The organism is Pseudomonas sp. NPDC089734 (assembly GCF_044748865.1).
Classification (GTDB): Bacteria; Pseudomonadota; Gammaproteobacteria; order Pseudomonadales; family Pseudomonadaceae; genus Aquipseudomonas.
Map to the genome: position 1 here is coordinate 1 of NZ_JBIVGV010000004.1, position 230,686 is coordinate 230,686.

Sequence of the window (230,686 nt, forward strand, 5' to 3'; positions counted from 1 at the left end):
GACGCATCATGGTTGGCGGGCTCCAGAAAGAAATCGGGAGCACAGCATCCGTGATCAAGCAGCGGCTTTGAATGTGGGGTTTATGGAGCGCTTACCTTTGAACATGAAGGGTGTTGAGTTGTTGTGATTAAACTGCATAGCCAGCTCCAGCTATGCCTGAAAGCTTTAGTTTGACGAAGTTATAAGTTTGGTTAGATGCTGTTTTCTGTGTTGGATAAGGTTTGTAGGGTTGTGTTTTACTTTTCTGAAGCTATAAAGTTATATGGGACGTTTTTTGTGAGCCAAACACCATTCTCTGCCTGAAAAAAATTGAAGCCTTGTCGATGCATGTGCTGAGCCTCGATTTTCAGCACCACAGGTTCTCCATAGCGTTGTCCGACGGAAATGGCAGTCATTACTTCCTGTGATAAATGCACATGGTGACGTGATCCTGCAATCAGCCCTTTCTGTCGAATTGACTCTAAGAAACGTGTTGCGGTTCCATGGTAGAGAAACTCAGGTGGTGTTTTCTCAGTATGTTGAATATTTACACTGGCTGTTGAGTGCCCCTGTGCTGCACGAATGCGTTTCCCATCTTCTGAGAGGTTAAAGCGTTTCTTGTCACTGGTACTGACGATTTTTTCAATAAGTGAAAAATCTAATGTTTTCCCATTTCTGACTGCGCCCGCAATGAGTTCATCGACATTTGCCCAGCCTTCTCTGTCTAGTTGCAAACCGATAGCTTGTGGTTCGTGCCTGAGAACGTAACTGAGAAATTTGCTCGTTTCATTCAGCTTTTGGGTGCTCATATATGAGGTTTCTATTTATCTTCGTTGAGGTGGTGCTACCTTACGATGCCGATACTCCCCTCACAACCCCAACTTATAAACCACCTGCCCCCGATCCAGCGGGTCCGGATGGCACTCAAACCCCAGCGAACGAGCCAGTCGAAGCATTCCGGTATTCTTCACCGAGTCCATCGCAAACATCCGATAAAACCCGTTCAGCCGCGCCGCATTGATCAGGTGTTGCATCAGCAATTTCCCCAGCCCTCGATCCTGCCATTGATCGGCCACGACGACGGCGCATTCGCAGCAGTTGTCGCCTTCGGTCGCGGCGTAGCGGCTGACACCTATTTCAATCAACTGGTTGTCGCTCATGATCAGGGCGACGTAGACCATGCGTTGGCGGTAGTCGATGTCCATGAGTTGGTCGAGCAGTCCGGGCCGGGCTCGCTGATTGCTCCCATGATCAGCTCGGCCATGGCGCTGTGGATCACCATGACCAACAACCTGACCAGTAAGGGCCAGATAAGCAGCGGCGGCGATGCCACGCTGACCGTCGGTAACGACATCAACCTGTCCTCGGCGGCCGATGAACACAACATCGAAAGCCGCGACAAGAAGGGCAAGAAGAAAATCCACGAGATCGACAACGAAAGCCGTCAGTGAGTTTTCGGCGGGTGAAGACCTGAGCATCGTAGCCGGTCGCAACGCCACGTTGATGGCCAGCAAACTCAAGTCCGGCGACGAAGCTTATGTCCATGCCGGTCAGAACCTCAGCCTGATCGCCGCCCAGAACAGCACCTACATGCAATAGTCAGGCCAGTGCAGCGATTCAAGCGCAAAGTGCTACGGAGTTTGCACTGAACTTTATCCCGGCAAATCGGGCCAAGGCCGTGGCAGAGTTGAGCTTGGGACGCAAGCTCGGGTTCGATGGCCCATGTTGCTTTGCCGCTGGAACAATGGTCTCGACTCCCGACGGCGACCGTGCAATCGATACACTCAAGGTTGGCGACATTGTCTGGAGTAAGCCCGAGAAAGGCGGCAAGCCGTTTGCGGCGGCCATCCTCGCGACGCATGTTCGTACCGACCAGCCGATTTACCGCCTCAAGCTCAAGAGCGTACGTGAGGACGGTCAGGCCGAAAATGAAACGCTACTGGTAACACCAGGCCACCCGTTCTACGTCCCCGCTCAACGTGACTTCGTGCCGGTCATCGACCTGAAACCCGGCGATCGCTTGCAATCTCTTGAGGATGGAGCCAGCGAGAACACCTCATCCGAAGTGGAATCGCTGGAGCTTTACTTGCCAGAGGGTAAGACGTATAACCTGACGGTCGATATCGGGCATACATTCTACGTCGGTAAGCTCAAAACTTGGGTGCATAACACCGGGCCTTGTAGGCTGCCTGAGGGGTATTTTGGGGAGAATGTTAATGCTGGAGGTGCAAAAGACGTAGCAGGTACGCCATATCGGTAGCGAGTGACTCCCCGATTTCTTTACTCGATTGGCAAGCCAAAATGAGTAGTCTGAATAAGCACTCAGTCTCTAAAGACATGGAGCTATTCGATATTGAATTCGTTGTTATTGGTGGTGGGTGGTTCGACCAGTTTTAAGAATAAAATTTGGTTGGCGAGACAGCTGGACTTTGAAGCTGTACGCTACTGGAATCGGGTTATCAGCAGTCTGCGTATTTTGCCAAGAAAAGAAGTGACACAGAAGTTTTTAAGGGGGATTTTCTTAACCGATTCTTGATAGTTTAGGGTTGAACTGATGAAAATTTATCAAGGTGATATTTCTAAAGAGTCGTTAAATCTGTTTGTTTCAGATATTGGCTCTGGGGAGTTTTTTTCATATGTAGGGAGCTTGGTTTCATTAGAACAAGCAATTTCTGTTTTTGGTTTGCTTTCTCCTGATTTTATTGAAGTCAATAGTCACATTTTCTGGCTGCCTAACGCTCGGCAATACGATCCGCAAAAATTTCATTTGAGTGGACTGGTCGAGACCGAATCTAGTGTGCTGGAACAAAGTACATCGCGTAGAGATGTTGAACGATACAGAAATATTTTTTCAATAAGTCAGTTTTTTTCAAAGTGGGAAGATGCGCCGGGTAGACCCATGTTTAAAGTAGGGTTGTCGGAAGAGGATTATCGTCTTTGTCACTTGTTTGCTGAACAGATCACTAGATATTGGAGTCGCGCGTTATTGGATATCTTCCCAGAGAAAGTATTCCAGTTTGAAATTGCTGACGATCTTCTCGATGAATATGGGGTTTGTGTGACATTCTGGCAGTCGTAGCTTAAAACACACTGTAGAAAAAGGTCCAAAAGCAACTGTCCCAAAAGTAACGGCGGAAGGTAAGATTGATGGTCAGGTGTTTGCTGATGTTAACCAGACAGCGAGAGCTAGATTCTCAAGAAAAAGGTGATCAGCCGACACTGCTGATCATGTGAATTCTAAAATAGAGTCATCTGGTAAGCCTTTGCAAAATGCAAACATGGCAACTGCACATGCGAAAATTGGAGCCATACAGAAAGCATTATAATGCTAGGAAAACCAAGGAGCAGCTATGTCTCTCAAGGTTTATGGGCAAGTTGTTTGCGGTTATTGCCGAAGAGATATCGCAGCCGCGGTGGAGAAAGCTGGCTTAAAGTCTCTTGAGATCAATGAGGTTGCTACGGGAAAAACTCTGCGCTGTAGGCCCGGCATGCGCTCTATTAAAGAGTTAGACTGATGAAAAACTATTCTTTGTCATGGGTGATTGGCATCGGTGGTCAGGCTCATGGTGGGAATAAAAAACTCCCGGCCTGGCAGGATGTTGACTTCTATCTCGATAAAATTAAGAAGGGGGATGGCTCTCTAACCTTAAGTGTTGTTGGCTCAGATGTAGGTCCGCAGTTCCTGCAAGTCTTTTCAGATGAAGGGAAGTATGTTTTATCCCTGGGTGAAGATGATGGGGCGGATTATATTGTACGTTCCTATTTTAATCCCGAGCTAAAAAATAGTGAGTATGAGGTTTTAGGTGATATTTGGAGTGGTGAGCTGGTCTGTTTGGATTTCTCCATTGTAAAAAAGGCGTTTGAGACGTTTTTCCTGACAGGTGATGTTAGCTTAGATTTATTGAGTTGAAATAAAGCACCTCAGTTTTTGTAGCTGTATCTAGATATGGCCGAGGCTAGAATCCTGGCTCGTTGGCTCGCAACTTGATTTTGTCTATATCATCCCAAGGGGTAATACATGCCAACAAGAATATTAAGGCTTTTGCGGGTTCCAGGTTGGTTACAATGCTCTCTTTGATCTGCACTATGGGGACGAAAAATATTGATAGCATCTCCTGAATATAACCTGATTTTTTATTATCAAAACGCTCTATTTTTTATCTCTGAATAAGGCCTCCCATGCACTTCCTTAAACCCCTGCTCCCCCTGACCCTGGCCACCCTCCTGGCAGCCTGTAACACCACCTCCTACGACAAGGCCACGATCTACTACGACCGCACTCAATTCCCATCTCAGGTCATCAAGGATTTCCCGGATCTGAGCGCGCCCGTCACCCAGCATGGGCGTTGCTCGGTCATCATCTCCACGCCAGGCTCGACCACTGGCCCGTATTACTTCTGTACCTACGCCCTGACCGCAGCCGGGCTTTATGTGCAGGGTTGGGATGCCAAGCAATTGAAGTACACGGAAATTGCGCGTGTAGAGCTGTCTGCGCTCAAGACGATATCGCTCTATTCGTTTTTCAAGAACAAGCAGGTTCAGTTGACCGAGGATCGGCGTCAGCTGGCTTTGACGGCCATGATTGATGAGGGCGGTTATATCGATGGCGATGCCACGGTACGTCTGTTCGAGACGCTCAAGGGCAAGGGCATCAGAGTGGTCGAGAGTGACGGTGTTGTAAAACCGCCTGCGCCAGCAGGGCCTATGTACGTTCCGATCATTATTCCGCAGGTCAAACGGTAACGATCCTTGTCATGAAAGGGGCGCACCCCGGCGTCCCTTTCTATCGGGCCTGTCTTGCCTTACTTCCCGCTTTTCTTCGACGATATCCCGCCCGACGGGTCAAAACACTGGCTGTCATAATGCGGGCTCTTGCATTGCGACACGACCGTCGGTGGCTGCGCTCGGTCATGTTGCGTTAAAAACCGGCTCAGAATGTTCATTTACACCCCGTAAACTCCGCTTCCTCGACTGTTTTCGCTTTGCATGACCTTCGAGAGGCTAATGCACTTTACATGGATATCTCTGCAGAGAGGGAACTATGAGCTACTTTGAGATTATGCTTGAGACTCGATCGATATATGGTCGAGCAATTTGTGATAAGGCTTTAAATATGTATCAGGCCTTTGCTTATGTTTATGATGAGATGAGTTGCTTTCTACAGTCTGCTGATGATCGGATACGCGCCGAAGCATTTACGGCCTTGTTTGTTGTGGCAGTCATGGATGGCTTGGCGTTTGTCTCGGATGATTCTTTTACTCAGGATGTTTTTGAAGAGTTGAGTACGGTTTATTCAAGAGTTTCTTGTCTGGGGCTGGATGTTGAGGGTAGCGATGACGAGAAACTAATGTTGCAGCATGTAGAGAAGGTTTCTATTTATACGGGTATTGTTGTGGGTTGAGGTTTGTACGGGGGCAGGAGAGATGCTGTATGTTTTTGATGGTTTGATTTTTTAGATGTCCGGCCAGCTTGTGCGCTTGACAACCTGCCTCAAGCTGGGCGAGACGGATCAGCTAATACGTTGTTTAATCCTGAGTGAAGAGAGATCATCTTATATGCGCTGGAAGTAACCGGTGTTCAGTAGAAAAGAGCCTATGAGCGTATTGGTGTAAAAGTGGTCGGCAGTCTGGAAAAACTGATGGAGTGTGGGAAAAGTAAGGGAGGTATAGGTTGAGTGACTCAGCGCTGCTTGTTTCATCAAAGGGGATCACGGGCGAGGAGTTTCAGGACTTTGCTCTCCGGCTGGGTGGCGTTCCCCGGGGATCTGGGCGGTATGTGGTTATAGAGGGGGATTCCAATATATGGCTTGCTCTGCTGAGGTTTGACCGTGTTGCAGAGTTTTACGATGAGGACACCGTATCAGGATGGGCAGAGGGTCTGGGTGAACCACCTGAAATCATCGTTGAAATTCAGCTTGATCATACGGATAAGTCTCGAGAGCTGTATTTGAAGATTGCCGTTGAGTTTGGGCGTGCCTGGCCGGTTGTACTGGTTGATTTGGAGGGGCGTGATGTTTCGTACGCTTTGGCGTGTGAGCGATATGCCGTTCTAAGGGGCAATGCATGCCAATAGGAAGATGAGCGTTTTTGCGGGTTCCAGGTTGGTCGCAGTAGGGAGAGGGGGAGTGTCAGATTTTTTGTGTCCGGGCTGGTTTGGGCCTGTGATCAGACAGGCCGTTTTTTACCAGCTCGGTCTGGTAAATCGATCCCCATAAAGAATCGCAAACTGGTTCATGGCGACCTTCCAATCGTGTGCAGCATAACCCCAGTTTGCTGTGATGTTGCGTAATCCCAGCCAGATCAGCTTCGTAGCCGCATCGTCATTGGGAAAGTGTCCACGGGTCTTGATGATCTTTCGTAGCTGGGCGTTGATGCTTTCAATGGCGTTGGTTGTGTAGACCACCTTTCGGATGCCGGCCGGGAAGACAAAAAACGGGATAACTCGATCCCAGGCTCGGCGCCAAGCAGCAACCACGGTCGGGTACTGCTTGCCCCAAGGCCCCGTCTCGAAGGCGTTCAGCGCCTGTTCGGCCGCATCTGCATTGAGTGCCTGGTAAATGGGCTTGAGCGCCTTGGCCAAGGCTCGACGCTTATCCCAAGCAGCATAATCGAGACTGTTGCGGATCAGATGGACGATGCAGGTTTGCAGTGTCGTGGCAGGAAAAACCGCTCCCAAGGCCTCCGGTATTCCTTTGAGACCGTCTGTGACGGCGATCAGTACATCTTCGACACCACGCGTTTTCAGATCGTTAAACACCTTCATCCAGAACTTGGCGCCCTCTGTGCTTTCGATCCAGATCCCCAGGATGTCACGCGTGCCATCCGGTAATACGCCCAGTGCCAGATAGATCGCCTTGTTGCACACCAAGCCCTCGTCGCGAATTTTAACCCGTAGTGCATCGAAGAAAATGACCGGGTACATAGGCTCCAGAGGGCGTTGCTGCCATGTGCCAATCTCCTCCAAAACCGCATCGGTTACTGAACTGATGAAATCATGCGACACATCGGTTCCATACTGCTCGGACAGGAACGCGCGGATCTCACGTACAGTCATACCGCGGGCGTACATGGCAATGATCTTGTCATCAAAACCGGTGAAACGGCGTTCATGCTTCGGGATCAGGATGGGGGCAAAGCTGCCATCGCGGTCTCTGGGAATGTCCAGGCGAAGCGGCCCATCGTCGGTGAGCACCGTTTTACCGCTCTTGCCGTTACGCTGGTTGGTCGAGTCCTCAGGGCGCTCTGCGCCTTGAGGATAGCCAAGGTGGTGACCTAGCTCAGCACCTAGTGCTCGTTCGATGAGTGCCTTTTTGAACGCCATCGAAGCGTCTTGAATGGCTTCGGCGCTCATTGGGCCTTTTACGAACTGATCAATCAGTTCTTGGGGTATCGAGGGTAACTCCCTCGGTGCTGCACTGGCGGACTTCTTTTTGGTCGGCATAAATGCACCTCTGGTGACATGTTATGCCCGAACACAAAATTTCTGACAGTCTCGGGAGAGGTACAGCACTCCCCCTCACAACCCCAACTTATAAACCACCTGCCCCCGATCCAGCGGGTCCGGATGACACTCAAACCCCAGTGAACGAGCCAGTCGAAGCATTCCGGTATTCTTCGCCGAGTCCATCGCAAACATCCGATAAAACCCGTTCAGCCGCGCCGCATTGATCAGGTGTTGCATCAGCAATTTCCCCAGCCCTCGATCCTGCCATTGATCGGCCACGACGACGGCGCATTCGCAGCAGTTGTCGCCTTCGGTCGCGGCGTAGCGGCTGACGCCTATTTCAATCAATTGGTTGTTGCTCATGATCAGGGCGACGTAGACCATGCGTTGGCGGTAGTCGATGTCCATTAGCTCGTCGAGCAGTTCCGGGCCGGGTTCGTTGATGGCGCCCATGAAGCGGAAATGGCGTGCGAGGGGGGAGAGTCGGGTGAGAAAGTCGAATGGTCGTTGCCGGTCTTCTTCCTGCAAGGGTCTGATCAGCAGGTGCGTGCCGTCGGTCAGTTCTTCGATCCAGTGGTTGAACCGGATGTCGGGTGCGTAGAGGTCGTCGCTGGTGACAGTATTCATGTCCATCCCCTGAACGTCTGGGCGTCTATTGAGCCTGGCTGCTGAATACTTTTTACGCTTCACCGGTGTCAGGGCAATGATCCAGATCAATGCTCACGTTTGTGCTGGCTACGTGTAGACTTCGTGCCGTTTGACCCGCCGGGCCTTTGTCTGACGGGTATTTCCACTTTATTGAATCAAGGCGTGCATATGGATCTGCGGCAACTCGAAGCTTTTGCGGCTGTCATGTCGGCGGGCAGTGTGACGGCGGCGGGGAAGATGCTGGGGCGCTCCCAGCCTTCGGTGACCCGGGCCATTCAGGAGCTGGAGCAGGAGTTGGGTTTTGCCTTGTTCGAGCGCAGTGGCCCGAAGGTCACGCCGTCGCAGAAGGCGTTCATGATGTACGCCGAGGTCGAGAGTGCGCTGCTGGGGATTCGTAATATCCGGCAGCGTGCGCAGCACATTGCGCTGGATGAGAATCGCCAGATCAAGCTGGTGGGGATACCGGCGCTGGCGGCTGGCCTGCTGCCATTGGCGTTGTCCCGCCTGCCGGACGACCTGCGCCCGCAGCATATCCAGTTGCACAGCATGTCGCCTGAAAACGTGGTGCAGGCAGTGCTTTCCAAGACCATGGACCTGGGGGCGGTCAGTCTGCCGCTGGAGCATCGCGGGCTGGATATTCACTGGATCGGTGAGTCTCCATGTGTCGCTGTGCTGGCGGCGGATTCGCCACTGGCCCGGTTCGATGTGTTGCCGATGGAGGTGCTGGCCAGCCAGACGCTGATCACCATGTCCAACCCTTATCGTTTCCGGCGTCGTATCGACAAGGCCTTTCAGGACATGGGCGGTGTTGTCCCGCACATGCTCGACACCAATACGTCGCTGATTGCGATGCAGATGGCACGGGTCGGGCTGGGCGTGGCGCTGGTCGATCCTTTCACCGCGCTGGGCGTGCCTGTAGAGGGCGTGGTCGTGAGGCCGGTGGAATGCAACATTCCATTCTTTTTCGGGCTGGTTTCGGCGTTCGCCAGTCCGTTGTCGGATGTGGCCCGGGCGCTGGTGGCAGAGCTTGCCGTCTCGGCTCAGGCACTGTTGCCTTCAGTGGTCATGCACGCGCCCAGTGAGCATGATGCCCTGTTACAGAGCATCTACGCCGGTTGAGACGGGCCGGGACGGTCGCGATTTTGCGTGGCCGTTCAGCGCTTATCAATTCTGGTTATATCAATATTCAATAATTGGCGTTGTGGTAATAAATATCCGCTTTTAGTATTCGTTTTCTGAATTCATAGGCCTTTTGAATTCACTGAATGCAAGTTTGGAGCGCTTCTTGTATGGATTCGCTCTCTCTCTGATCGTCAGCACGAGTACTGAACATGTCCGATACAAACGCACCGATTGGCCTTGCCGCATTGCAGGCCCGGCTCAAGCAGGATCTGGAATGGCTGGATCTGCCTGCTTCGGCATGGGTCAAGCCACGTTTGTATCAAGGTGCGCCGGTACTCGATGTGGCGATCATCGGCGGCGGCATGGCCGGTCTGGCGCTGGCGGCCGAGTTGCGTCACATGGGCGTCGTTGCAACGATTTTCGATCAATCGCCCACCGGTTTCGAGGGGCCGTGGGCGACCACCGCCCGCATGGAAACCCTGCGTTCGCCCAAGCAGCTAACCGGCCCGGCTCTGGGTTTGCCAGCCTTGACCTTCCGTGCCTGGTTCGAGGCGCAGTTTGGTCTGGAGGCCTGGAATGCGCTGGACAAGATCCCGCGTCTGCAATGGGCAGATTACCTGCGCTGGTATCGCCAGGTGTTGGATCTGGACGTGCGTAACGAACATCGCGTCAGCCGGGTGCAACCGCGAGCTGATGGTCTGGTGGAGCTGGATATCGTCAGCCCGGGTCACAACCTGAATCTGGTGGCTCGGCATGTCGTTCTGGCGACAGGGCGCGATGGCCTGGGCGGTCCTTGGGTGCCGGATTTCGTTCATCAATTGCCTCGTCATCGCTGGGCGCATTCGGCTGATGGCTTGCAGGACGATTGGTTTGTCGGCAAGCGTGTGGGTGTGATCGGTGGCGGTGCTTCTGCCATGGATGCGGCGGCCACGGCGCTGGAGGCTGGTGCGGACAAGGTGGACCTGTTGGTCCGGCGTGCCGAGCTGCCTCGGGTGAACAAAGGCAAAGGTGCGGGGAATCCGGGGATGACCCACGGTTACTGGCGTCTGCCCGATAGCTGGAAGTGGCGTATTCGTCGTTACCTCAATGCTCAGCAAGTACCGCCACCACGCGGCAGCACGCAGCGCGTGTCGCGCTTCGAGAACTCACGCTTTCTGTTGAACAGCCCGATTGTGTCGATTCAGGAAAACGAGGCGGGCGCCCTGGTGGTTCAGACCCCGAATGCCAGGCTGGAATACGATTTTCTGGTGTTTGCCACGGGCTTCCGTACCGATTTCAACCTGCGTCCCGAATTCTCTTCGTTCGCGGAGCATATCCAGGTATGGAGCGATCGCTTCAAGGCACCCGAAGACGAATTCGATGCCGAGCTGCGCGAGCTGCCGGACCTGGGCACCTGTTTCGAGTTTCAGCAAAAGACACCGGGCGCCTGTCCGGGAATCGAAAAGATTCATTGCTTCAACTACCCGGCGGCCCTGAGCTACGGCGCAGTCTCCGGCGATATCCCGGCGATCAGCGAAGGTGCCAAGCGTCTGGCTCACGGGCTGGTAGGGCAGTTGTTCAACGAAGACATCGATGTGCATTTTGCCGCGATGCAGAACTATGCCGAGCCTGAACTGTTGGGTGACGAGTGGGTGGAAGGTGCGCCCACGGCCCAAGAGTCGCTCGGATGATCGGCTGGGCGGTGCGGCGGCTGGTGCAGTCGCTGCTGGTTGTGCTGCTCATGACGCTGGTGGTGTTCGTCGGCCTGAATGCCATCGGTAACCCGATGGACATTCTGGTGGGCGAGGACCTGAATCAGGCCGAGCGCCTGGCGGCTATCGCGCACCTGGGGCTGGACAAGCCGTTGTGGCAGCAATACCTGCTGTTCCTCAAGGGGGCTGTGAGCGGCAACCTCGGTCAGAGCTTCGTCTACCACGAAGATGCCATGCGCCTGATCCTGCAGCGTCTGCCTGCCACCTTCGAGCTGGCCTTCAGCGCCTTGTTTCTGGCGGTAGTGCTGGGCGTCCCGTTGGGCATGTTCGCCGGGACCTACCCCGATCACCCGGTTTCGCGGGTGATGATGGCCACCAGCATCGTGGGTTTTTCGCTGCCGGCGTTCTGGGTGGCGCTGATGATGATCATGCTGTTCTCGATCCAGCTGGGCTTGCTGCCGGCCAGTGGTCGTGGTGAAACCCGAGCGTTTCTGGGCGTGCAGTGGTCGTTCCTGACCCTGGATGGTTTGCAGCATCTGCTGCTGCCGGCCCTGAACCTGGCGCTGTTCAAGATTTCACTGGTGTTGCGTCTGACCCGTGCCGGTGTGCGTGAAGTGCTGCCCCAGGAGTTCGTCAAGTTTGCACGGGCCAAGGGCCTGTCGCCGGTACGGGTGATGTGCATGCACGTTATGCGCAACACCATGATTCCGCTGGTGACGGTGCTGGCCATGGAGTTGGGGTCGACCATTGCCTATGCCGTGGTGACCGAAAGTATCTTTGCCTGGCCGGGGGCCGGAAAGCTGATCCTGGACAGTATCAACATGCTGGATCGCCCTGTGGTCGTGGCTTATCTGATGGTGGTGGTCGTGATCTTCGTCGTACTCAATCTGATCGTCGATGCCTTGTATTACCTGCTGGATCCGCGTGTGCGCATCGAGGCCGGTCGATGAGCCAGGTACAGGCCGCACGCCTGCACGTGCAATCGCCCTGGCGACTGGGGGCTGTCGAGTTTTCCCGTTCATACACGGCCATGTTCGGTCTGCTGGTGTTGCTGGCGATCGTGCTGGTAGCGGCACTGGCGCCCTGGATCGTGTTCCAGAACCCCTATGACCTGATGCAGCTCAATGTGCTGGATGCCCGTCTGCCGCCGGGCAGTGAAAACATGGACATTGGCTACACCTACTGGCTGGGCACCGACGGGCAAGGCCGGGATCTGTTGTCGGCGATCATCTACGGGTTGCGGATCAGCCTGTGGGTCGGGATCGGTTCGGCGCTGATAGCCGCTGCGGTCGGCACCTTGCTGGGGCTGTTGTCGGCCTACCTCGGCGGCTGGGTCGATGCCTTGCTGATGAGGCTGGTGGACCTGCTGCTGTCGTTCCCGGTGATTCTCATGGCCTTGATGATTCTGGCCTGGCTGGGCAAGGGCGTCGGCAATGTGATGCTGACGCTGGTGTTGCTCGAATGGGCGTATTACGCCCGCACCGCTCGCGGTCAGGCCTTGACCGAGAGCCGTCGCGAATACGTCGATGCCGCGCGGGGGCAGGGGATCAGTCCGTGGCGGATCGTGGTCCGGCACATCCTGCCCAACTGCCTGCCGCCGCTGATCGTGATTGCCGCCTTGCAGATTGCCCGTGGTATCACGCTGGAAGCGACCCTTTCATTCCTGGGGCTGGGCGTGCCGATCACCGAGCCGTCACTGGGGCTGCTGATTGCCAATGGCTTCCAGTACATGCTCAGCAACGAATACTGGATCAGCTTCTTTCCGGGGTTGGCGCTGTTGATCACCATTGTGGCCATCAATCTGGTGGGCGACCGCCTGCGCGATGTCCTGAACCCGAGGTTGCAACGATGAGTGTGCCTGAAGTGTCTCTGGCACAACCGACGCTGGATGTGCGCAACCTGTGTACCTCGTTCCATACCCGGGCCGGTGTCCTGCCTGCCGTGCGGGACGTTTCCCTGCGCCTGCAGCCGGGCCGGATTCTGGGGCTGGTCGGTGAGTCGGGTTCCGGCAAGTCGGTGACCGGTTTTTCGATTCTGGGGCTGGTGGATGCGCCGGGGCGTATCAGTGGCGGAGAGGTGCTGTTTCAAGGGCGCGACCTGACGAAGCTGCCCGCTTCGCAGTTGCGCAGCCTGCAGGGCAATCGCATCGCGATGATCTTCCAGGACCCGATGATGACCCTCAATCCGGTGCTGCGTATCGACACGCAGATGATCGAGGCGGTGCAGGCCCATCGCCCGATGAGTCGTCGGGAGGCGCGTCAGCATGCCAGCGATACGCTGGCGTTGATGGGGATTCCCAGCCCGGATGAGCGCCTGAATGCTTATCCGCACCAGCTTTCCGGCGGTATGCGTCAGCGGGTGGCGATCGCCATTGCCTTGCTGCACGCACCGGATCTGATTATCGCCGACGAGCCGACCACCGCTCTGGACGTGACGATCCAGGCGCAGATTCTCAGCGAAGTTCAAAAGCTTGTGCGTCAGCAAGGAACCTCCTTGATCTGGATTACCCATGACCTCTCGGTGGTCGCCGGTCTGGCCGATGACATTGCCGTGATGTACGCCGGCCGTATCGTCGAGCAGGGTTCGGTATCGGCGGTGCTCGACCGGCCACAACATCCTTATACCCAGGGCCTGATCGACAGCCTTCCCAGCCGCAACCGGCGCGGCCAGCGTCTGAGGCAGATTCCCGGCATGGCCCCGGATCTGCTGTCGATGCCGAAAGGTTGTGCCTTTGCCGCTCGCTGTTCCAGGGCCACGACGCAGTGCGAGCAGGAACCCCACAGTCGCGAGATCGAAGCGGGTCGGCTGGTCCGCTGTTTTCATCCGGGAGCTGCCGATGAGTATTAACCAAACGCCCATCGTCGAGTTGAGCCAGGTCAGTAAAACCTTCGGTAAGCGCGGCAGTGACAGCTCTCTGAACAAATGGCTGCAACGCATGCAGTGGTCCAGGCCTCAGCCGGTGACCCATGCCGTGGATCGGGTCGATCTGCGCATCCAGCGTGGTGAAGTCGTGGGGCTGGTCGGTGAGTCCGGGTGTGGCAAGTCCACCCTGGGCCGCATGGTGGCCGGGTTGTTGCCGGTGTCTTCGGGCACGGCGTCCATCGACGGCAAGGCCGTCCAGAGCCTGACACCCGAAGAGCGCCTGGCGGCGCGTCTGAAGATCCAGATGATCTTTCAGGACCCGTCTTCCAGCCTCAACCCGCGCCTGCGGGTCGACCGGATTGTCGGGGAGGGCGCCTTGCTGCATGGCCTGACCGACAAGGCCGGGTTTGACGATTATGTCAGTGCGCAATTGCAGCGTGCCGGGCTCAGTCCGCAACTGCGTCAGCGTTATCCGCACCAGTTCAGCGGTGGCCAGCGTCAGCGCATCGGCATTGCCCGTGCACTGGCGGTACAGCCGCAGCTACTGGTCTGCGATGAGTCGGTGGCGGCGCTGGACGTGTCCATTCAAGCGCAGATCCTCAACCTGTTCATGGACCTGCGTGACGAACTGGGCCTGACATACCTGTTCATCAGTCACGACCTCGGGGTGGTCGAACACCTCTGCGATCGTGTGGTGGTGATGTACCTGGGCCGTGTGGTCGAGAGCGCCGGTGTCGATGACCTGTTCGCCAGGGCCAGTCACCCCTATACCCAGGCCTTGCTGGCGCAGATTCCGCGTTTCGATGTCCGCAGTGCCCGTTATGACGCGATCAAAGGGGAAATCCCCAGTCCGCTGAACCCGCCCGCCGGGTGTCATTTCCATCCTCGTTGTCCGTATGCCACGGCACGCTGCCGCGAGGAAGTTCCAACGCTCAAAGAGGTTGCACCCAACCATCTGAGCGCCTGCCATTTGAATGAATAGTACCGAACGAACGCCGCAAACCTCGGCGCTCATTGCCATTACGCACAAGGAATAGCCCATGAATCCACTTGTCCGTTCACTGTTGGCCTCGGCCCTGATCGTGGCTGCCGGCAGCGCAGCGGCGCAGAGCCTGCGTATCGGTTATGCCGATCCGGTCTCCTCGCTCGACCCGCAATTGAATAACTATGCCGGTGACCGCTCGGTGGCGCTGCATGCCTTCGAGTCGCTGGTCAATCGCCATGACGACAAGACCCTGCCGGGTCTGGCGCAAAGCTGGAAAGTGCTGGACGACAGGACCTGGGAGTTCAACCTGCGCAAGGACGTCAAATGGCAGGACGGCCAGCCCCTGACCGCCGATGACTTCGTGTTTTCCTTCGAGCGTGCCCGCAAGGTGCCGGGTAGTGTGGCGTCTTATGCCGGTGCCACGCGCACGGTGGAGTCGGTCACGGCCAAGGACGATCACACCCTGATCATCAAGACCCTGACCCCCAACGCCAACCTGTTGCCGGATGTGGACTCCATCTACATTGTCAGCCGCCATGTGGGGGCCACCGCTCAAAGTGCCGACTACAACAGTGGCAAGGCCATGGTCGGGACCGGGCCTTATCGCTTTGTGTCCTTCGTGCCGGGCGACCGCACGATTTTCGAGCGCAATACCGCTTATTGGGGTGAAAAGCCCTTGTGGGACACAGTGGACTATCGCTTCATCGCCAACGCTGCGAGCCGCACGGCTGCCTTGCTGGCCGGTGACGTGGACATGATCGACAAGGTCTCGCCGACCGATGTGGAACGCCTCAAGAAAAGCCCGAATGTCAGCGTTTTCGCTTATCCGGGCCTGCGTGCCTTGCTGATCCAGCCAAGCTTCCGGGAAGGGCCGAACGAGTTCATCCGTGACAACACGGGCAAGCCGCTGGCCGAGAACCCGCTGCGTGATGTTCGCGTGCGCAAGGCGCTGTCGCTGGCGATCAACCGCCAGGCCATTGTCGAGCGCATCATGCAGGGCACCGTGACCGAGGCCAATCAGTGGATGCCGGCCAATACCTTTGGCTACAACCCGGAGCTGAAGAACATTCCGTACGACCCGAAGCAGGCCAAGGAACTGCTGGCTCAGGCGGGCTTCCCCGAAGGCTTCCAGTTGACCGTGCATGTGCCGGGCGACCGTTATCCGCAAGCCCCGGAAACCCTGCAGGCCGTGGTGCAGTTCTGGTCGCGGATTGGCATCAAGGTGCAGCTGGAAGTGCTGCCATGGGCTGTCTATGCGGGCAAGGCCAACAAGAACGAACTGGCCATCAGTGTGATTGCCTGGGGTAACGGCACCGGCGAAGCGGCCTATGCCCTGACCAACATCCTGACCACAGTGGACAGCGTCAAGGGTCGTGGGGCTTCCAACTGGGGCCATTACAGCAACCCGCTGGTGGACCAGGCGCTGGTCAATGCCACCGCCGAGTTCGACGAGGCCAAGCGCCGGGCCATCCTGCAGGAGTCGGCCAGGGTCGTGGCTGATGATGTCGGCATCATCCCGCTGTTCCACTATCAGAACATCTGGGCCGCGCGCAAAGGCCTGAAGGTTGAGCCGCTGGTCAGCGACCGTACGGCGGCGACCATGGTCACCGAACAACCTTAAGTGCTTGCGTGGGAGCGGATTTATCCGCGATGACGTCACTGAAGGCGCTGAATGTTCTTCGGATGTACGGTCCTCTCGCGAATAAATTCGCTCCCACCTGTTAATTCATGATTTTGGTGAGATTGAATATGAGTTCAACTGTAGAGCCGGGCCTCGATGTCCTGGATACCTTGCTGGGCATTGCGCCCGGCAGCAACCTGCATCAAGTGCGTCATGCACGGGCCAAGGTCGTGTCGGCAACCCAGGGCAGCCACGAATTGTTTTTCGACCCGCAACTGCCAGACAACCTGTCGCTCGTCGAGCGTCTGCTGGTGGCGTACTACGCTTGCCGCCTGACGCCACAAGTCTTGCTGGCGGATCATTACCTTGAACAATTGCAGGCTCAGGACGTAGACCCGGCCGTCATTGCACTGATCGACGCGGGTTCCATCGAAACGCTGGACGATCCGCGTCTGCTGGCGATTCTGGACTTCACTCGTACTTTGATCGTGTCGCCGGTGGAAGGTGACCGTACGGCGCTGCAACGTTTGCAGGCCGCCGGCCTTTCGTCTGCCGAAATTGTCGTCCTGGGGCAATTGATTGCCTTTCTGTCGTATCAGGTCCGGCTGGCTGCCGGTCTGGGTGCCCTGTCGGCCTTGGGAGAAGTGAAGTCATGAGCGACCCCATTCGCATCAACGGTTTTACCAATGAAGTGCTGGGCTGGAAGGCCTGGTTGCCTGTCGTGCAACTGGACAGCGCCACCCCGGAGCAACTGGAAGTGCTGGAGGAGAGTCATCCGCAGGCCAAGACTTCGGATTACTACCTGACGCTGGTGCATCAGCCGCAGATCCTGCGTCAGCGTTCCGTGGCGTTCAACGCCATCATGTATGCGCCGGGCGGTTTGTCCCGCGCCGAGCGTGAGCTGGCAAGTGCGGTGGTGTCACGCATCAACCAGTGCGTGTATTGCGCCTCGGTCCATGCCCAGCGTTTCGAGCAACTGGCCAAGCGCAACGATGTGATCGCTCAGGTCTTTGCCGACCCCCATACCGCCGGGACCACTGATCGGGAAAGAGCGATTGTGCAATTTGCCATTGACCTGACCCTCGACCCTTCAGCGATGGGGGCCGACAACATCAAGCCATTGCGTGCCCAAGGGCTGGACGACGCGCAGATTCTGGATCTGATTCACGCCATTTCCATTTTTGCCTGGGCCAATCGCCTGATGCTCAACCTGGGAGAACCGGTCTACGCGAGTGAATGAGAGAGTGTTTCAGTCTTGATAAAAAGATTGTCCGAGTGTTGTACAAAAATACCTCTGTAGTATAGCTTTTACAGCAGAGCCAGTCGGTGTGGCGCTGACATTGCCGTTTATCGGTATAGACCACGCCGCTGGCTCTTCTCGTTTTTCAATACAGCTCCTTGTGAATCCTTCCATCGCTGAGCAACTGCCTGACGAACTCGCTGGCAGCCTCGGTATCGAGATGACCTGCCGAACTGGCCAGGCTGATCAGTGTTTCATCGATCGAACGTTCCAGATGTGCCTTGTTACCGCACAGATACAGGTGTGCGCCCTGATTCAGCAATTCCCAGAGTGTATGGCGATGCTCGATCATGGCGTCCTGTACGTAATAACGGGCTTCACTGTCCCGTGAAAAAGCGGTCAGCACATGATTCAGCACGCCCTGGGCCTGCCACTGCTCGATTCTGTCGCGATAGAGAAAATCCGAATCCCGGTGACGGTCACCGAATACCAGACACGTTTCGGGTTGATCGGTCTGGTTCTCCAATTGTTCCAGCAAGCCGATCAACGGTGCGATGCCCGTGCCGGTTCCGATCAGGATCAGCGGATGATTGACCCGGTCCGGCAGATGAAAACGCGGGTTGCTGCGGGCAAAGACACTGACGCTGTGTGGCTGACTTGTCAGGAAGCCGGTAGCGGTTCCCTTTCTTTCGCGACCATTCAGAGTGTAGGCAATCTCCCTTATGCATAAGTCCACATGGTCGGAATGGCTGTGGGATGCTATGGAGTAGGCGCGGGGCAAGCTGTTGGGCAACCACTCGGCAAGCTCGAGTACGCTGAACTGGCCAATCTCGCAAAAGTCGTTGAGCACATCGAGGATGTCCTTGCCGTACAGATACTCGTCCAGCGGCTTGCGATTACTGATCTTCAGCAGGTTTTTCAACGCCTCGTTGCCGCTGGCCCTGGCCATTTCCCTGAGTATCGGTTTACCGATCTGGCGCAATTCCTTGCTTGCCAGGCATTCGCGTGCCCGCTCGTCATCGAACCAGCAGGCCAGTGCATTCAGTTGTTCCGGTGCGTTGGGGGCCAGCACGTACAGATTGTCGCCGGCGCGGTAGTGGATGCCGCTGCCCCGGATATCCAGCCGGATGTGATGGGCGTAAGGCGGTGCCTGATTCAGGCGCCGCTGTTCAAGTATTCGGGCCTCATAGGCCGTTTTCTCACCATAGGCGGTGACTTGCAGGTGCAGGGATGTCCCGGCCTGGCTATTGCCTTGCAGCACGGCATCGAGCACACCTGACCATAGCGTGAAGAACCCCTCGAAATCGGCATCGGCATCGACCCGGTTGATGACCGGTGTCGCTTCCCTGCCTGACAGCAGGGCATCCAGGTTTCGGGTGAATCCACAGAAGTTCGGGTAAGCCGTATCGCCCAGCCCGAAGAGGGCGTAGCGCAGACCGGCCAGTGTGTCGGCCTGTGCGGCTTGTTCAAGGAACCGCTCGGCGTTGGCCGGCGGCTCCCCGTCGCCGAACGAGCTCGACACGACCAGCAGCAGGTCGTCCGGGGTGATCCGCTTAAGATCCAGGCTGTTGAGTTCCAGGGCTTGCGGTGCATATCGCTGCAGAAAGGGCAGGCCCTCCAGGCGTTGTGCCAACCCGCGTGCATTGCCCGATTCGGACCCGTAACCGATAAAGACTCGTTCGACGTTCATGGCAGCTTACCGGTCGTAGTATTCGTCGAATTGTTCCTTGGAAAACTCCAGCGCCTCGAAGTCGCCCATCAGATCGTTGATGACTCGGCGGATGCTGATGTACTCGACAATGTTGCCTTGCTCGTCGAACACCGGCTGAACGGTGGTATCGACCACATACAGGCCGCCGGTCTTGGCGACGTTGGGGATGACGCCGGTCCAGATCTCGCCTTTCTTGATGGTGTCCCACATGGCCTTGTAGGTGCTTTTCGGCACGGCCGGATGACGCACGATGCTGTGTGGCTGACCGACCAGCTCTTCGCGCTCGTAGCCGGTCAGTTTGCAGAACAGATCGTTGACGTAGGTGATATTGCCTTGCAGGTCTGTGGTGGAAATGACCATGACCTTGTCGAGTGCATTCAGGACGGTGGTGGTGATCGGGCTTTGCATTGTGAACCTCCAGAGGAAAGACAGTGATCTTTCCTGAGGATTTTCAACTATCGTGCCAGATTCACAGCCCAATGAAACCGGGGGTTATAGCGGGGAAGTGTCTTTATGACTGCTGTGCATCCGAAGTCATTATGACCCTTGTTGTCATAATGACTAGCCGCCCGTCATGTTCATGAAGCGCACGACCTGCACATCGTCATTGAGTTTGAAGTCATGACTCCATGGCTTGATCTGCATGGCGTCGATGATGGCTTTTTCCAGCTTGTGGGGCTGACCGGGATGGGCGCGCAGGACAGACTTCAGATCAACCGAGTGTTCGTTGCCCAGGCACAGCAACAAGCGGCCTTCGACTGTCAGGCGCACGCGGTTGCAGGTGCCGCAGAAGTTATGGCTGTGAGGGGAAATGAAGCCGATACGGATATCCGGCGCTTCTGCCAGCCGCCAGTAGCGCGACGGGCCGTGGGTGGAGTCGGTGGAGGGCATCAGCGTGTAGCGTTCGGCAATGCGCTCGCGAACCTGCTCGCTGGAGCAGAACGACTCGGCGCGGCTGTGTTCGCTGATGATCCCCAGCGGCATTTCCTCGATGAAGGAAATATCCAGCTTGCGGTCGATGGCAAAGGCCACCAGATCATTGATCTCGTGATCGTTGCGGCCCTGCATGACCACGCAGTTAAGCTTGGTGTGGGTGAAACCGGCGGCATTGGCGGCATCGATACCGGCAATGACCTTGTTCAGATCGCCCGTACGGGTCATCTCGCGGAAGCGCTGCGGGTCCAGGCTGTCGAGGCTGATGTTCAGGCGCGTCACGCCTGCGTCGAACAGTGGCGAGGCCAGCTTGTCCAGTTGCGAGCCATTGGTGGTCATGCACAGTTCGCGCAGGCCGGGCAGGGCGGCGATACGCTTGCACAGGCCGACCACACCGGCACGCACCAGCGGTTCGCCTCCGGTCAGGCGAATCTTGCGGGTGCCCAGAGCCACGAAGCGCTCGGCCACCTGGTGAATTTCCTCCAGCGACAGGATCTGTTGCCGGGGCAGGAATGTCATCTCTTCGGCCATGCAGTACACGCAGCGAAAATCGCACCGGTCGGTTACCGACATGCGCAGATAGTCGACTTTGCGTGCAAAACGGTCCATGAGGACGGGATCTGACATTTCACCTTCTCAAATATGCTGTAGGTGCAAGCTTGCTGAGTCCAATTGCCGCAGTCCAATCGCTTGTGATGATGACATCATCGACAGGCTCTATGGTGCTGCCGGATTCCGCTCATAACGTTCCAGCAGCGGCTGGATGCTGATGCCATGCAGCAGAATACTCAACGCCACCACCGACAAGGTCAGCCCGATGGTGGTCTGTGCCACATCTTGCGGCAAACCATGGTTCAGGGCAAAGCACAGGTAATACAGACTGCCGATTCCGCGGATGCCGAACCAGCCCACCAGTGCCTTCTGCCTCGGTTCGAGCAGGCGTCGGCTCACCAGCAGCCAGACACTCGCCGGGCGAATGATGCAGAACAGGGCCAGCCCCAGGCCGATGGCGTGCCAGTCCCAGTACAAGGCCAGCGCCGCGCCCAGCAGGGTGATCAGCAACACTTCCATCGAGCGCTCGACCAGACTGCCGAACGCCAGCATATCGCCCATCATGATCCCGGCAGCCAGTTGCGATTCGCTCAGCTCTTCGGTTTCGGCCACTGTGGCCTGTTCCTGCGTGGCGGTCATATGCCCGATCACCGGTTGAGCGACATGCTCTGAAGGCACATGGGATCGAGTGATACGTGCTTCAGCCTGCCTCAGACCGAACCCGGCCGCGAATACCGAAAGAAAGCCAAAGGTTCCGGCCCCCTCTGCAACCACGTATGACAGGGCAATCAAGGCCAGGGCCAGGAAGTCATTGGGTGATGTCGTGCTGTCAGCGTTTCTGATCCGCAGGAAAATCATCAGATGCCCGACGCCACGGCCCATGCCATAGCCGATCAGCAGGCCGGCCGGTACCGCCCAGACAAGGCTTTTGACGGCCCAGAGCTGAATCCATCCCGCCTCCAGTTGACCGGTGCCCAGATACAACAAGGCAAAGATCACGAACGGAAACGCTGTGCCATCGTTCATGCCAGCCTCGCCGGACAATCCAAAGCGCAAGCGGTCCTGGTCCTGAGCGTTGGTCACCTGCACCAGCCCGGCCAGCACCGGGTCGGTAGGCGAAAGCACGGCCCCCAGCAGAATCGAGACACCCCAAGGCAGATTGAACAGGTAGTGGGCGACCAGGCAGGTTCCTGCAATGGTTGCCAGCATCACCGGCCCGGCCAGCCAGTACGCCGAATGCCAGGCTTTGCTGCGCAACGGCAGTCGTAACTTGATTCCGGTATTGAACAGCGAGAACAGCACCGCGACTTCTGTCAGGCGTTCCAGCCAGTGTCTGGCCTGCTGTACATCCAGCCTCAACATCTCCAGTCCCATTGGTCCGATGGCGAAGCCGAAGACCAGACAGACCGCCGACGTGGTGATCGGCAACCAGCGCAGGTAAGAGGATGTCAGTGCCAGCAGCATCAGCAACGCACCGAGCACCGTCATGCAGGTGATGAAACTCATGCTGCCATGGCCATCGCGGTATCGCCTGAGCGGGGGGGCATATGTGTGTGACTGCGAGCGGACGCGTTAGTTGAAAGAATTGCAAAGGGGCGTGAAACAAGCCCTGGCGCTGTAAACTGTCGTCGCTATCAATCCCTCAATAGAAAAGAGACCCCAATGGCCAACCAGGACATCACCTTCATCCCCGATCCCGACGCTGACTCCATCTCCTCCGACGTGGCCGGTTTCGGCGGTCTGCTGGTTTCCACCCAGATTCCGACCCGTGCCGATGGCAGCCTGGAGCTGGGCGGTATCGTCGAGCAGAGCGAATGCACCTTGCAGGCACTCAAGGTGGCACTGGAGCGGGCTGGCAGCTCCATGGACCGGGTGTTGCACCTGACCATCTACCTCAGCGACATGGCTGACCGTGCAGCCTTCAATGAGGTTTACCAGCGCTTCTTCGCCAGACCCTGGCCGGTGCGGGCGGCTGTCGGTGTGGCGGCTCTGGCGGTCGAAGGCATGCGCGTGGAAGTGACGGCGATGGCCGCCAAGGCCTGACCCGCAGGAGCGAATTCATTGGCGAAGGCGGTCCTTCAGGCGATGATTCGTGTCGGATTGACTGGTTTTTCGCGAATGAATTCGCTCCTACGGGGTTACGCTTTCGGGGGCGCCTGACCACAAATGGTCCAGATTCTTGAAGCCCCAGTTCTTCGCGCACTCCCGGCTGATGATTCGGTCCTGACCGACCAGGGTGGAGAGGTCCAGCAGGGTATGGGCGATGGGCATCTTGCACAGGGCTGAATAGAACACCTTGACCTTGGGGGTCAGCAATGAGGCCTTGTTCTGCTCCATCACGATGCCCAGATTGCCGCTCTCCAGGCGCACCAGCGACCCCACTGGATAGATGCCGACGCATTTGACGAAAGCCTGAAAAACCTTTTCGTCAAAATGCCCGGTCCATCCAGCCATTCTGCTGATCGATTCTGCCGGGCTCCAGGCCGGCTTGTACGGACGGTTGGAGGTGATGGCGTCGTACACGTCACAGATGGCGCCCATCCGCGCAAAGAGGCTGATCTGTGAGCCAGCCAGCTTGTCCGGGTAGCCGCTGCCATCGAAGCGCTCATGGTGGTGCAGGCAGACGTCAAGCACACGGGGGCTGAAATGTTTGCTTTCACTGAGTAAACGGTAACCGAGTTCGGGATGTCTGCGCACGATGGCAAATTCTTCGTCGCTGAGCTTGCCGCGCTTGCCGAGGATGCCTGACGAGATGGCCAGTTTGCCGACATCATGCAGCAGGCCTGCCATGCCCGCTTCCTTGATCAGGCTGTCGGGCAGGGCGAGCTGTCGGGCCAGGCCGATCATCAGCCCGCACACGGCCACCGAATGCATGTAAGTGTATTCGTCGCAGGTCTTCAGGCGGGCCAGGCTGAGCAGGGCATCGGGATGACGGGCCAGGGAGTCTGAAATGTCTTCGACCAGATTGCCGATTTCTTCCTGCTCGGCGATCCGGCCCATCCGCACATCGCTGAATACTCTGACAACCGCTGCCTTGGACCGGCTGCAAAGCTCTCTGGCATAGCTGATTTCCTCTTCCATGGCGCAGGGCTCGCAGGCTCTTGCGGGTGGCGCAAGGGCGGGTTCGGGGGGGATATCCAGACCCCGGCTGGTGTCGATCCACAGTTCGGTAATACCGGCATTGCGGATTCGTTGCAGGTCGCTTTCATGGGTGAGCAGAAAGCTGTTGGTCCAGTAAGAGTGATCGGGGCGCAAGTCGCTCAGTTCATGGACATACATGCCGAGGCGAAGCCCGGTAACGGGAATCTGTTTGAGCACGATAAGTACCTGCTTTGGCTTGATCGTGGGTCAGCAGGACACTCATCCCTGGAGTGTCCCGGCTTGAGGGTCAGACAGAAAACTTTGCCACCAGCCGGTTCAGGTCGGCTGCCAGCCTGGAAAGCTCATGACTGGCCGTCGAGGTCTGATCGGCAGCGGAGGAACTCTGTACTGACAGGTCCCTGATACTGACCAGGTTTTCATCCACTGAGCGGGCCACATGCGCCTGTTCCTCCGAGGCGGTGGCGATCAGCAGGTTTCGTTCGTTGATCTGGGAGATAGCGGCCGTTATTTCGCGGATCGCGGTACCGGACTCCTGGGCGATCAGCAGAGTGGCATCGGCCTCTTCGCTGCTTTGCTTCATCGATTGCACGGCCAGGGTCGAATCCTTCTGGATGCCCTGGATCATCTGTTCGATTTCCTGGGTCGAGGACTGGGTGCGATGGGCCAATGCCCTGACTTCGTCGGCCACGACCGCAAAACCACGACCCTGTTCTCCGGCACGGGCAGCCTCAATGGCGGCATTGAGTGCCAGCAGGTTGGTCTGCTCGGCAATGGCCCGGATGACTTCCAGCACCTTGGTGATGTTCTGGGCCTGATTGGCCAGCCCTTCGACTTCCGAACTGGTGCGGTCGACCGTGGTGCTGAGTTTTTCGAGGGCGTTGATGGTCTTGCTGACGCACTCCTGGCCGTTTCTGGCCGAGCGCTCCGAGGCCTGTGTGGATTCCGAGGCCGATACGGCATTGCGGGCCACTTCCTCGATGGCGGCGGTCATCTGGTTGACAGCCGTGGCCGCCTGCTCGGTTTCCATGGACTGGCGTTGTATGCCGACGGTTGATTCCTGGGTGATTGAACTCATTTCCTCTGCCGCCGAAGCCAGCAGGCTGGAGGAGTCGGAAATATGCTGGATAGTGTTTTTCAGACTGGCCAGCATGGCCGCGGTGGCGGTCTGCAGTTCGGTCAGTTCGTCGGCACCGGTGATTTCGACTGTCGTACGCAGATCGCCTTCGGCGATGCGTTTGGTCGCATCGAGCAGTGACTTGACGGGGAGGGCGATACTGCGGGTAAAAACAGCCGCAACCAGCAGTGTCACAATGACCGCCGCAACAATGAAGACCAGCGACAGAGTCAGACCGTTCTCATAATCAGAGTTTGCCGCCTGGCCCGATTGTTCCGCGCCTTTGACGTTGACTTCGATCATGGCTTCTATGGACGCTTGCAACGCCTTGGCCTGAGGGCTGCTGGTGTCCCGAATGAAAACGAAGAGTTCGCTGTTTGAGCGGGTCTTGCTGAGTTCCATCAACTCGTCGATCTTGGCAATGTAGGCCTGCACGTTGGCCTTGACCTGACGATAGGCCTGTTCTTCGGCCGGGCTGGACACCATGGGGGCATAGTTGTCGGTTGTTTGAATCAAGGTGTTTTTCAGACCGTTCAACTTGTCGATCGAGGCACTGCTCTGTCTGTCTTCGTCCATCACGAAACGGCGGGCATCCAGGCGATAGAGCAACCCGGCGGTTTCGATCTTGCCGGCCAGCCTTACGCTGGGTAAGAGGTCAGTCTGCAACTTGCGCACGGAGTCATGAAGGCTGTCCATCTTGTAAAGGACTGTTCCTCCCAGCCCTATAAGAAGAAGGCAAATAATGCCGAAGCTGAGAAAGGCGCGCAGATTCAGTCGCATGTTTCTTATTGTCATTCTGGATCCCCCTTTGTCACCACGCTGCGGCAGGGGCCAACACTTAAACTTGTGGCGACGTGATATCACTGTAGGTGCTCAAGTGTGAAAAAAACATAGCGATTGGCGAAAACTTTTATTTCATGGCGGGAATATCAATTGAATCTATTAATTCAAGATTTTGTGAAAGTAGACGTGGGTGTGCAGATAGATAGTTGTGATGCTAACTATCTATCTGTAAAGAACGTTATAAGTAAGATAATAAAGCGGTGTGCCATTAATTTGCCGTCAATTAATGATCAGGCAGTGGATTGATCCATGACGGGAAATATCATGCTGAAGCAAGTATCAATACCCGGAGTGCTGCGCACGGTGACATGACCTTCATGCAGGCTCATGATCGAGCGCACGATGGCCAGTCCCAGCCCGGTCCCGCCCTGATGGCGCGAACGGCTGGCATGAACCCTGTAGAACCGGTCGAACAGGCGGGGCAGGTGCTCGGCCTCGATGCCTTCCCCTGTATTGCTGACATTGAGCGAAATCCGGTCCTGTTGCGGTTCCAGGCTGATATTGATTGTGCTGTTTTCAGGGCTGTGTCTGATGGCGTTGGACAGCAGATTCGAGATGGCACGCTGGATCATCAGGCGATCGCCCTTTATCCGGGCGCGTCCCGAAACCTGCAAGACGATGGACTTTTCTTCGGCCGACAGGGCAAACAGCTCGACCACCTTGGCCACTTCCTCATCAAGATCGATCCTGGCAAAGGCCACGGGCGCCAGGGGCTGGCTCACGCTGGCCAGAAACAGCATCTGGGACACCATCCGCGACAGGCGCTCGAGTTCCTCGGTACAGGATTCAAGCACCTGCTTATATTCGCCGGGAGGCCTTTCCCGTGAGAGTGTCACCTGTGCCTTGCCCATCAGGTTGTTCATGGGCGAGCGAAGTTCATGGGCCAGATCATCGGAAAACTGCGTCAATTGCTGAACATCGCTGTCCAGCCGATGCAGCATGAAGTTGATGGCATGCCCGAGATTGCTCAGCTCGTCAGGCAGGTCGCTGGTCTTTACCCGATGGGTCAGGTCGCGGGCCGATATCATCTCGGCCACTTTGCGGAAGGCCCGCAACGGCTTGAGCCCGCGATGCACCACCCACCATGCGACGGCACCTGCCAGCAGCAGAATCAGTGGCAAGGCGATCAGGGTCGAGGTCATGTAGGCCTTCAGGAAGGCTGTATCGCTTTGTCGGTCAAGGGACAGTAAAACCTTTACGACCTGCTTGTTACGCAATTTGACCAGCCGGGAGGCCGTCAGCACCTGGCGATTGAGCAGGCTTTCCGCTGGGGCGGAATCACCGGCCTTTTGAGCACTCTCGGCTGCCAGAATTTCCATTGCCGCGTCGTTACCAATGCTGAACAACACATGTGTCGAGTCATTGGGATCAACGATTGTCATGCTGAAGTCTTCATGCCCCATTATCTGATCAAGCAGGTTATGTGGGTTGAGCATGAAGGCCGCGCTACTGGGTGTTTCTGTCAGGCTGTGTTCAACTTGTTTGAGCTTTTCTTCAAGACTGGTGGTGGCGCGCAGGTCCAGTTGCCGCGAGATGGCAATCGAGGCGAGCACGGCCATGGCGATGACCAGAACGGCACTCATCAGGCTGACCGTCAGCCCCAACTGCATGGACAGCCGGGTAGGCTTCATTCCCGGGACTCCAGCACATAGCCCACGCCACGCAGTGTATGAATCAGTTTGTTGTCGAAGGGATCGTCGATCTTGGCGCGCAAGCGACGGATGGAGACTTCCACGACATTGGTGTCGCAATCGAAATTCATGTCCCATACCAGCGAGATGATCTGGGTACGGGACAGCACCTCGCCCGTATGCCTCATCAACAGATGCAGCAGAGCGAACTCCTTGGTGGTCAGGTCAATGCGCTGCCTGCCCCGGAATGCCCGGTGCCGGCCCTGATCGAGTTCCAGATCCGCGACCTGCAGCACCTGCGGTACATTGGCCTGTTCGCTGCGTCGCATCAACGTACGGATTCTGGCCAGCAATTCAGGAAACTCGAAGGGCTTGACCAGATAATCGTCGGCTCCCGATTCCAGCCCTTTTATCTTTTCATCGAGGCGGCTGCGGGCAGTGACGATCATGACCCGGGTATTACTGGTCTTGCGCAGTTGTGTCAGAACATCCCAGCCATCCATGCCCGGCAAGTTGATGTCCAGAATGACAATGTCATAGATCTGTTGTTGCGCCAGGCAAAGGCCGTCGATACCCGTTGTGGCCACATCAACGATATAACCGCTTTCGGTTAAACCCTGATGCATGTATTCGGCCGTTTTGGGCTCGTCCTCGACCACAAGGATTCGCATGCTTGAATATCCTGCTGAATAAAACGGTTAATGAATGAAGCCCGATATCTTGAAAGGACGGGAGGGTGCGTGCGGGTTTCCATCGCAAGGCCGTGAAGCGGGGTGGATCTTGAAACCTGTAGTGGCTACAGGGTCAATCCCTTTTCTTGAGGCCGACGATGAAATGGCCTTTCTTGTCGTCATGCGATCGTGTTTCGGCGGGCTACTTTAAACGCCCGGAGAGGAGGTGTTTTGCAGATAACAAAATTGTAATTTTCCAGCAACCCCGCTGATAACTGCCATTCCCTAAAGTCCCTGCGTGAATTTCGGCCGCTCATGGCAGCCGGTCTGACCTGGACTTATGCAAGTGGGGAAGTACAACGTGCGCGGGTATCGAATATTACGCAGTCCGCCGGCCAATACCTCAGGCCGGGCGAAAATGGGGCTCGCCAGTGTATTGCTATGGGTCGTCTGCAGTCAGAACGCGATGGCGGCCCAGGTCGAGGGTATCAGCCTGTCTGAAGCGCTGGACACGGCTTTCGAACTGAACCCGGACCTGGCGGCTGCACGGCGGGAAATCGATATTGCCCAGGGCGAAAGGCAGCAGGCCGGATTGATCCCCAACCCTGAACTGTCATGGGAAATGGAAGACACCCGCAAGGCAACCAGCACCACGACCGTATCCATCAGCCAGGCACTGGAGCTGGGAGGCAAGCGAGGAGCCCGAATCGATGTGGCCACTCGTGCGCAGGATGCGGCTGCGCTTGAACTGGAGCGGCGTGGCAACCAGCTGCGCGGCGATGTGGTTCAGGCCTTCTTCGCGGCCTTGCGTGCACAGGCCGGGCTGGACCTTGCCCTGGAGTCCCGGGCTCTGGCCGAGCGCGGGCTGACCGTTGCCGAAGGGCGGATTCGTGCCGGCAAATCCTCACCGGTAGAAGCCACTCGTGCCCAGGTACAACTGGCCGAGACCCGCTTGCAGGTACGTCAGGCACAGACCACCCGATCGAATGCCTGGCGCGAACTGGCACAAGTCATGGGGCAGTCGCAGATGCCTGTCGGGCGCTTGCAGTCTTCGAGTCTGTCACCGGGCAAGGCACCCCATGCACCGACCTTGCTCAACGCCATCAGGCAGACGGCCGAGCTGCGTCTGGCCGAATCGCAGATTGCGCTGGGCGACGCGCAACTGGGTTCGCAGAAAGCCCAGCGGATTCCGAACCTGACGGTCAGCGTGGGCAGCCAGTACAGCAGGGAAGACCGCGAGCGGGTCAATGTCGTGGGCCTGTCGGTCCCCATTCCGTTGTTCGACCGCAATCAGGGCAATGTCCTGGCGGCTGCGCGCCGTGCCGATCAGGCGCGTGACCTGCGCAATGCCGTGGAGTTGAAGCTGCGAACCCAGACCGAGCTGGCGCTCGATCAATGGAGCACGGCCAGCCAGGACGCGGACGCCTTCACGCAGGTCATCCTGCCGGCCGCCCAACAAGCCGTCGATACCGCCACCCGCGGGTTCGAGATGGGCAAGTTCGGGTTCCTGGAAGTCCTCGATGCCCAGCGCACCCTGATCACGGCGCGTGGGCAGTACCTGGAGTCCCTGGCCAGCGCGGCCAATGCACGGGTGGTCATCGAACGCATCCATGGCGATCCGGCCCGTTTCAACACTCAAGTTCAATAGTCAGCAGGCCCGTGCCAGTGACCGGGGCAGCAGGCTCCGAGCGGCTTATCAGGAGTATTCATGAATAACAAACGCAACATTGCCGCTGCGACGGCGGTGGTGGTCCTCATCGGTCTGGGCAGCCTGACTCTGGGGGGCGGCCAGGCTTTTTCCAATGCATCGTCCGGGCACGCGCACGACGATGAAAAGGGTTCGTCTCATGCTGAGGAAAAAGGCCATGAGAATGAGGATCATGAGGATGACGGGCATGGCCATGGTGCAGAGAAAGAGGGTGCACATGGCGAGAAGGATGGGCATGGCGATGAGTCCCATGAGGAGGAAGGTCATCTCGAGCTGAGCGAAGCCCGGATCAAGGCTGCTGGCATCGAAGTGGCTGCTGCAGTCTCCCGTCAGATGAATGATTCGATCACTTTTCCCGGCGAAATACGCTTTGACGAAGACCGTACCTCCCATGTGGTGCCAAGGGTCAGTGGCGTCGTGGAGGAGGTGACGGCCGACCTGGGACAGCAGGTCAGGAAAGGTCAGGTGCTGGCGGTGATCGCCAGCCCGCAGGTCTCGGAACTGCGCAGTGAGTTGAGCGCGGCCCGGCAACGGGTGGAACTGGCGCGACTGACATTCCAGCGCGAGAAGAAGCTCTGGGAAGAGAAGATATCGGCCGAGCAGGATTACCAGCAGGCTCGTCAGGTCTTGCAGGAAGCCGAGATCGCGCTGACCAATGCCCGGCAGAAAGTGAGTGCCATGGGCGCTTCAGGACGTGACAGCGGTAACCGCTATGAGCTTGTCGCGCCTTTTGATGCCGTCGTGGTGGAAAAACATCTGGGGCTGGGCGAGGTCGTGAGTGAAAGCAGCAATGCCTTCACGCTGTCGGACCTGTCGAGAGTCTGGGCCACCTTCGGTGTCACGCCCAAGGATCTGGACAAGGTCGTTGTGGGGCGCAAGGTCAAGGTCAGCTCACCGGACATGAACGCCGAGGTCGAAGGGCAGGTGAGCTACGTCGGCAACTTGCTGGGGGAGCAGAGCCGGGCGGCAACGGTACGGGTGAAACTCGCCAATCCACAGGGAGCCTGGCGTCCGGGCCTGTTTGTCTCCATCGCCGTGGCGGCACATACCAGCAGGGTTGCAATCAGCGTTCCCGAAGTCGCGATCCAGACCATTGAAGACAAGCCTTCGGTCTTCGTCCGGACGCCGCAAGGGTTTCAGGTCCAGCCTGTCACGCTCGGGCGTAGCGACAACGGATACGTGGAAATTCTTCAGGGGCTGGCAGTGGACACACAAGTCGCAACTGCCGGCAGTTTCGTTCTCAAGTCGGAGCTGGGCAAGGGCTCGGCCGAGCACGCCCATTGATCCGCTACGCACGAGAGCCTTTCCATGTTTGAACGCTTGATCCAATTCGCCATAGAGCAACGCATCGTCGTCATGCTCGCGGTCTTGCTGATGGCGGGGCTGGGCATTGCCAGCTACCAGAAGCTGCCGATCGATGCGGTGCCTGATATCACCAACGTCCAGGTACAGATCAATACGTCAGCCCCCGGTTTTTCTCCGCTGGAAACCGAGCAGCGGATTACCTTCGCAATCGAGACGGCCATGGCCGGCTTGCCGGGTCTGCAGCAGACCCGTTCGCTTTCCCGGTCGGGCCTGTCGCAGGTGACGGTGATCTTCAAGGATGGCACCGATCTGTTCTTTGCCCGCCAACTGGTCAGCGAGCGCTTGCAGACCGCCAAGGAGCAGTTGCCCGAAGGCATCGATGCCATGATGGGGCCGATTTCCACAGGGCTTGGCGAGATCTTCCTCTGGACGGTGGAAGCTCAGGACGGCGCGCTGAAGGAAGATGGCACACCCTATACGCCGACTGATCTGCGAGTCATCCAGGACTGGATCATCAAGCCGCAGCTGCGCAACGTGCCGGGTGTTGCCGAGATCAATACCATCGGCGGCTTTGCCAAGCAGTATCAGATTGCGCCGGACCCCAAAAAACTGGCGGCCTACAAGCTGACGCTCAATGATCTGATCGCGGCGCTTGAGCGCAACAACGCCAACGTCGGTGCCGGTTATATCGAGCGCGGCGGGGAGCAATTGCTGATCCGTGCGCCCGGACAACTGGCCAATGAACCGGATATAGCCAACATCGTCATTGCCAATGTACAGGGAACACCTATCCGGGTGAGTCATGTTGCGGATGTCGTCATCGGCAAGGAACTGCGCTCCGGTGCAGCGACCGAAAACGGGCGAGAGGTCGTGCTGGGTACGGTCTTCATGCTGATCGGCGAGAATAGCCGCAGTGTATCCCAGGCCGTCGCCGCTAGGCTGGTCGAGATCAACCGCTCGCTGCCCAAGGGCGTGGTGGCGGTCACGGTGTATGACCGGACCCATCTGGTCGAAAAGGCCATCGCGACGGTCAAGAAAAACCTGATCGAAGGTGCGATTCTGGTCATCGCAGTCCTGTTTCTGTTCCTGGGCAACATCCGTGCAGCCCTGATTACAGCGATGGTGATCCCGCTGGCCATGCTATTCACCTTCACGGGCATGTTTTCCAACAGGATCAGTGCCAACCTGATGAGCCTGGGAGCGCTGGACTTCGGCATCATTGTCGACGGTGCTGTTGTGATCGTGGAAAACGCCATTCGCAGGCTGGCCCATGCCCAGCAGCGCCATGGCCGGATGCTGACCCGCTCCGAGCGTTTTCATGAAGTGTTTGCGGCAGCGCGTGAGGCCCGACGCCCGCTGATCTTCGGCCAGTTGATCATCATGGTGGTGTACCTGCCGATCTTTGCCCTGACAGGTGTCGAGGGCAAGATGTTCCACCCGATGGCCTTTACCGTGGTCATTGCCCTGCTGGGCGCGATGATTCTGTCCGTGACCTTCGTGCCGGCCGCCATTGCCATGTTCGTGACCGGCAAGGTGAAGGAAGAAGAGGGTGTGGTCATGCGCACCGCCCGCTTGCGATATGCCCCTGTCCTGGACTGGGTGCTCGAGCGTCGGACCCTGGCCTTTGCCGGAGCGTTCTCGGTCATCGTGATTTCCGGACTGGCAGCCAGCCGGATGGGCAGTGAGTTCATCCCGAGCCTGAGCGAAGGTGATTTCGCCTTGCAGGCCTTACGTGTGCCGGGGACCAGCCTGACGCAATCGGTGGACATGCAGCAGCGTCTTGAAAAAGCCATCATCGAGCGGATGCCGGAAGTGGAGCGTATGTTCGCCCGTACAGGGACGGCGGAAATTGCCGCCGACCCCATGCCGCCGAATATCTCCGACAGTTACGTGATGCTCAAGCCAACGGACCAGTGGCCTGATCCGAAGAAATCCCGGGAAACCCTGATTGCCGAGCTTCAGGAAGCCGCTGCCAGTGTGCCGGGAAGCAACTATGAGCTGTCCCAGCCGATACAACTGCGATTCAACGAGCTGATTTCAGGCGTGCGGAGCGACGTTGCAGTGAAGGTGTTCGGTGATGACATGAATGTCCTGAACCAGACGGCCAACAGAATTGCTGCAACGCTTCAGAAGGTCAGCGGAGCCTCGGAGGTCAAGGTCGAGCAGACAACCGGCCTGCCGGTGCTGACGATCAATATCGACCGTGACAAGGCGGCACGCTACGGCTTGAACATGGGAGACATACAGGATGCCATTGCCATTGCTGTCGGTGGTCGTCAGGCCGGTACGCTGTATGACGGAGACCGTCGTTTCGACATGGTGGTGCGATTGTCCGAGACGTTGCGTACCGACCTGAACGGACTTTCAAGCCTGTTGATTCCTGTTCCGGCAAGCCCTGACAGCCGCAACTCGCAGATCGGTTTCATTCCGCTGTCCCAGGTGGCCAGCCTGGACCTGGTGCTCGGGCCTAACCAGATCAGTCGCGAGAACGGCAAGCGCCTGGTGATCGTCAGTGCCAACGTGCGCGGTCGGGACCTGGGGTCTTTTGTCGAGCAGGCAGGACAATCCATCCAGGAGCAGGTCACGATACCGCCCGGCTACTGGATCAATTGGGGCGGTCAGTTCGAGCAGCTTCAGTCGGCGGCCCAGCGCCTGCAAATCGTGGTGCCTGTCGCCTTGCTGATGGTGCTGGCCTTGCTGTTCATGATGTTCAACAACCTCAAGGACGGTCTGCTGGTCTTCACGGGGATTCCGTTTGCCTTGACGGGAGGCGTGCTGGCCTTGTGGCTCAGGGACATTCCCCTGTCGATTTCCGCCGGGGTCGGCTTCATTGCTCTGTCGGGAGTGGCCGTCTTGAATGGCCTGGTGATGATTGCGTTCATCCGCAATCTGCGCGAGGAAGGTTTCAGCCTTTCCAAAGCCATCCGTGAAGGAGCCTTGACGCGTTTGCGGCCTGTTCTGATGACCGCTCTGGTTGCATCGCTGGGCTTCATTCCCATGGCCCTGGCCACAGGCACCGGTGCGGAAGTGCAGCGCCCTCTGGCAACGGTCGTGATCGGCGGGATTCTGTCTTCCACGATTCTGACCTTGCTGGTCTTGCCCGCGTTGTATCAGTGGGCGCATCGTCGAGAAGACTGACAGTTGTTTTGAATAACACGTTTTATAGAAAGCCGTGGCCGGTAACTGCCACGGTTTTTTATTTGCCGGGTGGGAAATTCAAATATTGAATGGCGCGGTGAGTGCCATTACAAAATGGTAATTTCCACGCAACGTTCTGGATAGCGTCAGACCGTTACAGTGAGTCATCACTTAAACGGAGTCAGAAAATGAAATATGTAAAACTGTCTGTTCTTGCCTTTGCACTTGCTTCGCCCTTGACCTCCTGGGCCTTCAGCTCTGCCAGTGTTCGAGTCGATGAGCCGAGCCAGGAATATCAGAACCAGGTTGAAGCCTATGCGGCCAAAAACCGGAAAGCGGTTCCTGAAATCCGGGATTATGCCTATGGCATGAAACTGGATATTGCCAAACTCGTCATCAAGTCGCCTGCACTTAAAAGTTGCCAGGTTAACTCAAAGTGGATGACATACGAAGATTCACAGGGCGAGCTTAATACTGTGCGTTATAAAGTGCTTAGTGAGTGTCCTGGCAAGAATTGAGGCATGTTGATTAATGAATCAGCGGCTGGTTTATATAAAACGGCCGCTTTTCATTTGTAGGTGCGAATCTTATGCCCATCCGGCCCGTGGCTTGCCGCCAGCCTTGAAGACCAGGGCTTTCAAGCCGCCATCGATGCGCGCATCGGGAAATTCGGGCGGGTTCTCCAGGCGCTGTTCAAAGCGCAGGTCGGGTGCTTCGATGGCCGTGTGCTGAATCAGAAACTCCGGACCAACGGCAGGGTCATTCATGCAGGCCAGCACGGAACCATCCTCGGTCAGCAATTCCGGCAGCCGTCGCAAGACTCTCTGGTAATCCTTGTCGAGCATGAAGCTGCCCTTCTGGAAGGACGGCGGGTCGATGATGATCAGGTCATAAGGGCCTGAGCGCGTGACCTTGGCCCAGGATTTGAAAAGGTCATGGCCCAGAAAGCTGACCCGACTCAGATCATGGCCATTGAGCCGGTGATTCTCCCGACCGCGATTGAGTGCGGCCTTGGCCATGTCCAGGTTGACGACGTGATCGGCACCGCCCGCGATGGCGGCCACCGAAAAACCGCAGGTGTAGGCGAACAGATTCAGTACCCGTTTGCCCCTGGCCTGGGAACGAACCCATTCACGCCCATAGCGCATGTCCAGAAACAGGCCGCTGTTCTGTTTCTTGCCGAAATCGACCTTGTAACGCAGATGGTGTTCAGTGATGACCCATTCATCGACCATTTCGCCCAGCAGGCATTGTGTGCTGCTGTCTGGCAGGTAACGGTGCTGCAACAGCAGGGTATGGGCCTGGCTTTTCTGCCATTCGGGCGAGCGAGTGAGCGCCATGAGCTGTTGCGTCAACGCGCTCAGCTCTGCCGAAAGAGGCTCCTTGAAGAGCGATACGAGTACGACACCCTGCATCCAGTCGACGGTAATGTGTTCGAGCCCGGGCCACACACGTCCGCGGCCATGAAAGAGACGGCGTGTTTCATCCGTGACCGGGTTCAGGGCGGTCAATAAATGGTGTTGCAGGGTGGCGAGTGCATCGGGGGTCATGGCAAGGGTCGATAGTGAAAGGCCGCGTATGTTAAACGCGGTATCCAATGGCGTCGATGGAGGCCTTCAGCGTGGCATATACCGGCGCTGCCAGCGATGAGGGATCTTCAGGGACGCAACACCCAGCAAGGCGGACAGGATTCCACTGATCAGCAGTGCATTGAGCCCCATGCGCTGCTCAAGCAAGGCACCGATGACGGCCCCCAGAAACATGCCGGCCCACGGAACCAGCTGGATTCGCCACCCATCGCGGCGTTCGCCCAGCATCCAGCGCCCCAGGCCGCGCCCGAAGCGCGACAGTGCGCCGGTAACGTAGGTCAGGCCCACGGGAAGGCCGTTGACCTGCTCGACGGCGGCATTGAGCATGCCCATGGCCAGGATGGCCCAGACAAGGGCCAGAATATTCGATGCCATTGGCCAGGCTGCGGCGGCGCAGAGCAATGTCCCGATACTGAGCAGCAAGGGCAGGGCGCGTCTGCCGCCCAGGCGAGCGACGATGATGCCCAATGCATTGCCTGCAATAAAGGTGGCAATGGCCAGAATCAGGCGTGCGGTCGTCCCCAGATCGCCATCACTGATCGCGACGGCCAGACGTGTCGTGTTACCACTCATGAACGAAACGAAGTCGCCGGTGGCCATGAAGCCGATGGCATCCGTCATGCCGGCCAGTATCGAAAGGCTGGCGGCCAGCGTCATGCCGACCCTGCCGCGCCATTTCTGCATGTTCAGGTGTCGGGGGCTGACGCTGGTCTTTGCAGATGATGGCAACATGGGCGGCTCTCCGGGAGGCAGGGGAGGAGCTGTAAGTGTTTCACTGAGGTTTGCTGCGCACGATCCTTTTGGCCTTGACCTCGTCTACATAAGCCTTGAGCTGGTCGGCATCGCTGTAGAGGCGATTGACCAGTTGCAGGACGGCGGTTACATCGACCTCCTTCATTTCTGAAGCAAGCCTGAGAATTTCATCTGCCGTATTTTCAAGATTGGAGGCGGTGCCCTTGAGATGTCGCTTCAATTCCTGGGTCGACTTGTTGAGGGCCATACATGTTCCTGTCCTGGGTGTTTCTGAATTCCATGCCGGGAGCATGGCTTTTTCCACGTGAACAAGCAATCCGTGTCTTGTCATGAGGGAGGGCGTTATCTGACGGCGGGAAAGGGAAAAAGTTGCCAGGGCCGGGCATTTTCAGTCTGGCAGTCGAACCCTTTCCCCGGTAGCGGCCGTTCAGTCGTCGCGGGTCAGGACTTCAAGCAGTTCGATCTCGAAGGTCAGGTTGGAGCCCGGCTGGATGTGGGCCCCCATCTTTCTGTCGCCATAGGCGAGGTGTGCGGGTACGAAGAGCTTGCGTTTGCCTCCGACTTTCATGCCTGCCAGGCCCAGGTCCCAGCCTTTGATGACGCGTCCGGTACCGATCACGCACTGGAAGGGTTTGCCGCGCTCATGGGACGAGTCGAAGACGGTGCCATCATCCAGGAAGCCTGTGTAGTGGGTCGTGATCAAGGCACCCTTGGCGATTTCCTTTCCGTCCCCGATGTGCAGGTCCGTGATCTGTAGCTCGTTGCTCATTGTGTGGCTGTCCAGTAGTGGGCAAAGGACTGATTTCTCGCAGAAAACCTCCGGGGTGGCAAGCCATCCGAAACGAAAACGGGGAAGTTTTCACTTCCCCGTTCGGTGTATTGCCAGGATCAGGTATCAGAGGTTCTGCGTACTGATCACCATGGCCTGAGCGATATTGGCCTTCTGTTCTTCGGTAAAGCTGTCCCAGACATTGACCTTGGCGTAATAGCCAAGCCCGGCCAGGCAATAGAGGCTCAAGGTGAAGATGATGAAAAGCGAAATGAAGGTCCAGCGGCCTTGATCGTCTTCACGTGTGAAATCACGGGAATAACGGGTGTCTTCAGAGCCCCGGGACGCAAGAACCGAAGAAAGACGTTTGAACCATTGGAACAGGTGAATCACAACGAGCCGCAACATGGGGAGTAGCCTCAATATCAAAAACGGTGTCGGCCTTGAGGCTCGAATATCCTGACGAGCCCAAAAGCAAAAGCTGAAAACGCAAAAAGCCCGTCTATGACGGGCTTTCTTTTTATGATTCAGATCAAGTCGTCGCGGGAGTCTCTACAGGACAGATTGGCCACTGTCGGTGTTGGATTCCGCACGCGCTTGACGATATTGCAACATTTTAAAACAAATGGATGGCAGGGGCTACCACCGGGATGCAGTTGTCAGACAACTGGTTGCCCTTGAGGCTGTGGCACAGTGTCGCACTGTCAATGCGTGTCCAGGATTCACGTCAATCTTTGTAATACTTATTCGACGACTGAAATATCTATTTCTATTGTAGGATCTCATCCCGCATTAAATTTCTGGACTGTATGAATACCCCTCAGGAACCTCCCTGTCGTTCTGCTTCACTCCTGTCAAACCTCTGCTCGCGTACTCATGCCTCCTTGTCGGGCAGGTCACGCCACTCAAGCATTGATTTTCTTGCCCCGTCGTCGGGTGACTGTTCTGTTATCTCCTTGTCCTCTGACATGTCCGCCCCTCGAGCGGTCATGGGACAGCGCGCAGGTCTGATCCTGTCGATAACACCTTCCCGCCACTTCTTGCACGAGATTGAATGATTCCTATGGAATGGATTGCTGACCCCACGGCATGGCTTGGCCTGCTGACGCTGATCGTGCTGGAACTGGTGCTGGGTATCGACAACCTGGTGTTCATTGCCATCCTGGCCGACAAACTTCCCCCCGAACAACGCGACAAGGCTCGTGTGATCGGCCTGTCCCTGGCATTGATCATGCGCCTGGGCCTGCTGGCGAGCATTTCCTGGATGGTGACGCTGACCGAACCGTTGTTCGAGGTCTTCGGCAAAAGCTTCTCCGGACGCGACCTGATCATGCTGTTCGGTGGTGTGTTCCTGTTGTTCAAGGCCACGATGGAACTGCACGAACGTCTGGAAGGCCATGTCAGCCAGCGCAGTGGCAGCGCGACTTATGCCCTGTTCTGGCCGATCGTGGCGCAGATCGTGGTACTGGACGCCGTGTTCTCGCTGGATGCTGTCATTACCGCTGTCGGTATGGTCGAGCACCTGTCGGTCATGATGATCGCCGTGATTTTCTCCATCGGCCTGATGATGGTTGCCAGCAAGCCTCTGACCAAATTCGTCAATAGCCACCCGACCGTCATCATGCTGTGTCTGGGTTTCCTGATGATGATCGGTTTCAGCCTGACCGCCGAAGGCCTGGGCTTCCATATTCCGAAAGGGTATCTGTATGCCGCCATCGGCTTCTCGATCCTGATCGAGCTGTTCAACCAGATCGCTCGCAAGCGCAACAAGAAAGCGGCTCACGGGCATCTCCCTCGCCGTGAGCGCGCGGCGCATGCGGTGATGCGTCTGCTGGGTGGTCGCAAGCTGGAAGCGGGCGAAGTGGATGAAGAAATCATCGAGATGGTCGAGGACGAAAGCAGCGAGCCGGTCTTCGACCGTCGAGAGCGAGTCATGATCAGTGGTGTATTGCAACTGGCCGAGCGCCCTGTGCGTACGGCCATGACACCCCGCAGTGAAGTCGACTACATCGATATTGGCGATGATGCAGAGAAAATCCGCCTCAAACTGATGCATTCTTCGTATTCCCGACTGCCATTGATTGGCGAGGCGGGTATCGATGAGCCATTGGGGTTCGTGCACAAGAAGGAGTTGCTGAAGGAAATTCTGGCAGGCAATGAGTTGAACCTCCAGTTGATGTCCCGCAAGGCGATCAACCTGCTGGACAGCTTCACGATCCTCAATGCCCTGGAGCAGATGCGCAAGGAATCGACCCACATTGCCTTCGTGGTCAATGAGTTCGGTGACTTCATGGGTGTACTGAGCATGACCGACATTCTGGAGTCCATTGCCGGTCAGTTGCCCGATGCCAGTGAAGCCGAGGGGCCGGATATCGTGCCGCAAGGCGAAGGGTTCATGGTTTCGGGGGCATTGAACCTGAGCCTGATTCGTGAGCGAACCGGTTTCCAGGCCAAGGCCACGGACGATTACCAGACGCTGGCCGGGCTGGCCATGAGTTTGCTGGATCGCTTGCCGGTGATCGGCGACAGCCTGAGCTGGCAAGGCTGGCACCTGAAGATCGTGGGTGTCGAAGAGCGTCGTGTGACGCGGGTTCTGCTGCAAAAGCAGCCGGATACCGAGCCATTGATCGAATCCTGATCAAGTGGACGGAGCGGGGATCATGCCCCCTCCGTCTGCCTTTCTCTGTCGACCGCCAGACGGGCAGCCTTGCTGTCTGGCTTTGGTCTATCCTGCGTCACTCCGGTGGTTTCAATGAGCAGTCGCCACATTCACTTAGATGGAGACTGCCATGGTTGCTGCTTTCCTGTTCAATCCCAACCTGACCTATGACGTCGTGTCGACTCGCAAGGCTTATCCTGTCTGGCGTATCCGCGAGCGCAAGGTCTACGCCTATCTGGAGCATGATCCGCGCCGAGACTGGAGCGGTGAGATCGGCACCCTGAGCCTCGGGACCCCTCAACGTCTGGTTGACCATGACGGAAAGACGCTGGCCTATATCGTGGGTGCCGAGGTCAGGGACACCGAAGGACGGCGATTTTCGCTGGCGCAGGTCAAGGACTGACGAATCCGTGATCAGGCTCCCCTACAGCGGGAGCCTGTCAGGTCACTTGCGTCGTGGTCGCGACACCACGGATTCGATATTCTTGCGGCCGATAAGTTTTGGGGCCGCAGGCTCTCTGGCTGCGCTTTCCTCGGCCAGCCATTTGAACATCACCAGACAGTCCACGAACCCCAACTGCCCATGGCGGTAGGCACGTGGAAGGCGTCCTACGGTTTCAAACCCCAGTTTGCCCCATAGCGCAACCGCCGCTTCATTGGTGGACACCACCGAATTGAACTGCATGGCCAGAAAGCCGTTTTCGCGAGCCAGTTGCTGGGAGTGTTCGCACATCAGACGTGCAACACCTCGTCCGCGGGCGGCTTCGGTCACCATGTAGCCGCAATTGCTGACATGCTTGCCAGGGCCTGCTGCGTTGGCCTTCAGGTAATAACTGCCAAGCAACTGGCCGTCTTCTTCGGCAATCAGGGTGTGAAGAGGCAGGCCCATCCACAGGTCGCGTGCCTGCTCCTTGCTCAGGGCAGGGTCATAGGCATAGGTCTCCCGTGCGGCGACTACGGCCTGGAATGTAGGCCAGAAAACCTCGAAATCGTCGCAGGTCATGGGGCGGATCTGAATCATGGCGTTCCTTGTAGCGGTTGCGCAGTCATTGGGGGCAGGTCATGCCTCCTGGTCGGTAGAGTTTGCCTGAGCCATCTCCTTTTCGCACTGCTCGCAACGCGGGACGCGTTTCTCGGTAAGCGCCAGAATCTGTGAAGGTGTGAGCCATTGCCCCGGCCTGTCCGTATCGGCTGGTTGTACCGGACCCGGCAGCAGGGGCGTTGCAGGAGTGCCGATGCTTGAGCAACCGGTGGTGCTGCCCCGGATCTGCGGCCCGCCGAATGTCACGCCACTGTGATCGAGCCGGATGAAACTGCCGCCGACCTTGAGGGTGAGTTCCATCCCGGCATCGATGACCAGCTTGTCGCCGGACTTGAGATGAATCTCCCGGCCAGCCTCGACGAGCTGAGCGTTGCCGAGCCTGACGTGCTGGGTCTGACCGACCGTCAGGTGATCGTTCATCCGCACTTCCACCTTGCGGTCGGCGTCGACGGTGCAGTGCTCTTCGGCCTTGAACCGGGTGTAGCTGTTGGCCATGACCTGTTCGTGCCGCTCGTGGCCGACATGGAGTTTCTGGTCGTGACCGATGGTCTGGTCCCAGTCGCGCTGGGCATGGATGAAAATCTGCTCCTGGCCCTTGCGGTCCTCCAGGCGCAGTTCGTTGTAGCCCGCGCCGCCGGGGCTGCTCAGGGTCTTGAAGACGCTGCGGGTGCGGTGCTCGGGGAGGTCGTAGGGCGGCAGGTGTTCGGCGTGGTGCAGGCAACCAGTGACCAGCGGCTGGTCGGGGTCGCCTTCCAGAAAGGTCACCAGCACTTCCATGCCGACGCGGGGCAGGCTGACACTGCCGTAGCGCTGCCCGGCCCAGCCGGAGGCCACCCGCAGCCAGCCACTGCTCTGGTCGTTCCGCTGGCCTTCGCGGTCCCAGTGAAACTGCACCTTGACCCGGCCATGGGCATCGCAATGGATCTCCTGGCCCGGCGGCCCGGTCACCACGGCGGTCTGGCTGCCCGCAATGCGCGGTTTTGGATGGTGCAGGGGCGGGCGGAAGAAGGTGTCCCAGGGAATGGCCCGGAACCGGTTGCGATAGCCCTGGCGGAGCGTCTTGTCCTGCCGGTCCGGATTCCCGGATTCTTCCAGCACCTGGGGCTGTCGCCCCTCATGATGGACCTCGGTCAGCAGCCAGAAGTCGTTCCAGGTCGACTGGGGATGATCGACCAGAGGCAGGAAATGGCCACTGCGCAGCCCGGCCTGGTCGCTGTGGCCCCGGGCGAGTCGGTAATCATGACGATGACGCTCCAGGGCCCGGCGGGCCAGTTGCGTACCTCGTTCGCGGTCGGTGAAGCGACCGGGGTAATCGTAATCCTCCAGGTGGAGCGGGGTATCGCTGCCGGCTTCGCCGCCCAGGACCCGATTCGGTTTCTGGAAGTGGTAATCCCGGCGTGCGGTGTGGGTGGGACGGGTTTCCAGGCGCACATTGAAGCGGGTGATCACCGCTTCATGGTCAAGGCTGTCGCCGTCCTGCCGATAGGTCACGGCCGCCAGTTTCGGAAACACGGTCTGGTCGTCACCAAATACCAGTCGATGCCCGGTCGGGCTGTGGCAGAAGTGGTAATGCAGGCCTTCTTCCTCGCACAGGCGCTGGATGAAGTGCAGGTCCGATTCGTCGTACTGCACGCAATAGTCCCGTGGCGGGCAGGGAGTGCCGAGGTGAAACTGAACGTCGTCGGTGGGCAGGCCGTGCTCTTTCAGGATCAGGGCGATGATCTCGGGCACCGGGCGATGCTGGAAGATGCGTTGATTGGTGCGGTGGGCCAGGCGCGCCAGGTGGGGCCGCAGGGTCAACTGGTAGTGGGTCAGGCGTCTGCTGGTGTCGCCCTGGGCGATGCGGTCGATCAGGCCGTGGATGCCGGTGCCGTCTGGGCTGAACTGGAGAAAGGCCGGGCGCTGCAACAGGCTGTCCAGATCCGGCGTGGCGTGTTCGCTGACCAGTTCAAGGTCGAAGCGAAAGGGCTGGCTGATGGCTTCCTTGCCGGTGAAGGCCAGGACCTGAAAGTCGTGCCTGACGCCGTCAAGGTGCAGGTTGAAAGATGGCTGCTGGATGGGGGTGGCCATTGATTGCTTCCTTGAAATAGTTCGTAGCCCATGGGGTACCAATCCGGTGATCAATCAAAAAAGATGCCAGCGCCCTTTTATTTAGCCAGCACCGGGTTAGCGGTGTAAGAACTAAGGTTTTTATTGAAATGATGAGCAAGAAATTGCACCTGTGCGCATTTTTCTGCTCACGGTGTTTTATCGGCCTGACTTCAGGTGTGAAGCGTGTATTTCGCACTTTTCTAAAGGAGAAAACTGCGCAATAAGTTGCACATGATGGCGTTTGGTTTTTGAGAAGTGTTTTTGATATTTATCAATTGCTTAGATATGTGTGGGAATTTTCCTAAAGATCATGAGGCATACTGTTTTTGCTTGTGAAAGATGCATGCCGCCGCTAGGGTTAATCCCGTCAATCCGGACGCTTTTCATTCGTTGCCCTCTATCGGTATCTACAGGATATACGGCCTTTTCCAAGTAAGGCTGGACGATAAGAGTGTGGGTAACAATGACCGTGTTCATGTCTTTACGTTTTTACAGTGAGTCGATCTTGGGTAACTGCAAGGAAGCAAAAGCGGCAGGCAGCAAGAGGCCCGTGCCATGCCGGACGACATGCCATGGAGGCATTTGAGATGGACTCCATATTCGCGTTGATCGACGAGCCTCTTGGCTATGCCCAGAGGCTCTGTGCGCAATACAAGCGTCTCTCGGGTTCGAGTGGCAGTGAGATGCTGGCCCATGACTTTGTACTGGCGGCAACGGAGCTGAGTGGCTGCGAGCTGATTCAGCTTTATATGCACGACGCTCCCCGTTCCCGCCTGTCATTGAATGCCGAGTGCCTTGAGGGCATTGTCAGGCGAAACATACCGGCAGACACCGGCCTTGATTTGCATGACGCGCCGCTGTTGCAGTTCTGTCTTGAGCAACAGCGTGTCATCACCGTGAACGAGCTGGGTTCCACCTTCTACGACGTCAACTTTCTCCCCGCTCATGAAAAGGCCTGGAAATCGCTTTTGTGCGTGCCTCTGGTCACTCAGGAACAGCGAGGGGCGGGCTTGCTGCTGTGCGTCAGCCAGACTCACAGGTCACTCGACGGTTTCTCCGAGTCCCTTGAAGGGCTGGGGACGTTCCTGTTGTCACAGTTGCAATTGCTGCAGCGTCTGCCAAGGCCTCGGTTGCCTGCCGTTTCCTCTCTCGATAGCGCACAGTGCCCGAGCCGCTATGGGCTGATTGGCCAGAGTGTCGCCATGCGCCAGGTCTGCCGGTTGATGGTGCGGGTCCTGAACAGCCCTTGTACCGTTCTGCTGACCGGGGAGACAGGCACAGGCAAAGAGGTGGTGTCGCGGGCCATTCATGAGCATGGCCCTCGTCGCTCCAGACCCTTTATCGTGCAGAACTGCGCTGCTTTTCCGGAGGGGCTTCTGGAAAGCGAACTGTTCGGTTATCGCAAGGGCGCCTTTACCGGAGCCGATCGTGATCGTCCGGGGCTGTTCGATTCGGCCAACGGAGGCACGTTATTGCTCGATGAGATTGGCGATATGCCGTTGTCCTTGCAGGCCAAGCTTCTGCGCGTGTTGCAGGAGGGGGAAATCCGCTCGCTGGGTTCCAGTGAAACCCGCAAGGTCGATGTACGGATCATTGCGGCCACTCACCGTGATCTTCCGGCACTGGTTGCCCAGGGGCAGTTTCGCGAAGACCTTTATTACCGTCTGGCCCAGTTTCCCATCGAGTTACCCTCATTGCATCAGCGTGAAGACGACATCGTGACGCTGGCAGTGCACTTCGCCGATCGGTACTGCCACTTTCTCCAGCGTACGCCGGTGCAATGGTCCGAAGTCACGCTTGCCTTGCTGAGAGAACGCGACTTTCCGGGCAATATTCGCGAGCTGAAGGGGCTTGTCGAACGTGCTGTCCTGTTATGCGACGGTGGGGAATTGCTGCCTGAGCACTTCTCCTTTGAACACAATCCTGTCGCCCGTGAAACGGGGTTCAATCTGCGAAAGCGTCTGGAACAGGTCGAGCGCAGTGTATTGATCGAGTGCCTGCGCAAGAGTGGTGGCAACCGCAGCCTCGCTGCACGCAGACTGGGTGTGGCGCGCCGTACATTGCTGTACCGCATGGCTCATCTGAATATCAAGCGTGACGAGCAGTAAGGTTGTGGCAGTGACATTCGTCAGCGTCTGCCCAACGCACCTTGCGTGGCCGGGCAGACGTCGTTGCCTCAATCTCCGCCTTTCATGCGACGGGCTATCAGATAAACCCCCAGTCCTGCCAGTGCCGTGGCTGCGCCAATGTACCCGGTGCTGGTCCAGCCCAGCCCGGCGGTAATGGCCATTCCGCCAAACCAGGGGCCGAGGGCATTGGCCAGATTGAACGCCGCGTGGTTGGAGGCCGCTGCCAGACTCGGTGCTTCATGGGCGATGTCCATGAGGCGGATCTGCAAGGGGGCAGCCAGTGCCACCATCGTGCCGACCAGACCGATACCCAGCAATACACCCCATGGCGAGCCTGCGGCCAGAGGGAAAAACAACAGCACGGCCATCGACCATACCAGCAGCAGGCCCACGGCGCGGAACTGCATCCGGTCGAACAGCTTGCCACCGACGATGTTGCCGATGATGCCGCCCACTCCGAATGCCGCCAGACCAAAGGGGATCCACTGTGGCGTGACGCGGGTCACTTCAAGCATGGTCGGAGCCAGATAGCTGAACACACAGAACATGCCCGCAAAACCGATGGCTCCGATTGCCAGGGCCATCCAGACCTGCGGCAGGGTAAAGGCACGCAATTCCTTGCGTGGGTCGCTGCGAGGCTCGTCGTGACGGTCAGGCACGAAGCGCCAGACCAGAGCGATGGTGCAGAGGGCAATCAACCCGACCAGAGCGAACGCCGAGCGCCAGCCCATGAACTGCCCCAGGAAAGTGGCGATAGGGTTGCCGAGCAACATCGCCAGGGTCAGTCCCATCATTACCCGTGCCACGGCACCGGCCCGCTGGTTGCCCGGAACCATGCTCGAGGCCACGACCGCTGCGATACCAAAGTAGGCCCCGTGTGGCAGGCCGCTGATAAAGCGAAACGCTACCAGAGAGCCGAATGTCGGTGTAAAGGCCGTGGCCAGATTACCCAGCGCATACAGCGCCATCAGCAACAGCAACATGTGTTTGCGCAGCAGCCTGGCACCAAGGATGGCCAGCAGCGGCGCGCCGACCATGACCCCCAGTGCGTAGGCGCTGATGGCATGACCCACTTGAGGCTCGCTCAGGTTCAGGTTACTGGCGATGTCAGGCATCAGGCCCATGATGGCGAATTCGCCCGTACCGATGGCGAAGCTTCCCACGGCCATGGCGGCTTCCATTTTGGCGGCGGCACGCGCAGGCAATACAGGCCCGGGTGTTTGCTGGATGGACATGCGTCACTCCGTTCAGGGAAAACCGACAATCCTAACCAAACAGGACCTGAGGCGTCTAGGACGGCCTTTGCAAGGAGTCAATCCTGCGATGCCATCTTTTGCAACGCCTCCGGGATGAGCGGGCATGGCAAGGCACGTTGTGAAGGCTGGTTGATGGGCATGGCTTTATAGGATGCATATTAGGATATGACAAAAATGCATTTCACTGATGACTGGCTTGTCGGTAAAGTCCCTTCCCGAAACATTCGCGACCGCACCGGCGGAACGGATAGCCCTGAACCCGAAGGCTGCCGTTCAGCCAGGAGTATGTCCGCGATGCCTCCCTTTGCAAGAATCCTGGCGCTTGGCGCCGCCCTGTTACTGGCTGGCCAGAGTCTGGCCGAACAACGTCTCGAGCTGCGTATCGGTGACCAGAAGGGCAACATGCGTGCCCAGCTGGAAGCTGCCGATGCCCTGCGCGATCTGCCTTATGACATTCGCTGGGCGGAGTTTCCGGCTGCCGCTCCTTTGGCCGAGGCCTTGAATGCCGGTGCAGTGGATGCCGGCATCATTGGCGATGCACCGCTGCTGTTTGCGCTGGCTTCCGGGGCGCAGGTCAAGGCGATTGCCGTGGACAAGTCCGACGCCTACGGCACGGCGGTGCTGGTCGATCCCAAATCGCCCCTGCAAACGGCGGCCGATCTCAAAGGCAAGCGTATTGCCACCGGGCGCGGTTCCATCGGTCATTACATTGCGCTCAAGGCGCTGGCCAGTGCCGGTTTGAGCGAAAAGGATGTGGCGTTCCGTTTCCTCGGGCCGGTGGATGCCAAGGTGGCTCTGGCCAATGGTTCTGTAGATGCCTGGGCAACCTGGGAGCCTTACACCGCGCTGGCCGAACTCAGTGGTCAGGGCAGGGTGCTGGTCAATGGGCGTGGCTTGTCCAGCGGCAATAGTTTTCTGGCGGCGACCGACAAGGCTCTGGCTGATCCGGCCCGCCGTGAGGCGTTGCAGGATTATCTGGCACGACTGGCCAGGGCGCAGGTTTGGGCCTATCAGAACCTCGACAGTTATTCCCGGACACTGGCGCAGATCATCGGCTTTCCCCAGGAGGCCGCTCGTCTGCAGTTCGAGCGTCGGCAGTTGCGCTGGCAGGCCGTGGACGCCAGAACCATCGCCGAACAACAGGACACCGCCGATTTCTATCAGGCGCATGGCCTGATCGCCAGCCCGCTGGATGTCAAACCGACGTTTGCCAGTGGTTTCGTCTTGCCTGCTGCCGATGCCGTGACGCAAACCCCCTGATCGTCACGACAGCACCTGAAAGGCGGTCGCAGCCTTACAGCACGTAAAGCTGCGGCAGGGGCTCCGACAGTTGAGGACTTTCATCCGCTGGCTGAACCGGTTTGCCCCACTGGTCCATCGTGAAGTCGACAAAACTGCGCAGTTTGGGCAACCGGTAACGGTCCTGTGAGTAGACCAGGTTCATGGGCCTGCTGGGCAGGTGATAGTCGGGCAGCAGGGCAACCAGCCGACCTTCCCGCAGGTCCTGCTGTACGAGGGCGTCGGGGAGCATGACGATTCCGCCACCGACCTTTGCCGTTTTGTACAGGCCGGCGGAGCTGTTCATCACCATGGGGCCATTGACCTCGACCGAGACTTCACCTTCCGGACCTGTCAGGCGCCAGTGCTTTTTCACGCCGCTCCAGTCGTCTCCGGCGGGGTAGGCGAACGCCAGGCAATCATGCAATTGCAGGTCTTCGGGGCGGATCGGCATGCCGCGACGGGCCAGATAGTCCGGCGAGGCGCAGATCGTCAGGGTGTAGTCCTGCAAGGGTCTCGCAATCAGACGGGAGTTATCCGGGACGCTGCCCATGCGAATGGCGGCATCGAAGCCGTTATCGATCAGGTCCAGACGCTGGTTGGTCAACACCAGATCCAGTTTGACCTTGGGGTATCGCAAAGAAAACTCGCACAGGGCCGGAGCCAGGATTTCCGAGCCGAACGTCAGCGGAGCGGTGATGCGCAATGTTCCGGTGGGGTCGCCCTGGGCCTGCTCGGCCAGTTGTTCGGACGCGGCGACCAGCCCCAGAACCTCCAGGCAGCGTTCGTAGTAAGCCGTGCCGAATTCTGTCAGTCGCTGGCGTCGGGTCGTGCGTTTGAGCAGGCTCACACCCAGGCGCTGTTCCAGTGCCCTGAGGTGATTGCCCACCATGGTGGTCGAAATCGAACAGGCCTGGGCTGCGCCTGTCATGCTGCCGGCTTCCACAACCTTTACGTACACCGACATTGCTTGGAATAAATCCATTATCAAGTCCAAGTTCAAAATGATTTAAGTATTTCAGTATTTATCCAGTCATGGTGGCTAACGATACTGCAAAAACTCACTGCCCACCCTGGAGTTTTGCACATGACCGACGCCTGCCTGATGACCACCTACAAACCTCTGGACCTCGACTTCGTCCGTGGCCTGGGCACGCGTCTGTGGGACCGTGCCGGTCGTGAGTACCTGGATGCCGTGGCGGGTGTTGCCGTGACCAATGTCGGTCATTCCCATCCTTTACTGGTCGCAGCCATCAGTGAGCAGGCAGGACTACTGTTACACACCTCCAATCTGTACAGCATTGATTGGCAGCAACGATTGGCGCATAAGTTGACGCAGCTGTCCGGCCTGGAGCGTGCGTTTTTCAACAATTCCGGAGCCGAGGCCAATGAAACCGCGCTCAAGCTCGCCCGTTTGCATGGCTGGCACAAAGGCATCGATCAGCCTTTGGTGGTCGTCATGGAGAACGCTTTTCACGGACGCACCCTGGGAACGTTGTCTGCCAGCGACGGTCCGGCTGTCCGGCTGGGTTTCAGTTCATTGCCGGGGAATTTCATCAAGGTGCCGTTCGGAGACATGGCAGCGTTCAATGCAGCCAGTGAAACTCATGGTGATCGCATTGCTGCGGTACTGGTCGAGCCCGTGCAGGGCGAGGCGGGTGTGCAGGTCGCTCCGGCGGGTTATCTGAAGGCCTTGCGTGAGCGTTGCAGCCGGCGCGACTGGCTGCTGATGCTGGATGAAATCCAGACAGGCATGGGCCGTACCGGACAATGGTTTGCCTTTGAACATGAAGGCATCGTGCCGGACGTCATGACCCTGGCCAAAGGCCTGGGCAATGGAGTGCCCATCGGTGCCTGTCTGGCACGGGGCAAGGCCGCCCGGCTGTTCACGCCCGGCAGTCATGGCAGCACGTTTGGAGGCAATCCGCTGGCTTGCCGTGCCGCCTGTACGGTGGTGGATATCATCGAGCGGCAAGGACTGGTGCAGAACGCACGGGAACAAGGGCAATACTTGCTCGAGCAATTGCGCGAGGCACTGGCCGGTCATCCCGACGTGGTTGCAATACGTGGCCTGGGGTTGATGATCGGAATCGAATTGAAGAGGACGATCCCGGATCTGACAGGGCTGGTCGCCCGTGATCATGGTGTGCTGATCAATGTGACGAGGGGCAGGACCATCCGGCTCTTGCCGCCACTGGTGATCGACCGGACAGAAATTGAAACGATTGTGCAGGGGATCGTCAAAGCCTTGAAGGATGATGGCTGCACGCCAGTTCAGGACGGTGCATAAGGTCATGTTGTGGGGGAGAGCGAATCCTGGGCTATACCGTGATGAGACAGATGCGGTAGAACAAAGGCGGGAATTACGAGTCTCTACGCGTAATGCTTCCCCCCATGGATTTGAAAGGAGCCCACCATGCTTATCCGGTCCCTGACCCTCGCCACCTTGCTTGTCGCTGCCGGCCCGTCGTTCGCGGCCGACAGCGATTCTCCGCTGGCACAGGAACGCGGCAAGACACGTCCGTTGATCATCATCGCGCCCAGTTCGGTCGATCCGACCCTGACCAGTCTGAAAAAGGCTCTTGAAGACCCCGCCAATCGTGAGGCGTTCGCTCAACGCAACATGGTGCTGTTTACCGTGGTCAATACCATCGGTGAGCGCAATGGCAAAACCATGGATGCCCAGTCGACCATGGCCCTGATCCGGGACCTCAAGCTTGGGGCCGGTGTGCAGACCAAGGTCATTCTGGTGGGCAAGGACGGCGAGAAGAAAATAGAAAAGGCCGGGGCCATCGATCCCAAGGAAATCTTTGCCACCATCGATCAGATGCCGATGCGTGAGCGGGAAGCCGCTGTTCCGCCACCTGAACCGGAGGCCAAACCAGCACCTGCCGAGAAAGGCACCAAGGCAGGCAAGCCCGGCACCCAAGGCAAGGCACTGGACGATTGAGGAAATGAACACGGGGCTGGCTTTATGTCAGCCCCTTTTTTTCAGATTCATTCGCCGCGAATGTACTGTTCCAGCTGTTGAATGAGGTTGGCCTGTTCACCTATGGCCTCTTTCACCAGATCGCCAATGGACAGAAGGCCCAACAGTTGGCCGTGTTCCACGACCGGCAAATGACGAAGGTGACTGTGGGTCATGATGCCCATGCAGGCTTCCACGGTCTGCTGTGAGTCGACGGTGATGACCTTGGTGCTCATGATGGCGCTCACTGGCGTACCCACAGAGGAGCGTCCCTTGAGGATCATCTTGCGCGCATAATCCCGTTCGCTGATTATCCCCACGACCACGCCTCCGGCCAGCACCGGCAATGCCCCGATATTCTTGTCGGCCATCAGCTTGAGTGCGTCGAGCACCATCTGGTCCGGGCCGATGGTATGCACCTGTTGATGGTGTTCGGATTTCAGCTTCAGCAGTTCGGCAACGGTTTTCATGAGGCTCTCCGGGGATGGTGGACCTGCATGATTGTAGTCCCCTGGCGGGGGGCTGCCGTGTCGAGAAAGCGGAGGGGCCGCAAGGCCCCGCCTGACGGTGTTACCAGCGATAGGTTGCGCTGGCCTGCACGGTGCGTTGCGCCCCGTACCAGCACCACGAATAGTAATAACAGGACGCAACATATTCCTTGTTGGCCAGGTTGGAGATGTTGAGGGCCAGACGCAGATTGTCCATCGGGCTATTGATGTTCGGGATGTCATAGTGGGCTGCGGCGTCGAACAGCGTGTAGCCCGGCACTTTCAGCGAGTTGACTTCATCGCCCCAGGTCGAGCCGACATAACGCGCACCGCCACCCACGCCAAAGCCTTTCATCCGGCCTTCCCGGAAGGTGTAATCGACCCAGGCCGATGCCGTGTGACGAGGAATGGCTGGCGGTGTAGTGCCTTCAGCCGGTTGGTCCGGGCCGTTGGCCTGGCCGACGATGCCGGGCTGGACCCTGACGGTGCTGTTGGACTTGCTGACCCGGTTATCCAGGTAGGCGTAGGCCGCGGTGATGTCCAGGTTGTCGTTCAGGCTGGCCTTGCCTTCGAGTTCAAAGCCACGGGACTGCACTTCGCCTGTCTGGACCTGGCAGCGAGCGCCGTTACAGATATTGGTCGCGACAGGGTCGGTGGTCAGGACATTGGTGCGGCGCAGATCGAAGATGGCGGCACTGATGAAACTGTTGCTTCCCGGTGGCTGGTACTTGATGCCCAACTCGTATTGCTTGCCCTCGGTCGGGTCGAAGGGCGAGCCACCGAAGCCGGTGCCTGATTGCGGCTCGAAGGATTCGGAGTAGCTGATGTACGGTGCCAGCCCGTTATCGAACAGATAGACCAGGCCGAGACGACCTGTGAAGGCCTCGCTTTCCACCGAGCTTTTGGTTTTCACGCCCGTGGCGATCCTTCTGGAGCTGTTGGTGCTGTCCGCCCAGTCGTAACGTCCACCGAGCAACAGCGCCCACTGGTCCCACTTCAACTGCTCTTGCAGGTACAGACCTTTCTGCTGGCTGCGGGCGGTGGCGTCGGTGCTGTAAACGACTGCCGGAACGGCACTGCCGTACACCGGATCGAACAGGTCCAGTGAGGGGCCGTTGCCACCGCCGGACTTGGTGTCGGTGCTGGTGTTCTGATAATCGGCGCCGAACAGAAGGGTGTGTTGCAGAGGGCCGGTATCAAACTTGGCCTGCACCTGATTATCGAGGGTGTAGGCGTCCAGATTGACATCGCTGGCAATGGTGTAGCGGCCCATGGTGCGGTAGTCAGGTTGCAGGGCATCGGTGCCGTTGTAGATGCTGCGGTACAAACCTTCGCTACGCATGTAGCGGGCGTTCTGGCGAACAGTCCAGACATCGTTCAGGTGATGCTCGAACAGATAGCCGATGGAGTGATATTCACGATCACTCTTCTCGAAATCCTTCTCGCCATCGTAGAAATCGACATCGATATGGCGACCGGTCGGGCTGTCCAGCAACGAACCGTAGGCGGGCATCGAACCGTAGGAGGCGCCCTTGGGATCGCTCTGATAGTTCGCCAGCAGGGTCAGGGACGTGTCCTCATTCGGACGCCAGGTGAATGCCGTGGCGATGGACTGGCGACGGGTTTCTGTGTGCTCGACCTGACCGTCGGCATCGTCGTACAGCCCGGAAAGGCGGTACGAGTAAATGCCCTGATCGTCGATCGGGCCGCCGAAATCAAAGGTGGTGCGTTTCTTGTTGAAGTTGCCGTATGTAAGACCGATCTCATGAAACGGCGTTTCGGTCGGCAATTTGCTGACCATGTTCACCACGCCGCTGGGGCTGGCCTGGCCATACAGTACCGACGACGGGCCGCGCAGCACTTCGACCCGTTCCAGGTCGAAAGCATCCTTTTGCGGGGAGGCATCACGGTTGTTCGGCATGCGCAGGCCGTCCAGATAGGTCGCCGGAGAAAAGCCGCGAATGCTCATCTGGTCCAGTCGCGACGCCGTAGAACCACGGGTCTCCGGCACCACCGCGGCGCTGTAGCGCAGGATCTGGTTGAGGCTCGAAGCCCCTTGAGCCTTCATCTGATCCTTGGTGACCACCGAAATCGACTGCGGCGTTTCGATCAAGGCGGTGTCGGTCTTGGTGCCCGTTCTGCCACGTGTCGCGACATACCCGGCTACCGGGCCGCTGGCGCTTTCAGATTGAGCGCTGCCCGTGATGCTGGTGGCCTGAAGCTCCATGGCTCCGTCGACTGAGGCGGGTGCCGGTTCAATGCGATAGCGATTGACCGAGATCGACAGGGCCTGCAAGCCCGTGCCGCCCAGCACCCGTGTCAGGGCCTCATGGGTCGTGAACGGGCCTTGCACACCCTGACTGCGTTTGCCCCGTGTCAGGGCCGGATCGAACGCCAGCACCAGACCCGCCTGCTCCGCAAGGGCATTGAGCGCCTGGCTCAAATCCCCGGACGGGACCGAGAAACCGTGTACAGCGCTGTTCTGTGCATGGGGCAGGGATGACTCGGCGGCTTGCAGCGGTACGGCGGCACACACCATGAGGATGGCAAGTGCCAATGGGTGCAACGAGCTGGCAGGGCGTGACATGAAAGGTCCTTGGTGTAAATGGAAGGTTTCCTTAGCCCTGACGCACATAAACGGAAAACGGACAGTCGGGTGGGAAATATTTTCCTGATCCTCATGGTCATTCTGCGTCTGTCATGCCTGTAAAACCACGCATGAAGGGTAGAATGGCCTCCTGAAACATTTTCCCGAGGTCATCGCGTTGGATTTACAGCAGGGCTTTATCCTGAGTCGACACTGGCGTGATACGCCTGCCGGGACTGAAGTCGATTTCTGGCTGGCCACCGATGACGGTCCTCGACATATCCGTCTGCCTCTTCAGCCTTCGGTCGCCTTCGTGCCTGCCGAGCAGCGTGAGCGTGCCCAGGCGTTGCTGCGAGGCGAGCGTGGCGTGGAGCTGCGTCCACTGGGGCTCTGTGATTTCCGGCATCGCCCGGTGCTGGGTGTCTATTGCCAGCAGCATCGCCAGTTGATGAGCATCGAGAAACTGCTGCGCAAGGGCAATGTGGACGTTTATGAGGCCGATATCCGGCCTCCCGAGCGCTACCTGATGGAGCGTTTCATCACTGCGCCGGTATTGTTCGGCGGCACGCCCAATGCCGAGGGCGTGCTGTGCGAGGCATTCATCAAGCCCGACCCGGATTATCGGCCGCAATTGAAGCTGGTGTCGCTGGATATCGAAACCACATCCAGGGGTGAGCTGTATTCCATTGCGCTGGAAGGCTGTGGGCAGCATCAGGTTTACATGCTGGGGCCTGCCAACGGCGGCAATGAAGCGCTGGATTTTCAGCTCGACTATTGCGACACCCGTGCGCAGTTGCTGGAGCGGCTGAACCAGTGGCTTGCCCTGCACGACCCGGATGCCATCATCGGCTGGAATGTGGTGCAGTTCGACCTGCGCGTCTTGCATGAGCATGCCCGGCGCCTTCAGGTTCCCTTGATGCTGGGGCGTGGCGGCGAGCCCATGGGCTGGCGGGAGCATGGCAGCCGCAACAATCATTACTTCGCCGATATCAGCGGTCGTCTGGTGATCGATGGCATCGAGGCGCTGCGTTCCGCCACCTGGAACTTTCCGTCGTTCAGCCTTGAAAACGTTGCGCAGACCTTGCTGGGAGAAGGCAAGGCCATCGATACGCCGTATCAGCGCATGGATGAAATCAACCGGATGTTCGCCGAGGACAAGCCGGCACTGGCCCGTTACAACATCAAGGACTGTGAACTGGTGACCCGGATCTTTGCCAAGACCGAGTTGCTCACCTTTCTGCTGGAGCGTGCCACGGTCACCGGATTGCCTGCGGATCGCAGCGGTGGGTCGGTCGCCGCGTTCTGTCATTTGTACATCCCGTTGATGCACCGGCAGGGCTTTGTCGCCCCCAACCTCGGGGAGCGCATGCCGGAAGCCAGCCCCGGCGGTTTCGTCATGGATTCGCAACCCGGTCTCTATGAGTCCGTGCTGGTGCTGGATTACAAGAGCCTGTACCCGTCGATCATCCGTTCCTTCCTGATCGATCCCGTGGGGCTCATCGAAGGCATGCGCCAGCCGGATGACGAGCATTCCGTGCCGGGCTTTCGTGGGGCGCGTTTTTCCCGCACACGACACAGCCTGCCAGCCATCGTAGAGCGGGTCTGGCAGGGCCGTGAAGTCGCCAAGCGCGAGCACAATGCGCCATTGTCCCAGGCGCTGAAGATCATCATGAACGCCTTCTATGGCGTATTGGGTTCCAGCGGTTGCCGTTTCTTCGATCCGCGTCTGGCGTCGTCGATCACCCTGCGAGGCCATGAAATCATGCTCAAGACCCGTGAGCTGATTCAGGCCAGGGGACATACGGTGATCTACGGTGATACTGACTCGACCTTCGTCTGGCTGGGCCGCCCTCATGGCCAGCAGGAAGCGGCGGACATAGGTCGGGAACTGGTCGCGTACGTCAACCGGTGGTGGCGTGAACATTTGCTCAGCGAATATGGTCTGCACAGTGCGCTGGAACTGCAGTATGAAACGCATTTTCGCCGCTTCCTGATGCCGACCGTACGAGGGGCGGAAGAGGGCAGCAAGAAGCGTTATGCCGGGCTGGTGACACGGGCCGACGGCTCCGAGGAAATGGTCTACAAAGGCCTTGAAACCGTACGGACCGACTGGTCGCCGCTGGCCCAGCAGTTTCAGCAGGAGCTGTACCTGCGGATCTTCAAGCGCCAGCCTTATCAGGATTACGTGCGCGATTATGTGCGACGAACCCTGGCGGGCGAACTCGATGACTTGCTGGTCTATCGCAAGCGACTGCGACGCAAGCTGGACGACTACCAGCGCAATGTCCCGCCCCATGTGCGGGCGGCGCGCATGGCCGATGAGTACAACGAACGCCAGGGGCGACCGCTCCAGTATCAGAGCGGTGGCTGGATCAGCTATGTGATCAGTGTTGCCGGGCCTGAACCCCTGGAGATTCGTACTGCGCCTATCGACTACGACCACTACGTCACCCGACAACTGCAACCCTTGGCGGACGCCATCCTGCCGTTTGTGGACGATGATTTCAGCACCCTGATCGGCGGGCAACTGGGGCTTTTCTGAGTCCTGCGATAACGCTGGTTGTTCTTCATCGGCCCGGCGTGGCAACCTTCATGCCCTTGCCCCGCGACAGGTAGTCCGTGATATGAGTGCGTTTTCGTTCAAGCAACTGGATGTTTTCAGCCGTGAGCCTTTGATGGGCAACCCGTTGGCCGTGGTGCTGGGGGCCGATGAGGTGGATGACGCGCGCATGGCCGCCTTTGCGCGCTGGACCAACCTGAGCGAAACCACTTTTGTGCTAAAGCCTGTCGATCCGCGTGCGGACTACCGGGTGCGGATTTTCACCACCGCGAAGGAGTTGCCGTTTGCTGGTCACCCTACGTTGGGCACGTGCCATGCCTGGCTTGAAAGCGGCGGCATGCCCAAGGGCGAGGAAATCATTCAGGAGTGCGGTATCGGGCTGGTGCGCATTCGTCGGAGCGATAATCAGCTGGCATTCACGGCCCCACCGTTTCGACGTTTCGAGCCTGTCGAGGCGCAACTGCTGGAGCGTGTGCGCCTTGGGATGGGGCTGGAGCCCGGAGCCATTCTGGATGCCCGCTGGGTCGACAACGGCGTAGGGTGGCTGGCCATCCGGCTTGCGGACCGGGCCAGTGTGCTGGCCTTGCAGCCGGACTACTCGCAACTGCTTGGGCTGGCGATCGGTGCCTTTGCGCCCTGGAACCCGGCTGTGGACGGCGATGAGGCCCAGTTCGAGGTGCGTGCCTTCGTGCCCGGCGAGGGCATGCCTGAAGACCCGGTCACCGGCAGCCTCAATGCCGGGATTGCCCGCTGGCTGTTGAGCGAGGGCCTGGCTCCTGATAGTTATGTGGCGAGCCAGGGCACGGCCATGGGCCGCAAGGGGCGGGTGTATGTTCAGCGCGTCGATGATGACATCTGGATCGGTGGTGCAGCGGTGACCTGCATCGATGGCCAGGTTTCGCTGTAGGACCGAATTTATTCGGGAAGGCGGTCTTTCAGGCGCTGGGTTGTGTTGGGTGGGCTGGTTTTTCGCGAATGAATTCGCTCCTACGGGGGCGCGTGTGTTTTGTGGGACCGAATTTATTCGGGAAGGCGGTCTTTCAGGCGCTGGGTTGTGTCGGGTGGGCTGGTTTTTCGCGAATGAATTCGCTCCTACGGGGGCGCGTGTTTTGTGGGACCGAATTTATTCGGGAAGGCGGTCTTTCAGGCGCTGGGTTGTGTCGGGTGGACTGGCTTTTCGCGAATGAATTCGCTCCTACGGGGGCGCGTGTTTTGTGGGACCGAATTTATTCGGGAAGGCGGTCTCCCAGACGCTGGGTCGTGTTGGATGGACTGGTTTTTCGCGAATGAATTCGCTCCTACGGGGGCGCGTGTTTTGTGGGACCGAATTTATTCGGGAAGGCGGCCTTTCAGGCGTTGGGTTGTGTCGGGTGGGCTGGTTTTTCGCGAATGAATTCGCTCCTACGGGTGGGCGCGTGTTTTGTGGGACCGAATTTATTCGGGAAGGCGGTCTCCCAGGCGCTGGGTTGTGTTGGGTGGGCTGGCTTTTCGCGAATGAATTCGCTCCTACGGGGGCGCGTGTTTTGTGGGGCCGAATTTATTCGGGAAGGCGGTCTCCCAGACGCTGGGTTGTGTTGGATGGACCGGCCCCGATCCTTTTACCCGGCCTCCGGCTGATCTCCCGGGCCTGTCCGTCTCTCTGCTTGCCGGTGCGGGCCTGGGTGATCAGGGCGGGAATCAGCGGACCTTCGGGCAGGGTCTTCCAGAAGCGGGCCGGCATATGCCCCTCCATGACCTTGGGGTTCAGGCGTGCCGGGTTGAAGATGTGGCTGTAATAGGCCAGCCACAGATCGCCATGAGGATCCTCCACCTGACGCGCCATCTTTTGCCAGACTTCAGGGCAGCGACGCTCGTGGATCAGTTGCGTGCCGTCGTAGTAAACACCGTCTTTGGGCGTGGCGATCATCCAGCGATGCTGCCCCATACGCCCGATGAAATGCTCGCTGGCGCTGTGCAGAATGTCATGGGCCGGTTCATGCCAGGCCACGTATTCAGGCTGCAGCAGCTCCGGTGCCGAACCTGAGGCAGGCAGGGCCACGAAGCGCAGGAATGCATGTAAATGATGGGCCTCGCGGCCAATGGTCTTGAGGCGTCGATGCAACTCGCTGCCCAGCCTGTCACCGGCCAGCATGGCGGTGCGGTCGCCGTGGCTGACTCGCCAGAGCACTTCGTACAGCAGGCTCCAGCGCTGATCGCCCCGGTAGCAGGCTGCACGTTGCAGCAGTTTCACCAACTCCAGCGGAACACGCGCCTGGAAGGGGCCCGGTTGTTGAGGAATTTCCTCATCGCTGGAAAACAGGTCCGCCGCGCTGCCAGCCTTCCAGCTCACTCGGCTGGGGTCCACTTCATGGCTCAACAACCAGCGTGCCTGCTGGCGCCAGGTGTCGAACAGGTCGTCGCAATCCAGACAGATCATGCCCATAGCCCCAGTTGCTGAGGTTGCGGGCGATCACGCAACTGATGATGCAGGTGTTCGCTGCTGCTGTCGGCTTGCGAGGGACGGTAATCGCTGGTGATGATGAAGGGCCTGGCCTTGGCCAGAATGCAGCGCAGCCGGGTCAGGTCTTCGTAGCGGATGCGCCGTTGTCTGCGCAATTCCACCAGACGTTGAGTGGTGCGTATGCCGATGCCGGGAATACGGGCGATCAGGGCCGGTTCGGCCCGGTTCAGGTCCAGCGGAAACACGTCCCGGTTGTTCAAGGCCCAGGCCAGCTTGGGGTCGATATCCAGCGCCAGATCCCCCGGTCCCTTGAGTAGTTCGGTGGCAGTAAAACCATAGCCGCGCAGCAGAAAGTCAGCCTGATACAGACGATGCTCGCGCAACAGGGGCGGCGCGGCCAGTGGCACGCTGTCCGGGCTGTTGGGGATCGGGCTGAAGGCCGAGTAATACACCCGTCGCAGCTTGAAGTGACTGTAGAGCGACTGGGCGCTGTGCAGGATGGTGCTGTCATCGGTGGCGTCGGCACCCACAATCATCTGGGTACTTTGCCCGGCTGGCGCAAAACGCGGGGCGCGAGGCTCGTTGAGCACGGTCTGTTCGCCGGTATGGATGGTCTTCATGGCCTGCTTGATGGACACGACGTTCTTTTCCGGTGCCAGGGTCTGCAGGCTGGTGTCGGTCGGCAGTTCGATATTCACGCTCAGGCGATCGGCATAGCGCCCGGCCTGCTCGATCAGCGCCGGGTCGGCGTCGGGGATGGTCTTGAGGTGGATATAGCCGCGGAATTCGTGTTTTTCGCGCAGCAACCGGGCCACCTGCACCAGTTGCTCCATGGTGTAGTCGGCCGAGCGGATGATGCCGGAACTCAGGAACAGCCCGCTGACGCAGTTACGGCGATAGAAATCCAGAGTCAGGGTGACGACTTCTTCTGGGCTGAAGCGGGCGCGGGGCACATCGCTGGAGCGACGGTTGACGCAATACTGGCAGTCATACAGGCAAAAGTTGGTCAGCAGGATTTTCAGCAGCGAGACACAGCGGCCATCGGGCGTGAAACTGTGGCAGATGCCCATGCCGTTGGTCGAACCCAGCCCCGTCTTGCCTTGCGAGCTGCGCTTGGGTGCGCCGCTGCTGGCGCATGACGCATCGTATTTGGCGGCGTCCGCCAGAATGCTGAGCTTGTCGATGAGCTGCATGAAAAATACCGGATACTGTTTTTATATACAGTATCCGGTTGTATAGCGTACGACAAGCACCGAATGGCCCTACAACCCCTGACTGTTCCTGATCAGTTCATAGGCCTTGCGAGCCAGTGGATTCACGGTGTTGGGCCTGATCCACAGGTGATAGGTCACGTCCGGCAGACGTGGCAGGCCATCTTTTTCACCCAGCACGCGCATGTCTGGTCCGAGCATTTCCATGCTGCGCGGCGTCACGCCGAGACCGGCGCGAGTGGCGGCCTTGATGCCGATCAGGTTGGAGGCCAGGTAAGCCTGTCGCCACGGAATATTGGCGGCTTCCAGGGCTTGCAAGGCATAGCGACGATAGATGCTCGGTTCATCCACCAGAATCAGCGGCAAGGGTTCGTCCGGTACATGGATGTATTGCGCGGAACAGATCCACCACACCGGTGACGTACGCAGGGCAAAGCCTTCCAGTGTCGAGTCTTCCCGGGTGGAAATCACCATGTCCACCTTGCCCCGATGCAGGTCTTCCATCAGGAACGGGCTGCGGCCCACATCGATTTCAAGGCGCAGACGCGGGGCCGAACGAGCGATATGGCTCAGCAGCGGAGGCAGGATGGTGTCGGCGATGTCATGGGGCGAGCCGATGCGCAGCACGCCGCTCAGGCTGCTTTCGCGCAGTGAGTTCAGGGCGTCGTCATTGAGCGACAGCATCTGCCGTGCGTGACGCAGCAGTTGTCGGCCCGGCTCGGTCAGTTGCTTCTGACGGCCCTGTTTCTGAAACAGGCTGACCCCGACCTGCTGCTCCAGGCGCTGCATGTGCTGAGTGACCGAGGACTGGGTGCGTGAGAGTTGCAGTCCGGCTTCGGCAAAGCTGTGGTGATCGACCACGGCGACAAAGGTACGCAGCAGTTCCAGGTCGAGCGTGGTGGCCGTATTCGGGGTGTCGGACATGGTGTTTTTCGTTGAATTCATATCAGAGGCTCAGGCTAATACATTACGTAATTTTATGTATGGCGGTGTGGTTTTTTTGATGAGCCCTTTTTTACCCCGTAAATATTGAGTCTCTTGCAGGGTGAAGGCATGTCCTGCACGGAAAGTTATAACCATATTTGATATTTGAATTTCCGTTAACCGGCGACGGACCGTAGTGTCCCGACATCAGATCGGGGGACGCCGATCATTAGCCAGGGGGAATTTTCATGCCGACTCACGTGCAAAGCAGGCGCTCATCCGTTTCACGTTTTCTTCCGCTTGTGTTGGGGGCACTGGCAGGTATGGCGGTCAGCGGCGCTGCGCTGGCGGACGCCACACTGGACAGGATTCAGGAGCGTCATCGTCTGGTGGTGGGTGTATTGCTCTCCGGTGGGCCGTTCGGCTCCATTGACCCCACGACTCAGAAGCCCAAGGGCGTCAATGTGGATCTGGCCGAAGATCTGGGGCGTCGTCTGGGTGTCGAGGTCGAACTGGTTTCGGTCTTGACCGCCAACCGCGTGCAATTCCTGCAACAGGGCAAGGTGGACCTGCTGATCGCCAACATGGAATGGACACCCGAGCGCGGGCAGATTCTGGGTTCCGTGCCGACACCGTTCTACCGCGTGGGCGGCACGGCTGCCGTACTCAAGGACAGCCCGATCACCCGTTGGGAAGATCTCAAGGGTCAGCCGGTCTGCACCTCGCAGGGCAGCAGTTACATTAAGGCCCTGACCGGGTTCGGCGCTGAACTCAAGGCATTCAAGACCTCGGCGGAATCCTTGCTGGCCTTGCGCGGCAACAACTGCGTTGCCGCCGTACACGACGCCACGCTGGTCAATCCACTGCTGGCCAGTAACGAAGAGTGGAAGGGCTACCGCGCGATTACGCCTGAACTCAACCCTGCGCCTTCAGTGATCTGGACCCGCTCGGGAGAAACCGACACCCAGACTCGCCTGGACAGCATCGTGCAGGACTGGCACCGCACAGGCTGGTTGATCGAACTCGAAAAACGCCACCACATCACACCGGCATCTCCGGCACTGGTTGAGCTGCACGAACAGTTCAAGGCCAAAGACGCCTGATTCTCTCGATACCCACTTTCTCCATTCCATGCCGATGCGTCGCGCGTCGGCCAGCAAGGAAGGCTCCCATGAGCAGATTTTTCACGCACAAGGCGTTGATGGCGCTGGGGTTGATCCTGTGTGCCGGGTGGGCTCAGGCCGATGCGACCCTGGACAGGATTCAGGAGCGACACAAGATCAGTGTCGGTGTGATTCTCAGTGGTCCGCCGTTCGGGACCATCGATCCGGCCACGGGCGAGCACTTGGGTTACAACGTCGAATTGTCGAAGGAAATCGCCAGACGGCTGAATGTGGAGCTGGAGACCGTATCGGTGCTGGCCCCCAACCGTGTGCAGTTTCTGCAGCAAGGCAAGGTCGATCTGTTGATCGCCAACATGCAACTGACCGAGGAGCGTGCGCAGATACTCGATTATGTGCCCACGCCTTACGAGGAAGTCGGTGGCGCGGCGCTGATCCGCAAGGGCGCGGGCATCAGCAAATGGGAAGACCTCAAGGGCAAGCCGGTGTGCGTGTCCCAGGGCAGCAACTTCATCAAACCGTTGCAGGAAGTCTACGGTGCGCAGATCAAGGCGTTCCGCAGCCAGTCCGAATCGCTGTTGTCGTTGCGCGGCAATGGTTGTGTGGCAGCGGTGCATGTCAGCCCGACCATGCACACCTTGCTGGCCGAGGCGGAATGGTCCGGTTTCGAGATTCCGTTGCCGACGGACCTGATTCCCTCCAAGTCGGTGATCTGGGTACGCAAGGGCGAAAAGGATATCCAGGCCCGTCTGGACGCCATTGTCCGCGACTGGCACCGCAGTGGCTGGTTGATCGAGCTGGGTAACCGCACCGGCATGGCACCGTCTCAGGCGCTGCATGACTTGCATGAGCAATACCGCAACGCCGCACCACTGGCGGTTACGCCATGAGTGAGGGGCTATTCCAGGCCTTGCAGCAATTGCTGGGTGCCAGGCATGTGCAGACGGGCGAACAGGCTCGCGAGCGCCTGACCGACAAACAGGGTCGTTATGTCGGCCGTGTGGTCGCCGTGGTGCACCCGGCCGATACCGGACAGGTGGCCGGTGTCGTGCGTCTGTGCGCGGCCCACGGTGCGCCGGTGGTGGTGCAGGGCGGCAACACGGGCCTGATGGGCGCGGCGACGCCGGATGCCAGCGGTACGGCGGTGCTGTTGCTGCTGGACCGCCTGAACCGTGTACGGGAGATCGATACCGATAACGACACCCTGACCGTCGAAGCCGGTTGCATCCTGCAAAACCTTCAGGACGTGGCTCGCAACGCGGATCGATTGTTCCCGCTGAGTCTGGGTGCCCAGGGCAGTTGCACCATTGGCGGCAACCTGGGCACCAACGCCGGGGGCAATGCGGTGTTGCGTTATGGCAATACTCGCGAACTGACCCTGGGGCTTGAAGTGGTCACGGCGCAGGGCGACATCTGGAATGGCTTGCGTGGCCTGCGCAAGGACAATACCGGTTATGACCTGCGCGACCTATTCGTCGGCAGCGAAGGCACGCTGGGCATCATCACCGCCGCGACCCTGAAGTTGTTCCCGCTGCCCAAGGCTCAAGTGGTCGCGTTTCTGGCCTTTGAGTCACTGGATCAGGCGGTGCGCTTTCTGTCCCACGCCCGTGCCGGGTTAGGGGCTGGTCTGACGGCGTTCGAGCTGCTTTCGGCAGACTGCCTGGCCTTGTTGCGTGAGCAGTTTCCACAGGGGCCTCAGCCGTTCAGCCAGAGCGAGCATCCCTGGTTTGCCTTGCTGGAACTCTCTGACAACCACAGTGCGCAGCATGCGCGGCAGGTATTCGAGGACGTGCTGAGCGATGCGCTCGAGGTCGATCTGCTGGCCGATGCCCTGATTGCCGACAGTCTGGCCCAGAGTCAGGCGTTGTGGCAGTTGCGCGAAAACATGAGCGAGGCGCAGAAGCGTGACGGTCGCAACATGAAACACGATATCTCGGTGCCGATTTCCCGTGTCGTGGCGTTCGTGGTTCATACCGATGCCTTGTTGCAGACACATTTCCCCGGTGTGCGCCATTTCACCTTCGGCCATCTGGGCGACGGCAACCTGCATTACAACGTCGCGCACCCGCTGGATTCCACCGTTGAGGCGCATATGGCCCGTTATGCCGAGTTGAGCGAGCGGGTTCATGACAGCGCCCATGCCCATGGCGGCTCCATCAGCGCCGAACACGGTATCGGCCAGCGCAAGACGGGCATGCTGGCCCGCTACAAAAGTCCGGTGGAGCTGGATCTGATGCGTCGCATCAAACAGGCACTGGACCCTGACAATCTGCTCAATCCGGGCAAGGTACTGGAGGCCCGAACATGAGCATCGTCCTGTCCAGGCGCGTGCAGCGCGTCTCGCTGTCGGCCAACGCTGCCGCCAAATCCCGGGCCACGGCCTTGCGGGAACGCGGCGTGGATATTCTCGACCTGACCACTGGCGAGCCGGATTTCGAGACCCCGGAGCACATCAGGCAGGCGGCCTTCAACGCTATTGCCGCAGGCGATACCAGATACACGCCAACGCCCGGTGTACGGGCCTTGCGTGAGGCCGTGCAACGCAAGTTGCAGCGCGAAAACGCGCTGGACTATGACGTGGCTTCCATCGTGATTGCCAATGGTGCGAAGCAGATCATCTTCAATGCCTTCGCCGCGACCCTGAATGAAGGCGACGAGGTGCTGGTGCCAGTGCCGTACTGGCCGTCGTTTCCCGACAGCGTGCGCTTCAACGGTGGCGAGCCGGTGTTTATCGAATGCGGTCTGGAGCAGGGCTGCAAATTGACGCCGACGCAACTGGAACGACATATCGGCGAGCGCACACGCTGGCTGATCCTCAATGGTCCCGGCAATCCCAGTGGTGCGGTCTACAGCCAAACGGAACTGCTGGCGCTGGCCGAAGTGCTGCGTCGTCACCCGCAGGTCCTGGTGCTGCTGGACGAGCTGTACGAGCACATTCGCTTCGACGGGCATCCGGTGCAGAGCCTGCTCAATGTCGCCCCGGACTTGCAATCGCGTTGCCTGCTGGTGGGCGGTGTCTCCAAGACTTACGCCATGACTGGCTGGCGTGTCGGTTTCGGTGCCGGGCCGCAGGCACTGACCACGGTCATGACCGTGGTGCAGTCGCAATCGACCTCCGGCGCTTCATCGGTGGGGCAGGCTGCGGCACTGGCGGCGTTCGAGGGCGGTCTGGATTTTCTGCCGGAGCAGGTAGCGGCTTATCACTTGCGGCGCGATCTGTTGATCGAAACCCTGACTGCGGTGGAAGGCCTTGAGGTGCTGGTGCCACAAGGCGGCTTCTTTGTCTTTGTGCGGTGTGCCGGGTTGCTGGGGCGCTATCGTCCGGATGGCCAGCGGCTGGAAAGCGACGCCGATGTGGTCGCCTGGCTGCTGGAATCCGGCGTGGCCGGTGTGGCGGGCAGTGCCTACGGGCTGTCGCCGTGGTTTCGCCTGTCGATTGCCACCGCCACGGAAACCGTGATCGAGGCCGGGCTGCGTATTGCCCGGGCCTGCGCGCAGTTGAACCGGGGAGAGCTGTCATGAGCCACTGGCTGGAAGTGTTCGTTCAGTGGACGGCCGGGCTGGGGTTGAACTACGCCTTTCTGCTCGATGCCTATCAGCGCGGTTCGATGGTCGACGGCGCGCTGACCACTTTGCTGCTGTGCCTGTTCACCATCATCGGCAGTTTGCTGGTGGGTGTTGGCCTGGCGGCCATGCTGACCTCGGGCAAATCCTGGCTGCGTTCGCCGGCCAGGGTGTTCATCGAAGTCACCCGCAACACGCCCACGCTGGTGCAACTGTATTGCGCCTTCCTGGTGTTGAACATGCTGCTGACCCAGGCCATCGGCGCGGCCAATCCGCTGACGCCGTTTGCCTGGGTGGTGATCGTGGTCTCCCTGCACAAGGGCGCCTTTCATGCCGAGGCCTTGCGGGCTGGAATCGAAGCGGTGCCCGCCGTCACGCTGGAGGCGGCCAGTTCCCTGGCCTTCAACAGTCGCCAGTTGCTGTGGAATGTGCAGTTGCCGCTGGCCCTGCGCTTTGCCTTGCCGTCGCTGATCAACAACCTGATCGATCTGGTGAAGATGACGGCCGTGGCCTCGGCCATTGCGGTGGGCGATATCACCTATGCCTCGATCATGATCTGGACCCAGAGCGACAACGTGCTGGAGCTGATGATCCTGATCCTGAGTTTCTTCGGCGTGCTCAGCTTTGTCGTCAATTGTGTAGGTCGTGCTCTGGAAGCACGCCTGAGGATGCCCGGTTATGGCCATTGATTCATCGGTTGTCACGCCTGTGGCGTGGCCGCGTCGGCATGGACTGGCGCTGGTTGTCCTGGCTCTGGCGATTGCCTGGCTGATTTTTGGTGCCCCGGACAGCCCGATCTTTCTGGCGCTGATGCAGTGGTCGCCAGCACTGGCCGTGGGCTTTGGTCAGAACATCCTGATCAGTCTGGTCGCCATCGGGCTGGGGACGGTGTTCGGGTTGCTGGTCGGCGCGCTGGGTTTGTCGCCTTTCTGGCTGACACGCTTGCCCGCACGGGTCTGGATACAGGTGTTTCGCAATGCACCCTGGCTGGTGTTGATCTACTTCACGACCTACGTATTCCCGTTCGAGGTCAGGATCGGCAGTTCATACCTGTCGTTTCCCGACTGGGTGAAGGTCACCATTGGCCTGGCATTGCCCGCCAGCGCCAATGTCGCGGAAATCTTCCGGGGCGCGGTGGCGTCGATCCCCAGCACCCAATGGGAAGCGGCGCGGTCGCTGGCCTTCACCCGTGGGCAGATCTTCCGTTCGATCATCCTGCCGCAGTGCTTCAAACGCATGCTGCCACCGTGGATGAACCTGTATGCGGTGATCACCATGGGCACGGCGCTGGCCTCTCTGGTGGGCGTGCATGACGTGATCGATACCGCTCAGATTGCCAGTAACACCGTCAACCAGACCGGCTTCACCGTGATCATCTATTGCAGCCTGCTGGTGCTGTTCTTTGCCTATTGCTACCCGATTTCCCGTCTGACCCAACGCCTGGAGCGACGCTATGCCTTCTATTGATTCTGGCGTTGAGCCCTTGGTGAGCCTGCGCGATCTGCACCTGTCGTTCGGCAGTAACCGGGTGCTCAAGGGTATCGATCTGGATGTTCAGCGCGGTCAGGCCGTGTCGATCATCGGCCCGTCCGGTTCGGGCAAGTCCACGATTCTGCGTTGCATCACCGGCCTGCTGCCGACCCAGCGCGGCACCATTCGCGTGGGGCAGACCGACGTGCATGCGCTGACCCATGAGGCGCAACGCATCGAGTTGCGCAAGCGTGTGGGCTTCGTGTTTCAGCAATACAACCTGTTTCCGCATCTGTCGGTGCTGGAAAACCTGGTGATTGCGCCGCGCAAGGTGCTGGGCATCGACTGTGTCGAGGCAGAGAAACAGGCGCGGGCCTTGCTGGCCAAGGTGCGGATGGAACACAAGGCCGATGCCTATCCGGGGCAATTGTCCGGGGGGCAGCAGCAACGGGTGGCCATTGCCCGTGCCCTGACCATGCGTCCGGAACTGATCCTGTTCGATGAAGTGACCTCGGCCCTGGACCCGGAAACCGTCGGTGAAGTGCTGACCGTGATCCGCGAGCTGACCGAAGAGGGCATGACCTGCGTGCTGGTGACTCACGAAATGCGCTTCGCCGAAGAAATCAGCGACGTGGTGTATTTCACCGAGAACGGCCTGATCGTCGAGCACGGCAGTGCCGAGCAGATCTTCCAGCGCCCGGCCAGCGAACGTACCCGCGAGTTTCTGCGCCACGCGCTGGGGGATATCGGACGTCGCCCGCCAGCGTCTGCCGATCCGTTCGCGCTGGGCCATATCAGTCGCTACAGCCTGTCCGTCTGACAAAAACAATACCTGTGGGGCCGGATTTATCCGGGAAGAGGCCCGCAAGCATCGCCTGAAACCATGAAAACCACCGGGAGCCACCTGAATGAGCAACACCAACCGAACCCAAGTGATTGAAGACTTCCTGCAACAGATCCGCGAGATCAACCAGCGCGGTGTCGATCGCGAAGCCTTGAAAGAGATCATCGCAAGACTGGAAACGCTGGCTGCACGTCACGACCTGTTCAATTTCGATGAATTCCCCGCGCCGGTGCCGGGGCAGGGGGAAACCGCCTTCCGCTATCGCCTCAACGATGACGGCGAAACCCCGACCCTGTACATGAACTCGCTGTTGCCGGGCAAAAGCACCTTGCCGCACAACCATGAAACCTGGGCGGTGATCGTGGCGGTGCAGGGGCAGGAGATCAACTACGTCTGGGCGCGCACCGACGATGGCAGCGACCCGACGTTCGCCCGTCTGGAGCTGGATAAGGAAATCATCGTCCAGCCGGGCACACCCATCGGTTTTCTGGGCGAGGACCTGCATGGCATCAAGGTGACGGGCGAGGAACCGACCCTGCATTTCCATCTGTATGGCCGACCGCTGGAGTCCCTCAATGGACGTTTCGGCGTCAATGAAGAAGGCCGCGTGCTGAATTACAACGCCTCGCAGATGGCTCCGTCCATTCAGGCGTATTAAGGGCTAAAAATCCTCTCAGACAAGGCAGCGGGTATCCACTGCTGTCTGCCTCCATTTCACTCTACGAGCCACCCCATGAGTCAGATCATCACCGCAGCCCAACTACAACACTGGCTGTTCGACGGGCAGGAAATTGCCGTGTTCGACCTGCGCGAGCATGGCCAGTATGGCGAAGCCCATCTGTTTCATGGCGTTACGCTGCCCTATAGCCGTCTGGAACTGGATATCCGTCGTCTGGCCCCCAACCCCGGCGTGCGTCTAGTGATTCATGACCAGCATGGCGGTGATGTCGCGACACGAGCCGCTTCACGTCTGGAAGCGCTGGGGTATCGCAATGTGCATATCCTCGAAGGTGGCACCGATGGCTGGCGTGCAGCCGGCTTTCAACTCTTTGCAGGCGTGCATGTACCGTCCAAGGCTTTCGGTGAACTGGTGGAAGAGGCCCGTCATACGCCGCACATCAGTGCTACTGAACTGGCGCAACGGCAGGCGCAAGGCGAGCGATTGGTGATACTGGACGGCAGACCGTTCGACGAATACCGCAAGATGACCATCCCAGGTTCGGTGTGCTGCCCCAATGGCGAGCTGGGCTATCGTCTGCCGGAACTGGTGAAGGATGAGCAGACGCCCATCATCGTCAACTGTGCCGGGCGTACCCGCAGCATCATCGGTGCGCAGACGCTGATCGATCTGGGTATCAGGAACCCGGTCTATGCCCTGGAAAACGGAACGCAGGGTTGGTATCTGGCCGATCTGGAGCTGGAACATGGCAGCACCCGACGCTACCCGGATGCGGTATCGCCTGAAGCACTGACGCCACAACGCCTGGCTGCACAGGCTCTGGCCGAGCGGGCAGGGGTACAGACGGTCAGCGCCGGACAGGTTCGTGAGTGGGCGGCCGACAGCGGGCGCAGCCTGTTCCTGTGTGATGTGCGGACCGCGGAGGAGTTTGCAGCGGGCACATTGGCGGGTGCGCAACATACGCCGGGTGGTCAGTTGATTCAGGCCACGGATCTGTATATCGGCGTGCTTCAGGCGCGGTTGGTATTGGTGGATGACGAAGGCATTCGCGCCCCGATTGTTGCTGCCTGGCTCCGGCAACTGGGGCACGATGCTTATGTGCTGGCCGAAGGCGTCAGCAGCGGCTTGTCACTGCCCGCTGTTGAGGTCGGTGCAGCGCCGGATTTTCCGGTCATTGGCGTGCAGGCCCTGGTTGACGCTCTCAAGGATCAGGCTGTGGCGCTTGTCGATCTGCGCGCAAGCGCCCGTTTCCGCAAGGGGCATATCGAAGGCTCGCGCTGGTCGATTCGCCCGTTGCTGGCTGCCGCTGTCCTCGATGAGCCCCGACCTCTGGTGCTGATCGCCGATGAGCCAGCGCTGGCGCAACTGGCGCTGGATGAGTTGCCTCAGGCACAGCGTCAACAGGCCCGCTTGCTGGAGGGCGGTGTCGAGGCCTGGGCGTCGGCTGGCCTGCCTTTGCATGAGGGGCGCGACAGTCTGCCGGACGCGCAGTGCATCGATTTTCTGTTCTTCACCCACGACCGCCATTCCGGCAACAAGGACGCAGCCCGGCAATACCTGGCCTGGGAAATCGGTCTGCTGGGCCAGATGACTGAACAGGAAATCGCCAGCCTCAAGCCATTGCCTGCAAAAAAGCCTGAACGTCCGTCACAGGTCCCTTTGATAAGAACCCGCCTGGTTCATGCCGCGCGGACTTCAAAGGGCAGTGGCGGGCGTGCGGTGAATGTACCGGTGACACGCTTGAGCACCGTGCTGTTCGACAGCCTCGGGGAGATGCGTGATATCCGCAAGCGACGCAATACCGAGCGCGTCCTGAGCTACGGTGCACGGGGCAATCCCACCGCGTTCGCGCTGGAAGATCTGGTGACCGAACTTGAAGGCGGCTACCGCACCCGATTGTTCAGCACGGGGCTGGCGGCTGTCGCCCAGACGTTCCTGGCCTACCTGCGGCCTGGCGATCATGTGCTGTTGACCGATGCGGTGTATTCGCCGGTGCGGGCTCTGGCGCGGCAATTTCTGGAGCCTTTCGGCATCGAAGTCAGCTATTACAACGCCAGTGGGCAGGGAATCGAAGCGCAGATCCGGGCCAACACCCGAATGGTGTATGCCGAAGTGCCGGGCTCATTGCTTTATGAGGTGTGTGATCTGCCCGCCATGGCTGCCTTGTGCAAACCCCGGAACATTCTGCTGGCGGTGGACAATACCTGGGGTTCTGCCTACCTGTACCGGCCACTGGAGCTGGGGGCCGACATCTCCATCATGGCCCTGACCAAGTACCTGAGCGGTCATAGCGATGTGGTCATGGGCAGCGTGTGTACACGGAAGGACGTCTGGCAGCCGCTGTGCGGCATGAGCGATACCTTCGGTTGTGTCGTCAGCCCCGATGACGCCTATCTGGTGTTGCGCGGTGCCCGCACCCTGGCTTCACGCATGGAAACCCATGAGCGCCAGGCCCTTGAAGTGGCGCACTGGCTGAGCGGGCATCCACAGGTCCGGCGCGTGTTTCATCCCGGACTGCCGGAGCACCCCGGTCATGCCGTGTGGAAGCGTGATTTCAGCGGCAGCAATGGTCTGCTGTCCTTTGAGCTGGCGGCTTCGGACCCTGACCGGCTGGAGCGCTTTATCGGTGCCTTGCAACTGTTCGGCCTGGGTGCTTCCTGGGGAGGCTATGAAAGCCTGATTACCGTGGCCGATGTCAGTGATCGCCACAATGAGGCTGACAGAAGGCTCAACCCCGTGTTGCGTCTGCATATCGGCCTGGAAGATGTATCGGCCTTGATCGAGGATTTGCAGCGCGGGTTTGCAGCCTGAGAGAAGGGCGCGCGCGCTGTAGGAGCGAATTCATTCGCGAAGCATTGTTCCAGACGCTGGATCGGCATGGAATGTACTGGCCTCTCGCGAATAAATTCGCTCCTACCGCCCAGTCCACCCCGTAGGAGCGAATTCATTCGCGAAGCATTGTTCCAGACGTTGGATCGGCATGGAATGTACTGGCCTCTCGCGAATAAATTCGCTCCTACCGCCCAGTCCACCCGTAGGAGCGAGTTCATTCGCGAAGGCATTTCCCACGCATATGCATTCCCACATCCAGATATGGGTCATGTAAATGTTATTTTATAACAAAGCAGGAGTCGATCATGTAATACTGTAACAAATGCTTGCAGGTTACCCGATCGTGAAAGCTCCCCGTGTTCCTTCCATCTCCGGTTCCGTCCTGGCCCAGTCGGCCTTGAAGCGGGGTCTATTCGCCCTGGCGCTTCTGGTGCCGTTATGGCTGGCGATTGCCTGGTCGGTGGCCATCCCGTGAGCGCTGCCATTGCTCTGGACAACCTGACGGTCGCCTATGAACGCCGTCCGGCGGTGCATCACATCAGTGGTCGCTTCGAGGCTGGCAGTCTGACCGCCATTGTCGGCCCCAACGGGGCGGGCAAGTCCACACTGATCAAAGCCATCGCCGGGACCATGAAACCGGCGGCAGGGCACGTCGATCGTGGTTCGCTGGCGACTCGCACGCTGGGTTATCTGCCTCAGGCGGCCGAAATCGATCGCAGTTTCCCGCTGAGTGTGGCCGACACTGTCGCCATGGGAGCGTGGCGCAGTATCGGGCCGTTTCGGGGCTTGAGCCGCAATCATGCCCGGCTTACCCGTCAGGCACTGAAAACCGTAGGCCTCGAAGGGTTCGAGGGGCGCAGCATCGGCTCCCTGTCGTCCGGGCAATTCCAGCGGGTGCTGTTCGCACGGCTGTTGCTGCAGGACGCTTCGGTCATTCTGCTGGACGAGCCTTTCACCGCCATCGATGCCCGGACCACCCGGGACCTGCTGGAACTGGTCCGGACCTGGCACGGCGAGGGCCGGACCGTCATTGCCGTCCTGCACGATATCGATCAGGTGCGGCAGCACTTTCCGCAAACCCTGTTGATGGCCCGTGAGGCCATTGCCTGGGGAGCCACGGCCGAGGTGCTGAGCGTCGCCAATCTGCGGCGGGCGCGCAACATGGCCGAGTTCTGGAGTGCGGATGCCGAGGTCTGCGACACCGAGGGTGAGCGCTCGTGATGCTCTACAGCCTGTTGATCGAGCCCTTTGTCGAATTCGGTTTCATGCGCCGCGCACTGGTGGCCTGCCTGGCGCTGGGCGTGGGGTCCGGTCCGGTGGGTGTCCTGTTGATGCTGCGCCGCATGAGCCTGGTGGGCGACGCCATGAGTCATGCGGTCCTGCCTGGTGCGGCAGTTGGTTTCATGGTGGCAGGCCTGTCGCTGCCGGCCATGGGCTTTGGCGGGCTGGTCGCCGGGCTGGTGGTGGCTCTGCTGTCGGGGCTTGTCAGCAGGCTGACGGCCTTGCGCGAGGATGCCAGCTTTGCCAGTTTCTACCTGACGTCACTGGCCGCGGGGGTGCTGATCGTGTCTCTGCACGGTTCCAGCGTTGACCTGCTGCATGTGCTGTTCGGCACCATTCTGGCCATCGATGACAACGCCATCTACATGGTCGGCGGGATCGCTTCATTCACTCTCATCCTGCTCGCCATGATCTATCGGCCTCTGGTGCTTGAATGTTTCGATCCGGGCTTCCTGCGGGCTGTGGGCGGGTTCGGTTCGCTGTACCACGTGCTGTTTCTGCTGCTGGTCGTGTTGAATCTGGTGGCGGGCTTTCAGGCGTTGGGCACTCTGATGGCGGTGGGCATGATGATGCTGCCCGCCACGGCGGCCCGGTTCTGGGCAAGCTCTTTGAGCGCCCTGATGCTGATCTCCACCTTGCTGGCGACCTTGTCGGGTCTGATTGGCCTGATTGTGTCCTATCACCTGGGCGTGGCTTCCGGTCCGGCCATCGTGCTGACCGCCAGTGTCTTTTATGGTCTTTCCCTGCTGTTCGGGCGCACAGGCATCCTGCGCCGACTGTTTCCCAAACCTCATCTGGCTCACTGAAAGGGACGTGTCATGAAGCGATCGATGATCTTGAGTTCAATGGCAGCCATCGTGCTGTCGATGTGTGCAAGCCTTGCCCAGGCGAAACCGCTGGAGGCGGTCGCTTCGTTCACGGTACTGGCCGATATGGTCAGCAACGTCGGCGGCGATCGGGTCCATGTGACATCGTTGATCGGCCCCAATGGTGACCCCCATGTCTATGAGCCCACCCCGCGCGACGCCCAGGCCCTGAAACAGGCGGATCTGGTTTTTGTCAGTGGCCTGCACCTGGAAGGCTGGATGGACCGCCTGATCAAGGCGTCCGGCTACAAGGGGCAGCCGGTGGTGCTGTCCAATGGCATCAAGACGCGCAGCATGGAAGAAGATGGCCAGCGGATCATCGATCCCCATGCCTGGAACAGCGCCGCCAATGGCGTGATCTATGTACGCAATATCATGGCCGCCCTGAAAAAGGCCGACCCCGAAGGCGCCAGCGTCTATGAGGTCAACGGCCAGCGCTATATCGTGCAACTGCAGCAACTGGATATCTACGCACGTGACCAGATCCAGTCCGTCCCCGAGGCGCAGCGCAAGATTCTCACCTCCCACGATGCATTCGGGTACTTCGGCGATGCCTACGGCGTGACTTTCCTGTCGCCACTGGGCTTTTCCACCGAGTCGGAAGCCTCGGCGGCCGATGTGGCAAAGCTGATCCGCCAGATCAAGGACGAACACGTCAGCGCCTATTTCTTTGAAAACTCCGGTGATCCGCGGCTGGTCAAACAGATCGCCGATGCCAGTGGTGCGCAGCCTGGAGGCGAGTTGTACGTGGAGTCGCTGTCACCGCTGGAAGGCCCGGCGGCCAGCTATGCGCAGATGTTTCGCTACAACGTCGACCGGATGACCGCCGCGATGAAAGGGCACTGATCAGTCGTGTGCGTAATAGAGTTTGTGGACGATCACCCAGTCCGCATACACCTTCAGCAGTGACAGGTAGTCGGTGAATTGCAGGCCAATGTAGTGGTCGCGCACTTTCACCGCTGCACTGTCGCCGGTGATGTCGAGGTTCTGTATCTCCCAGAAAGGGCTGTAGCCTTCACTGGCCGGGCCTTCCGTCTTGATGGCGTCGATGAAGTCGTCCAGCGACAGCCACTCCAGCGCGCCGTTGTAGTGGCCGACGATCCTGCAGTCGGGATGGAAGGTGCGGCGCAGCAGGGCTTCGTCGGCGAAGACCATGCCCGAGACATAATTGCCGACGGCCTGTTCCACGTATTCCTGATCGGTTTTCTGAGCAGACATATCGTTCATCCTCATGAGAGAGGTTGGGAGGAATGCCGTACTACTGAATTCGCGACCTGGAAAGCATAGACGCTGAGTGTACGCAGGCCATGTTGTTCAAGGCCTGCGCGACAGAACGTCTCAATCGTTGAGGAACTTGAATACCGTGGTCTGGGTGTAGGCCTTGCCCGGATCCAGCCGCGTGGCGGGGAATGCCGGTTGATTGGGGGCGTCCGGGTAGTGCTGGGTTTCCAGCGTGAACGCACCCCAGTGCGGGTAGACCTTGCCGTCCTTGCCATGGATGCTGCCGTCCAGGAAGTTGCCGGTGTACAGCTGCACGCCGGGTTCGGTCGTGAACAGTTGCAGACGTCGTCCCGACTGCGGATCGCTGACTTCAGCGGCGAGTTTCTTGACGTCGCCCTTGGTGTCCAGAACCCAGTTGAAGTCAAAGCCGCCCTGTTTGGCTTCTGCGTATTGGAGTTGCTGATGGTCGTCCCTGATATGCTTGCCAAAGGCCGTGGGCTTGAGAAAGTCCATGGGCGTGCCAGCCACCGGGGCCAGTTCACCTGTCGGGATCAGCTTGTCGTTGACCGGCGTGTAATGCGAGGCGTGCAGGGTGGCCACCTGCTGGAGGATATCGCCGTTGCCGGCCCCGGCCAGATTGAAATAGCTGTGGTTGGTCAGGTTCAGCACCGTGGGTTTGTCGGTGCTGGCGTGGTAATCGATCTTCAGTTCGTTCTGATCGTTCAGGCGATAGGTGACTTCGGTCAGCAGGGCGCCGGGAAAGCCCATTTCGCCATCCGGTGACAGGTAGCTCAGTTTCACACCGACCCAGCCATCGCCCTGGACGCTTCTGGCTTTCCAGATACGCTTGTCGAAACCCTGGTTGCCGCCATGCAGGGCGTTGGTCTTGTCGTTGAGCGGGACGCGGTACGTCTTGCCGTCCAGGGTAAAGGCACCGCCCGCCAGACGATTGCCGAAACGCCCGATGGTTGCGCCGAAATAGACGGTGCCGTTGTTCTGATAGCCCTGTACATCATCGAACCCGAGTACCACATCTTCGACCTTGCCGTTTTTGTCCGGCACCTTGAGCGACTGCAAGGTCGCGCCATAGGTGATGATGCTGGCCTGCAGGCCGTGGCTGTTGTGCAGGGTGTATTTCTCGATGGTGGTGCCATCGGACAATCGGCCGAAGGTGCCGCGTTCGCTGGACAGGGTGGCGGCTTGTGCGCTCAGGGTGGCGATCATCAGAGACAGTCCGAGAGTATTGAGAAGAGCGTGACGGTTCATCGGTTCTACTCACTTTTATTGTTGTTGTGAAAGGTGATGGTAGCTAAACGCCTTGTCGGTTTTTGCCGGGAAACAGCAAATTGGTCAGACTATTTGATCGGTTTTAATCCGATGCAAGGATTTATAGTCGATAAAAAGTCACTTGAAAAATAAATCGTAATACTATTTAGTGGGTGCAGTTCCTAAGAAAAATAAAAAAGGACACCGTTCATGCAATGGCAGCCGCTATCCGAACACCGCTTCAAATTGGCTGAAGGCCCGTTCTGGGAGCCTGAGCAGCAAGCTCTGTACTGGGTCGATATTGCCGAGCGCCGGGCCTGTCGACTGGTCGAAGGGCAATACAGCCAGTGGCGTCTGCCTGAGCCGGTGTCGGCCTTCATTCCCACCGACAAAGGCGATGCGCTGGTAACGCTGGCCAGCGGTGTCTATCGCCTGGACCTCACGTCGGACAAGACCTCCATTTCCCTTCTGTGCGTGGCCGACCCCGTGGCGGGCAACCGCGCCAACGAATCACGCTGCGATGCCCTGGGCCGCCTGTGGCTGGGCAGCATGCAGAACAACCTGGATGACGAGGGCGGCGACCTGCCGCTGGTGCGTCGTTCCGGTGGCCTGTTTCGAGTGGACCCTGATACCCGCGTCACGCCTCTGCTGGAGGGGCAGGGCATCGTCAACACCCTGCTGTGGAATGCGCAAGGCACGGTGCTGTACAGCGCCGACACCCTCGACGGCGTCATCTATCAATACCCGATTCTGGCCGATGGCAGTCTGGGGGCGCGGAATGTATGGGCGGCTGAACACCCCCGTGGGGTTCCGGACGGCTCGGCCATGGACGCCGAGGGCTATGTCTGGAATGCGCGCTGGGGCGGCGGCTGCCTGATCCGCTTCGCGCCCGATGGCAGCGTTGACCGGATTGTCGATCTGCCTGTCAGCCATCCCACCAGTTGCGTATTCGGCGGGCCCGATCTGGCTACGCTCTATGTCACCAGCGCGGCCCCGGCCGATGCCCACGGCCGTTTCGACGGTGCGCTACTCAAGGGCGAGGTCGGTGTCAGCGGGCAGCCCTGTCGACGTTTCGCGGGCTGAATCTTTCATTGCATCCAGGAGAGTTGAACATGGCGATACCGTTATCGTTGCCCCCGGTTCCCGAACCGGTTCGTGGTGAGCGTCTCAAAGGCAAGGTGGTACTGGTGACCGGTGCGGCACAAGGGATTGGCGAGGCCATCGTGGCCTGTTTTCAGGCGCAGCAGGCCAGGTTGATCATCAGTGACGTGCAAGGCGAAAAGGTCGAGCAGGTGGCAGCGAAGTGGAGGGGGCAAGGGGCCGAGGTCCATGCCCTGAAGGTCGATGTCACGCAACAGGATCACTGGCGAAACATGGTCGATCTGGCCATCGAGCACTTCGGGCGGGTCGATGTGTTGATCAATTGCGCCGGGGTCAATGTGTTCCGCGACCCGCTGGAAATGAGCGACGAAGACTGGAAGCGCTGCTTTGCCATCGACCTGGACGGTGCGTGGTACGGCTGCCGCAGCGTTCTGCCGAAGATGCTCGAACAGGGCGCGGGCAACATCATCAATATCGCCTCGACCCATTCGAGCAACATCATTCCCGGCTGCTTCCCTTATCCGGTCGCCAAGCATGGTCTGCTGGGGCTGACGCGGGCGCTGGGGATCGAGTACGCGCCCAAGGGCATCCGGGTCAATGCGATTGCGCCCGGTTACATCGAAACCCAGCTCAATGTCGATTACTGGAATGGCTTCGATGACCCGCAGGCCGAGCGTCAGCGTGCCTTTGATCTGCACCCGCCCAAGCGCATTGGCCAGCCCATCGAAGTGGCGATGACGGCCCTGTTTCTGGCCACGGACGAAGCACCCTTCATCAATGCCAGTTGCATCATGATCGATGGCGGGCGCTCGGTGCTTTATCACGAGTGACACTCGGTTACATTGCCGGCGCCGGCGATATGGTATGACTATTTGGCTGGTTTCCGGCTTTGAACCTGAAACAGCCACCTTGCTGGACGCTGTAGCTATTCAATAACAATAAGGAGTTAGCTATGTTGAGTCGTCACGGGATCCGTTCCCTCTGCTGTGCCGCTGTCACCACTGCCATGCTTGGCATGAGTGGCATCACGACCGCCGCCGAAGAAGTGAAAATCGGCTTTCTGGTCAAACAACCCGAAGAACCCTGGTTCCAGACCGAATGGGCCTTTGCCGACAAGGCGGGCAAGGAGCACGGCTTCACGGTGCTCAAGATTGCCGTGCCCGATGGCGAAAAGACGCTTGCGGCCATCGACAGCCTGGCGGCCAACGGTGCCAAGGGTTTCGTCATCTGCCCGCCTGACGTGTCCCTGGGCCCGGCCATCGTGGCCAAGGCCAAGGCGCTCGGGCTGAAGGTCATGGCGGTGGACGATCGTTTCGTCGATGCCAAGGGCAACTTCATGGAGGACGTACCGTATCTGGGCATGGCGGCCTTTGAGGTCGGCCAGAAACAGGGCGAAGCCATGGCAGCCGAAGCGAAGAAACGCAACTGGGACTGGAAAGAAACCTACGCCATCATCAATACCTACAACGAACTGGACACCGGCAAGAAACGTACGGACGGTTCGGTGGATGCGCTGAAAAAGGCCGGCCTGCCGGAAAGCCAGATTCTCTTCACTGCCCAGAAAACCCTGGATGTACCGGGCAGCATGGATGCCACCAACTCGGCGCTGCCGAAACTGCCAGGCAATGCCAAGAACCTGATCATTGGCGGCATGAACGACAACACCGTGCTGGGCGGGGTGCGTGCCACGGCCACCAACGGCTTCAAGGCGGCCAACGTGATCGGCATCGGCATCAACGGCACCGACGCCATCGACGAGCTGAAGAAAAAGGAAAGCGGTTTCTTCGGTTCGATGCTGCCCAGCCCGGACAAGGAAGGCTATGACACGGCTTACCAGATGTACAAATGGGTCACCACGGGCGAGGAACCACCCAAATACACCGCCATGGACGATGTCACTCTCATTACGCGGGCCAACTTCCAGGAAGTGCTGACCAAGATCGGCTTGTGGAAGTGAGTTCAAGGGGGCCTGACGCTCAGGCCCGCTTCGCGAGAGAGGAGGACGGATTCATGCAGCAGGCTATCGAACAACAGCCATCCACGGGCGGGGCCTTGCGTTTCAACGGCATCGGCAAGACCTTTCCGGGCGTCAAGGCGCTGTCGGACATCACGTTCCAGGCGCAAGCGGGTAGCGTCCATGCCTTGATGGGCGAGAACGGCGCGGGTAAATCCACGCTGTTGAAAATACTGGGCGGGTCCTATCAGCCCAACAGCGGCTCGTTGCAGATCGGCGAGCATACGCACCATTTCAAATGCACCGCAGAAAGCATCGCGGCCGGTGTCGCGGTGATCCATCAGGAGCTGCATCTGGTGCCGGAAATGACCGTCGCCGAGAACCTGTTGCTGGGGCACATGCCGAACCGACTGGGGATGATCAACCGCCGGGCCATGCTGCGTCAGGCCACGGAACTGCTCAAGGGGCTGGCGGATGAAATCGACCCCGGCATGCGCCTGGGGGATTTGTCCCTGGGGCTGCGGCAACTGGTGGAAATCGCCAAGGCCATGTCGCGCAATGCCCATGTCATTGCCTTCGACGAACCCACCAGCAGCCTGTCGGCACGGGAAATCGACCGTTTGATGGCGATCATCGCCCGGTTGCGGGATGAGGGCAGGGTGATTCTGTACGTCTCCCATCGCATGGAAGAAATCTTCCGTATCTGCGACGCCGTGACGGTGTTCAAGGACGGTCGCTTCGTGCGCACCTTCGAGAACATGCAGGAGCTGGATCACGACCGTCTGGTGACCTGTATGGTCGGGCGCGATATTCAGGACATCTACAACTATCGATCACGCGAACACCAGGGGCCGAGCCTGCGGGTCACCGGGCTGCTGGGACCGGGGCTTCAGGAGCCCGTCAGCTTTGCCGTGCAGAAAGGCGAAGTGCTGGGGTTCTTCGGGCTGGTGGGGGCCGGTCGCACCGAGTTGTTCCGCCTGTTGTCCGGGTTGACCCGCAGCAAGGCGGGTACGCTGCAACTGGACGGCAAGCCGCTGACTCTGAAGTCTCCGCGGGACGCCATCGCTGCGGGCATCCTGCTCTGCCCCGAGGACCGCAAGAAAGAAGGCATTGTGCCGCTTTCCAGCGTGGCCGAGAACGTCAATATCGGTGCCAGGCCCCGGCATGTCAGCCTGGGCTGCCTGCTTCAGGGACGCTGGGAGCGCGAGAACGCCGAGGCTCAGATTCAGGCGATGAACGTCAAGACGCCTTCTGCGGATCAGCAGATAGTCTTTCTCTCCGGCGGCAATCAGCAAAAGGCGATTCTCGGGCGCTGGCTGTCGATGCCCATGAAGGTCCTGCTGCTGGACGAACCCACCCGAGGCATCGACATCGGTGCCAAATCCGAGATTTACCAGATCATTCATAACCTGGCGGCACAGGGTATCGCCGTGATTGTGGTGTCCAGCGACCTGATGGAAGTCATGGGCATCGCCGACCGCATCCTGGTGATGAGCGAAGGTGCAATCACCGGCGAGCTCAACCGCGACGAAGCCAACGAGTCGCGACTCCTGCAACTGGCCTTGCCCCGTACACGCGGCTGAACCTTTGGTCTACGACCATGAACAATAAGAAAGAGGTGCGTATGTCTACCGAAACCAGCCTGCGGGCTCCGCGTCAGGGCGTGAATATGCGCCGCTTCCTCGATGAATGGGTCATGCTGCTGGCCGCGCTCGGCATTTTCATGCTGTGTGCGGTGTTCATCGATAACTTCCTCTCGCCGCTGAACATGCGGGGCCTGGGGCTGGCGATTTCCACCGTGGGCATTGCTGCCTGCACCATGCTCTATTGTCTGGCTTCCGGGCACTTCGACCTGTCGGTCGGTTCGGTGCTGGCCTGTGCCGGGGTGATTGCCGGGATCGTGATCCGCGACACCGACAGCGTGTTTCTGGGGGTAAGCGCGGCTCTGGCCATGGGCCTGCTGGTAGGGCTGATCAATGGCATCGTCATTGCCAAGCTGCGCATCAACGCCCTGATCACGACACTGGCGACCATGCAGATTGTCCGGGGGCTGGCGTATATCTTTTCCAACGGCAAGGCCGTGGGGGTCTCCAACGAAGACTTCTTCGTCTTTGGCAACGGCCAGTTCTACGGCGTACCGGTGCCGATCCTGATCACCATTGCCTGCTTCATCTTCTTTGGCTGGCTGCTCAACTACACCACCTATGGACGTAACACCATGGCCATCGGTGGCAATCAGGAAGCGGCCTTGCTGGCGGGTGTGCATGTCGACCGGACCAAGATCATCATCTTCGCCGTGCATGGCCTGATCGGCGCGCTGGCCGGGGTGGTGCTGGCTTCGCGCATGACTTCCGGGCAACCCATGATCGGCCAGGGGTTCGAGCTGACGGTCATCTCGGCCTGTGTCCTGGGCGGTGTGTCCTTGAGCGGCGGCATCGGCATGATTCGTCATGTGATTGCCGGCGTGCTGATTCTGGCGATCATCGAGAACGCCATGAACCTCAAGAACATCGACACCTTCTACCAGTACGTCATTCGCGGCACGATCCTGTTGCTGGCCGTGATCATCGACCGCCTGAAACGTCGCTAGTCCTCATTTTTTCGCGGATGAATCCGCTCCCACAGCCCTGTAGGAGCGAATTCATTCGCGAAAAAATCCACCTCTGCATAAAGAGGTTGGCGCGCTCAAACGAATTAAATAGAATGATTCTCATTTTAAGTCGCTTCATGGGTGGCCTTGGAATGAGTGATGCAGCAGGGCCATTGGGCGCGCAACCCGGCCTGGACAGTTTTTATCGCGATCACCGCAACTGGCTGGAAAGCTGGCTGCGTCGCCGTCTGGGTAACGCCTGGGATGCGGCCGATCTGAGCCAGGACACCTTTCTGCGGGTATTGGCCACCGAGCGTGAACCTCTGGCCAATCTGCGCGAACCGCGGGCCTATCTGGTGACCGTGGGCAAGCGCTTGTTGATCAATCATTACAAGCGCCGCAGTCTTGAACAGGCCTATCTGGCGGCTCTGGCGACACTGCCTGAAGAGGCCGTGCCGTCTCCCGAGCAGCGCTGGGTCCTGTTGCAGACCCTGCAGGCGCTGGATGAATTGCTCGATGACTTGCCGACGCCCGTGCGCCGTGCGTTTCTCTGGTCGCAGCTCGAGGGGATGGGGTATGCGCAGATCGCCCTGCGCCTGGACGTCTCCGAGCGTACCGTGAAGCGTTATATGGCGCAGGCGTATGAACATTGCCTGATGGCCGAGCTATGAGCGACATGGCGCGGGATGAACAGGCCCGGCAAGTAGCCCGTGCCGCTGCACACTGGCTGGCGTTGCTGGAGTCCGGCACCGCCAGCGCTCAGGAGCATGAGCAACTGCAACGCTGGCGTGAGCAATGCCCAAGCCATGAGCAGGTCTGGCAGCGAGCACAGGGGCTGCGTCAGCGTTTTACCGAATTGCCCCCCGAACTGGCCATGGCCAGCCTGGATCGGCACGACTCTAAACGAAGCGATTCCACACGCCGCGCCATCCTCAAGCGTGCACTGGTCATTGCCGCGCTGATCCCCACCGGCTGGATCGTCAGCCGCCAGACGCCCGTCATGGCCTGGCGAGCCGATCTGCATACGGCAACCGGCGAACGCAGGACGCTGCAATTGCCCGATGGCAGCCAGTTGCAACTCAATACCGCCAGCGCCGTCAATCTGGACTTCCTGGACGGCAAGCGACAGTTGTCGCTGATCGAAGGTGAAATCGCCTTGAGCATGGTCGGCAATGCGCCAGCCGTGACGATCAAGACCCGCATGGGGCAGATCGTCGCCAGTGGTGCCGAGCTGTGCGTGCGTCAGGATGAACGCCGTTGCCGGGTATCGGTTGCCAGAGGCAGTGCCGACCTGATATCGGATCAGGGCCAGACTCTGCGTCTCAAGGGCGGCGAGCGGGCCTCCCTGAGCGCTCAAGGCATCACGCCGGTGGAGCGTTTCGACGCGCAGCAACCGGATTGGCGTCAGGGCGTGCTGACCGTGGAGAACCGGCCGCTGGGCAGCTTCCTGGCCGAGCTGAGTCGTTACCGGCCCGGTATTCTGCGCTGGGAGCCCGAACTGGAGGCCTTGAAGGTCACGGGGTCCTTCCGGCTGGACAATACCGATCGCATCCTGGATCTGCTGGTGGCAAGCCTGCCTGTGCAGGTGCATTCGCGGACCCGCTACTGGATTACGCTGGGGCCGCGAAATATTTCGGCCTGACCCTGTCCCTTTTTTTGAGGTCGCTTGTCATTGCTCTCAAGTGAACACAAAAAGAGAGTGCTCCAATGCCCGTAGTTTTCTTTCGACGCTTGCGCCTGGCCCATTTCGGCATGGCTCCGTTGCTGCACATGAGTTGTCAGGCCAGCGTGCTGATAGGCCTGACTGCCGCGCCGGTATTCGTGACGTCGGTGCAGGCCGAGGAGTCTGTCCGGCGCAGCTACCAGATTCCGGCCGGTAGCCTGAGTGCCGTCCTGACCCGTTTTGCCGGGTTGGCCGGCGTAAGCCTTTCCGTGGACCCGGCACTGGTGGCCGGTCGTGACAGCAAGGGCCTGAATGGCGACTACCTGCCCGATGAAGGTTTTGCACTTCTGCTGCAGGGTTCCGGGCTGCAACTGCAACCGGTCGGGGATCAATCCTATACGCTGGTGCCAGCACCCACTGCCGAAAACGGCTCCTTGCTGCTGCCCAATACCTCCATCGATGGCAGTCGTCTGAACGGGCAGGGCGATGTGTACGCGGGCGGTCAGGTCACCCGTAGCGGGAATCAGGGCATGCTCGGTGACCGTGATTTCATGGAGACGCCGTTCAACCTGACGTCCTATACCAGCACGACCGTCAAGAACCAGCAGGCCCGAACCCTGGGCGATCTGGTAGCCACTGATCCTTCGGTACGCACCACCAACCCTGCAGGCGGACGTTTCGAGCAGTTCTCCATTCGTGGCTTCAGCCTGTTCAACAGTGATGTGTCGTTTGGCGGGTTGTATGGCGTATTGCCGACGTACTCCATCGACATGGAAATGGTCGAGCGTGTCGATATTCTCAAGGGGCCTGGCGCGTTGCTGGGCGGCATCGTGCCGCGCGGCAGCGTGGGCGGCAACATCAATATCGAGCCCAAGCGTGCCGGGAGCGAGCCCCTGACCGAATTCACCGGCAGCTTTGCCTCGGCCGGGCAATTTGGCGGGCATGTGGATATCGGCCGGCGCTTTGGCGATAACCAGCGCTTCGGTATTCGTTACAACGGTGTACGGCAATCGGGTGATACCGAATGGGATCATCAGAAAGTCGAGCGCGAGGCCTCGGTCGTCGGGCTGGACTGGCGTGAGGACCGCATGCGTCTGTCGCTGGATCTGGGAGAGCAGGAGCGTTATGCCGATGCCCCCATCGAGCGGGTCGAGGTCGCGGCAGGCATTGCCATGCCCAAGGCCAGTGACATTCGCCGCAATTTCGCACAACCCTGGACGTATTCTCATTCCAAGGACTCCTTCGGCGCGTTGCGTGGCGAGTTCGACCTGAGCGATTCGGTGATGGTCTATGCCGCGGCAGGTGCACGAAAGGGCAACTATGACTTCCTGCGCCATACCGTGCCGGTGAACACCAGCAGTGGCAATTTCACCGTGACCCCGCGCACGTTCCGGCGTGACGAAGAGGTCAAGACCTTCACGGTCGGTGCGCGCAGTTGGTTCAATACCGGGCCGGTGGGTCATACGCTGAACATCAGCCTCAATCGCTTCGACTTCGAGTTCGATAACGCCGGTGAGCGTTATCAGGCTCGCACCAGCAATCTCTACAACCCGGTGGTACTGCCATATCCGGGGGCTGCGACCCGTATCGACGCCTCGACCCACACCGAAAACCTGTTCACCAGCGTCGCCCTGGCCGATACCTTGAGTTTTCTTGACGATCGGATACTGCTGACTCTGGGTGCCCGTCTGCAACGGGTCGAGGTGGATAGCTATTCCAACGGAACCCTGGGGCAGCGCTACGACGAGCGCGCCACCTCACCGGCCATGGGGCTGGTGATCAAGGCCACCGACTCGATCTCGCTGTACGCCAACTACATGGAGGGCCTGAGTCAGGGGGAAACGGCTCCCAGCACGGCCACCAACAGCAATGAGGTCTTTGCGCCGTACAAGTCCAAACAGACGGAAGTCGGCGTGAAATATGACCATGGCACCTTTGGAACCAGTCTGAGCGTGTTCCGCATCGAGCAGCCGTCCTACATCACCGATGCCCAGGGCAGCTTCAAGCCCGATGGCGAGCTGCGCAACCAGGGCGTCGAACTGAACATGTTCGGCGAGCCGCTCAAGGATGTCCGCCTGCTGGGCGGGATCATGCTGCTCGACAGTGTGCAGACCAAGACCGCTCAAGGAGCGTTCGATGGCAACCGCGGCACCGGCTCGCCCGTGGCCAATGCCAACCTGGGCGTGGAATGGGACATCGACCGCCTGCCGGGTCTGACCCTGACGGCCCGCGCCATTCATACCGGTTCACAATATCTCGATGCCGCCAATAACCAGAAGATCGACGCGTGGGAGCGTTATGACCTGGGTGGGCGGTACGCTTTCAAGCTGGGCAGTAACCCGGTCACCCTGCGCGCTTCCGTGGAAAACGTTCTGGACAAAACCTACTGGGCATCGGCGGCCACCTCTTCGGACAGCGCAGCCGGTCTGACCCTGTCGACACCACGAACTTATCTGGTGTCTGCAACCGTAGGGTTCTGAGCCCGTCTGGCGACGATCAGTGCAATGCCGGCATGAGGCGGCATTGCCTTCTCGCCTGTGCAGAGGGTCAGGTCAGTTTCGAGGTCAGGTAGATCAGACGCACGCTGGCGATGGTAATGGCTTCGGCCTCGTTCTTGATGACTTCCAGCTGGGTTCTGACCGGAGGCGAGTCGTTGTTCTCGAGCAGTTTCGCCATCTGATAGACGTTCTGCGAGACTTCATGAAGGCTGGAGTGTAGACGCGATATGGTTCGCCCCAGATGATCGGGGTTATCGTGGCTGATGCTGGTGGTGGTTGTCAGGGGCGTGCGATCAGGGCTGAAACCGGTGACCACATACGCCACATCGATGCCGACATCCGAGATACGGGAAAGATAGTCGGCTCTGGGGGAGCGTATTCCGTTTTCATAGTTGCCCTGGGCATTGGTCTCGACGCCGCCAATGGCACCCAGTGCGCTTTGTGAAAGCTTGAGACGTACTCTTTCTCGTTTGAGGCGAGGGCCTATCCCTGTCATTCGTTTATCCTCAAGAAATTGCCTGCTGTAAATCCACGGCAGTACTTCAAAAAGTCAAAGGATCGAACAGGCAACCTGACAACGGCCAGTCAATTGACCGAAATAATGGAGTCAGTAAGACAGCAACATGTTCATATGGTTCGAATATAGGCAGGCTCTAAAGATACGCCAGGTACGTTTTGGAGTGTAAGAAAAATATTAAACTTTTTGATACGTTTTTATACGATCTGGACAGAAACCCCTCTGGAAAGGGGTTTTCCATCGATTCTTCAATGACAGCCCGAAGAGGGCGTCTGGACCCAGTTCTGTGCGGTGCCGGCAATGTTCTGCGCCAGTTTCGCGACCGCCTGTTGATGCGCCAGGATCAGGCCTTCCATACCGACCGCAGCCTGCTCGCGAATGATGCTGCTGCAGGTCAGGTTAAGACGCTGGTTGCCGCTTTTGCGCAGGCTCAGGCTCCAGACCACATCGATCAGCGCATATTGGCCGGGTACCGACTCGAAACGCCTCACATCCGTGCGCAACGACAGAAGCGGCTGGCTGCTGTCCTTTGGCAGGCCTGCGATGTCGCGGGTGCCGAAGCGGCGTTCCAGTTGCGCGGTCAAGGCATCGTGAAACTCGTCGCCCAGCGGCGAGCCCCAGCGTTCGGTATCCAGGATGGCCAGGCTGCCATCGCCCTGACGCACCACCAGCGGTGGCTGGTCCACCTGCACTGGCATCAGCACCGGCAGCATCTCGAACTGGAACGGTGCTGCCGAGGTGCTGGTCACGCTGTTGGTGTCCATCGGGGCGATCAGCGTGTAGTAACGGGTGACGGTCGATGAACAGGCCGTGATGCCCAGTGCAGCAGCCAATACCATCAGTTTCAGGCGCAAGGTCATTGTTTTGGCTCCAGGTCGATTGCACGGGACGAAGACGACGATTTGTAGGAACCCGGAGCCGCATCGCCGGTACGACCGCGAATGAGAGCTTCCGGATGGCGGCTGAGGAAATCGGTCAAGACACGTACCGAGCGGGCCGTGCGTTGCACTTCATCCATCGCCTGACTCAGTTGCTGACGGCCGGGAGAGTCTTCACTCAATGTATCGCTGGCATTGCTCAGGGTTTTTTCTGCCTGTTGCAGTGTCCCGCGCATTTGCGGCAATACGCTGCCGTTGACCTGTTTGAGGGTTTTCTGGAGTTCGCTCAGGCTGCCATTGAGGTTGCCGGCCAGTTCGTCGATCGGCACCTTGCTGAGCTTGTCGACAAAGGCCTGCAACTGTTCCTGCAGCTTGTCGAAGTTGCCGGGTACGGTCGGGATTTCCAGAGGCCTGGCCTTGGGATTGAAGGCCACCTTGGGAGCCTTGGGGTCGAACTCCATCGCAATGTACAACTGGCCTGTCAACAGGTTGCCGGTACGGGCCTGGGCCCGCAGCCCGTTATTGACGAACGCATTGAGGATGCGCGCCGATTGCTCGTCTTCGCTGCCGCGTCCGCCCAGCTGTCGCAGCTTGGATTCGGCTGCGCCCAATCGGTTGGGGTAGATGACCGCGCCGACAATGCTGGGGAAGGTGCCGGTTGCGGGGTCGTAATCGAGGTCCACCGAAACGACCTTGCCGATGTTCACGCCCAGGAAGTCAACGGGCGAATTGACGGCCAGCCCGCGCAGGGACTGATTGAAGCGCATGCGGATATAGCGGGGCTCTCCGTCCGGCGGTGCCAGTGCGGTAGCCTGATCGTCGAAGATCTTGAATTCGGCGTTTTCCTCGGCTGGCTTGGACTCCGGGCTCCAGTTCGGCTCACGGAAGGCGATACCGCCGGAAAGGATGGAGGTCAGCGACTGGGTGTTGATCTTCAATCCTGCCGTGCCCACCGTGACGTCCACACCGCTGGCATTCCAGAAGCGTGTGTCGGTGGTGATGAACTGATCGTTCGGGGAGTTGATGAAAATCTGGATGTCGACACCCTTGCCGTCCTTGGACAGTTCATAGGCCACCACCTGACCTACCTGGATGCGGCGATAGTAGACCGGCGAACCGATGTCCAGCGATCCGAGGTCGTCGGTGTGCAGGGTAAAGCGTCTGCCTCTTTCGCCGAAGGTGACCGGAGGCGGGGTTTCAAGCCCGGTGAAGCTGTTCTTGGTTTCCTGCGAGCTACCCGCGTCGGCCCCGATGAAGGCCCCCGACAGCAGGGTATCGACCCCCGATACGCCATGGGCACCGATACGCGGGCGCACGACCCAGAACTGGCTGTCGACACGGGTAAAGGGCGTGGCCGAGTTATTGAGGTCGACCGCTGCCAGCACGTGGGTGCGGTCCTCGCTCAGGGTGATGGACGTGACCATGCCGATCACCACGTTCTTGTACTTGACCTGTGTCTTGTTGGCTTCCAGGCCTTCGGCGGTCTGAAAACTGATGGTGATGCGCGGTCCCATGTTCATCCAGTCATGGAGCATCATGGACAGGCCCACAAGCCCGGCCAGGATCGGCACCAGCCAGATCAGGGATATGCGCATGCGACGACGTCTGACTTCCGGGGAAAGTAACGGCGAAGGGGGGGCGGTATTGTCAGACATCTTCAACCTCTGCATCCCAGATAAGCCGGGGATCGAAACTCATGGCGGCGAACATCGTCATCACCACTACCAGACCAAAAAACAGGATCCCGATCATGGGCTCGATGGTACTCAGTTCCCGGAACTGTACCAGCGACGCCACCAGGGCAACGACCAGCACATCGAGCATCGACCAATAACCGATCAACTCGATGAAGCGATAAAGGCGGGCGCGCTCGAGCATGGCCCAGCGACTGCGGCGCTGGCAGGTAATCAGCAGCATGCCCAGCACCAGGAATTTCACGCAGGGGACCACCACACTGGCAATGAAGATCAACAGGGCAATGTCCCAGGAGCCGCTTTTGAAGAACTCGATCACGCCGCTCATGATGGTGTTCTGGCTGCTGTTGCCCAGCATGGTGGTGTACATCACCGGCAACACATTGGCCGGAATGTAGAAGATCAGGCCCGCAATCAGGAAGGCCCAGGTCCGGGCAATGCTGTCGGGTTTGCGCCGGTGCACGGGAGAGTCGCAGCGCGGGCATTGAGTGGCGTCTTCCTGACAGGCGTAGCCACAGGTGTGGCACAGGCACAGGTTTCGCTCGTGGGCAAAGGGGATGCCATTCATCCGGGCTGGACTCCCAGTTCGTCCCACAGGCGCCTGATGTCCTTGTTGGCAATCAGCAGAATCAGCACCATCAGCATCGCCATGGCCCACAGCCCCAGACCCGGGTGAACATCGAGCATGCCCGACAGCTTGATGATGGCGACCAGAATCCCGAGCATGCAGACCTCCAGCATGCTCCAGGGGCGCAGATGTTCCAGCGCCCGCATGCAGGTCTTGAAGCCGGGAGCGATGAGACCGTTGTGGGCATGCAGCAGCAGCCAGAACAGCAGTGTGATCTGCAGCAGTGGTGCGAAGATGATCGAAAGGCCCGCGACCAGCGCGATCAGTGTGATGCGCCCCTGGGCAAGGGCTTCCACCGATTGCCATAGCGTCACTTCGTTGGTCAGGCCTTTCATGCTGATGCTGATGACCGGGAAGAAATTGGCGAACATGAACAGCACGGCAGCGGCGACCGTCAGGGCCAGCAACTGCTCGATGGTCAGGCGATGCCCGCGTCCCAGCAGTGCCTGACAACGCCGACAATGTGCCGCTTCACCCGGTTTCAGAAGCCGGGCTTCATACAGCGAATCGCAGTGTTCGCAGATGATCAGATCCGATCGGGATTTCATGGGGTGCGCTGTGGTCATCGATGCATTGATGCAGAATATTCAGGGTTGAAAAAGCGAGGCACAGGAAGATACCTCGTTAATGGCATTACGGCATGTTTTTCTGCATGAAAAGGAATGATTGATGGACCACGGAGGCCGATTGTCGTTCGACGATCGCTGCACTATTTGTTGATGGCCACTGAGTGGTGTCGGTACGTGGTCTGGAGAAACATTTCATTACATGATGGCGAAAGTCATCAAGCCCCATGCCTGACAGGTCTCGTAGCGCTGAAGGCGGTGGTTGTTTCCGGTCAATGGGCATGCGTCACCTCGACACAGCGACTCAATCGTCAGGGCAGCAATGCTAGACTCGCGCCACTTCAGACAAGGAGCAAACTTACGTGCGCAAGACGGTAATGATCATGGCAGTGCTGGCACTGGCCGGATGCGATGCAGGAAACTCCCAGCCACCCGCCCGTGAAAAGGCACAGCCAGCCGCTCAGGCGCCAGCGGTGTCGGCACCGCAGTGGTTCATCCAGATGAACTCCCGAGAAGCGGTCAGCGATATCAGTGCCTGGCTGCTCGAGCGCGGTTATGCGCCGGTTGTCGTAACGATTGAGGGTAAGCAGCAGTTGTTGATCGGTCCTTATCAGGACCAGGCACAGGCCGAAGAGCAACTGACTGGACTGAAGGCCAAGGTTGCCAAGTCCCATCGTTTTGCCGAGCCGGGTATCATCCAGCGCAATCCGTAACGGGGTGGTGAGTGCGATCGGTTGTCGCCGATCGCACTCGAAAGGCCTCAGCGACGTCCCAGCAACAAGCCCACCACCAGACCGAATCCGGCCGAAATGGCCACCGTCTGCCAGGGGTGTCCGCCGATATAGGTTTCGGTCGCCTCGACCACAGGTTTGGTGCGTTCACGCACGCTGGATACCGAATCCAGTGCCTGCCTCAGCTTCAGGCTCAATTGTTCCCGTAATGTCTCCGCTTCGTCTCCCACCAGCGCAGCGCTGTCCTTGAGCAGCTTGTCCGATTCCTCGATCAATGCCTGCAACTCGCTGAATGCCTGATCCTTGATCTGGTCGGCCGTGTTTTGCGCAGCGTTTTTACGAGCCATGGTGTTTTCCTTTCAGTTGATGGCAGTAGTGGTCAATGGAGTCTTGAGTCCTGAAGAAAGTTGCAACTGTTTGTAGGGAATGAGGCCGTTTCATGACGAAGCTTCCTGCGGTGCCAGCGGCAGTTTTCGGGCGATGGGTGTAAGATGCAGCCGTTTTTAGTCGTAGGTAGTAGGTGAGCACTATGAGTTTCAATCTGGCCAACCGGTCTCTTCCCGAACGTGCAGCCATTGAAGACGAAAAATCCCGTTTGTTCGAGCTCTGGCAGGCCAATCTGGGCAAGGCCAAGGGCGAAGCGGCCCGCTTGATGGGCGAGCGGGCCAAGCGCAAGGGTAAATGGTCGGAGTGGGTACGCTCCGAGCTGGATGGCATGAGCCCGCCCGAATACGCCAACATGGTGCGCAGTGAAGTGAACCGGCTGATGGCGGCGGCCAAGTAATTTCAGAATAGCCCGATGATGGCTTCGCGCACGGCATCGACGGCAGGATCGGGCGGGGCGCTGGTGCGCCAGCCCAGTTCTATCGGGTAGCGAGGCATCGGAAGCGGGCAGGGCAAGAGTGTCAGACCGGTCAGCTGCGCAATGGCTTGCGCTGCATGCGTCGGGATCGTGGACAGCGCCCGGGTGTCCTTGAGCAGGTAAGGCAAGGCCGCAAAATGGGTGGTCGATGCGCATACCCGACGGCTCAGTCCCAGACTGGCCAGCCCTTCATCGACCATGCCGATGAGGCCGGCGGATGAAATCAATATCTGCTCGCGCTCGATGAACTCCTCAATGTCGAGTGTCGTCTGGCCCGGTCGCAGGCTCGACGGCTCCAGGAGGCATGAATAGCTCCCTTCACCCAATACCCGCCGTGTCAGCAGGCGATTGGCAAAGCCGCCGGACGTAATGGCCAGATCAAGGTGGCGTTCAAGCAAGGCCGTCGCAACGATCTGGCTGTGGGTCTGACGAAAGATCAGTCGCAGCCCCGGGGCTCGAACCCGGACCTCGGCCATGAGGCGTCTGCCCAGGGCCATTTCAAAGTCGTCCGATAACCCCACCACCACCGAGCGACCTTCATGGTTACCGGTCGCAGGGTTGACCATGGCCAGGCTCTGTCGGCATTTGTTCAACGCCTCGGAAATCACCGGCTTGAGCTGATCGGCCCGCAGCGTGGGGGCCAGGCCGCGTCCGGTACGGACGAACAATGCATCGCCATACACCTCTCGCAGACGCCGCAAGGCGGCGCTGATGGCTGATTGTGTGACCCCCAGGCGCAAGGCCGCACGGCTGGCGCTGGACTCATCATGCAGAGCCTCGAAAACCTTGAGCAGGTTGAGGTCGACGGCATCGATATTCATTGTATTCATATCATTCAGCACTGAAGTGGGCTTTATTCATGTTGGGCGGCCGTTCGACAATTGGCAACCTCTACAGACCGAAGGAGTTTCGCCATGTCCAGATCCATCGTCGCCGCCTTGCAGATTGGCTCATTGCCCGGCGGAAAGGCTGACACCCTCGAGCAGATCCTGTCCTATGAGCAGGCCATCATCGATTCCGGTGCCCGTGTCGTGGTCATGCCCGAAGCGCTGCTGGGGGGCTATCCCAAGGGGGAGACCTTCGGCACGCAACTGGGTTATCGCCTGCCGCAAGGTCGCGAGGCGTTTGCCCGGTATTTCGAGAACGCCATCGATGTGCCGGGTGATGAGACCCGTGTGCTGGCACAGCTGTCGGCGCGTACCGGTGCAAGCCTGGTGCTGGGTGTGATCGAGCGCAGCGGCAGCAGCCTGTATTGCACGGTGCTGCTGTTCGAGCCTGAAGGCGGGCTGGTCGGCAAGCACCGCAAGTTGATGCCGACCGGCACCGAGCGGCTGATCTGGGGGAAAGGCGATGGTTCGACCCTGCCAGTGATCGAAACCGAAGCCGGACGCCTGGGGACGGCTGTCTGTTGGGAAAACCACATGCCGCTGCTGCGCACGGCGATGTATGCCAAGGGGGTGCAGATATGGTGTGCGCCCACGGTGGACGAGCGGGACATCTGGCAATGTTCGATGCGTCATATTGCCCATGAAGGCCGTTTGTTCGTGATCAGTGCCTGTCAGGTTCAGGCTTCGCCACAGGCCCTTGGGGTCGAGGTGGCCAACTGGCCTGCCGAGCGTCCGCTCATCAACGGTGGCAGTGTGATTGTCGGCCCCATGGGCGATGTGCTGGCCGGGCCGCTGCTGGGCGAAAGCGGGTTGCTGGTGGCTGAAATCGACGTCGATGAGCTGGTCAAGGCCCGCTATGACTTCGACGTGGTAGGGCACTACTCGCGTCCGGATGTCTTTGAGCTGGTGGTCGATGAGCGGTCGCGTCCGGGCGTGCGATTCATCACCGAGTGAGGGGTTACCAGTCGCCGGCTGTCGCCTGCGGCAGACTCAATGTGCCGCTGTCACTGAAACGCACCGTGCCCAATACGCCGCCTGCCAGTTTACCGCGCAGGGTGTAGGGCACGTTGTCCAGGCGTTGTGTCTGCGTCAGTCCGACGGCCTGACGCAAGGCTGAAAAGGCCGAAACGCTGACCGGGACAACCAGTACCGTTTCGGAAAAACGGCCAATGGAGCCCTGCTGGTCGCTGACGCCGGACGCCAATAGCTTGCCGTTCACGTCCAGGTCCAGTGCGACGCCGTTGTAGTCGATGGCGGTTTCATTGGGGTTTTGCAGGCGCAGTTTGACGGCCATCCGCATTTCCAGTCCCTGGCCGGGCAAGGGGTCGATGCCGACGACGTTGATATTGACCGGGTCTCGGTGGGAAAACAGCGCGCAGGCGCTCAGTGTCAGTGCCATAAGGGCGGTGAACAGGGTGCGAGTCATGCGTGACGTCATTCGGGGCCTCCGGGAAGGCAGGGCGCAATACTCTGTCAGACCGCACGTCCGCCCAGAGATTCGCTGCATGCCAGCCCGATGATTTGCCTGATTTGACCTTTGTCTCGAAATGCCCACAAGCCGATGATTTCTGCTATTCCAATAACAACAGCATTCGAGAGATCTGCCATGTCCATTGAAAAGACAAGCCATCATCACGACCCGGTCGTCATCGTCAGTGCCGCACGTACGCCCATGGGCGGCTTTCAGGGGGACTTGAAAAGCCTCACCGCGCCGCAATTGGGCTCCATTGCCATTCGTGCCACGGTCGAGCGGGCCGGTATTGCCGCGCAGGACATTGAAGAGGTCCTGTTCGGCTGTGTATTGCCTGCCGGGCTTGGGCAGGCTCCGGCCCGGCAGGCCGCACTGGGAGCCGGACTGTCCGTCTCGACGCTGTGCACCACGGTCAACAAGATGTGTGGCTCGGGCATGCAGACGGTCATTCAGGCTCACGATGCGCTATTGACCGGCAGTGTCAGCGTGGTCATCGCCGGTGGCATGGAAAGCATGTCCAACGCCCCTTATCTGCTAGATCGTGCCCGCGGTGGTTATCGCATGGGGCATGGCCGGGTGCTGGACCATATGTTTTTCGATGGCCTGGAGGATGCTTATGAGCCCGGTCGCCTGATGGGCACGTATGCCGAGGAGTGTGCTCAGTCCAACGGTTTCAGCCGTGAGGCTCAGGACGCCTTTGCCATTGCTTCCCTGACGCGGGCTCAGGAGGCCATCGCCGAGGGTCATTTCGCGGCCGAGATCGTTCCGGTTCGGGTCACGGTCGGCAAGGAGCAGCGCGAGATCGTTCATGACGAGCAGCCGCCCAAGGCGCGCCTGGAAAAGATCCCGACCCTCAAGCCTGCCTTTCGCGAAGACGGCACGGTGACTGCTGCCAACTCCAGTTCGATTTCCGACGGGGCGGCCGCGCTGCTGCTGATGCGTCAGTCCGAGGCCTTGCGTCACGGTCTGGCGCCGCTGGCCATGATTCATGCCCATGCTGCATTCGCCGACGAACCGGGGCTGTTTCCGGTTGCGCCGGTGGGGGCGATTGCCCGGTTGCTGAGCAAGACCGGTTGGTCCGTGGACGATGTGGATCTGTTCGAGATCAATGAGGCGTTTGCCGTCGTGCCGCTGGTGGCCATGAGCCGTCTCGAACTTCCTCATGAAAAGGTCAACATCAGTGGTGGAGCCTGCGCTCTGGGGCATCCGGTGGGGGCGTCCGGAGCGCGAATCATTGTGACGCTGCTGGCGGCACTGCAGCGTAAACAGCTCAAGCGGGGCGTGGCGGCCATCTGTATCGGCGGTGGTGAAGCGACAGCTGTTTCAATAGAGGTTTTTTAGGGTATTTCCTTTAAAAACAATTATTTAGTATGTGTTTTTAATCTTGAATATCTGATAAATCACTTTAGCTTTGTATTTTACAAAAAGAGATATTTATCAATGGTTTACGAGACAATTCTAAAAGAGATCAAAAGTAAGGTCGGTCTGGTGACCTTCAACCGTCCTCAGGCACTCAACGCCTTGAACGCCCGGTTGATCGACGAGTTGAATCACGTATTGGACGAGTTTGAAAGCAATCGGGACATCGGCTGTATCGTGCTGACAGGTTCCCACAAGGCGTTTGCGGCCGGAGCCGATATCAAGGAAATGGCCGGGCTGGATTACCCCGGAATTTACCTCGATGACCTGTTTGCCGAAAGCGATCGGGTGGCTGCGCGACGCAAGCCGATGATCGCAGCGGTGGCGGGATTCGCTCTGGGGGGCGGCTGTGAGCTGGCGCTGATGTGCGATTTTATCCTTGCAGCTGAAAACGCTCGATTCGGTCAGCCCGAGATCAATCTGGGCGTGCTGCCCGGCATGGGCGGCACGCAGCGCCTGACCCGTGCCGTCGGCAAGGCCAAGGCCATGGAAATGTGCCTGACCGGGCGCCTGATGGATGCCCGTGAGGCTGAGAGTGCCGGGCTTGTGGCGCGAGTCCTGCCGGTTGAGCAATTGCTTGACGAAGCGTTGGCCGTGGCTGCCGTCATCGCCGCGAAATCGCTGCCGGTGGCGATGATGGTCAAGGAGAGCGTCAACCGTGCCTTTGAGGTCAGCCTGGCCGAAGGGGTGCGTTTCGAGCGCCGGGTTTTCCATTCGGTCTTTGCCAGCGAAGACCAGAAAGAGGGCATGCAGGCCTTCATTGAAAAACGGACAGCCTGTTTCAAAGACCGTTGAGGATGAATGCCTGGCGTTGCTGCTCGGTCCAGTTCTGCTGAAAGTACTCCATCAGGGTGATGCATTTGCCGGGGTGTATCAGGCACAGGGTATGTGGCGTTTTATTGTAGTGCGCCGCGAGTTGCTGCAATTGTTCCTGGCTCAGGCCCAGATAGCCTTGTGCATCGGTCTTGCCTTCATACAGAAAGTGCTTTGTTTCAAGACGGGCCAGGGTTTCCAGGCCAGGCTGGAGCATGCGGACGATGTACCAGGTGCGATGGGCCAGTGGTGCGCCCTGAAGTCCCGGTTTTTGTGTCAGGCGCAGGTCGGGGATCGCTGGCGGCGGACTGTCTCGTTGAAAAGATGACGAAGCTTTCATGGCCTGAGGGCCGGTGATTGCAATCGCCTGGCCGGTGATCTGCAATGCACCTTGCTCGCCGTGCAGGGTCAGGTCCTGTCGAGTGTCGATACGCAATTGCTGACCCGTGCCCAGATGAATCCGGCCCGAATCATGAGGCCAGGGCGTACCGTCAAGGTGGATGCGGGTATCGCTGTCCATGTCGTCGGCTTGCAGCAGGCCGCAGATCACCGGTCGATCGGGGTCGCCGTCCAGATGACTGACCACGACCCGTGTACCGGCCCGGGCTTCATGGAGATCCGCTTCGTCGGTGCGGGCAATGCGTGCCAGGGGCCAGCGTTGTGTGAAAGGGGATGATGTCGGGACCTTTTGCCAGTCAAGGCGAATGGGCCGCCGACCTTGCTCATCGGTCCGGGGATGCTCCATCAGTGTGGCGCTGTGATAACCGCTGACCAGGGGCCTGGTGCGCTTGAGCGCAGGCCGGAAGGCCATGGACCAGGCAATGACGCCAAACGCATTGCGATAGCCATGATCGAATGCCTCCAGACCTGACACCTCTGGCCATGTCTTGGCCGGCACTGGCTTCAGGCCGCTCATGATCGTGGCAATCTCGTGGGGGTCAAAGCCTTCCAGAAGGTGAGGCTGCCTGCCGGCATGCTGTACTTGGGTCAGCAGCCATTGATCGTTGAACGATGACTCCGGGTGATCGAGCACCTGTATGATCCGGCCGCTGCAGAAGGCGGGCTGGTTGCTGTTCCCCAGCGTCTTTCTTCGTTCGCAGCGCAGTCGCTCCAGTCGCCGGGTGCTTCGCTGTCGGTGAAAGGCTTCTTCGTGGGTGTGCGGGCGCGACGTGGCGGCCTTGTCGAAAACCTGATGGCTGCCGTGATCGTTCTGGCCTTCGTCAGCCGAGGACAGGTCGAGTGTTGTCGCACTTTCCCGGCGATGGATCTGGCTGCTGTAGCCCGGATGGATCGACAGGCATTCCCCCAGGTAGTGAATGGCGGGCTCAAGACTGTCGACTGCCTTGAAATGCACGGGCATCCGTTGCTCCGGGAAACTGGCCGAGTCATCGGAAAACACCAGCAGATGACGGCTCGGACTGTGCTCGAAGCGAAAGTGAATGCCTTCCTCTTCGCACAGCCGTTGCAGCAGGTGTAAATCGCTTTCGTCGTACTGCACGCACATGTCGCGCTTCGGATACAGGCCTATTGTCTGCTCGAAGCGGTAAGCGTCTTTCCCGATGCCGTGCTCCTCGAGGAGCCGGGCAATCAGCCGTGGCACGTTCACGTCATGGTGAACGCGACGCTGCCGACATTTGCCCAGTGTCTGCAAGCGTGGCATCAGGCTGATCCGGTAATGGCTCAGGCTGATGCCTGCATACTTTCGGCTGGCGTGGCCGATCTGGCCATGCACACCCTCTTGCAGTGTGCCGAAACTCAGAAAGGCATCACGGTTCAACAGGCTGGCGAAATCCAGGTCTGGATCACGGCTGATAAGGTCGATGTCGAAACGATAGACTTCGTTCAGGGCGTCCTGCCCGGTGAAGCTGATGACATGCAGATCCATCTGGCAGTCGGCAATTGCCAGGGACATTGGCATTGGCTGGTCTTCGCACATTCGCGGGCTCTCTCACCATGAAAATCAGGTTGCGAAGGGTACGAAATGCAAAGGCCCAAGGGCATCGTTGCAGGTTTTTTCGGAAAAGGACTACAAGACAAGGGGGGATCAAGGCGGTTGTCAGCGTGGATTTCAGCAGCTTCAGGTGGTGCCATTCCGTCCGTGATCGTATCTTCAGGGGTTTCATCTGACGCCATCGCGTATAAAATGCGCGCGGCGCTACAGGCGCGTCATTATCGGTAACCATTTTTCAGCGCTTTGCCATTACTGCGGTCTGCTTGCCTGACAGACCGAACGGCAAGGTGCAATCGGATCAAGAGAGCAGACATGGGCGCACAGTGGAAGGTCAAGCATAAAGAAGCGGCAGCCAACGCCAAGGGGCGTATTTTCGGCAAGCTGTCCAAGGAAATCATGATCGCTGCGCGCGCAGGTGCCGATCCAGACATGAACGCGCGTCTGCGACTGGTTGTCGAGCAGGCCAAGAAAGCCTCCATGCCGCGCGAAACCCTGGAGCGTGCCATCAAGAAAGGTGCCGGCCTGCTGGGCGATAGCGTGACTTTCGAACGCCTGACCTACGAAGGTTTTGCCCCGCACCGTGTTCCGGTCATCGTCGAGTGCCTGACCGATAACATCAACCGTACCGTTTCGGAAATCCGCGTGCTGTTCCGCAAGGGGCAACTGGGCGCTGCCGGTTCGGTTTCCTGGGACTTCCTCTATCAGGGCATGATCGAAGCGGTCCCGACTTCTCCGGACGCCGATCCCGATGAGGCGGCCATCGAAGCCGGTGCTCAGGATTGCGAAGCCGGCGAAGAGGGTGCAACCCTGTTCCTGACCGAGCCGACCGACATGGATGCCGTCTGCAAGAAGCTGCCTGAGTTCGGCTTTACCGTGCAGTCGGCCCAGCTGGGCTATCGCCCGAAAAGTACCGTAGACGGCCTGACCGACGAGCAGATGGCTGAAGTCGAGGCGTTCCTGGAAGCGATCGACAACCACGATGACGTGCAGAACGTTTACGTAGGCCTGGCTGGCTGATCGGGTGTTGCGGGATGCCTCAGGCCGAGGCATCCCATGCTTGTAGCTGTGCATGAACCGTCTGCAGTGACGGTCGTTTCCCTGTGTCGGCCTGCATGCATTGCTCTTGCAGTGTCTGGAGTCGGTCCATGACCGGCTTGTCTTCGGCTGTTGCTTCGCAGCGCGCCATCAACTCCCCCAGCAGAATCCCGAAAGCCCTTGTCTCGATACGCTCCAGTGCCATGCCCTGAGCCGGTGACGGGTGGAAGGACGCTGCGCCAAAATCCCCCAGCAGGCTGTTGCCGTTGTGCTGCAACAGAATGTTGTGGGCGTAGAGGTCGCCGTGGGTAATGCCACAGGCATGCAAGTGCGCGGTGACCGAGGCAATCGAACGCGCCAGACGAAGCAGGACCGGGAGTGTGAACCGTGTCTGGGCCGTATAGACGTCACGGGTACAGGATTCCAGGCTCGGAGGTCCGGCGAGGTTGCCGAAATCGGGCGCAATCAGTTGCATGACCAGCCCTCGTTGCTCTTGCGGATGCCCCGTGATCTGCCCCAGCACTTCGATCAGGTGCGGGTGATTGCCTGCGGCGATGCAGGCCGCCATTTCATTGAGGGGTGAGCCGTCACTTGTGACGTCGCCCTTGTAGAGCTTGATGGCCACATTTCGCTCATCGCCTTCGGTCTGCCACACGCCTTGCTGGATAACCCCGGAAGCCCCTTCGCCCAGACGCTGCCGGACACTCAAATGCCCCCACGGGATTTGTCGGATGGCGGGTTCCTGGCGTTCAGGGCAAAGCGGATTGCCGGCATAGGCCAGCCAGGCGAGGGCAGGCAGCTTCAGCAGCCAGTCGGGCAGTTCCTCAAGCCGGTTGGCGGCAATGCGGATCAGTTCCAGCCGATGGCAGTTGGCAAGGCTGGCGGGCAGACTGCTCAGTCGGTTTCCGGCGAGCATCAGTTTCTGCAAGTCGGGGCGGCGGCCCAGCTCGTCGGGCAGGGATGGCACGCAGTTGTCGGTCAGAATCAGCCAGCGCAAGCGCGGCGGCAAGGCCTGGGCGGGCACATGGGCGATCCGGTTGGCCTTGAAGCCGACGATCTGCAATTGCTGGCACTGGCCCAGGCATTCCGGCAGTTCGGTGAATCGGTTATCGGACACGAACAGCGCTTGCAGCCGTTTCAGTCGCCACAGGTCATCGGGCAGGTGGTCAAGGGCATTGTTGCTGAGGTTGAGCACTTGCAGGGAATCGGCAAGGTCGAAGATTTCCCGGGGGAATTCGGTAAGTCCGCAGGAAAGGTCCAGGCGGGTGATACCTGAAAGCTTGCCGCTGCGCAGGTCTTCAAGGGTGTGCATGAATGGGTCCGGTCAGTCGTGAAAAAGGGATTCAGCCTGTGGCGGTCGCTCAGGTCAGGGAGCGCTCCACCCAGTGATGAACCCGTGCAAGGCTGGGTGGAGCCTCGGAATAGAGAATCCGGTAAATCATGGGGGCGACAATATGGTCGATCAGGTCGTCGGCGTCGGGGCAGGGTTCTCCGCGATCCATGGCCCGATTGATGATGGTCTGCAGCTGATCGCGGACAAGTGCCGCACATTTACCGGTGCTGCCGGTTGCACTGGCGACGACGTCGCGCATCATTTCCCGGCCGGGGGCGGAAGACATTTCGTCCAGATACATTTCGCTCCAGGTCAGCAGGTCTTCACGCAGGCTGCCGCGATCGATGGGTTCTTCCGGACGCAGGCGTTCTACGGCGGCGTCGGCCAGCAGACTGGTCAGGTCGCCCCAGCGACGGTAGATGGTCGAAGGCGTCACGCCGGCACGGGCCGCGATCATCGGCACGCTCAGGGCCGAGCGTTCGTGCTCGAGCAGCAGATCGCGCACGGCGCGATGAATGGATTCCTGCACGCGGGCACTGCGGCCTCCGGTGCGAATTGCTTCTTTGATAGCCATGCGGCGGACCTTAACACAAAGTATTTGCTTTAAGCCTTATGCGGTAGCACACTCTGCAAAAGCTAAATTTTCGCTTTAATGCTGTGCGTGATTGGAGAGTGTACCCATGTCCCTTCCTTTAAAGAACCCGGATAACCCTGCCAGGGGGCGTAGACCCCTCGGGTTTCTGGCGTTGACAACCCTGTGTTTCTTCGCGGCTTCCAGTGCGCCGACTCCCTTGTATCACTTGTATCAGGAGGCCTGGGGATTTTCCTCGGGCATGCTGGCGCTGATCTTTGCGGTCTACGCCTTCAGCCTGTTGGCGGCATTGCTGGTCATGGGATCGCTGTCGGACTATCTGGGGCGCAGGCCTGTGATTTTCAGTGCCTTGCTGTTGCAGATTCTCTCGATGACGCTCTTCATCCTGGCGGATGATGTGCAATGGCTGCTACTGGCGCGTGTATTACAAGGTTTTGCGACCGGCATTGCCGCCAGTGCATTGGGGGCCGCCTTGCTGGACAGCGATCAGGTGCAAGGGCCGCTGATCAATAGCCTTTCCCCCATGTTCGGCATGGCGGCGGGGGCGCTGGGGACGGCAGTGCTGGTCCGTTTTGCGCCCATGCCTCTGTTGCTGACGTACTGCGTTCTGCTGTCAGCCTTTATCGGTCAGGCCCTGTATGTCTGGCTGATTCCCGAAACCGTCAATCGGCAACCGGGCGTCTGGAAATCCCTGTGGCCTTCCCTGCATGTTCCGGTTCAGGCCCGGCGCATGTTGTGGCTGGTGCTGCCGGTAGATATTGCTGCATGGGCGCTGGGCGGTTTCTTTCTGTCGTTAAGCCCTTCATTGCTGGCGGTGGCCACAGGCTCGACCTCGCCACTCAATGGCGGACTGGCCGTCGCTGCGCTGACGATCAGTGGGGCGCTGGCCATCCTGAACTTGCGCCAGCGTGAACCGGAGTCGGGGTTATGGGTGGGAGCAAGCTGCCTGCCTCTGGGTGTCGCCGTGATTCTTCTGGCGATCAATGCCGGCTGGCTGTGGCTGTTTTTCATTGGGGCGGTGGTGGCGGGTATCGGTTTCGGCTCGGGTTTCCTGGGAGCCTTGCGCATGTTGATGCCGCTGGCTCATGCCCATGAACGGGGAGGGCTGATGTCGGCGTTTCTGGTGCTCAGTTATCTGGCGTTCTGCATTCCGGCGCTTATCGCCGGTTTTTCTGCCCGCACTTTTGGCCTGGTGGTCACAAGCAATGTTTACGGTTCTGTGGTGATTGTCCTGGGGCTGACGGCGCTGGCAAGCCTGCTGATTCGTCGCTCCAGTGCCCAACGGATAATGGGCGTGCAATCTTGAATGCATGTGCCCGCGTTGGCGGGCACATGTGGGGGACGTCAGCGCAATACCGGAGCCATTTCCGCCATGACGGTCAGTACATCCCGGGCAAGACCGGCCGAGCGCTTGCCTGACCAGCCAGTGTGAGCGTCAGGGGCGTTGTCGTTGTCCTTGAACGGCATCTCCAGGGTCAGCGACAGGCATTTGAAGCGTTCGCCGACACTGTTGCAGGCCAGGTTCATGTTGGCCTGGCCGGGCGCGCTGCGGGGATAGCCATGCGTGTCCTGGAACTCGACGGTGATTTCACAGAGGCGACGACGGAATTGCGCTTCCAGTTGTCTCTGTTGATCGGTGTATCCGGGGTTGCCTTCGCAGGCAGCGGTAAAGACGTAGGGAATCTCTTCGTCGCCATGAACGTCGATGAACAGGTCCACGCCGTACTTTTCCATCTGCTGCCTGACGAAAAAGACCTCCGGGCTTTTTTCTGCCGTACTGTCCTGCCAGGCACGGTTCAGGTCGTTGCCCTGGGCGTTGGTGCGCAGGTGGCCATGAAAGGCGCCGTCCGGGTTCATGTTCGGCACCAGATAGAGGTCGGCGACCGAAAGCAACTGCGCCATGACCGGATCGTCCTGCTCTTGCAGGCGTTCGATCAGTCCTTCCATGAACCATTCGGCCATGTGCTCGCCGGGATGCTGCTGGGCAATCAGCCAGATCCGGCGTTTGCCCGCTGCCCCATCTCCCTTGCGCAAGAGCTGGATGTCCCGGCCTTCAACGCTCTTGCCGGTGACCAGCAACTCGGCTCCGGCCTTTTCCAGTGCCTGCTCGATCAGTCGGTCATGGCGTGCGCGACTGTAGGGCTCGAAGTAGGCGAACCATATCTGCGGTTCGCTGGGGGACAGGCTGAAGTCGAGTGCTTTTCCGTCGAAGCGGGATGGCACCCGAAACCAGTTTTCATGATCGTAGGAGGCGACGGCGTTATAGCCGCTCCAGGCACGATTGAAGGTGGATTCGCTGGCGTTGGTCAGGCTGAAGCCATGGGGCTGGCCAATGGTCAGGCCTTCGACCTTGAAATGGAACCACTGGAAATGGGCGCTTTGTGTGTCGGGGGCGATGGCCAGCTTTATCCGGGTCGGATCGCTGGCATCGAGTACCTGAATATTACCGCTGTCGAAATCGGCGCTGATGCTGAGGGTCACGGAGTATTCCTGTGTGCGTAAAGGCCACATGCAGCGAATACTCTACACCGATTGACAGCGTATATGACGGCCTGAATGTTGCGGAGCCTATCGGTTATTCAGGAAAAGGCTTCGGCCGTCATGACCAGGCTGCATACGAATGCCGTCAGCAGGCACCAGTTCAGATAGGCGCGACGCTTGCGGCGATGCCAGCCCGCGCTGCCGAGCAGGGCAGCCGGCGCCTGTAACCGTCTCCAGAGGCGTTCGCTGGTCTGGAAAGCCGAAAGGTGAGCGGTGTCGGCATCCAGCCAGTGACGGAATTCGATGCGCTGGCTCGGTGTGGTGGCCGGGCTTTGCAGATGCACATACCAGCGATTGGCCTGTTCCTGCACGGGATCTGCACCTTGTGCGTCCTCGTGCTTGTGGGCCTGTTGAAGCGCGCGCAGCATGGCTCGCTCGACCTTGTCGGTATCGACCTCGAGAAAGCTGGCGATATCGGCGTAAGGCATGCCATCGAGACGGCTGAGCAGGAATATCTGCCGGGTGCGCCGGGAAAGCCTGCCCAGGCTGCGACTCAATGCAGTGACATGCGGAGCGACGGGGGTATCGGGCTGTCGGGTGGGTAAATGCAACAGAGACGAGAGCTGGCTACTCATGATGTATCGCTCGCTGATCTTCCATGGAGGTCTTCCTTGTCGGGTGAGGGGTGTCATCCGTGACTGAAGGTCAGCTTAGTGAATACGAGAATCATTCTCAAGTGAAAAGTGGCAGCAATTACTATTTTTAATGAGGGCGGGAGCGAAAATATATGAACCGGATCAATATTATTTTGCTATGATCCGCGTCATTCAGATACACAAAGACTTCATTAGCCTGAAGCAGCAAAAACCAAAAAAAGACCCGGCAAAAAGCCGGGTCAAAAACCGTGATTAGCCTGATGAGGAGATAATCCGGGAGTCGACCTAAGACTCCTGGGTTATCCGGCAGTCTCGCGACCAGCTGATGCAATAGTAATCATTATCATTTGCAAGTCAAATGTTTTATTGCTGTGATCGAAATAAATAATGCCGCCAGCGCTCAGCTCGCTTCAATTTCGATCAGCACTTTGCCCTCGCTGACCATTTCTCCTTCCCGGCAATACAGCGCCTTCACCGTCCCGGACTGTGCTGCCCGGATGCTGTGCTCCATTTTCATGGCTTCCAGCACGACCAGTTGCGTACCGGCTTCGACTTCCTGACCTGCCTCGACCAATACCCGAACGATGCTGCCGTTCATCGGCGCTGCCAGCCCGCCTTGCACGCTGTGGCCTGAGCTGACTTCGGCAATGGGGTCTACAGACGTCAGGTTGTGCATTTCTCCCTGCCATTTCAGGTAAAGCGTATCGCCCAGGCGGATTGCCACGTGCTGATGACGGATACCGCCGCCGTCAACGATCAGTCGGTTGGCCTGCCAATGCATGGCTGAATCGTCTGTGTTGCGCAGCCGGACGATTCTTGTCTGGCCCTTGCAGCTCAGGTGCAGGTCGGTTTCGGCGGGAAGCCCGAGGCGCATGCCGGTGTTCACGGCCCAGGGAGAGCTGGAGTCGTCTGCCCGGATCCGCGCCGGCTCACTCTGGATGAAGGCCTCGGCGGCTGCCTGCCAGAACGTATCCGGAAGTTCGCTCGAAGGTGGCAGCAAATGTTCCTGATGACGGGGAATGAAGCCGGTATCCAGCTCGGCGGCGGCAAAGGCCGGGTGCCCGATGATGCGTTGCAGGAAGGCCAGATTGGTTTTCACGCCGCCCACGATGAAGGCGTCCAGCAGGCTCGACAGGCGCAGGCGGGCTTCCTCGCGGTTTTCTCCCCAGGCAATGATTTTGCCCAGCATGGGGTCGTAGAACGGCGAAATGCTGTCGCCTTCGGCCACGCCGCTGTCGATCCGCTGACCGGGCCCCAGGCCAGGCTCGCGGTAAAGGTCGAGCGTGCCGGTGGCGGGTAGAAAGTCGTGTTCCGGGTCCTCGGCATAGAGGCGCACTTCAATGGCATGCCCGTTCAGGGGGACTTGCTCCTGGCTCAGAGGCAGGGCTTCACCACGGGCGACACGGATCTGCCATTGCACCAGATCGAGCCCCGTGATGAATTCGGTCACCGGGTGTTCGACCTGCAGGCGGGTATTCATTTCCATGAAGAAAAATTCGCCGCGGGCGTCCAGCAGGAATTCGACAGTGCCTGCACCGACATAGCCAATGGCTTGTGCCGCGCGCACGGCGGCTTCCCCCATGGTTTTTCGCAATTCGGCGTTCAGGCCGGGAGCCGGGGCTTCTTCGACGACTTTCTGATGGCGACGCTGTATCGAGCAGTCCCGTTCGTTGAGGTAAAGACAATGGCCATGTCGGTCGGCGAACACCTGGATCTCGATGTGACGCGGTTTGAGCAGGTACTTTTCCAGCAGAATGCGCGAATCGCCAAATGACGATTGTGCTTCCCGTTGTGCCGAAGCCAGTGCCTGGGCCAGTTCGCCGACCTCTTCGACAATCTTCATCCCCTTGCCGCCGCCCCCGGCCGAGGCCTTGAGCAGAACGGGGTAGCCGATACGCTCGGCAGCGGCACGGAAGGTCTCCAGATCCTGAGCTTCGCCATGGTAGCCGGGGACCAGAGGGACGCCGGCCTGCTCCATCAGGGCCTTGGCGGCCGACTTGCTGCCCATGGCGTCGATGGCCGTTGCGGGTGGTCCGATGAATATCAGGCCGGCGTTCTCGACAGCGCGGGCGAAGGCGGCATTTTCAGACAGGAACCCGTAACCGGGGTGGATGGCCTGGGCGCCGCTGGCTCTGGCGGCGTCGATCAGCTTGTCGGTCTGCAGATAGTTTTCTGCGGCCTTGCTGCCGCCAAGGTCTACCCGGATGTCCGCTTCCCGGCTGTGGCGTGCTTCCCGGTCAATGGCGCTATGCACGGCCACGGTCGTCAGCCCCAGCTGTCTGGCGGTGCGCATGATGCGGCAGGCAATCTCGCCCCGGTTGGCAATCAGCAATGTCGTCAGGGCGGGAGTATTCACAGTGCTCATGATTGTGAGTCCTTGCTGTCCGGTTGTTCCTGCCAGAGTGGCTTGCGTTTTTCCAGAAAGGCCCGCAAACCCTCCTGGCCTTCGGCACTGCTGCGGATCCGTGCAATCACGCTTTCGCACTGGCGGCGCAGGGAAGGGCTGAGCTCGCCATTGCCGACCTCGCGCAACAGGCTCTTGGTGGTGCGCATGGCTTGCGGGCTGTTGAGTAACAGGGTGTCGATCCAGTGCCGGGTCGCGCTTTCCAGCTCGGCGTGCGGGTAACACTCTGCGAGCAGCCCGATCTTTTGGGCGCACACACCGTCGAAGCGTTCGGCGGTCAGGGCATAACGCCGGGTGGCGCGCTCACCGATGGCCTGGACCACAAACGGGCTGATGACTACTGGAGCCAGGCCGATGCGCACCTCGGACAGGCAGAACTGCGCATCTTCCGCTCCGATTGCCATGTCGCAGCAACTGATCAGTCCCAGTGCGCCCCCGAAGGCGGCCCCCTGAACCACGGCCAGCGTCGGCGTTTTCAGTCGGGCCAGGTTGTACATCAGTTCTGCCAGTTCCCGAGCATCGTCCAGGTTGGTGTTGTAGTCCATGTCGGCCGCCTGCTGCATCCAGTTCAGGTCGGCTCCGGCGCTGAAGTGCCTGCCGTGCCCGCGAATCAACAGGAAACGCAGGCTGGCATTGGCCTGTACCTGGTCCAGCGCCAGTATCAGCTCACGGATCATGTGGGCGTTGAAGGCGTTGTTCTTTTCCGGGCGATTGAGCCAGAGCGTGGCGAAGCCGCGGGGGTCATCGATCAGCGTTACCGTGGTGAAAGGCGTCATGGTCAGTTCCCCTGGCTACATGCGAAACAGGCCGAAAGTGGTTGGCTCGATGGGCGCGTTGAGAGAGGCGGACAGTGCCAGCGCCAGAATGTCGCGTGTCTGGGCCGGATCGATCACGCCGTCGTCCCAGAGGCGGGCGCTGGAGTAGTAGGGGTGGCCCTGATGTTCGTACTGATCGAGAATCGGTTGTTTCAGCCCGGCCTGCTGCTGTTCGCTGAAAGGCTGGCCATTGCGTTCGGCCTGTTCGCGTTTGACCTGGACCAGAACGCCGGCAGCCTGTTCGCCCCCCATCACGCCGATTCGGGCGTTGGGCCACATCCACAGGAACCGTGGATCATAGGCGCGACCGCACATGCCGTAGTTTCCGGCCCCGAAACTGCCGCCGATGATGACCGTGAACTTCGGCACCCGGGCACAGGCCACGGCTGTTACCAGCTTGGCCCCGTGTTTGGCGATGCCTCCGCTTTCGTATTTCTGCCCGACCATGAAGCCGGTGATGTTCTGCAGGAACAGCAAGGGGATGCCGCGCTGGCAGGCCAGCTCGATGAAATGCGCGCCTTTCTGGGCGGCTTCCGCGAAGAGAATGCCGTTATTGGCCAGGATTGCGACGGGGTAGCCGTGCAGGCGAGCAAAACCGCAGACCAGTGTGGTGCCGAACAGGGTCTTGAACTCATCGAATACGGAGCCGTCCACCAGTCGCGCAATGACTTCACGCACATCAAAGGGCTGTTTGGCTTCGGCCGGGATCACGCCGTACAGTTCGTTGCAGGCATACAGCGGCGCAACGGGTGTCGTGACGCTCAATTGGCCTTGCTTGCGCCAGTTGAGGTTGGCAATGCTGCGTCGGGCCAGCGCCAGGGCGTGTTCGTCGTTTTCGGCATAATGGTCGGCGACGCCGGAAACCTTGCAATGCACATCGGCACCGCCCAGTTCCTCGGCGCTGACGACCTCGCCGGTCGCGGCTTTTACCAGAGGCGGCCCGGCCAGGAAAATCGTGGCCTGGTTGCGCACCATGATCGCCTCGTCGGCCATGGCGGGTACATAGGCACCGCCTGCGGTGCAGGAGCCCATGACCACGGCGATCTGAGGAATGCCCTGGGCGCTCATGTTGGCTTGGTTGAAAAAGATCCGCCCGAAGTGTTCGCGGTCAGGAAACACTTCATCCTGGCGGGGCAGGTTGGCTCCGCCCGAATCCACCAGGTAGATGCAAGGCAGGCGATTCTGTTGGGCAATGGCCTGTGCGCGCAGATGCTTTTTGACGGTCAGCGGGTAGTACGAACCGCCTTTTACCGTTGCGTCATTGGCAATCACCATGCACTCGACACCTTCGACCCGACCGATGCCTGCGATCACACCGGCGGCAGGAACGTGTTCGTCATAGACTTCATGGGCGGCCAGCTGGCCTATTTCCAGAAAGGGTGAACCTGGGTCCAGCAGGCGATTGATCCGCTCGCGGGGTAACAGTTTGCCGCGTGCCGCATGGCGTTCCTGAGCCTTGGCGCCGCCGCCTTCGTGGATCGAGGCCAGCAGGCGGCGCAAGGCATTGACCTGTTCCAGCAAGGCCTCGCGGTTACGGGTGAATTCAGGGGCGTGTGTATCGATCCGGCTGGTCAGAATGGTCATGAAATGCTCCGCCCATCAATGCGTCTCGTTGAACAGCTCGCGGCCAATCAGCATGCGCCGGATTTCACTGGTGCCTGCGCCGATCTCGTACAGCTTGGCGTCGCGCAGAAGCCGGCCGGCCGGAAAGTCATTGATGTAGCCATTGCCGCCCAGTATCTGAATGGCGTCCAGTGCCATCTGAGTGGCCTGTTCTGCGCTGTAGAGAATGACGCCGGCGGCGTCCTTGCGAGTGGTTTCGCCCCGGTCACAGGCCTGGGCGACGGCATACAGGTAGGCGCGGCTGGCATTGAGCCGGGTGTACATGTCCGCGACCTTGCCCTGAATCATCTGGAATTCGCCGATGCTCTGGCCGAACTGTTTGCGCTCATGAATGTAGGGCAGTACCACATCCAGGCAGGCCTGCATGATTCCGGTCGGGCCGCCGGCCAGCACGACACGCTCGTAGTCCAGGCCGCTCATCAACACTTTCACGCCGCCATTGAGGGGGCCGAGCAGGTTTTCTTCCGGGACTTCGACATCATCGAAAAACAGCTCGCAGGTATTGGAGCCGCGCATGCCGAGCTTGTCGAACTTGGGGCTGCGGCTGAAGCCTTTCCAGTCACGCTCGACGATGAAGGCGCTGATGCCATGAGCGGCCTTTTCCGGCTCGGTCTTGGCGTAGATCACATAGGTATTGGCATCCGGGCCGTTGGTGATCCAGGTCTTGCTGCCGTTGAGTACGAAACGGTCGCCATGCCTGTCGGCCCGCAGTTTCATGGATACCACGTCGGAACCGGCATTGGGCTCGCTCATGGCCAGGGCACCGACCTGTTCGCCGCTGATCAGGCCGGGCAGGTAGCGAGCCTTTTGCGCCGGGGTGCCGTTGCGGTTGATCTGATTGACGCAGAGGTTCGAGTGCGCGCCATAGGACAGCGCGACCGAAGCCGAGCCGCGGCTGATTTCCTCCATGGCAACGACGTGGGCCAGATAGCCCAGGCCTGCGCCGCCATATTCTTCATCGGCGGTGATGCCCAGCAGCCCCATGTCACCGAACTTGCGCCACATGTCTGCCGGGAACAGGTTGTCGCTGTCGATCCGGGCGGCGCGGGGAGCCAGTTCGGATGCCACGAAGGATCGAACCTGATCGCGCAACATGTCGATGGTTTCACCCAGGGCGAAATTGAGGCCGGGATAGATCATGGTTAGCGCTCCTGTTTTATTGTTGGGCGGATGGGCTATGACCTTTACGTTAACGTAAGACTGCAATTGGCAAAGTGTCAATGTGGCAGGCGGGCGAGGAGGGAGGCTGGGCGAATGCCGGAAAGCACGAAGGGGAGCCTGGGCTCCCCTTCAAGGTTTCTTCGTATATGCTCTTTTTTGTTTTTCGGGCGGCCTTTTATTGTTTTTGGCGACCAGACCCTTCACATCTTTTTTGAGCGATCCCCATCCGGGATCAAGAGCAAACGTATTTTTTTGAGCGCTGATGTGGCTTTCATCGTGTCGATCCAACCGGACTCGTGCTACCTGAAGGTAGTTTTATTCTTTTTTGTCAGGTTGCGAATTCCCTTCTTCAAGGGGCTTCGGAAAGCGATCCACTTCAAAAAAATCTGTTAGCTGCGCCTCTGTCCGTGTTGTTCTTGTTATGTCAGAGCCGATACGTATTGTTTTTATTGGGTTGCTGCGATTTTTGTTTTTGTTATATCTGAGACATAGCAGAAGCCATGCCAACTTTTGATAAAGCCTTTAAACACAAGGGTTTCAGGGCTGTTCGGTGGTTGAGGTGTCAGATCCGTCAACCTGTAAATGTTTCCGTGTTACCCGTTTTGCCCGGCCAATGGTGGGAAGGGTAACACTCTGTGACAACTTGTCGCACGGCTTCGCCGACAAACGAGCCTTCTCAGACGGGTTGCCAGGCTTGCGCGACTTTCGACCCGTTGCGACGTTCCAGCACCTTGCAGATCCGCTGGCCAGCGGCAATCAGGCGTGCCATATCAACGCCGGTCTCGATCCCCAGTCCCGTCAGCATATAAAGCACATCCTCCGTTGCGACATTTCCGCTGGCTCCCTGAGCGTAGGGACAGCCTCCCAGTCCGGCGACCGAGCTGTCGAACACCTCGATCCCTTCCAGCAGGCTGGCATAGATATTGGCCAGGGCCTGGCCGTAAGTGTCGTGGAAATGTCCGGCAAGCTTGCTGCGGGGTATACGACCGGTCACGGCATCGATCAGTTTTCGGGTGGCTTCCGGTGTGCCGGTCCCGAGGGTATCGCCCAGCGATACCTCGTAACAGCCCATGTCGATCAACTCATTGGCGACCGACGAAACCTGCTGCGGTGTGACCTTTCCTTCGTAAGGGCAGCCCAGAACGCAGGAAACGTAGCCTCTGACACGGATGCCATGCCGCTGTGCCGACACCATCACCGGCAGGAAGCGCTCCAGGCTTTCACTGATGGAGCAATTGATATTGCGCCGGGAAAAGCCTTCCGAGGCAGAAGCGAACACGGCGACTTCCCTGACGCCCGCAGCAAGGGCGTCCTCGAAGCCTTTCAGGTTGGGGGTCAGGGCTGAATGAATCACGTCTGTCTGGCGACTGAGGAGGGCGAAGACTTCGGCGGAGCCGGCCATCTGCGGCACCCATTTGGCGGAAACGAAACTGCCGGCCTCGATATGCTTCAATCCTGCCGCCGACAGGTCCTCGATCAGCCGCACCTTGTCCAGGGTGCTGACGGGGCGTGCTTCGTTTTGCAGGCCGTCACGGGGACTGACTTCTACCAGGCGAACGTATCGAGGCAGTGACATGATGATCTTACCTCAGGTTATATCGAGGTTTTTTATTCAATAGATTGATTTATAAGGGTTTTATCTAGTTCTTTTCGGCAACGTTCTTCGGCCGTGTCCAGTTCCAGCTGCATTTGCCGGATATCCAGAAGCTGCTGTTCAAGCTGGTCGCGACGTTCTTCAATCTTGCCCAGCATGGTGTGCAACTGCTTTTGATTGCCGCCGCGAGGGTCATACAGCTCAATCAGCTCCCGGCATTCTGCCAGGGAGAAACCAATGCGTTTGCCCCGCAGGATCAGCTTGAGGGTGACTTTGTCGCGAGCCGAGTAGATGCGCTCAAGGCCCCGTCTTTCCGGGCTCAGCATGCCTTGCTCCTCGTAAAAGCGAATGGCGCGGGTGGTGATGTCCAGTTCGCGGGCAAGGTCGGAAATGCTGTAGGTCGGGGTGGTCATGGCTTGGCTCGTCGGTAACCCGTTCGTAAAGAGCCTAGGTCTGGCTTGACGTATACGTCAAACCAGAAGCCATACCGGACAGAAATGACAATCTAGAAAATACTTTAAGTTCTTATATAAAAACCTTTTTTATCAGTTATTTAAATCTCATAGCTAATCTTGTTTCGAGTTGTTTTCCTGCGCAGCAATACGCTGAGACAACTCGATGATCTGTTCGCGCATCCAGCGATTGGCGGGGTCCTGATCGGTGCTTTCGTGCCAGTAGAGATGGGTTTCGACCGAAGGCACATCGTTGACGGGCAGGTAGACGTAATGCAGGTCGTTGCCTCGTGCGAAGCGCTCCGGCACGGTCATGACCATGTCGGTCTGTTGCAACACCTGTGTGGCCATCAAATAGTGCTGTGAGCGCAAGGCAATCCTGCGCTGGATGCCCATTTTGCCCAGTGCCAGGTCCACATGACCCAGGCCGCTGCGACGGCTGGAGATGTGAATGTGGGCCTGTGCCAGATAATCGTCCTGGCTGACGGTCGCCTGGCTGGCCAGAGGGTGTTCCTTGCGCATTGCGCACACGTAGCGGTCTTCCATCAGCTTGACGTGGCGAACCTGCGGGTCGGTATTGAGAGGGGCGTCGACGGCAAAATCCAGACGCCCGGCCGCCAGATCCTTGGTGGTTTCGCGTCGCCGGGACAAAAAACTCTCGATGGTCACGGCGGGTGCCAGGCGTCGCAGGCGCTGGAACAGCCGGGGCAATATCACGGCCTCGGTGAGGTCGGTCATGCTGATGCGGTAGTTCTTGCTGGCCTGCGCCGGGGTGAAGATGCGGCTTTCCTGTACCGATACCCGCAGCAGCGACAAGGCGTTGCGCACCGGACCGATGATGTTCTGGGTCATGGGCGTCGGCACCATGCCCTGGGCCGTGCGCACGAAAAGTGGGTCGTTGAAGGTTTCGCGCAATCGCGCCAGGGCGTTGGAAACCGCTGGCTGGGTAATGCCCACGATCTGCCCGGCACGTGTCAGATTGGCTTCGGTATAGATGGCGTCGAAGACAATGAAAAGATTGAGATCAACCTTGCTCAGGTTCATTGGAGGCGCCTCTTGTCGTTCTTGTAGGGTCACTGCTTATGCCGCAGCGTGGCTCGATCATATATGGGTTATGAATGTTTATATACGGTGAGAATAGATTAGGTAAATGCCAACGGATTCTCTAGGCTGGCGCACATGCCATTTCATCGAGAAGGTAACGACCCATGGATTTCGCCTATTCCCCGAAAGTGCAGGCATTGCGCGAGCGCGTCACCGCATTCATGGATGCCCATGTCTATCCGGCAGAGCCGGTGTTCGAGCGCCAGGTGGCGGAGGGTGATCGCTGGCAGCCGACGGTGATCATGGAGGAGCTCAAGGCAAAAGCCCGGGAGCAGGGCCTGTGGAATCTGTTCCTGCCCGATTCGCAGCAGGGCGCGGGCCTGACCAATCTGGAATATGCGCCGCTGGCCGAAATCATGGGGCGCTCACTGCTGGGCCCTGAGCCTTTCAATTGCTCGGCGCCAGACACGGGGAATATGGAAGTGCTGGTGCGTTATGGCACCGAGCAGCAGAAACGGCAATGGCTGGAGCCGCTGCTGCGAGGCGAGATCCGTTCGGCATTCGCCATGACCGAGCCTGACGTGGCCTCTTCGGATGCCACCAACATGGCGGCCCGCGCCGAGCGCGTGGGTGATGAATGGGTGATCAATGGGCGTAAGTGGTGGACGTCCGGTGCCTGTGACCCGCGTTGCAGGATCCTGATCTTCATGGGCCTGACCAACCCCGACAGCCCTCGTCATCAACAGCACTCGATGATTCTGGTCCCGACAGACACCCCCGGCGTGAACATCATTCGGCCTGTGCCGGTCTTCGGCTACGACGATGCGCCGCACGGTCATGCCGAAATCCACTTCGAGAATGTCCGGGTGCCTTACGAGAATGTCCTGCTGGGCGAGGGCCGGGGGTTTGAAATAGCCCAGGGGCGTCTGGGACCGGGCCGTATCCACCACTGCATGCGTTCTATCGGCATGGCAGAGCGTGCCCTGGAACTGATGTGTCGGCGGGCCGTCGATCGCGTGGCATTCGGCAAGCCGCTGGCAAGGCTGGGAGGCAATATCGACAAAATCGCGGACTCGCGCATGGAAATCGATATGGCCCGCCTGTTGACCCTGAAGGCGGCCTACATGATGGACACCGCAGGCAACAAGGTGGCCAGGAGCGAGATTGCGCAAATCAAGGTGGTTGCGCCGAATGTGGCGTTGAAGGTCATTGACCGGGCGATCCAGATACACGGCGGAGCAGGGGTTTCCAACGACTTTCCCCTGGCCTACATGTATGCGATGCAGCGCACGTTGCGTCTGGCCGACGGGCCCGATGAAGTGCATCGGGCGGCGATCGGCAAATACGAGCTGGGTAAATACATGCCTCGTGACTGAGGCGGGTCACTGCACCCAGACTTCAACCCGACGGTTCTTGATCCGGCCTTCGTCGGCATCGTTGGCGGCGACCGGCATTTCATCGCCAAAGCCCAGGATTTCGCAGCAGCTGACCCTGTTTTTCTGCAATTCCCGGCGAACGGCCATGGCGCGCAGTCTGGAGAGCAAGGTGGCCCGTTCCGAGTCGTGCTTGGCGTCGCCAAAACCTACCAGGGTGAGTGAACGGTTCAGTTTTTCGTGGGTTTTCAGATACTCCACGACGCGTTGCAGGTCGAGCTGGGCCTTGTTGTCCAGCCGGGCACTGCCTTGAGCGAAACGGAAGTTCACCGACAGACGCTCCGCGTGGCGGGTCAGGGCCTGATAATCCTCGGGCATCCGGGGCGTCGCCTGGACTTTCATGGCTTGAACGGTCTGAGCCACAAAGCCATTGCGTGCCACGATGGCCTGGCCTTCAGGGCTTTGTGCAAAGTTCACCAGTTCCTGCGCCCAGGGGCGTTTGGCCTGGGGTGGTTGATACAGGTACAGACGCCTGGACAGCGGATAATCCTCGGTGGCGATCAGGCTGGTCGTGGGCAGCATCGGTTTCGAGTCACCGTCCGCGATGGCCACGGCCTTGGCCTTGCGGACATAAGGCAGACCGATGAAACCAATGCCGTTGCGATCCTGGCTGACCTCATCGGAAAGCTGTTCGCTGGACTCGAAACGCTTGGCATGACGTGACAGGGACTTGTCGTTTCTGGCCAGTATCAATTCCTTGAAGGTTTCATAGGTGCCGGATTTTTCGTCCCGTGCATACAGATGGACTTCCCCGGGGCGGCCGCCGATTTCCTGCCAGTTCTGGACCTCGCCGGAAAACAGGCGGGCCAGTTGCGCCGTCGTGAGCTGTTGCAGCGGATTGCTCGGGTGCAGGATGACCGCCACGCCGTCGATGGCAATGACCTGCTCGCCTTCAGGGCTCTTCAGGTTGCCGAGACTGGTCAGTTCCAGCGCTTCCTGGTCCTTGATCGGGCGAGACGACGCAGCAATGTCGGCACGACCTGCTTTCAGCGCAGTAAAACCGGTGCCTGAACCATGGGCGGCCACTTCGGCCGTCACGGATTGACCGGCCGGGGTCACGCCTGTGACCCGCACTTCATTGGGTTGGGCGCCGGGCAGTATTTGCAGGGATTTCAGGCCTTGCTCATGCATCAGGCCTTCGATCAGGGCCGGGCCCAGTTGGGCATTGATCGTGTTGGAACCTTGAATCCGCAGGACTGGCGTGTTGTCCGTCGGGACAGGCAATGCTGCCAGACCGAGGCCGGGCAGAAGGGCGCAACACAGGGGCAGCGCCGAAAGCAGAGCGCGCAGCATCTGCGTCACCTTGAATAGCTGAAAGTGCCGGAAGAATAAGACAGGCAGATTGCTGAAATATGACAGTTGGTGCGGCCGCCTTTCACGGCCGGAACCGATCGGCCTGCCTCACGGCCAGCCAATCGGTCTTCTCGGCTTTTTCAGCTCAATTCAAGCCAGATCGGTGCATGATCCGAAGGCTTTTCCATGCCGCGCAAATCATAATCGACACCGGCAGCCTTGATCCTGGGCTGCAGTCCGGTGGAGGTCATGATCAGGTCGATGCGCAGACCGCGCTTGGGGGTGTCTTCAAAGCCGCGGCTGCGATAGTCGAACCAGCTGAACTGGTCGATCACTTCCGGATTCAGGTAACGGAAACTGTCGACCAGGCCCCAGTTCTTCAGGCGCTCCATCCATTCACGCTCTTCCGGCAGGAAGCTGCATTTGCCGGTTTTCAGCCAGCGTTTGGCGTTATCCGGGCCGATGCCGATGTCGCAGTCCTGAGGGGAGATGTTCACATCGCCCATGACGATCAGCGGTTGTTCCTGGCTGAAGCGGCTTTCCAGCAAGTCCTGAAGGTCCTTGTAGAAGCGTTCTTTGGCCGGAAACTTGGTGGGGTGGTCGCGGCTTTCACCCTGAGGGAAGTAACCGTTCATGATGGTGACCGGCTGGCCGTTCCGGTCGGCGTAGGTTCCCCAGATAAAACGTTTCTGCGCTTCTTCGTCGTCAGTGTCGAAGCCCTTGTGCAGGGCCAGCGGCATGTTCCGCGACAGCAGTGCGACCCCGTAATGGCCTTTCTGGCCGTGAAAGTGGACGTGATAACCAAGCGCTTCGATTTCCGCCTGGGGGAACTGGTCGTCGGAGACTTTGGTTTCCTGCAGGCCGATCACGTCAGGCTGATGCTTTTCGATCAGCGCCGCCAGCTGATGCGGTCGGGCGCGCAGACCGTTGATGTTGAAGGAGACGATTTTCATAAGGCGGCAATCCTGGAGTCATACAAAAAGGCGATGCTAGCCGACCGGCCGATTTACGGCCAGCACACAGTCGGCTGCTACGCTGGAGAAGGGGAAGTCTACTGGAACTGTTGTCGCATGCCGTCATTCTCGCCCCGTTTTCCGGTGCGTGAGTGGTGTCTTTATCGCTGAATCAAGAAGAAACCGTCATGGGCCGGCACGTCTGTTTCAAGGCTGGCCATGACGTAAGGGATTGAAAATCAGACTTATTGACGTATTCCAACCGGACTCGTCGCTCGTGTTAGCATCCGCGCCCATGAAGTTTTTCAGAATAGTCAGCAGCGTGCTCCTGATGTCTGTGGGAGCGGCGGCTCATGCCCAGGCCCGACTGGATATCAGGATCAAACCCGAGAATCCGGAGCTCAAGGCCAACATAGAAGGCTATGTGGGCAGTCCGGGTGAGCGTGATGCAGAAGCCTTGCAGCATTTCAGCATCGGGGCCCAGGAGCAGGCCCAGAAAGCCGCTCAGGCCCTGGGCTACTATCAGGCGCAGATCGACAGCCATGTGACGGACGACAAGGAGCCGCAACTGGTCATCGATATCCAGCCGGGCGAACCGGTTCGCCTGCGTACTGTGGCCGTGCGCATTGACGGGCCGGCAGCGTCCCTCAAGGCTTTTCAGGTGCCGAAGAGCCGGGCGCTGGCTCCGGGGGCGGTCTTGAATCACGGTCATTACGAAGATGCCAAGCGTCTGATCCAGAATCAGGCCTCGCGTTATGGCTTTTTCAGTGGGCGCTTCACTCGCCAGCGGCTGGTGGTGGACCCGCGTGCCGGCGTGGCGGACATCGAGCTGATCTACGACAGCGGCCCGCGTTACTCCCTGGGGAAAGTGACCTTCAGCGGTGATACGCCGCTTGACGATGACCTGCTCAAACGCATGGTGCCGTTCAAGGACAACACGCCCTATGACTCGCAACTGATCGCCGAGCTCAATCAGGCCATGCAGGCCAGCGGTTATTTCGAGGGGGTACGTGTCGATGCCGCGCCAACGGCTGCCGAAGGGCAGGTCATCCCGGTGACGGTGCAACTGCAAATGCGCAAGCCGCGCACCATGGGCCTGGGGCTGGGCTTTTCCACGGATGTCGGCCCACGGGGCAAGGCCAACTGGACGCGCCACTGGGCCAACCCTCAAGGCCACAGTTATGGATTCGAGAGCGAGCTTTCGGCGCCCCGGCAGAACGTGGGCCTGTGGTACGACGTGCCTCTGGACCCGCCGCTGACCGACAAGCTGCGCTACGCCGGGGGCTATCAGTATGAAGAAATCGCCGGCACCGACAGCCTCAGCAAACTGCTCACGGTCGGCCCCGAATGGCACAGCAAGTTGCCCAGCGGCTGGGAGCGGGTCATTTCTCTCAAATGGCAGCGCGAGGAATACCGTCTGGGCGATGACAGCGGCTTGAGCACCTTGCTGATGCCCGGCATCAGCTATTCGTTTCTCGACAGTGACAATCGTATCGATCCACACCACGGCTACCGGCTGCAATTCGATATGCAGGTGGCCAAGGAAGGCATGCTGTCCGATGCCAACCTGTTGCACGGTAATGTCTTGCTCAAGGGGCTGACGACACTGGCGCAGAAGCATCGCTTTCTGGGTCGCGTGCAGTTCGGCGGTAACCTGACCAATGGCTACACGTCCATCCCGCCGTCGCTGCGCTTCTTTGCCGGTGGCGATCAGAGCGTACGCGGCTATGACTACCAGACCCTGTCGCCGACGAACTCGGACGGGGATCGTATCGGTGGTCGCTACATGGTGGCCGGCAGTGTCGAATACCAGTACTCGATTGCCGAAAAATGGCGTCTGGCGACCTTCATCGATCAAGGCAACGCCTTCAATAACCTGGAGCTGCCCAGCATGAAGACGGGCGTGGGCTTCGGTGTGCGCTGGGTTTCGCCGGTCGGGCCGCTGCGCCTGGATCTGGCCCGGGCGCTGGACGATGACGGCGGCATTCGTCTGCACTTCTCCATGGGGCCGGAACTGTGAAGCGTCTGAACATGAAACGTGCTGCCGGGATCGCCGGTCTGGGGCTGGCCACGATCATGCTGCTCTTGGTGGCGGGCGTCTGGCTGGCTGTTGGGACGCAAGGCGGCAGTCAATGGGTATTGGCGCGAGTGCCCGGTCTGCAGGTCGAGGGCTTCAACGGGCGGCTGAACGGCCAGTGGCAGGCGGACAGTCTGCTTTGGCAGCAGGGCGAGGATCGCGTCGAGATCAGTGCCGTCGAGTTCGACTGGTCGCCTGCCTGTCTGTTGACGATGACGTTATGCATTGATCGATTGCAGGCCGGGCAGGCGCGCCTGCACTTTTCTGGCAGCCAGGAGCCTGCCAGCGAGGAACCGCTGACCTTGCCGACCTTGAAGCTGCCCGTGGCGATTCGCTTGAATGACGTCCGGCTGGGCAGCCTGCAACTGGATGGTGTCGAACAACTGAGTGACCTGAAGCTGGCCGCTCACTGGACGGTCGATGGACTGCAGATCGACACCGCTCACCTGCAACGGGATGATCTGGCGCTCGACCTGACCGGGCTGTTGAAGCCCGATGGCGACTGGCCGCTGACGGCTCAGGGGACAGTGCAACTGCCGCCGCAGGGCGGGCAGCCCTGGACGCTGGCGCTGAATATCACGGGCGAACTGCTCAAGACCCTGCAGCTCCAGGCGGACAGCAAGGGTTACCTGGAAGGGCAACTGAAAGGCGAGCTGCAGCCGCTGGCCGAGCACCTTCCGGCTCGACTGAGCATCACTTCTGAACGGTTCAAGCCTGATGCCGGATTGCCGGACACCTTGCAACTCGAACAGTTGTTGCTCACGGCAGAGGGCAATCTCGAGGCCGGCTATCAGATCGCAGGCACCGCCAGCCTGCCCGCCGAGCAGGGGCCTGTCGCCCTGACGCTTCAGGGGCGTGTCGATGCGAAGGGCGCGGATATCGAAGCATTGCAACTGACGGCCAGTGAGCAACAACGACTCGCTCTCAATGGCCGCTTGAGCTGGGAAACCGGGTTCAAGGCCGATGCAAAGATCGACTGGCTGGATTTTCCCTGGCAGCGGCTTTATCCGCTGGCTTCGGCACCCCAGGTCAGCTTGCGCAAGTTCAATGGAGAGATTTCCTACACCGATGGCCAGTATCTGGGGTTCTTTCATTCGGACCTGGACGGCCCTGCCGGTGCCTTCAGCCTGGGCAGCCCGTTCAGCGGCGATCTACAGCAGGTGTTCTTGCCACAGCTTGAACTGGTCGCGGGGCAGGGCAAGGCCAGCGGCCATCTGAACCTGCAATTTGCCGATGGCATCGGCTGGGACACGGCGCTGGATCTGAGTGCGCTCGATCCGGCTTACTGGGTGGCAGAACTGCCGGGGACGCTGGCCGGTGTGTTGCGCAGCAAGGGGCAGTTCAAGCAGGAACAGCTCGACCTGAATGCCGACCTGGACCTCAAGGGGCGCTTGCGTGGGCAGCCGGCGCTGTTGCAGGTCAAGGCCGACGGCAGTTCCGACCAGTGGAACCTGAGTGCGCTGGAGATCCGTCTGGGAGACAACCGGATTCGGGGGCGTGGCAATCTGCAGCAAACCCTCAAGGGGCAGGTGGACCTCGATCTGCCTCGTCTGGGGCAACTGTGGCCACGTTTGCAGGGGCGGATCAATGGACGCCTTGAGCTGGCCGGTACCCTTCAGGCCCCTCAGGGGCAACTCGCCTTGCAGGGCGGGCAACTGGCCTTGCAAGACAATCGTCTGCAAAACCTGACACTGACGGCCCGGCTCGATCAGGCCCAGCGTGCAACGGTCGATTTCAAGGGCAGCGGTATTCAGGCGGGTGAGACCGGGTTGGGAACGCTCACCGTCAACGGGCAGGGCACTCTCAAGAACCAGCAGGTGAAGCTCGATCTGCAAGGCCCTTTGCTGAAACTGGCCCTGGCGCTGGACGGCGGGCTGGATCAGGGTAACTGGCGAGGCCGTCTGGCCAGTGGCGATATTCAGAGCGGTGGGCAGGACTGGCAATTGCAGCGCCCGGCGGCGCTTGAGCGGCTGGCCGACGGCAGGGTCAACTTTGCAGCGCATTGCTGGGTTTCCGGGCAGGCCAGTCTGTGCGGTGAGGATCAGCGTTTGATGCCCGAGCCGCGTCTGCGTTATCACTTGAAGAACTTCCCTCTCGACAGTCTGGCTCAGTGGCTGCCCAAGGATTTCGCCTGGAAAGGCTCGCTCAATGCGGATGTAAAACTCGACCTGCCAGCCGCCGGGCCTGACGGGCAGATCACGGTCGATGCCAGCAACGGTACGCTGCGGGTCCGGGAAAAGGATCAGTGGCTGGATTTCCCTTATCGCAGCCTGAAACTCAGCAGTACTCTGAAACCCCAGCGTATCGATTCGCGGCTGGACTTCGATGGCGAAAAGCTGGGCCGCTTGCTGCTCTCGGTACGACTCGATCCGCTGTCGCGCAACAAGAACCTGAGTGGCGATTTCAGCCTGTCGGACCTCGATGTCTCCGTGGCACGGCCATTCGTGCCCATGGTGCAGAAGTTCAATGGTCGTCTGAGTGGCAGCGGTCGTTTGTCCGGTGGCCTGCTGGCCCCTCAGGTCAACGGCAGCATTACCCTGGATAATGGCGAGGTTTCCGGGCCGGAACTGCCCATGGCGTTGCAGGACCTGAAGGTGCAGGCCCTGATCGCCGGGGAGAGCGTGCAACTCGAGGGCGGCTGGAAGAGTGGTGCAACCGGGCAGGGCTCGTTGAGCGGGCAGGTGGCCTGGGGGCAGGCCTTGCGGGTGGATATAAACCTCAAGGGCTCACGCCTGCCGATCACGGTCGAACCTTATGTCTCGGTGGAGGCGGCTCCCGACCTGAAGATCTCCATGCACAACGACCGGCTGGGTATTTCCGGCAAGGTGCTGGTGCCCAAGGGGACGATCACGGTACGCGAACTGCCACCTTCGACGGTGAAGTTGTCCGGCGATACGGTCATTGTCGGGCAGCCGGTCGAGGAGGCGAGCCCGGCCATGGCCATGGCGATGGATATCGACGTAGAAGTCGGGCAGGAAAAACTCGCCTTCAGCGGCTTTGGCCTGACGGCCAATCTGGCCGGTCATGTGCACATCGGCGACAACCTCGATACCCGGGGCGAGCTGAACCTCAATGACGGACGTTATCGTGCCTACGGGCAGCGTCTGACGATCCGCAAGGCCCGCCTGCTGTTTGCCGGGCCGATCGATCAGCCTTATCTGGATATCGAGGCGATTCGCCAGACCGACGAGATCATTGCCGGTATCAGGCTGACCGGCAGCGCCGATCAACCGACCACCGTGGTGTTTTCCGAGCCGGCCATGAGCCAGGAGCAGGCGCTCTCGTATCTGGTCATGGGCAGGCCTCTTGGGAACGACGGTGAGGACAGTAATATGGTCGCTCAGGCTGCACTGGCGCTGGGGGTGGCCGGCAGTGCCTCGACCACCGGCAAGCTCGCCGATAACCTGGGCATCAAGGACTTCGAGCTTGATACCAGCGGTACAGGCAACAAGACCAACGTCGTGGCGAGCGGCAAGATCACCGACAAGCTCAGCCTGCGTTATGGCGTCGGAGTCTTCGAGCCGGTCAATACCATTGCGCTGCGTTACATGCTGAGCAAGAAGGTGTATCTGGAGGCGGCCAGCGGCATTGCCAGCTCGCTGGACATTTTCTATAAGCGGGACTTTTAGGGGACAGGCTCTATTCCGTGGCTAATCAGGAAAAATCCGATATAGGTCGTCAGCTATTTTCGTGGTTAACTTCCGGCTCTTCCAAAACTCTGAAAAAGGACTGGGTTTCATGGCTCAAGTAACGCTTAAAGGCAATCCTGTACAAGTCGCTGGCGAACTGCCGAACAAGGGCAGTGTTGCACCGGCTTTCACTCTGGTAGGTGCAGGCCTTGCCGATGTGACCCTGGCTGATTTTGCGGGCAAGCGCAAAGTCCTGAACATTTTCCCGAGCATCGACACGCCGACCTGTGCGACCTCCGTACGCAAGTTCAACGCGCAGGCCAATGACGTGAACAATGCCGTCGTGCTGTGCATCTCCGCCGACCTGCCATTCGCCCAGGCTCGCTTCTGTGGCTCGGAAGGTCTCGATAACGTGAAGAACCTGTCCGCCTTCCGCAGTGCCGATTTCAGCAAGCAGTACGGTGTGGCGATTGCCGACGGTCCTCTGGCTGGCCTGACGGCTCGTGCCGTGGTCGTTCTGGACGAAAACAACACCGTCTTGCACAGCGAGCTGGTCTCTGAAATCGGCCAGGAGCCGAACTATGACGCGGCGCTGGCTGCACTGAAGTAATACGCTGCAACATTTATTCAGCGGCCTGAATTCGCTCAGGCCGTTTTTTTATTTGTGCTTCAACCGTTTAACAAAAGTAAGCGCTTGGTAAAGGCGCTTTGCTTGCAGCGCATCTGTGCTTATTGTTCTGCCTTCTGAAGAAGCCCCCATCTGTAATGGTTGATTTATTCATGCAATCGTCTGGCCCCCGTAATTCCCGTCGCTGGTTGATCAGTCTATTGGTTCTGTTGGTGATCGTCGGCCTGTGCTGGTGGTTCTGGCCTGCGTCCTCACCTCACAAGGGCAGTGAGGCCGGCAAGGCGGCAGCCGGTGCAGCAGCGGGTGGTCCTGGCGGTCCCGGTCCGGGACGGGGCATGGCGCGCCCGGGGTTCGGTGGTTCTTCGGTGGCGGTGCCGGTGAGGGTTGCGCCAGTGATCCAGGCCGATTACCCGATCTACTACAAGGCACTGGGCACGGTGACGGCGACCAACACCATCAATGTGCGCAGCCGCGTGGCAGGTGAGCTGATCAAGATCCACTTCCAGGAAGGCCAGATGGTCAAGGCCGGGGATCTTCTGGCTGAAATCGATCCACGTACCTATCAGGTCGCCTTGCAGCAGGCCGAGGGCACGCTGGCGACCAATCAGGCATTGCTGAAGAACGCCCAGATCGATGTGCAGCGCTATCGTGGCCTGTTTGCAGAAGACAGCATCGCCAAGCAGACCCTGGACACCGCCGAATCGCTGGTGAACCAGTATCAGGGAACGATAAAGACCAATCAGGCAGCGGTTGCAGAAGCCCGCCTCAATCTCGAGTTCACCCGGATCCGTGCGCCGATTGCCGGTCGCGTGGGCCTCAAGCAACTGGACGTCGGCAACCTCGTGGCCGCCAACGACACGACGGCCCTGGTGGTGATTACCCAGATCCAGCCGATTTCGGTCAACTTCACCCTCCCGGAAAAGGACCTCTCTGCGGTCATCGCCCGTTATCGCAGTGGCGACAAGCTGCCTGTCGAAGCCTGGGACCGGGGAGACGTCAAACAACAGGCCACCGGCGTGCTCGCCAGCCTGGACAACCAGATCGACGTGACCACCGGTACGCTGAAATTCAAGGCCCGCTTCGAGAACCGCGACGAAGCGCTGTTCCCCAATCAGTTCGTGAATGTGCGTCTGCGCGCTGACACCCTGCGGCAAGCGGTTCTGGTGCCGACGGCTGCCGTGCAGTTCGGCCTCAACGGCACGTTCGTCTATGCGCTGGACGGCGACAAGAAGGTCAAGATCAACCTGCTCAAGATCGGGCCGAGCGATGAAACTTCGACAGTGGTCCTCGAAGGCCTGAGCGCCGGCTCGCGGGTCGTGCTCGAAGGCACCGACCGTCTGCGAGACGGTGCGGCAGTGGAAGTGGTCAGCGACAGCAAGGACGTGCCATCGACTCCCGGCCAGCAGTTGCAGGGACGGCCCGACAAGCCCAGCGATAAATCGGCCTCGGCCGACAAGGCGGAAAAGACCCGAGTATGAACATGTCGCGTCTGTTCATCCTGCGCCCGGTTGCCACGACCCTGAGCATGCTGGCCATTGTGCTGGCCGGCCTGATCGCCTACACCTTGCTGCCGGTTTCGGCGCTGCCACAGGTGGACTACCCGACCATTCGCGTCATGACCCTGTATCCGGGGGCCAGCCCTCAAGTCATGACCAGTGCGGTGACGGCTCCTCTGGAGCGGCAGTTCGGGCAGATGCCGGGGCTGGAGCAGATGGCGTCCACCAGTTCCGGTGGCGCATCGGTCATCACCCTGCGTTTCGACCTTGAAATCAATATGGATGTGGCCGAGCAGGAAGTGCAGGCGGCCATCAATGCCGCCACCAACCTGTTGCCCACCGATCTGCCTGCGCCTCCGGTCTATAACAAGGTCAACCCGGCCGACACGCCGGTCCTGACCCTGGCGATCACGTCCCGGACCATGCCGCTGCCCAGGCTCAATGATCTGGTCGATACGCGCATGGCGCAGAAGCTCTCCCAGATCAGCGGTGTCGGCATGGTCAGCATCGCAGGCGGTCAGCGTCAGGCGGTGCGGATCAAGGTCAATCCCGACGCCCTGGCCGCCAACGGTCTGAACCTGTCCGATGTTCGCACCCTGGTCAGCGCCTCCAACGTCAACCAGCCCAAGGGCAACTTCGATGGCCCGATCCGGGTGTCGATGCTCGATGCCAACGACCAGCTCAAGTCGCCCGAGGAATATGCCAACCTGATCCTGGCCTACAGCAATGGCGCACCGCTGCGCCTGAAGGACGTGGCACAGATCGTCGATGGTGCGGAAAACGAACGGCTGGCGGCCTGGGCCAACCGCAATCAGGCTGTACTGCTCAATATCCAGCGTCAGCCCGGTGCCAACGTCATCGAGGTGGTGGACCGTATCAAGGCCCTGTTGCCGAGTATCACGGACAACCTCCCGGCCGGTCTGGATGTCATGGTCCTGACCGACCGTACACAGACCATCAGGGCTTCGGTCACCGATGTTCAGCATGAACTGCTGATCGCGATCATTCTGGTCGTGCTGGTGACGTTCCTGTTCCTGCGCCGTGTAAGCGCGACCATCATTCCCTCGATTGCCGTGCCCTTGTCCCTGATCGGGACATTTGGCGTGATGTATCTGGCCGGCTTTTCGATCAATAACCTGACGCTGATGGCGTTGACCATCGCCACGGGCTTTGTGGTGGACGATGCCATCGTGATGCTGGAGAACATTTCCCGGCACATCGAGGAGGGCGAAACACCCTTGCAGGCCGCCCTCAAGGGCGCGAAGCAGATCGGCTTCACCCTCATTTCCCTCACCCTGTCGCTGATTGCCGTACTGATTCCGTTGCTGTTCATGGCCGATGTGGTCGGGCGTCTTTTCCGGGAGTTCGCCATTACCCTGGCGGTGGCGATCCTGATTTCGCTGGTGGTTTCGCTGACCCTGACCCCGATGATGTGCGCCCGCCTGCTCAAGCGTGAGCCTGCGGAGGAGGAGCAGAGCCGTTTCTACCGTGCCAGCGGTGCCTGGATCGACTGGCTGATCAAGGTCTATGCCGGCAAGTTGCGCTGGGTCCTCAAGCATCAGCCGCTGACGCTGCTGGTGGCCATCGGCACACTGGCATTGACGGTCGTGCTGTATCTGGTCGTGCCCAAGGGTTTTTTCCCCGTGCAGGACACCGGGGTGATCCAGGGGATTTCCGAGGCACCGCAATCGGTGTCGTTCGCAGCGATGAGCGAGCGCCAGCAATCGCTGGCCGACATCATCCTCAAGGACCCGGCCGTTGCCAGCCTGTCGTCCTATATCGGTGTGGATGGCGATAACGCCACGCTCAACAGCGGACGCCTGCTGATCAACCTGAAACCACATCGTGAGCGGGACCTGACGGCCGCCCAGGTCATCCAGCGCCTGCAACCGCAACTGGACGGCCTGTCGGGGATTCGCCTGTTCATGCAGCCGGTTCAGGACTTGACCATCGAAGACCGGGTCAGCCGTACCCAGTACCAGTTCAGCATGTCGTCACCGGATGCCGAGCTGTTGAGCCTGTGGAGCGGCAAGCTGGTGGATGCCTTGAGCCAGCGCCCCGAACTGACCGATGTCGCCAGTGACTTGCAGGACAAGGGCTTGCAGGTGTTTCTGATGATTGACCGCGATGCGGCCAGCCGTTTGGGCGTCAGCGTGGCCAATATCACCGATGCGCTGTACGACGCCTTTGGCCAGAGGCAGATTTCCACGATCTACACCCAGGCCAGCCAGTATCGCGTGGTCCTGCAGGCGGCCTCCGGCAACGAGCTGGGGCCCAAGGCACTGGAACAGATTCACGTCAAGACCACCGATGGCGGGCAGGTCAAGCTGTCGAGCCTGGCACGTGTCGAACAGCGTCAGGCGCAGCTGGCGATTGCCCATATCGGGCAGTTCCCGGCGGTCATGATGTCGTTCAACCTGGCACCGGGTGTTGCGCTGGGCGAAGCGGTGAAGGTGATCGAGCAGGTTCAGAAGGACATCGGCATGCCGCTGGGTGTGCAGACTCAGTTCCAGGGCGCTGCCGAAGCATTCCAGGCGTCCTTGTCCAGCACCTTGCTGCTGATCCTGGCGGCGGTGGTGACTATGTATATCGTGCTGGGTGTGCTCTACGAGAGTTACATTCACCCGATCACCATTCTCTCGACACTGCCGTCGGCGGCCGTGGGAGCCTTGCTGGCCTTGCTCCTGAGTGGCAATGACCTGGGAATGATCGCGATCATCGGCATCATTCTGCTGATCGGCATCGTCAAGAAAAACGCCATCATGATGATCGACTTCGCGCTGGACGCCGAGCGCAATCGTGGCGTGGACCCGGAAACGGCCATCTACGATGCGGCGTTGCTGCGTTTCCGGCCGATCCTGATGACCACGCTGGCGGCGCTCTTTGGTGCCGTGCCGCTGATGCTGGCGACCGGCTCGGGAGCCGAGCTTCGTCAACCGCTGGGTCTGGTGATGGTCGGCGGGCTGTTGCTCAGCCAGATCCTGACCCTGTTCACCACGCCGGTGATCTACCTGTACTTCGATCGGTTGGGACGTCGCTGGAGGCGTGAGCCTGGCGCCGGTGCTCCTCTGGAGCGGGCTGACGCATGAACCTGTCCGCTCCCTTCATCAGCAGGCCGGTGGCCACCGTCCTGCTGAGTCTGGCAATCATGCTGCTGGGTGCCGTCAGCTTCAGGCTGTTGCCTGTGGCTCCGTTGCCGAACATGGACTTCCCGGTGATCGTGGTGTCGGCCAGCCTGCCGGGCGCGAGCCCCGAAATCATGGCCTCCAGCGTCGCAACACCGCTGGAGCGCTCGCTGGGCAGCATCGCCGGCGTCAATACGATGAGCAGCAACTCCAGCCAGGGTTCGACCCGCGTGATCCTGCAGTTTGATATCGACCGTGATATCAACGGCGCCGCACGTGAAGTGCAGGCCGCGATCAATGCCTCGCGCAACCTGCTGCCCAGCGGAATGCGCAGCATGCCGACCTACAAGAAGGTCAATCCGTCCCAGGCACCGATCATGGTGCTGACGCTGACCTCTGACGTGTTGCAGAAAGGTCAGCTCTACGACCTGGCTTCGACCATTCTTTCCCAGAGCCTGTCACAGGTGGCGGGGGTAGGGGAGGTGCAGATCGGTGGCAGTTCCCTTCCGGCCGTACGGATCGAACTGGAACCGAACATGCTGGACCAGTACGGTGTATCGCTGGACGAAGTGCGGACCACCATTACCAGCTCCAATGTGCGACGCCCCAAGGGATCGGTCGAGGACAGCCAGCATAACTGGCAGGTCCAGGCCAATGATCAACTGGAGAAGGCCAAGGACTATGCACCGCTGATCATCCGTTATCAGGACGGTGCCGCCTTGCGGCTGCGGGATGTGGCCAAGGTCAGCGATGCCGTGGAAAACCGTTACAACAGCGGTTTTTTCAACGACAAGTCCGCGGTGTTGCTGGTCATCAACCGTCAGGCCGGGGCCAACATCATCGAGACGGTGGCTCAGATCAAGGAACAGTTGCCGGCCTTGCAGGCGGTTTTGCCAGCCAGTGTGCAACTGAACATCGCCATGGACCGCTCGCCGGTCATCAAGGCCACGCTGCATGAAGCGGAAATGACCCTGTTGATCGCCGTGGTGCTGGTGGTACTGGTGGTGTTCCTGTTCCTGGGCAGCCTGCGGGCGTCATTGATTCCCACGCTGGCGGTTCCGGTGTCGCTGGTGGGGACTTTCGCCATCATGTATCTGTGCGGTTTCTCGCTGAACAACCTGTCGCTGATGGCCCTGATCCTGGCCACCGGGCTGGTGGTGGACGATGCGATCGTGGTGCTGGAAAACATTTCCCGGCACATCGATGAAGGTGTATCTCCGCTGAAGGCGGCCTATCTGGGCTCCAAGGAAGTCGGCTTCACCTTGTTGTCCATGAACGTCTCGCTGGTGGCGGTGTTCATTTCGATCCTGTTCATGGGCGGTCTGGTTGAAAACCTGTTTCGTGAGTTTTCCATCACGCTGTCGGTGGCCATCATCGTGTCGCTACTGGTGTCCCTGACCCTGACGCCCATGATGTGCGCCCGCTGGCTCAAACCCCAGAGCCATGAGCAAAACGCTTTCCAGCGCTGGAGCCAGCGCACCAACGATCGCATGGTGGCCGGCTATGACCGGACGCTCGGCTGGGTGTTGCGTCATCCGCGTCTGACGCTGTTCAGCCTGTTGATCACCATCGGCGTGAATATTGCCCTCTACGTTGTGGTGCCCAAGACATTCCTGCCCCAGCAGGACACGGGGCAGTTGATGGGCTTCATCCGTGGCGACGATGGCCTTTCGTTCACCGTGATGCAGCCCAAGATGGAAATTTTCCGTCGTGCGGTGCTGGCCGATCCGGCCGTATTGAGCGTGGCAGGCTTTATCGGCGGCAGTGGCGGGACCAACAATGCCTTCATGCTGGTGCGCCTGAAACCGATCAGCGAGCGCAAGATATCCGCCAATGAAGTGGTGGAGCGGTTGCGCAAGAACCTGCCGCAGGTGCCGGGTGGTCGCCTGTTCCTCTCGCCGGATCAGGACCTGCAACTGGGCGGCGGTCGCGAGCAGGCCAGCTCTCAATACCAGTACATCCTGCAGAGCGGTGACCTGAACAGCCTGCGCGAGTGGTATCCGAAAGTCGTGACGGCCCTCAAGGCCTTGCCGGAACTCACGGCCATCGATGCTCGAGAGGGACGCGGGGCACAGCAGGTGACGCTGGTGGTCGACCGGGACGCGGCCAAGCGTCTCGGGATCGACATGAGCATGGTGACGGCGGTGCTCAACAATGCCTACAGCCAGCGTCAGGTCTCCACCATCTACGACACCCTGAACCAGTATCAGGTCGTGCTGGAGGTGAACCCACGGTACTCTCAGGATCCGGCGACTCTGGATCAGGTGCAGGTCATCACGGAGGACGGGCAGCGGGTGCCGCTTTCGAGCATTGCCCGTTATGAGCGCAGCCTTGCCAGCGATCGGGTTTCCCATGAAGGGCAGTTCGCATCGGAGAGCATTTCCTTCGATCTGGCAGAGGGCGTCAGCCTCGATACCGCGACCGTCGCGATAGAGCGTGCGATTGCCAGGGTGGGGATGCCGTCCGATGTCATTTCCAAGATGGCCGGTGCTGCGGATGCCTTTGCCGCGACACAGAAAAGCCAGCCCTGGATGATTCTGGGGGCCTTGCTGGCGGTCTATCTGGTGCTGGGGATTCTGTACGAAAGTTACATCCATCCCCTCACGATTCTCTCGACCCTGCCTTCGGCAGGCGTGGGGGCCTTGCTGAGCATCTATGTGCTGGGCAGTGAATTCAGCCTGATTTCCCTGCTGGGGCTGTTCCTGTTGATCGGTGTCGTGAAGAAAAACGCCATCATGATGATCGACCTGGCCCTGCACCTGGAACGCGAATCCGGAATGACGCCTCAGGAGTCGATCCGCAGTGCCTGTCTGCAACGTCTGCGTCCGATTCTCATGACCACCATGGCGGCCATCCTGGGGGCATTGCCTTTGCTGCTGAGCACGGCCGAAGGCGCGGAAATGCGTCGGCCACTGGGTCTGACCATCATTGGAGGCCTGGTTTTCAGCCAGATCCTGACGCTTTACACCACTCCGGTGGTTTACCTCTATCTTGACCGCTTGCGCCATCGGTTCAACCGCTGGCGTGGCGTGCGCACCGATGCTGCTCTGGAAACTCCGATATGACCGACCACCTGGCAATCAAATCCAACCCACAGTGGCTTGTGCGCCCCCTGGCGACGGGGCTTTGCATCCTGCTGTTGAGCGCCTGTGCCGTAGGCCCCGACTACCATAAGCCTTCGGTTGCCACGCCGGCACAATTCAAGGCCGCCGAAGGCTGGCGGCAGGCATCGCCGAGCGACGCAATGGCCCGGGGCGCCTGGTGGGAAGTCTATGGGGACAGGGAGCTCAATGCTCTGGTGGAGCGGCTCAACAGCTCCAACCAGACGGTCGCTCAATATGAGGCCCAATACCGACAGGCCAGCGCCCTGGTCCGCAGCTCAAGGGGCGCCTTGTTTCCTTCACTGAACCTGACCACCGGCAAGACCCGCTCAAGCCAGGTCTCTTCGAGCACGGCCAGCCAGAACGCCAACAGTGTCAATACAAGTTACAGCGCCCAGTTGGGTGTGAGCTGGGAGGCCGATGTCTGGGGCAAGCTGCGCAGGGGGCTGGAAGCCGACACGGCCAGTGCCCAGTCCAGTCTTGCCGATCTGGCCGCCATGCAGTTGAGCCTGCAATCGCAACTGGTGCAGAACTATCTGCAACTGCGGGTACTCGACGAACAGAAGCGCTTGCTGGAATCGACAGTCCAGGCTTATGAGCGCTCTCTGACCATGACCCGGAATCAATACCAGGCCGGTATTTCCGGGCGTGAGGCGGTCGCTCAGGCGCAGACCCAGCTCAAGACCGCTCAGGCTGACCTGATCGATCTGGAATGGCAACGTGCCCAGTTCGAGAACGCCATTGCGGTGCTGATGGGTATGGCGCCGGCCGAGTTCAACCTGGTGGCCAGTACGTCCATTCCTCAACTGCCGCAGATCCCGGTGGGCATTCCTTCGCAATGGCTGGAGCGTCGCCCGGATATCGCCGCCGCCGAACGCTCGGTCATGGCCGCCAACGCCAATATCGGTGTCGCCAAGGCCGCTTACTACCCGGATTTCACGCTGAGCATGAGTGGCGGTTACAACAGCAATTCGTTTTCCAACTGGATCAGCCTGCCGAACCGGTTCTGGTCGGTCGGGCCGCAAATGGCCCTGACGCTGTTCGATGCCGGTCGACGCTCGGCAGAGGTCGACCGGACCGAAGCGATCTATGACCAGACCGTCGCCCAATACCGGCAGACGGTATTGAACGGCTTTCAGGAAGTTGAAAACTACATGGTTCAGCTCAAGGTCTACGAGCAGGAAGCTGCGGTGCGCCAGGAGGCTCTGGAGGCTGCCCGCGAATCACTGCGCCTGACCAGTAACCAGTACAAGGCCGGGTTGATCGGCTATCTGGATGTCGTCAACGTGCAGACCACGGCGCTGAGCAACGAACGCAGCGTGCTGACGGTCCTGCAAAGCCGTCTGGTTGCCAGTGTGCAGTTGATTGCGGCACTGGGCGGTGGCTGGGAGGCGCAGAGCGGTCTGGATATCGGGGAGTGAGCTGGATTCGGGCGACACAGGTCGCCCGATTGATGCCATGAATAATACTTATATGGCCAATAGCCATTTTTTTGCTCGCTGACCGCGACTTTTCAGCGTTTTTGCGTAAACTATCGCGCAACTGTTTGGCATGGATGCGTTAACTCGATCCATGTCACGGGGGCGCTCATGTTGACAGGTCACTACACCCCCTCGCTGGTTCTCATTTCTGTCTTCGTGGCCATTCTGGCCTCGTATACCGCGCTCGATCTTGCAGGTCGCATTGCCTCGGCCAGAGGGCGTGCGGTTTATATGTGGATGGGCGGTGGTGCCTTGTCCATGGGCATTGGCATCTGCTCCATGCACTTTATCGGGATGCTGGCTTTCAAGCTGCCTATCGAACTGGGGTTCGATATCCCCCTGACGCTAGGGTCATTGCTGATTGCCATGTTTTCGTCAGGGGTCGCCTTGTGGCTGGTCAACCGGCCGCAGTTGCCGCTTTCGCAACTGGGGCTGGGGGCCTTGCTCATGGGCGGCGGTATCAGCGCCATGCACTACACCGGCATGGCGGCGATGCGCATGCAGCCGGGCATCGAGTACGATCCCTTCCTGTTCGGCATTTCCCTGCTCATTGCCGTGGGAGCCTCGGCATCGGCGATCTGGATTGCGTTCCGCTTGCGTCACCAGACTGCCAATGTGTTTCTGGTCCGCGGAGGCGCAGCAGTGGTCATGGGCTTTGCCATTGTCGGCATGCATTACACCGGCATGGCGGCTGCCAGCTTCCCCGAGGGCAGCTTCTGTGGCGCACTGGGCAACGGGTTGAGAAGCGATGGGCTGGACAAGCTGGTGCTGGTCACCAGCCTGGCCGTGCTCGCCATTGTGTTACTGACCTCGACACTCGATGCCCGGCTGGAAGCCCGTACCGCCGTTCTGGCCAATTCGCTTCTGGAAGCCAACCGCGAACTGATGCACCAGGCCTTGCATGACAGCCTGACCAGCCTGCCCAATCGCGTTTTGCTGGCTGAGCGCATCGAGCAGGCCATCAACAAGGTGAATGAAAAGGGCGGATGTTTTGCCTTGATGTTCATGGATCTGGATGGCTTCAAGCCTGTCAACGATGCGTTCGGGCACCATGTCGGTGACCAATTGCTGCGCCAGGTAGCGTTGCGTCTGCGGGAGAACCTGTGCCGTCAGGACACACTGGCGCGCATTGGCGGCGATGAGTTCGTCCTGCTGATGGAAATGCAGGATCTTGAAGATGCCCGGGCGGTCGCGTCCCGTCAGGTCAATGTGATTGCCCGACCCTTCGATATCGCCGAGCACACGCTGCAGGTTTCGGTGAGCATCGGTATCTGTATGTATCCGGGCCATGGCGAGACTCAGCATGAGCTGTTGATGAATGCCGATGCGGCGATGTATAACGCAAAAGCGGCGGGCAAGAACGGCTACAGCTTCTTCGAGGCATCGATGAACACCAATGCCCGCAACCAGATGCAACTCTTGCAAGGGCTTCGAGAGGCCCTTCAACAGGCGCATTTCTGTCTTTATTACCAGCCCAAGTTCGATGCCGTCAGCGGTCAGTCGGTGGGGGCCGAGGCCTTGTTGCGCTGGAATCACCCACAGAAAGGCTTGCTGAGCCCGGACACCTTCATCGGTCTGGCCGAGAAAACCGGCCTGATCATCCCCATCGGTGAATGGGTGCTCGACGAAGCCTGCCGCCAGATGAGCGAATGGTACGCTCAGGGCTACACTCACTGGCGTATGGCCGTGAACCTGTCGGCCCAGCAGTTCTGTCATGCCGGGCTGGTCACGACGGTCTCCAATACATTGGCCAGGCACCGGCTCGCGCCCAATTGCCTGACGCTGGAAATCACCGAAACCACGGCCATGAGCAATGCCGATACCACCCAGGAGGTGCTACAGAAGCTGTCCGACATGGGCGTCGACTTGTCCATCGACGACTTCGGCACCGGTTACTCCAGCCTGATGTACCTCAAGCGTCTGCCGGCCAATGAAATCAAGATCGACCGGGGGTTTGTGCGGGATCTGGACCATGACAGTGATGACGCAGCCATTGTTTCAGCTATCGTTGCTGTTGGCCGTGCCCTGGATCTGCGTATCGTGGCCGAGGGGGTTGAAACCAGCACTCAGCAGAATTTCCTGACCCGTCTGGGGTGTGATGCCCTGCAAGGTTTCCTGTTGGGCTATCCACTGCCGGCCCAGCAGTTCATGAGCCATATCCGCTCGCACGAGGATGGTGTGTCCTCGAACATCGCGCTGAGCGCAGATGGAAATACATGATGGCATTAATGTTGGAACGCTGGCAGGATTTACAGAAGCAGCAGGGTCCATATCGTTATCTTTAGCCTCTGAAAAAGCACGAGAGACATTCATGGAAAAAGTCCTTCTCATCACTGGCGGCTCCCGCGGGATTGGCGCGGCGACGGCGCTTCTTGCCGCTTCACAGGGTTATCGAATCTGCATCAATTACCTGTCCGACCATGCTGCTGCCGAGAAGGTCTGCAGCAAGGTCCGGGAACTGGGTGCGCAAGCCATTACGGTACAGGCCGACGTCAGTAACGAGGACGAAATCATTCGTCTCTACACCCGTGTGGATGCAGAGCTTGGCCCGGTGACTCACCTGGTCAACAACGCGGCCACCATTGCCCATGTTTCGCGTCTGGACGATATTTCGGAATTCCGCATGCTCAAGATCATGATGAGCAATGTGGTGGGGCCGATGCTGTGCAGCAAGCATGCCTTGCTGCGCATGTCACCGCGTCATGGCGGCCAGGGAGGCTGTATCGTCAACGTGACGTCCCGTGTGTCCTGCCTGGGCGCGCCGGGTGAATATATCGATTACGCGGCCTCAAAGGGGGCCATGGATACGTTCACGATCGGGCTGTCCAAGGAAGTTGCGGGCGAGGGCATTCGTGTCAATGCCGTTCGGCCCGGTTATATCTTCACGGATTTCCACGCCTTGAGCGGCGATCCGTTCCGGGTCAGCAAGCTTGAGGGCGACCTGCCCATGTGCCGGGGAGGCACGCCGGAGGAGGTGGCTCAGGTCATTGTCTGGCTGCTTTCGGACAAGGCTTCCTATGTGACCGGAGCCTTCATCGATGCGGCGGGAGGTCGTTGAGCCTGGTTGTCCAGCAGCGAGCGAATGATCCGCCCCAGGGTCTCCATGGCATTTTCTGAAGCGGTAGTCCAGGGGCTGCCGTAATTCAGGCGAATGCAGTTGCCGAAGCGTCGGGCCGGGGAAAAGATCGGCCCCGGAGCAACGCTGATCCCTTGCGCCAGGGCTACTTGAAAGACTTTCAGCGAGTCGAGCGGTTCCGGCAATTCCACCCACAGGAAGTAGCCGCCTACCGGATGGCTGACTTTGGTCTGCGCAGGGAAATACCGTGCGATGGCCCTCAGCATGGCCCGTTGCTGGTCTTCCAGGGCGTAGCGCAACTTGCGCAGGTGCCGGTCGTAGCCGCCATGTTGCAGATAGTCCGCAATGGCAGCCTGAGCGGGAATCGAAGCGCAGAGCGAGGTCATCAGTTTCAGGCGTTCGATCTTCTGCGCATAACGACCGGCAGCCACCCACCCGATCCGATAGCCCGGTGCCAGGCTCTTTGAAAACGAGCCGCAGTGCATGACCCATCCTTCGCTATCGAAGGCCTTGGCCGGTTTGGGTGCCAGCGGGCCATAGTAAAGCTCGGCGTAGGCATCGTCCTCGATCAAGGGCACCTGATGCTCCCGCAGCAGGCGGACCAGCTCGCGCTTGCGCTCTTCGGGCAGCAAGGCTCCGGTCGGATTCTGGAAGGTGGTCATGCACCAGATGGCCTTGACCGGATGACGTTCCAGCGTCTGGGCCAGTATGTTCAGGTCGATGCCGTCGCGGGGATGAGTCGGGATTTCCACGGCCTTGAGCTTCAGGCGCTCCAGCACTTGCAGGCAGGCGTAAAAGGCAGGGGCTTCGATGGCCACCAGATCGCCCGGCTCGGTGACCGCTTGCAGGCAAAGGTTCAGGGCCTCCAGTGCGCCATTGGTGATCAGCAACTCTTCAACGGGAAGGACCAGGCCGTTGACCATGTAGCGCAAGGCAATCTGGCGGCGCAACTGCGGATTGCCCGGCGACATGTCCGTGACCACCATGCGCGGATCCATGTCTCGGCTGGCGCTGGCCAGTGAACGGGAAAGGCGTTGCAACGGAAACAGCATCGGACTGGGAAAGGCCGAACCGAAAGGAACGGTGTTGGGGTCCTTGATCGAATCCAGCACTGAAAACACCAGCTCGCTGACGTCCACCTCAGTGGATTCGCTGACCTGATGGCTGGCGTGTGGTTCGTTGAACGGTTTCGGGATGTTGCCGACAACGTTGTTCACGAAGTATCCGGAGCGCGCCCTGGCCCGGATCAGGCCCCGGCGTTCCAGCAGGTAATAGGCCTGGAACACCGTCGAAGGGCTGATGCCATGGGTCTGGCTCGCATAACGAACCGACGGCACCCGCTGATCCGGCCCAAGGACACCGCTGCGAATCATTTCGGCTACATCGTCGGCATATTTCTCGTAACGCTTCATGGCACCACCATTGATCCGGTAGCCGAACTATAAAGGCGAGACTGTTTGCAGAACAGATGCAGCTTGTTGCGTAAATACCGGATCAGATACCGCCTGCAGGAGCGGATTCATCCGCGAAAATGCCATTCGTGAATGAATTCGCTCCTACAGGTTTGCATTTATATCGGGCCACCTCTTTCGACCGTGTGATGGCGCCTGTCCTGTGCTCCATGCACGGTCAGGGCATCGGCCTCAGTTTCGGTTATCGGGACATTCTGCCCATCGATCAGCGCTTCGGACATGTGGGTCTGGTCATTCGTGGTTATGACCACTTGTGTCACCGCGCTGCGTAACACCACATCATTGAGCGTTGCAGAACAGGATTCGTGGGTATTGTTGAATTCCAGGGGCATGGCACGGCTCCTCAAATTGTTCCGTCAAAATTAGGACCTTGGGCTATTGGCAACGTTCTTGACCGATCGGCACCGCAACGTTGCGCTGCCGATTCTCGGACATTACCGGGCCAGAGCCATTGACTCGGGTCACGGTCGGAGGCTTCGTGCCACGGCTTCACAGAACGGCAGGAGGTTCTTCCGGAGGCGGATCGCCTACGGGAGGTTTGATCACGGGCGGCATGGTCGGTGGCGGTTCTTCATCCGGTGGCGGGACCGGCAGGTTCGGATCATCGATGTTCGGGTCCGGCGTTTCGGCGGGAATCGGAATATTCATGGGCTTCACCTCGAAAGCAGATGACGGGAGATCGTGAGGTTTGACCCCTGAAGACGTGAGGTAATTCAGAGCGTTTCGTTTTTGGCCGGTGCCAGCCGTGAGCCGGGCGTATTCGTCTACGCTTGTGTCGCACTTTCAAACTTTTTGAACTTTTGCCATTACACGTCGCTCGGAAAATCATATGACCGGTTCCGGTGGGTCACGACTTCACCGCTCGGTCCGCTATGCATCGACAAACCATTTTCTGCATGGATTCGCACAGGAGCGTCCCAGAGGCGTAAGGAGTGATGCTCGATGAAGGTGACTGCTGATCAGCCACACGGCCCGGAATCCCTGGCCTTCGATATTCCACACCCAGCCCGTCCATTGTCCCTGACCCAAGCCTTGCAACTGCCACGCATCGTGATCGAAGACACTTCGCCGGTGATCGATGGCGGTCTGTTTGCCGCCAAGGCCATTGTCGGCCAGCAGGTGAGGGTGACCGGCAAGGTGTTTGCCGATGGGCATGACAAGCTGGCGGTACGGGTCTGCTGGCGAGTGGAAGGCGAGGAACGTTGGCATACCTCTTCAATGCGGGACCTGGGTAACGACAGCTGGATCGGCGAGTTCACGCCGACTTCCGTCAATCGTTACGTGTTCCGCCTGGAGGCCTGGATCGATCAGTACGCCAGTTATCGCTACGAGCTGGAGAAAAAATACAGCGCCGGAGTGCCGATAGAACTGGAGCTTGAAGAAGGGCGTCTTCATCTTGTCCATGCCGCCGAGCGTAGCCAGGGGGCATTGCGTCAGCAGATCGAAAGCGTGCTGGAGCGTTTGGGCCTGGTTGGCACTGAAGCACGGGTTGCGCTGCTTCTGCACAGCGAAACCGCTGCCTTGATGATCCAGGCGGACAATCGTGCATTCCTGAGTCACAGCATTGAGTTTCCGCTGGATGTGGAGCGCAGGCTGGCGCAATTTGCCAGCTGGTATGAGCTGTTTCCCCGCTCGATCACGGATGATCCTGCCCGGCATGGCACCTTCAACGATGTGCAGTCGCGCCTGCCCATGATCCGTGACATGGGGTTTGACGTCTTGTACTTCCCGCCGATTCATCCCATCGGCCGGGCGCATCGCAAAGGCCCCAACAACTCATTGACCGCCGGGCCAGACGATCCCGGCAGCCCTTACGCCATTGGCAGTGCCGAAGGGGGTCATGAGGCCATTCACCCGCAGCTGGGCAGCCGTGAGGATTTTCGCAACCTGGTCAAGGCGGCTGCCGAGCACGGCCTGGAAATCGCACTGGATTTCGCCATCCAGTGTTCTCAGGACCACCTCTGGCTCAAGCAGCACCCTGGCTGGTTCTCCTGGCGTCCGGACGGCACCATTCGTTACGCGGAAAACCCGCCGAAGAAATACCAGGACATCGTCAACGTCGATTTCTATGCGCCCGATGCCATTCCTGCCCTGTGGCTGGAGCTTCGCGACGTTGTGCTCGGCTGGGTCGAGGAGGGGGTGAAGGTCTTCCGGGTCGATAACCCTCATACCAAGCCATTGCCGTTCTGGCAGTGGATGATCGGCGATATTCGCAGCCAGCATCCCGACGTAATGTTTCTGGCCGAGGCCTTTACCAAGCCGGCCATGATGGCGCGGCTGGGCAAGGTGGGGTATTCCCAGAGTTACACCTACTTCACCTGGCGCAACAACAAGGCCGAGCTGTCGGAGTATTTCACCCAACTGAATCAGCCCCCCTTGCGGGATTGCTACCGACCCAACTTCTTCGTCAATACGCCGGATATCAACCCGTACTTCCTGCATGAGTCAGGCAGGGCGGGCTTTCTGATACGGGCTGCGCTGGCGACCATGGGGTCTGGATTGTGGGGAATGTATTCGGGGTTCGAGCTGTGTGAATCGGCTCCGATTCCCGGCAAGGAAGAGTATCTGGATTCCGAGAAGTACCAGATCCGGGTCCGGGATTTCACCGCGCCGGGCAATATCATTGCCGAAATCGCCCAGCTCAATCGCATTCGTCGGCAGAACCCTGCCTTGCAGACACATCTGGGACTCAAGCTCTACGCGGCCTGGAATGACAACATCCTGTATTTCGGCAAGCGTTCTGACGATGGCAGCAACTTTGTGCTGGTCGCCATCAGCCTCGATCCGTTCAATGCCCAGGAAGCCCACTTCGAGCTGCCGCTCTGGGACATGGGGCTTCCCGACGATGCCGCGACGTCGGGGGAAGACCTGATGACCGGGCATCGCTGGACCTGGTACGGCAAGATCCAGTGGATGCGCATCGATCCTTCGTATCAACCCTTCGGAATCTGGCGCATTCAGGCGGCGAACTAGGGGACAGCAGTCATGGCGAACAAGAAGTCTGGAAGCGCCACGTTCATCAAGGACCCTCTCTGGTACAAGGATGCGGTGATCTATCAGGTGCATGTGAAGTCGTTTTTCGATTCCAACAACGATGGAATCGGCGATTTTGCAGGCCTGATCGACAAGCTCGACTACATTGCCGAACTGGGCGTCAACACCATATGGCTATTGCCGTTCTATCCGTCGCCCCGTCGCGACGACGGTTACGACATTTCCGAATATCGCGATGTACACAGCGATTACGGCACCATGGCCGATGCCCGGAAGTTCATTGCCCAGGCTCACAAGCGAGGTCTGCGGGTCATCAGCGAGCTGGTCATCAACCATACCTCTGACCAGCATCCCTGGTTCCAGAAGGCCCGGCACTCCAAGCGGGGTTCCAAGGCCCGTGACTTCTATGTCTGGTCCGACACGGATCAGAAATACGACGGCACGCGGATCATCTTTCTGGACACGGAAAAGTCCAACTGGACCTGGGACCCGGTCGCCGGCCAGTACTTCTGGCACCGTTTCTATTCCCATCAGCCGGATCTGAACTTCGACAACCCACAGGTGATGAAAGCCGTACTGGAAGTCATGCGCTTCTGGCTGGATCTGGGGGTCGATGGGCTGCGACTGGATGCCATTCCTTACCTGATCGAGCGCGATGGCACCAATAACGAGAACCTGCCCGAGACGCATCAGGTCCTCAAGCGTATCCGGGCCGAAATCGATGCCCATTATCCGGACCGCATGTTGCTGGCGGAGGCCAATCAATGGCCGGAAGACACGCAACTGTATTTCGGGGATACCCACGGTCCCGATGGCGATGAATGCCATATGGCGTTCCACTTCCCGCTGATGCCGCGCATGTACATGGCGCTGGCTCAGGAGGACCGTTTCCCGATCACCGATATTTTGCGCCAGACCCCGGAAATCCTGGCCAATTGCCAGTGGGCGATTTTCCTGCGCAATCACGATGAGCTGACGCTGGAGATGGTCACCGATCGCGAGCGTGACTACCTGTGGAATTACTACGCGGCAGACAAGCGGGCACGGATCAACCTGGGCATCCGTCGCCGCCTGGCGCCTCTGGTGGAGCGTGACCGGCGTCGTGTCGAGCTGCTCAACAGCATGCTGCTGTCCATGCCAGGCACCCCGACGCTGTACTACGGCGATGAAATCGGCATGGGCGATAACATTTACCTGGGCGATCGCGATGGGGTGCGTACTCCGATGCAATGGTCGATTGACCGCAATGGCGGGTTTTCCCGGGCCGATCCGGCAAGCCTGGTGCTGCCACCGCTCATGGACCCGCTCTACGGTTATCAGTCGGTCAACGTCGAAAGCCAGGAAAATGACCCTCATTCCCTGCTGAACTGGAACCGCCGCATGCTGGCCGTGCGCAAGCAGCAAAAGGCGTTCGGGCGCGGCACCCTGAAAATGCTGTCACCGTCCAATCGTCGAATCCTTGCCTACATTCGGGAATACACAGGGTCGGATGGACACAACGAGATCATTCTGTGTGTAGCCAACGTCTCCAGCGCGGCCCAGGCGGCAGAGCTGGAGTTGTCTGCCCATGCCGGTACGGTGCCTGTCGAGATGCTTGGCGGCAGTGCATTCCCGCCAATCGGGCAACTGACTTACCTGCTGACGCTGCCACCTTATGGTTTTTACTGGTTTCTTCTGGCCCCGGAGAATCAAATGCCCAGCTGGCACGTGGAACCGGCCCAAAGCATGCCGGACTTTCCGACACTGGTACTCAAGAAGCGTCTGGAAGAGCTGCTCGACGAACCGTTGCGCAGCACGATGGAAAAGACCTCGCTGGCAGTCTATCTGCCCAAGCGGCGCTGGTTCGGGGCCAAGGACAAGGCCATCGAACAGGTGGACATTGCCTATGCGGTGCGTTTTGGCGATCCGGCCCATCCGGTGCTGCTCAGCGAGATAGAGGTCACGAGCGCAGGGCAGTCCGAGCGTTATCAATTGCCTTTCGGGTTACTGGCCGAAGATGACATCAGCAGCGCCTTGCCACAGCAACTGGCGCTTGCCAGGGTCCGGCGTGGTCGGCAGGTCGGGCTGATCACCGATGCCTTCACGCTGGAAACCTTCATTGGGGCCGTGGTCCAGGGCATGCAGGCACAGACGGTGCTGCAAAGCGAGGATGGCGAGCTGCGTTTCGAGCACACGGCAGAGCTGGCCCCTCTGGGGCTGAGCCATGAATCGCCGGTTCGCTACCTGTCGGCAGAGCAATCCAACAGCTCGGTGGTGGTGGGTGACAGCCTGGTGCTCAAGATGATCCGCAAGGTCAGCGCCGGCACGCACCCGGAACTGGAAATGGGGGCTTACCTGACCCATGCCGGCTACCGGAACATTTCGCCCTTGCTGGGGGCGGTGACGCGGGTTGGAAATGACGGCCAGCCACATTTGCTGATGATCGCCCAAGGCTATCTGAGCAATCAGGGCGATGCCTGGGACTGGACCCAGAACAACCTTGAACGGGCCGTGCGCGATGCGTTGGCCCACGGAGTGTCCGGGCAGGAGCAGCCTTTCAATGCGCTTGGGGAGTTGGCGGAGTTTTCCCGCTATCTGGGCCAGCGGCTGGGTGAAATGCATCAGGTGCTGGCCGCACCGACGGATAATCCCGACTTCGCGGTACAAGTCACCCGTACCGGGGACAGTCAGGCATCGGCGAAAAGTATTACGGCCCAGCTGGATCGTGCCTTGCAACTGCTCGATCAGCGCAAGGAGGATCTGGAGCCTCATGACTGTCAGTTGGTCAATGATCTGCTGGGCAGACACGCCGCCATCCATCGTCATGTGCAACAGCTGGCCAGGCAGTCTGTCGGGGGCTTGCGCATGCGTGTCCATGGCGATCTGCATCTGGGGCAGGTGCTGGTGGTCAAGGGCGATGCCTATCTGATCGATTTCGAGGGCGAGCCTGCGCGCCCCTTGAGCGAACGTCGCGCAAAACACAGTCCTTTCAAGGATGTAAGCGGCGTTTTGCGTTCTTTCGACTACGCTGCCGCCATGGCCGTACGCAGCGCTCAAAGTGCGGACACCTCGACCGAAGCCAGTGCAGCCCGCCATCGTGTGGCGGATACGTACCTGACCCAGGCACGTGAAGCCTTCCTGGACGGTTATCGCAAGGCCACACAAGGGCTGGCCCATGCCTGGGAAGACGAGAGAGGAGAGAGCGCTGCACTGGAGTTGTTCACTCTGGAAAAAGCGGCTTATGAAGTGATCTATGAAGCCGAAAACCGTCCGAGTTGGTTGGCCGTACCGTTGCAAGGCTTGCGTGGGTTGCTGGAACTGTCTGATGGAGAACATAAATGAATGCGCCTGACAAAACCGGCACGGGCCGCCAACCAATGCCCGCTGCTGTCGACATGGATGCGTTGATCCGTGCCGAACACCGCGATCCCTTTTCGATACTCGGCCCTCACGGCGATGGCTCCACTGGTCAGTTCATCCGGGCCTACCTGCCGGAAGCGCTGAGTGTATATGTCCTGGCCCAGGAGGATGGCCGTGAACTGGGCTCTCTGGAGATGAGTGAGGTGCCGGGCTTTTTCATCGGACATTTCGAGCAGGCCCAGCCCTACCTGTTAAGGATCAACTGGGCCGGTGGCGAGCAGGTGACCGAGGACCCCTATAGCTTTGGTCCGTTGCTGGGCGAAATGGACCTGTATCTTTTCGCGGAAGGTAATCACCGCGACCTGAGCAGTTGCCTCGGGGCGCAGATGGTGAATGTCTCGGGCGTCGATGGCGTGCGTTTTGCGGTCTGGGCGCCCAATGCCCGCCGCGTTTCGGTCGTGGGCAACTTCAATAACTGGGATGGACGCCGACACCCCATGCGGCTGCGGCATCCGTCCGGGGTCTGGGAAATTTTCGTGCCTCGCTTGCAGGAGGGCGAAATCTATAAATACGAGATTCTGGGCAGCCACGGCATCCTGCCCTTGAAGTGCGACCCGGTGGCACTGGCCACGACCTTGCCGCCCGACACCGCTTCGAAGGTCGCCAGGCCGTTGCAGTTCGAGTGGCAGGATCATGACTGGCTGCAATCGCGTGGCGACCGGCACACCACGGCAGCGCCGCTGTCGATCTATGAACTGCATGCCGGTTCCTGGCAGATGGAGCAGAACGAGGATGGCACCCAGTGGCGGCAGTACAACTGGCGTGAGCTGGCCGACCGGTTGATCCCTTATGTCAAGGAACTGGGTTTTACCCATATCGAGCTGATGCCGATCATGGAGCACCCCTTCGGTGGCTCATGGGGCTATCAACTCCTGGCGCAGTTCGCGCCCACGGCGCGTTATGGCTCGCCTGAAGATTTCGCGGCGTTCGTCAATGCCTGCCACCAGGCTGAAATCGGCGTGATTCTGGACTGGGTACCGGCGCATTTCCCCACGGACACTCATGGCCTGGCGCAGTTCGACGGTACGGCGCTGTACGAGTACGGCAACCCACAGGAAGGCTTTCATCAGGACTGGGATACCCTGATCTACAACCTGGGCCGCACCGAGGTGCATGGCTTCATGCTGGCTTCGGCGTTGCACTGGCTCAAGCATTTTCATGTCGATGGCCTGCGGGTGGATGCCGTGGCCTCGATGCTGTACCGCGACTATTCGCGCAAGGCAGGCGAGTGGGTGCCGAACCGCTTCGGAGGACGTGAGAACCTGGAGGCCATCGACTTCCTGCGTCATCTCAACGATGTGGTTGCCCTTGAAGCACCCGGCACCATGGTGATTGCCGAAGAATCCACGGCCTGGCCGGGCGTATCCCAGAGCACCCAGCAAGGCGGGCTGGGGTTCTCCTACAAATGGAACATGGGCTGGATGCATGACTCGTTGCATTACATGCAACAAGACCCAGTCCACCGGGCCCATCACCATAACGAGCTGAGCTTCGGCCTCATGTACGCCTGGTCCGAGCATTTCATCCTGCCGATTTCCCACGATGAAGTCGTGCATGGCAAGCATTCGCTGATCGACAAGATGCCCGGTGACCGCTGGCAGAAGTTCGCCAACCTGCGCGCCTACCTGACGTTCATGTGGACGCATCCGGGCAAGAAGCTGCTGTTCATGGGCTGCGAATTCGGCCAGTGGCGCGAATGGAATCATGACGAGCAACTGGACTGGTACCTGCTGCAATACGCCGAGCACATCGGTGTGAAGAAACTGGTGACCGATCTCAATCGTCTGTACCGCCAGGAAAAGGCCTTGCACGAGCGTGACACCGAACCGATGGGCTTTCAGTGGCTGATTGGCGACGATGCCGCCAACAGCGTGTACGCCTGGTTGCGCTGGAGCAAGGAGGGCGAGCCGCTGCTGGTGGTCTCCAACCTGACGCCGGTGCCACGTGAGCATTACCGGGTGGGTGTACCGTTTGCCGGAACCTGGGTCGAGCTGCTCAACAGTGATGCCGAAACCTATTCCGGGTCCAATCTGGGCAATGGGGGCGGGGTGCATACCGAAGACACTCAAAGCCATGGCATGCCGGTATCGGTTTCTCTGAGTCTGCCACCGCTTGCCGTATTGATCCTCAAGCCCAGGGGCGAGTAAACGCCCCGTCGCGGGCAGGCCCCGTCCATAAACAGGGACGGGGCCTTCATTTACCAGCTTACCCTGACCCCAACTGTGCCCCGCAGCCCATCCAGGTCGTTGTCATCCAGATTACGGCTGTAATCGGTGCTCAGATAAAGACTCACCTCCCCGGACACTCGGGCCGTCAGCCCGATGCCCAGGTCGGCACGGGTGGATGAGTGCCGGGTCTTGATCCGGTCCGCATGATCGAACGTAACCGTGTCGGAACCACCGAAGTCGCGCCACAGATTGCCCTGCATGAACGGCTCGACGGGAATCCCCCTCAGTCGATAGCGGCCCTCGAGACGTCCTCCCAGACGGGCGGTGGTGTAGGGCTGCGAGTCGAATGCCACATGAGAGATCCCGTCGTTCTGACTGTCGAGGTCGAGGCGTTGATGAATGATCTGCGCCTGGGGTTCGACCACCCAGTCTGGGGTCAGCGCAACGGGGTAGCCTGTCTCGATGGACAGACTCAAGGCATGCCCCTCGGTGTCGAGGCGTACCCCGCGATCGGAGCGGCTGTAGCCGTCCAGGCGAGTCCCCATGGCCACGGCATCGACATACCAGCCTGCCGGATCGATCAGGGTCCAGTAGAGGCCCAGACTGTCACCCTTGAGGTTCAGTTTTCCGGTGCGACGGTCCTTGAAACCTTCGGCAAAGCCTTTGACATGCCCGTCCAGACGGGTATGCGCCACGAACAGCCCAACCCGCTGATTGCGGTCTTGCAGAGCAACCAGGTCATGGCCGATCTGATAACCCTCGAGCGATGCATCCACGGCAGGGCTGACCGTGCCCGACCAGCCTTGCCTGAAATCATGGCCGAACAGACGTGCCCAGCCAGCGGGGACAGGCCCGGTTTCGTTCAACAGTCGCTGGTCGCCCTGGCGCTCGTGGAAGGTGCCCAGAGCGGCGCGAGCCATCACCACGATGGCTGGCGGCAGAACGGCGTAGTTGGGGACTTCCAGGCGATACAAGGGAACCGGTGCGGCACCGCGTACCGGGGCGGGCAGTGGCGGGGTGCCTGGAGCCGGGGTGGGTTGAGCGCTTGCCGGCTGTGCTGCGGGCGGTGTCGGTTGGGGTGTTTCAGGCGGTGCAGGAGCGGGGGGCTCGGGAGGTACCGGTTCGCTTGCAGGGGGCGTGGCCTCCAGAGGCACCGAGATCACCGAGGAACGCAGGAACCAGCTGTTCTCCGAACCTGCGGTGACGCCCCCCTTGAACAGGTAATACTGATAGGCCCCGACGGCCAGTGAGTTTTTCAATGAAAAGGCCGAAGGGTCACTGCTTGCGCCATCGGCGGCCTGCACGACTTCAATGCCGTTCTGCAAGGTCAGCGCGCCGACACCTCCCTGATTGTTGACGGTTATCTGTGTCGTGCCACTGATCAGACCTCGAGACACCACCAGCTTGTCGCTGGGTGAATCGTCTGCCCCAAGCTCCGACTGCAAGAGCAATTGCCCGTTCTGCCCCGTGTAATTGCCCTGGACGGTCAGGGTGTCACGGGTGCTGCTGCCATCGGTGCCCAGGTCCAGAATGCCCGCATTCTCGAGTGTGGCCAGGCGAGCGCTGGCAAAGGGGACAATGCTGCCCGAGACAGACGTCAGGCTGCTGCTGGCGTCGACATTCAGGGTGCCGGTTTCGCTGAGGCTGTCCCCCAGTGTGAAGGTGCCTGCCAGGTTCAGTTGCGCCCCGTTGATCAGGTTGACGCGTTCCCACTGGACGTAACGTGCAGGAGCCGAAGAGGTTGTGGCATCGAATGTCAGTTGATCGATGCCCGGACCGCCACTGAGCAGAGGGTTGGCTCCCAGGTATGATTCGTCCAGGTTGGCCAGCGTTGCTGTATCGTTATCGCCTTCCATCAATACGCTGCCTCGTACGTAACCGCCGTTGAGCCAGGTGAAGGTGTCACTGCCAAAGCTGGTGCGTATGCCGCCACGAATCTCGCCCCCGATGACCGTCACGCTGTCGTCTCCGCCACTGATGCTGACAACGCCGCCAATGCTGCCACCGGTCAGCGTGACGGTGTCCTTGCCGAAGCCTGCGACCAGATTGTTGACGATGGTGCCGCCGGACATCTCGAAAACGTTGTCGTCGAGCTTCATGTCCACCCGCCCGATGGTGCCTCCGCTCATCTTGGCCTTGTCACCGTCTTCAAAGGCATTGCTGATGGTGCCTCCGGTCATGGTGAACGTGTCGAGTCCGTCACCCTGGGTCAATGAGCGGATGCTGCCGCCGCTCATGAAGAAGTCGTCGATGTCACCTCCCTGATTCACGTCGCCCGTGACCGTTCCTGCCGTGATGCTGAATCGGTCTCTGCCTGCGCCCAGATTGAAGCTGCCCAGCACATTGCCGGAGTTCATGTCTATCCGGTCCGTACCCGCGCCATAGGTGACGCTGCCGTTGACCGATCCCGTACCTCCGGCCGGGAAGAGCAGCGTGTTGTTACCGGCCGGCTTGTTCAGGGGGCCGCTGCTACCACTGTCGCAGATCTGGACATCGCTGCCGGTGCTCGAGAGGTCACAGGCACCGTGTGCATGCGGGGAAATGAAGGTAAGGACTGCCAGAGGGAGGATTCTTGCGGTGTAGCCAAGGGGAAGCCGTTTATTGATTCTCATGACCGCGCTCTCTGATCACGTGGTCAGGGAGGCAATTCATGGTTCCGATACAGGCCTGGCCACCACGCAAGTGACATCCATGAAGGGTTTTATCAGCCTGCTCAATGGCTAACAGGGCTAAGTCAAGATCCGATTATGACGTGCGTCAATTAGTTGACCGACCGACGGCCATACCGCTTACGCGGCATGCGGACGTCGAGGTGTACAGGAGGGCTGATTGTCGATCAGCAGGCTCAGGCGTCTGTTCTGGCCCGGCGGGACAGCCAGAGTGTGAGGGCAAAGGCGCTTGTCGACAGCAGTGAGGCATAGAAGAAAATCCAGCCATAACCCTGACCCAGCGCGATAGCCCCCATCACCGGCCCGGCAATTGCCAGGGCCAGATCGAAGAACACGGCATAGGCGCTCAAGCCTGCGCCACGACTGGTTGTCGGAACCTGTTTGATCGCTTCGACGCCCAGCGCCGGATACACCAGCGACAGCCCCAGGCCGGTCAGGCCTGCACCCGCGAGGGCAAAACCGGTGTCGGGGGAGAGCCACAGCATCACGAGGCCGATGGTTTCCACCGCCATGCACAACATGGCAGCGTTGAAGCCGCCCAGTCGGCTGATCGTGCCAATGAAGAACAGTCGGGCAAGAATGAAACACACACCGAACACCGTCAGGCACCAGGCCGCACCTTCCCACCCACGGCTGACATAGAAGAGGGTGATGAAGGTGGTCAGTGTGCCGTAGCCAATCGATGAGAGTGTCAGCCCCAGGCCATAAGGGGCGATACGGCCGAAGACGGACCAGTAAGGCATGCGCTCGCCTGCAATCACGGGCACTGACGGTTTCTTGCGGACCATTAGCAAGGCGATGGCCGCCATGACCATCAAGGCAATGCCGAGGCTGTTGAAGCCCACTTCATCGATCACGATCACGCCCAGCGGCGCCCCGATGGCAATGGCGCCGTAGGAGGCGATGCCATTCCAGGAAATCGAACGGGCCGTGTGTTCCGCTCCGACCTGGCCGATGCACCAACTGATGGTCCCGACGCCGATCATGCCTTGAGAGATGCCCAGAAACAGACGGGCAATGATCAGAATCCACAGGCTGGCCAGCGGAATGTCTTGCAGGAGGGTGGCGATCAGCGTGAGCAGTCCGCTGATGGCAATGCCACAGAGCCCCAGAACGATGGCGCGCTTGCTGCCCATGTTGTCGGTGACCCTGCCGGCAAAAGGGCGGCTGAGCAGTGTGGCCAGGTATTGCGAGCCAATGGTCAGCCCGGCAATCACGGCGCTGAACCCCAGCTGGTCATGAACATAGCCGGGCAGGATGGCAATCGGAAGGCCGATGCACAGGAACGCGATAAAGGTATAGAAGACGATCGAAACGATTTGCAGTGTGACCGTCATGGAACCGGGCTGTTGAGGTGAGGCGGCAGGCATCTGACTCGTTCGCTGGCGGGCGGCTGGGGTAAGCCATCATGGCTCGGGAAGACAATAAATGAAAGCTGGCTAACAATCTTGCAAGGCATATTGATGTTATTTATGCGTGGTCATAGGATGACTGACCACAACACAATAACAAAAGGGTGCGTCATGAAAAAAGAATTCCTGTTGGCGGCTGCAGTTTCCTGTTCGTTCGGTCTGCCTGCCCAGGCAGCGACCTTCGCGTATATCTCCAGCCCGGCTGACGGGCTCATTTCCCAATACCGTCTTGATACGGCAAACGGGGCCTTGAAACTCGTCGAACAGACCAAGGCCGGCGACCAGGTCAACCCCATGGCCCTCTCGCCAGACGGCAAGACATTGTTTGCGGCGCAGCGCGTCAAGCCTTACCAGGTGCTTGGCTTTGAGATCGAGCCAGGAACAGGTCATCTGAAAGCTGCCTCTCAAGGACCGCTGGCCGAGAGCCTGGCGTACCTGTCCACGGATCGCAGTGGCCACTTCCTGCTGGGGGCGTCTTATGGGGGCGATTTGCTCAGCATCCAGCCCATCGATGAGCAGAAGCGTCCGGGCGACAAGATCCAGACCTACAAGACGGGCCTGCATGCCCACTCTGTGCGTACCGACCTCAGCAATCGTTTTGTCTATGCCGGTAACCTGGGCGTGGACCGGGTCCTGCAATATCGTCTGGACCCCAAGGGCGGTACGCTTGAGCCGATTGGAGAGGGCTATGTGACGACGGCCGACAAGACCGGTCCGCGCCATCTGGCCTTTTCGCCGAACGGCAAGTACTTGTACGTGGTTGGCGAAATGAGTGGGACCGTAACCGGGTTTTCAATCGACGATCAGAGTGGTGCCTTGACCCAGGTGAGCCTGGCCAATGGTATTCCCGAGCGCCTGAAACTTGCCCACGGCGAAGTGCGCGATGCGCGCAACAATGACCTCAAGGACGACCCGACGCCAAGAATCTGGGCCGCCGATATCCGGATGTCACCGGATGGCACGTTGCTGTTTATCAGCGAGCGGACGTCCAGCAGCGTTTCGGTCTTCAAGGTCGAGCCTGATACTGGCAAGGTGACCTACCTTGAAAACTACCCGGTTCAGGAGAAGCAGCCACGCAATATCGCCGTGTCGCCGGATGGACACTGGTTGCTGGTGACTGGAGAGAAGAGTGAAGTGGTGGGCAGCTACGCCATCGGTGCCGAAGGCGCATTGAAGCGGGTCAGCGAAGCAGCATCCGGCAAGGGTGCCTTGTGGATTGAGATGCTGGAGCAGCCTGGGGCCTGAGTGTTCGCGGATGAATCCGCTCCTACAGACGTGGGAGCGAATTCATTCGCGATGACCTGATTCAGATCGCGACGCCCTGGCTGCGCAGGTAATCGTCATAGGTGCCGCTGAAGTCGATCACGCCGCTCGGGCTGAGTTCGATGATGCGGGTGGCCAGCGAGGACACGAACTCACGGTCGTGGCTGACGAAGATCAGCGTGCCCGGATAGTTTTCCAGCGCCAGGTTCAATGCCTCGATGGATTCCATGTCCAGGTGGTTGGTCGGTTCGTCCATCACCAGCACGTTCGGCTTTTGCAGGATCAGCTTGCCGAACAGCATGCGGCCTTGCTCACCACCGGAAATGACCTTCACCGACTTCAGAATCTCGTCGTTGGAGAACAGCATGCGGCCCAGTGTGCCGCGAACCAGTTGTTCGCCGCCCTGAGTCCACTGGCCCATCCAGTCGAACAGGGTGCAGTCGTCCTCGAAGTCGTGGGCATGGTCCTGAGCGTAGTAGCCGATTTCCGCCGAATCGGTCCACTTGATCGAACCGGCATCCGGCGTCAGGTCGTTGACCAGGGTACGCAACAGGGTGGTCTTGCCGATCCCGTTCGGGCCGATGATCGCGACGCGCTCGCCGGCTTCTACCGTGAAACTGAAGTCCTTGAACAGCGTGGCACCGTCAAAGCCTTTGGCCATGCGCTCGACCGTGACGGCCTGGCGATGCAGTTTCTTGGTCTGCTCGAAACGGATGAACGGGCTGACACGGCTGGACGGCTTGACCTCGGCCAGCTGGATCTTGTCGATCTGCTTGGCACGGGAAGTGGCCTGCTTGGCTTTCGAGGCGTTGGCCGAGAAGCGGCTGACGAACGACTGCAGCTCGGAAATCTGGGCTTTCTTCTTGGCGTTATCGGCCAGCAGTTGCTCGCGGGACTGGGTGGCCGCCGTCATGTACTCATCATAGTTGCCCGGGAACAGGCGCAGCTCGCCGTAGTCCAGGTCGGCCATGTGCGTGCACACGCTGTTCAGGAAGTGACGGTCGTGGGAGATGATGATCATCAGGCTGTTGCGCTGGGTCAGAATGTTTTCCAGCCAGCGGATGGTATTGATGTCCAGGTGGTTAGTCGGCTCGTCGAGCAGCAGGACTTCTGGGTCGGAAAACAGCGCCTGGGCCAGCAGGACGCGCAGCTTCCAGCCCGGCGACACTTCGCTCATCGGGCCGTTGTGCTGCTCGATGCCGATACCCAGACCCAGCAGCAGTTCACCGGCACGGGATTCGGCGGTGTAACCGTCCATTTCCGCGAACTCGGTTTCCAGCTCGGCCACGGCCATGCCGTCTTCTTCGGTCATTTCCGGCAGCGAGTAGATACGATCGCGCTCGGCCTTGACCTTCCACAGCTCTTCGTGACCCATGATCACGGTGTCGAGCACGGTGAATTCTTCGTAGGCGAACTGATCCTGACGCAATTTACCCAGGCGCACGTTCGGCTCCAGCATGACCTGGCCACCGGAAGGCTCGAGATCTCCGCCCAGAATCTTCATGAACGTGGACTTGCCGCAGCCGTTGGCCCCGATCAGGCCGTAACGGTTACCGGCACCGAACTTGACCGAGACGTTCTCGAACAAGGGTTTGGGGCCGAACTGCATGGTGATGTTAGCGGTGGAGATCAATTGCCTTACCTATCAATAACTTGGGAAATGCCGATATGAGCCGCACCCGCAGGGGCGGCTCGCTCCAGTCGGAGCTTGAGTGGTTCCAGCGAGGCATACGTCGATAGCAACCAGCCTGCCATGGGCGGGTTGCCGGAATATGAATGCGGGGTTCATGCCAGACTTTGGCGTGCATTGTCGCATAGGTGAGGCTGTAGTTGTACGGTGACGGGTGAGGAATGCCCGGTTTTCTGACTGTAGTCATTGGCGAAATCCGCTTCGCAACCTACGCTTTCTGCCACAAGGACCGGATATCCGTTCCGGGCCTCTGCCTCGAGGAGTCGCCCCATGTCGAGCAAGCCGCCACTCTTTAACGATGAAATCCAGGCATGGGATCTGTATGCCTCTGCTGCCCTCAGCGCCATGATCGCCAATGCCGAATCAGCCGAGCAGGCGGTCGAGGCTGCGGCCGATCTTGCGGATAATCTGCTCAAGGAGCGGGCAAAACGCATCAAGGCTGCCAAGGAGCATCTTTTCCAGCATTGAGTGGCTTCAGGCCCGGTCATGGTGCCGTGGTTCTTCATGATGAAGTCTCCTGTTCCAGCAAGGCAGGACCTGATAGGGTCATGCTCTTCTTTTGTGCTGCCAGAGCTCAACATGCTGCGAATACTCGGTAAAGCATCCTCGATCAATGTCAGAAAAGTGCTGTGGGTTTGCGAGGAAACAGGTCGTTCCTTTGAGCGTGAAGACTGGGGAAGCGGTTTTCAGCCAACGGATACACCTGAGTTCATGGCCCTGAATCCCAATGCCATGGTACCGGTGATTCTGGAGGACGATTTTGTCCTCTGGGAGTCCAACACCATCATTCGGTATCTGGCATCAGCCCATAAAGATGAAGGCTTTTATCCAGCGGCTCCCAGGGCCAGGGCGCAAATAGACCAATGGATTGACTGGCAGGCCACGGACCTCAACAAGTCCTGGACCTATGCCTTCATGTCGCTGGTCAGGCGTTCGGCTGACTTTCAGGACCCCGACGCCTTGAAGGCGTCATGCAGCAGTTGGTCCAGACACATGCAGATACTGGATCGACAGCTTGAGTCGACCGGTGCGTACGTCAGCGGAAAAAACTTCACGCTGGCCGATATTCCTGTCGGTCTTTCCGTCAACCGGTGGTTTGAAACGCCGCTGGATCATCCCGATTTTCCGGCAGTTGCCGCTTATTACGAGCGCTTGAGCAAGCGTCCCGGGTATCGGCTGCATGGCAGAAACGGAACCCCGTGACCGGTCATTCAGGCAACCCTTTGCAGACAGGAGAGACAGGCGTGACAACCATCAAGATAACCGCCGGTGGCTATGAGTTCCTGGCCGAAGCCAACCCCGATGCACCACAGACCGTTGAAGCGTTCCTGAAACTGTTGCCTTACCGGCAGAAGTTCATCCATGTGCGCTGGAGCGGAGAAGGGTGCTGGGTCCCGCTGGATGATTACCGGCTCATGCTCGACGACAAACCGATCGGTTTCGAGAACGCGACCAGTCATCCATCGGTGGGTGACATTCTCTTTTACCCCGGCGGCTACAGCGAAACCGAAATCATCCTGGCCTACGGTTCCTGCTGCTTTGCCAGCAAGATGGGCCAACTGGCAGGCAATCACTTCCTGACCATCGTTCAGGGCAAGGAAAACCTGCGCAAGCTGGGCGTCAAGACCTTGTGGGAAGGGGCTCAGGAGGTGGTTTTCGAGTTGCTGGAGTGAGACCGCTCGATCACCGCGATGCAGTGCTAGAATCGGTCTTTTTTCGACGAAGGCCTGTCATGAAGTTTCCGCTTTCCATCATCGCCGCAGCACTGGTCCTGACCGGATGCGCGGCCCCCTCCGATTCGGCCCGTTCCGCCGGGCCGACCAAGGTTCTGTCCAGCGACAAACAGGATGCGGCTGTCGCTCAGTGCATTCAGGTGTCCTGGCAGAACGAAGCGATGTTCGGCACGTCTTCGGATGTCTTCCTGCATAAGCTTTCCGGGGGCGGCTTTACGGTCTTCACCACTGAAGCCCGGTACTTTGCCGATGTGCGCAGTAAAGGCCCGGCTACCGAGATCGAGTTCTATGCCCCTCAGGGCGATACTCACTCCGCGCTGCGGGCAGCGGCCATCGCAACCTGCCTGTGAGGTGAGGAGCGGCAAGCTACAAACCATAAGCGGCAAGCCAGAAGGGTGGGCTTGAAACTTGCAGTTTGCAGCTTGACGCTCAAACCTACAGGAAATCAGACATGCGTATGGCGGTCATGGATAAAGGTTCTGCCGAGCCGGGGCGCAGTTTGGTGCGCGATGTGAGCCTGCCTGCTCTGGTGCTTCACAACCGGGCACTGGAGCACAATATTCGCTGGATGCAGGCCTTTGTCACCCACAGCGGTGCGCAGTTGGCACCTCATGGCAAGACCAGCATGGTACCGGCACTCTTTCATCGACAACTGGAGGAGGGGGCCTGGGGCATAACGCTTGCCACCGCGGTGCAGACGCGTGCCGCTTATGCCCATGGTGTGCGCCGGGTGCTGATGGCTAATCAGCTGGTCGGCGCACCGAACATGGCAATCATTGCCGAAATGCTGGCCGACTCCTCGTTCGATTTTCATTGCATGGTCGATCACCCGGATAATGTGGCCGCCCTGGGTGAGTTCTTCGCTGCACGCGGGCTGCGCCTGAATGTGATGATCGAATACGGCGTGACAGGCGGACGCTGTGGCTGCCGTACCGAGCAGGAAGTCCTGGCGCTGGCCGATGCGATAAAGGCACAGCCGGCTCTGGCCCTGACCGGGATCGAAGGCTACGAAGGCGTGATCCATGGCGATCGTGCCATCGACGACATCAAGGCGTTTGCCGCTTCCCTGGTGCGTCTGGCGGTCGAGCTTCAGGAACGGAATGCTTTTGCTCTGGATCGCCCCATCGTGACCGCCTCGGGATCGGCCTGGTATGACCTGATTGCCGAGGCTTTCGATGCCCTGGCGGTTCGTCAGCACTTTCTCAGTGTTTTGCGTCCGGGCTGCTATGTCGTGCATGACCACGGTATCTATAAGGCCGCGCAATGCGGCGTGCTGGATCGGCGTGCCGATCTGGGCGAAGGGCTGCTCCCGGCGATGGAAGTCTGGGCGCATGTGCAGTCCATGCCGGAGCCGGGTTTTGCGGTCGTTGCCCTGGGCAAGCGTGATATTGCCTATGATGCAGGTCTGCCCAATCCATTACGGCGTTACAGAGCGGGTGAACTGCCTGCCAGCGGCGATGATGTCAGCGCCTGCAAGGTCACGGCTCTGATGGATCAGCATGCGTTCATGACCGTTGCGCCGGGCTGTGAGCTGAAGGTCGGTGACATCATTTCCTTTGGCTCCTCGCACCCCTGCCTGACATTCGACAAGTGGCGATCCGGCTGTCTGGTCGATGACGAGTTGAACGTTATCGAGAGTTTCAGTGCCTTTTTCTGATTCCGACTCTTGCAGGCAGACATGCAGTTGATCGGCCAAGTCACTGAAAGAAAAGCATTTCACTGGAGCTTGTGGGTAAATCCGGCGACCATAGGCTCCCGTTGAATCATTATCTGGAGCCTGCGTGCCTGACGATCTGCCTTCTGCTCTTCCTTCCGGACTTGATGTCGAACTGACCCCTCCCGAGCGTCTGCCACTGTTCAAGCGCCTGCTGGCGGGCCTGATCGGGCGTGCCTTGACCGGGCTGGGTGCGCAGCACAAACCCTCCTGGTTTCAAGGGCATGCCGACGGATTCCTGAGCGGGCATATCGAAGGCGTGAACGAAGGCTATGCAGAAGGCCGTCTGGACGGCCTGGCACAAGGTCGTCATACCTTGCTGATCCGGGATCTTCGCCCCGGCGAACATCGCGCCCCGAAAATCGATGATCACCTGTTCGATAACTGGCGTCTGCCACTGACCCCGGCACTGAAAAAGCGCATCAAGAGCGATGTCGCCCAAAAACTGCCTGCCCATGCGCAACCCAGTGCGGCCCAGTGGAAAATGATTTTCAGCGACACGCCATCCACTTACGTCATTGCCGGAGCCGGGGCGGGCAAGTCCACCTCGCTGGTGCTGCGTATCCTGGTGCTCAACCACTACCTGGGATTCGAGCTGGACACCTTGACGGTCGTGACCTTCACACGTGAATCGCGCAAGGACTTCATCGGCAAACTGATCGAGACAATGGCGTTATGGGGGCATGTACTGAGCCCCAGACAGGCGAGGGATCTGGTTCGTACCTTTCACTCGCGAATCCTGCCGCTGGTGCGCAGTCTGCCGGGCTTCGAGCAGTTGCAGGCCTTTGAAAACCTGGGTAACTCCTCATCCACGGGGGACGATGCCGATAGCAATCCATTCGATCTGCGCATCAACGACGCCCAGCGTCAGCAACTGAACCAGTGCTATCGCGACCTGTATGCCAGCAATGAACGCTTTCGTGAGGTCATTGCGCCTTTGTACCGGCATGCATTGCAACTGAAGGAACTGGACCGTGATCACCCGGATGTGCAGAAACGCATCACTGTGACCGAGCTGTCCGCCAAGCGTGACGAAGAACTGTGCGACCTTGTCGAGGATTTGTGGATCAGGGCCGGTGCATGGCCGATAAAAGGCATTGAGCCTATGCGCCAGACCATTGAAATCAATGGTTTTCCCTTCCATGTCCACGGCTACATCGCCGAGCTGGATGCCTGGGTCATTCTGGGAATGGATGCTCGCGAAGACCAGCAGATGAAACGTCCGGGAGCCAAGCTTCCGGTATGGGCCGAGTGGGTCATCAAACGTACCCTGTTTCAGGCTTTCTGCCGCAAGCCACTGATCTGGTTCGAGAACTATGAGGCCGGTGCCAAAGTGTTGCAGTCTCTGGCCGGCTCGGAAGTGGCCGGCCCCGGATTCGATTATCGGGTCAAGGGCGAGCTGGGCGCTGCGCCACTGCTCGACTGCTTTGTCACGGCGGCCAGCTTCATCGAGAATCTGGGGCTTGATGTGCCCTCGGCCGTGGCCGAGATGAGTTTCTCCAGCGATGACCCCGACCGATTTTTCTTTGAAGGTCTCAGCCTGTTCTGGAAGGCCTTTGAAGACCATTTGCTGGACCAGACGCCACCCGTCATGACCTACAACCGGATGTTTGCCCTGTTTGGCGAAACATCGCCGGAAAACCTCAGGCAGGTCAGCGATGAGGTGCTCAGACCGTTGTCGCACCTGATGATCGACGAATTTCAGGATATCTCGCCACAGATTGTCTCCTGGATACGCGCGAGCCTGCGGGAGATCCGTCGCCGCGGAGCCGCCCTGCATGCCGCTCAGGTTGCCAGGCACTCATCGCTGCTCTGCGTCGGTGACGACTGGCAATCCATCTATGGCTGGCGGGGCAGCTCTCCCACGTACTTCATGGAATTCCCCAGAGAGTTTCCGTCGCCTGCAACGACCCGCGCCATGCTCAGCGACAATTTTCGCAGCCATCAGCACATCATCGATGCCGCCGAGCATATCGTGCAGGCTGCCCCGGCGATTGCGGGCAAGAAGGCAAAGGCCAGCGGTGCCGAACAGACGTTGTTGCCCGTGACGGTACTGGGCCGCGATGACAACGATCTGGCCGAGCGAGTGACCGCCCATTACAACGAGGGCGACTCGATCCTGCTGCTGTACCGTAAAGGCAGTGACAAGGCGATGATCAACGAGCCGTTGAAATCATTGATCAGTGCCGACTTTGCCAGGCTTCCGCAATCCAGGCAGATCAAGCTGTTGAGTTATCACAGCGCCAAGGGGCTGCAGGCAGACGCTGTGTTTCTGTTGGGGGATTGCCAGCATTCGACGCTGTCCCCCTACAAGAATCAGGTCTATCGTCTGGCCGGTCTGGGGGACGCCAATGACATGCAGGCGTTCGACAGCGCTCAAAAGGACGAGGTCCTGCGCCTGGCGTATGTGGCGATCACCCGGGCGGTGCGGCATTGCTATTGGTATATCGATGAAGGCAGTGCGGGAAGCGATAACCACAAGATCCCCAGGGCATCGGACAGGGTCGTGCGTGACAAGCCCTTTTTTGAGGACCTGCGCAAGTAATACAAACAGGAACAGAGTGAGGACCGAGCAGGTCCTCCAACTTACAGAAAACCGGAAACCTGATGGGTACCGAACAGTTCCAGTTCTGTCTCGATGGCTTCGATGATGCGCTCCACATCGGTGGCGTTCATGACGGTTGCGCAGGGCAGGCCGGCAATTGCCAGTACGGTTTCACCGCTGGCCCGGTCAAACAGGCGGGCAATCATGCTGCTGGGCGCATCCATGCTGGCCTCGAAGCCAACGGGATGAAAGTGCCAGCGCATCAGTTGGCATGCATTGGGGAACGTTACTTTGTTCATGCAAATGGCCCACCTGATTCAATCGAGCAATTCCGTATGCTCCAATGGGTAGGAGACCCGTCGAGATGTGCCGATAAAAGCCTGAGGAATCGAATGATGGGCTGCCGGGGCAAAACCCTCATGCGACAACACTGCTTTCCTGCGGGGTGATCTGAATGGTCTGACCGAGACCTAAAAATAGCACCTGACTGCACACATCTGGAAAGTATTTTTGTGTGTCCTCTGAATTTTTTCAATTATTTGATGTACGTCAAAATCGTTTATTCCTTCAATCTGTCTGCTTCACGTATTGAGCTATGCGCACGGGATAGGGCAAGCTGTTTCGACTGGTCTGAGGGAGTAAAGAAATGCTGAGCAAATCCATGGCTGCGCTGATGTTGCTGGCCTCAACCAGTCATGCAGCAGAAACGGTCAATATCTACAACTGGACCGACTACATCGCCCCTGACACCGTGAAGAACTTTCAGGCAGCGACAGGCATAAAAGCCAACTACGAAACCTATGAAACCAACGAGATCCTGAATGCGAAGCTGGTAGCGGGGCATTCGGGCTATGACATTGTCGTGCCTTCGGTTCACTTCATGGCGCGGCAGATCGACGATGGCCTGCTGAAGGTTCTGGACAAGCGCCAGCTCCCCAACTGGAAGAACCTGAATCCGGTCCTGCTCAAGGCGCTGGAAGTCAACGACCCCGGAAACCAGCATGGCTTTCCTTACCTGTGGGGCAGCACCGGGATCGGTTATAACGTGGCCAAGGTAAAGGCCTTGTTGGGCGACAATGCTCCTCTGGACTCCTGGGATCTGGTCCTCAAGCCCGAGAACATGAAGAAACTGGCCCAGTGCGGCGTTGCCATTCTGGATAACGCCCCCGAGGTACTGCCGATCACCCTGAACTATCTGGGGCTGCCGCCCCACAGTGAAAAGCCTGAAGATTACGCAAAGGCAGAAGCCGCGCTGAGCGCGATTCGCCCTTATGTCACCTACTTTGATCCGATCAAATACATCGCGGACCTGGGCAGCGGCAAGATCTGTGTGGCATTGGGCTTTTCCGGCGATATCGCCCAGGCTCAGGAAGCGGCAGAAAAGGCCGGGAACGGCATCACGATCGGTTACACCGTTCCCAAGGAAGGTTCTCCCATGTGGTTCGACATGGTCGCCATGCCGATCGATGCGCCCAATGAGAAGGCGGGGTATGCCTTCATGAATTACCTGTTGCGCCCCGAGGTGATGGCAGGTATCACCAACGAGGTGAATTATGCCAATGGCAACGAGAAGTCCGACGCCCTGATCAACCCCGTCCTCTGGACCGACAAGACGGTCTATCCCGATGACGACATGGTCAGTCGCATGTTCGTACTTGAACCCGTTTCGCCAAAAATCGAAGCCTTGCGAAACCGTATCTGGTCTGGAGTCAAGGCAAGTAATTGAATTGTCCCGAATAACCGGGTCTTCGGAAGTGCACCCGGTTATTGGTGAGAAAGTTGATAGTTTGACGCCAGAAAATATTTTTCCAATTTGACTGTATTTATTCTCAAGCCTGACCGATAACCGATTCATGAGAGGGTGCCACTAAAAAGCCATCTCACTAATTGGCGAGGGTCAGGCTCTCTCGTTCGTCCTTGCATGGATTGCATCGAGTTATATCTCTCAAGAGAATGATGCCATGTCATTACGAAGCATAAATATTGCGCCTCGTGCTTTTCTGGGGTTTGCCTTTATTGCCGTTCTGGTAATCGGGCTGGGTATTTTCGCACTCAACCGGATGTCGATCATCCGGCAGGCCACGACAGACCTGGAAACCAACATGCTCCCCAGTGTCAGCTATCTGGGTGAGGTCGATGAAAACCTGCTGCTGTTGCGCATCATGTCCTTCCGCTACCTGGTCAACCGCGAGCCTGAAAAGATACAGGAAACCGAAGTCCGCGCTCAGGAACTGACCCAGAAACTCAAGAAGGCTGAAGCCAATTACGCTGCCCTGCCTTCAGGCGATGAAGAAAAAGACGTCTACCGGAAGTTTCAGTCAGCCCTGGCCGAATACCTGGAGATACAACTACATGCCAAGGCCTTGTCACGGGACAACAACCTTGACGAGTTGAGAAGTCTTATAAATGGCCGGATGAAAACAAGTACCGATTTGATTTCATCGCAACTGGATCAATTGATCACCATTAACAAGACGTCTGCCCAGGAGGCTTCCGAGCGTTCGAGCAAACATTTTGAAAATGCCAATATCGCAATCATCATGGTTTCGGTTCTGGCCGCCGTATTGACGGTTTTCCTGGCCTGGTTACTGACCCGCAGTATTGTCATGCCACTGGCGCGGGCCGTGCGTGCGGCAGAAGAAATATCGGAAGGTAACCTGACCAAACATATTGAAGTGGATGGCAAGGACGAACCCGGGCGTTTACTGGCTGCACTGGTATTGATGCAGCAGAACCTGCGCAAGACGATCGAACAGATTTCCGGTTCAGCCACACAACTGGCTTCGGCGGCCGAAGAGCTGAGTGCCGTTACCGAGGAGTCTTCGCGCGGCCTGCAACGGCAGAATGACGAGCTCGAACAGGCGGCAACCGCGGTCAACCAGATGACCGCCGCGGTCGAAGAAGTCGCCCGCAACGCGGTGTCCACTTCGCAAGCGTCGCAGCAGTCCAACGATACTGCGCGTCATGGTCGCGACAAGGTCGTCGAGACCGTCAAGGCCATACAGACCATGACCCACGACGTCCAGAGCACGTCCAGCCTGATAGAAGGGTTGGCGGCGCAGGGCCGTGAAATCGGCAAGGTCCTGGATGTCATTCGTGCCATTGCCGAGCAGACCAACCTGTTGGCCCTCAACGCGGCGATTGAAGCGGCGCGGGCCGGGGAGGCAGGCAGAGGCTTCGCGGTGGTGGCTGATGAAGTGAGGGCGCTGGCGCATCGCACTGCTCAGTCGACTCAGGAAATCGAGCAGATGGTTGCCGGTATCCAGACAGGGACCGGACAGGCTGTAGAGTCCATGACCCTCAATACAGGCCGGACCCGGTCGACACTGGACCTGGCTCGTGCGGCAGGCGATGCGCTGGAGCAGATCACCGATGCGATTTCGCAGATCAATGAACGCAATCTGGTGATCGCAAGCGCCTCCGAAGAGCAGGCCCAGGTGTCCCGTGAAGTCGATCGCAATCTGGTCAATATCCGTGACCTGGCCAACCAGTCGGCCGCCGGTGCCAACCAGACCAGTGCCGCCAGCCACGAGCTGTCACGACTGGCTGTGGCCTTGAACTCGATGGTCGGCCGTTTTGTAATCTGAGCCCCTTCAATAAAGGCCGGGCGGAGCGCTGAATCCGCCTGGCTACCTTCCTTTCAGGCAGTTCGCTTTCGCGCAGCTGCCTTCTTCATACCTGCCGGGTGCAACTTTTTGCCCGAACGGCATTCCTATCATCGGAATTCTTCATATCGCAACATACGCGTATTAGTCTTGAAGTGTGATCAAGGGTACGTAGTCGATTGATCCATAAGGAGTTAAAGGGGTCCTGCGAACCCGCTCATGGCTGGCACATTCGCATCAGCAATGGCGCTGATACTTCCTATACACGTGCCGGATTTACATCATGAATATCACCAAGACATCGTTAATCAACCGTTTCTATCGCCGTTACGCCTGGTTTCTTTTTCCCGCTCTCCTGGCCTCTTGCGCCGTCTTCTGGTTTTCCATGGGGCGCGGGGTGCATGCAGAGCCCAAGAACGGCATCCAGACCCTGGTTTTTTTACGTCATGCAGAGAAACCGTCAATGGGGCTGGGGCAATTGAACTGCCAGGGCTTGAACCGTGCCATTGATCTGTCGGAGCTGTTGCCCAAGACCTTTGGCAAGGCCGACTTCATCTTTGCCGCCAACCCTGGTCGCCATGTCGAAGAGGGGGAAGGCGATCTGTCCTATAGCTACGTGCGGCCTCTGATGACGATCGGACCGAGTGCCATCAAGCTGGGGCTGCCCATCAATATCGACTTCGATGCCAACGACACCGGTGCCCTGGCTGATGAACTGATGCATGACAAATATCACGATGCGACGATTTATACCGCCTGGTCGCATGGCTATCTGCCGGAGCTGATCAACAAGGTTGCCCGAGAGGCATCGGGAAAAGACCTGACGCTGGTCGATGACTGGACAGGAACCGACTTCGACTCCCTGATGGTCATCACGCTCAAATGGGTCAATGGCAAGGCTTCGCTGGAATACGACAACATCAAGCAAGGCCTCGATAACGGGACCGCGACCTGCCCGACCTGATGTAAGCGGCCTGAACATATCCATCTGCGTCATGCCATCTTGACGGTGGGGCGGCCAGCCGGTTTTCTGTGACGTTCGCCATACGTCGAGGAGCCGCGCATGTATAAAGACTATCCCGCCGCCTACCAGGTCAGTAAAGGGGCTGCGTTGCAGGTGGATACGGCGTTTTACGAGCGCATCCGTGCTCGCCGTGAGCATCGCACGCTGGTTGAGGCATTCGAGGTGCCGATACGCACCGGAAGGGCCTGGAAGGTCAAGGCCGGTCAGGTCTTTCGGGTCACGACACCGGTCGGCCCTCAAGTGGGCGACTTCAACGTCTGGAATGCCAACGACCCTCGCGAACGTCTGTGGGCGGCCCGCACTCGCCAGTTGCAGGGCGCCCATGTCAGCACCCATGACAGGCTCTGGTCCAACCTGCCATTTCTGCGCCCCATGGTGACCATCACCGACGACAGCCTGGCCAGCTACGGCATTGACGAACACGGCGGGCGTTTGCATGACCTGTTGGGCACGCGCTGCGACCCGTACGTCAACAAGATGCTGACTGGCGAAGACTTTCACCATCATTGCCACTCGAACCTGACCCGCGCCGTACTGCCCCATGGCCTGACCGAGTTCGATGTTCACGACGTGCTCAATATCTTTCAGTGCACGGGGCTCAACCATGACGACATGTACTTCATGAAAGCCTGCCCGGCTCAGAAAGGCGACTATCTGGAGTTCTTTGCCGAGATAGACCTGCTGTGCGCCTTGTCGACCTGTCCGGGCGGCGACTTGTCGTTACCCATGTGGGGGCCGGACGCCCAGGACCCGTTGTCTGTCTGTCGCCCGTTGGGTGTTGAAATCTACAGCCTGGACGATTCGTTGCTTGAGGGCTGGAAACCGCCTCAGCGCGCGGCCTATGACGGCTTGCATGGTCTGGAGATAGCCAGGGCCGAGTGGGAAAAGTAGAGACAGGCAGAAAGCTCGTCGTTTATTGATGGCTTTACGGATTGAGCGCGGATACTGTGTGCGCCCCTGATCACTACAAGATCGGGGCGAAGGGTTGAATGCCCGTGTACAAGCCGGTCAAGGAGGAATGGCAAGACTCCCGCAAAGGGTAATCACCGCAGGCTATCCGGACTTGACCGTTATGCTCCCTGTTTTTCGCATCCTTTCGGCCTGTTTTGCTGTTGTCGGTCTCACCGCCTGCATCCGTGACCCTATACCGCTGACCGAGCGGACAGTCGAGCATTTGCATCAGCAGGCACCTATCCGGTTCTTGCTGACATTTGACGACGGACCTAGCGCATCCAGCTTTTACAATCCGACCCTGACAGTGTTGGACAGCCTGGCCGATAACCCCGTCCAGCCGAATATCAAGGCTATCTTTTTCGTCCAGACAGGGGCCAGCGGTGCCGGAGGCAGCGAAGAGGGACGTGCAATCATGCATCGTCAACACGAGGAGGGGCATGTGCTGGGTTTTCATACCAGCACCCCAAGGCATACCAATCACCGCTCTCTGGACCCGCAAGAGCTGGAGCAATCCCTGACGGAAGGCTGTGCGGTCATTGCCTCGATCAGCGGGGTGCCCACTGTTTTTCTGCGCCCCCCATTCTGGAACTACGACAAGCGCACATTCGCGGCCTATCAGCAGCATGATCTGCATGTGCTGTTGACCGATCTGAGCGCCAACGACGGAAAGATATGGGGTTACAACTTCAGCCTGCGCCGGCGCTCCAACATGGTTCGCCAGCTATCCGAGGTGCGCGAGCGCATTGCTGCCGCAGAGCTGCCAACCGTCGATGGCGTCATACCGGTGGTGGTCACCTTTCATGACCTGAACCGGTACACCGCACGGCACGCTCGGGAATATCTGCAAATCCTGATCGACAGCGCTCACGAAACAGGCGTTGCACTGGCCCCAAGACCGTTCTACGACGACAGCGTGCAATTACAGCGTGCAGCACTGGCCAGAACGGTCAAAAGCAGTGATGAGCCTGTGCAGTTACCGGGGGTATGGAATTGGATCTGGGACCACAATAGCCATTAGGTCATTGTTCCAGCCTGTTCTTCCGGATATGACCATTCTGGAGAATCATTGCCAGACGCTCACCCTGACCCACCAGACAATCAATGTCGGTCAGAGGATCGCCGTCCACAACCAACAGGTCCGCGAATGCACCTGGAGCGATACAACCCAGCTCGCCCTCGCGCTGAAGAATCTGCGCCGCCACACTGGTTGCACTGCGAAGGGCTGCGAGGTTCCCCAACAGCTCTGCACGGATTTTCAGTTCATGGCTCTGGTATTCATGCATTTCACCCAGCAGGTCCGAGCCATAGCCCATGGGGACGCCTGCCTCGGCAAACAGTAACAAGGCATTGCGGCCGGCCTGACGTACGTCCTCGATCTTGGCGACCGAGTCGGCTGGCAGCCCGAAGCGTTCCCCATATTGGGCGAGCATTTCATAGGTGACTTGGGTCGGTACGGCAAAGGCTCCTTTTTCGGCCATCAGGCGCGCGGTGTCGGCATCCACCAGGTTGCCATGCTCAATGGTTCGCACGCCGCATTCGATGGCTCGGCGGATGGCGCGCGCGGTATAGGCGTGAGCCATGACATAAGTGTTGGCGGCTTCTGCTTCATCCACGATGGCGCGGATTTCGGCTTCGCTGTATTGGGTGTTGGCAATCGGATCAGTGGGTGAAGAGACGCCACCGGAAGCCATGATCTTGATCTGGTTCGCGCCTTGTTGCAGTTCCTCGCGAACCGCCAGGCGCACATTGTCGACCCCATCCACCACGCGAGCGATGGCTCCGGCCCGGAAGCAGCAGGAGCAGGGCTCGTTCAGCAGCAATTCGCCACGGGCACGCATGTCACCGTGCCCACCGGTCTGCGAAAGGGCCTTGCCCGACGCAAAGATCTTCGGCCCTGGAATCAGTCCCAGTTGAATGGAACGGGCCAGCGCCCAGTCGGCACCTCCGGCATCGCGTACCGTGGTAAAACCACGCTGCAACATCGCCGCCAGAATCGGCAGGGCGCGATACATGATGATGGCGTTTGGCTGAAGGGCATTGAAGCCAAGGTTGGCATTAGAGGCCAGAACGTGAACATGGCAGTCGATCAGGCCGGGCATCAGGGTCTTGCCACCCAGATCGATAATGCGAGCCCCGGATTCTGCCGGCTCACCTGAAGGGCGTACGGCCACGATACGCTCACCTTCGATCACAACTTCCTGGCCCGGAATCAATCGGCCCGATTGCAAGTCGAGCAAATGCCCATTGCGCAGGATCAGGCGGGAAGAGTCATGGGTATTCATTGATAGGCTCCGGTCAAGGGACTGTGGGAAACGGCCTTGCGGTCGCGATAGAGCATGGCGCCAAAACCGCTGATGAGTGCAGCGAACATGATGTAGAACGCCGGGGCCACGTTGCTGCCGGTAGACGCAATCAGCCAGGTGATCGTGAACGTGGCGAAACCGCCGAAAAGAGTCACGGCGAAGTTGTAGGCCACCGACAGGCCGGTAGAGAGCACATGAGTGGGCAACAACTCACCGAAGGCTGCGAGGATCGAACCGATATACCCGGAAATCAGCAGGCCCAGCACCAGCTCAAAGACCAGTAACGAAAACAGCCCCGGCATCTGGTTGATGAACAGAAACATGGGGTAGGCAGTGAAGAAAATGGCCATGGCCGAACCAAGCAACCAGGGGCGGCGACCATGGCGATCCGCCAGAGCACCGACGATTGGCGTTACCACGATCAGAACGGCACCGCCCATCATGCCGGCGCAGAACCCCATCCAGGACGGCAGGCCCAGCACCCTCTGGGCATAGGACGGAATGTAGAAGAGCACCGCGTATGTGCAGACCGTCCACAGTACAACCAGCGAGAAGCTGATCAACGTCTGGCGCGGATAGTTGCGTACGACTTCACGCAAGGGCGCGTCGACAGGTTTGCTTGCGCTGTAGGCCGGCGTTTCATCGACGCGGCTGCGAATATAAAAGCCAACCGGCCCGATCAGCGTGCCAATGAGAAACGGCACTCGCCATCCCCAGCTTTCCAGCTGAGCCTGGGTCAGGTACGAGGACAGCACGGCGCCCAGAGCGGAGCCGAACAGCACCGCAACGCCGATGCTGGCTTGAATCCAGCTGGAATAGAATGCCTTTTTACCTTCTGGTGCATGCTCGGTGAGAAACGCCGTGGCACTGCCCATCTCGCCACCGGCCGAAAAGCCTTGCAGCAGTCGGGCCAGCACGATCAATACAGGGGCCAGGAGGCCGATCTGTGCGTAACTGGGCGTGATGGCGATGATCAGCGTGCCAAGGGCCATGAGCAGAATGGTCAGGGACAGGGCGGCCTTGCGCCCGCGCTTGTCACCATAGATGCCGAGCACGATACCGCCGACAGGCCTCATGAAAAAACCGACACCGAACGTCGCCAGAGCGAGAAGGTAAGACGTGAGTTCATTGCCCGTAGGGAAGAAGACCTTGGCGATGATGACGGAAAAGAAGCTGTAGACCGTGAAGTCGAACCACTCCAGACCATTGCCGATAACGGTGGCAATGACAGCTCGACGCGCCTGTGTCGGATGGGGGGATGACGATGCGTGTTCAGTGCTCACTGTTGACTCCTGCATGCAAGACATGCAGGGAACAACCCTGCATTCATAGGGGGGCAGAGTTGAAAAACTGAAACATGATTCGGGTCTGATGCCCGGTTGTGTTGGAGGTTAGGCTGGCGCGAGTATTTGAGAAAGCGATCATTACGCAGGTTTGCATGCGTAATACGCATGCAAGAGATGCGGTATTACTGTGCAATCTCGTTGATCAGCCACTTCTCGAAGGCACGGGCGGTGCGTCTGGGGATCTTTGCGCCGGGAGTGAGAAGGTGATACCCCCCGATGGCGCCAATATCTGCATTGCAGGCCGGGACCAGCGCTCCCGAATCTACGTGACGATCGATCATGGGGTGCCACCCGAGAACAATGCCATGACCGGCAATGGCCAGGTCCACGAGGACCGGGTAAAGGTTCACGGTCATGCGCTGACGGATCAGGGACGCATCAACGCCCTGACGGCCGAACCAGTCGCTCCATGACAACCATTGGCGTTGCCCGTCCTCAAGCATCAACAGGCAGTGATCGAGCAATTGGGCAGGCTCAAGCAATTGGCCGCCCAGATAGTCTGGCGAGCAATAGGCATTGACCGACTCGGCAAACAGCAGGCGTCCATCCAGTCCCGGCGGCGGCTGATCACGCAGAAAGTACAGCGCAAGGTCGAATTCGGCCCTGATCAGAGAGTCCAGTCCATCGACCACCCGCAAGCGGATATCCACCGCCGGGAACTCATCCTTGTAGCGCCCGAGCAGTGGACCGAGCCACAAGGCGGCCACGCCGCTCGAGCAGGCCAGCGTCAGTTGCTGCTCACCGCTATGGGTAATGACCTGAGCGGTGGCCTCGGCGCACTGGGTCAGTATCCGATGGACTTCTTCGGCATAGATCTGGCCCGCTACGGTCAGATGAATGCGTTTGTGCTCACGCCGGAACAGAGCCCGCCCCAGAAAGTCTTCAAGCTGCGCGACTTGTCGACTGATTGCACTTTGGGTCAGATGCAGTTCGGTTGCGGCCCGGGTGAAGCTGCCGTGACGGACCGTCGCCTCGAAAGCGATCAGGTTCTGCAAGGGCGGAAGCGGTTCAATGCGCACAGGAACTCCGTATTACAAACCGTCGGGAAACGGGATCGACAGCAGCCAGTCCCGGAACACGCAGAGCGATGGCAGGTTCTGAAAGCGGGTCGCATACACAAGGTAATAATTGCGGCCGCTGTCCATGGGCTCGAACAGCGTGACCAGTTCACCGCTGTTGAGCTCGTCCTGCACCAGGATGCGTGGTACCAGCGCCACGCCGATACCGGCGGCGACGGCCTGGATCAGGTGCGCGGTCAGCTCGAAGCTCGGGCCGGGTCGCATGATATGGTGGTCGAGCTGGTTCCTGTCGAACCAGTCCGACCAGGCATTGGGACGCGACACCACACCCAGCAGCGAATGCTGCGCAACCTCGGCGGGCGTCATCGACGCATGACCGGGCAGCGCCGAAGGGCTGGCGACCAGCACCAGTTTCTCGGCAATCAGCGGATGGGCAACGTAACCCGGCCAATGGCCTGTGCCTGCACAGATGACCGCGTTCATTTCACTGGCAACCGCCGTCAGGTCCGCATGAACGATACGTGAATGGATATGCACCACATGGCCCGGATGCCGGGCATAAAAGTCATGCATGCGGGGCAGCAGCCATTTGGAGCCAAAGGTCGGTAGAACCGCCAGATGCAGCGTGCCACCTTCGGACTTGTGGGCGATGGTCTGCAAGGTGGCGCTGCGGATACGGCCGAGTGCCGCGGCCAGTTCATGCTGGTACAGCGCACCGGCGGTGGTCAGCTCGATACGGCGCCCATCGCGCTTGAACAGCTCGACCTCCAGTTGTGCCTCAAGGGCCTGCACCTGACGGCTGACCGCGCTCTGGGTCAGGGCCAGCTCATCGGCGGCCTTGGTAAAACTGCCATGGCGCGCAGCCGCCTCGAATGCGATGAGCAATGACATTGAGGGCGTAAGGCGTCTGGGGTTCATTCATAAAACTCATGAAAAGGCGGCAGGTTTTACATTTGCTCTCAAGGCCTTCAAGCATGAAAATCAACATCAACCGTTGATGACGCCTGCTTCAGAGCATTTCCGAAGCATACGTGTTTTGCATATAAAAAGCCTAATCCGTCAGGAAAACCGCCATGATTGCCCTCTTGAATCCGACCTCCGAACAGGTCGATCACTATGATCGTTTTCTGAATGCACTGGTGCAGGAGGGGTTCAGGGGCGAAATAGCCAGGGATCATGGTTCGCGTACCGTTCTGGCCACCGACAACTCGATTTATCAGCGCATGCCGCAGGCGGCCGTCTTTCCGCTCGACAGTGCGGATGTCGAGGTTCTGGCCCGGCTGGCCGGGCGCTCCGAACACCAGCAGGTTGTCCTCACACCGCGCGGCGGCGGTACGGGTACCAACGGGCAGTCCCTGACCGATGGCGTGATTGTCGACCTTTCGCGACACATGAACCGGATTCTGGAAATCAATGTCGAAGAGCGCTGGGTCCGTGTGCAGACCGGTGTGGTCAAGGACCAGCTCAATGCGGCGCTCAAGCCCCACGGGCTGTTCTTTGCTCCCGAGCTGTCCACCTCCAACCGTGCCACGATCGGCGGCATGATCAACACCGATGCCAGCGGGCAGGGCAGTTGCACTTACGGCAAGACCCGCGATCACGTACTCGATCTTACCACTGTGCTGCTGGGTGGTTCTCAGGTACATACCCATGCCATGGAGGCCGAGCGGCTGGAACAGGAGCAGGGCCGGACCGACAGAGGCGGGGAAGCCTATCGCTGTGCCCGCGAGATTGCCGACACCCAGGCACAACTGATCAAGGATATCTTTCCGCCCCTCAATCGCTGCCTGACCGGTTACGACCTGGCTCACCTGCGCGAAGAAGATGGCCGCTTCAACCTCAACAGCGTGCTGTGCGGTTCGGAAGGCTCCCTGGGTTTCATCGTCGAAGCCCGGCTCAACGTGCTTCCGATTCCCAGACACTCGATTCTGGTCAACGTCCGCTACGCGGGTTTCATGGACGCCCTGCGCGATGCCAAGGCCCTCATGGCACTCAAGCCGCTGTCCATCGAGACGGTGGACTCCAAGGTCCTGATGCTCGCCATGCAGGACATCGTCTGGCACGGCGTGGCCGAATACTTTCCCCAGGACCCGGACACCCCGACCCTGGGCATCAACCTGATCGAGTTCAGTGGCGACGAGCTGAGCGAAGTGGAGCAGCGTGTCCATGCGTTCGTCGAGCATTTGCAGAGCGACACGTCGGTGGTGCGACTGGGTCATACGCTGGCCATCGGCAGCGCGGCCGTCAATCGGGTCTACGCCATGCGCAAGCGCTCGGTAGGGCTGCTGGGCAACGTCAAGGGCGAGGCCCGGCCGCAACCCTTTGTCGAAGACACCGCCGTACCTCCGGAAAACCTCGCCGATTACATTCAGGAATTCCGTGCCCTGCTGGACAGCCACAACCTGCAATACGGGATGTTCGGTCATGTGGACGCCGGCGTGTTGCACGTCAGGCCGATCCTGGACATGAAAGACCCGGAGCAGGCCGCGCTGGTACGACCGATTTCCGATGCGGTCGCGGCCCTGACCAAACGCTACGGTGGCTTGCTGTGGGGCGAACACGGTAAAGGCCTGCGCTCGCAATATGTACCGGAGTATTTCGGTGAGCTGTACCCGGCCCTGCAGGCACTCAAGGCCGCTTTCGATCCGTTCAACCAGCTTAACCCCGGCAAGATCGCGACCCCGTCGACTGTACCGGCGGCCACGCTGACCTTGGTGGATGGTGTGACACTGAGGGGCGATCTGGACCGCCGCATCGACGAGCGTGTCTGGCAGAGCTATGAAAGTGCCGTTCACTGCAACGGCAACGGTGCCTGCTACAACTACGACGCCAATGACGCCATGTGCCCGTCCTGGAAGGCGACCCGCAATCGAATTCACTCGCCCAAGGGCCGGGCTTCGCTGATCCGTGAGTGGCTGCGCCTGCAAGGTGAGCAGGATGTGAACGTGCTGACCGCCAGTGCCCGTGCGCGCTCGGCCAGTGTCATCAAGAGCCTGATCGGCAAGACGACCAACACCCTGGCGAAACTGGGCGGGCAGAAAGACTTTTCCCACGAGGTCTATGACGCCATGGCCGGTTGCCTGGCTTGCAAGTCCTGTGCAGGGCAGTGCCCGGTGAAGGTCAATGTGCCGGAGTTCCGTTCACGCTTCCTGGAGCTGTACCACAGCCGCTACCTGCGTCCGCTCAAGGATTACCTGATCGGCTCGCTGGAGTTCAGCATTCCGTATCTGGCCCGTTTTCCGAAACTCTACAACGCGATGATGGGCGCCAGACCCGTTCGCTATCTGCTTGAGCATGTGGCAGGCATGGTGGACAGCCCCTTGCTGAGCCTGATGGATTTCCGCGCCGCCTGCGCGCGCTGGAATGTCGGCATCGCCACGCCAGAGCGTCTGGCCGCGCTGTCGGAGCAGGAGCGCAAGCGCACGGTGATTCTGGTGCAGGATGCCTTTACCCGATACTTCGAGACACACCTGGCGGCGGACTGGCTGGAGCTGATTTCACGTCAGGGCTATCAGGTCTATCTGGCACCCTTTGCCCCCAACGGCAAGCCGTTGCAGGTTCAGGGCTTCCTGGCCGCCTTTGAAAAGGCCGCGAACTTCAACAGTCAGTCGCTGCGCAAGCTCGAGGCTTTCGGGATTCCGCTGGTGGGCCTGGACCCGGCCATGACCCTGGTTTACCGGCAGGAATACAGCAAGACCCTGGGCAGCGAAAATGCCCCGACCGTTTTGCTGCCTCAGGAGTGGCTGGCGGCGCAACTTGAGACGTCGGAGCCGGTGTCGCCGGATGAAACCTATTATTTCCTGCCGCACTGCACCGAGAAAACCAACGAGCCGGGCAGTGTCGGCCTGTGGCAGAAAGTTTTCGCCAGTAACGGGATGAAGCTGGAAGTGCTGGCCAGCGGTTGCTGCGGCATGTCCGGCACCTACGGTCATGAAACCCGCAATGCCAAACACTCCGACACCATCTACAGCCAGTCGTGGCAGCCGCTGGTGGCTCGTCACAATGGTGAAGGGCGGCTGGTTGCGGATGGGTACTCCTGCCGCAGCCAGGTCAAGCGTCAGGATGGGCAGGTGATACGCCATCCATTGCAGATCATGCTTGAGCGGAGCCGCCTTCGCGGATAAATCCGCTCCCGCACAGCTTCATGCCAGATACTTGCGAAACCACTCCAGGGTCCTGTCCCAGGCCAGTCTGGCAGCGGTTTCGTCGTATCGGGGCGTGGAGTCGTTGTGGAACCCGTGATTGGCACCGGGATAGATGAAGGTTTGATACGTCGTACCCGCCGCTTTCAATGCCGCCTCATACGCGGGCCATCCTTCATTGATACGGGTGTCCAGCTCACCGTAGTGAATCATGACCGGGGCCTTGATCCGTACCACGTCCTCGGCCTTGGGCTGACGACCGTAGAAGGACACCGCTGCGCCCAGGTCGGGATAGGCCACGGCTGCGGCGTTGGCCACGCCACCGCCGTAGCAGAAACCGGTGATACCGACTTTTCCTGTCGAGGCGTCATGCTTCATCAGCCATTCGATGGCGGCGAAGAAGTCGTTCATGAGCTTTTCAGGGTCGACCTTTTGCTGAAGTTCTCGTCCCTTGTCATCGTTGCCGGGATAACCGCCCACCGATGACAGACCATCGGGAGCCAGTGCAATGAACCCGGCCTTGGCTACACGCCGGGCAACGTCTTCAATGTAAGGGTTGAGTCCACGGTTTTCATGGGCAACGACTATCGCGGGCACCTTGCCGGTGGCCTTTGCAGGCCGGACCAGATAACCCCGTACCTGACCATGCCCCTTGGGGGAAGGGTAGTTGACGTATTCGGCAATGATGTCGGGATCAGTAAATGGCACCTGTTCGGCCAGTGCGTAGTCGGGGCTCAGTGACGCAAGAATGGCCGTTGCGGTCAGGCCTCCCAGCGCAAACTTCGCCGCACGATCGAGAAACGCTCGCCTGTCGATCTTGCCGTGAGCGTAATAGTCATAAAGCTCCAGCAACTCGGGAGCAAAATCCTTGGCGGTAAGACGATCCATCTTCAGACCTCCTGTGGAATTCAAAAACAGCTTGTATACGCCATTGCCAACAGTAGGAGCGAATTCATTCGCGATCACGCATTTTTCGCGAATGAATTCGCTCCTGTGCACAAGAATCAGAAGTCCAGCGTCACACCGGCATACAACGCGCGGCCATCACCCGGAGAGTGTAGCGAGGCGACGGCACCGTCCGGGTCATACCAGACGTATTCGTAATAGCGGTTGGTCAGGTTCTTGAGCTGCATGTCGACACTCACCGTCTCGCTCACCTTCCAGGTTGCCCCCAGGTTCATCAGCACATAACCGCCATAAGTGCCCTGGGTGTTTTCCCGCTCCAGGTAGTAGTTGGTCTGCCCGTTCATCCAGGCCGTCAGTTGCAAGGCCGGGGCGGCCTGATAATTCATGCCGGCGTTGTACAGGTGGTGAGGGATATGGTCGATTTCCCGCCCCTTGCTATTGGGCAAGGTCGCACTGGGTTCAAGAATCTTCGAGTATTGCCATGAGTAAGCCATCCAGATTTCCGTGCGTTCGTTCGGATGCAGGTTCATCTGCAGGTCATAACCCCAACGACGGGTTTCGCCGACATTGTCCGACTCGCCGCTGGGGTCATTGAGACGACGACTGACCTCGCCACTGGCTTCCTGTTGCCAGTAGGCGACCCGGCCATCGATCCAGTCGGCCGGGGTGAACTTGATGCCGGTTTCCCAGCCTTCGTTGATCGACGGATCCAGATCGGTATCCCGTGGCGGCACCTTGTAGGCCGCTGCCCCCGTACCCACCTGAAAGGTACGTCCCCAATTGGCGTAGAAGCTGGCCACGTCCCAGGGCGAATACACCACACTGAGTTTGGGCTGCTTGATCAGGCCATAGTCGTTGATGTCGTAGTCCACACCCGTCATTTCATTGGTGAAATCACCCTGGATCTTGTCGACGCGATAGGCCGGTACGATCTTCAACGACTCGAATGGTTTGATCTCGGCCTGGATGTAGGCGCCATAGGTGTCGAAATCGAATTGCTGGTCACGGGTCTGGGCCTGACGGACACGATTGAGGGTGCGATAGCGCTCGCTCTTGTTTTCCTGTTGCTGCATGTCTGCGCCGCCTTCCAGCGCGAAGTCGTACAGCCAGCTGACTTCCGGACGCCAGGTCAGGGAAGTGAGGGCGCCGTACTGGGTTTCATAGGTGTCCCGCTCCTGCTGTGAGGTGGTGCTCCAGTATTGGGTCCAGCGACGGTCGTCAAAGGTGTTGACGTAGGTTTTCGCAGACCAGGCCAGGGTGTCCGCCAGGTCCGTGTCGAAATGCAGGCTGACCTGGTTCATGCGTCGGGTGCCTTTGTCCGAAGCGTTGTAACTGTTGGTCATCGTGGGGTGATGGCGGGCATTCTCTTCGCTCAGGTAACCCGGTTCCTGGGCTTCTGTTTCGTAATGGCGGGCGATCAGGCCGATGCGATAGCTTTCATCGTCGGGGGTATAGAACCATTTGCCGGACATCGAGAATTTGTCGGCTTCGGCGTGGTCCCGATACCCGTCGGACTTCTGATAGGCAAAGAAGTAGTTCTGGGTCCAGTTGCTGCTCTCGAAACCCTTGGACAACTGGGTTTCCTGGGTATTGAAACTGCCGTAGCGAATCCGGGCCTTGGTGTAGTTGCCGCCGCTGCGGGTCAGCATGTTCACGTTGCCCGCGATGTTGTTCAGCCCGTAGCGTGCATCGCTGGTGCCGCGCACCACTTCGATGCTGTCCAGCTCCATGGGGAAGATCATGTCCATGAACGGCATGTTGCCGTCGTTGCTGTTGCTCGGGATGCCGTCGATCAGCAGCTTCACGGCATTGACTTCACCCTCGCCGTTAAAGCCGCGAAAGGAAATCTTGCCGGAGGTGGTGCCCTGATTGAATTCGGTGAGTATCACCCCGGGAGCGCGACTGAACAGTTCCCAGCTGTAGTTGACCGGCATCTTTTCCAGAATGTCGCCCCCCAGGATATCCACCGAACTGAGCACACTGCTGGTGCTCAAGGGACCGCTGCTGGTGCCCTGTACGGTCACCGAGCCAAGGGTCAGTGTCGAGTTTTCGATCTGGTTTTCGGCCAGGGCGGCGGACAAGGGTGTCAGGGCAAAGACCCCACAGGTCAATGCATGGCAGAGAGAACGGGAGACAGGGGCAGACATTGCACGTGGCAATGGAGAGAAAACAGGCATAACGCAAACTTCCTGATGACCAAGAAACGTCCAGGGCATGGAATGGTCCGGACAAGGACTTCCAGTGCCCGACAAGAAAAGCCGCACAGTCGACGGCTGGCAGGGACGATCAGGCGATGGGGGAGGCGCGCGGGGTCAGGCTGGGCCAGCGAGCCCTGGGAAGAAGTGTTGGTTGCTCGGGGTTATCCAGTGCTGTATCGGGCGTATAGCGCGGCAGGAAATGCCGATAGTAGTCAGCGGGCAAGGCCACCAGCCCGGCATGACCACAGCAGCAATCACCATGCTGCATGACGGTTTTCGATGAGCCGGGTTGCAGCGTGTCGATCAGTTTTTTGAAATCGGGCGGCAAGACGGTCGAACCGCTGCCGCTGCAGAAACCGCCCCACAGCAATAGGTGCGCATCGGGTGCCGGCATGGCACTGCTCATCGGCATGGCCAGCATGTTGAGCAACACGGCCAGGCAAGCGATCCAGGAACTGATGCGTTTCAATGAAGCCATGGGTGGGCTCAGGGCGAAAAGGCCATCATTTAGCCGCATTTCTGGAAGGGTTGTAAATGCTTCCATTGACGCAGGCTGAACACGTCGGGGGCCGAAGCCCCGCAACGCTGGTGCCGAATGATCAACTGCCTTGCAGCGGCTTGGCATCCTGAAAGAAGTAGTCTTTCCATGAGGCCGGCTTGTGCTTGATCACACCGACCCGGTGCATGAACTCTGCCAGCGGATAAGTGTTTTTCGGGGTGATGGTGAAATCGAAGTCCGGGTTGTCGATGATTTTCAGCAGGGCGGCCTTGTCGATCTTTGCCTTTGTCACGCGAATATAGGTGTCGGCGGCCGCAGCCTTGTCCTTGCGGATGAAATCTTCAGCTTCGGCCAGGGCTTCGATGAACGCCTTGTAGGTCTTGGGGTTCTCGTTGCGGAATTTTTCCGTGGCGAACAGGACGGTCGGGGAATTCGGGCCCAGCAGGTCGTAAGTGTTGAGCACGACATGCACACCGGGGGCCGCAACTTCCTGTTCCTGGAAGGGCGGGTTGGAAAAGTGCCCGGTCAGTTCGGTGCCTCCCGCGATAAGGCTAGAAGCTGCGTCCGGGTGAGGCAGGTTGACCGTGTATTTATCGAGCCGGGCATATTCGGCGTCTCCCCACAGTCTGGCCGACGCATATTGCAGATAGCGTGACTGCACGGAAACCCCGACGGCCGGAACCGCGATGCGGTCTTTTTCGCTGAAGTCCGCAATGGTCTTGACCTTGGGGTTATTGCTCACCAGGTAATACGGGAAGTTGCCGAGAGAGGCGACCGCCTTGACGTTCTGTTTGCCGTGGGTCCGGTCCCAGATGGTCAACAGCGGCCCGACGCCGGCACCGGCAATATCCACCGAACCCGCCAGCAATGCATCGTTGACGGCCGATCCACCCGATAACCGGGTCCAGTCCACCTTGATGTCCACGCCGTCCTGTTTGCCGTGCTTCTCGATCAGTTGCTGATCGCGAACGACATTCAGCAACAGGTAGACGATCCCGAACTGTTCGGCAATCCGCAGTTGTCCTTCAGCCTGCGCGGCGGTGGGCATGGCCAGCGTGCCGGTCAGCAATGAAGCGGCCAGTCCGAGGGTTGTCGCCAGACGGGAAAACCCGGGCCGTGGGGTCGAATGTTTTTTCATGCTGGGCTCCGCCTATTCCATGGGAGGTTCTGAGAGGTCGATGTAGACGATATGGCTATAAATGAATTTATTTAAATAACATTATTGAATAACCATATTCGGCAGGAAGCCCACATGGGGTTATGAATCTGGCTCATGGGCGCATGCAAGGCTGCAAGGGGTTAGCGGTAAACCCGCGTCATTATCATCGGACGCTTGTTCTGCTGCGTCTCGACATCGGATCGAGAGGCGGGTGCTGGCATTCACTCCAACGACCGGAAGGGCATATATGCAATACACCGTGACACTCTCCCGAGAAACCCTGGCAAGACTCGATGAAATCTGGCCCGGTCCGGGAGGTGAGGCACCCCAGGCCTATGCCTGGTAAGGGCGATTCATCACTTTGATTCATGGCTACATGCGCTCATGTGGTGATGATCGGTCCCGCTTGGCTGCGTACAGTAACCGCATGTTTCAACTGTTTTGCAATCTGTGAAGGAGAATCCTGGATGACAGTGAAAGCGTATGGCGCACATGGCGGTGACCAGCCTCTGGAGGCCATGGACATCACTCGCCGCGCCGTCGGCGCACATGACGTGCAGATCGATATCGCCTATTGCGGCGTTTGCCATTCCGACTTGCATCAGGCACGGGGCGAGTGGGGTAACACTCAGTATCCCTGTGTGCCGGGCCATGAAATCGTGGGTCGGGTCGCAGCCGTGGGTGCTCATGTTTCCAGCGTACGGCCTGGCGATCTGGTGGGGGTCGGTTGCATCGTCGACAGCTGCAAGCAATGTGAAGACTGCGATGCCGGGCTGGAGAACTATTGCGACGGCATGATCGGCACCTACAACTTCCCGACTGCCGATGAACCGGGCTGGACCCTGGGCGGTTACTCGCAACAAGTGGTCGTGCACGAACGTTATGTCCTGCGTGTCAGCCATCCCGAAGCGCAACTGGCGGCAGTGGCGCCATTGTTGTGTGCCGGTATCACTACGTATTCGCCGCTACGTCACTACAATGCAGGCCCCGGTAAAAAGGTCGGGATTGTGGGGATCGGCGGGTTGGGGCATATGGGCATCAAGCTCGCCCACGCCATGGGTGCCCATGTCGTGGCCTTCACGACATCGGAATCCAAGCGCGAAGCCGCCAGGGATCTGGGGGCCGATGAAGTGGTGCTGTCGTCCAGTGCCGAGGAAATGGCTGCACACGCGAAAACCTTCGACCTGATCATCAATACCGTGGCCGCTCCGCACGATCTGGATGCCTTCCTGACATTGTTGAAGCGTGACGGCAATCTCACACTGGTGGGCGCACCGGCTTCGCCGCATCCATCGCCTGCGGTGTTCAACCTGATCTTCAAACGTCGTGCCATTGCCGGCTCGATGATCGGTGGCATTCCGGAAACCCAGGAAATGCTCGATTTCTGTGCCAGGCACGGCATCGTTTCCGATATCGAACTGATCAAGGCCAGTGAAATCAATGAGTCTTATGAGCGGATGCTCAAGGGCGACGTCAAATACCGCTTCGTGATCGATTCCGCGACGCTCACCGCCTGATCGCTCCCTGGCAGGTTCGCCCTGTCGACAAGCTCTGCCCAATGCGCGGGGCTTTTTTCCCAATCTGCTCCAGCGTGCCCGAGCTCCGTTTTGTGAGGCCATGTCGTGATTCACGGCATTCGGCCTGACAGACCGGTGCGCGGTATTAATCCGAGAAAAAACATGAACACCCAACCCGTTTCAAACAGCCCGGACGCTTCCGAAGGGAAGGCCGCATGGGGAGCCGTGCTGGCCATGTCCCTGGGGGCATTCGCACTGGTTTCCTCCGAATTCATGCCGGTGAGCCTGCTGACGCCCATCGCCACGGATCTTTCAATCAGCGAAGGCCAGGCGGGGCAGGCGATATCCGTTTCCGGCGCCTTTGCCCTGATCACCAGCCTGTTCATCGCCAGCGTTGCCAGACACATCGATCGCAAGGTGCTGCTGTTGTCGCTCACCTTGCTGATGATCGTGTCAGGCACCGTCGTGGCCTTTGCGCCGAATTATTATGTGTTCATCGGCGGTCGCGCTCTGATCGGCATCGCGATCGGCGGATTCTGGTCAATGTCGGCAGCCACGGTGATGAGGCTGGTGCCGGATGACAAGCTTCCCAGGGCATTGGCCATTCTCAATGGCGGGAATGCACTGGCGACGGTGATTGCTGCGCCCATGGGCAGTTTTCTGGGGGGCATCATCGGCTGGCGCTGGGCATTTTTTGCCGTCGTGCCGCTGGCAACAGTTGCTCTGTGCTGGAAGTTGCGGACACTTCCTGCCATGAAATCCAGGCCTGCCAAGGACGCCAGCAGCTCGTTGACGCTGCTTAAGTACTATCCGGTAGCCATCGGAATGGCGGCTGGCAGCATCTTCTTCATGGGGCAGTTTGCACTGTTCACTTACCTGCGTCCCTTTCTGGAAACCGTGACCCACGTCAGCGTCTCGATGCTGTCCATCATGCTTCTGCTGATGGGCGTGGCGGGCTTTATCGGCACCATGCTGATCGGGCATTTCATCAGGAAGGGTCTCTACAGGACGCTGGTTGCCATTCCGTTACTCATGTCTGTCATCGCTGCGCTGCTCATGACACTGGGCGACTCGGTCGTGCTGACAGCGACACTTCTGGGTATCTGGGGACTCACGGCTACGGCAGCGCCTGTCGGTTGGTGGACCTGGCTGGCCAGAACCCTGCCGAACGATGCGGAAGCGGGCGGTGGGCTGTTTGTTGCAGTGGTGCAACTGGCAATCACGCTGGGGGCAACGGTGGGTGGGGTTCTGTATGACATGAGCGGTTACAGGGCCACGTTTGGCGTGAGTGCGGCCTTGTTGATCCTGTCCGCTGTCCTTACGGTGTTGACCGCACGCGCCGTCACCCATGAAACCCGTGTCGAACCGGCCAGTCCTTTGCCTGGCCATTGAAGTTCCGGCCCGAGTGATTGCTACAATCGGGCCATCACCCTGACGGTATTGATAATGGCTCGTGAGCATTACAGCGAAATTCTGGCATTGATTGCCGTGGCACGTGAACGCAGCTTTACCCGGGCGGCGGCCCAACTGGGGATTTCCCAGTCGATGCTGAGTCACACCATTCGGGCGATGGAAAGCCGACTGGGTGTTCGTCTGCTGACCCGGACCACCCGCAGCGTCTCGGTCACCGAGGCCGGCGAGCAACTGCTCAGGGTTGTCACCCCAAGGCTTGAAAACATCGAGGCCGAGCTACGGTTTGTGGCCGACATGGGCCAGTCGCCTATCGGTACGTTGCGCATCACGGCCACGGACCATGCCATCGACACGCTGCTGTGGCCCAGGCTCGCGCCCGTCCTGCGTGACTTCCCCCGGCTCAAGGTGGAAATGCACTCCGACTATGCCTTTACCGATATCGTGGCGGGCAGGTTCGACTTCGGCGTGCGGCTGGGGGACGGGTTGTCAAAGGACATCTCGTCCGTGTGCATCGGTCCGAAGCTGACGTTTGCCATGGTCGCTGCGCCGGATTACCTGAAAACCCATGGCCTGCCCGAAACGCCTCAGGCCCTGGCCGACCATGATTGCATCAACCTGCGCCTGCCCACCAACGGCAATCTGTACGCCTGGGAGTTGAGCAAGGATCAGCAAGAGATAGCGGTTCGGGTGGAGGGACGCCTAGTGTTCAACGGTATCTATCAGGTCCTGAATGCTGCGCTGTCAGGCGATGGCCTGGCGTATGTGCCGGAAAATCTGGCACAGCCTCATCTGGATGCGGGGCGTCTGGTCCCGGTCCTGCAGGACTGGTGGTGCTCGTTCGATGGTTATCACCTGTACTACTCGACGCAACGCGAAATATCACGGGCCATGCAGGTCGTGATCGACGCTCTGCGTTACCCCGACTGATGTCGATTTATCAATCCAGTTGCTGGCGGCTATCAATTTACCCATGGTCGTTATCGCGTTTCCCCATGGTAGCGTTGTGAGAGCAGTCATATGCGTCACGCTGTCGCGTACTGACGACGCACATTTTCGGGAAAAAGGGGCTACCCCCTAGCAGAGGTCGATCGCCATGGAGCTTCAGATTAACGACAAGACCTATCAGGTCGATGCCGACGCCGACACGCCGCTGCTGTGGGTCATTCGTGACGAGCTTGGCCTGACCGGCACCAAATACGGTTGCGGTCTTGCCCAGTGTGGAGCCTGTTCGGTAATGGTCGACGGTTTTGTGGTGCGCTCCTGCGTCACCCCCATTGAAGGCGTGATCGGACGCAAGATCACGACCATCGAAGCCATCGAGCAAGACAGCATTGGCAAGCGGGTGGTCGAAGCCTGGGTCAAGCACCAGGTTCCCCAGTGCGGTTATTGCCAGTCCGGGCAAGTCATGGCGGCAACCGCGTTGCTCAAGCACACCCCGCGTCCCACCGACGAACAGATTGAAGCGACCATGATCAATCTGTGCCGTTGCGGTACCTACAACGCTATTCGCGGTGCCATGCATGAGCTGGCCGCGCCTGCCGCAAGCACGGCGTTCTACAATGCCGCCGCTGACAGGGAGCAAGCATGATGGCCAATCTGTTCGGCAAGTCCGCCCCGGAAACAGCATTTCCTGACGCTGAGCCCGTCAACATTTCACGCCGCCGGTTCCTGGTCGTATCGGCCGGTACGGTCGCCGGCGCACTGGTGATCGGTTTCGGTATTCCGCTGGGAAGCGGCAGGGTACAGGCAGCCGCCATTGCTGCGCCTGAAGTGCGGGGCACGCGCGTCCCTGCATTCCTGGAAATCCGTCCTGACAACACCATCCGCCTGCAAAGCCCCTTCATCGAGGGCGGGCAGGGCACGTTTACCGCCATGGCACAAATTGTCGGCGAAGAGCTGGATGCCGATCCGGCCACCTTCATCGTTGAAAACGCGCCACCTGGTGCTGACTTCGTGGTGCTGGAAAACGGCATGCGGATCACCGGCGGCAGCATGTCGGTACGTTTGAGCTATCCCGTCATGCGTCGCCTGGGGGCACTGGCGCGCAGCATGCTGCTCCAGGCCGGCGCGGAGCAGCTGGGCGTGCCGGTCAGCCAGCTCACGACCGAACCGGGCAAGGTCATTCATGCGGCCTCGGGACGTTCGCTGACTTACGGCGAACTGGCCGAGCGTGCCATGGACTTGCCGGTGCCCGATCCTGAGTCCGTGAAACTGCGCGATCCGAGCCAGTTCCGCTGGATCGGCAAGCCTGTCCAGCGCCTGGACGCGCACCAGAAGTCGACAGGGCAAACGACCTACACCATCGATGTGGCTGTCGAAGGCATGCTGCATGCCGCCGTTCAGCATGCGCCGCGTCTGGGCATGACCGTTGGCAGCATTCGCAATGCCGATCAGGTCAAGGCCATGAAAGGCGTGCACTCCTTGCATACACTGCCGGGTGCCGTTGCCGTCGTGGCCGAGCGCTGGTGGAACGCCAAGCGGGCGGTGGAAGCCGTGGTGGTCGACTGGCAGGAGGCTCCAGCCGGTTCTACCGCCCGCAACATGCCGGCGGACTTCTCCACCGAGGCCTTTCGCGAGCGCCTTGCCACCGATCCCGGTACACCGCGGGACGCGGAAGTCGAAGGCAACGCAGCACAGGTGTTGAAATCATCGAAGACGCTGGTTGAAGCGACCTACCACAGCCAGTACGTCAACCACGCACAACTCGAGCCGCCGTCTGCCCTGGCAAGGTTCAACCCGGATGGCAGCCTGGAGGTCTGGCTGCCCAACCAGGCCCCGGACATGTTCCTGAACGACATGGCCAAAAGAACAGGCCTCGATCCGTCGAAAATCACGCTTCACTCGCCGGTGCTGGGCGGTTTCTTCGGTCGACACTTTCTGTATGAGTCGGCCAACCCGTACCCGCAGGCCATTCAACTGGCCAAGGAAGTGGGACGTCCGATCAAGCTGATCTGGAGCCGCGAAGAAGAATTCCTGCGTGACGCACTGCGCCCCATGGCCGTGGTGCGTTTCCGTGGTGCACTGGATGCCAACGGTTTGCCTGCCGCACTGGAGGCGATCAGCGCTACCGAAGGCCCGACAGAAGCCCTCAGCAACAAACAAGGGGAGAAACTTGACCCCACGGCGCTGGAGGGGCTGACCAACAAGGCCTACGCCATTCCGAACCGGCGTGTGGCCCAGTTGTATGTGAAGAATCCGACGATGCTGGGCTACTGGCGTTCGGTGGGTAACTCCATGAATGACTTTCTCTATGAAAGCTTTCTGGACGAGTTGGCGGACAAGGGCGACCAGGACCCTTATGAACTCCGGATGCACTTGCTCAAAGGCAATGAACGGCTGACCAACCTGTTAAAGGCTGTCGGTGAACTGGCCGGTGGCTGGAAGCGCGGGCCTTTCACGGCGGAAGATGGCACCCGCAGAGCCCGTGGCGTGGCCATGGCTTCGCCTTTCGGAACGGAAACGGCGGTGATTGCCGAAGTCTCCATCGAAAACGGCAAGGTCAAGGTCCACGAGATCTGGCAAGCCATCGACCCGGGCAGCATCGTCAACCCGGCCATCGTCGAAGCCCAGGTCAACGGCGCGACGGCACTGGGCTTGTCTCAGGTCCTGCTCGAAGAAGCGGTTTATGAGAACGGGATGCCCAAGGCTCGCAACTACGACCTGTACCCGATATTGCCGCTGGACCGCATGCCACGCGTGCATGTTCGCATCGTGGAAAGCGGCGCAAAGATGGGCGGCATCGGAGAGCCTCCTTTGCCAGCCGTTCCTCCGGCGGTGGCCAATGCGGTTTCCAGGCTGACAGGCCAACGCATCCGCAGCATGCCGCTGTCGCGGTACACCTTCGAGAGCTGATCCGAGCCAGGCCACAAGGAAGCATTAAATGACTGACCGTCGATTCCGAAGCGTAATCGTCTTCGTGGCGCTGGCTTGCCTGATCGGGGCAGGTGGCGTCGCATGGTATGTAAATCACCAGCCTGCATCACCCTTCGATGCAGCCGGTACCGAAAAGCCCGCCGCTGACTGGGTGCAGCGTGGCGAATATGTAGCCAGGCTCAGCGATTGCGTGGCCTGCCACGGCACCGAGCATGGTGCGCCTTTTGCGGGTGGCCTTGAGATGGCGACCCCGTTGGGCTCTATCTTCGCCACCAACATCACACCGGACCCCAAGACCGGGATCGGCACCTACAGCCTTGCCGATTTCGACAGGGCCGTTCGTCATGGGGTTGCACCGGATGGGCGTCGTCTGTACCCCGCGATGCCTTATCCCTCGTACTCCAAGTTGAGTGACGACGATGTGAAGGCGCTGTATGCCTATTTCATGAATGCGGTAAAACCTGTCGCCCAGGAAAACAAACCCGGCGATATTCCCTGGCCCCTGAACATGCGCTGGCCTCTGGCATTGTGGAACATGGTCTTTACCGAGCCGGGCAGCTATCAGCCCAAGGCTCAGGCCGATGAGCTGTGGAACCGTGGCGCGTACATTGTCCAGGGCCCCGGGCATTGCGGCAGCTGTCATACACCACGAAGCCTGGCGTTCAACGAGAAATCGCTGACCGAGGCCAGCCCGACGTACCTGTCCGGCGCGCTGCTCGATGGCTGGTATGCGCCAAGCCTGAGACGCGACCCGAACACCGGCCTGGGGCGCTGGGACGAGGCCGACATCGTTCAGTTCCTGAAGACTGGCCGTAACAAGCATGCGGTTGTGTATGGCTCGATGACCGAGGCCTTCAACAACTCCACCCAGTTCATGACCGACAACGACCTCAAGGCCGTTGCCCGCTACCTGCAATCGCTTCCCGGCGATCCGCAGAGGGATGGAACGCCATGGCAGTATGCGGCATCCCCTGCAACTCATGAGCGCATGAAGGTTCCGGGTGCACAGACGTATGTTGCCAAATGCAGCTCGTGCCATGGCATGGACGGCAAAGGGCAGGGGCAATGGATTCCGCCGCTGGCTGGCGCGACCTCGTCCCTGGCCTTGCACAACGAGTCGGGCATCAATATCACGCTCAATGGCTCGATGCGTGTCGTGGCCAACGGCGTTCCCGATGCGTATCGCATGCCGCCGTTCCGCAATCAGCTGTCGGATCAGGAAATCGCCGATGTGCTGTCGTTCATACGGACTTCCTGGGGCAATGCCCGCGCAGCGGTGAACGCGAAAGACGTGGGCACCCTCAGGGAACGCACCGATCCGGCAAGCAGCAGCCCGATCATCCTGCAGATGCGTTGAGTGGATGCGGGGGAGGAAAGCGCCCCCGTTCGATTGAGTGAACCCCATGAAAAGTCTTGATGTGCAGGTCGTAGAAGATGCCTTGACGTGGCTTTCAGCCGGTGAGCCGGTATGGCTGGCCACGGTCACGGCGACCTATGGTTCTGCGCCCAGAAAACCGGGCTCGATGCTCGCCAGTACCGAACGAGGCACTTACAGGGGGTCATTGTCCGGTGGCTGCGTCGAGGAGGATTTCCTTGAAAAGGTCGTGACCGGGTTTTTCGCGAAGCACAACCAGATCGTCAGGTACGGAGAAGGAGGGCACACGCCCACGGTCGCGCTACCGTGTGGCGGGTCTCTGGATGTGTTGCTTGAGTACCTTGAACCTTCAGCGATAAATGCCGACTACCTCAAGGCCATCGCCGCCGCACTGTCGAGTAATGAACTGCTCTGTCGGGACGTCAGCCTGAGCGACAATAGCCGTGCCATTGTGGCTGCAACACCGGGCACACCCGCCATTCGCACGACAGCAGAGCAGGTCTCGATCCTGACGGGAGCTTCACCGCGAGTGATTCTTGCAGGCTATTCACCCGTTGCCGCCTTCTGTGGGCAATACGCCCAGTCAATGGGGTTCGAGGTGATTGTGTGCGACCCGCGCAGCGACCAGTTGCAACTGGCAACCGAGCAACTGCCCCAGGCCACTCATGTCCCGGTACTCCCGGCGCTGTACCTTTCAGACGAAACCTGTCACAAACGGACCGCCGTGGTGGCCTTGACCCATGATCCCAAGATGGATGATCTGACGGTCATGGAAGCGATCAGGACCCAGGCGTTCTATATCGGAGCAATGGGATCATTGCGCACGAGCGAACGCCGGAAAGAGCGTCTGGGCAGGATCGGCGGGCTGAACGAAAGAGAACTTGAGCGGGTGATAGCCCCCATCGGGCTGAACCTGGGCAGCAAGACTCCGCCGGAAATAGCGCTGGCGATCATGGCCGATATCGTTCGCATGAATAATGGCGTCGACAAGGCCAGGCTCTGACAGCAGCCAACTACGCTGTACGCAACACATCCTTTGTCAGCCGTTATCTGGATCATGAAATATGGAACACAGCATACTTCGGGGTTCCTTCACCGGAATAATTGCTTTCATTGCTGTTGCTCGCGAACAAAGCTTCACCCGTGCCGGCGCAAGGCTCGGCATTTCGCAAACCGCCGTCAGCCATGCCGTGCGCTCACTGGAAAAACGGCTCGGCGTACAGCTGCTGGTCAGAAACTCCCGCGCCGTGTCGCCGACAGAAGCCGGTGAACGGCTGCTGCGTACCGTGTCTCCCGAACTGGCAGAGATAGACGCCGACCTGCTGGCATTGACCGCGTTAGGCGAAAGCCCTGCCGGCAGCATACGGATCACTGCGTCGGACCATGCGATCCGTGAAGTCCTCATGCCGAGGCTGAAAAGCTTTTTCCCGAAATACCCCGGCATCAAGATTGAGCTCTCCGCAGACAATACGCTGACCGATATCGCGGCCGAGCAGTTCGATGCCGGTGTACGACTGGGCGGCACCGTGGCCCAGGACATGATTGCCGTGCGCATCAGCCCGGATGCCCGCTTTGCGGTGGTCGCCACCCGGCGGTATTTTGCCAGCCAGCCACAACCGCAAGAGCCGGCAGACCTGCTGCAACATAACTGCATCAATATCCGGCTTCCCACCTACGGCGGCCTGTGGGCCTGGGAGTTCGAGCGCGAAGGGCGTGAAGTCAACCTGCGTGTGGACGGGCAACTGACCTATAACAGCATTTACGACTGCCTGGACGCTGCCGTCGCCGGGTTGGGCGTTGCCTATGTGCCGATAGAAATGGCGCAGCCGTATATCACCTCGGGCCATCTTGTCAGCGTGCTCGAAGACTGGTGTCCGGTATGGCCCGGTTTCTACCTGTATTACCCCAGCCGCCGACAGCCATCCGGGGCCATGTCGCTGCTCGTTTCCGCGCTGCGACTGGACAGTTGAAGGCAGAGGATCAAATCACCCGCGCAGCGTGCAACGACTCCAGCGCCTGGCTGCGCAACCGGGCCAGGGTTTCGTCGCGGCGATCACGGGGGTAATTCAGCGGCACGCTCAGCTCCTTGATGACCGTACCGGGACGGTTGCCGATCACCAGCACCCGATGGCTCAGGTACAAGGCTTCATCGACGTCATGGGTGACAACCAGCAAGGCGGTCTGGTGTCGTTGAGCCAGGTCGAGCAGCAGATCCTGAAGCTTGAAGCGGGTGAACGCATCGACAGCACTGAAAGGCTCGTCCAGCAGCAGAAGGTGCGGCTGGCCGTAAAGCCCTCGGGCAATCGCGACGCGCTGGGCCATGCCGCCGGACAACGCCTTGGGCAACGCATCGGCAAAACCGGTCAGGCCGACTTCATCGATCAGCCGGGCCACCCGTGAACCGTCATAAACCTTGTCTTCACTGAAGCCGATGTTTTCGGCCACCGTCAGCCAGGGCATCAGCCGTGGTTCCTGAAACACAAAGCCCACTTCGCTGGGGCGCGTGCGCAATTCGCCGCGAAAGTCCTGATCCAGTTGTGCAACCAGTCGTAGCAGGGTGCTTTTGCCGCAGCCGCTGGGGCCCAGCAGGCTGACGATTTCCCCCGGTTGCAGGTTCAGCTCGAGCTGCCCGAGCACACTGGTATCCCCGAAGGCCTTGTGTTCGACCCGCAGGTCCAGCAGAGGCGAGGGTGTTGTGGCCGGTTGAGGGATACGATGAAACAGGGTCATGGTCGTGCTCCGGAGTCTGCGCCGTCGAAGGTATCGCGCCAGGCCAGCCAGCGTTTTTCAAGGCTGGCCAGCAAGCCGTCACTGAGTTTGCCAAGCAGGGCCAGGACGATGATCGCCGCCAGAACCAGATCCGGGCGCGAGGTTTCCCGACCATCGCTGAGCAGATAACCCAGACCGCGCGTGGCAGCGATCAACTCGGCTGCGACCAGGAACATCCAGCTCAGGCTCAGGGCGCTGCGAAGGCCGGTGAAAACGCCCGGAAAGGCTGACGGCAGGAGAATCCGTCGGGCCAGACGCGCACGTCCGAAACCATACATGCGTCCAACCTCGACCAGTTTGCGATCTATATTGCGGATGGCCGCGACGCCGTTGAGGTACACCGGAAAGAACGCGCCAATGGCAATCAGCGTGACCTTGGAGGTTTCGCCGATCCCCAGCCACAACAGCAACAACGGCACCCACGCCAGACTCGGAATGGCCCGCAGGCTGGCAAAGGTCGGCTCCAGCCAGGCCTCGGCTTCGCGACTGAGGCCGACCCAGGCAGCGAACAGCAATCCCAGACTGGAACCGATGAAAAAGCCTGCCAGTACACGGGACAGGCTTGCGCCAATGTGTTTCCACAATGCGCCGTCGGCCAGTTGGAACAATGTCTGCGCCACTTCGCTGGGGGCGGGCATCTGGTAGGAGGCGATCCAGCCCAGACGCACCACGGTTTCAAGCAGCAGAATGATGCCCAGCGGCAGGGCAAGGCCTTTGGCCCGACGTCGCCACTGAGGCGTCTGACTGGCTGGACGTTCGACCGGACTGGCCCCGGCCAGGGCTTTGCTGGACGTGCTCATCACTGAATACTGGCCTTGCCGAAGGAGGGATCGATCAATTGATCGATGACCTGATTGACATCGATCCCGCGCTTGACCAGTTCTTCGGACACCAGAATCGGCGCAGCGGCCTTGGACGCCGTGGCATCCTGTTCAGTCAGTTGCGGGGCAGAGAGGTCAGTGCGCGACAATTGCAGCCGGGCAACATCCAGCGGCAGTCTGGACTCTTCGGCTAACAGTCTCGCGAACTCATCCGGATGGGCAATGGCCCAGTGGCGCGCCTGCTCGTAGGCCTTGATGACCGTGGCGATCGTCTGCGGATGCGCCTTGGCGAAGGCTTCGGTGACACTGATGACGCCATAGCTGTTGAAATCCTTGTTGCGGTACAGCAGGCGCGAGCCCGCCTGCAATTCGCTGGCGGCCATGTGCGGGTCAAGGCCGGCCCAGGCGTCGACATCGCCTTTTTCCAGTGCCGTGCGTCCATCCGGATGCTGCAGGTGCAGCAGCTCGACGTCACGCTTTTCCAGCCCGACACTGGCCAGGGCGCGCAAGGTAAACAGATACGGGTCCGTGCCCTTGGTGGCGGCGATCTTCTTCCCTTTTAAATCGTTCAGGCTCTTGAGTGGCGAGTCCTTGCGCACCAGCAGCGCCGTCCACTCGGCCCGGCTGTAGACATAGACCGACTTGATCGGGCTGCCATTGGCCCGTGCCAACACCGCAGAAAGACTGGCCGACGAACCGAAGTCAGCGCCGCCACTGTTGAGGTATTCCAGCGAGCGGTTGCTGCCCTGGCTGAACACCCAGCTGACCTTCGAGTTCGGCAAAGCCTTTTCGACCCAGCCAAAGTGTTTGAGGACCAGACTGACCGGGGAGTAGTACGCATAGTCCAGGCGTACTTCTTCGGGCGCACGTTCGGCACGGGCGGATGGGTTCAAGGCCAGAGCCATCAGGCTGGAGCAGGCCAGCAGTTTGAACACACGAGGGAGATCAGTCAGACGCATCGGGCAGTATCCAGTCAGGGGAAGTGAAGACTGGAGTGCAGGTGTCATGCCATCAGGGTAAAGCCGCGGTCTATCGCGGTTGCACGGGAGCAGGCCATGCCGATGGCTGTGCGGCAGGAGACAGAGTGCTGATCAGATGTTGCTGGAGAAACAATAAGAAACCGGGATTACACCTGGCTCAGAATGCAGGTCAGCAACCCGGGAAAACGGCTTTCGAGCATTTCGGAGCGCAGTGAATTCATGTGGGTGGTTCCGATATTCCGCGTATGCACCAGCCCAGCGTCTCGCAAGACGCGGAAATGATGGGACATGCTCGATTTCGGCCGACCACCGTCCAGCTCGCCACAGGTCGCTTCATCAACACGGGCCAGGCACCGGACAATTTCCATGCGCACAGGGTCGCTCAACGCGTACAGAAGACGCTCCAGCGTAAGGTCTTGGGGGGAGGGGTGTTTGAAGGTTCGCATGCCGACATGATACCGGGGCTTTCATAAATTGTCATAGTTCGATTATGATGGAACTATCGTATATGTCATGTCGCTACAATCCTGGAGGCTTGAATGTCTGCTCTTTTCCAACCTTTCACGCTCAAAGATGTAACGCTGCGCAACCGAATCGCAATCCCGCCGATGTGCCAATACATGGCCAACGACGGCCTTATCAACGAGTGGCATCAGGTTCACTACGCCAGCCTGGCAAGGGGCGGCGCAGGGCTGGTGGTGGTCGAAGCAACGGCTGTCGCGCCAGAAGGGCGGATCACGCCAGGCTGTGCAGGCATCTGGAGCGATGAACAGGCCCAGGCCTTCGTTCCGGTCGTCAAAGCCATCAAGGCGGCAGGGTCGGTACCCGGTATCCAGATCGCCCATGCCGGCAGAAAGGCCAGCGCCAATCGCCCATGGGAAGGCGACGATCACATCGCGGACAGCGATGATCGCGGCTGGGAAACCATCGCCCCTTCGGCCGTGGCTTTCGGATCTCATCTTCCCAAGGTGCCGCGTGCCATGACCCTGGATGACATTGCACGGGTCAAACAGAACTTCGTCGATGCCGCCCGACGTGCCCGGGATGCGGGTTTCGAGTGGATCGAGCTGCACTTTGCCCACGGTTACCTAGGCCAGAGTTTCTTTTCCGAGCACTCCAACCAGCGCACGGACAACTACGGTGGCAGCTTTGAAAACCGCAGCCGCTTCCTGCTTGAAACCCTGGCGGCGGTCCGTGAAGTCTGGCCGGAAAACCTTCCGCTGACCGCCCGTTTCGGCGTGCTGGAATACGATGGGCGCGATGAGCAGACCCTGAATGAGTCCATCGAGCTGGCCGGCCAGTTCAAGGCCAACGGTCTGGACCTGTTGAGCGTCAGCGTAGGTTTCACCATCGCCGAGACCAACATCCCCTGGGGGCCTGCATTCATGGGGCCGGTGGCCGAACGTGTACGCAAGGAAACCGGCCTGCCGGTGACCTCGGCCTGGGGCTTTGGCACACCACAACTGGCAGAAGCCGCCGCCAAGGCCAGGCAGCTTGACCTCGTATCCATCGGCCGGGCGCATCTGGCCGACCCGCACTGGCCTTACTTTGCCGCGAAGGAACTGGGCGTGGAGAATGCCTCATGGACGCTGCCAGCGCCTTATGCCCACTGGCTTGAGCGGTACCGCTAAGCCTTTGAGGTTGCGTGAGTGGCTATGGGGCGGCCTTGACTTCCTTCCACACACGTAACCTCAACGCCTCGATATCGGTGGGTATTTCCTGCATGGCAAACAAGGTGCTGAGCGTATCGGCATCGGGGTAGATCCCGATGTCGTTATGTATATCGGCATCGATCAAGGATTCTGACTTGTCGTTGCCGTTCGGGTAATGCAGATAGTTGGAGACGCCACTGATGACCTTGGGGTTGAGCAGGTAGTTCATGAAGGCATACCCGGCTTTTTCGTCCGGGGCATCCACCGGCATGGCGATCATGTCGAACCACATCGGCGAGCCTTCCTTGGGCGCGATGTAATGAATCCTTGTCCCTTTGCCTTCGTCCAGTGCTTCATGCTGTGCCCGCATGATGTCACCTGAGTAACCCACTGCGACGCAGATCTTGCCACTGCCAAGATCTTCCACGTAATCGCTGGCGCTGAAGTTACGTATATAAGGACGGATGGCGAGCAAGACGGCCTTGGCCTTGGGGTAATCCTCAGGGTTCGTACTGTCGGGCGGCAGCCCCAGATAATTGAGCGCAATGGGCAGCAGGCTGGGCGCACTGTCGAGCACCGCCACACCGCATTGGGACAGTTTTGCAATATTCTCGGGCTTGAGGATCAGGTCCCAGGAGTTGAGAGGCACATCGTCACCCAGTACAGCCTTGACCTTGGCCGCGTTATAACCAATCCCGGTCGTCCCCCAGAGATAGGGAAAGGCATACAGGTTTCCGGGATCAGCTTCCGCCAGTGCCCGGAGCAGAACAGGATTGAGGTTTCGCCAGTTGGGCAACTGGTTCCTGTCCAGTTTCTTCAAATCCCCGCGCTGAACCTGCTTCGCCAGGTAATGGCTGGAAGGCACCACGACGTCATAACCGGAATGCCTGGCCTTGAGCTTTTCATCCAGCACATCATTGCTGTCGTAGGTGTCATAGGTCGCCGCAATACCTGTGTCTTTCTGGAAGTTTTTCAACGTGTCCGGCGCGAAGTAATCCGTCCAGTTGTAGATTTTCACGGTTGGCGCGGCCTGACTCATCGATGCGACCAGCATCAGCGGAACGAAGGCTTTGATGAGCATGTGAGATCCTTGTTTCAGTTCTTTATCGATCTGTCGGGCATGACACACAAGCCGGTAGATGTTTTACCCGCGCCTTGTTCTCCCGGGTCCTGGGGTTTGTACGTAAAGTGGCTGCGCTCGGTCAGGCGGCGTTAAAAACCGGCTCAGAATGCTCATTGACAACCAGTCAACTCCGCTTCCTCGCCGTTTTTTGCCTTGCCTGACCTTCGCTCGCCGACTTTTCGTACAGAACCTAGTCCGAAGAGGGTGGCCGTTGCGGCGTGACCGAAGTCCCGAATGTATTGCCCATGCGCACACTGGTTGCAGCAGGCGTAGCCAGGCCCAGTGAGTTGGGCGCACGCTTGTCGATCGAAGTGTTCATCGCTTCCATGTTTTTTCTGTGGGCCGCCGCTCCCTGAGTGTTGAGCATCTGCTGGCTCAGGCAGTTGTAGTCAGGTGCCCTGTACTGGCCGACCCGGGTTTCAATACAACTGGCGGTTGGCGATGTTTCCGCATTGGCCGCAGGCGATATGGAAAGGCCGCTGCAGGCAAGGACGATCAGCATTGCGACAGGTTTCATGAGGCTGTCTCCTGACGGCCCGAGAGACGGGCCACGATCAGGCCAGTCTAGTGCAAGGTCATCCCGAAGGGGGGATGGTTTTTTACTCGCTCCGTCACACCAGATTCATGAAACCCCATCACCATAGTTCTTTTCAGGGATATGTCAGCTGTGCAGCAATGCAGTCTGGAGGGCGTGCGCCTGTCGCGCTTTCACTCATCGCGGGTGAAGGACTGGCTCACATTTGGCCTGTTTTTGCTGTTCTGCATCGCACTGTCGGGCAAGGCCGCCGAGGTTTCACTGCCCGGCCCGGCCCCCGCCTCAGTGTTGATGCTGGATATTCCGGCTCAAAATCTGGCCAGTGCACTGGATGCATTCAGTCGCCTGACCGGCATGGCGGTGCTGGTTGATCACGAACTGACGCGGGGGCGACGTTCGCTCACGCTCAAGGGGCGTTACAGCCCACAGGACGGTTTGAGCCGCCTGCTGACCGGCAGCGGCTTGATGGCCCGTTATACAAGGGCTGACGCTTTTACCCTGCAAGTGGCCGAGGTTGAGAACTCCCACCGCGAGAGCGGAGGGGCGTCGGGCACTGCCAGTCTGGCGGGCAACAGTTATGCACAATCGATTCAGCAAGCGATCGAGAAGGTTTTCTGTCGTTCGTCGTTGACCCGCCCGGGAAGTTATCGCGCGTTGTTGCAGGTATGGATTGGTCAAGGCGGTGAAATACAACACAGCCGTCTGGTGGCCTCCACAGGCAATACCCGGCGCGACGAAGCCTTGGTGGAAAGCTTGAAAGATGTCAGGGTCGGACGCTCCGCGCCAAGTTCATTGCGCCAGCCTGTGACTCTTCTTTTAGTACCCGACTCGACAGGAAAGAGCATGGACTGCAAGCAATGGGAAGGAGCCCTGGGGGCATGAAGGATACTGGGCGTAGTCCGATGGTCAGGTTGTTTCTACGATCCTACGATGATTTCAAGGTGCGTTTGCGCAAGCGCCTGGGGTCGGAGGATCTGGCCAACGATGTGCTCCATGAAACCTATCTGCGTGTCGACCGCATGGTCGAGCCTGAAAACCTCACCCGGCCCAATGCTTACCTTTATCGAATGGCGTTGAATATTGCCGCCGATCGGCGTGAGTCCGATGCCCGGCTGCTTACCGGCAGCGAGATCGAGGACATGTTGCAGATCACCGATGAAGCATTGGACCCGGCACGGATGGTGGGTGGCCAGAAAGAGATCCAGTCCTTGCTCAGCGCACTGTATGAACTTCCCGCACGACGTCGCAGGATCTTCATCGCGGCTCGTCTTGAGGAAGCCCCGCATCTGGAGATATCCCAGCGTTTCGGTATCTCCACGCGCATGGTTGAAAAGGAGTTGAAGGCGGCGCTGAACCATTGCGCCACGCGGCTGGAAAGAAAAGTGATTCAGAGGTTCGGTCCCGGGGCGGGAAAACCGTCTTTATAGATGAGTCTGTGATTAATCCGTGAGTAACTGAGCGCTTGAACATTTTCAGTATTTCCAATTCAGAGGCCAGGCCGGATGCCCAGCTGTCAAATGAGGCCCAGGAGTGGCTGATTCTGTTGACTTCAGGCCGGGCCACCACTGCCGATGCGCTCGCGCTGCGCCAATGGTGCGAGCAAAGCCCGCAGCATGCTCGCGCCTTTGAACAGTGCAAGGCGCTTTGGCACACCCTCAAGCCGGCCGCCGAACGACTCCAGCAACAGACCCAGGCTCGCCGGTTTGGTCGACGGGCCTTTCTGGGCGGAGCCGTGGCGGCATCCGCCGCCTTCCTGATCGTTCAAACCTCGGTGTCGGGCGGTTTTTCCGGATTGACGGCCGAATACAGCACGGCAGTGGGCGAGCAGCGGCATTTCGACCTGGTCGAAGGGGGCAGCCTGGAACTCAATACACAGACCCGGATCAGCCGTCGCCAGGCCCCCGACGGTGAGTCCGGCCTTGAGTTGCTCAGCGGAGAGGTGGAAGTCCTTGCCCGCCCCCGGGAGTCGCTCAAACTGCAGGCCGGGGCAGGCTGGTTAAGCGCTACCCATGCGCGCTTCAACGTCCGCCATACGGACCAGCGTGTGTGCGTGACCTGCCTGGAAGGCAGGCTGAAGGTGGATGTCCAGGGCCAGAGCATCGAGCTGCAAAGTGGTCGACAGGTGACCTATGACGCCAAAGGGGTTGGCGAGCCGCACGCTGTCGATGCTTCGACGGTAGTGGCCTGGCGTCAACAGATACTGGTGTTCAATGATGCCTCGCTGGCGACGGTGATTGATGAAATAAACCGTTATCGTCCCGGCATGTTGCTCTTGCTGAACCCCGAGCTTGGCAAGCGCAAGGTTCAGGCGCGTTTCAGCCTCGATCAACTGGCAGGGGTGGCATTGCTGATTCGCGATGCCTATGGAGCCAGATGCACCGAGCTTCCCGGTGGTGTCGTGCTGCTGAGCTGATCAGTTCAAAGGCCCGAGCACTTGCCGGTAATGCTCCTGCCCTTGGGGCGTCTGCCGTGTCAGTTGAATCTCCAGCCCTGAGGGATTTTCCTGGCGGTTGCCGCTCAGGCTCCGCCATCCCTTGCCATCTTCCCAGAACCGTAATTGCACGGCGCTGACCTGGGCCAGCACCTCGACACCTTCGTTGGGCGCAGGCAACGGATAGCGACTGCTCGAAGGAGATTGCGCGCGATACAGCGTATTGTTCTTGAGCCACCAGCTGACCCGCTGCAAACCGCCATCCTGATCGGCAGCGGTGCGAATCACGTCCAGACGAAAACCCTTGCTTCCACCGTCACGTATCGTCAATGCAGCGGGGGCGTCGGGGGGATCAATCTGAGCATCAGGATCTGCCGGTTCGAGCAATTCAATACTGGCGCGCATGCTCACGTCACGCTCCAGCTGATTCAAGACGCCCAGCAGTTGTCGGGTTTGCTCACTGCTGTCACGCAAGTGCGCATCGGCACGGGTGACGCTGTCCAGTCCTCGCCAGGCAATCATGCTGACCACGGCCATGAGCATGATGGCGACCATGACTTCAAGCAGGGTGAAACCGTTTTGGGTGTTCATTGGACAGACACCTGGCCTGAGGCATTGCGTTGCACAACGATGTTGTTGTGCCCATCCGACAATCGAACCAGCAACGGTTGCCCGATCCACTCCGCATTCAGAATCACCGGTCGCCGGGGTTCGACACGCACCTCCATTGCAGTGCTCTGCCACAGACGCGGGCGCAGTTGCGGATCGGTATTGAAGTGCTCGACGCTGCGACCGTTGTCGTCCTTGCGACTGAAACGAAACCCCTTGGCATCGGCGCTCCAGACGATAGGCCGGCCGTCGGCCCGGGCTTCGGCCTGGGCAAGACGAAACAGTTGCGCAACGCTTTCGGCATCCTTGCGCAGCAGGTGCAGCGGATCGGGTTTGATGCTCAGGCTGATGGCGGCACTGGCTATGCCGACGATGACCAGTACCACCATCAGTTCAATCAATGTGAAGCCCTGTTGCCTGGCGCCATCCATAGTGCGTGCTCCTGTGCATTAACTGTCATCCTGCGCGGTAAAGATGATAAGGGTGTGAAATAAAAACGTGAGAATTGGGCTGTAGGCTCGGAACGTGATTAAAAGGAGGTTCACTCATGGGGTTCATCGACAGGTTTTCTGCGCAACAGCGCATCCAGTGGCTGGCATTGCTCGCAGCCTTGGCGGGCGTGGTTTTCTGGTCCTCCCTGCTGTTGGTTCCAGTGAGCTCGCCGGTTGCCGCCCCCATGCAGCAGGTGGTGCCGCGTACCGAAAACCCGGCGATGCAGTGGTTTTCCAACCAGCCGCTACAGGCAGACATCAAGGTCAGTGCCGTAATGGCCGGGGGGCGAGGGGCTGTCGCCATTCTGATTCTCGACGATGCCCCGCCGCGCAGTTTCATGGTGGGTGAGCAGATAGCACCGGGCGTTCGTCTGGCAGAAATCAATGCAGACAGCGTGGTCATAGAGCAGGGCAACCAGCAGTCCCGACTGATGATCAAAAAACTGCCGGAGATGCCGGCACTTCCCATCCTGACGCGACAGTGATTCGGCTCAGTGACGTCACTTGCCTCGGGAGCGGGCAAGCAACGTGTCCAGACGGGCCAGAGGGGGCGCTTCCTGGCTGCGATCGAACACTTGCAGGCTGACCTTGAGCAGGCGCGGGTTCGGGGTTGCACTGATTGCCTGCTCGCAACGCAGCAGCAGTCGTCCCTGGTCGCACTCAATGCTTTTGCCTCCGGGGCTGATGCGCCCGATCAGACGCAATTCTGCCAAGTGGCTGTGGGCTGCCAGCAAGGCTACCGACCGGTCGCGCAATAGCGCGCTGCTTTGCGTCATGACACCTGCCACCCGCACCGCCGCAGACATGGCGACAGCGATGATCGCCAGGGCGACCAACACTTCAATCAGGGTAAAACCGCGTTGCTTGCAAGGGCTGGGCATTAGGGACGCCTGACGAGAAACAGCCCTGAAGACTAGCCTGCGGGCTTGACCGATTGCTGACCGAAACACCCGAGGATTTTCAATACCTCTGACATATCTTCTTGCAACACTGCGCGACGAATCGAATCAAGCCAAAGGAATGTCGAGATGGATATCGCGCACCACAAGCCACCACGTCGTCGTTTGAAAGGACAACAGGGTTTTACCCTGATCGAGATCATGGTGGTGGTGGTGATTCTCGGGATTCTTGCCGCGATGGTCGTACCCAAGGTGCTCGATCGCCCGGATCAGGCACGGGCCACGGCGGCCAGGCAGGATATCGGCGGCCTGATGCAGGCCCTGAAACTGTACCGGCTGGATAACGGCCACTACCCGAGCATGAACCAGGGCCTGAAGATCCTGGTCGAGCGCCCGGCCAATGCAACCAGCAGCAACTGGCGTTCCTATCTGGAGCGCCTGCCCAACGACCCATGGGGCAGGCCTTACAACTACCTCAACCCGGGTGCCAATGGTGAGGTCGATGTCTTTTCCCTGGGGGCCGATGGTCAACCGGATGGCGAGGGGGTCAATGCCGATATTGGCTCCTGGCAGCTGTAAACATCCCCATGAACCGTCATTCAACGAATGCCGTCAGGCAGCAGGGCATGGCGATTATCAGCGCCTTGCTGATCGCCGCCGTGGTGGCCGTAATCGCCGGAGGCATGCTGACCCGACAGAGCGTTTTCACGCGCAGCCTGGAGGCCGAGCAACAGCGCGTGGAGGGGACCTGGCTGTTGCTGGCAGGTGTCGAGCTGAGCCGTCAGCTTCTCTGGGACGCTCGTCAACATGACCCTCTGACCCGTCTTGACCAGCCCTGGGCACAACCGATCTTCAGCCAGCGTCTTGGCAACAGGGCCGGTCCTTTCACCGGCAGCCTGGAAGATGAGCAAGGCAAGTTCAATCTACGCAACCTGATCTCGGACGATCGCGTCGATGAAGAGCAATTGCGGATCTTTGAGCGCCTGTGTGGGTTACTGGAGATCAATCCCGTGGTGGGTCAACGTATCAGTCAGCGAGTCATCAGTGCCTATCCCCGCCTGCTGAACCCGGAGCTTGCGGATCACGCACCCAGTCAGGGATTCGACAGCGGCAGGCTCACTTCGCCCGGTGCCGAACGCAAGCCACAGCCCGCCAGACGCCCCATGCTGCGCAGCCTGGACGACCTGCGCAGCATCGCGGGAGTGAACGATGATGTGCTTGCCAGGCTGTCTCCCCATGTCACGATCCTGCCCGCGCTGACCCTGATCAATGGCAATACGGCCAGTGCCCAGGTACTGGCCGCTTCCGTGCCCGAACTGTCGGTGCAACAGGCCCAGGCCTTGATAGCCGAACGCAACAGTGGCCGGTGGTTCATCAATCGCGGTGATTTCGTCAATCGGCTGCACATGCCGCAAGTCACCATGGACAGCGTCAAGGTCGGGATTACCAGCGACTGGTTTCGCCTGCGTGGCCAGGCCCGCAGCGAACAGCGTCGGGTCAACCTCGATGCGCTGCTGCATCGTCCCCGTGAAGGCCAGCCACAGATCATCTGGTCACGGGTGGGCGTATGACCCGACTGCGTATTGCCTTGCCACCGCTGGCCACTCTCGATACCGACAGCCTGGTGGATTTCGCCTGGCAGGACCGTAACGGTCAGGTCAGCGCCGAAGGTCAAGGCACCCTTGCGCACGTGGCGGGGACAGCCGGATCGGTCGCTGTGGAGTGCTATTTGCACCCACTGGACAGCGTGGTCATGAGCATGGATCTGCCACAACTGCCAGCGGCGAAAATGACGGCCGCGGTCGGCTGTGCGGCTCAGGCCCTGATACTGGGCAATGTCGAGCACATGTTCGTCGCCCACAGTGCTCGCGATAGTCAGGGCAGGGTTCAGATCGCCTGGTTGTCCCGCGCCGACCTGGAACGCCTGGGGCAACTGCTGCGAGAGGCACAGCTCAAACTGCGGGGCCTGTATCCCGCGCCCTATGCCTTGCCGGTCTCCGACGATGGCGCCGCAGTGGCGTGTCTGCAACATGAGCATCTGTTGGTACGTCACAGCATGCAGTGTACGACGGTGCATCCTGCCGCTGATGAGGCTCTGGATAACCTGCTGGCCGACGGAACGCCACTGCAATGGGTCGGGGATACTGCGCCCGCAAACGTGACAGGCCGATTACCTGCCGTACAACGCTGGACAGGTCCTGCGCCCGACTGGGGGTTGCATGGTGGCGTACAGACCTCCCGTGCCGTCAAAGGTGGCTGGGGCAAGGTGGCCAGTGTTTGTGTCTTGGCAGTGCTGGTCTGGATCGTGGGCCTGAATCTTTATGCCGAGCGTGAGGCGCATCAGGGCCGGCAACTCAAGAGCGACATGAGTCTGCGGGTCAAACAGGCCTTCCCTGAGTTGCCGGTGATTCTCAACCCTTTGCAACAGGCCCGCCAACAGTTGGCCGCACGTCAGAATGGGGCCTCACAGAGTGACGCCCGGGCCTTTCATCACCTGCTTCAGCAGGCTGGAAATGCCATGCCATTCATGAATGGACGGCTGCAAGCGTTGAGCTTCAGTAACGGTGAATTGCACCTCGACCTGCTACCGGGCTCCCGCAAGGTTGTAGATGACAGCTGGCAGGCCGTACTGGCGCAGGCCGGTATTTCTGCCACCGCCAATGCCGGGGGATGGACACTGCGAACCGTATCCGCAACCCGGGATGATGCTCAGGCCGCCGTGGGTGCCGATGATGAGTAAACAGCTTTTGACGGCCCAACGAATGCGTTGGCAGCGTTTCAACACCCGGACGCAGGCTTTCTGGCAGACCCTCTCCATCCGGGAGCAGCGCATGGTGCTGGGGACGGCTACCGTGCTGGGAACGTTGTTGGTCTGGCTGCTTTTGATTCAGCCGCCCTTGAAGAAGATCGACTACTGGCAAGTCGAAACCCCGAAGCTCCGGACCCAGACACAGACCCTGCAGACATTGTTGCAAGAGGTCTCGCCAATCTCTGCGCCCGTCGAGGCCGCCAATCTGGAGTCGGCACTGCGTCAGACCCTGGAGAACGCCGGTCTGGGCGGGCATTACCAGCTTGAAGTATCCAGTGATACCGCCCCCCATGGCTGGGCGCTGACGTTTGACTCTGCCCCGGCAGATGCCGTCGTCGCGGTCTTGCTGGGCAGGCTGGGGCCGCTTTCACTGGACGTGATCGAGGCCCGCCTGCATCGGGTGGGCAGTGCCGACACCTCTGAAACGGCAGGTCGGCTTTCCGGAATCGTTCGCATGACTCAAACGCCAGGTGCTAAGGAAGCTTCATGACTCGGTCAGTATTCAACCTCCGCCGTAACTGTCGCCTGGCGACGCCGTTGTTACTGCTGACGCTTGGAGCGTGTAGCACTTCGACACCCCCTTCATTGCTGGTGGACAGCGACCTGGGACGCCCGCTTGCCAATACCCAGCGCAGCGGAGACGACGTGGCGGATCGTCAAAGAACCCAGGCACGTATCGAGAAAACCCCGAATACGCCACGTCCCATCAGCCAGACAGCGCGTAACCCGCATGCGGCGGGCAGCCCCTCAGCGAGCCCGAATCCTCTGGGTGACCAGCCGGTGCAATTGAATTTTGTCGATACCGATATTCAGGCCGTCGTGCGTGCCTTGTCCCGATCGACGGGACAACAGTTTCTGGTCGATCCACGGGTCAAGGGAACCCTGACACTGGTTTCAGAAGGGCAGGTGCCTGCCCGTCAGGCCTATGCCATGCTGGTTTCGGCCTTGCGCATGCAGGGTTTCAGTGTGGTCGATGTCGGCGGGGTCAATCAGGTGGTGCCGGAGGCCGACGCCAAGTTGCTCGGTGGTCCCATTTACAGCGCCGACAAACCGGCTGGCAACGGCATGCTGACGCGCACCTTTCGCCTGCAATACGAAAATGCAGTGAACCTGATTGCCGTGTTGCGCCCCATCGTGTCACCGAACAATCCGATCACGGCCTATCCGGGCAACAATACGGTGGTGGTCACCGATTACGCTGAAAACCTGCAACGGGTGGCGTCGATCATTGCCGGCATCGACACGCCCAGTGCCATCGACACCGATGTCGTACCTGTCCAGAACGGCATTGCGGTCGATATCGCCGCCATGGTGTCCGATCTGCTGGAAACCCCGGGCAACGACCCGACCCAGAAAATAATTGTGGTGGGTGATCCCCGTTCCAATTCGATCATTGTCCGTGCCGGCAGCCCGGAGCGGACCGAACTGGCACGCAACCTCATCTATAAACTCGACAACGCACAGAACAACCCCAGCAACCTGCATGTGGTTTATCTGCGCAATGCCCAGGCTGGCAAGCTGGCCCAGGCACTGCGCGGGTTGTTGACCGGTGAGAGCGACAGTGGCGAGACGGATGGTGCACGGGCCAAATTGAGTGCCATGGGCACAATGAGCGGCAGCAATACCTCAGGACAAACCACCAGCCAGAACTCACTGACGCCGCAAAACAATACCGGCAGCAGCGGCGGCACTTATGCCAAGGGGGCAGGAGGGGCTACAGGCCTGCCGGGGGCAGGGGGCGAGCAGAGTGTGGCCTTCAGTGCCGGAGGGGTGACCATCCAGGCCGATGCCACCACCAATACCTTGCTGATCTCCGCGCCGGAGCCTCTGTATCGCAACCTGCGCGAGGTCATCGACATGCTCGACCAGCGACGCGCTCAGGTGGTTATCGAAAGTCTGATCGTGGAAGTGGGTGAAGACGATGCCAGTGAGTTCGGGGTGCAGTGGCAGACTGGCAATCTGTCGGGCAGCGGGGTGATTGGCGGGGTGAATCTGGGAGGCGCCGGCTTGAACACCGCAGCCTCCAATAGCATCGATGTTCTGCCTCAGGGACTCAACGTCGGTGTCGTGAGGGGAACCGTCAACGTTCCGGGGATTGGCGAAATACTCGACCTCAAGGTTCTGGCCCGGGCACTCAAGAGCAAAGGCAGTACCAATGTGCTGTCCACACCGAATCTGCTGACCCTGGACAACGAAGCCGCCAGCATCTTCGTCGGCCAGACCATCCCCTTTGTCAGCGGCAGTTATGTAACCAGTGGAAGCGGTAACAGCGAAAACCCCTTTCAGACAGTCCAGCGTGAAGATGTCGGCCTCAAACTCAATGTGCGGCCGCAGATTTCAGAGGGCGGCACGGTCAAGCTGGATATCTACCAGGAAGTGAGCAGTGTCGATGAACGTGCGTCGAACACTGCCGGCACTGTCACAAACAAACGGGCAATAGACACCAGCATCCTGCTCGACGACGGACAGATCATGGTGCTCGGCGGACTGCTGCAGGATGGTTATAGCCAGAGCAATGACGGCATTCCATGGCTGTCGAGCCTGCCGGGCGTGGGTGCCTTGTTCCGCAGCGAGCGCCGGGCGATCAACAAGACCAACCTGATGGTTTTCCTGCGTCCCTATATCATTCGTGACAGTGCCGCGGGACGCAGCATCACCCTCAACCGTTACGATTTCATGCGCCGTGCCCAGAGCGGCCTGCAACCGGAGCGTAGCTGGGCCATGCCGGACATGCAGGCCCCGCAACTGCCTCCGGTGGAGCAGGCGATTCCCGGTTCTCGAGCAACCGTGCAGCAGATGCCCAGGGCTCCGATTCGTGCGGTACCGGTCTCCGCCAGCGAGGCCCCCTGATGAGCGTATTGCCTTACGCCTGGGCCAAGGCCCAACGTATTCTGCTGCGCAACGACGGGCAGGAGGCGGTGCTGACCATTTGCCCTTCGACGCCCGGCTGGTCGATCACCGAAGCCCGTCGGCAGTTTGGCCCCGCACGACTGGAACAGGTGCGCGAGGAGGAACTGGAAGGTCTGCTGACCAGCACCTATGCCGACACCGGCAGTGCAGCGGCCGTGGTCGGTGCCGCGGAAAACGAGGTAGACCTTGACCGCTTGATGCAGGACATACCCGAGGTCACCGACCTGCTCGATACCCAGGAAGGCGCTCCGGTGATCCGCATGATCAACGCCTTGTTGAGTCAGGCCGCCCGGGACGAGGCCAGTGATATCCATATCGAGCCCTATGAAAGCCACTCCGTGGTGCGCTATCGGGTCGACGGCACCTTGCGCGATGTGGTCTCGCCCCGCAAGGCCCTGCATGGTGCCCTGATTTCGCGGATCAAGATCATGGCCCAACTCGACATTGCAGAGAAACGCTTGCCCCAGGATGGGCGCATTGCTCTTCGTGTCGCGGGCCGGCCGATCGATATCCGTGTCTCCACCGTGCCCACCGGTCATGGTGAGCGGGTGGTCATGCGTCTGCTCGACAAACAGGCCGGACGGCTGCAACTGGAAACCCTGGGCATGGACCCGCAATTATTGAGCAAGCTCGACGCCCTGATTCGCCAGCCTCACGGTATCGTCCTGGTCACAGGTCCCACCGGCAGCGGGAAAACCACCAGCCTGTACGCAGCGCTGGCCCGTCTCGATGCCAGCACCAGCAATATCCTCACCGTGGAGGACCCGGTGGAATACGACCTGCCGGGCATCAGTCAGATCCAGGTCAACGCCAGAATCGACATGAGTTTTGCCGTGGCCTTGCGCGCCATTCTGCGCCAGGACCCGGACATCATCATGATTGGCGAGATTCGTGATCTGGAAACCGCGCAGATCGCTGTGCAGGCCTCGCTCACCGGTCACCTGGTACTGGCGACCCTGCACACCAATGATGCCGTATCGGCGGTCAATCGCTTGATCGACATGGGGGTCGAACCCTTTCTGCTGGCGTCTTCGATGCTGGGCGTACTTGCTCAACGGCTGGTACGCCGCCTGTGCCCACACTGTAAACAGCAGGATCCGACCGCTCCGGACACCTGGCGGCCTGTGGGCTGTGCGGCGTGCAATCACACAGGTTACAGCGGCCGGACCGGTATCCATGAGCTGTTCTGCATTGACGACGACATTCGCAGCCTGATTCACCAGGGTGCCGATGAGCAGGCATTACGTACGTCGGCCCGGCGTGCAGGCATGTTCAGCATGCGTGAGGACGGTGAGCGCTGGGTACGCAGCGGTGCCACCGCCCGGGAAGAAATCCTCCGCGTGACTCGGGACGCCTGATGAATCGCTACCGTTATGAAGCCGCCGATGCCCTTGGCCAGATCGAATCCGGGCACCTTGAAGCCGATAGTCAGAGCGCGGCTTTCGGGATCTTGCGCAACCGCGGCTTGACCGCCTTGTCGGTGCAGATGGAAAGCAATGCCCAGACCGGCGGCGCTGGCGGACTGTTCAGCAACAAACTGTCTGACAACGATCTGGCCTGGGCGACCCGGCAACTGGCAAGCCTGCTCGGTGCCAGCCTGCCACTGGAAGCGGCCTTGAGCGCTACGGTCGAACAGGCCGAGCGTAAACATATCGCCCAGACCTTGAGTGCCGTGCGGGCCGATGTACGGGGCGGCATGCGTCTGGCCGAAGCCCTGGCGGCAAGGCCCAGGGATTTTCCGTCGATCTACCGGGCTCTGATTGCCGCAGGCGAGGAGTCGGGCGATCTGGCTCAGGTCATGGAGCGCCTGGCCGATTACATCGAGGAGCGTAACAACCTGCGGGGCAAGATACTCACGGCGTTCATCTATCCCGGCGTGGTTGGCCTGGTATCCATTGCCATCGTGATTTTTCTGCTCAGCTACGTGGTGCCTCAGGTCGTCAGTGCGTTCTCTCAGGCCCGTCAGGATCTGCCGGGCCTGACGCTGGCGATGCTCAATGCCAGCGACTTTATCCGGGCCTGGGGCGGGGCGTGTTTGGGTGCAATGGTCGGGGCTTTCTGGGGCTGGCGCCTGTATTTGCGTAACCCTCTGGCCCGTCTGAACTGGCATCACCGGATCCTGCGGCTGCCCTTGATCGGGCGTTTTGTGCTGGGCCTGAATACCGCGCGCTTTGCATCGACCCTGGCGATTCTTGGCGGGGCAGGGGTGCCATTGCTGCGAGCCCTGGATGCCGCCGGACAGACTGTCTCCAACGACCGGCTGAGCCTGAGCATCAGCGACGCGACGGCCCGGGTGCGTGAGGGCGTCAACCTGGCGGCCGCTCTGCGGGTGGAAAAGGTTTTCCCGCCGATACTGATACATCTGATCGCCAGCGGTGAAAAAACCGGCTCCCTGCCGCCGATGCTGGAGCGAGCGGCCCAAACCCTGTCCCGGGATATCGAACGCCGAGCCATGGGCATGACCGCGCTGCTGGAGCCTTTGATGATCGTCATCATGGGCGGCGTGGTACTGGTGATCGTGATGGCGGTGCTGCTGCCCATCATTGAAATCAATCAGCTGGTTCAATAAAGAATTTCGTCCGCTACCACGACTCCCGAGTCTGCCAGAGGCAGAACTCGGGTTCGTCGTTCTGTCATGTGCAGCCTTGCCTCGACAGCCCTGACGCCACGGGTCAATGCCTCCAGCCGGTCCTTCCGGGAGGCTCCTTGAAGCAACACTGTCATAACCCGGGTCCGGGGCGTGCCAGCACCGCCAAACACCCGAGAATACTGTTGAAAATCAATGCCTTTCTCCCGAGGTTTTTTCCTTTATCTGTCACCGGAAGCTGCGAACTTCTGTTCATGGTCTCACCCCGCAAAGCCCTCTGGATCAAGGCGATGGAGCGAGTTCCATGGCGTCATGCAAGCGTTATCCACCTACGTAAATGTCTACGTACAAAAACACGACGAAAGGAGATTCTTCATGTTTAAACGCACTATGATCGCAGCTTCCCTGGCTGTAGCCGCACTGGCTTCGGCTCAATCCATGGCCGCCGTTGTCGGTGGCGGTGCCACTCTGCCTGAAGGTCTGTACAACGACTCGGCATTCCGTCCAGCCAATTTCGCCGCCTACATCGGCGTGGGCAGCGGCGGTGGCAAGGCTGCGTTCCTGAACAATGATGCTACCCGCCTCAACCTGACGGCTGGCACTTCCGTTCATTACGCTGGCAGCGATTCGATCCTGAGCAACGCCGAGCTCACCGCCTACACCGCCGCACACAACACTGCCGGTATTGCTAACGACGCCAACTGGGGTCCGCTGATCCAGATCCCTTCGGTCGGTACTTCGGTCACCATTCCGTACAAGAAAAGCGGTAACACCACACTGAACCTGACCAGCGCCCAGCTCTGCCAGGCTTTCTCCGGCCAGGCCACTACCTGGGGTGAACTGCTCAATACTTCTGACAACACCCCGATCGTCGTGGTTTTCCGCGATGGCAGCAGCGGTACTTCCGAAGTCCTGTCCCGTCACTTGAACAGCCAGTGCCCAACACTGTTCACCACCAGCAGCACCTTCACCACCGCCAACACCGGTGCCGAACCAGGCAACTGGATCCGCGTATCCAGCAGCTCTGAAATGGCTTCCACCGTGGCTGCCACTGAAGGCGCCATCGGCTATGTCGGTCCTGACAGTGTCGATGCCACCAACAATGCCGTGGTTGCTCGTGTCAACGGCCTGCTGCCAACCGTGGGTAACGTGACCACTGCTCTGAGTGCAATCGCTCCTCCTACTGGCACTGCTCGCAACAATCCAGCCAACTGGGCTCCTGTCCTGGCCAACCCAGCCTCCGGCTACAGCCTCGTGGCTTACACCTTCCTCGATCTGGGCCAGTGCTATCGCGATGCGACAGTGACTGCCGACGTTCGCAGCTTCCTGACCAAGCACTACGCTGCCTCGGCTGCGGCCAACAACGACGCCCTGATCACCGCTCATGACTTCATCCCGCTGAGCGCGGCCTGGAAACTGGCTGTCCGCAATGCCTTCCTGACCTCCAACAGCCTGGCCGTGGGTGATACCAACACCTGCAACGCTATCGGTCGTCTGTAACTTCAAGGCTTTACCGACGCTCCTTGAAACCGGCGGTAGCTTTGGGCTACCGCCGGTTTTTTTCATGCTGAAGGGGCGCGCACATTTTTATGAACTTTGCATGACAAGGGTTCAGTCCCAAGGGTTTCCAACCGCCTTCTTCTTATTAGCCGGACCTGTGCCAAGGGGAGCGGCCTTTAACAATTGCGCTGCAACAGGATAAGGATCAGTCGTGATGCGTCTCCAGAAAAGCCCCTCCAAACCGTTTTCCGATAACGCTGGCGGCAGCTTGTGGCTTCTCAAGCCGCTTGCCCGGGCCATTGCATTGTTACTGGTGGCCGGTGGTGCCCAGGCGCAGACGTCGGCATTCAGTGCGGGCTGGTTTGCCGCCAAGGGCGGGGCGCAGGCTTCCGGAGCCGCACGACCCGCGACCATTCCAGGTACGCCACCTCCGCTGGCCCAGCAGCAACGGGCCAACCAGGTGTTGCAGCGCTCCATCACCAACCTGAACAATACCGTGGCGGCCATCGCGGCCCAGCAAGCCGTTCAGGCAGCGGGGCGGGCCGCAGCCTTCACCACGGCCCAGACCATCCATAATGGCCTGGGCGGCAATGGTCTGAATGTGGTGATCGGACCCGATGGCAAGCCACTGTTCATCAATGCCGAGGCTCCGGTGCAGACCGACGCCGACGGCAAGACCACGGTGTCGATCAAGCAGACGGCCGACAAGGCGATTCTCAACTGGGAAACCTTCAACATTGGTCGTGACACCACCTTGCAGTTCCAGCAGAACGCAGACTGGGCGGCTCTGAACAAGATCAATAACTCCACGGCACCGAGCCAGATTCAAGGCCAGATAAAGGCTGATGGCACTGTGTTGGTGATGAACCAGAACGGGGTGGTGTTCAGCGGTAGCAGTCAGGTCAATGTCCGCAATCTGGTTGCAGCGGCAACGACCATGCAGGACGAGGTTTTTCAGACCCAGGGGCTCTACAACGGCACATTACCGACCTTTACCGGTGCCGACGGCAAGGTCGAAGTCCAGACCGGTGCGCAGATCGCAACTCATGCTCCAGCCTCGTCAACATCTGGTGGTGGTTATGTGTTGCTGCTGGGTTCGGAAGTCGAAAACGCCGGCAGTATCAGCACGCCCAAGGGCCAGACACTGATGGCAGCGGGCGACAGTTTTGTGATCCGAAAGGGATACGCCAGTGACGGTAACCCGACATCGACGACCCGTGGCAATGAAGTCAGTGTGACGCGCAGCAGCACCAGCACCGCTGGCAAGGTCAGCAACAGCGGTATTGTCATGTCATCGACCGGCGACATTACCCTGGCGGGTCATGAGATACAGCAGAACGGTGTGCTGCTCTCCAGTACCTCGGTGGACACCCGGGGCACTCTGCATCTCAATGCGACCGGCAGCGGTGCCAGTGTGACGCTGGGGGAGGGCAGTACCAGCGCCGTTCTGATTGACAGCAGTGGCAGCAGCGCTCTGGACAGCCAGAAGGACGGTCTGACCGGGCCCGTCACGACGGACGCCAATGATATTGTCAGTGGCGGAACGGATCGTCGGGCACTGTCACGCATAGACATCGCCAGTGATGGCACCGTGGACTTCCAGAACGGTTCGATCACGCTGGCCACCGGTGGCCAGGTCGTGGTCAATGCCGGGCAACGCAGCCTTGTACGTGACGGAGCGATCATCGATGTTGCCGGTGCTACGGGTGTACAAGTGGCAATGGAAGCCAACAACATCAAGATCAACGTCCAGGGCAACGAACAGCGCGATGCGCCGGTCAACCGCGATGATTCGGCGCTGAACAGCAGCGACATCTGGGTCGATGTGCGTGAGCTGGTGTTCGTTCCGGCAGGCACCAATGGCTATGCCACGGACCGTTGGTACACCGCAGGTGGCTTGCTCGAAGTCAGTGGCTACCTTGGCACGCAGGGGCACAGCATTGGCGAATGGATGGCTCAGGGCGGGGTGGTCAACTTCAGCGGCAATGAGGTGGTGACTCAGGCCGGATCCCAGATCAACCTGTCCGGCGGGACTCTGGATGTGCAGAGCGGGACCATCCAGCAAAGCTGGCTCAAGGGGGCCAATGGCCGTCTTTATGAAGTATCCAGCGCGCCTGGCGACATTCTCTATACAGGGCTTTATCAGGGGTATGAGTCCGGCAGCGTCCGTTGGGGGCAGACCGAGTACTTCTACAACCCACTGATGGCTCCCCGGGAGCGCTATGAAAACGGTTACGTAGTCGGTCGCGATGCCGGCAGCCTTGTCATCGGCACCACCAACGCGGTGCTGGAGGGCACTGTCGCTGGCGATACGTTCCAGGGTGACCGGCAGACCCAGGCCGCCCAGGCGAATCTGGATGGCTATCACCAGTCACAGAACGCGGTGGCCCGTGGCGGCCAACTGGTGATTGGCAGTTATGTGCCGTATTACGTCAAATCCACCGGGCTGCTGCATTACCAGTTGAGCGCCAACGCCAATACGCTTGAAAATATCGTATTCAACCAGAGCAGCGAACAGATCGCGGCCGGGTTGGACCTGAGCACAGCCTTGCCCACGGATCGTCAAGGTACTCTGGTACTGAATACCGAGCAGCTCAATGGCTTCAACCTCGGAGCTATCAAAGTCGCGACCACCGACAGCATTACGGTCGACGGGGCATTGCAGGTGGGCAATGGCGGGACCATTACACTGTTTGGTCCACAGGTCGCCGTGAACGCCAACCTGACGGCACGGGCCGGAAGCATCCAGGTGGGTAACGTCCTGAACCAGTTCGGTCCCAACGGCCTGCTGGACAGCACCCTTGGCAGTGTGGGCCAGGTAGACGTGGCGCAAGGGGTGAGGCTCGATGCCAGTGGCCTGTGGACCAATCAGATGCTGGACCCCGGGAGTACCAGCGGGCTGGCTTATCTCAATGGCGGCAGCATTGCGTTGCGCAGCAATGGAGGTCTGAACCTGGCCAGCGGCAGTGTGGTCGATGTGTCTTCCGGTGCCGCTCTGCTGTCCACGGGCGAGCAACAGGGAGGACAGGGCGGTAACCTGACCCTGGCAGCCAATGCCAACGTTGCCTCCGGCATCGGGCAACTGATCATGGATGGCGACATCCTCGGCTATGGCGTCAAGGGCGGTGGCACCCTGACGGTACAGGCGGGCAAGGTATTGATCAGCGATTCGGCGGACAGCGCACCGGCCGATACCTTGCTGCTCAAGGGCAACTTCTTCAACAAGGGATTTGGTGCCTACGACATTACCGGTAATCAGGGGCTGATCGTGGCCGACGATACCCAGGTCAATGTCAGCATGCCCTTGTATCGCTTCGCGGACACGAGCGATGGCATCGTTTCGTCCGAGGCGCTGGAAGTCTGGACACCACCGCTCTATCAGGAAAACGCTGTCAGGGGTGTCCTCACGCAACGCGAAGGGGCCAGCCTGAGCCTGCAGGCGGGCACGGCATTGTCCAGCGCAGCGGATATGGCGACCGTGCAGGCGCAGATCGGCAAGGGGTCATTGATCAATGTCGACCCAGGCCAGTCCATTGCCGTAAGCAGTATCGGTCAGTTGACCGTGGACGGCCGACTCAATGCCTGGGGCGGCAACATCACACTGGGGCAAGTCACTCTGACCGGCACCACCGCCGATATACCGAATGCCGTGGGGCATGGACGCTCGATCTGGGTCGGTGAAAATGCCGTGCTCGATGTGGCCTCACGTGCGATGACCGCCGTGGACATGCGCGGCAACCGCTACGGCCAGGTCAGTCAGGGTGGCAGCATCGTGATTGGCGGAGAGATCGACCAGAGCACGGGAACGGCCGATGCTGCCGACCTGTTTGTTGTCATTCGTGAAGGGGCGACCCTCGATGCCTCGGGGGCACAGGCCTCGCTGGATATTGCCGGGCAGGGTGCGACTCTGGTTACCAGTGATGGCGGCAGCCTGTCCATTGCATCGCGCAATGGCGTGTACCTGGATGGCAACCTGCTTGCGCAGGCCGGCGGTGCGGGGGCAGCGGGCGGTAGTCTGTCGGTGGCGCTGGAATCGAACAAATATCTGAAGACGTCGGTAACAGACCGGGTATTGCAATTACGTGAGCTGGTCATCGGCCAGCAGTCCGCCGCCAGTCTGCTGCCGACGGGCAGCGATGCCTCTACAGCTGCTGGCAGCCTGGTATATGGCCACGGCCAGCTGGCGGTCGAGCAGGTCCAGGCCGGTGGCTTTGGCAATCTGGCCCTGCTGAGTAATGGCGTCATCAGCTTTGATGGCAATGTCGATCTGGCTTTGAATCAGAGTCTGTCGCTGTATTCGGGAGCCCTGGGGCTGACCGGTTCGGCCGCAACGGACAGCCAGGTCAGACTGGCCGCAGCCTATGTGCGTCTGGCCGGTCTGGGCCCGATGGGGGATGTCGCGGTCACCTACACGGTGCCGTCTCTGGTTGCTCCCGGCATGTCGACCCAACTCACTCAAGGCACATTTGACGTACAAAGCCAGTTACTGGACGTTCGCGATCAGTTGCGCTTTGGTGTGCACAGCACACTCTCTCAGCAGGCCGGCAGTCTGACAGTTGATCGACGTGGTTTCGAGCGAGTGAATCTGCGAAGCGAAGGCGATCTGCGTTTGCTGGCCGGTACGACGGATGACCATTCGAGCACCCTGACCACATCGGCAGACCTTGCCCTGATAGCCGCGCAGATCTATCCGGCCACCCATGCTCAGGCTGTGATCAAGGCGGGACGCGTAGACATCGCTCGAAGCAACACACAGACACCCGCTGTGCCTTATTCCGCCTTTGGCCGTCTGACTGTCGACGCGGATGTGATCAATCAGGGCGGTGTGTTGCGTGCCCCTCTGGGAGCATTGACCCTGGGCCGCAACAATGCGGGCTCCGCAGGGACGGCAACCACAGAGCTCAATCTGCTGGCAGGCAGCCTGACTTCGGTCAGCGGTCAAGGTCTGATCATGCCCTATGGCGGAACGGTGGATGACACCACTTACCTGTATGACGGCGTGTCGCTGAAAGAAACCTTATTGACGTCTGTTGACGGTAATGTACCGCAAGGTATCGAGCTGCGCGGCCAGTCAGTGGCTGTGGATCAGGGGGCCGTGGTCGATGTGTCCGGTGGCGGAGAGCTGACCGGCGCCGGTTTTGTTTCCGGGCGCGGCGGTTCTACCGACGCTCGCTTCAATCCGCTGATCCAGTACAACGCCGATGGCAGTTTCAGTTTGCCGGGCCTGGAGACCAACCCGATCTATGCAATCGTTCCCGGGGCACAGGCAGGCTATGCACCAGGTGATTCGACGGACCCGGTAGTGGGCCGACAGATCACCATTGGTGCCGGTGTTCCCGGCCTGCCAGCTGGCACGTATACATTGCTGCCTTCCACCTACGCCTTGTTGCCGGGCGCGTTCCGGGTCGAAATCAACGGCCAGGCCGGACAGAACGGCATGATGACGACTCAGGCCATGCGCAACGGCTCGTGGTCGACGTCAGGTACCTTGTCCGTAGCGGGAACCGGCATCCGTGACAGCCTGTCCAGCCAGATCATTCTCACCTCCGCCGATGTATTGCGTCGCTATTCCCAGTACAACGAAACCAGCCTGACCGACTTCATTCTCGCTGACGCTGCCAAACTGGGAGTGCCGCCGATTCTGTTGGCGCGGGATGCCAAGGCTTTCGACCTGAGGCTGGACACCAATCAGACCGATCGGCCCAGCTTCAGCTTTGCCGGCCAGTTACTGGCCGAAGGCGCTGCTGAAGGCAACGGCAGCACGACCGCCATCACGGCGGTGGGGAGCGCGGCCATTGAAGTGGTGGCCAAAGGTGCAGGGGCAACTTCAGGGTTCTCGGGCGTGACCCTGGAGGATGAGGATCTGAACGCCATTGGCTCAAAAAGTCTGGGCCTGGGAGGCAATGCGAAAGCGGTCTATGGTCAGGGCGGCAACTACCTGACATTCACCAGGGGCGGCAATATTACCTTGCGCAGCGGCTCAGCGCTGGTGGGGCCTGAAGTGTTGTTGGTCGGCACCAGTGTCATGGAGCAAGGCTCCAGTATCAGTACCCTGGGTCAGGGAGCGTCTGCTCGCGGCTCGGACAACGGTTATATCTATGCCCCCGGAACCTTCAGCGTACTGGCGGTTTCCAACGGTCGCCTGAACATGCTTGCACCGGATGCCAACGCAACCGGCAGCATTCAGGTCGGTGTCTGCAATACTACCTGTTCCGGTACCACCAGCCTGTATTCCGAAGGCAGTATTGTCATGGCCACCAATGGCACCTTTGAGCTGGGTGAAGCCGTCCGTTATGGTACCCGCCAACTGACGCTGGCCGTGGGCGCAATCAACGCTGGCAGTTCTCAAGCCCTGTCTGATATGGCCGCCAACAATGCCTTGCCCGGTGGCCTGATGCTCAATCAGGACGTGCTTGATCGCTTGTTGCGGGGTGACACCAGCACCGGCGCACCGGCACTGGAGACCCTGGAGTTGAGTGCACGGGATGCCTTCAACTTCTACGGCGACGTGACCCTGGATACCTATGACAACACGACAGGCTTGTCGCGTCTCACGGAACTGATGCTGACGACCCCGGCCGTCTATGGCGCTGGCGACAGTGCCAGCAACGCCACCATCCGCACCGCCAACCTGATCTGGAATGGCGCTCAGAGCAAACCGGGGAGTGTGGTCAATGGCGGGGCAGGGACCGGCAGTGGCAACCTGAATATAAACGCCGAGCGTATCGAGTTCGGTTATGGCCCCAATACTCAGCCTTCCACGTTGTCGACCTATGAACGACTGGCGCTGGGCTTTGCCAATGTCAATCTCAATGCCAGCGAACAGATCAGCGCCAACCACAAGGGCAGCCTGGCCGTGTATCAAAGCCAGGGTGCGTATGTCGACGGCCAGGGCTACAGCTACAGCGGCGGCAATCTGAATATCCTCACGCCGTTGATGACCGGTGAGGCCGGTTCGGTCAATCGCATCACTGCCGGTGGCGCGATCCGGATGTCGGCCCCGTCAGGCTCCACCCCCGGCGAAACAACGTTGAGCTCTGGTGCTTTGGGCGCAGAGCTATCCCTGTCTGGCCAGAGCATCACCCTCGATACCATGATCGCGTTGCCCAGCGGCAAACTGACCCTGGAAGCCGAAGAGGATCTGACGCTCTCCGATGCGGCACGAATCGATATGTCCGGGCGCAAGGTCAGCCTCAATGATGTCGACAAGTACAGCTGGGGGGGCAATGCGACCCTGCAAAGCCGCACTGGCAGTATTCACCAGGCAGCCGGCTCGGTGATCGACCTGCGGGCGCAGAATAATCAGGCCGGAACACTCAAGGTCGTAGCCCTTGACCCGGGTGCCGGTCTGGTCGACCTGCAAGGGCAGATACTCGGTAGCAGCAGCGGATACTACGACGCCGGCGGTACGCTGGTGCCGTATGTGTCCGGCGGGGTGGATATTCGCGCCCAGAGCCTGGGGCTTGTCGGCACCCTGGACAGCCAGTTCGCGGCCCTCAACCAGCGCCTCAATGATGGCCAGGTCTTCGGCTCACGCAGCTTCCAGCTCAAACAGGGCAACCTTGAGATTGGCAGCGATGTGAAGGCAGGCAATGTCAGTGTTTCGATCGATAACGGCAGCCTGACCGTCAACGGGACCATCGATGCCAGCGGCGAGCGAGTAGGCAGTATTCGTCTGGCCGGCAAGAACGGCCTGAACATCGCTTCCACGGCACTGCTCGACACCCATGGCAGCGTGCTGCGGGTCGACAGCTACGGCAAGATCATCGACAGTCCGAACAGGGCCATTATCGAATTGAACTCCGGTGACGGGCGTCTGCTGCTGGCCAGCGGTGCCCGGTTCGATCTGCGTAGTGGTACCGCGGCCGAGACGGGTTCAGGCGCAGGTCAGAACGATGGTCAGTCACGCGGGACTCTGGAGCTGACCGCTCCGCGCCTGGGGAGCAACGATATCAATATCGATGCCAGTGGCAGCCTGACTATCCAGGGCGCGCGCTCCATCACGGTGAATGCCAATCGGCGCTATGACGACACGGATCCGGATGCGGTCGTCAAGGATGGCAGCCAGGCCGTCAGTGACAGGCCGTATAGGGAAATCACTCAGGCTTATCTGGACAAGAAACATCTCGAGAGCGAGACCTTCATCACGGCGGCCTTGAACAACAATGACCTGATGAACAATCGGCTCGCCGGCCTGAACAATGCCTCCTATTCAGATGTTCTGCATGTGCGCCCTGGCGTTGAAATCGTGACAGAAGGGGACCTGGTGGTTCAGGGCGATCTGGACCTGTCCAGACACCGTTACGGCAACAGCAGCGAGGCCGGTGCCCTGGTGATACGCGCCGGAGGTGATCTGGATATCTACGGAAGCATCAACGATGGTTTTATCACGCCACCCGTGACCCAGGACGATACCGGCTGGGTCTTGACCGAAGGTCGACAGATGTTTGGCGGTGATGTGGTATTGCCTGTCTCGGGCGTCGTTCTGCAACAGGACACAGCGTTTCCGTCTGGCACAGTGCTCAATTACGATTTGCCGATCCAGGGCCTGACGATTGCTGCAGGTACGGTCCTGCCGGTGACTGCCACTCTGGACGCAAACATCAATCTTGCCGCGGGCACTGTTCTGTCCGGAGCCATCTACAACAGTGATGACAGCCTGCTCTATGCGGCAGGCACTCTGCTGGAGCAACCCTTGACGGTCGTGGCCGGCATGCGACTGGGGGCCGGGACTCGTCTGTCGGGCAACACCGCATTGCAAGCCATGACCTGGCCAGCGGGTGTCGCATTGCCGGGACAACCGGTGGCCTCCGTCAACAGCAACAACCCGAACGTCGTGAAGCTGGCGGGATCCATCACGCTGCTTCAGGGAGCGTTGATTCCCTCGATGACGGACCTCAAGCTGGGTGGCCAGTCCATCGACCTCCGGGCGTTGGGCAGCGACAACACCCAGGGCCGCAATTGGGCCGTGGCGCAGATGCTGCCGGAAGGTTCGCAATCCTGGTCTATGCGTCTGGTGGCAGGTGCCGATACCTCGGCAGCGGATACCCGCTTGACCAATCTGTATGCCGAGCATGGCACCTTGCGCCTGGCTGACACCCATTACGGAATGAAAGCGGTAGCTGCCGCGGGCGGATGGGTCTGGACCGAGCAGGGTTCTCTGGATATGTATGGCGATACGAGCATGGCGGGTCAGCCGATCAATTTTGACGATATCGGCTGGCCGACGTTATGCGATGAGATGCCAAGTTATTGCGGTGTAGCACCTCCGGCCTATGTCTGGACCGAACAGGGCTCTCTGGATATGTATGGCGATACGAGCATGGCGGGTCAGCCGATCAACTTTGCCGACATTGGCTGGCCGACGTTATGCGACGAAATGCCGGCTTACTGTGGTGTTGCCGGTTCGGATTATGACCTTGAACCAGGCAAAGCCAACTTCAGCGTATTGCGTACAGGCACAGGCGATCTGGAGCTGCTGAGTGCCGGCAACCTGACCATGAATTCGCTCTACGGCGTCTATACCGCCGGCACTTCGACCACGGTCGCCAGCGAATACAACCAGGCCCGGGGACGTAATGGCAAGGTTCTGCCGGATCAGCTAGGAGGGTATGAGTCATTGGTCGACGGCGATACCGGCAGTCTTTATCGCGCCTGGTATCCAGATCAGGGCGGCAATCTTCTGTTGAGCGTCGGCGGGGATCTGACAGGGGATCTTCTGGCCCAGAAACAAATCCTGGGGGCAGACGCTCAATTGTCCAGCGCCTCGACAGGTAACTGGCTGTGGCGTCAGGGCAGCTCGGATACCATGGGTCAAAGCAATGCGATACCGACTGCATGGTGGATCAACTTCGGCACCTATGTGAGCTTCAACAACACCAGTGTCCTGACCGGATTCACCGGCTTCGGTACTCTGGGGGGCGGCAATGTCGATGTCCAGGTCAGTGGCGACGCGGGCACTCTGGTACAGAAGGGTGACTTTATCACCACCGGACCTTCGAGTAGCGCACTCCGTAGCCAGGGGCTGGTTCTGGCAGTGGGCAGTACCGGACGTGTCGATGCCAATGGACAGCTCATGTTGACCGGTGGTGGTGACCTTAACGTTCAGGTTGGCGGGGGCGTGAATCCGACCCTGGCAGCCCGTAACCCGGTGGATATCACCGGTAACCCTCTGGCACCGATACACGATCTGCAAGGGGCACTGATCAACCTGCGTGGCAACCTGCAGGTCCAGGCCGGGGCCCTGGGAGGGATCGATTTGAAGTACGGGCGTTTCGGCAATCAGCATGACACCACCGAAACCCGTGCATTCGATCCGTACATCTCGTCCATCGCCAGCGCCACCGGCGGGCTGGTGCTGATTCCCGGTGACTCGACCATCAGCCTGTCGACCCGTGGCGACCTGGTGTTGGGCGGAGCCGCAGATCCGGGACGGGTATCGCAATACAACAGCACGGCATTCAATGCCACAGGTGCAGCAGACGGCGCGTATTCCGGTCAGGGTTATAGCTGGTTCTCACTGTGGACGGACCATACGGCCATCGATCTGTTTTCGGCAGGCGGCAACCTGACACCCAGCACCCAGTCAGGCGAAACCAATCTTGCAACGCCGACCCCGCTTCAGGGCCGCAATGCTTCTCCTACCGACGGCAGCTTCGTATATCCCTCGATCCTTCGTGCGATAGCCGCCAACGGCAGTTTCTATTACGGCCCGTCGGCGCTTTACAGTGCCAGTAATGTCAGTAATGCCAATAACTACTCGTTGGTGCTGGCACCCTCGACCCATGCTCAACTCGAGTTTCTCGCGGCCGACTCGCTCTATGGCGGCGGTTATGCGATCAGCCAGTCCGGCGCTGCCAGCACCTCGCTTGCCACGCCGTTCAAACCGGGTTTTGTCGGTTACGACAGCAGTAGCGGTGACAAGCTGTTCGATAACCAGACCGGAGGCGGTATCTCGGTCAACACTGAAAATGGTGGGCGCTATCCACTATTCGCCTTCGGCGCGAATACCACGTCCATTCGCAGCGGAGCCTTGCCCGCACGCTTCTACGCCCGTGATGGCGACATCGTCGGCTTGCGTACCGGTGAAGTTCTTCAATTCAATACGTCTGGCAATATCTGGTACGAAAGCGCGGCCCCTGTCTGGGTCATGGCCGGACGCGACATTGTCAGCAGCGGAAAGATCAACGGGCTTTCGACCCTGCCCGAGGAGCTTGGCGCAGGCACGACCCGGGAAGGCAATCTGTTCGTTCACAACGATCCCAACGACATATCCGTGGTCAAGGCCGGACGGGACATTCTGTACAGCACATTCAATGTGGCAGGGCCCGGCACACTGGAAATCACTGCCGGGCGCAATATCCTGATGGAAGACCAGGCCAGTATCACCAGCCTGGGAGCCGTGGTGCCCGGCGACTCCCGGCCGGGGGCCAGCGTTGTCCTGCAGGCCGGCGTCGGCAGCAATGGGCCTGACTACACGGGCTTTGTCGCCGCTTACCTGAACCCGGACAACCTCGCCCAGGCCAGTGAATCGCTGACCAGCGGCAAGGTCGCCAAGACCTATGAAGCGGAACTGGCCACCTGGCTGACCGAACGCTACGGCTTCTCGGGCAGTACCGAAGAGGCACTGACCTACTATGCCGCGCTGCCGGCAGAGCAGCAGCGAGTGTTCGCTCGCGGCGTGTACTTTGCAGAACTCAAGGCCGGTGGTCGTGAGTTCAACGAGGTCGGCGGACCACGCGAGGGCAGCTATCTGCGGGGTCGAGAAGCGATCTCCGCCCTGTTTCCGCTGACCGATGTGGCTGGCAATGCGATCCGTTACGACGGTGATATCACGCTGTATGGTGGCTCGGGCGTGCACACCGATTTCGGTGGTTCGATCCAGATGCTGACCCCGGGAGGGCAACAGGTGTTTGGTATCGAAGGGGTCGCACCGCCCTCCACGGCAGGCGTGATCACCCAGGGAGCAGGGGATATCCAGCTGTATTCCCAGGACAGCATTCTGCTCGGTCAGAGTCGGATCATGACCACCTTTGGCGGCTCGATCATGGGCTGGTCGGCCGCAGGCGATATCAACGCCGGTCGAGGTTCCAAGACCACGGTGGTCTACACCCCGCCCCGGCGTGTGTATGACAACTGGGGGAACGTGAGCCTGTCGCCCGCAGTGCCCAGCACGGGCGCCGGTATTGCCACCCTGAACCCGATTCCTGAAGTGGTCCCGGGCGATATTGACCTGATTGCCCCGTTGGGCACCATCGACGCTGGCGAGGCGGGCATCCGGGTTTCGGGTAACGTCAACCTGGCGGCCCTGCAAGTGGTCAACGCAGCGAACATTCAGGTCCAGGGTGATTCCCAGGGCGTACCGCTGGTGGCCTCGGTGAATACCGGTGCAATCAGTGCGGCCAGTTCGGCCGCCTCGTCGGCCAGCCAGGCTGCGGAGGATGTAATGCGTCAGCAGCAATCGGCTTCAAGGCAGAACATGCCATCGGTCTTCACCGTACAGGTCCTGAGTTTCGGTCAGGAGCAACTGGTGCCCGGTCGGGATGATGCCAGTCGTTCCGTGCCGGCCTACAACCCTGAAAGTCCGGTGAAAGTGCTGGGCGCCGGTCCGCTGAGTGAAGAAGCCCGTCAGCAACTGACGGAAGAGGAGCGAGGTCAGTTGATGCTCTAGCGTCCTGCTGGCATGAACGACAGGGCGGCCTTCGGGCCGCCCTTTTCATTTCCTGGCACGCCGGAAATCGCTGTGTGCCGATGACGATTGTGTCGGCCCGATATCGCCTCTGTGTTGGTCCTGTATCGATTTTGACATGAAGCTTTCGTGACAAAAGTTCGGTAGCACATAGCCAGTCCCGTCTTGCCTATGTAACGCGCTTGGGAGGCCGCAAGGCAACTTTTCCAGCCGAAGGCGGGAAGCCGGGAGTGAGGCAATGGGCACTATGGAACATTACTCGAAAGTAGGGATGCAGGAGCTGGATCAGCGCCTGTCGAAGATTGTCGAAGCCGCGCGAAAGAAACCGGTATCGGTGTTTCGTTACGGCGCCCCCTGGGTCTGGATCGTCTCGCAGGACGACTGGCAGGGAGCCTTGAAAGAAGTGTCGAGCTATATCCCGCCAGGGCATTCACTGGTGCTGCTGCGTCCGCAGATCGATGACCTGATCGATGAGCATCATGGGTTGCTGCAACGGTTGAAAACCGAAACCGACATGCTTATCGCACCACGTACTGCCATCCACATCCTGTTGTTGCAGTTGCTTTATTCCGTACCGAGTGAGCAACAGCTCTACGAACAGCTCAACTACAACCTGTTGTTTCGCTGGTTCGTCGACCTGGACCTGACCCAGAAAGTCTGGAGTTTCAACATCCTGGCCAGGGACCTTGCCACGCTGCTTAACGACCTGCATGCGGTGCAGTTGATTCAGAAAATCATCGGTGAAGTGTTCTGTGGTGCCTTGCTGCAAATGCCTGAGTTCTCCCTGAATTTTGCGTTGCTGCACACCTGGCTTTCAAAACACGCCATTACAACAACATCAAGCAATTGAGTCGGCCGCAACTGCGCCGACGGCGCTGGCTATTTTGAAACGAGGGGGCGGTGTGGAGCTTTTCTTCAAATCATTGCGACCGGGCGGGGCAGGCCGCTGGCTGCCGTTGCTGGGCTGGCTGGCCCTGGGGAGCGTCACGCCATGGGCCGTGGCCGAGCAGGGCAAGGCCGCAGGGGAGGAGGCAACTCCTGTGCGGTTGGTCGATGTGAACGAATACGTGGTACGCGGCAATAGCGTGCTCGACGCCCAGGCGATCGAGCAGGCGGTGTATCCGTTCCTCGGACCGCAACGGGCCTTGACCGATATCGAGGGCGCACGTGATGCCTTGCAGAAGGCCTATCAGGAACGAGGCTACCAGTCAGTATTTGTCGAGTTGCCGGAGCAAAGGGTCGAGGAAGGCATTGTCTACCTGCAGGTCAGCGAAACCAGGGTAGGGCGCGTGCGCGTAGTGGGGGCCAGCTACTACTCACCGTTGGATATCCGCGAAGACGTTCCGGCCCTGGAAGAAGACAAGGTTCCGGATTTCAACAAGGTCCAGAGCGAGCTGGCAAGCCTGAACAGCACCCCGGGTCGGCAAGTGATGCCATTGGTACGCGAAGGCCAGCGCCCCGGCACCATGGATGTGGATCTACAGGTGCAGGATCAGAATCCATGGCAGGCCAGTATCGGTCTGAACAACGATTACAGCCCCGATACCGAGAAACTGCGCACGGTCACCAGCCTGGGTTACAACAACCTTTGGCAGCTTGGGCACAGTATTTCGTTGACCTACTTTACCGCCCCCGAGAACCGGGACAACGCTGAAGTCTGGTCCGGCTCCTACACCGCCCCCTTGAATGAGCGCTGGAGCCTGCAGTTCTCCGGTTATCAATCCGACAGTAACGTTGCCACCATCGGCGGCAGCAACGTTCTGGGCAAGGGGCACTCCTATGGCGTATCGGCAATCTACAGCCTGCCGACCAGTGGCAACTGGGCCAACTCGTTCTCGGCAGGGGTGGATTTCAAGGACTTTGAAGAACAACTGATGCTGGGCTCGTCCAGTGACAGTGTGCCACTCAAGTACGCCCCCTTCACGTTTGCCTACAACGGCATGCGTTTTACAGAAACCTCACAGCTGGGCCTGGGTTTGAGCCTGGTGGCGGGAACTCGCGGTCTGTTTGGCTACAGCAGTGACGATGCCGAGTTCGACTACAAACGCTACCGCGCCAGCCCCAGCTTTGCGGTGCTCAAAGGTGACCTGAATTACACCTACACCTTTGGCAATGACTGGCAGACGGCAAGCAAGGCGGCCTTCCAGCTGGCTTCAGGTCCTCTGGTTTCCAACGAGCAGATGTCGGCCGGCGGGGCGACCTCGGTACGCGGTTATCTCGCCGCCGAGCGTACCGGCGACAAAGGCTATCTGATGTCCCAGGAGCTGCGCACGCCGTCCCTGGCCAAGTACCTGAGTGGCTATGTCAACGAGTGGCGGTTCTACGCCTTCGTCGAAGGCGCCCAGCTTTACCTGATTGATCCATTGCCCGAGCAGGAAGCCGATTACGGTCTGGCCAGCGTCGGCCTGGGCACTCGCGCCAGCTTGAGCAAGTGGCTGTCCGGCAGCCTGGATTGGGGCTACCCGTTGATGGACGGCCCGAACATCTCGAAACAGGAGTCGCGTTTGCATTTCAACCTGCAAGCGACGTTCTGAACCCTACACGGAGTATTTCTTCATGCCACGCTTATTTATCTCTCTGCTTCTGTGTCTGGGCTTCGTGCTTCCGGCCACTGCCCAGGCCTGGTGGCAGGATGACTGGCAGTATCGCAAGCAGATTTCGGTGGACACGACGCCTCAAGGGGCCGCAATCAATGACGCCCTGGGGCGTACCGCTCTACTGATCCGTCTGCACACGGGCAACTTCACCTTCGACGGCGTCAAGGAAGACGGTGCCGATCTGCGCTTTGTCGCCGCAGACGACAAGACGGTGCTCAATCATCAGATCGAAAGCTTTGACCCCTTGATGGGCATGGCCCTGATCTGGGTGGATGTACCCAAGATTGAAGGCGGTCAGCGTCAGGATATCTGGATGTACTACGGCAACCAGAAAGCCCCGGCCACCGGCAACGGCCAACTGACCTTTGACCCGAGCTACACAGCGCTGTACCACTTCGAGGGAGCCACCGGCACGCCGGCCCGGGATACCACCGCGTATGGCAATACCGCACAGACCGCCACCGGCAGCAGCATCGACGGTGTGATCGGTCGGGCCTTGCAGTTGAGTGGCCAGGCACTGCTGCTGCCTGCCAGCCCTTCGCTGCAACACACTGCGGGCAGTGCATTCACCTTCAGTGCCTGGGTACGTCAGGACCAGGCCAGTGGTGAGCAATTGATACTGGCGCGTCGTGAAGGCAGCGCCAGCCTGTTGCTGGGTGTCAGCCAGGGCACACCGTTCATCGAGGTAGACGGCCAGCGGGCAGCTTCGGCACAAGCGCTGAATCCTGCGCAATGGCAACACCTTGCGTTGACCGCACAAGGCAGCAAGGTTTCGTTGTTCGTCAATGGTCGGGAAATCGCAAGCCTTGCTCTGGCCATGCCGTTGTTCAACTCGGTGATCGCAGTGGGTGGCGATCTTCCCGCGACTGCCGGTACACCTGAAGCAGCTCCGGCGGCGAGTGCCTACCAGGGCTTTATCGGTGCCCTGGATGAGCTGCGCCTGTCCAAGGTGGCACGACCTGCCGCCTTGCTGCTGGCGGACGCCAATTCACAAGGGGCCGAATCGAAGCTGGTGGCTTACGGTGTCGATGAAGAGCAATCGGGCTTCGGTTTCGGCAGCCTTGGTTTTCTGCTCAATGCCGTACCGCTGGACGCATGGGTGATCATCATTGTGCTGGTTCTGATGATGATTCAGTCGTGGGTCATCATGATCCGCAAGAACAACAGCGTCAGCCGGGTCAGCCAGGGTAATCAGGTGTTTCGCGAGCATTTCGCGAAAATCGGCACCCGCCTGGAAATGTATGCCGACGATCACGAACTGGCGCAACGTCTCGAGCATTCATCGCTGTGGCGTCTTTATCTGGTGGCGGTCAAGGAAATCCGTACCCGCCGGGAGCAGGGCGCAGACACGTCTTCGGTATCGGCGGCCACCATCGAAGCGATCCGCTGCTCCATGGATGGTGTGCGCACCCGCGAGAACCAGCAACTGAGTTCCAGATTGTCGACCCTGTCGAATGCCATCGCCGGCGGTCCTTACATCGGCCTGCTCGGTACGGTCCTGGGCATCATGGTGGTGTTCCTTGGCACGGCCATGGCCGGTGATGTGAATATCAATGCCATCGCTCCCGGCATGGCGGCTGCATTGCTGGCCACGGCCATGGGGCTTTTTGTCGCGATTCCCGCCCTGTTTGGCTACAACCGCCTGATCACCCGCAACAAGGAGGTCAGCGCCGATATGCGGGTGTTTGTCGATGAGTTCATCACCCGTCTGGCTGAAATGCATGGCGAAAGCCAGTTCAGTGAACACGCTCACCGCCGTGGTGCGCATGCCTTCGACAACGCGCCGGTTTCGGCCTGAGGGGAATCGCCATGGCTTCTGTGAATACCTCTCACGACGATGACGATGATGCCGCCGTCGACGCGATCAATATCACGCCGCTGGTGGACGTGCTGATGGTCGTACTGGTGATGTTCATCCTCACTGCGACGGCTCAGGTTTCCGGTATCCAGATCAACCTGCCCAAGGCCAGTGCTTCAGTGTCGCTGTCCGAAGCCAAGACCAAGGCCATTTCAGTGAACGATGGCGGGCAGGTGTTTCTCGATGCCTACCCGGTGACCTTGCCGGAACTGGAAGATCGTCTGCGCATTGAAAAGGCCCAGAACCCGGACTTTCCGATCATCGTGCGCGGTGATGCAACGGTTCAGTACCAGAAGGTCATCGAGGTACTGGACCTGCTGCGTCGGCTGGAACTGTCCAAGGTCGGTCTGGTGACCGGCAAACCGAGCCAGGGTTGAACATGACGGCACATCAACCCATCGACTCCGGCACAGTGAAAAAGTCGCCTGTGCGCTTATTGAGGTGGGGCGTCGGGCTGTTGCTCGGTGCCGTGGCTGCCTGGTTTCTCTGGCAATGGGCCAACGACATGAGCGGCATCCGGCGCGAAGCACCGAAGGTGCCGACCATTATCCCTTTGCCACCACCGCCACCGCCGCCTCCGGAAAAGCCGCCAGAGGAGCCACCTCCACCCGAAGAAAAGGTCGTTGAGCCAGAACCTGTGCCTGAGCCTGAAGAGGTCAAGCCGATAGAGGAAGCGCCTCCATCGCCGGTCGACGACCTGGCCAATCCGATGCAGATCGATGGCGACGCCCAGAGCGGAAGCGATGCTTTCAATATCGGAGCAGGCAAGGGTGGCGGCATGGCGGGTTCAGGAGGTGGGCGTGTGGGGAACGGTACTTACAGCCAGTTCCTGGCCTTCACTTTCCAGCGCTTGCTGCGCGAACACCCGGACCTGCGCAATCAGGCCTTCTCGCTGCAGACCGATGTCTGGTTGAGCGCTGTCGGCGAGATAACCCGTGTCGAGCTGATCAAGTCCAGCGGCAATCCCGAAGTGGATGCCCAGGTGCTCTCGGCCCTGCGTTCGTCACCGGCGCTACAGCAACGGCCACCGGCCTCCATGACTTTACCCGTACGCCTTTCCCTGCAGGGACGGCGGCCGGGTTAACCAAAGATTGATGAAGTTTCGCTAACAGGAGTGATGCGCAAATGATTTCCAACCTGAATCGATTGTCCATGGCGGTCGGCGTGGTCATCGCGACCCTGGCCGGGCAGGTGGTTGCCGCGTCGCCGGCCCCCTCGGAAAACGCCACGATCAACCTGATCCGATTGCTGGTACAGGAAGGCGTCCTGAAGAAAGAGAAGGCCGACGGCCTGATCGCCCAGGCAGAGAAAGAAGCCTTGCAGGCCCGTCAGGCGTCTAGTGGCAGCACGGTGGTCACCAACCCAGGGGCCGCGCCCGGAGAGGTCCGTGTGCAATATGTGCCGAATATCGTTCGTGAGCAGATTCGCGATCAGGTCAAGGCTGAAGTCATGGCCACGGCCAAAAAGGAAAACTGGGCGCAACCCAACACATTCCCGGACTGGGTATCGCGGATCAGCTTTGACGGCGACATTCGCTTGCGCAACGAGTCGCGCTTTTATGCCGGCGGCAACGAGACGACCAGCTTCGTCAACCCGGGCGCCAACAGCAATGAAATCATCGATTTTGCCGAGCTCAATAATAACGGGCCTTATGACGTCAACCCCAATACCGGCACCAGCCTTCCGCCTTTGCTCAATACCCGCGAAGACCGTGAGAACCTGTTCCGGATACGCGCGCGGCTGGGCATGAAAGCGCTCATTTCGCCAGAGTGGACGGCGGGCATAAGGATCGGAACCGGCTCGGACAACAATCCGGTGTCCACCACCCAGACCCTGGGCGGCGGGTTCGCGAAAAAGGATATCTGGCTCGACCAGGGCTATCTGACCTGGAACCTTTCCGATCGGCTGACCCTGACCGGTGGGCGGATTGCCAATCCGTTCCTTTCCACCGACATGCTGTACTCCAACGACCTGAACTTCGACGGCGTAGCGGCGCTGTTCAATCAGAAGATGGGTAAGGATTGGGGCCTGTTCGGCACGCTCGGGGTGTTTCCCATTGAATACACCGACGATACGTCCACCAGCAACGGTTTCGATAAACACGAGAGTGAGAACAAGTGGCTCTACGGCGCTCAGTTGGGAGCCAACTGGCAGATCAACCCGAACAACCGCCTCAAGGGTGCGCTGGCCTACTACCACTTCGAGGATATCGAAGGCAAGCGCTCCAGCCCTTGTGCGCCATGGGCGGGTGATCCGGGCTGTGACACCGATGGCTCGCGCTCATCGTTCATGCAGAAGGGCAACACCGTGTTCCTGCTGCGCGATATCACTATCGACCCGGCAAACCCGACCACCACGCCACAGCCGCAATTTGTCGGTCTGGCCTCGGAATTCAACCTGCTCGATCTCAATCTGGTCTGGGACAGTGAACTGCCTGAAGACCTGAAGCTGCGCAGCCAGTTCAACTACGTCTACAACCTGGGTTACGACGAAGGCGAAATGAACAAGCGCTCCGAAGGCCAGATCGTCAACAACCTGAAGGCGGACGGCAGCGTCGAAAGTGGTGCCAACGCCATGATGCTTCAGTTCACCCTGGGTAACTCGCTGGATCTGAACAAGCAGGGCGACTGGAGTGTTTTTGCCGGCTACAAGTACATCCAGCCTGATGCCTTGCCGGACGGTTTCAACGACTCGTCATTTCACCTCGGCGGCACCAACGCCAAGGGCTACTTCCTGGGCGGCAACTACGGGCTGGCGAGAAACGTACTGCTCACTGGCCGCTGGCTGAACTCGGAGGCCGTGTATGGCGCGCCATACGACATCGATGTCATGCAGCTTGAAATCAATACGCGCTTCTAAGGCGCTGGGAGAACCGTCATGAACCCGCGAATCCGGACGTGTTGGCCAGGCGTGTTACTGGTATTGGGCACGTTTATCACCAGTGGAGCTTTGGCCGAAGGCATGGAAGAACGGTTGCGTGCTCAATTGCGCAGCACCACTCAACAGTTGCAGGCCTTGCAAAGCGAACAGGCCCGGGCCAGCGCAGCCACACTGGCGGCGGAAAATCAGGCGAAGGCCGCACAGGCGCAGATCAAACAATTGACGGCCGAGCTGGCCAAGGCCAAGGGCATTGCCGAACAGTTGGCCAGCCAGCATGACAATCTGCAAAGCCAGGCGCAGGCTCAGATGGCGGCCAGCAACCAGCAGATCGGCAAGTTCAAGCAGGCTTATGACGAACTCCTGGTCATGGCCCGAGGGAAAGAAGTCGAGCGGGCGAAGTTACAGGAGCAACTGGCCGAGCGTGATACGCAGGTGCAGCAATGCTCGACCAGAAATCAGGAAATGTACGGCATCGCCAAAGGCATTCTCGAAGCCTACGAAAAGATTGACGTGGCCGAAGTGATGAAAATTCGCCAGCCGTTCGCGGGCAGCGCCCGGGTCAGGTTCGAGGAACTGGCCCAGAGTTTTGGCGATGACCTCTACAAGACACGCTTCGACGCCCCTCAGGCTGCGATCTCACAATGACCGACAAGGAAGAACAGAGCATGACTCAAGCACAATTGATCGACCACGTTTCCCCTCAAAGCCTCACCGAACTGCTGCAAGGTGCTGGATACCGGGTCAATCGCAGCGAGCAGAACAACATTGTGCAACTGCTCAGCGCCAGCCAGGGCATCGGTTATGCGGTGCGCTTCGGCAACCCGGCCACCGAGGCTGGCCACTATGTCGACTTCACCTTCAGCTGTGCATTGAGGGTGCAGGGAGAGTTGCCTGCCGGGCTTGCACAACTGTGGAATGCTTCAAGGCGCTTTGCCCGGCTATCGGTACAGGGTGAGTTTCTGGTGATGGAGATGGATGTCGTGGTGGCGGCCGGCGTCAGTGCCGATCACCTGAGCAGCCATCTTGAGCTGTGGGATCGCCTGCTGCAGGAGTTTATCGTTTACCTGCGTGAATACAGCCAGCAGGCCGCCCGATTGCAGGACGCCACTGTGGGTGAAGAATCATCCGAGTCTCGCGAAGAGGTACAAGCCCTGTGAAAAAGCGTACGTTAGTGGCCAGTGCCGGAGCGGTGTTGCTGTTGGCAGGAGCCGTTTCTCTCGCCTTGCGTCCGGGCAGCGACCCGGTCGCCGCGCCACACGCGGCGACTTCGGCTGCGCCACTCGACAGCACTGCCAGCAGCGGAGCTCTGGCACGTCTGGGCACTCAGAGTGTGACCCCGGAAGAGCTCAAGGCCTTGCTAGCGACCTTGCCGGACGAGTCTCGGGAGCAATTGCGGGGGAACCGGGCCGCTCTGGAAAACTGGCTTCGAGCACGACTGGCGGAAAAGGCGGTGCTCCAGCAGGCGGATAATCAGGGCTGGCGACAACGCCCTGAGATCGAGCGACAAACCCGTGCCGCTACCGAGCAGATTGTCTTGCGTGATTATCTGCGCTCGGTCAGCCAGGTTCCGGCAGGCTATCCCAGCGACGCCGAGCTGCAACAAGCTTACGATGCCGGCAAGTCGAACTGGATGACGCCCCCTCTGTTCCGTGTCAGCCAGGTATTCCTGGCCGTTTCCGGCGCTCAGGAGCTTGACTCAGTGCGCAAGCGGGCGGCCGAGCTCAGCAAAAAGGCTCAGGCGGCCCCGGCCGATTTTGCGACATTGGCAACCCAGTACTCAGCGGACCCCGAGAGCGCACGACGCAATGCCGACTCAGGCTTGCAACCGCTGCAACAACTGTTGCCCGAGGTTCGTGGCGTGGTGTCACGACTCAAGGTGGGAACAGTCAGCGAACCCGTACAAAGCGCCTCGGGTTTCCATGTCATCAAACTTGTGGAGCAGCGTCCGGCACGGGTTGCGACGCTGGAAGAGTTACGTGATCAACTGACACAGGCGTTACGTACTCAACGCCAGGAGCAGATTGCCAAAGCGTATCTGGAAGGCATGCTCAATACCGCGACCTTGACGATCGATGGCCCCATGCTCAACCGGTTACTGGAAGAAAAACGCTAGAGCTCACCCTGAACCCGCTCCGCGCCTGACTGCGTGGAGCAGTGGAACATACATTGATGCAAGGAATGCTCAAACCAACAGAATCGACAGGGAGTCACTCATGTCTTTTTCAGAGACTGCCCCGGAGCCGGGCAATGATCGTTCTGTGTC

General features: G+C 59.4%; 190 protein-coding genes and 2 pseudogenes (1 of these 192 cut by a window edge). 117 read left to right on the top strand and 75 right to left on the bottom strand.

Annotation, left to right across the window (positions count from 1 at the left end):
* Positions 1–236: 236 nt before the first annotated feature.
* Both ACIPY9_RS06575 and ACIPY9_RS06580 read right to left on the bottom strand, forming a co-directional pair.
* Complete coding sequence (locus ACIPY9_RS06575; protein WP_400698341.1) at positions 237–788, bottom strand: RNA 2'-phosphotransferase; 552 nt, start codon at positions 786–788, stop codon at positions 237–239.
* Between the two features lie 60 nt (positions 789–848).
* On the bottom strand, positions 849–1,184 hold the full coding sequence (locus tag ACIPY9_RS06580) for a GNAT family N-acetyltransferase (RefSeq protein ID WP_400698343.1): 336 nt from the start codon (positions 1,182–1,184) through the stop codon (positions 849–851).
* Here ACIPY9_RS06580 and ACIPY9_RS06585 point away from each other — a divergent pair.
* From ACIPY9_RS06585 to ACIPY9_RS06610, 6 genes are all read left to right on the top strand, one after another.
* The gene (locus ACIPY9_RS06585) at positions 1,164–1,430 is read left to right on the top strand and encodes a hypothetical protein (RefSeq protein WP_400698346.1); all 267 of its coding nucleotides are present in this window, start codon (positions 1,164–1,166) and stop codon (positions 1,428–1,430) included. The genes ACIPY9_RS06580 and ACIPY9_RS06585 overlap by 21 nt on opposite strands.
* A complete protein-coding gene (locus ACIPY9_RS06590; protein ID WP_400698349.1) occupies positions 1,354–1,578 on the top strand; it encodes a hemagglutinin repeat-containing protein in 225 nt (74 codons plus the stop codon). The genes ACIPY9_RS06585 and ACIPY9_RS06590 overlap by 77 nt, the downstream gene beginning before the upstream one ends.
* Positions 1,579–1,657: 79 nt before the next feature.
* Entirely contained in the window at positions 1,658–2,239 is a 582-nt protein-coding gene (locus ACIPY9_RS06595) for a polymorphic toxin-type HINT domain-containing protein (RefSeq protein WP_400698351.1), read from the top strand.
* A 294-nt stretch (positions 2,240–2,533) separates the two neighbouring features.
* On the top strand, positions 2,534–3,058 hold the full coding sequence (locus ACIPY9_RS06600; RefSeq protein WP_400698354.1) for a hypothetical protein: 525 nt from the start codon (positions 2,534–2,536) through the stop codon (positions 3,056–3,058).
* Between the two features lie 435 nt (positions 3,059–3,493).
* Positions 3,494–3,889, top strand: a complete 396-nt coding sequence (locus ACIPY9_RS06605; protein WP_400698357.1) for a DUF6911 family protein — start codon at positions 3,494–3,496, stop codon at positions 3,887–3,889.
* A 269-nt stretch (positions 3,890–4,158) separates the two neighbouring features.
* Positions 4,159–4,722: a hypothetical protein gene (locus tag ACIPY9_RS06610; protein WP_400698360.1), complete on the top strand. Its 564-nt coding sequence runs from the start codon at positions 4,159–4,161 to the stop codon at positions 4,720–4,722.
* 59 nt (positions 4,723–4,781) lie between these two features.
* On the opposite strand, the pseudogene ACIPY9_RS06615 reads toward ACIPY9_RS06610, so the two are convergent.
* Positions 4,782–4,895 (bottom strand): annotated as a pseudogene (locus tag ACIPY9_RS06615) (DUF4124 domain-containing protein); the annotation flags it as partial.
* 125 nt (positions 4,896–5,020) lie between these two features.
* On the opposite strand from ACIPY9_RS06615, the gene ACIPY9_RS06620 reads away from it, so the two are divergent.
* On the top strand, positions 5,021–5,380 hold the full coding sequence (locus ACIPY9_RS06620; RefSeq protein WP_400698363.1) for a hypothetical protein: 360 nt from the start codon (positions 5,021–5,023) through the stop codon (positions 5,378–5,380).
* Between the two features lie 269 nt (positions 5,381–5,649).
* Positions 5,650–6,051, top strand: a complete 402-nt coding sequence (locus ACIPY9_RS06625) for a hypothetical protein (RefSeq protein WP_400698366.1) — start codon at positions 5,650–5,652, stop codon at positions 6,049–6,051.
* 108 nt (positions 6,052–6,159) lie between these two features.
* Here the strand turns inward: ACIPY9_RS06625 and ACIPY9_RS06630 are convergent, their stop codons facing one another.
* Together ACIPY9_RS06630 and ACIPY9_RS06635 are read right to left on the bottom strand one after the other, a co-directional pair.
* Positions 6,160–7,419: an IS256 family transposase gene (locus tag ACIPY9_RS06630; RefSeq protein ID WP_400698369.1), complete on the bottom strand. Its 1,260-nt coding sequence runs from the start codon at positions 7,417–7,419 to the stop codon at positions 6,160–6,162.
* 75 nt (positions 7,420–7,494) lie between these two features.
* On the bottom strand, positions 7,495–8,049 hold the full coding sequence (locus ACIPY9_RS06635) for a GNAT family N-acetyltransferase (protein WP_400698372.1): 555 nt from the start codon (positions 8,047–8,049) through the stop codon (positions 7,495–7,497).
* 189 nt (positions 8,050–8,238) lie between these two features.
* Here ACIPY9_RS06635 and ACIPY9_RS06640 point away from each other — a divergent pair, with 189 nt between their 5' ends.
* The 9 genes from ACIPY9_RS06640 to ACIPY9_RS06680 all read left to right on the top strand — a co-directional run bounded on the left by ACIPY9_RS06640 (position 8,239) and on the right by ACIPY9_RS06680 (position 17,591).
* The gene (locus ACIPY9_RS06640) at positions 8,239–9,189 is read left to right on the top strand and encodes a LysR family transcriptional regulator (RefSeq protein WP_400698375.1); all 951 of its coding nucleotides are present in this window, start codon (positions 8,239–8,241) and stop codon (positions 9,187–9,189) included.
* A 212-nt stretch (positions 9,190–9,401) separates the two neighbouring features.
* Complete coding sequence (locus ACIPY9_RS06645; RefSeq protein ID WP_400698378.1) at positions 9,402–10,862, top strand: FAD-dependent oxidoreductase; 1,461 nt, start codon at positions 9,402–9,404, stop codon at positions 10,860–10,862.
* Positions 10,859–11,833, top strand: coding sequence for an ABC transporter permease (locus ACIPY9_RS06650; protein WP_400698380.1), 975 nt, complete (start codon positions 10,859–10,861; stop codon positions 11,831–11,833). Before ACIPY9_RS06645 ends, ACIPY9_RS06650 begins: the two co-directional genes overlap by 4 nt.
* Positions 11,830–12,735: an ABC transporter permease gene (locus ACIPY9_RS06655; RefSeq protein ID WP_400698383.1), complete on the top strand. Its 906-nt coding sequence runs from the start codon at positions 11,830–11,832 to the stop codon at positions 12,733–12,735. The genes ACIPY9_RS06650 and ACIPY9_RS06655 overlap by 4 nt, the downstream gene beginning before the upstream one ends.
* A complete protein-coding gene (locus ACIPY9_RS06660; protein WP_400698386.1) occupies positions 12,732–13,730 on the top strand; it encodes an ABC transporter ATP-binding protein in 999 nt (332 codons plus the stop codon). The genes ACIPY9_RS06655 and ACIPY9_RS06660 overlap by 4 nt, the downstream gene beginning before the upstream one ends.
* Positions 13,720–14,727 (top strand): ABC transporter ATP-binding protein, encoded by a 1,008-nt coding sequence (locus tag ACIPY9_RS06665; protein ID WP_400698389.1) that lies wholly within the window; start codon positions 13,720–13,722, stop codon positions 14,725–14,727. The genes ACIPY9_RS06660 and ACIPY9_RS06665 overlap by 11 nt, the downstream gene beginning before the upstream one ends.
* A 58-nt stretch (positions 14,728–14,785) precedes the next feature.
* Positions 14,786–16,351: an ABC transporter substrate-binding protein gene (locus tag ACIPY9_RS06670; protein WP_400698392.1), complete on the top strand. Its 1,566-nt coding sequence runs from the start codon at positions 14,786–14,788 to the stop codon at positions 16,349–16,351.
* A 128-nt stretch (positions 16,352–16,479) separates the two neighbouring features.
* A complete protein-coding gene (locus ACIPY9_RS06675; RefSeq protein WP_400698395.1) occupies positions 16,480–17,007 on the top strand; it encodes a CMD domain protein in 528 nt (175 codons plus the stop codon).
* On the top strand, positions 17,004–17,591 hold the full coding sequence (locus ACIPY9_RS06680) for a peroxidase-related enzyme (protein WP_400698397.1): 588 nt from the start codon (positions 17,004–17,006) through the stop codon (positions 17,589–17,591). Before ACIPY9_RS06675 ends, ACIPY9_RS06680 begins: the two co-directional genes overlap by 4 nt.
* A gap of 145 nt (positions 17,592–17,736) precedes the next feature.
* On the opposite strand, the gene ACIPY9_RS06685 is transcribed toward ACIPY9_RS06680, so the two are convergent.
* From ACIPY9_RS06685 to ACIPY9_RS06700, 4 genes are all read right to left on the bottom strand, one after another.
* Complete coding sequence (locus ACIPY9_RS06685) at positions 17,737–19,281, bottom strand: sulfite reductase flavoprotein subunit alpha (RefSeq protein ID WP_400698400.1); 1,545 nt, start codon at positions 19,279–19,281, stop codon at positions 17,737–17,739.
* A gap of 6 nt (positions 19,282–19,287) precedes the next feature.
* Positions 19,288–19,710 carry a PAS domain-containing protein gene (locus ACIPY9_RS06690; RefSeq protein ID WP_400698403.1) on the bottom strand — a complete coding sequence of 141 codons (423 nt, stop codon included), beginning with the start codon at positions 19,708–19,710 and terminating at the stop codon, positions 19,288–19,290.
* Between the two features lie 153 nt (positions 19,711–19,863).
* Entirely contained in the window at positions 19,864–20,862 is a 999-nt protein-coding gene (gene moaA, locus ACIPY9_RS06695) for a GTP 3',8-cyclase MoaA (protein ID WP_400698406.1), read from the bottom strand.
* Positions 20,863–20,952: 90 nt separating this feature from the next.
* A complete protein-coding gene (locus ACIPY9_RS06700; protein WP_400698408.1) occupies positions 20,953–22,293 on the bottom strand; it encodes a cation:proton antiporter in 1,341 nt (446 codons plus the stop codon).
* A 156-nt stretch (positions 22,294–22,449) separates the two neighbouring features.
* Here ACIPY9_RS06700 and ACIPY9_RS06705 point away from each other — a divergent pair, with 156 nt between their 5' ends.
* Positions 22,450–22,830 carry a RidA family protein gene (locus tag ACIPY9_RS06705; RefSeq protein ID WP_400698410.1) on the top strand — a complete coding sequence of 127 codons (381 nt, stop codon included), beginning with the start codon at positions 22,450–22,452 and terminating at the stop codon, positions 22,828–22,830.
* 87 nt (positions 22,831–22,917) lie between these two features.
* On the opposite strand, the gene ACIPY9_RS06710 is transcribed toward ACIPY9_RS06705, so the two are convergent.
* From ACIPY9_RS06710 to ACIPY9_RS06725, 4 genes are all read right to left on the bottom strand, one after another.
* Entirely contained in the window at positions 22,918–24,105 is a 1,188-nt protein-coding gene (locus ACIPY9_RS06710; RefSeq protein WP_400698412.1) for an HD-GYP domain-containing protein, read from the bottom strand.
* 70 nt (positions 24,106–24,175) lie between these two features.
* On the bottom strand, positions 24,176–25,798 hold the full coding sequence (locus tag ACIPY9_RS06715) for a methyl-accepting chemotaxis protein (RefSeq protein ID WP_400698415.1): 1,623 nt from the start codon (positions 25,796–25,798) through the stop codon (positions 24,176–24,178).
* A 278-nt stretch (positions 25,799–26,076) separates the two neighbouring features.
* Positions 26,077–27,477 (bottom strand): heavy metal sensor histidine kinase, encoded by a 1,401-nt coding sequence (locus tag ACIPY9_RS06720; protein ID WP_400698417.1) that lies wholly within the window; start codon positions 27,475–27,477, stop codon positions 26,077–26,079.
* Positions 27,474–28,148 carry a heavy metal response regulator transcription factor gene (locus tag ACIPY9_RS06725; RefSeq protein ID WP_400698419.1) on the bottom strand — a complete coding sequence of 225 codons (675 nt, stop codon included), beginning with the start codon at positions 28,146–28,148 and terminating at the stop codon, positions 27,474–27,476. Before ACIPY9_RS06725 ends, ACIPY9_RS06720 begins: the two co-directional genes overlap by 4 nt.
* Before the next feature lie 418 nt (positions 28,149–28,566).
* Between ACIPY9_RS06725 and ACIPY9_RS06730 the strand changes: the two genes are divergently transcribed.
* From ACIPY9_RS06730 to ACIPY9_RS06745, 4 genes are all read left to right on the top strand, one after another.
* Complete coding sequence (locus tag ACIPY9_RS06730) at positions 28,567–29,796, top strand: TolC family protein (protein ID WP_400698422.1); 1,230 nt, start codon at positions 28,567–28,569, stop codon at positions 29,794–29,796.
* A gap of 60 nt (positions 29,797–29,856) precedes the next feature.
* Positions 29,857–31,140 carry an efflux RND transporter periplasmic adaptor subunit gene (locus ACIPY9_RS06735; RefSeq protein WP_400698425.1) on the top strand — a complete coding sequence of 428 codons (1,284 nt, stop codon included), beginning with the start codon at positions 29,857–29,859 and terminating at the stop codon, positions 31,138–31,140.
* Positions 31,141–31,164: 24 nt separating this feature from the next.
* Positions 31,165–34,299, top strand: a complete 3,135-nt coding sequence (locus tag ACIPY9_RS06740) for a CusA/CzcA family heavy metal efflux RND transporter (protein ID WP_400698427.1) — start codon at positions 31,165–31,167, stop codon at positions 34,297–34,299.
* 188 nt (positions 34,300–34,487) lie between these two features.
* Positions 34,488–34,817 (top strand): DUF2790 domain-containing protein, encoded by a 330-nt coding sequence (locus tag ACIPY9_RS06745; protein WP_400698430.1) that lies wholly within the window; start codon positions 34,488–34,490, stop codon positions 34,815–34,817.
* Between the two features lie 69 nt (positions 34,818–34,886).
* Here ACIPY9_RS06745 and ACIPY9_RS06750 read toward each other — a convergent pair whose 3' ends face one another.
* The 5 genes from ACIPY9_RS06750 to ACIPY9_RS06770 form a co-directional block, all read right to left on the bottom strand.
* Positions 34,887–35,849 (bottom strand): class I SAM-dependent methyltransferase, encoded by a 963-nt coding sequence (locus ACIPY9_RS06750; RefSeq protein WP_400698433.1) that lies wholly within the window; start codon positions 35,847–35,849, stop codon positions 34,887–34,889.
* A 66-nt stretch (positions 35,850–35,915) separates the two neighbouring features.
* Positions 35,916–36,620 (bottom strand): YoaK family protein, encoded by a 705-nt coding sequence (locus ACIPY9_RS06755; RefSeq protein WP_400698436.1) that lies wholly within the window; start codon positions 36,618–36,620, stop codon positions 35,916–35,918.
* A 40-nt stretch (positions 36,621–36,660) separates the two neighbouring features.
* The gene (locus tag ACIPY9_RS06760) at positions 36,661–36,888 is read right to left on the bottom strand and encodes a hypothetical protein (RefSeq protein ID WP_400698439.1); all 228 of its coding nucleotides are present in this window, start codon (positions 36,886–36,888) and stop codon (positions 36,661–36,663) included.
* Positions 36,889–37,068: 180 nt separating this feature from the next.
* Positions 37,069–37,410, bottom strand: a complete 342-nt coding sequence (locus ACIPY9_RS06765; protein ID WP_400698442.1) for an FKBP-type peptidyl-prolyl cis-trans isomerase — start codon at positions 37,408–37,410, stop codon at positions 37,069–37,071.
* Positions 37,411–37,536: 126 nt separating this feature from the next.
* Entirely contained in the window at positions 37,537–37,818 is a 282-nt protein-coding gene (locus tag ACIPY9_RS06770; RefSeq protein ID WP_400698444.1) for a hypothetical protein, read from the bottom strand.
* A 655-nt stretch (positions 37,819–38,473) separates the two neighbouring features.
* On the opposite strand from ACIPY9_RS06770, the gene ACIPY9_RS06775 reads away from it, so the two are divergent.
* Positions 38,474–40,048: a TerC family protein gene (locus ACIPY9_RS06775; protein WP_400699078.1), complete on the top strand. Its 1,575-nt coding sequence runs from the start codon at positions 38,474–38,476 to the stop codon at positions 40,046–40,048.
* A 151-nt stretch (positions 40,049–40,199) separates the two neighbouring features.
* A complete protein-coding gene (locus ACIPY9_RS06780; RefSeq protein ID WP_400698446.1) occupies positions 40,200–40,472 on the top strand; it encodes a hypothetical protein in 273 nt (90 codons plus the stop codon).
* Between the two features lie 42 nt (positions 40,473–40,514).
* Here the strand turns inward: ACIPY9_RS06780 and ACIPY9_RS06785 are convergent, their stop codons facing one another.
* Together ACIPY9_RS06785 and tssI (ACIPY9_RS06790) are read right to left on the bottom strand one after the other, a co-directional pair.
* Positions 40,515–41,090, bottom strand: a complete 576-nt coding sequence (locus tag ACIPY9_RS06785) for a GNAT family N-acetyltransferase (protein WP_400698448.1) — start codon at positions 41,088–41,090, stop codon at positions 40,515–40,517.
* Between the two features lie 39 nt (positions 41,091–41,129).
* A complete protein-coding gene (tssI, locus tag ACIPY9_RS06790; protein ID WP_400698450.1) occupies positions 41,130–43,181 on the bottom strand; it encodes a type VI secretion system tip protein TssI/VgrG in 2,052 nt (683 codons plus the stop codon).
* 617 nt (positions 43,182–43,798) lie between these two features.
* Between tssI (ACIPY9_RS06790) and ACIPY9_RS06795 the strand changes: the two genes are divergently transcribed.
* Complete coding sequence (locus ACIPY9_RS06795) at positions 43,799–45,310, top strand: sigma-54 interaction domain-containing protein (RefSeq protein ID WP_400699080.1); 1,512 nt, start codon at positions 43,799–43,801, stop codon at positions 45,308–45,310.
* A 68-nt stretch (positions 45,311–45,378) separates the two neighbouring features.
* On the opposite strand, the gene ACIPY9_RS06800 is transcribed toward ACIPY9_RS06795, so the two are convergent.
* Positions 45,379–46,566: an MFS transporter gene (locus ACIPY9_RS06800; RefSeq protein WP_400698453.1), complete on the bottom strand. Its 1,188-nt coding sequence runs from the start codon at positions 46,564–46,566 to the stop codon at positions 45,379–45,381.
* Between the two features lie 315 nt (positions 46,567–46,881).
* On the opposite strand from ACIPY9_RS06800, the gene ACIPY9_RS06805 reads away from it, so the two are divergent.
* A complete protein-coding gene (locus ACIPY9_RS06805) occupies positions 46,882–47,847 on the top strand; it encodes an ABC transporter substrate-binding protein (RefSeq protein ID WP_400698455.1) in 966 nt (321 codons plus the stop codon).
* A 34-nt stretch (positions 47,848–47,881) separates the two neighbouring features.
* Here the strand turns inward: ACIPY9_RS06805 and ACIPY9_RS06810 are convergent, their stop codons facing one another.
* Positions 47,882–48,850: a LysR family transcriptional regulator gene (locus tag ACIPY9_RS06810; protein WP_400698458.1), complete on the bottom strand. Its 969-nt coding sequence runs from the start codon at positions 48,848–48,850 to the stop codon at positions 47,882–47,884.
* 102 nt (positions 48,851–48,952) lie between these two features.
* Here ACIPY9_RS06810 and ACIPY9_RS06815 point away from each other — a divergent pair, with 102 nt between their 5' ends.
* Together ACIPY9_RS06815 and ACIPY9_RS06820 are read left to right on the top strand one after the other, a co-directional pair.
* Positions 48,953–50,155, top strand: a complete 1,203-nt coding sequence (locus tag ACIPY9_RS06815) for an aspartate aminotransferase family protein (RefSeq protein ID WP_400698461.1) — start codon at positions 48,953–48,955, stop codon at positions 50,153–50,155.
* 126 nt (positions 50,156–50,281) lie between these two features.
* On the top strand, positions 50,282–50,815 hold the full coding sequence (locus tag ACIPY9_RS06820) for a DUF4174 domain-containing protein (RefSeq protein WP_400698464.1): 534 nt from the start codon (positions 50,282–50,284) through the stop codon (positions 50,813–50,815).
* Between the two features lie 47 nt (positions 50,816–50,862).
* Here ACIPY9_RS06820 and ACIPY9_RS06825 read toward each other — a convergent pair whose 3' ends face one another.
* Together ACIPY9_RS06825 and ACIPY9_RS06830 are read right to left on the bottom strand one after the other, a co-directional pair.
* Positions 50,863–51,303: a CBS domain-containing protein gene (locus ACIPY9_RS06825; protein ID WP_400698467.1), complete on the bottom strand. Its 441-nt coding sequence runs from the start codon at positions 51,301–51,303 to the stop codon at positions 50,863–50,865.
* Positions 51,304–51,403: 100 nt separating this feature from the next.
* Positions 51,404–53,908 carry a TonB-dependent siderophore receptor gene (locus ACIPY9_RS06830; protein ID WP_400698470.1) on the bottom strand — a complete coding sequence of 835 codons (2,505 nt, stop codon included), beginning with the start codon at positions 53,906–53,908 and terminating at the stop codon, positions 51,404–51,406.
* A 178-nt stretch (positions 53,909–54,086) separates the two neighbouring features.
* Between ACIPY9_RS06830 and ACIPY9_RS06835 the strand changes: the two genes are divergently transcribed.
* On the top strand, positions 54,087–56,450 hold the full coding sequence (locus tag ACIPY9_RS06835) for a DNA polymerase II (RefSeq protein WP_400698473.1): 2,364 nt from the start codon (positions 54,087–54,089) through the stop codon (positions 56,448–56,450).
* An 82-nt stretch (positions 56,451–56,532) separates the two neighbouring features.
* Positions 56,533–57,375, top strand: coding sequence for a PhzF family phenazine biosynthesis protein (locus tag ACIPY9_RS06840; RefSeq protein ID WP_400698476.1), 843 nt, complete (start codon positions 56,533–56,535; stop codon positions 57,373–57,375).
* Between the two features lie 630 nt (positions 57,376–58,005).
* On the opposite strand, the gene ACIPY9_RS06845 is transcribed toward ACIPY9_RS06840, so the two are convergent.
* The 3 genes from ACIPY9_RS06845 to ACIPY9_RS06855 form a co-directional block, all read right to left on the bottom strand.
* Positions 58,006–58,884 carry a TIGR03915 family putative DNA repair protein gene (locus tag ACIPY9_RS06845; RefSeq protein WP_400698479.1) on the bottom strand — a complete coding sequence of 293 codons (879 nt, stop codon included), beginning with the start codon at positions 58,882–58,884 and terminating at the stop codon, positions 58,006–58,008.
* Positions 58,881–60,101: a putative DNA modification/repair radical SAM protein gene (locus ACIPY9_RS06850; protein ID WP_400698481.1), complete on the bottom strand. Its 1,221-nt coding sequence runs from the start codon at positions 60,099–60,101 to the stop codon at positions 58,881–58,883. Before ACIPY9_RS06850 ends, ACIPY9_RS06845 begins: the two co-directional genes overlap by 4 nt.
* A 69-nt stretch (positions 60,102–60,170) precedes the next feature.
* Entirely contained in the window at positions 60,171–61,043 is an 873-nt protein-coding gene (locus ACIPY9_RS06855) for a LysR substrate-binding domain-containing protein (RefSeq protein ID WP_400698484.1), read from the bottom strand.
* Between the two features lie 248 nt (positions 61,044–61,291).
* Between ACIPY9_RS06855 and ACIPY9_RS06860 the strand changes: the two genes are divergently transcribed.
* The 13 genes from ACIPY9_RS06860 (at position 61,292) to ACIPY9_RS06920 (ending at position 74,546) form a co-directional block, all read left to right on the top strand.
* A complete protein-coding gene (locus ACIPY9_RS06860; protein ID WP_400698487.1) occupies positions 61,292–62,146 on the top strand; it encodes a transporter substrate-binding domain-containing protein in 855 nt (284 codons plus the stop codon).
* 68 nt (positions 62,147–62,214) lie between these two features.
* Positions 62,215–63,054, top strand: coding sequence for a transporter substrate-binding domain-containing protein (locus tag ACIPY9_RS06865; protein WP_400698489.1), 840 nt, complete (start codon positions 62,215–62,217; stop codon positions 63,052–63,054).
* Positions 63,051–64,472, top strand: a complete 1,422-nt coding sequence (locus ACIPY9_RS06870; RefSeq protein ID WP_400698491.1) for an FAD-binding oxidoreductase — start codon at positions 63,051–63,053, stop codon at positions 64,470–64,472. The genes ACIPY9_RS06865 and ACIPY9_RS06870 overlap by 4 nt, the downstream gene beginning before the upstream one ends.
* Positions 64,469–65,686, top strand: coding sequence for an aminotransferase class I/II-fold pyridoxal phosphate-dependent enzyme (locus tag ACIPY9_RS06875; protein ID WP_400698494.1), 1,218 nt, complete (start codon positions 64,469–64,471; stop codon positions 65,684–65,686). The genes ACIPY9_RS06870 and ACIPY9_RS06875 overlap by 4 nt, the downstream gene beginning before the upstream one ends.
* The gene (locus tag ACIPY9_RS06880; protein WP_400698496.1) at positions 65,683–66,417 is read left to right on the top strand and encodes an amino acid ABC transporter permease; all 735 of its coding nucleotides are present in this window, start codon (positions 65,683–65,685) and stop codon (positions 66,415–66,417) included. The genes ACIPY9_RS06875 and ACIPY9_RS06880 overlap by 4 nt, the downstream gene beginning before the upstream one ends.
* The gene (locus tag ACIPY9_RS06885; protein ID WP_400698498.1) at positions 66,407–67,195 is read left to right on the top strand and encodes an amino acid ABC transporter permease; all 789 of its coding nucleotides are present in this window, start codon (positions 66,407–66,409) and stop codon (positions 67,193–67,195) included. Before ACIPY9_RS06880 ends, ACIPY9_RS06885 begins: the two co-directional genes overlap by 11 nt.
* Entirely contained in the window at positions 67,182–68,018 is an 837-nt protein-coding gene (locus ACIPY9_RS06890; protein WP_400698501.1) for an amino acid ABC transporter ATP-binding protein, read from the top strand. Before ACIPY9_RS06885 ends, ACIPY9_RS06890 begins: the two co-directional genes overlap by 14 nt.
* Before the next feature lie 88 nt (positions 68,019–68,106).
* Positions 68,107–68,700: a cysteine dioxygenase gene (locus tag ACIPY9_RS06895; protein WP_400698503.1), complete on the top strand. Its 594-nt coding sequence runs from the start codon at positions 68,107–68,109 to the stop codon at positions 68,698–68,700.
* Between the two features lie 75 nt (positions 68,701–68,775).
* Positions 68,776–71,532, top strand: coding sequence for a cystathionine beta-lyase (gene metC / locus ACIPY9_RS06900; RefSeq protein WP_400698506.1), 2,757 nt, complete (start codon positions 68,776–68,778; stop codon positions 71,530–71,532).
* 364 nt (positions 71,533–71,896) lie between these two features.
* Complete coding sequence (locus ACIPY9_RS06905; protein ID WP_400698509.1) at positions 71,897–72,028, top strand: hypothetical protein; 132 nt, start codon at positions 71,897–71,899, stop codon at positions 72,026–72,028.
* Positions 71,992–72,774 (top strand): zinc ABC transporter ATP-binding protein AztA, encoded by a 783-nt coding sequence (gene aztA, locus ACIPY9_RS06910; protein WP_400698512.1) that lies wholly within the window; start codon positions 71,992–71,994, stop codon positions 72,772–72,774. The genes ACIPY9_RS06905 and aztA overlap by 37 nt, the downstream gene beginning before the upstream one ends.
* Positions 72,771–73,640 (top strand): metal ABC transporter permease, encoded by an 870-nt coding sequence (locus tag ACIPY9_RS06915; RefSeq protein ID WP_400698515.1) that lies wholly within the window; start codon positions 72,771–72,773, stop codon positions 73,638–73,640. Before aztA ends, ACIPY9_RS06915 begins: the two co-directional genes overlap by 4 nt.
* A 12-nt stretch (positions 73,641–73,652) precedes the next feature.
* A complete protein-coding gene (locus ACIPY9_RS06920; RefSeq protein ID WP_400698518.1) occupies positions 73,653–74,546 on the top strand; it encodes a metal ABC transporter substrate-binding protein in 894 nt (297 codons plus the stop codon).
* On the opposite strand, the gene ACIPY9_RS06925 is transcribed toward ACIPY9_RS06920, so the two are convergent.
* Together ACIPY9_RS06925 and ACIPY9_RS06930 are read right to left on the bottom strand one after the other, a co-directional pair.
* Complete coding sequence (locus tag ACIPY9_RS06925; RefSeq protein ID WP_400698520.1) at positions 74,547–74,918, bottom strand: nuclear transport factor 2 family protein; 372 nt, start codon at positions 74,916–74,918, stop codon at positions 74,547–74,549.
* Positions 74,919–75,038: 120 nt separating this feature from the next.
* Positions 75,039–76,187, bottom strand: a complete 1,149-nt coding sequence (locus ACIPY9_RS06930; RefSeq protein ID WP_400698522.1) for an aldose epimerase family protein — start codon at positions 76,185–76,187, stop codon at positions 75,039–75,041.
* A gap of 210 nt (positions 76,188–76,397) precedes the next feature.
* On the opposite strand from ACIPY9_RS06930, the gene ACIPY9_RS06935 reads away from it, so the two are divergent.
* The 8 genes from ACIPY9_RS06935 to ACIPY9_RS06970 all read left to right on the top strand — a co-directional run bounded on the left by ACIPY9_RS06935 (position 76,398) and on the right by ACIPY9_RS06970 (position 85,975).
* Complete coding sequence (locus ACIPY9_RS06935) at positions 76,398–77,270, top strand: SMP-30/gluconolactonase/LRE family protein (RefSeq protein WP_400698525.1); 873 nt, start codon at positions 76,398–76,400, stop codon at positions 77,268–77,270.
* Between the two features lie 29 nt (positions 77,271–77,299).
* The gene (locus ACIPY9_RS06940; protein ID WP_400698527.1) at positions 77,300–78,118 is read left to right on the top strand and encodes an SDR family oxidoreductase; all 819 of its coding nucleotides are present in this window, start codon (positions 77,300–77,302) and stop codon (positions 78,116–78,118) included.
* 122 nt (positions 78,119–78,240) lie between these two features.
* Entirely contained in the window at positions 78,241–79,245 is a 1,005-nt protein-coding gene (locus ACIPY9_RS06945) for a substrate-binding domain-containing protein (protein ID WP_400698530.1), read from the top strand.
* Positions 79,246–79,298: 53 nt separating this feature from the next.
* Complete coding sequence (gene araG / locus ACIPY9_RS06950) at positions 79,299–80,825, top strand: L-arabinose ABC transporter ATP-binding protein AraG (RefSeq protein WP_400698532.1); 1,527 nt, start codon at positions 79,299–79,301, stop codon at positions 80,823–80,825.
* 41 nt (positions 80,826–80,866) lie between these two features.
* Positions 80,867–81,832, top strand: a complete 966-nt coding sequence (araH, locus tag ACIPY9_RS06955) for an L-arabinose ABC transporter permease AraH (RefSeq protein ID WP_025260057.1) — start codon at positions 80,867–80,869, stop codon at positions 81,830–81,832.
* A 152-nt stretch (positions 81,833–81,984) separates the two neighbouring features.
* The gene (locus ACIPY9_RS06960) at positions 81,985–82,503 is read left to right on the top strand and encodes a sigma-70 family RNA polymerase sigma factor (RefSeq protein WP_400698537.1); all 519 of its coding nucleotides are present in this window, start codon (positions 81,985–81,987) and stop codon (positions 82,501–82,503) included.
* A complete protein-coding gene (locus ACIPY9_RS06965; RefSeq protein WP_400698540.1) occupies positions 82,500–83,474 on the top strand; it encodes a FecR domain-containing protein in 975 nt (324 codons plus the stop codon). Before ACIPY9_RS06960 ends, ACIPY9_RS06965 begins: the two co-directional genes overlap by 4 nt.
* A 65-nt stretch (positions 83,475–83,539) precedes the next feature.
* A complete protein-coding gene (locus ACIPY9_RS06970; protein WP_400698543.1) occupies positions 83,540–85,975 on the top strand; it encodes a TonB-dependent receptor in 2,436 nt (811 codons plus the stop codon).
* 67 nt (positions 85,976–86,042) lie between these two features.
* On the opposite strand, the gene ACIPY9_RS06975 is transcribed toward ACIPY9_RS06970, so the two are convergent.
* The 5 genes from ACIPY9_RS06975 to ACIPY9_RS06995 form a co-directional block, all read right to left on the bottom strand.
* Complete coding sequence (locus tag ACIPY9_RS06975; RefSeq protein WP_400698546.1) at positions 86,043–86,489, bottom strand: helix-turn-helix domain-containing protein; 447 nt, start codon at positions 86,487–86,489, stop codon at positions 86,043–86,045.
* Between the two features lie 269 nt (positions 86,490–86,758).
* Positions 86,759–87,370, bottom strand: coding sequence for a membrane integrity-associated transporter subunit PqiC (locus ACIPY9_RS06980; RefSeq protein WP_400698548.1), 612 nt, complete (start codon positions 87,368–87,370; stop codon positions 86,759–86,761).
* On the bottom strand, positions 87,367–89,043 hold the full coding sequence (locus ACIPY9_RS06985) for an intermembrane transport protein PqiB (protein WP_400698550.1): 1,677 nt from the start codon (positions 89,041–89,043) through the stop codon (positions 87,367–87,369). Before ACIPY9_RS06985 ends, ACIPY9_RS06980 begins: the two co-directional genes overlap by 4 nt.
* Positions 89,036–89,650 (bottom strand): paraquat-inducible protein A, encoded by a 615-nt coding sequence (locus ACIPY9_RS06990; RefSeq protein ID WP_400698553.1) that lies wholly within the window; start codon positions 89,648–89,650, stop codon positions 89,036–89,038. The genes ACIPY9_RS06985 and ACIPY9_RS06990 overlap by 8 nt, the downstream gene beginning before the upstream one ends.
* Positions 89,647–90,258 carry a paraquat-inducible protein A gene (locus tag ACIPY9_RS06995; protein ID WP_400698556.1) on the bottom strand — a complete coding sequence of 204 codons (612 nt, stop codon included), beginning with the start codon at positions 90,256–90,258 and terminating at the stop codon, positions 89,647–89,649. Before ACIPY9_RS06995 ends, ACIPY9_RS06990 begins: the two co-directional genes overlap by 4 nt.
* Before the next feature lie 380 nt (positions 90,259–90,638).
* Between ACIPY9_RS06995 and ACIPY9_RS07000 the strand changes: the two genes are divergently transcribed.
* Entirely contained in the window at positions 90,639–90,989 is a 351-nt protein-coding gene (locus tag ACIPY9_RS07000) for an SPOR domain-containing protein (RefSeq protein ID WP_400698559.1), read from the top strand.
* 47 nt (positions 90,990–91,036) lie between these two features.
* Here ACIPY9_RS07000 and ACIPY9_RS07005 read toward each other — a convergent pair whose 3' ends face one another.
* Positions 91,037–91,354, bottom strand: coding sequence for a YqjD family protein (locus ACIPY9_RS07005; RefSeq protein WP_400698561.1), 318 nt, complete (start codon positions 91,352–91,354; stop codon positions 91,037–91,039).
* A gap of 182 nt (positions 91,355–91,536) precedes the next feature.
* On the opposite strand from ACIPY9_RS07005, the gene ACIPY9_RS07010 reads away from it, so the two are divergent.
* Positions 91,537–91,791, top strand: coding sequence for a hypothetical protein (locus ACIPY9_RS07010; protein WP_400698563.1), 255 nt, complete (start codon positions 91,537–91,539; stop codon positions 91,789–91,791).
* 2 nt (positions 91,792–91,793) lie between these two features.
* Here ACIPY9_RS07010 and ACIPY9_RS07015 read toward each other — a convergent pair whose 3' ends face one another.
* Positions 91,794–92,699, bottom strand: coding sequence for a LysR substrate-binding domain-containing protein (locus ACIPY9_RS07015; protein WP_400698566.1), 906 nt, complete (start codon positions 92,697–92,699; stop codon positions 91,794–91,796).
* Between the two features lie 84 nt (positions 92,700–92,783).
* Between ACIPY9_RS07015 and ACIPY9_RS07020 the strand changes: the two genes are divergently transcribed.
* Positions 92,784–93,710, top strand: a complete 927-nt coding sequence (locus ACIPY9_RS07020) for a carbon-nitrogen hydrolase family protein (protein WP_400698568.1) — start codon at positions 92,784–92,786, stop codon at positions 93,708–93,710.
* A gap of 4 nt (positions 93,711–93,714) precedes the next feature.
* Here ACIPY9_RS07020 and ACIPY9_RS07025 read toward each other — a convergent pair whose 3' ends face one another.
* Complete coding sequence (locus tag ACIPY9_RS07025; protein WP_400698571.1) at positions 93,715–94,194, bottom strand: LEA type 2 family protein; 480 nt, start codon at positions 94,192–94,194, stop codon at positions 93,715–93,717.
* A gap of 168 nt (positions 94,195–94,362) precedes the next feature.
* On the opposite strand from ACIPY9_RS07025, the gene ACIPY9_RS07030 reads away from it, so the two are divergent.
* Both ACIPY9_RS07030 and ACIPY9_RS07035 read left to right on the top strand, forming a co-directional pair.
* Positions 94,363–95,568, top strand: coding sequence for an acetyl-CoA C-acyltransferase (locus ACIPY9_RS07030; RefSeq protein ID WP_400698574.1), 1,206 nt, complete (start codon positions 94,363–94,365; stop codon positions 95,566–95,568).
* Positions 95,569–95,667: 99 nt separating this feature from the next.
* Positions 95,668–96,441 (top strand): enoyl-CoA hydratase, encoded by a 774-nt coding sequence (locus ACIPY9_RS07035; protein ID WP_400698576.1) that lies wholly within the window; start codon positions 95,668–95,670, stop codon positions 96,439–96,441.
* Here the strand turns inward: ACIPY9_RS07035 and tssI (ACIPY9_RS07040) are convergent.
* Positions 96,428–98,377: a type VI secretion system tip protein TssI/VgrG gene (gene tssI, locus ACIPY9_RS07040; RefSeq protein ID WP_400698579.1), complete on the bottom strand. Its 1,950-nt coding sequence runs from the start codon at positions 98,375–98,377 to the stop codon at positions 96,428–96,430. The two genes, ACIPY9_RS07035 and tssI (ACIPY9_RS07040), sit on opposite strands and share 14 nt — an antisense overlap.
* 345 nt (positions 98,378–98,722) lie before the next feature.
* Between tssI (ACIPY9_RS07040) and ACIPY9_RS07045 the strand changes: the two genes are divergently transcribed.
* Entirely contained in the window at positions 98,723–99,427 is a 705-nt protein-coding gene (locus tag ACIPY9_RS07045; RefSeq protein WP_400698582.1) for a YebC/PmpR family DNA-binding transcriptional regulator, read from the top strand.
* Positions 99,428–99,446: 19 nt separating this feature from the next.
* On the opposite strand, the gene ACIPY9_RS07050 is transcribed toward ACIPY9_RS07045, so the two are convergent.
* Positions 99,447–100,757 (bottom strand): protein kinase, encoded by a 1,311-nt coding sequence (locus tag ACIPY9_RS07050; RefSeq protein ID WP_400698585.1) that lies wholly within the window; start codon positions 100,755–100,757, stop codon positions 99,447–99,449.
* Between the two features lie 49 nt (positions 100,758–100,806).
* Complete coding sequence (locus ACIPY9_RS07055; protein ID WP_400698588.1) at positions 100,807–101,352, bottom strand: TetR/AcrR family transcriptional regulator; 546 nt, start codon at positions 101,350–101,352, stop codon at positions 100,807–100,809.
* A 106-nt stretch (positions 101,353–101,458) separates the two neighbouring features.
* Here ACIPY9_RS07055 and ACIPY9_RS07060 point away from each other — a divergent pair, with 106 nt between their 5' ends.
* On the top strand, positions 101,459–102,676 hold the full coding sequence (locus tag ACIPY9_RS07060; RefSeq protein WP_400698590.1) for an MFS transporter: 1,218 nt from the start codon (positions 101,459–101,461) through the stop codon (positions 102,674–102,676).
* Positions 102,677–102,714: 38 nt separating this feature from the next.
* Here ACIPY9_RS07060 and ACIPY9_RS07065 read toward each other — a convergent pair whose 3' ends face one another.
* The 6 genes from ACIPY9_RS07065 to ACIPY9_RS07090 all read right to left on the bottom strand — a co-directional run bounded on the left by ACIPY9_RS07065 (position 102,715) and on the right by ACIPY9_RS07090 (position 110,489).
* Entirely contained in the window at positions 102,715–103,851 is a 1,137-nt protein-coding gene (locus tag ACIPY9_RS07065; protein ID WP_400698592.1) for a M14-type cytosolic carboxypeptidase, read from the bottom strand.
* 98 nt (positions 103,852–103,949) lie between these two features.
* Entirely contained in the window at positions 103,950–104,486 is a 537-nt protein-coding gene (locus ACIPY9_RS07070) for a sigma factor-like helix-turn-helix DNA-binding protein (protein WP_400698595.1), read from the bottom strand.
* Between the two features lie 421 nt (positions 104,487–104,907).
* The gene (locus tag ACIPY9_RS07075) at positions 104,908–106,872 is read right to left on the bottom strand and encodes an acetyl/propionyl/methylcrotonyl-CoA carboxylase subunit alpha (RefSeq protein ID WP_400698598.1); all 1,965 of its coding nucleotides are present in this window, start codon (positions 106,870–106,872) and stop codon (positions 104,908–104,910) included.
* Positions 106,869–107,693 (bottom strand): gamma-carboxygeranoyl-CoA hydratase, encoded by an 825-nt coding sequence (locus tag ACIPY9_RS07080; RefSeq protein ID WP_400699083.1) that lies wholly within the window; start codon positions 107,691–107,693, stop codon positions 106,869–106,871. The genes ACIPY9_RS07075 and ACIPY9_RS07080 overlap by 4 nt, the downstream gene beginning before the upstream one ends.
* A 9-nt stretch (positions 107,694–107,702) precedes the next feature.
* Positions 107,703–109,310: a carboxyl transferase domain-containing protein gene (locus tag ACIPY9_RS07085; protein WP_400698600.1), complete on the bottom strand. Its 1,608-nt coding sequence runs from the start codon at positions 109,308–109,310 to the stop codon at positions 107,703–107,705.
* A gap of 15 nt (positions 109,311–109,325) precedes the next feature.
* On the bottom strand, positions 109,326–110,489 hold the full coding sequence (locus ACIPY9_RS07090; RefSeq protein WP_400698603.1) for an isovaleryl-CoA dehydrogenase: 1,164 nt from the start codon (positions 110,487–110,489) through the stop codon (positions 109,326–109,328).
* Positions 110,490–110,603: 114 nt separating this feature from the next.
* On the opposite strand from ACIPY9_RS07090, the pseudogene ACIPY9_RS07095 reads away from it, so the two are divergent.
* Positions 110,604–110,903, top strand: a pseudogene (locus tag ACIPY9_RS07095) (hypothetical protein).
* Positions 110,904–111,186: 283 nt separating this feature from the next.
* Here ACIPY9_RS07095 and ACIPY9_RS07100 read toward each other — a convergent pair.
* The 3 genes from ACIPY9_RS07100 to ACIPY9_RS07110 all read right to left on the bottom strand — a co-directional run bounded on the left by ACIPY9_RS07100 (position 111,187) and on the right by ACIPY9_RS07110 (position 113,600).
* The gene (locus tag ACIPY9_RS07100; RefSeq protein WP_400698606.1) at positions 111,187–112,086 is read right to left on the bottom strand and encodes a hydroxymethylglutaryl-CoA lyase; all 900 of its coding nucleotides are present in this window, start codon (positions 112,084–112,086) and stop codon (positions 111,187–111,189) included.
* A 32-nt stretch (positions 112,087–112,118) separates the two neighbouring features.
* On the bottom strand, positions 112,119–112,517 hold the full coding sequence (locus ACIPY9_RS07105) for a MerR family DNA-binding transcriptional regulator (protein ID WP_400698609.1): 399 nt from the start codon (positions 112,515–112,517) through the stop codon (positions 112,119–112,121).
* A gap of 153 nt (positions 112,518–112,670) precedes the next feature.
* Positions 112,671–113,600, bottom strand: a complete 930-nt coding sequence (locus tag ACIPY9_RS07110) for a LysR family transcriptional regulator (RefSeq protein ID WP_400698612.1) — start codon at positions 113,598–113,600, stop codon at positions 112,671–112,673.
* A gap of 164 nt (positions 113,601–113,764) precedes the next feature.
* On the opposite strand from ACIPY9_RS07110, the gene ACIPY9_RS07115 reads away from it, so the two are divergent.
* On the top strand, positions 113,765–114,976 hold the full coding sequence (locus ACIPY9_RS07115; protein ID WP_400698615.1) for an acyl-CoA dehydrogenase: 1,212 nt from the start codon (positions 113,765–113,767) through the stop codon (positions 114,974–114,976).
* Between the two features lie 6 nt (positions 114,977–114,982).
* Here ACIPY9_RS07115 and ACIPY9_RS07120 read toward each other — a convergent pair whose 3' ends face one another.
* Both ACIPY9_RS07120 and xthA read right to left on the bottom strand, forming a co-directional pair.
* Positions 114,983–116,326 (bottom strand): substrate-binding domain-containing protein, encoded by a 1,344-nt coding sequence (locus ACIPY9_RS07120; RefSeq protein ID WP_400698617.1) that lies wholly within the window; start codon positions 116,324–116,326, stop codon positions 114,983–114,985.
* A gap of 140 nt (positions 116,327–116,466) precedes the next feature.
* Complete coding sequence (xthA, locus tag ACIPY9_RS07125) at positions 116,467–117,279, bottom strand: exodeoxyribonuclease III (protein ID WP_400698620.1); 813 nt, start codon at positions 117,277–117,279, stop codon at positions 116,467–116,469.
* A gap of 295 nt (positions 117,280–117,574) precedes the next feature.
* Here xthA and ACIPY9_RS07130 point away from each other — a divergent pair, with 295 nt between their 5' ends.
* The 9 genes from ACIPY9_RS07130 (at position 117,575) to ACIPY9_RS07170 (ending at position 135,874) form a co-directional block, all read left to right on the top strand.
* A complete protein-coding gene (locus ACIPY9_RS07130; protein ID WP_400698622.1) occupies positions 117,575–119,299 on the top strand; it encodes an autotransporter assembly complex family protein in 1,725 nt (574 codons plus the stop codon).
* A gap of 5 nt (positions 119,300–119,304) precedes the next feature.
* On the top strand, positions 119,305–122,985 hold the full coding sequence (locus tag ACIPY9_RS07135) for a translocation/assembly module TamB domain-containing protein (RefSeq protein WP_400699085.1): 3,681 nt from the start codon (positions 119,305–119,307) through the stop codon (positions 122,983–122,985).
* Between the two features lie 109 nt (positions 122,986–123,094).
* Positions 123,095–123,595 carry a thiol peroxidase gene (gene tpx / locus ACIPY9_RS07140; RefSeq protein WP_400698625.1) on the top strand — a complete coding sequence of 167 codons (501 nt, stop codon included), beginning with the start codon at positions 123,095–123,097 and terminating at the stop codon, positions 123,593–123,595.
* Positions 123,596–123,750: 155 nt separating this feature from the next.
* Entirely contained in the window at positions 123,751–125,091 is a 1,341-nt protein-coding gene (locus ACIPY9_RS07145; RefSeq protein ID WP_400698627.1) for an MdtA/MuxA family multidrug efflux RND transporter periplasmic adaptor subunit, read from the top strand.
* Positions 125,088–128,198 carry an MdtB/MuxB family multidrug efflux RND transporter permease subunit gene (locus ACIPY9_RS07150; protein WP_400698630.1) on the top strand — a complete coding sequence of 1,037 codons (3,111 nt, stop codon included), beginning with the start codon at positions 125,088–125,090 and terminating at the stop codon, positions 128,196–128,198. Before ACIPY9_RS07145 ends, ACIPY9_RS07150 begins: the two co-directional genes overlap by 4 nt.
* Complete coding sequence (locus ACIPY9_RS07155; protein ID WP_400698633.1) at positions 128,195–131,299, top strand: multidrug efflux RND transporter permease subunit; 3,105 nt, start codon at positions 128,195–128,197, stop codon at positions 131,297–131,299. The genes ACIPY9_RS07150 and ACIPY9_RS07155 overlap by 4 nt, the downstream gene beginning before the upstream one ends.
* Complete coding sequence (locus ACIPY9_RS07160; protein WP_400698635.1) at positions 131,296–132,756, top strand: efflux transporter outer membrane subunit; 1,461 nt, start codon at positions 131,296–131,298, stop codon at positions 132,754–132,756. The genes ACIPY9_RS07155 and ACIPY9_RS07160 overlap by 4 nt, the downstream gene beginning before the upstream one ends.
* Before the next feature lie 168 nt (positions 132,757–132,924).
* Positions 132,925–135,036, top strand: coding sequence for a putative bifunctional diguanylate cyclase/phosphodiesterase (locus ACIPY9_RS07165; RefSeq protein WP_400698638.1), 2,112 nt, complete (start codon positions 132,925–132,927; stop codon positions 135,034–135,036).
* Positions 135,037–135,127: 91 nt separating this feature from the next.
* Entirely contained in the window at positions 135,128–135,874 is a 747-nt protein-coding gene (locus tag ACIPY9_RS07170; RefSeq protein WP_400698640.1) for an SDR family oxidoreductase, read from the top strand.
* On the opposite strand, the gene mapR is transcribed toward ACIPY9_RS07170, so the two are convergent.
* From mapR to ACIPY9_RS07185, 3 genes are all read right to left on the bottom strand, one after another.
* Positions 135,832–137,304 carry a GntR family transcriptional regulator MpaR gene (mapR, locus tag ACIPY9_RS07175; RefSeq protein ID WP_400698643.1) on the bottom strand — a complete coding sequence of 491 codons (1,473 nt, stop codon included), beginning with the start codon at positions 137,302–137,304 and terminating at the stop codon, positions 135,832–135,834. The genes ACIPY9_RS07170 and mapR overlap by 43 nt on opposite strands.
* 158 nt (positions 137,305–137,462) lie before the next feature.
* Positions 137,463–137,696: a DUF3203 family protein gene (locus ACIPY9_RS07180; protein ID WP_400698646.1), complete on the bottom strand. Its 234-nt coding sequence runs from the start codon at positions 137,694–137,696 to the stop codon at positions 137,463–137,465.
* Positions 137,697–137,853: 157 nt separating this feature from the next.
* Entirely contained in the window at positions 137,854–138,012 is a 159-nt protein-coding gene (locus ACIPY9_RS07185) for a hypothetical protein (protein WP_400698649.1), read from the bottom strand.
* A 294-nt stretch (positions 138,013–138,306) separates the two neighbouring features.
* Between ACIPY9_RS07185 and ACIPY9_RS07190 the strand changes: the two genes are divergently transcribed.
* Genes ACIPY9_RS07190 through glgB form a run of 3 tightly spaced genes read left to right on the top strand, consistent with a single transcriptional unit; the run spans position 138,307 to position 145,904 of the window.
* The gene (locus tag ACIPY9_RS07190) at positions 138,307–140,337 is read left to right on the top strand and encodes an alpha-1,4-glucan--maltose-1-phosphate maltosyltransferase (RefSeq protein ID WP_400698651.1); all 2,031 of its coding nucleotides are present in this window, start codon (positions 138,307–138,309) and stop codon (positions 140,335–140,337) included.
* A 12-nt stretch (positions 140,338–140,349) separates the two neighbouring features.
* Complete coding sequence (treS, locus tag ACIPY9_RS07195; RefSeq protein ID WP_400698654.1) at positions 140,350–143,679, top strand: maltose alpha-D-glucosyltransferase; 3,330 nt, start codon at positions 140,350–140,352, stop codon at positions 143,677–143,679.
* Positions 143,676–145,904, top strand: a complete 2,229-nt coding sequence (glgB, locus tag ACIPY9_RS07200; protein WP_400698657.1) for a 1,4-alpha-glucan branching protein GlgB — start codon at positions 143,676–143,678, stop codon at positions 145,902–145,904. Before treS ends, glgB begins: the two co-directional genes overlap by 4 nt.
* A gap of 50 nt (positions 145,905–145,954) precedes the next feature.
* Here glgB and ACIPY9_RS07205 read toward each other — a convergent pair whose 3' ends face one another.
* Together ACIPY9_RS07205 and ACIPY9_RS07210 are read right to left on the bottom strand one after the other, a co-directional pair.
* Positions 145,955–148,537, bottom strand: a complete 2,583-nt coding sequence (locus tag ACIPY9_RS07205) for an autotransporter outer membrane beta-barrel domain-containing protein (RefSeq protein WP_400698659.1) — start codon at positions 148,535–148,537, stop codon at positions 145,955–145,957.
* A 233-nt stretch (positions 148,538–148,770) separates the two neighbouring features.
* Positions 148,771–149,964 (bottom strand): MFS transporter, encoded by a 1,194-nt coding sequence (locus tag ACIPY9_RS07210; protein ID WP_400698662.1) that lies wholly within the window; start codon positions 149,962–149,964, stop codon positions 148,771–148,773.
* A 153-nt stretch (positions 149,965–150,117) separates the two neighbouring features.
* On the opposite strand from ACIPY9_RS07210, the gene ACIPY9_RS07215 reads away from it, so the two are divergent.
* Complete coding sequence (locus ACIPY9_RS07215) at positions 150,118–151,251, top strand: lactonase family protein (protein ID WP_400698664.1); 1,134 nt, start codon at positions 150,118–150,120, stop codon at positions 151,249–151,251.
* Positions 151,252–151,312: 61 nt separating this feature from the next.
* Here ACIPY9_RS07215 and ACIPY9_RS07220 read toward each other — a convergent pair whose 3' ends face one another.
* On the bottom strand, positions 151,313–152,902 hold the full coding sequence (locus ACIPY9_RS07220; RefSeq protein WP_400698667.1) for an ABC-F family ATPase: 1,590 nt from the start codon (positions 152,900–152,902) through the stop codon (positions 151,313–151,315).
* A 327-nt stretch (positions 152,903–153,229) separates the two neighbouring features.
* Between ACIPY9_RS07220 and ACIPY9_RS07225 the strand changes: the two genes are divergently transcribed.
* The 6 genes from ACIPY9_RS07225 (at position 153,230) to ACIPY9_RS07250 (ending at position 158,951) form a co-directional block, all read left to right on the top strand.
* Positions 153,230–153,427: a hypothetical protein gene (locus ACIPY9_RS07225; protein ID WP_400698670.1), complete on the top strand. Its 198-nt coding sequence runs from the start codon at positions 153,230–153,232 to the stop codon at positions 153,425–153,427.
* A gap of 111 nt (positions 153,428–153,538) precedes the next feature.
* Complete coding sequence (locus ACIPY9_RS07230; RefSeq protein WP_400698673.1) at positions 153,539–154,162, top strand: glutathione S-transferase family protein; 624 nt, start codon at positions 153,539–153,541, stop codon at positions 154,160–154,162.
* A 41-nt stretch (positions 154,163–154,203) separates the two neighbouring features.
* Entirely contained in the window at positions 154,204–154,632 is a 429-nt protein-coding gene (locus tag ACIPY9_RS07235) for a DUF3830 family protein (RefSeq protein ID WP_400698676.1), read from the top strand.
* 59 nt (positions 154,633–154,691) lie between these two features.
* Positions 154,692–155,042, top strand: a complete 351-nt coding sequence (locus ACIPY9_RS07240; RefSeq protein ID WP_400698679.1) for a 2-oxoacid ferredoxin oxidoreductase — start codon at positions 154,692–154,694, stop codon at positions 155,040–155,042.
* Positions 155,043–155,143: 101 nt separating this feature from the next.
* The gene (locus ACIPY9_RS07245) at positions 155,144–156,349 is read left to right on the top strand and encodes an amino acid deaminase (protein ID WP_400698682.1); all 1,206 of its coding nucleotides are present in this window, start codon (positions 155,144–155,146) and stop codon (positions 156,347–156,349) included.
* 124 nt (positions 156,350–156,473) lie between these two features.
* Positions 156,474–158,951, top strand: a complete 2,478-nt coding sequence (locus ACIPY9_RS07250) for a UvrD-helicase domain-containing protein (protein ID WP_400698685.1) — start codon at positions 156,474–156,476, stop codon at positions 158,949–158,951.
* A 41-nt stretch (positions 158,952–158,992) separates the two neighbouring features.
* Here the strand turns inward: ACIPY9_RS07250 and ACIPY9_RS07255 are convergent, their stop codons facing one another.
* On the bottom strand, positions 158,993–159,250 hold the full coding sequence (locus tag ACIPY9_RS07255) for a DUF1652 domain-containing protein (RefSeq protein ID WP_400698688.1): 258 nt from the start codon (positions 159,248–159,250) through the stop codon (positions 158,993–158,995).
* Positions 159,251–159,597: 347 nt separating this feature from the next.
* On the opposite strand from ACIPY9_RS07255, the gene ACIPY9_RS07260 reads away from it, so the two are divergent.
* The 5 genes from ACIPY9_RS07260 to ACIPY9_RS07280 all read left to right on the top strand — a co-directional run bounded on the left by ACIPY9_RS07260 (position 159,598) and on the right by ACIPY9_RS07280 (position 165,552).
* Positions 159,598–160,677, top strand: coding sequence for a polyamine ABC transporter substrate-binding protein (locus ACIPY9_RS07260; protein WP_400698691.1), 1,080 nt, complete (start codon positions 159,598–159,600; stop codon positions 160,675–160,677).
* A gap of 235 nt (positions 160,678–160,912) precedes the next feature.
* A complete protein-coding gene (locus ACIPY9_RS07265; protein ID WP_400698694.1) occupies positions 160,913–162,538 on the top strand; it encodes a methyl-accepting chemotaxis protein in 1,626 nt (541 codons plus the stop codon).
* 301 nt (positions 162,539–162,839) lie between these two features.
* Complete coding sequence (locus tag ACIPY9_RS07270) at positions 162,840–163,520, top strand: hypothetical protein (RefSeq protein WP_400698696.1); 681 nt, start codon at positions 162,840–162,842, stop codon at positions 163,518–163,520.
* Between the two features lie 99 nt (positions 163,521–163,619).
* On the top strand, positions 163,620–164,471 hold the full coding sequence (locus ACIPY9_RS07275) for an urea carboxylase-associated family protein (RefSeq protein ID WP_400698698.1): 852 nt from the start codon (positions 163,620–163,622) through the stop codon (positions 164,469–164,471).
* A 181-nt stretch (positions 164,472–164,652) separates the two neighbouring features.
* Positions 164,653–165,552 (top strand): polysaccharide deacetylase family protein, encoded by a 900-nt coding sequence (locus tag ACIPY9_RS07280; protein WP_400698700.1) that lies wholly within the window; start codon positions 164,653–164,655, stop codon positions 165,550–165,552.
* A 1-nt stretch (position 165,553) separates the two neighbouring features.
* On the opposite strand, the gene ACIPY9_RS07285 is transcribed toward ACIPY9_RS07280, so the two are convergent.
* From ACIPY9_RS07285 to ACIPY9_RS07300, 4 genes are all read right to left on the bottom strand, one after another.
* Positions 165,554–166,816, bottom strand: coding sequence for an amidohydrolase family protein (locus ACIPY9_RS07285; protein ID WP_400698703.1), 1,263 nt, complete (start codon positions 166,814–166,816; stop codon positions 165,554–165,556).
* The gene (locus tag ACIPY9_RS07290; protein WP_400698705.1) at positions 166,813–168,135 is read right to left on the bottom strand and encodes an MFS transporter; all 1,323 of its coding nucleotides are present in this window, start codon (positions 168,133–168,135) and stop codon (positions 166,813–166,815) included. Before ACIPY9_RS07290 ends, ACIPY9_RS07285 begins: the two co-directional genes overlap by 4 nt.
* A 170-nt stretch (positions 168,136–168,305) precedes the next feature.
* The gene (locus ACIPY9_RS07295) at positions 168,306–169,202 is read right to left on the bottom strand and encodes a LysR substrate-binding domain-containing protein (protein ID WP_400698707.1); all 897 of its coding nucleotides are present in this window, start codon (positions 169,200–169,202) and stop codon (positions 168,306–168,308) included.
* A 12-nt stretch (positions 169,203–169,214) separates the two neighbouring features.
* Positions 169,215–170,120 (bottom strand): LysR substrate-binding domain-containing protein, encoded by a 906-nt coding sequence (locus tag ACIPY9_RS07300; protein ID WP_400698709.1) that lies wholly within the window; start codon positions 170,118–170,120, stop codon positions 169,215–169,217.
* A 155-nt stretch (positions 170,121–170,275) separates the two neighbouring features.
* Between ACIPY9_RS07300 and ACIPY9_RS07305 the strand changes: the two genes are divergently transcribed.
* Positions 170,276–173,326, top strand: a complete 3,051-nt coding sequence (locus ACIPY9_RS07305; RefSeq protein WP_400698712.1) for an FAD-binding and (Fe-S)-binding domain-containing protein — start codon at positions 170,276–170,278, stop codon at positions 173,324–173,326.
* 18 nt (positions 173,327–173,344) lie between these two features.
* Here the strand turns inward: ACIPY9_RS07305 and yghX are convergent, their stop codons facing one another.
* The 4 genes from yghX to ACIPY9_RS07325 form a co-directional block, all read right to left on the bottom strand.
* Complete coding sequence (yghX, locus tag ACIPY9_RS07310) at positions 173,345–174,232, bottom strand: YghX family hydrolase (RefSeq protein ID WP_400698714.1); 888 nt, start codon at positions 174,230–174,232, stop codon at positions 173,345–173,347.
* Positions 174,233–174,348: 116 nt separating this feature from the next.
* Positions 174,349–176,397 carry a TonB-dependent receptor gene (locus ACIPY9_RS07315; protein WP_400699088.1) on the bottom strand — a complete coding sequence of 683 codons (2,049 nt, stop codon included), beginning with the start codon at positions 176,395–176,397 and terminating at the stop codon, positions 174,349–174,351.
* Positions 176,398–176,536: 139 nt separating this feature from the next.
* On the bottom strand, positions 176,537–176,926 hold the full coding sequence (locus tag ACIPY9_RS07320; RefSeq protein ID WP_400698717.1) for a DUF2946 domain-containing protein: 390 nt from the start codon (positions 176,924–176,926) through the stop codon (positions 176,537–176,539).
* A gap of 121 nt (positions 176,927–177,047) precedes the next feature.
* Positions 177,048–178,085, bottom strand: coding sequence for an ABC transporter substrate-binding protein (locus ACIPY9_RS07325; protein ID WP_400698720.1), 1,038 nt, complete (start codon positions 178,083–178,085; stop codon positions 177,048–177,050).
* A gap of 488 nt (positions 178,086–178,573) precedes the next feature.
* Between ACIPY9_RS07325 and ACIPY9_RS07330 the strand changes: the two genes are divergently transcribed.
* The 8 genes from ACIPY9_RS07330 (at position 178,574) to ACIPY9_RS07365 (ending at position 188,254) form a co-directional block, all read left to right on the top strand.
* Positions 178,574–179,623 (top strand): NAD(P)-dependent alcohol dehydrogenase, encoded by a 1,050-nt coding sequence (locus ACIPY9_RS07330; RefSeq protein ID WP_400698723.1) that lies wholly within the window; start codon positions 178,574–178,576, stop codon positions 179,621–179,623.
* 162 nt (positions 179,624–179,785) lie between these two features.
* Complete coding sequence (locus tag ACIPY9_RS07335; protein WP_400698726.1) at positions 179,786–181,015, top strand: MFS transporter; 1,230 nt, start codon at positions 179,786–179,788, stop codon at positions 181,013–181,015.
* A 54-nt stretch (positions 181,016–181,069) separates the two neighbouring features.
* Complete coding sequence (locus ACIPY9_RS07340) at positions 181,070–181,963, top strand: LysR family transcriptional regulator (RefSeq protein ID WP_400698729.1); 894 nt, start codon at positions 181,070–181,072, stop codon at positions 181,961–181,963.
* A 166-nt stretch (positions 181,964–182,129) separates the two neighbouring features.
* A complete protein-coding gene (locus tag ACIPY9_RS07345; RefSeq protein WP_400698732.1) occupies positions 182,130–182,624 on the top strand; it encodes a (2Fe-2S)-binding protein in 495 nt (164 codons plus the stop codon).
* A complete protein-coding gene (locus ACIPY9_RS07350; RefSeq protein WP_400699090.1) occupies positions 182,624–184,888 on the top strand; it encodes a molybdopterin cofactor-binding domain-containing protein in 2,265 nt (754 codons plus the stop codon). Before ACIPY9_RS07345 ends, ACIPY9_RS07350 begins: the two co-directional genes overlap by 1 nt.
* Positions 184,889–184,916: 28 nt before the next feature.
* Positions 184,917–186,266 (top strand): c-type cytochrome, encoded by a 1,350-nt coding sequence (locus ACIPY9_RS07355; RefSeq protein WP_400698734.1) that lies wholly within the window; start codon positions 184,917–184,919, stop codon positions 186,264–186,266.
* Positions 186,267–186,312: 46 nt separating this feature from the next.
* Positions 186,313–187,287, top strand: coding sequence for an XdhC family protein (locus ACIPY9_RS07360; protein WP_400698737.1), 975 nt, complete (start codon positions 186,313–186,315; stop codon positions 187,285–187,287).
* 61 nt (positions 187,288–187,348) lie between these two features.
* A complete protein-coding gene (locus tag ACIPY9_RS07365) occupies positions 187,349–188,254 on the top strand; it encodes a LysR family transcriptional regulator (RefSeq protein WP_400698739.1) in 906 nt (301 codons plus the stop codon).
* Positions 188,255–188,264: 10 nt separating this feature from the next.
* Here ACIPY9_RS07365 and ACIPY9_RS07370 read toward each other — a convergent pair whose 3' ends face one another.
* The 4 genes from ACIPY9_RS07370 to ACIPY9_RS07385 all read right to left on the bottom strand — a co-directional run bounded on the left by ACIPY9_RS07370 (position 188,265) and on the right by ACIPY9_RS07385 (position 191,300).
* Positions 188,265–189,014 carry an ABC transporter ATP-binding protein gene (locus tag ACIPY9_RS07370; RefSeq protein WP_400698742.1) on the bottom strand — a complete coding sequence of 250 codons (750 nt, stop codon included), beginning with the start codon at positions 189,012–189,014 and terminating at the stop codon, positions 188,265–188,267.
* On the bottom strand, positions 189,011–189,853 hold the full coding sequence (locus tag ACIPY9_RS07375; RefSeq protein ID WP_400698745.1) for an ABC transporter permease: 843 nt from the start codon (positions 189,851–189,853) through the stop codon (positions 189,011–189,013). Before ACIPY9_RS07375 ends, ACIPY9_RS07370 begins: the two co-directional genes overlap by 4 nt.
* Positions 189,853–190,779, bottom strand: coding sequence for an aliphatic sulfonate ABC transporter substrate-binding protein (locus tag ACIPY9_RS07380; protein ID WP_400699093.1), 927 nt, complete (start codon positions 190,777–190,779; stop codon positions 189,853–189,855). Before ACIPY9_RS07380 ends, ACIPY9_RS07375 begins: the two co-directional genes overlap by 1 nt.
* Positions 190,780–191,000: 221 nt before the next feature.
* Entirely contained in the window at positions 191,001–191,300 is a 300-nt protein-coding gene (locus ACIPY9_RS07385; protein ID WP_400698748.1) for an ArsR/SmtB family transcription factor, read from the bottom strand.
* Between the two features lie 93 nt (positions 191,301–191,393).
* Between ACIPY9_RS07385 and ACIPY9_RS07390 the strand changes: the two genes are divergently transcribed.
* A complete protein-coding gene (locus ACIPY9_RS07390) occupies positions 191,394–192,485 on the top strand; it encodes an NADH:flavin oxidoreductase/NADH oxidase (protein ID WP_400698751.1) in 1,092 nt (363 codons plus the stop codon).
* A 22-nt stretch (positions 192,486–192,507) separates the two neighbouring features.
* On the opposite strand, the gene ACIPY9_RS07395 is transcribed toward ACIPY9_RS07390, so the two are convergent.
* Positions 192,508–193,587, bottom strand: a complete 1,080-nt coding sequence (locus tag ACIPY9_RS07395) for a polyamine ABC transporter substrate-binding protein (RefSeq protein WP_400698754.1) — start codon at positions 193,585–193,587, stop codon at positions 192,508–192,510.
* 232 nt (positions 193,588–193,819) lie between these two features.
* Entirely contained in the window at positions 193,820–194,146 is a 327-nt protein-coding gene (locus ACIPY9_RS07400; protein ID WP_400698757.1) for a hypothetical protein, read from the bottom strand.
* Between the two features lie 309 nt (positions 194,147–194,455).
* On the opposite strand from ACIPY9_RS07400, the gene ACIPY9_RS07405 reads away from it, so the two are divergent.
* The 3 genes from ACIPY9_RS07405 to ACIPY9_RS07415 are packed head-to-tail and all read left to right on the top strand — an operon-like array spanning position 194,456 to position 196,577.
* Positions 194,456–195,046, top strand: a complete 591-nt coding sequence (locus ACIPY9_RS07405; RefSeq protein WP_400699096.1) for a secretin and TonB N-terminal domain-containing protein — start codon at positions 194,456–194,458, stop codon at positions 195,044–195,046.
* A complete protein-coding gene (locus tag ACIPY9_RS07410) occupies positions 195,043–195,591 on the top strand; it encodes a sigma-70 family RNA polymerase sigma factor (RefSeq protein ID WP_400698760.1) in 549 nt (182 codons plus the stop codon). Before ACIPY9_RS07405 ends, ACIPY9_RS07410 begins: the two co-directional genes overlap by 4 nt.
* Before the next feature lie 35 nt (positions 195,592–195,626).
* A complete protein-coding gene (locus tag ACIPY9_RS07415) occupies positions 195,627–196,577 on the top strand; it encodes a FecR family protein (protein ID WP_400698763.1) in 951 nt (316 codons plus the stop codon).
* Here the strand turns inward: ACIPY9_RS07415 and ACIPY9_RS07420 are convergent, their stop codons facing one another.
* Positions 196,578–197,186: a type II secretion system protein GspJ gene (locus ACIPY9_RS07420; protein WP_400698765.1), complete on the bottom strand. Its 609-nt coding sequence runs from the start codon at positions 197,184–197,186 to the stop codon at positions 196,578–196,580.
* Positions 197,183–197,635, bottom strand: a complete 453-nt coding sequence (locus tag ACIPY9_RS07425; RefSeq protein ID WP_400698768.1) for a GspH/FimT family pseudopilin — start codon at positions 197,633–197,635, stop codon at positions 197,183–197,185. The genes ACIPY9_RS07420 and ACIPY9_RS07425 overlap by 4 nt, the downstream gene beginning before the upstream one ends.
* 116 nt (positions 197,636–197,751) lie before the next feature.
* On the opposite strand from ACIPY9_RS07425, the gene ACIPY9_RS07430 reads away from it, so the two are divergent.
* Positions 197,752–198,180 (top strand): type II secretion system protein N, encoded by a 429-nt coding sequence (locus ACIPY9_RS07430; RefSeq protein WP_400698770.1) that lies wholly within the window; start codon positions 197,752–197,754, stop codon positions 198,178–198,180.
* A gap of 15 nt (positions 198,181–198,195) precedes the next feature.
* Here the strand turns inward: ACIPY9_RS07430 and gspI are convergent, their stop codons facing one another.
* Complete coding sequence (gspI, locus tag ACIPY9_RS07435; protein WP_400698773.1) at positions 198,196–198,576, bottom strand: type II secretion system minor pseudopilin GspI; 381 nt, start codon at positions 198,574–198,576, stop codon at positions 198,196–198,198.
* 147 nt (positions 198,577–198,723) lie between these two features.
* Here gspI and gspG point away from each other — a divergent pair, with 147 nt between their 5' ends.
* From gspG to ACIPY9_RS07530, 19 genes are all read left to right on the top strand, one after another.
* Positions 198,724–199,173 (top strand): type II secretion system major pseudopilin GspG, encoded by a 450-nt coding sequence (gene gspG / locus ACIPY9_RS07440; protein WP_400698776.1) that lies wholly within the window; start codon positions 198,724–198,726, stop codon positions 199,171–199,173.
* Positions 199,174–199,181: 8 nt separating this feature from the next.
* Positions 199,182–200,165 (top strand): type II secretion system minor pseudopilin GspK, encoded by a 984-nt coding sequence (gene gspK, locus ACIPY9_RS07445; RefSeq protein ID WP_400698778.1) that lies wholly within the window; start codon positions 199,182–199,184, stop codon positions 200,163–200,165.
* Positions 200,162–201,334, top strand: a complete 1,173-nt coding sequence (gspL, locus tag ACIPY9_RS07450; RefSeq protein ID WP_400698781.1) for a type II secretion system protein GspL — start codon at positions 200,162–200,164, stop codon at positions 201,332–201,334. The genes gspK and gspL overlap by 4 nt, the downstream gene beginning before the upstream one ends.
* Positions 201,327–201,893, top strand: a complete 567-nt coding sequence (gene gspM / locus ACIPY9_RS07455) for a type II secretion system protein GspM (protein ID WP_400698783.1) — start codon at positions 201,327–201,329, stop codon at positions 201,891–201,893. The genes gspL and gspM overlap by 8 nt, the downstream gene beginning before the upstream one ends.
* Positions 201,890–204,253, top strand: a complete 2,364-nt coding sequence (gene gspD, locus ACIPY9_RS07460; RefSeq protein WP_400698786.1) for a type II secretion system secretin GspD — start codon at positions 201,890–201,892, stop codon at positions 204,251–204,253. Before gspM ends, gspD begins: the two co-directional genes overlap by 4 nt.
* Positions 204,253–205,671 carry a type II secretion system ATPase GspE gene (gene gspE / locus ACIPY9_RS07465; protein WP_400698789.1) on the top strand — a complete coding sequence of 473 codons (1,419 nt, stop codon included), beginning with the start codon at positions 204,253–204,255 and terminating at the stop codon, positions 205,669–205,671. The genes gspD and gspE overlap by 1 nt, the downstream gene beginning before the upstream one ends.
* Positions 205,671–206,882, top strand: a complete 1,212-nt coding sequence (gene gspF / locus ACIPY9_RS07470; RefSeq protein WP_400698792.1) for a type II secretion system inner membrane protein GspF — start codon at positions 205,671–205,673, stop codon at positions 206,880–206,882. Before gspE ends, gspF begins: the two co-directional genes overlap by 1 nt.
* A gap of 393 nt (positions 206,883–207,275) precedes the next feature.
* Positions 207,276–208,400, top strand: a complete 1,125-nt coding sequence (locus ACIPY9_RS07475; protein WP_400698794.1) for a substrate-binding domain-containing protein — start codon at positions 207,276–207,278, stop codon at positions 208,398–208,400.
* 214 nt (positions 208,401–208,614) lie between these two features.
* Complete coding sequence (locus ACIPY9_RS07480) at positions 208,615–221,070, top strand: filamentous haemagglutinin family protein (RefSeq protein WP_400698796.1); 12,456 nt, start codon at positions 208,615–208,617, stop codon at positions 221,068–221,070.
* Positions 221,071–221,335: 265 nt separating this feature from the next.
* Complete coding sequence (locus ACIPY9_RS07485; RefSeq protein ID WP_400699099.1) at positions 221,336–221,938, top strand: transposase; 603 nt, start codon at positions 221,336–221,338, stop codon at positions 221,936–221,938.
* Positions 221,939–221,990: 52 nt separating this feature from the next.
* The gene (locus tag ACIPY9_RS07490; RefSeq protein ID WP_400698799.1) at positions 221,991–223,622 is read left to right on the top strand and encodes a ShlB/FhaC/HecB family hemolysin secretion/activation protein; all 1,632 of its coding nucleotides are present in this window, start codon (positions 221,991–221,993) and stop codon (positions 223,620–223,622) included.
* 22 nt (positions 223,623–223,644) lie between these two features.
* On the top strand, positions 223,645–225,483 hold the full coding sequence (locus ACIPY9_RS07495; protein ID WP_400698802.1) for a DUF2341 domain-containing protein: 1,839 nt from the start codon (positions 223,645–223,647) through the stop codon (positions 225,481–225,483).
* 11 nt (positions 225,484–225,494) lie between these two features.
* Entirely contained in the window at positions 225,495–225,920 is a 426-nt protein-coding gene (locus tag ACIPY9_RS07500; RefSeq protein WP_400698805.1) for an ExbD/TolR family protein, read from the top strand.
* A gap of 2 nt (positions 225,921–225,922) precedes the next feature.
* On the top strand, positions 225,923–226,627 hold the full coding sequence (locus ACIPY9_RS07505) for an energy transducer TonB (RefSeq protein WP_400698808.1): 705 nt from the start codon (positions 225,923–225,925) through the stop codon (positions 226,625–226,627).
* A gap of 41 nt (positions 226,628–226,668) precedes the next feature.
* On the top strand, positions 226,669–228,402 hold the full coding sequence (locus ACIPY9_RS07510; RefSeq protein ID WP_400698810.1) for a putative porin: 1,734 nt from the start codon (positions 226,669–226,671) through the stop codon (positions 228,400–228,402).
* An 18-nt stretch (positions 228,403–228,420) separates the two neighbouring features.
* On the top strand, positions 228,421–229,068 hold the full coding sequence (locus ACIPY9_RS07515; RefSeq protein WP_400698812.1) for a DNA repair protein: 648 nt from the start codon (positions 228,421–228,423) through the stop codon (positions 229,066–229,068).
* Positions 229,069–229,088: 20 nt separating this feature from the next.
* Positions 229,089–229,580 (top strand): YbjN domain-containing protein, encoded by a 492-nt coding sequence (locus ACIPY9_RS07520; protein ID WP_400698815.1) that lies wholly within the window; start codon positions 229,089–229,091, stop codon positions 229,578–229,580.
* Positions 229,577–230,536 carry a peptidylprolyl isomerase gene (locus tag ACIPY9_RS07525; RefSeq protein WP_400698818.1) on the top strand — a complete coding sequence of 320 codons (960 nt, stop codon included), beginning with the start codon at positions 229,577–229,579 and terminating at the stop codon, positions 230,534–230,536. Before ACIPY9_RS07520 ends, ACIPY9_RS07525 begins: the two co-directional genes overlap by 4 nt.
* A 100-nt stretch (positions 230,537–230,636) precedes the next feature.
* Positions 230,637–230,686, top strand: partial view of a LysR family transcriptional regulator gene (locus tag ACIPY9_RS07530; protein ID WP_400698821.1) — the 5' end (the start) only. The gene runs 919 nt beyond the window's last position; the window shows 50 of its 969 coding nt (coding positions 1–50); it begins with the start codon at positions 230,637–230,639; the stop codon falls past the right edge of the window.

Excerpts from the sequence above, each read along its gene's own strand:
- ACIPY9_RS07180 (WP_400698646.1), bottom strand. The coding sequence starts at position 137,696 with ATGCCCCTGGAATTCAACAATACCCACGAATCCTGTTCTGCAACGCTC.
- ACIPY9_RS07425 (WP_400698768.1), bottom strand. The coding sequence starts at position 197,635 with ATGGATGGCGCCAGGCAACAGGGCTTCACATTGATTGAACTGATGGTG.
- ACIPY9_RS06845 (WP_400698479.1), bottom strand. The coding sequence starts at position 58,884 with ATGATCTGTCTGGATTGCGACGACCTGTTCGACACCTGGCGCCAGCAG.
- ACIPY9_RS07210 (WP_400698662.1), bottom strand. The coding sequence starts at position 149,964 with ATGCCTGCCGCCTCACCTCAACAGCCCGGTTCCATGACGGTCACACTG.
- ACIPY9_RS07300 (WP_400698709.1), bottom strand. The coding sequence starts at position 170,120 with ATGAACCCCAGACGCCTTACGCCCTCAATGTCATTGCTCATCGCATTC.
- ACIPY9_RS06940 (WP_400698527.1), top strand. The coding sequence starts at position 77,300 with ATGGCGATACCGTTATCGTTGCCCCCGGTTCCCGAACCGGTTCGTGGT.
- ACIPY9_RS06580 (WP_400698343.1), bottom strand. The coding sequence starts at position 1,184 with ATGGACATCGACTACCGCCAACGCATGGTCTACGTCGCCCTGATCATG.
- ACIPY9_RS07495 (WP_400698802.1), top strand. The coding sequence starts at position 223,645 with ATGCCACGCTTATTTATCTCTCTGCTTCTGTGTCTGGGCTTCGTGCTT.
- ACIPY9_RS07110 (WP_400698612.1), bottom strand. The coding sequence starts at position 113,600 with ATGAACCTGAGCAAGGTTGATCTCAATCTTTTCATTGTCTTCGACGCC.
- ACIPY9_RS07390 (WP_400698751.1), top strand. The coding sequence starts at position 191,394 with ATGTCTGCTCTTTTCCAACCTTTCACGCTCAAAGATGTAACGCTGCGC.
- ACIPY9_RS06690 (WP_400698403.1), bottom strand. The coding sequence starts at position 19,710 with ATGCAAAGCCCGATCACCACCACCGTCCTGAATGCACTCGACAAGGTC.
- ACIPY9_RS07260 (WP_400698691.1), top strand. The coding sequence starts at position 159,598 with ATGCTGAGCAAATCCATGGCTGCGCTGATGTTGCTGGCCTCAACCAGT.
- ACIPY9_RS06875 (WP_400698494.1), top strand. The coding sequence starts at position 64,469 with ATGAGCATCGTCCTGTCCAGGCGCGTGCAGCGCGTCTCGCTGTCGGCC.
- ACIPY9_RS06750 (WP_400698433.1), bottom strand. The coding sequence starts at position 35,849 with ATGACCCCCGATGCACTCGCCACCCTGCAACACCATTTATTGACCGCC.
- ACIPY9_RS07045 (WP_400698582.1), top strand. The coding sequence starts at position 98,723 with ATGGGCGCACAGTGGAAGGTCAAGCATAAAGAAGCGGCAGCCAACGCC.
- ACIPY9_RS07005 (WP_400698561.1), bottom strand. The coding sequence starts at position 91,354 with ATGGCTCGTAAAAACGCTGCGCAAAACACGGCCGACCAGATCAAGGAT.
- ACIPY9_RS07430 (WP_400698770.1), top strand. The coding sequence starts at position 197,752 with ATGGGGTTCATCGACAGGTTTTCTGCGCAACAGCGCATCCAGTGGCTG.
- ACIPY9_RS06780 (WP_400698446.1), top strand. The coding sequence starts at position 40,200 with ATGGTTGCTGCTTTCCTGTTCAATCCCAACCTGACCTATGACGTCGTG.
- ACIPY9_RS06770 (WP_400698444.1), bottom strand. The coding sequence starts at position 37,818 with ATGTTGCGGCTCGTTGTGATTCACCTGTTCCAATGGTTCAAACGTCTT.
- ACIPY9_RS07270 (WP_400698696.1), top strand. The coding sequence starts at position 162,840 with ATGAATATCACCAAGACATCGTTAATCAACCGTTTCTATCGCCGTTAC.
- ACIPY9_RS06920 (WP_400698518.1), top strand. The coding sequence starts at position 73,653 with ATGAAGCGATCGATGATCTTGAGTTCAATGGCAGCCATCGTGCTGTCG.
- ACIPY9_RS07350 (WP_400699090.1), top strand. The coding sequence starts at position 182,624 with ATGGCCAATCTGTTCGGCAAGTCCGCCCCGGAAACAGCATTTCCTGAC.
- ACIPY9_RS07050 (WP_400698585.1), bottom strand. The coding sequence starts at position 100,757 with ATGCACACCCTTGAAGACCTGCGCAGCGGCAAGCTTTCAGGTATCACC.
- ACIPY9_RS06885 (WP_400698498.1), top strand. The coding sequence starts at position 66,407 with ATGGCCATTGATTCATCGGTTGTCACGCCTGTGGCGTGGCCGCGTCGG.
- ACIPY9_RS06935 (WP_400698525.1), top strand. The coding sequence starts at position 76,398 with ATGCAATGGCAGCCGCTATCCGAACACCGCTTCAAATTGGCTGAAGGC.
- ACIPY9_RS06965 (WP_400698540.1), top strand. The coding sequence starts at position 82,500 with ATGAGCGACATGGCGCGGGATGAACAGGCCCGGCAAGTAGCCCGTGCC.
- ACIPY9_RS06930 (WP_400698522.1), bottom strand. The coding sequence starts at position 76,187 with ATGAACCGTCACGCTCTTCTCAATACTCTCGGACTGTCTCTGATGATC.
- ACIPY9_RS07475 (WP_400698794.1), top strand. The coding sequence starts at position 207,276 with ATGTTTAAACGCACTATGATCGCAGCTTCCCTGGCTGTAGCCGCACTG.
- ACIPY9_RS06860 (WP_400698487.1), top strand. The coding sequence starts at position 61,292 with ATGCCGACTCACGTGCAAAGCAGGCGCTCATCCGTTTCACGTTTTCTT.
- ACIPY9_RS07335 (WP_400698726.1), top strand. The coding sequence starts at position 179,786 with ATGAACACCCAACCCGTTTCAAACAGCCCGGACGCTTCCGAAGGGAAG.
- ACIPY9_RS07355 (WP_400698734.1), top strand. The coding sequence starts at position 184,917 with ATGACTGACCGTCGATTCCGAAGCGTAATCGTCTTCGTGGCGCTGGCT.
- gspK (WP_400698778.1), top strand. The coding sequence starts at position 199,182 with ATGAACCGTCATTCAACGAATGCCGTCAGGCAGCAGGGCATGGCGATT.
- ACIPY9_RS06715 (WP_400698415.1), bottom strand. The coding sequence starts at position 25,798 with ATGACAATAAGAAACATGCGACTGAATCTGCGCGCCTTTCTCAGCTTC.
- ACIPY9_RS06960 (WP_400698537.1), top strand. The coding sequence starts at position 81,985 with ATGAGTGATGCAGCAGGGCCATTGGGCGCGCAACCCGGCCTGGACAGT.
- ACIPY9_RS06945 (WP_400698530.1), top strand. The coding sequence starts at position 78,241 with ATGTTGAGTCGTCACGGGATCCGTTCCCTCTGCTGTGCCGCTGTCACC.
- ACIPY9_RS07245 (WP_400698682.1), top strand. The coding sequence starts at position 155,144 with ATGCGTATGGCGGTCATGGATAAAGGTTCTGCCGAGCCGGGGCGCAGT.
- ACIPY9_RS06850 (WP_400698481.1), bottom strand. The coding sequence starts at position 60,101 with ATGCAGCTCATCGACAAGCTCAGCATTCTGGCGGACGCCGCCAAATAC.
- ACIPY9_RS07035 (WP_400698576.1), top strand. The coding sequence starts at position 95,668 with ATGGTTTACGAGACAATTCTAAAAGAGATCAAAAGTAAGGTCGGTCTG.
- ACIPY9_RS06635 (WP_400698372.1), bottom strand. The coding sequence starts at position 8,049 with ATGAATACTGTCACCAGCGACGACCTCTACGCACCCGACATCCGGTTC.
- ACIPY9_RS06605 (WP_400698357.1), top strand. The coding sequence starts at position 3,494 with ATGAAAAACTATTCTTTGTCATGGGTGATTGGCATCGGTGGTCAGGCT.
- ACIPY9_RS07185 (WP_400698649.1), bottom strand. The coding sequence starts at position 138,012 with ATGAATATTCCGATTCCCGCCGAAACGCCGGACCCGAACATCGATGAT.
- ACIPY9_RS07395 (WP_400698754.1), bottom strand. The coding sequence starts at position 193,587 with ATGCTCATCAAAGCCTTCGTTCCGCTGATGCTGGTCGCATCGATGAGT.
- ACIPY9_RS07510 (WP_400698810.1), top strand. The coding sequence starts at position 226,669 with ATGATTTCCAACCTGAATCGATTGTCCATGGCGGTCGGCGTGGTCATC.
- ACIPY9_RS07020 (WP_400698568.1), top strand. The coding sequence starts at position 92,784 with ATGTCCAGATCCATCGTCGCCGCCTTGCAGATTGGCTCATTGCCCGGC.
- gspE (WP_400698789.1), top strand. The coding sequence starts at position 204,253 with ATGAGCGTATTGCCTTACGCCTGGGCCAAGGCCCAACGTATTCTGCTG.
- ACIPY9_RS07100 (WP_400698606.1), bottom strand. The coding sequence starts at position 112,086 with ATGTCACTGCCTCGATACGTTCGCCTGGTAGAAGTCAGTCCCCGTGAC.
- ACIPY9_RS07120 (WP_400698617.1), bottom strand. The coding sequence starts at position 116,326 with ATGCTGCGCGCTCTGCTTTCGGCGCTGCCCCTGTGTTGCGCCCTTCTG.
- aztA (WP_400698512.1), top strand. The coding sequence starts at position 71,992 with ATGGCTGGCGATTGCCTGGTCGGTGGCCATCCCGTGAGCGCTGCCATT.
- ACIPY9_RS06810 (WP_400698458.1), bottom strand. The coding sequence starts at position 48,850 with ATGGATTTATTCCAAGCAATGTCGGTGTACGTAAAGGTTGTGGAAGCC.
- ACIPY9_RS07410 (WP_400698760.1), top strand. The coding sequence starts at position 195,043 with ATGAAGGATACTGGGCGTAGTCCGATGGTCAGGTTGTTTCTACGATCC.
- ACIPY9_RS07375 (WP_400698745.1), bottom strand. The coding sequence starts at position 189,853 with ATGAGCACGTCCAGCAAAGCCCTGGCCGGGGCCAGTCCGGTCGAACGT.
- ACIPY9_RS06775 (WP_400699078.1), top strand. The coding sequence starts at position 38,474 with ATGGAATGGATTGCTGACCCCACGGCATGGCTTGGCCTGCTGACGCTG.
- ACIPY9_RS07190 (WP_400698651.1), top strand. The coding sequence starts at position 138,307 with ATGAAGGTGACTGCTGATCAGCCACACGGCCCGGAATCCCTGGCCTTC.
- ACIPY9_RS07085 (WP_400698600.1), bottom strand. The coding sequence starts at position 109,310 with ATGACCATTCTGACCAGCCGGATCGATACACACGCCCCTGAATTCACC.
- ACIPY9_RS06820 (WP_400698464.1), top strand. The coding sequence starts at position 50,282 with ATGCTTATCCGGTCCCTGACCCTCGCCACCTTGCTTGTCGCTGCCGGC.
- ACIPY9_RS06980 (WP_400698548.1), bottom strand. The coding sequence starts at position 87,370 with ATGACCTTGCGCCTGAAACTGATGGTATTGGCTGCTGCACTGGGCATC.
- ACIPY9_RS06700 (WP_400698408.1), bottom strand. The coding sequence starts at position 22,293 with ATGAGTTTCATCACCTGCATGACGGTGCTCGGTGCGTTGCTGATGCTG.
- ACIPY9_RS06740 (WP_400698427.1), top strand. The coding sequence starts at position 31,165 with ATGTTTGAACGCTTGATCCAATTCGCCATAGAGCAACGCATCGTCGTC.
- ACIPY9_RS07055 (WP_400698588.1), bottom strand. The coding sequence starts at position 101,352 with ATGGCTATCAAAGAAGCAATTCGCACCGGAGGCCGCAGTGCCCGCGTG.
- araH (WP_025260057.1), top strand. The coding sequence starts at position 80,867 with ATGTCTACCGAAACCAGCCTGCGGGCTCCGCGTCAGGGCGTGAATATG.
- ACIPY9_RS07225 (WP_400698670.1), top strand. The coding sequence starts at position 153,230 with ATGTCGAGCAAGCCGCCACTCTTTAACGATGAAATCCAGGCATGGGAT.
- ACIPY9_RS07165 (WP_400698638.1), top strand. The coding sequence starts at position 132,925 with ATGTTGACAGGTCACTACACCCCCTCGCTGGTTCTCATTTCTGTCTTC.
- ACIPY9_RS06590 (WP_400698349.1), top strand. The coding sequence starts at position 1,354 with ATGAACACAACATCGAAAGCCGCGACAAGAAGGGCAAGAAGAAAATCC.
- ACIPY9_RS06765 (WP_400698442.1), bottom strand. The coding sequence starts at position 37,410 with ATGAGCAACGAGCTACAGATCACGGACCTGCACATCGGGGACGGAAAG.
- ACIPY9_RS07420 (WP_400698765.1), bottom strand. The coding sequence starts at position 197,186 with ATGAACACCCAAAACGGTTTCACCCTGCTTGAAGTCATGGTCGCCATC.
- ACIPY9_RS06815 (WP_400698461.1), top strand. The coding sequence starts at position 48,953 with ATGACCGACGCCTGCCTGATGACCACCTACAAACCTCTGGACCTCGAC.
- gspF (WP_400698792.1), top strand. The coding sequence starts at position 205,671 with ATGAATCGCTACCGTTATGAAGCCGCCGATGCCCTTGGCCAGATCGAA.
- ACIPY9_RS07025 (WP_400698571.1), bottom strand. The coding sequence starts at position 94,194 with ATGACGTCACGCATGACTCGCACCCTGTTCACCGCCCTTATGGCACTG.
- ACIPY9_RS06730 (WP_400698422.1), top strand. The coding sequence starts at position 28,567 with ATGGGGCTCGCCAGTGTATTGCTATGGGTCGTCTGCAGTCAGAACGCG.
- ACIPY9_RS07400 (WP_400698757.1), bottom strand. The coding sequence starts at position 194,146 with ATGAAACCTGTCGCAATGCTGATCGTCCTTGCCTGCAGCGGCCTTTCC.
- ACIPY9_RS06970 (WP_400698543.1), top strand. The coding sequence starts at position 83,540 with ATGCCCGTAGTTTTCTTTCGACGCTTGCGCCTGGCCCATTTCGGCATG.
- ACIPY9_RS06600 (WP_400698354.1), top strand. The coding sequence starts at position 2,534 with ATGAAAATTTATCAAGGTGATATTTCTAAAGAGTCGTTAAATCTGTTT.
- ACIPY9_RS06670 (WP_400698392.1), top strand. The coding sequence starts at position 14,786 with ATGAATCCACTTGTCCGTTCACTGTTGGCCTCGGCCCTGATCGTGGCT.
- ACIPY9_RS06685 (WP_400698400.1), bottom strand. The coding sequence starts at position 19,281 with ATGAACGTCGAACGAGTCTTTATCGGTTACGGGTCCGAATCGGGCAAT.
- ACIPY9_RS06855 (WP_400698484.1), bottom strand. The coding sequence starts at position 61,043 with ATGTCCGACACCCCGAATACGGCCACCACGCTCGACCTGGAACTGCTG.
- ACIPY9_RS07030 (WP_400698574.1), top strand. The coding sequence starts at position 94,363 with ATGTCCATTGAAAAGACAAGCCATCATCACGACCCGGTCGTCATCGTC.
- ACIPY9_RS06675 (WP_400698395.1), top strand. The coding sequence starts at position 16,480 with ATGAGTTCAACTGTAGAGCCGGGCCTCGATGTCCTGGATACCTTGCTG.
- ACIPY9_RS06975 (WP_400698546.1), bottom strand. The coding sequence starts at position 86,489 with ATGACAGGGATAGGCCCTCGCCTCAAACGAGAAAGAGTACGTCTCAAG.
- ACIPY9_RS07205 (WP_400698659.1), bottom strand. The coding sequence starts at position 148,537 with ATGAGAATCAATAAACGGCTTCCCCTTGGCTACACCGCAAGAATCCTC.
- ACIPY9_RS07130 (WP_400698622.1), top strand. The coding sequence starts at position 117,575 with ATGAAGTTTTTCAGAATAGTCAGCAGCGTGCTCCTGATGTCTGTGGGA.
- ACIPY9_RS07160 (WP_400698635.1), top strand. The coding sequence starts at position 131,296 with ATGACCGACCACCTGGCAATCAAATCCAACCCACAGTGGCTTGTGCGC.
- ACIPY9_RS06925 (WP_400698520.1), bottom strand. The coding sequence starts at position 74,918 with ATGTCTGCTCAGAAAACCGATCAGGAATACGTGGAACAGGCCGTCGGC.
- ACIPY9_RS07380 (WP_400699093.1), bottom strand. The coding sequence starts at position 190,779 with ATGGCTCTGGCCTTGAACCCATCCGCCCGTGCCGAACGTGCGCCCGAA.
- mapR (WP_400698643.1), bottom strand. The coding sequence starts at position 137,304 with ATGAAGCGTTACGAGAAATATGCCGACGATGTAGCCGAAATGATTCGC.
- ACIPY9_RS07280 (WP_400698700.1), top strand. The coding sequence starts at position 164,653 with ATGCTCCCTGTTTTTCGCATCCTTTCGGCCTGTTTTGCTGTTGTCGGT.
- ACIPY9_RS07370 (WP_400698742.1), bottom strand. The coding sequence starts at position 189,014 with ATGACCCTGTTTCATCGTATCCCTCAACCGGCCACAACACCCTCGCCT.
- ACIPY9_RS06665 (WP_400698389.1), top strand. The coding sequence starts at position 13,720 with ATGAGTATTAACCAAACGCCCATCGTCGAGTTGAGCCAGGTCAGTAAA.
- araG (WP_400698532.1), top strand. The coding sequence starts at position 79,299 with ATGCAGCAGGCTATCGAACAACAGCCATCCACGGGCGGGGCCTTGCGT.
- ACIPY9_RS06990 (WP_400698553.1), bottom strand. The coding sequence starts at position 89,650 with ATGAATGGCATCCCCTTTGCCCACGAGCGAAACCTGTGCCTGTGCCAC.
- ACIPY9_RS06745 (WP_400698430.1), top strand. The coding sequence starts at position 34,488 with ATGAAATATGTAAAACTGTCTGTTCTTGCCTTTGCACTTGCTTCGCCC.
- ACIPY9_RS07075 (WP_400698598.1), bottom strand. The coding sequence starts at position 106,872 with ATGAGCACTGTGAATACTCCCGCCCTGACGACATTGCTGATTGCCAAC.
- gspG (WP_400698776.1), top strand. The coding sequence starts at position 198,724 with ATGGATATCGCGCACCACAAGCCACCACGTCGTCGTTTGAAAGGACAA.
- ACIPY9_RS07145 (WP_400698627.1), top strand. The coding sequence starts at position 123,751 with ATGGTTGATTTATTCATGCAATCGTCTGGCCCCCGTAATTCCCGTCGC.
- ACIPY9_RS07115 (WP_400698615.1), top strand. The coding sequence starts at position 113,765 with ATGGATTTCGCCTATTCCCCGAAAGTGCAGGCATTGCGCGAGCGCGTC.
- ACIPY9_RS07170 (WP_400698640.1), top strand. The coding sequence starts at position 135,128 with ATGGAAAAAGTCCTTCTCATCACTGGCGGCTCCCGCGGGATTGGCGCG.
- gspL (WP_400698781.1), top strand. The coding sequence starts at position 200,162 with ATGACCCGACTGCGTATTGCCTTGCCACCGCTGGCCACTCTCGATACC.
- ACIPY9_RS07505 (WP_400698808.1), top strand. The coding sequence starts at position 225,923 with ATGACGGCACATCAACCCATCGACTCCGGCACAGTGAAAAAGTCGCCT.
- ACIPY9_RS07515 (WP_400698812.1), top strand. The coding sequence starts at position 228,421 with ATGAACCCGCGAATCCGGACGTGTTGGCCAGGCGTGTTACTGGTATTG.
- ACIPY9_RS07480 (WP_400698796.1), top strand. The coding sequence starts at position 208,615 with ATGCGTCTCCAGAAAAGCCCCTCCAAACCGTTTTCCGATAACGCTGGC.
- ACIPY9_RS07305 (WP_400698712.1), top strand. The coding sequence starts at position 170,276 with ATGATTGCCCTCTTGAATCCGACCTCCGAACAGGTCGATCACTATGAT.
- ACIPY9_RS06825 (WP_400698467.1), bottom strand. The coding sequence starts at position 51,303 with ATGAAAACCGTTGCCGAACTGCTGAAGCTGAAATCCGAACACCATCAA.
- ACIPY9_RS07325 (WP_400698720.1), bottom strand. The coding sequence starts at position 178,085 with ATGAAAAAACATTCGACCCCACGGCCCGGGTTTTCCCGTCTGGCGACA.
- ACIPY9_RS06720 (WP_400698417.1), bottom strand. The coding sequence starts at position 27,477 with ATGAAGCCTACCCGGCTGTCCATGCAGTTGGGGCTGACGGTCAGCCTG.
- tssI (WP_400698450.1), bottom strand. The coding sequence starts at position 43,181 with ATGGCCACCCCCATCCAGCAGCCATCTTTCAACCTGCACCTTGACGGC.
- ACIPY9_RS07365 (WP_400698739.1), top strand. The coding sequence starts at position 187,349 with ATGGAACACAGCATACTTCGGGGTTCCTTCACCGGAATAATTGCTTTC.
- ACIPY9_RS06890 (WP_400698501.1), top strand. The coding sequence starts at position 67,182 with ATGCCTTCTATTGATTCTGGCGTTGAGCCCTTGGTGAGCCTGCGCGAT.
- ACIPY9_RS06575 (WP_400698341.1), bottom strand. The coding sequence starts at position 788 with ATGAGCACCCAAAAGCTGAATGAAACGAGCAAATTTCTCAGTTACGTT.
- ACIPY9_RS07090 (WP_400698603.1), bottom strand. The coding sequence starts at position 110,489 with ATGATCTATCCCGGCCTCAATTTCGCCCTGGGTGAAACCATCGACATG.
- ACIPY9_RS06995 (WP_400698556.1), bottom strand. The coding sequence starts at position 90,258 with ATGAAATCCCGATCGGATCTGATCATCTGCGAACACTGCGATTCGCTG.
- ACIPY9_RS06620 (WP_400698363.1), top strand. The coding sequence starts at position 5,021 with ATGAGCTACTTTGAGATTATGCTTGAGACTCGATCGATATATGGTCGA.
- ACIPY9_RS07150 (WP_400698630.1), top strand. The coding sequence starts at position 125,088 with ATGAACATGTCGCGTCTGTTCATCCTGCGCCCGGTTGCCACGACCCTG.
- gspD (WP_400698786.1), top strand. The coding sequence starts at position 201,890 with ATGACTCGGTCAGTATTCAACCTCCGCCGTAACTGTCGCCTGGCGACG.
- ACIPY9_RS07315 (WP_400699088.1), bottom strand. The coding sequence starts at position 176,397 with ATGTCTGCCCCTGTCTCCCGTTCTCTCTGCCATGCATTGACCTGTGGG.
- gspM (WP_400698783.1), top strand. The coding sequence starts at position 201,327 with ATGAGTAAACAGCTTTTGACGGCCCAACGAATGCGTTGGCAGCGTTTC.
- ACIPY9_RS06830 (WP_400698470.1), bottom strand. The coding sequence starts at position 53,908 with ATGTCACGCCCTGCCAGCTCGTTGCACCCATTGGCACTTGCCATCCTC.
- ACIPY9_RS07520 (WP_400698815.1), top strand. The coding sequence starts at position 229,089 with ATGACTCAAGCACAATTGATCGACCACGTTTCCCCTCAAAGCCTCACC.
- ACIPY9_RS06895 (WP_400698503.1), top strand. The coding sequence starts at position 68,107 with ATGAGCAACACCAACCGAACCCAAGTGATTGAAGACTTCCTGCAACAG.
- ACIPY9_RS07230 (WP_400698673.1), top strand. The coding sequence starts at position 153,539 with ATGCTGCGAATACTCGGTAAAGCATCCTCGATCAATGTCAGAAAAGTG.
- xthA (WP_400698620.1), bottom strand. The coding sequence starts at position 117,279 with ATGAAAATCGTCTCCTTCAACATCAACGGTCTGCGCGCCCGACCGCAT.
- ACIPY9_RS06865 (WP_400698489.1), top strand. The coding sequence starts at position 62,215 with ATGAGCAGATTTTTCACGCACAAGGCGTTGATGGCGCTGGGGTTGATC.
- ACIPY9_RS06640 (WP_400698375.1), top strand. The coding sequence starts at position 8,239 with ATGGATCTGCGGCAACTCGAAGCTTTTGCGGCTGTCATGTCGGCGGGC.
- tssI (WP_400698579.1), bottom strand. The coding sequence starts at position 98,377 with ATGCCAATGTCCCTGGCAATTGCCGACTGCCAGATGGATCTGCATGTC.
- ACIPY9_RS06660 (WP_400698386.1), top strand. The coding sequence starts at position 12,732 with ATGAGTGTGCCTGAAGTGTCTCTGGCACAACCGACGCTGGATGTGCGC.
- ACIPY9_RS07320 (WP_400698717.1), bottom strand. The coding sequence starts at position 176,926 with ATGGCTTCATTGAAACGCATCAGTTCCTGGATCGCTTGCCTGGCCGTG.
- ACIPY9_RS06870 (WP_400698491.1), top strand. The coding sequence starts at position 63,051 with ATGAGTGAGGGGCTATTCCAGGCCTTGCAGCAATTGCTGGGTGCCAGG.
- ACIPY9_RS07070 (WP_400698595.1), bottom strand. The coding sequence starts at position 104,486 with ATGAGTAGCCAGCTCTCGTCTCTGTTGCATTTACCCACCCGACAGCCC.
- ACIPY9_RS06630 (WP_400698369.1), bottom strand. The coding sequence starts at position 7,419 with ATGCCGACCAAAAAGAAGTCCGCCAGTGCAGCACCGAGGGAGTTACCC.
- ACIPY9_RS06655 (WP_400698383.1), top strand. The coding sequence starts at position 11,830 with ATGAGCCAGGTACAGGCCGCACGCCTGCACGTGCAATCGCCCTGGCGA.
- ACIPY9_RS06735 (WP_400698425.1), top strand. The coding sequence starts at position 29,857 with ATGAATAACAAACGCAACATTGCCGCTGCGACGGCGGTGGTGGTCCTC.
- ACIPY9_RS07500 (WP_400698805.1), top strand. The coding sequence starts at position 225,495 with ATGGCTTCTGTGAATACCTCTCACGACGATGACGATGATGCCGCCGTC.
- ACIPY9_RS07060 (WP_400698590.1), top strand. The coding sequence starts at position 101,459 with ATGTCCCTTCCTTTAAAGAACCCGGATAACCCTGCCAGGGGGCGTAGA.
- ACIPY9_RS07360 (WP_400698737.1), top strand. The coding sequence starts at position 186,313 with ATGAAAAGTCTTGATGTGCAGGTCGTAGAAGATGCCTTGACGTGGCTT.
- tpx (WP_400698625.1), top strand. The coding sequence starts at position 123,095 with ATGGCTCAAGTAACGCTTAAAGGCAATCCTGTACAAGTCGCTGGCGAA.
- ACIPY9_RS07105 (WP_400698609.1), bottom strand. The coding sequence starts at position 112,517 with ATGACCACCCCGACCTACAGCATTTCCGACCTTGCCCGCGAACTGGAC.
- ACIPY9_RS07215 (WP_400698664.1), top strand. The coding sequence starts at position 150,118 with ATGAAAAAAGAATTCCTGTTGGCGGCTGCAGTTTCCTGTTCGTTCGGT.
- ACIPY9_RS06785 (WP_400698448.1), bottom strand. The coding sequence starts at position 41,090 with ATGATTCAGATCCGCCCCATGACCTGCGACGATTTCGAGGTTTTCTGG.
- ACIPY9_RS07385 (WP_400698748.1), bottom strand. The coding sequence starts at position 191,300 with ATGCGAACCTTCAAACACCCCTCCCCCCAAGACCTTACGCTGGAGCGT.
- moaA (WP_400698406.1), bottom strand. The coding sequence starts at position 20,862 with ATGTCAGATCCCGTCCTCATGGACCGTTTTGCACGCAAAGTCGACTAT.
- ACIPY9_RS06760 (WP_400698439.1), bottom strand. The coding sequence starts at position 36,888 with ATGGCCCTCAACAAGTCGACCCAGGAATTGAAGCGACATCTCAAGGGC.
- ACIPY9_RS06680 (WP_400698397.1), top strand. The coding sequence starts at position 17,004 with ATGAGCGACCCCATTCGCATCAACGGTTTTACCAATGAAGTGCTGGGC.
- ACIPY9_RS06985 (WP_400698550.1), bottom strand. The coding sequence starts at position 89,043 with ATGTCTGACAATACCGCCCCCCCTTCGCCGTTACTTTCCCCGGAAGTC.
- treS (WP_400698654.1), top strand. The coding sequence starts at position 140,350 with ATGGCGAACAAGAAGTCTGGAAGCGCCACGTTCATCAAGGACCCTCTC.
- ACIPY9_RS07255 (WP_400698688.1), bottom strand. The coding sequence starts at position 159,250 with ATGAACAAAGTAACGTTCCCCAATGCATGCCAACTGATGCGCTGGCAC.
- ACIPY9_RS06800 (WP_400698453.1), bottom strand. The coding sequence starts at position 46,566 with ATGTCCATCCAGCAAACACCCGGGCCTGTATTGCCTGCGCGTGCCGCC.
- ACIPY9_RS06880 (WP_400698496.1), top strand. The coding sequence starts at position 65,683 with ATGAGCCACTGGCTGGAAGTGTTCGTTCAGTGGACGGCCGGGCTGGGG.
- ACIPY9_RS07330 (WP_400698723.1), top strand. The coding sequence starts at position 178,574 with ATGACAGTGAAAGCGTATGGCGCACATGGCGGTGACCAGCCTCTGGAG.
- ACIPY9_RS07015 (WP_400698566.1), bottom strand. The coding sequence starts at position 92,699 with ATGAATACAATGAATATCGATGCCGTCGACCTCAACCTGCTCAAGGTT.
- ACIPY9_RS06610 (WP_400698360.1), top strand. The coding sequence starts at position 4,159 with ATGCACTTCCTTAAACCCCTGCTCCCCCTGACCCTGGCCACCCTCCTG.
- ACIPY9_RS06755 (WP_400698436.1), bottom strand. The coding sequence starts at position 36,620 with ATGTTGCCATCATCTGCAAAGACCAGCGTCAGCCCCCGACACCTGAAC.
- ACIPY9_RS07265 (WP_400698694.1), top strand. The coding sequence starts at position 160,913 with ATGTCATTACGAAGCATAAATATTGCGCCTCGTGCTTTTCTGGGGTTT.
- ACIPY9_RS07285 (WP_400698703.1), bottom strand. The coding sequence starts at position 166,816 with ATGAATACCCATGACTCTTCCCGCCTGATCCTGCGCAATGGGCATTTG.
- ACIPY9_RS06650 (WP_400698380.1), top strand. The coding sequence starts at position 10,859 with ATGATCGGCTGGGCGGTGCGGCGGCTGGTGCAGTCGCTGCTGGTTGTG.
- ACIPY9_RS07275 (WP_400698698.1), top strand. The coding sequence starts at position 163,620 with ATGTATAAAGACTATCCCGCCGCCTACCAGGTCAGTAAAGGGGCTGCG.
- ACIPY9_RS07340 (WP_400698729.1), top strand. The coding sequence starts at position 181,070 with ATGGCTCGTGAGCATTACAGCGAAATTCTGGCATTGATTGCCGTGGCA.
- ACIPY9_RS07345 (WP_400698732.1), top strand. The coding sequence starts at position 182,130 with ATGGAGCTTCAGATTAACGACAAGACCTATCAGGTCGATGCCGACGCC.
- ACIPY9_RS06840 (WP_400698476.1), top strand. The coding sequence starts at position 56,533 with ATGAGTGCGTTTTCGTTCAAGCAACTGGATGTTTTCAGCCGTGAGCCT.
- ACIPY9_RS07240 (WP_400698679.1), top strand. The coding sequence starts at position 154,692 with ATGAAGTTTCCGCTTTCCATCATCGCCGCAGCACTGGTCCTGACCGGA.
- ACIPY9_RS07290 (WP_400698705.1), bottom strand. The coding sequence starts at position 168,135 with ATGCAGGAGTCAACAGTGAGCACTGAACACGCATCGTCATCCCCCCAT.
- metC (WP_400698506.1), top strand. The coding sequence starts at position 68,776 with ATGAGTCAGATCATCACCGCAGCCCAACTACAACACTGGCTGTTCGAC.
- gspI (WP_400698773.1), bottom strand. The coding sequence starts at position 198,576 with ATGCCCAGCCCTTGCAAGCAACGCGGTTTTACCCTGATTGAAGTGTTG.
- ACIPY9_RS06725 (WP_400698419.1), bottom strand. The coding sequence starts at position 28,148 with ATGCGAATCCTTGTGGTCGAGGACGAGCCCAAAACGGCCGAATACATG.
- ACIPY9_RS06705 (WP_400698410.1), top strand. The coding sequence starts at position 22,450 with ATGGCCAACCAGGACATCACCTTCATCCCCGATCCCGACGCTGACTCC.
- yghX (WP_400698714.1), bottom strand. The coding sequence starts at position 174,232 with ATGGATCGTCTTACCGCCAAGGATTTTGCTCCCGAGTTGCTGGAGCTT.
- ACIPY9_RS07010 (WP_400698563.1), top strand. The coding sequence starts at position 91,537 with ATGAGTTTCAATCTGGCCAACCGGTCTCTTCCCGAACGTGCAGCCATT.
- ACIPY9_RS06805 (WP_400698455.1), top strand. The coding sequence starts at position 46,882 with ATGCCTCCCTTTGCAAGAATCCTGGCGCTTGGCGCCGCCCTGTTACTG.
- ACIPY9_RS07155 (WP_400698633.1), top strand. The coding sequence starts at position 128,195 with ATGAACCTGTCCGCTCCCTTCATCAGCAGGCCGGTGGCCACCGTCCTG.
- ACIPY9_RS06645 (WP_400698378.1), top strand. The coding sequence starts at position 9,402 with ATGTCCGATACAAACGCACCGATTGGCCTTGCCGCATTGCAGGCCCGG.
- ACIPY9_RS07485 (WP_400699099.1), top strand. The coding sequence starts at position 221,336 with ATGGAACATTACTCGAAAGTAGGGATGCAGGAGCTGGATCAGCGCCTG.
- ACIPY9_RS07405 (WP_400699096.1), top strand. The coding sequence starts at position 194,456 with ATGCTGGATATTCCGGCTCAAAATCTGGCCAGTGCACTGGATGCATTC.
- glgB (WP_400698657.1), top strand. The coding sequence starts at position 143,676 with ATGAATGCGCCTGACAAAACCGGCACGGGCCGCCAACCAATGCCCGCT.